The organism is Verruconatronum alginivorum (assembly GCF_056590205.1).
Window position 1 is genome coordinate 57,672 of the sequence record NZ_JBWPVQ010000001.1, and the last position, 230,686, is coordinate 288,357.

Genomic DNA, 230,686 nt, shown 5'->3' on the forward strand with positions numbered 1-230,686 from the left:
CCAGGATCACCACCCCGAACAATCCTCCCGCCACACTGAAGGCCAGGCAGGTGCCCAGGGCCATCCCGCTTTTCCCGGCGGTCGTCAGCTTATACGCGTCTTCGGTATAGGCGGCGCTGGCCGGAGTGCCCGGAATCCGCAACAACGCGTTCGGAATGTCGCCGGCGAATATGGCGCAAACCGTCAAGGTGACCAACGCGGCCAAAGCGGGCACCGGGTCCATGAAATAAACCACGGGAATCAACAAGGCCACCGCCATCGTCGCGGTCAACCCGGGCACCGCTCCCATGAATACCCCGTAAAAGGCGGCGGCGATCACCACCATCCAGACATAAGGACTCAAGAACACCTGCTGCACTGCCTGTAAAAATGCGTCTTCCATCACGAACTACTTCAATTTTTTCTGCCGCGTTCCGGTCCACATTTTCCGTCGGCCTACCACCCGAAAATTCCCCGCGGTAACGGCACCCGCAGGTAAATCGCAAAAATCTGATACACGACGACGACCAAAACGAATGCGATCGCGATCGCCACCTGCCACCGCACCCCGAGGCGCCACATCAGCGAAGCGACAATGGCAAAGCCGGTGACCACGAACCCGACGATTTCCGCTAGCAACAAATAGGCGAGGATCCCGGCCAGGATTTCCCCCGCCCGCCTGACTCCCCGCCACGAGAAATCATCGGAAGTCTCGGTCCGCAAAAGGCCTTTATTGAGAATCAGTATCAAAAATGTAATGACAGCGATCATCCCGAGTATCGACGGGAAGACCATCGGGCCGACCATGTCCCGGCCCATGTCTTGGAACGCTTCGCTGGTCAGCAATTCCCCAAATGTCGCATCGAGTTGCGCCAGTTGTTCGCCAAACTCTTCCGGGCCCGCGTAGGCCCAGTTGAAGCCGGCCCGCCGCATAAACTCCCGGTATTCGTCGCCGTTGACCACCCGCTCCAACGCTTCGGCCAACGTGACCGCCACATCGTTCGGTGTCCCGGCCGGCATCCCGATACCACGCCAAGTACCGAGCACCGCGTCGACTCCTTGCTCTTTCATCGTCGGGATGTCGGGAAACTGAGCCAACCGTTCCTCCGCCATCACCCCGAGCGAACGAATCTCCCCGGCTTCCAACAGAGATCGGGCTTCCGGCAGACTGCAACTCACGATATCGAGTCCACCGGCCATCAACTCCTGCAACGAGGGCGAGGAGCCTTCGATCGAGATCCAGCGGACCGCGTCGGGCTCCTGACCGATCTCCGTCAACCAACCGGCCATCGCGATATGCCAGATCCCCCCGAGCGCCGTCCCCGACGCCCGCAACGTCCGCGGATGCGCCCGAACATGTTCGTTCAACTCTTCGAGGGTCTGCCAAGGCGCGTCTTTCCGCACGAACAAGGCCGCCGGATCCCGATTGACCAATGCCCCCGGACGATAATCCCGGTAATTAACCGGAGTCAGATCGCGCCAATGAAGCATGTTCAACTCCACCGTCATCAGGGTGATGGTGTATCCATCGGGCCGAGCCAACGCCCCCCGGGTGTGGCCGGTCACCCCGGATGCCCCGGTCGCGTTGACTACGTTCACCGGGACTCCCAGTTCGGTTTCCAATCCGACGGCCAACTGACGCGCCACCCGGTCGGTCCCGCCCCCGGCCGCCCATGGGCAGATCAGAATGATCGGACGATCCGGGAAATCCACCGCCCGCTCCCCGCACCCCGTTACCAGCAGTGCCACGAAAACGAGCGTCACCCACTGAAGCCAGGACCGGGGCCGCAATCGAGTTCCCGCTTTCATGCCGGGCTTCATCTTACTCCTCTCCGGCTTTATTAATAAGAATCTTCAACCGCGAGTCGGGATTCACCAATCTCCCGGCGGCGACGTCTTCTTCCGTGAATACGCTCAGGAGAATCTCCCGGTCACTGTGACGGTTGAAATCGTGGATGATAAAGATCCGCCCATCCTCCGCCTGATCGCCGTCGGGATACGAGGTCACCAGACGTCCGTCCAGCAACAAGCCACCGTACCAGGATTCACCGTCATCGTCCGACAAATACGCGGTAAGATGGGATCGTTCCTCCCAATACGCCGATACCTCGGCGTCGGTGAGCCAAAGCGTATCCATTTGGGGATTATGTTTCACCAATAATAGCCGCCCGGAGTCAAGATGCCGGATGAAGAAGCGAGAACGAATGTGTGGAATTGGAGAGGTCCGGGCCTCCGACCAGGTCCGTCCTCCATCGGTGGAAAAACTTTCGCCGATGCCCCGCCCCTGCCGATCCTGGGTCCGGGCCAACAGCCAAAGCGTTCCATCCTCCCGCTCCACGATCATATGTTCCTCGAACCGAACGTTGGGGATCTTCGCGGTCCCGAGACGCTCCACGGTCTCGCCCCGGTCACGGCTCCGATAGACGTGGGTTCCAACCCGTTCCGGGTCCCAACGCCGCTGTGCGTCCGGAACGAAACGGTGATGGTTCGGATCCGACGCCGGCTCGTGGCTCCAAATTGCGATGGGAAAGAGCCAGTCGCCCTCCCGGGTCACGGTCGGTTTGTTCATCATGATGCCATCCGCCAGACGCCGAGGTTCTGACCATGTCGGTTCCGCCTCGTCCGGCTCGTCGGTCGTCACCGCCCAAACCCCAGCCCGTCCATCCCACCACCGGTAGGATTGCGAATAAAAGACCCAGAGCCTTCCATCAGGATCGACCCATGGAACCGGATCGTAGGCCCGGACATCTCCTTGCGGATCGATGACAAAACTCGGTTCCGACCAGGTCATTCCACCATCCTCACTGGTCGCGCCAATGACGTAGTTCTCCGGCCCCTCGCCTTCGCCTCCCGCATACCAGACCGCCCAAACCCGGCCCTCCGGCGCCACCGCCACGCCGGGAATCCCTTGGAAGGGACGCTGGTCGTCCCCATATTCCGCCCCCGGCGAAGTATTCACCGGAGTCGGTTCCAAAGCGGGATCGGCCGATTGAGCGGAGGCGGCGGACAGCCCCAGAAAAACGGTGACGGTTATCACGGAAGCAAGAGAGCGGAAAGATAACATAACAAGACAATGAATTTGGGTTGGTTTAAAGTCAGCCCGATTAAGCTGATCCCCCTCCTCGCCCGCAAAGACTTTATGATGTTATGATATCACAATGACCGCGCTCCGCCCCAAAACCTACGAGCGCAATCCGGCCAAAAATACGACGCGCCCGCCCAAGAGAAGGAACAACCCCGCGAGCCGCCTCCATCAGACCGAGCTGTTTGAGTAACAAGTAACCCCAAAGGCCCTCCACCCAAACCGGCGGAGGACCTTTCTTCTGCCGCAACCATCCAATCCCCCTCGCGCCAGTATGACCAAAACGGCAACAAATACTTTCAATAAACCGACAATCCCCCGAAAATCCTATGACGCAAATTTGGCAAACATGGTCCGTCTTAATTTGGACCGTAACAGCAAGCCTTCGACGTCATCCTCAGCCATTGCCAGATGCACGGGCTGAGCCTCATCGTCGGCCAGCCCGGCACCGGCAAAACCATCATCAAGGAAGCGCTCAAAAAACACGACCCAGCCTCAACGGCACCCTCCAACTCTCGGTGAACGAGGACATCCTAAGCCGCGTCACCTACTCGGTTGAACTAAAGCGCCTCACCCCCGACCAGATGAACGAGTTCATCCTCGGACAATTGGACCGCGCCGGCCTCGGCCACAACACCTTCACCGGCCAGGCCATGAACCTCATCGTCCAGTCCTCCGACGGCATCCTCCGGCGCGGACGGAACCTCTGCATCGGCTCCCTCATGGAAGCCATCCGCGACCAAAAAAAAGAACCGTCGAACTCGCCCACGTCAACGCCGTCCTCATGCAACCCCACTGGAGAAAGGAATACGATGCGCCCGCGCCATGAAACACCCGATTTGCAACCAATCCTTGAATACATCCGGAAAACCTATTATTAAAACCTTTCGGCGAAACGTTACCATGAAGACCGGGAAATGCTCCTCTACGCGCTCACCTGGCCCGCCCACTGGCTGGCCGGACGTTCCCTGCGCATCCAACCGGCCCACTACCAACGCATCCTCCTGGAACGCCTCGAGCAAATCCGCGCCTACGGCGATCCGCGAACCTACCGGCGATACTTTCCCCGGTACCTCCTCAAGGTGCTCCAGGACTGGTTCCCCATCACGGGGACGAACTCTACGAACAACTCAAACACATCAGCTACACCCTCGAGTGGATTGTGACGGCCATGGAGAACCGGCCGCCACCCGAACCAGGTATCCAACCATCAAATACCGTGGAGATCCTCGCCAAGGCCCACCATCTCCTGCGCCCGCCCAAGAGACAAAACAACCCCGCGAGCCGCCTCCGTCAGACCGAGCTGTTTGAGTAACCCCAAAGGCCCCGACCATCCAATCCTCCTCACGCCAATATGATCAAAACGATAACAAATACTTCCAATAAACCGGCAATCCCCCGAAAATCCTATGACGCCAATTTGGCAAACATGGTCCGTCTTAATTTGGACCGTAACACCTTTCTTTCTAACGTTCATGTTCTGCTCGTATCTGCGGCGCCTTCAAGGGCGCACGACATAAGGTGATATTGTGCGCTGGAGCGGCTTTCGACAACACCAGGGCGTGCCAGCCGCGGGCGGGAGGGGCGGCCGATTACACCCTTAAGGACCAATTCGACCGTATTGGGTGTATTCGCTCACTCGAGTCATACGGCATTGTACTAGATCAAGGGCTGCTTCCGAGATCGGGTGCCCCTTTTGCCATTCCCTAAATCAAATGGCCCTTATTCCCATAGAAAATGACAGCAATAATATCCATAAGAATAGAATACTATCTATAATTAGAAGGACCGACAACGCCCACGGGAAACGCTTTGCTAGACTGATACCGGCTAAGACTAAATTCGCTATTCCCGCTGGGAATACTATAAAAATACTATAGTCCTCGAACAAGATGTTCCTATTGCTCAAAATCGAAATCCAAATAGCGAGCAATAGAAGACCCGCTATGCATATGTATATGTTTTTTACCTTATTCACCTAGTCTATTATAGATTCCGTTATGGTAATTGGCGAAACGACAGCGCCTTCACGCTCACGCCAATAATTCCCGATATTCGTAAAATAGTTTGTCCAGGTTTGCTCCTGGGCATGTCCGCCCCCCAAAGGGCGTCCTACAAGTTCATTGCCCAAATTCCTGCTACGTTCTTCCGCAATAGTGCGAATCCATAGAGCACATGGGTTTTGAACGCTATCGGAAACCTCCCAGGTTCTCCATCCAATCAATGGATGCCCATTGAAGCGCCCCGTCACTTGGCTAACATTGGAATCCAGTGTGACCGCCCTAACAAGGAATGGCTGTGGATATGAAACACGTACCCTGAAACGGTAGTCGTTTATTATCCCCGACATTACCCCAGGAACACCTCGTATTCTAAACGTAGCAATCAGAGAGCTTTGATTGAATGACACTGTCGCTACATTTGGTTCAAAATGTCGAAATACTTTTAAACCGTCGTATATTTCCTGTTTGAATCCATCTGTGTTCGGAGTCTTAAAAACTATAAGCATTGAATGACTATTCCTCCTGAGCGGACCAAATCCACCATCCAAAACCTCATCTGGCAAGGGATCGTTGTTTGGGCGGAATTCAGGATGCCGAGGATCAGGGTGGTAAGGCCAGGGCAAATCCAGTGGCGGAATAATTGAGGCAGGACTACCCGGTGGAACACCAATAAAATTCAGCCCCAAATAATCCCACCGATTCACCGGGTCGTTTCCGACCATACCGTAAAGGTTCGGGCCGCCTTCTTCCTCAATCGGGTCACGGTTGATCCATCGACCGGTGCTTGGATCTAGGTATCGAAAACCATAATACAGCAGCCCGGTTTCCGTGTCCTCGTATTTCGTGCTGAAACCAAACGGCAACTCCTTCGCCAGGCCGGTTTGAACGACGGATTCGCCAAACGGGCTGTAGTCCGCTCTACCAGCCACAGCGAGCGTCGCAGTATTCACCCACGCGACGATGTTCCCGTTGGCGTCACTGCTTGCGGCGAAGATCTGGGTTGGGGTTTGCGTCCAGAGCAGGCCGCCGACGCCTCCGGCGCCTTGCATTGTGCCGCTCAGATCGAGGCCCCAGATGTGGGCACGAATGATCTTGCCGTTGTTCAAGGCGTTGCGCTCCTCAATCAAATTCCAACCGTCGTAGAGGAAGCGAAGGTCTTTCGTGGTTTGCCAAGTAGACGATCCGGTGTCCCAAGATTTGACCACCTTTTGAATGCGGCGTCCCTGGAAGTCATACGCGAATTCGAACCGTTGCTTGAGGCCGGGGAATGTGGCGGCGATGCCCGGGAGAGTCTCCATGGCGATCAAGCGGTTTTCTCCGTCCCAAGTGTAAGTCCAGCGGCCGTCGAACTTAAGGTTGCCGTCGGCGTCGTGGTCGAAGGACTCCGGAGTTTCCGGGAGGAAGGCCCAGCGGGTTTCGTCGATCAGGTCGTTATCGATTTCGGCTTCCACGATGATGGAAGTATGCGTCGGGGAGGCGGTGTTGTCCACCGGGATTTGACGATAAAAATCGCGGCCGGTGCGCTGGGTGGATTGTCCGTCCACCGTGACGGTCGCGGCTTCGAGCGCCTCACCCAAAACGTCGACCGCCCCGGGAACGGTCCGAGTGAGATATTGGTTGAGGAGGTTGGGCGTGTAACCGGCGTTTTGTCCGTTGGCGGTGGTTCCGGTTCGGTTGCCGATGTCGTCGAAGGTGTAGCCGAACGTGTAGCCCGGGAGGGCGGCCGATTGCGGATCGTCCGAGAGGCGTTTGACCGCGGAGGTCACCTGTCCGAGGACGTCATAGCCGTAATGCCAGGCGCGGCCGTCTTCGTGTTCGACGATGGCCCGCTGGTTGGCGCTGTTGTGGGTGTAGTTGCGCAAAACGGCGGCGGATCCGGCCACGGTGGTTTTCACCTGCTCGATCCGGCCGAGGGCGTCGAGGGTCCGTTCGTGGGGGGCTCGCTCCACCCCGACCCGGCGGATGGTGGTCGATTGATACATCCCGGTGCCGGGTTCGTAGCCGAGGTCGGCCCGGTGGTGCCCTTCGTTGATTTGCCCGAGCCTTCCGGCTTGGTCATAGAGGTAATGGAGTTGGTAGCCGCCGTCGGTTTCGAGGCTACGGGGCCGGTGGATTGTGTCGTGGCCGCGGTCGATTCGCCGGCCGGAGAGGAGGCCAGCGCCGGTGTAGACTTCTTCTTTCAGGAAACCGGCGGAGGTGTGGTCGCGGGTGAGCAGTCCGGCGGCATCGGTCGTGGTTTTCAACCGTCCCATCCGATCATAGGTGTGGGTGATCCCAGGGGTGGAATCGCTGTAGGTCACGGTCCAGAGATCACCCGCGTTGTTGTAGGCATAGTCGGTGGTGACGCCCCGGGCCCAGGTCCGTTGTTTGAGGCGGCCGGACGGCCAGTATTGGTAGGTCGGTCCGGCGGTCGGTCCCTGGTAGATCTTCCCGGTCAGCCAACCTCGCTCAGGATGGTAGGTCCAGGTGGTTTCGGCCGTTGTGCCGGAGTCCTGCCAGGTAGTCATTTTAGTGCGGCGTCCCTGCCGATCGTATTCGTACTCGACCGGATAGGTCCGGGAGCCAGAGACTTTGCGGACTTCGCCGGTGGGCCAGTAGGTCGTGTCGGTCTCGGTGAGATCCGGGTGGATGACTTTGGTGGTCCAACCGCGGGCGTTGTATTCGTAGGCGGTGGTCTGGGCGCCGTCGCCCGGATCGGGGGTGGTGACGGTTTCGAGCCGGTCGTCCAGATGATAGGTGAAAACGGTGGTGCCGCGGGCAGTGGTCGACGTCTGGAGGCGGCCGTAAAGGTCATAGACGAAGGTTTCATTCGACACGGTTTCGCCGTCCGAGGCTTTCCGGGTTTCACTCATCAGGCGGGTTCCCAGGTAGGTCTGGACAAGTTTCGTCCGGTCAGGGAAGGTGGTGGTTTCGGTCCGCTCACCCGACGGATCGATGGAGGTCGCGGTATGGGTTCGGGTGCTGTGGCGGATTTCCCAGGTTTGGGTTCCGTCGATCGAGACGTCGACCAGGGAGACCGTTTCGGGATCGGCGCTGGGGCCGGTCAAGGCTTGGGTGATGGTCCGCCGGACCACCTGTCCGCCCCGCGTCGCGGCGGTGGTCGTCGAACGGGTGATCCGGTCGTCGCCGCCGTAATCGATGACGCCGTCGCGGTCGAGGTCGACGGCGGTCACCCGCCATTCCCGCCAAATACTACCAATTTGTTCCCAAGTGATTTCCGGGAAAGCGAGCGGGTTGTTCGGATCGGCTTCGTCTTCGACAGGGATCAGGACCGGTTCTTCGTTCCAGACGGAATCGAAGAGGTGCTGGACGCCGTCGGGATCGGTCTGGCGGATCAGGCGGCCCGCTGAATCGTATTCCCATTCGGACCGCGCCGCATCCGGGTGTGTGACGCCCAGACGCTGTCCCCGCAGGTTCGTGACCGTGTCGGTCCATTCAGTTTCGGCGCCGTTGTTTCCGACGCGGATCTCGCGGAGTTCGCGTCCGTCGTCGTGCGATTCGTAAGACCACTTCGTGACGAGGAGGCCGTTTCGGTGGAACTCCAATGGCGTGCCGTCCCCGGCGGTGACCGTCAGTTCTTCCAATGCGTAGGAAGCACCGGTGGCCGGATGCGTGACCGTGCGATGCCATTTGCCGGAAACGACCTTGTCTTCGAATTCGGTTTTGAAACCCCGGGCGTCGATACGGGAGACGAGTCGTCCGGCCAAGTCATATTCGAGGCTCTCGACGAGTCGTTCCGAGCCGTCGGAAGCGCGAATCCAGGTTTTTCGGATTCGGTTCAGGCCGTCCAATTCGCTGCGGCGGCCGGAAATGAAACCGCCGGTCGCTGTCCGGATTTCTTCGCCGACCTCGCGGTTCAAGTCGTCATAGAGGATGGTCCGGGTGAGTCCTTCCACGGTGACGGATTCCAACGTTCCGCAGCACTCCGAGTAGACCCGGGTTTCGACGCTCCCGTTGCGATCGATTTCCGTCGGGCTCCCAAGGAGCGGATGCCGGAGTATTACCGCTTCCTCCGAGGTATCCAATTCGGTCGCGATGTCGGTTTCCGTTCGGGAAACCCATCGGCCGTTGGCGTCCGTCACGTTGGTGGTACGGGTGCCGGCCACGAACACGCCTTCGATTTCGTCGAAGCGGCCGCGTTGATGGATCGTGGTCCGCCCGCCTTCTCCGGTTTCGCTGTAAATCCAGGAAACGGTCGTTCCGTCGGGATGGAATTCCCAAGCCGTGCGGCCCGCCCATTGGCCCGCCCGATGAACGTAGCGGACGGTCACCCGCTGGTTCGGCGAGTTCCAAGCGGTCGCGATGGCGGCCGTGGGCTCGCGGGTCTCTTCCTTCTTGAAGGTTTCTCCTCCGAAAGTGACCGGCTTGCTGTAGGTGATGGTATGGGAAACCCGGTTGGTCGCGAAAGGATCGACGAGGGTCCGGCTGGTCCGCAGTCGCTCGTCTTTTCCATCGCCATCCAGATCCGAAAGGATGGAGTTCGTCCGACTCGTGTCGACCCAAGTCCCATCGACGTATTCCCGGCTCGTATAAGTGTTGCCTGTCCCGGAGGCGACCCAATCGATCGCCCAGTAAAGAACGCTTGTCCCGACCCGATATTCCTGATCATATTCGTAGGAGGCGCTGGTCACGAGGCCTTCCACAATATTTCCGGATGTGTCGAGCCTCACGTCTTCCTCCAATTTCAAGCGATCGTTGGTCCACCGCCAAATCTGTCGCGTCGAAGAAAGCAGGCCGTAGGTCGTGTCCGAGACCGTACGCAGTTCGACCACGGCGCCGTTGGCCGCGAAGGTATGGTAGGTTTCAATCACTCCCTCACGGATCATCGCGATCCCCCCTCCGGCATTGGGGACGAAATCCCAAGTGCTGTCCGCCCCGCGTCCCGTGCGTTCGATCCGGATCGCCGGGGCGATCGCGCCGGGGGCCACTTCCCATTCGGTATGGGCGGTTCCGGACGGAGCGACGATTGGGTTTTCCGGATCGTAATTGCCACCGGCCGAGGCCTCGTAGAAGCGGATCCGCATTCCCGGCGACAGCGCGGTCACGTCCACAAAGGCGCCGGGCGCGCGGATTTGACGAACGACGCCGTTTTGACGGATCACCCTCACTTCATTTTCCCAAGCGGTCGAAGCGCCGGAGAAAATCACCAGTTTCGCCGGGTCCAGGAGGTCGCCGCTGAGATCCGGCGAACTCAAACCGATCACCCCGGCCGATTTGCCGTCGGAGAGCTGGCCCAAGCTGACGTTTAAAGACACCGACCCTAAAGCCGCGGTGCCCGAACCTGGCAGACCGCCCCCATGGCCATCTCCGCCGCAGGCGGTTTCGCAACCGCTGGCGAAAGGGATCAGTCGCGGAGCGATGGCCAGCCATCCTTCAGTATCGAGATTCGTCGCACCATATTTCGCAGCCTGGGATACATCGGTGATCAATTCAAATCCTTCGCCGGTCGGGTAAATTTCGGAGGTCGGTTCATTCGGTAACGGCAGATCGACAAAGTCGGACCATCCGCTCTCGTCGATAGTCACCATCACGGGCTCTTGGGGAAGGAGTTCGTTGTGAGTCACCGAGATGGAACCGCCCCAATCAGAAGGGAGGTTGTCCCCCTGTTCCCCGCTCGAGCTACTGCGGGTCAGTGTCGGCGTGAACTTCCCGATCGTGTAATGAAGCATATAAACCCCGGGGCATCCTTTGACTCGAAACCGTCCGGTTTGCTCCGCCCACGCGTAATCGGCGAAAGTGAATGGATAAACATTTGACGCCGTGACGTCTTCGCAGGAAGTCGCCACCCGGCTCGAAGTCCATGCGACACGGTGGATGTTCGTATGAAAGGAAGTCCTGTCCAACCCGGACAAAAAACTCCAACCCGTGGATGGTTCGAACGGAACCGGAAAGGCCCGGCGGTTGCGAGCGGTGAACGGATACTCGTTTTCCAGTTCCGCCCGCGCCCAGTTTCTTGATCGGGTCGAGGCCCCTACGCAATCGCCGCAATCCTGCTCTCCGGAGATAGCGGTGACGTCGATTTCCGTCGGTGCGGGAATATAACTGAAAATTTCTCCCGTCTCGAACGACTCGACGAACGATACGGTGGGATTCGATACCACCCAATAAGTGACTCCATAAGCGCTTGTGTGCAAGACTAACTCCGGTTCGGAACAATCGAAAATCGTCGTGCTATGGCCGAACAATCCGGACAGATAAAGAATTCCTTCGGTATGTCCGGTGAACGCTTCAAAGCCCGCCCACTCTCCCCGGAATCCGCTCGCTTCAAATTGAATCGAATTCTCCGGATCGTCTTCGGCAAGCGCGCGCAGGACGACGGAATGTTTTAAACCGGCCGGAAAAACGGTCGCCAGAGGAAGGAAGACCGCCAACGATCCGATGAAGAGCCTACGACAAAGTCGTCATGATAGATCGGCTGTTTTGAAATACGCAAGGGATACGGGGAAACTTTATGGTGAATAAACGATCAACCCGGCGGCGTTCGCCGTCGCCGGGTCTTCGCCGCCTTTGAGGGACAGTTGCCACAGCTCCCAGTAGGTGAGCGCGCTGCCGTCGGGGGAAAGACCGGTGTAATCGGCGAAAGGGTCGAGCCCGTTCTCCAGTTTCCAACCGCTGGGGATGCCGTCGCCGCCGAAAACCGAGAGATAGGGATCCGGGGCGAACATGTCGGTGAAACGGAGACGGAAAAATCCCCGGCCGGGATCTCCGGCGAGGTGGAAGCCCCAGATGATCTCGTCGTCGAAACCCTGCTCGATCAGCGGCACGTAAATCCAGCCGGTGATCAGGTCGGGGCTGAACTGGACGAAGTAGGTGTGATCGAGTGCACCCTGCCAGGAGAGGTGGAACGCGTCGGTGCCGGGATCATGGAACATCGTCAGCTTTTCGTTGGGCGGAGGGGATGCGAGCGCGAGAGTGGAAGCGGTCCAGAGGAAGGCGGCGCTTGCCGTCGGCCGGACGAAGAGGAGGACCCGAATCGAAAAGGGGATTTGATTCATTGGATGCCGGAAGTTCAGTGTTGTCAGCGTGAGGATGCGGTGCCGCTGCGGACCGGGAAAAAATTGATGACGGTCTCTTGCGGGGGAGCCGGGTTCTCCAGACGATACCGTTCCTCCGCGGCGCGTAAAGCGGCCGCCCGTTGGGCTTGGAGAGCGTATTCGGTTTCGTGTTCCAAATAATGCCGGTGAAGTTCGTCGAGCCCTTCCAACAATCCGGGAGGGAGAGCGGTTTCCGAATCGGCGTAGACGACGTATTCGGGAGCGCCCGACGAAAAAAGCGAAGCGGGTTCGAAAGAGCTGTTTGACTCGGTCCGGGTGACGAGACTCAAAAAGTTGAAAATCGCTTCTTTCGTGGACAAGGTCTTTATCGCCGGAACATGGCCGAACGCCACATTGCTCAGAACGGTGATACCTTCGGATTGCGGCGCAACCTCGATTTCCGTGATCCCGTCACTGAAGACGGTGATGAACAAGGTGAAATTGTAATGAGGAAGGATTGGCCCCGAATAGACCAGCGGTTCTTCTTGTAGCTCCGCCGTTTCGATCGTCGCCCCACTTACCGTGCCTTTCGCCTCCGGCGGCGCGATCCGCCGGAAAATCGTTCGCCGTCCTTCACGTTCTACCACTTGGGTTTGCAGGGGCGGCACCGCCAACAGATCTGCCCGCCTCTCCGCCACAAGCTCCGCTTGGGCGGCGATCTCGGCCGCGACAATGGCGTCGGCTTGTTCGTCGGATAATTCAACCGTCGCCTGGATCGAACTTGAAAGGGCCACGGTAGACGCGAGACAGAAACTATAGAGGAAAGCAGCGGAATTATTGGGTCTCATTTTTGGGACGAGAGGGTCAAGGACAGATCAAGTTGTCAAGGTCGAAACTGGGATGTTTCTATCGAAAATTGCCGGAAGCGGAAAACCGCCCCCGCGAACAAACCGGAGGAAAACAGCAGGATTGGCTTGAGTTTCCAGAATCGAAGTCGTCCGCATCGGGTTGCCATCCCGGAACGGCAAAGCCACCATCCGAAACCCGGGATGCCAAAATCATATACTTCAGCCGAAACGAGTCGGTTTCATCTTGTCCGAAAGCCGGAAGAACAAAAAAGTCGCAGTTGCTCTAAGCGGTCACCCGATTCCCGCTCTGCCCCCAAGCGATCTTTGTGACGCCCGGTTCGTATTCGACCGCCTCGATCAACAAACTGACGGATTCCTTCGCGGTCCATTCCTCCATCGCGGTTGTTTCCTGCTCCGTCCATTCCCGCGCCTCCGCCGGTTCGGATTCGAGCTGAGGCTCCGGCAATTCCGGCGGCGACACCCGTTTGAAAACGATTTTCCGCGCGCCTCCATCCACTTCGACCTCCCGGGTCTCCAGGACCTCAAACGCGAGCTCTGTCGTTTGGGAACCGGGTTCCTCGCCGAGCAGGTCGTTGAACAGCGAAAAGGTTAACAGGAGGGCAAAACCAGGGGCGAGGAACGAGGCGAATGATTTCATATTGGGTCGGTTTTGGACGAGTAGGACGGAACTTTCCGGAAGCACAATCTTAAAACGTGAAGAAAGGAGCAATCATGATGCCTAGCGAGAGATAAATGGCGTCGGAGAGAATAAATCCGGGCACCTTTATGCTGATCAAGCATAATTAAGGTAAATAATTCTGGCACTGTCAAGCATGTGAATTTCACATGCTCATGAAGAAGACCTCAACGAACCTGGGTAAGAATGTGCTGGGGCCGAAGATTCGCGAGATCCGCCTGCGAATGAAACCATCCGTTTCGCAAGGGGATTTATCGGCCCGATTAATGATTCGGGGAATCAACCTCAACCAAAGTGCGATTTCCCGTATTGAGAATCAGGATCGTTACCTGATGGACTATGAACTCATCGAAATCGCCAAAGCTCTGAAAGTGCCGATTCAGCGCTTGCTCGCTCCGTAAGGGGTCGCGGGCGAGAGAGCAGTGCCGATTTGCGAGCAGGGCTTGGGTTTCTCGGCCCGGGGATGCCGAAACAGGCTGGCAGATCGTGCGAGGGCCGGAACTGGCACCGCCGGGTCCACTCATGTTTCGCCCCCTTCGGAGATTCGTCCTTCAGCCGAAGACCGTCGGCCACGGCCAACGTCCCAAACCGCAGAACGTCCAACTTCGGCGGCTAAAGAGCACCCCTCCCCTTAACGAGCAATGCGAACACAGATCCAGCCCCTCGCGATATGGCCAATCACTCCCCGGTCGAACGGCTCAGGCTCGACCCCGGATCGACGGGCCCTCGATGAATGCAGGGGGAATGAGAATCTGGCGGGGGACGGAGGGGACGCCGATTTCATTGTGCATCAACTGGGTCGCCACCAGGTCGACGGCCGCCGAGGCAACGTGGCTCCGGCGGTGATCGATTCCAGCCAGACCGGTCATCTCCTTCGTCCAATCGTGCACCACCAAACCCAGATCGTCCGGAATCCGCATTCCCAGACGGCGCTCCACCCATTCCGGAATATAGGTGTCGAACGAAATAATCGCGTCGGGACGGTGCTCCTTCATCCAGGCGGAAAACTTGTTGACCCCGCGCCCGACCCCGATGTTGGGCAGGAGAAGCAAGGGCACATGATAATGCCGGGGCGTCCGCATCTGATGGTATAACAACGCGCCGGAATAGGTATGGTCCGCCCGGTGATCGATCCATTCCGTAACGACCAAACCAATACGTTTGTAACCCCTCGCGGCAAGTTCGTCGATCGCCGTGAGAATTCCCTGGGTCATGTTGGTGCTCGCACGGTGCAGGTTCGGACGGGTCAAGCCGTAACCGAAGGTCGCCGAACAGAAGCGGGAAAAATCGAACCGGTTCAGTTCCTTCGGCTCCGATTGCGGCGAAGCGATCACCCCTTCCACCCCCCGCGCTCCCAACACTTTCGCCAATCGCTCGGCGGTCATGTTGTCCCGTCCCAACCAGAATTCTTCGGCGCGGTAACCGTGCTGAATCGCCCGGGCCTGGATGTCCGCCAGCGCGACATACCGATAGGGAAGATCGTGAACTTCGTCGCGGACCACCGCCAGGACCGATTGAATCTCCCGCCGTTTCCGCCCCCGCACCCGGGCCATCAACCGGGCCATCTCCGGATCGGGTTGATACCCAACGGCTACAATGGCTTCGTTGACCTTGCGCCGGGTCTCCTCGGATACCCGCGGCGAGTTCCGCAATACCCGGGAAACCGTCATCGCCGAAACTCCGGCGTGTTCCGCCACCGTCGCCAAACTCGCTTCCTTTGATTTTCGTGCCACCTGATGTTTGAATAACATGACATTCGTTTTGGCAAGCGAAACAGAATGGGGCACCCTGATAGTATTCCAGACCGATCTTCGGCTCCGAATCAGGGAGAAAGGCGGTCGCCGATTCCTTGAACCATTGACGCAATGCAAGATCTAGTAGCCAAAGCACCTCCCGCTCCAAGTTTGTTCGGAGCGGAATTGGAGGATATCCTCAACGAAGCCGCCGTGTTGGCGGTGTTGACCATCCAGGACGCCAACGACGCCGTGCCGGTCGCCCGGGCCTTGGTGGACGGCGGGGTGACCGCAATGGAGCTCGCTTGGCGAACCCCCGCGACGCTCGACGCACTCGCCGCCATCCGGCGGGAGGTTCCCGAAATGCTGGCCGGCATCGGAACCTTGTTGACCATTGACCAGATGCAGACCGTCCGGGAAGCCGGGGCCGCGTTCGGCGTTTCCCCAGGACTCTCCATCCGCCTGCTCGAGGCGGCGGCCGAGCTCCGGTTTCCTTATGCGCCGGGAATCATGACGCCCAGTGACATTCAAGTCGCGGTGGAACACAACTGCCGTCTCTTAAAATTCTTCCCGGCCGAGTCATCCGGGGGGATCACCCACTTGAAAAATATGAATGCTCCGTTTGCCCATCTCGGTCTGCGATACATCGTACTGGGGGGACTGAACGAAGATAACGCGGGGGAATATCTGAAGGTGCCATCGGTCTCGGTCCTCGGAGGGTCCTGGATCGCCTCGCCCGAATTGATCGCGCGCAAAGACTGGACAACTATCACCCAACGGGCTCGACGCGCGCGGACTTTGGTGGAAAACCGTTAATCACTTTTTATTATGACGAAAACAATCACTTTTGGGGAGGTCATGCTGCGGGTTTGCCCGCCCGGCTTCGAACGATTCCGTCAAGCAATGCCGGGAAAAGTCGACGTCACGTTCGCCGGCGCCGAAGCCAACGTGGCGGTGTCGCTGGCCCATTTGGGCACCCAAACCCGTTTTATCACCGCCCTCCCCGACCACGCGGTCGCTGACGCCTGCCTGGCCGACTTGCGATCCTACGGCGTCGATGTTTCCGGCGTGCAACGGGTCAAGGAAGGTCGCCTGGGGGTCTACTACGTGGAGCGAGGGGCCAACCAACGTCCGGGCCGCGTGATTTACGACCGCGATTACTCCAGCGTCGCTCTCACGCCGCCGGGCGCTTATCCATGGGACGAAATTTTCGATGACGTCGGCTGGTTTCACTTTACCGGAATCACTCCCGCGCTCTCGGAAAACGCCGCGGCCTGCTGCCTCGCCGCCCTGCGCAAAGCCAAGAAATACGGCCTGACCGTCTCCTGCGACCTGAATTTCCGCACCAAATTGTGGCGCTGGAAACCGGGGAAATCCGCTTCCGAACTGGCCGGCGAGGTCATGCGGGAATTGCTCCCCTACGTCGACGTGCTGATCGCCAACGAAGCCGACGCGGCCGACGTGCTCGGAATCCACGCCGGCGCGAGCGATGTCCACCACGGCAAGCTCGACATCGCCCATTATCCCGAAGTCGCCGAAAAGATCATCGAAGCTTTTCCGAATATCGGTTACGTCGCGGTGACCTTGCGCGAAAGCATCTCGGCCACCCACAACAACTGGGGGGCCATGTTGTATGACGGAAAGCTTCATCGTCCGGTTTTCGCCCCGTTGAATGAAGAAGGTGAATACAAACCGTACGAGATCCGCAATATTGTCGACCGGGTCGGTGGCGGAGATTCATTCGGCGCCGCATTGATCTACGCCATGCAGTCGGAGCAATACACCAACGGCACCAGTCCGGTCGCCTTCGCGGCCGCCGCCTCCTGTCTCGCCCACTCGATCGAAGGCGATTTCAACCTCAACCAACGCTCCGAGGTCGAAGCCTTGCTCCAAGGCTCGGCATCCGGACGAGTGGTCCGGTAGAAGCGCTCAAGTCCGAAGCCTTTCATCTGGCCGATTCGTTGGGAGCAAGTCGACGCGCCAACCTCGAGACACACCTCACGGCTCAACCGCCAAATCGGAGGGTTGGCTTCCAGCCGACCAAAACACGGCGGGCACGCCGCTACTGACGCTGACGGCGGGCGGCAGGATGCCACCCCTCCCAATGACCTCCCGACATCACCGACCAAATCGGAGGGTTGGCTTCCAGCCGACCAAAACACGGCGGTCACGACGCCACTGACGCCGACGGCGGGCGGCAGGATGCCACCCCTCCCAGTAACCTCCCGGCTCCACCGCCAAATCGGAGGGTTGGCTTCCAGCCGACCAAAACACGGCGGTCACGCCGCAACTGACGTTGACGCCGGGCGGCAGGATGCCACCCCTCCCAGTGACCTCACGGTTCAACCGACCAAATCGGAGGGTTGGCTTCCAGCCGACCGCATACGGCGCTCACGACCAATGTTTGATTGCCAGCAAAACCCGACAGAGTATTTTCCCACGTTTATGCCTACCTCCGATACCCCCTCTTACCTCGACCCGCGAAGGGAAATCCGACAGAGCCTTCACCGCCTCCCCCATTGGCAGCAGGATGATTGCACCTACTTCCTCACCTTTCACTTGGCGGACTCCATCCCGATCGAATTATTTGCCCAATGGAAAACGGAAAAGGATCAATGGCTCAAACATCACCCACCGCCCCTGACGCCCACTCAGGAACTTGAATACAAGCGACTATTCTCGGCAAGACTGGAGCAATGGCTGGACGCGGGGCATGGCGCATGTCCACTCCGTCGCAAGGAATGCGCGGAAATAGTATCCTGTGCCCTCCACCATTTCGAAGGGGATCGCTACGAGCAACATTCGTTCGTGATCATGCCCAATCACGTCCACACGCTCTTCCGCCTCATCCCTCCCTGGCAATTGGACCAGGTGCTCCATAGCTGGAAGAGCTATACCTCCGGCAGGATAAACAGGATACTCGGCGATCGAGGAGCATTATGGCAACGCGATTATCACGATCGCCTCGTTCGCAATAAGGATCATTGGAGGAACTGCGTCCGGTATATCCGCAACAACCCAAGGAAGGCACGATTACGCGCGGGCGAGTTCATTCTATTCGAAAGCGACCTCGCGAGTCAGGTCGTTTGACCAACAGCAATTGGAGCCGCAACTGACGCCGACGGCGGGCGGCAGGATGCCACCCTCCCAGTTACCTCCCGACGTCACCGGCCAAATCGGAGGGTTGGCTTCCAGCCGACCAAAACACGGCGGGCACGCCGCTACTGACGTCGACGCCGGGCGGCAGGATGCCACCCCTCCCAGTGACCTCCCGACATCACCGACCAAATCGGAGGGTTGGCTTCCAGCCGACCGCACGGCGGGCACGCCGCTACTGACGTCGACGCCGGGCGGCAGGATGCCACCCCTCCCAGTGACCTCCCGGCTCCACCGACCAAATCGGAGGGTTGGCTTCCAGCCGACCGCATACGGCGCTCACGCCGCAACTGACGCTGACGCGGGCGGCAGGATGCCACCCCTCCCAGTGACCTCCCGACATCACCGACCAAATCGGAGGGTTGGCTTCCAGCCGACCAAAATACAGCGGTCACGACGCTACTGACGCCGGGCGGCGGGCGGCAGGATGCCCCCCCTCCCAGTGACCTCCCGGCGCCACCGCCAAATCGGAGGGTTGGCTTCCAGCCGACCAAAACACGGCGGGCCGCTACTGACGCTGACGGCGGGCGGCAGGATGCCAGCCCTCCCAGTGACCTCCCAGCTCCACCGGCCAAATCGCAATTCCCTCACCGAGCGTCGGCCGGGCGCCAGAGGCGTTTCGTCTCGCCGTCGGTGAATTCCACTTCCAATTGAACCGTCTCTCCGGCCGCCGGTTCGTGTTCGATCCGGAAGGCTCCGGCGGAGCGACCGTCTTCGGGATGACGCAAGAGACCGAAGAAATCGTGCGTCACCAGACCGACCAGTTCCACTTCCTCCCCGAGGGTCGGGAACATCAATCGCTCCACCCCGGCGCGGTCCGGCTTGGAGCCGGGAGGGGTCCGGTAGTCGCCGATCGATGGGTTATGGAACCGAGGAGGCTCCTCGCCGCGGACGAACTGTCCACTGCGCTCCACCCGGGTTCCGTAATCGGCGTCGGGCCAACGGCCGGTCATTCCGACACCGTTCGATCCGAAAAACAGGTTCCCCTCAACCGGTCGCAACCTCGCCCGGTGTAAAGCTGTCTCCGTATTCAAAATCATCGTATTGACCACCGCGGCCTGCCGCTCCGGCATCGCTCCCCAGGCGGTTCCCCGGCTGTCGCCGCCTTCGCCGAGGAAAATCCCCCACCCCTGGGCGGGATCCTCCCGGGCGTTGTCGATGGTGTTGTGAAGGGTCCAGACCCGCGAACTGTTCCAGGCGAGCAGCGCGTAACGGAACCAGACGCCGCCAGGACGCAGGTCGATGCTGACGTTGTTGGCGATCAGGTTCGGTCCCGGGGATGCTTCCATTCCGACTCCGAAGGCCATCGGACGGATAAAGCGATTGGCCTCGATCCGGTTGTTGTAGTGCTCCCAGTCATACCAGATGCCCGGACCGTCGCCTTCGATGATCGTGTTGTGCCGAACCACCGATCCGGTCAGGCGGAAAAACTTCATCGCTCCCGACTCATGAAAACGCGGATAACCGGCCCGGCTGTTGTCGGTGATTGTGTTGTGCTCCACCAGCAGCGGCCCGCGTCCGGGCGGGGTCAACAGATTGTCCGGGGTCAATTGGCCGGTGTTGGCGTTGGCCCCCATCCCGAGATGTCCGGGCGACTCGATCCAGTTTCCCCTGATCACCATCGGCGGAGCATCGTAAGGGATTTGTGTGAGCACGAACGACATGCCGCGAACCTCCGGCTGGAAGAAACGGCAATGCTCCACCACCACCCCGGGAGCCGAAATCAACGCGTGCCCGGTTTGCTGATACTGGGAGCCGTGCCGGAACTCGAGCCCTCGAATCCTCCAATGCGGTTGGTCGACCACCAGCAGTTCCTGCCGCGCCCCCAGATCGATCGCCGCTTCGTTGGCGTCGACCCCGGGCGGCAATTGCACGTAGACCGCCCGTTCCGCGTCCTCCACCGGCAACGGTCCGAGGATCAACCAATCGCGCAAATGGTCGTGCTTCGGTCCGTCCGACGGCCGCCGCGGATCCGCCGGGGGCAACGCGGTCGATACGGTCGCCTCCCGTCCCCGGGGCAACCGGAAACGGTAACGGTTCGGCAGGTTATCCCGGTAACTGGAATCGAGCAACATCACCACCTGGTTCCACCCTTCCCGGAACGGCAGACGTTCCCACTGGTCGCCGTTCAAACTGTAATCGGTCGTCGCCTTCGGCTCTCCGGCCATCCCGGCCGCCGGCATCAATTCGCCGTTGAGCCACAGCCGGTATGGATTCAACTGCTGGTGCCACGGGCTCCCGCTCTGGCGTCCGGCCCGGAACCCGCCCGGCACCCAGACCCGGCCGGTGATCGGCTCCGGAAAACGGGGATCCCAGACTTCCCCGGCTTCCCGGGGCTCCAGCCAAACCCAGGAGGTGGCGTAAAACAATCCGCGTTCCTCTCCCAGTTGCACAAACCCATCTCCGTCGGCGGTCGTTCTCCGCCAGGTGGAACCGAGCGCCCGCTCCCCCGGGCGCGGCGTGATGCCGCCGTCGAGTCGCGGCAACACCAATTCGCGGGAACCGCGCACCTGCACGAACTCGCCCGGTTCAAGATCCCGGATAATGGTCCGCTCCCGCATGCTTTTTCCGTTCCACGCTAGCGGCGCCGGACCGCGGCCCCAATGGTCGGCACGCCAGAGGCCCGGACGACGGGGTGCTTCTTTCCAGGCGTCCGCCGGAGCGGGATCGTTGCCCGAGACCACCGGCATCCGGCCCTGTTCATCGCGGACCCCTTCGAGGAGGATCGGACGCTCGGCGGTTCCGGCGGTCCGGGGCCGGATCGCCTCCCGGTAGATCCCGGGGCGGACCTGGATCACATCACCCGGTTGCGCCTTCCGAACCGCCGCGCCGATGCTGGAGAACGGCGCCTCGGGAGTGCCATCGTTTTCGTCGCTGGCATCGGGGTGACCGATGTCCACCACGAGAGTCGGTTCCGGATGCGGACGGAAGGGCACCGGACCGTCGGGCTCCGGCGGTTCCTCCACGTTCGCGCCGTTTGCCGGTGTCCTTAAATACCAATTACGCACTTGGTCCGCTGGACGTTGAAACAGCGCCCTGCTGATCTCGTCGGCGCTCCGGTCCTCCAACCCTTCGATCCGTTCGAAGGGGAAATTGATCACCCACCATCCCGGATGGCTGCTGACCAACCGACGGTTCTCGGCATCCCACCGGACCCGCAGCCCGGTGTGGTCCAGCAACAGTTTTTGCCCGCCCGAGGTGACAACCGTCGGAGGCAGCGGAGGATTCTCCGGCAAATCGGGCTTCGGCAACGGAAGCGCTGCCGCCAGCGGATGGGCGACGGTTAAAAACAGGATTCCTAACGCCGTGGATATTTTTCGCATGGTAATCATCGGTTCGACATTCGATCAATCGGCGGCACGCCAATAACGGACCATCGCGCCATCGGCAAACTCGGCCTCCAATTGCATCGTCTCCTCGTTCGCCGGATCGCGCTCGATCCGGAACGCGCCCGGAGAACGTCCGTCCTCCGGGTGACGCAGCAAGCCGAAGAAATCGTGACGGACCAGCGAAACGACTTCGACCTCCTCGCTGAAGATTCCGGAATCGACGAAGGTTTCCGTGACCCCCGAGCCGTCGAGCAGACTCCCCGGCGCGGTCCGGTAATCGGCCATCGGGGGATTGTTGAACTCCGGCAACGGTGTGTCGCGAACGATCTGTCCGCTTTGCTCGATCACCGCCCCAAGGTCGGGATCGATCCAGTCACCCGAGGCGAACGGTCCGCCGTGATCGAAGAAAAGGTTCCCCTCCACCGGGTGGAGATGCGTCCGGTCGAACGCGACACTCGAATTGAAGATCAAGTTATTGATCGCGGCCGCCTCTGGCTCGAGCGCGTCGTCCCAGCGGGTGCCGCGGACTCCGGTGATTTCGCCGATCCGCATGCCGAGTCCGTCGGCCGGATGACTTCGGGCGTTGTCGACGGTGTTGTGAATCTTCCAGGTCCGCGAGCTGTCCCAGCCCATCAGGGCCGAAGCGAAGATGGAGACCGCCGGTTGGAGGTCGACGATGACATTGCTCGCCACCAGGTTCGGTCCGGGCGACGCTTCCATCCCGATGCCAAAGCCGGTGGTCCGCTCAATCCGGTTTCCTTCGACCCGGTTGTAGTAGTGCTCCCAGTCATACCAGATCCCCGGTCCGTCGCCGCCGAGGACAGTGTTGTGACGGTTGATCGCGCGGGTGAGACGGAAAAACTTCATGCCTCCCGATTCGTGGAACCGCTCGTAGCCGCCGCGGTTGTTGTCCAGAATCGTGTTGTGCTCGATCAGAATCCGACCCCGTCCCGGCGGATTGTTTAGGTTGTCGACGGTGAGCTGATTGCTCGACGCCTGAGCGCCCATTCCGATCTGCCCCGGTGAGCGTATCCAATTTCCTCGGGCAACGATCGGCAGATCCTCTTGTTGAAAACCGCGGAGCGCGAAGGAAATCGACCGGACTTCCGGCTCGATGAAGTCACAATACTCGATGGTCACGCCGGGAGCCGAAATGAGCATCTGCGGCTGTTGCTGCGTCTGGGCTCCGTGCCGGAACTCCAGTCCGCGAACCGTCCAGTGGGGATGCTCCAAAGCGGCGAGTTGCACGCGCGCCCCGAGGTCGAAATCCATCTCGTTGGGATCCTCGTTCGGATCAAGTTTCAAGTAGAGAGCCCGGTCCGGCCGGTCCGCCGGGAGGGGCCCGAGAACCATCCATTCGCGGAAATAGTTGTGCTCGCTTCCCTCGATCGGTCTCGTCAAGTCGTCGGGTTTAACTGCACTGGAGACCGTGTCGGCGTGACCACGGGGAACGCGGAAACGGTAGGCGTTCGGGAGGTTTTCGCGAAAGGTCGAATCCATCAGGAGCACCACGTGATTCCAGCCTTCCCGGAAGGGGAGATTCGTCCAGTGGTCGCCTTCCCGCCCGATGTCGGTATTGGCCCGGGCCCGCCCCGCTTCACCGACGCCGGGCATCAATTCGCCGTTCAACCAAAGCCGGTAGGGATTCAACTGCTGGCGAAACGGAGCCCCCGACTGGCGGGCGGCGCGAAAACCTCCAAGCGTCCAGACCTGCCCGGTGATCGGCGCCGGAAATCGCGGATCCCAAACTTCGCCTTCCTCTTCGCCGCGGGGATGGAGCCAGATCCACGAGGAAAGAATGAAGATCCCCCGCTCCTCGCCAAGCTGAACTTGCCCGTTTTCATCGACGTCGACCCGCCGCCATTCCGCTCCGAACTGACGCTCCCCCGGACGTGGAACGATGGAACCGTCGACCGGCGGATCAACCAACATCCAATCTCCGCGATTCTGCAAAAATTCCCCGGGACCGAGTTCCGCCAAAATGGTCCGCTCACGGAGATTGCGTCCGTCCAGCGCCAGGGCCGCCGGTCCCGCGACCCAATGCTCGGCCCTCCAGAGTCCCGGCCGTCCCCAGACCGGACTCCAGGCGTTTTCCGGAGCCGCATCGTTACCCGAGACCGCGGGCATCCTGCCGTCGGCGTCCCGCACTCCCTCCAGGACGATAGGACGTTCCTTGGTTCCGGCGGTCCGCGTCTGTATCCGTTCCCTGTATACGCCTGGCCGGACCTGGATCGCGTCTCCCGGCTGCGCCCGGGCGACCGCCGCCTGGATGGTTTTCAACGGTGCATCGAGATTGCCGGGATTTTCATCGTTCGCCTCCGGGTGACGCTGGTCGACCACAAAGGTAGGACTCGGATGCGGTTCGATCGGAGCCGGACCCTTCGGCTCCGGCGGCTCTTCCGCGACCGGACGGGATTCGGTGGGAGGCGTGCGGAGATACCAGTTTTTCACCTCATCCCGGGGACGCCCGAACAGCGTTTCGCCGATCTCGGAGAGGTTCCGCTCCTCGAGTCCCTCGATTCGGTCGAACGGATAATTGATCACCCACCAGCCCGGATGGGTGCTGACCAATTGCTCGGCCTCCGGATCCCACCGCACCGCAACGTCCGTTTCCTGCAAAAGAAGTTTTTGACCGCCGGCCGTGACAACCATCGGAAGAAGCGGCGGATCCTCCGGCATGCCGAACGGCGGCAGCGGAAGTCCGGCGACGGCCTGTGAGGCGATTAAAAAGGATCCGAAGGCGGCGGCGAATAGAGTCTTCATCGATAAAGGAATGGGGTTTGGAATACGTTTGGCGGGATGTTTCATCGGTCACCGAGCCCGCCAGAAACGCTTCATCGTTCCGTCGGTGAACTCGGCCTCCAGTTGCGAACCCTCGCCCTCCGCCGGTTCCCGGTCGATCCGGAAGGCACCGACGGACCGTTCGTCGTCCGGGTGACGCAGGAGGCCGAAAAAGTCGTGGCGGACCAGGCCGACCACTTCGACTTCGTCATCGAGGTCGGGGATGGAGAGTTCCGGCCGCGCCGCGCCGTCGATCGAACTTCCGGCGGCAGTCCGGTAGTCGCCCGCGGCCGGGTTGCGGAACTCCGGAATGTCGTCGCCGTCGAGGAAAAGGTTTCCCTCGACCGGCTCGGCCCGGCGCGGATCGAGCGGGGTTTCGGTGCGGACGACAAGATTGTTGATCACCGCCGACTCGCGGTGGGTCAGCGGGTCCCAGCGGGTCCCGCGATTGTTGCCTCCTTCGCCCAGGTAAATGCCTCCGCCGCGGGCCGGATCCTCGAAGGCGTTATCGAGGGTGTTGTGCAACGCCCAGGTCCGCGAACTGCTCCAGGCGAGGATGCCGTAGCGGAAATAATTCCCGCCCGGGCGAAGATCGATGCTGACGTTGTTCGCCACCAGGTTCGGTCCGGGCGATGCCTCAACACCGACCGCGAATCCCTTCGCCCGGATGGCGAGGTTTCCTTCGATCCGGTTGTTGTAGTGCTCCCAGTCATACCAGATCGCCGGACCGTCCCCCTCGATGATGGTGTTGTGGCGCACCACGGAGCCGGTGAGGCGGAAGAACTTCATCGCGCCAGACTCGTCCCACCGCTCCTCCCCGCCCCGGTTGTTGTTGATGATGGTATTGTGCTCCACGAGGACGCGCCCGCGCATCGGCGGCGTGAGAAGATTTTCCGCCGTCAGCCGCACGGAGCCGCCGGTGGTTCCCATGCCGAGGGACCCCGGGGACTCGATCCAGTTGCCCCGCAGGATCACCGGTGAGGAATCCCACTCGAAACCGCCGCGCACATAAAACGTAAGCGCCCGCACCTGGGGCTCGACGAACTTGCAGTATTCCACGGTGATGCCGGGCGCCTCCGTATGAAAATGTGCCCGCTGGAACACCTGGGCCCCATGCCGGAACTCCAGTCCGCGAACCGTCCAGTAAGGTTGGTCGATAAAGACGATGTGCTGCCGCTCGCCCATGTCGATCTCCTCCTCGTTCGGATCGATTCCTTCGGGGACCCGCAAATAGATATGATGGTCCGGCTTTTCGGCCGGGAGCGGTCCCAGGATCGTCCATTCGTTGAGCCAATCGTAGGTCTCCCCCTCGACCGGTTCCGATAGATCGTCCGGGCGAACCGGACTCGACACCGTCTCGGGGCGTCCGCGGGGAAGCCGGAAACGATACGTGTGCGGCACGTCTTCGCGGAAGGTCGAATCGAAGAGCATGAAGACATGGTTCCACCCCTCGCGGAACGGCATCCGGCTCCAGATATCATAATTATTGGTCTGCCGGGTCGCCGCCCGCGGTTCGCCCGCCTGTCCGGCGGCCGGCATCAGTTCCCCGTTGACCCAGACCCGGTAGGGATTCGCCTGCTGGTCCCAGCGCGCCGCCCCGAAATGGCCGGCGCGGAATCCGCCCCCCATCCAAATCTGACCGGTGATCGGCGCGGGAAAACGGGGATCCCAAACTTCCCCGGCCACCGGATCGAGCCAGACCCACGAGGAGGCGTAAAAAAGCCCCCGCTCGTCGCCGAACTCGATGAACCCGTTCTCATTGGTCGGAATCAACCGCCACTCCTGGCCGAGCGCGCGATCGCCGGGCCGCGGGTCGACATCGGGACTCAGCCGGGGAGCGAGCAACTCCCGGTCTCCCCGGCTTTGAATGAATTCCCACTCCCCCAACTCCTCCAGAACGGTCCGTTCCCGCAAAATCCATCCGTTGCGGGCCATTTCCGCCAGACCCCGCGTCCAACGTTCCGCCCGCCACAGGCCCGGTTCTCCCGGCACTTCGGTCCAGGCGCCCGCGGGAGCCGCGTCGTTTCCGGAGAGAATCGGCATCCGCCCCTCCTCGTCGCGGACACCTTCCAGGACGATCCGTTGGTCGGCGGTTCCGGCCCGGGCGACCCGGACCGATTCCCGGTAAATGCCCGGCCGCACCTGGATCACGTCGCCGGGACGCGCCCGCTCCACCGCCGCCTGCACCGTCTTCAACGGAGAATCCGCCGTGCCGGGATTCTCGTCGCTCGCCGCGGGATGATTTCCATCGACCACCAGCGACGGATCCGGATGCGGGACGATCGCCGCCGGACCGGTCGGCGCCGCCGGTTCTTCCGGCAGATCCCCCCCGGAGCCGGGCGGGGTGCGCAAATACCAATTCTTCAATTCCTCCTCCGGACGGTCGAAAAGCTTTTGGGCGATCGCATCGGGATCCATTTCCTCCAATCCCGCGATGCGGTCGAGCGGATAATTGACGATCCACCAGCCCGGATGACTCGATTCCAACCGCTCTGCCCCGGCGTTCCAGGAGACCTCGACATCGGTCTGACGGAGCAAAAGCTTCTGGCCCCCCGCCGTGATCACCATCGGTTCAAAAGCCGGATTCTCCGGAATCTCCGGAGGCGGCAGCGGAAGGGCTCCGTGGAGAGAGGTCGCGGCCAGACAGAACAAGGAAACGCCAAGGGATCGAAAACGCATGGGTACAATAATGGTCGATGAATTGGAGGAAACGAACGCCCGAAAGAAAAACTCCGCGCTCGAAACGGGCTGAACCCGATGTACTAACTTGATTTTGGAGGATCGGCCTCCTGTCTCAACTTTAATCCCAACGTTTTCCCTCGAAATTTGTTAACGCGTTAGATTTTGATTGCCAATAGGGTTTTGCTGATTTGCTCTGGTTGGATGCCGACCTACCGGGAAATCGCGGCGGCGGCCGGCGTGTCGGTCGCCACGGTCAGTTTCGCCCTGCGGGGACTCGACCGGGTCAAGCCGGAGACCCGCCGCGAGGTGTTGCGGGTCGCCCGGGAACTCGGCTACGTTCCCAACCCGATGGTGACCGCCCTGATGACGGCGGTGCGCCGCCAGGAACAGCCGATTCGGTCGATCCTGGCGCTCCTGGTCCCCCGGCCTTCGGCCCAATGGGCCCGCCATCATCCCGGCCTTTCCCTGGTGGTGGCCGGGGCCCGCGCCCAGGCCGAGAGCGCCGGTTACGGGGTCGACGAGATCAGTTTGCGGGGTTTCGAAGACCGGCCGGAGGCTCTGGAACGGGCTCTGCGCACCCGGGGAACCACCGGGGTGATGTGGATCCACTTGCGCGAAACGGAGCTTTTGGAGGCGATCGACTGGTCCCGTTTTTCCGTCTGCGTCGTCGGGGCCGCGATCTCCGGACATCGTTTCCACACGGTTTCAGGAGATTACACCGGCGGCATCGGACTCGTCGTCTCAGCGATCCGGGAGCGATCCTGCCGCCGGGCCGGACTGGTTTTATCCGCCCTCGACAGCGCGGTCACGCACCGGCAATACGAAATCGCCTGGACCTACCACCGGGAAGTAGAGCGAGGAAGGCCGGAGCCGCTCGAATTATTGCCGGCCTGGATCACCCCCGACCGTCCGGGCAAAGACGAATTTCTCGCCTGGGTGATCCGGAACCGGCCCGATCTCCTCGTCACCGGCGAAGTGAAAGCCCTCGATTGGCTCCGGGAAGCGGGAATCCGGGTCCCGGAGGACGTGGCGATCCTTTCCCTCGACGCCGCCCAAGGGGGAACTTCGTATACCGGTGTCGACCAACGACATCGGGCCCTCGGCGCCACCGCCGCCGACATCCTGATCCGGGAATGCCAGGCCAACCGCCGCGGCGAACCCGCCCTTCCCTACCGGGTGACCGTCGACGCCGCCTGGACCGAAGGGGCGACGTTGTGAGCGCGCGTGTTTTCGTGCATTTGGGCGACCCACGGAAATGGCGACCTTTCAGGCCGCAGACTTAAACCACTTTTCACCCAGCCCTGCGGACTGGGCTTTTGAATTCCGCACCTTCGGCGCTAACCACCAGTCGCCGATGTCCGAAACCTTTGCCCCAACGGACGTTCGACTTCCAATTCTGCGGACCCATCGTTTTGCCCAACTGCGATTCGACCCACGGATATGGCGACCTTTCAGGCCGCAGATTCTAAACCTCTTTTCACCCAGCCCTGCGGACTGGGCTTTAGGATTTCGCACCTTCGGCGCTAACCACCAGTCGCCGATGTCCGAAACCTTTGCCCACGGACGTTCGACTTCCAATTCTGCGGACCGGGTTCGAGCATCTCGCACTGTCGGCGCCACTCCCCCTAGCCCAACGGGCTTTCGACCTCCAGCCCAGGGTTGGCCGAAGGGACGAGGCCTACCCTGGGGAGGTGCGCCGGTATATGAACCGCAACGCGGTTCCGCCTCTGGTTGGTGCGGTTGGCCGTAACTTTCCGGCCGCGGATGGTGACCCGAGCGCCGAAGGTGCGGAATCCAAGAGCCCAGTCCGCAGGGCTGGGTCAGGAAACGGAAACATAACGCGGCCTGAAGGGTCGCAATTCGATAGGCGATACCGGCCCGGTCGGTCCGGACCTCACCGATTTCCGCATTTTTTCCTTTCCATTTTCCTAACGTTAGGAAGAATGGCGGAACCTGGCGGTGGTTTCCGCCCGCTCCGGACGGCTCCGGACTCAGATTTCTTCCCTTTCGATACTCTCATTCATTTTCGACCACCGCGTTTGTCATGCCCAACGGAAACAAACTGACGACTTACAGCTCGTATTTCATCGGCGCCGGACTGTTCCTGGTCGCCTCGCTCTGGATTTTCGGCTGGGTGCTGCGGCCCGACGTCTACACACCGCTTCCTCCGGTCGACCCGGACGATCTGGCTCTGGTCGAGAGCCACCGCGACGTTTCGTTCGACCCCGAGAATCCGCCGGTGCTCCATGTAACTGTCGATTACGAGGAGGGCGAAGCGGGCGCCTGGTTTCCGCGTGGCGAATCTCCGTTCCTGGCTGAATTGGTCCAGGAGGGCCGGCTTCCCCCGGTCGCGGAGCGGGTCGGCCCCGAACCGGCGGTGATGCAGGGAGTCGACGGAATCGGCAACTTCGGGGGCACCTGGTATCGGGTCGCCACTTCGGAGGGGGATGTCGGAATCATCGATTGGCGGATGTCCGGGGCGACGTTGCTGCGCTGGTCCCCCCTTGGTTATCCGTTGAAACCGCACCTGGCCAAGTCATTCGAAGCCAACGAAGACCGCACCGAATTCACCGTCCGTCTCCGCCGGGGCATCCGCTGGTCGGATGGTCATCCCTTCACCGCCCGCGACATCGCCTACTGGTGGAACGCCGAGATCAAGCACTTCGACATGCGCCCGTTCTTCATGACCATCCAGGGGGAACTGGGGGAGATCGAGATGATCGACGATTATACGGTCCGCTTCTCCTTCCCCCTGCCGAACGCGATTTTCCCCGAATTGATGGCCAAGCACCCGTTCTGGGCTCCGGAACACTACCTTAAGGAGTTTCATCCGGAATTCGGGAATCCCGAGTCGATCCAGGCAATGCTCCGGGCCCAGGGAGTCCCGAGCGCGCGGGCCGCCTATATCCGTTTGACCAATTTCCGGAATCCCGAGCATCCCCGGCTCTGGCCCTGGGTTCCCCGTTCCCATCAAACCTCCCCGCCCTACGAATTCGTCCGCAATCCCTACTACTGGGTGGTCGATCCCGAAGGAAACCAACTTCCCTACATCGACCGGGTCCTCTTTGACATCCGGTCGCCGGGCATGATTTCGGTGACCGCCGCCTCCGGCGACATCACCATGCAGATGCGCCACATCCATTACGGGGATTACACCCTCTACATGAGCGAGCGCCGGGCGAACAATTTCGAGGTTTATCACTGGCTCCAATCAGCCCGGTCCAATTTCGCCATTTACCCGAATCTCAACCGCCGGATCGATTCCGACCGCCCGGAAACACGTTGGAAAAACACCCTCCTCAATGACAAACGGTTCCGCCAGGCGCTGTCGCTCGCCATCAACCGCGAAGAGATCATCCGCGCCGAATACCATGGGGAAACCCAACCGGCCCAGCTCGACCCCGGACCGGAATCCCCGTTCCACAATCCCCGTTTCTTCAAGAGCTTCACCGAATTCGATCCCGACCGGGCCAACGCGTTGCTCGATGAAATCGGACTGACCGAGCGGGACCGCGAAGGTTACCGGACGTTTCCGGATGGGACCCGCATGACGTTCTATTTGCACGCCGCCACCTCCGGAGTCCCGTCGGGGCCGGCCCCGTTCATCACCACCCATTGGGGCGAAGTCGGGGTCCGGGCCATCCTCCGCGGTTCGGCCCGCAGCCTCTGGCAACGCCAGCAATCGGCCCTTGAACACGATTTCACCTTGTGGGCCGGCGACAGCGAATTCTATCCGCTGCTCGAACCGCGGAACTTCGTGCCGGTGGCCCTCCACTCCTTTTTCGCCCCCGGCTTCGCCCAATGGTATCAACTCGGCGGCCTCACCGGTCATCCCGAAGCCTGGGAACGTCCGCTCTCCATCGAACCGCCCGAGGACCATCCGTTGCGCCGGGCGATGCTTCTGCTCACCGAAGCCCGGGGAGCTCCGACCCTCGAAGAACAACGGGAAATCTTCAACGAAATCCTCGAAATCGCCGCCGACAACGTCTGGACGATCAACGTCAGCACGCCTCCGCCGCAGTTGGTGATCGTCCAGGGCGGTCTCCGCAACGTCCCGCGAAACGCGATCGTCGGCCACGTTTTCAACACCCCCGCCAACGCCGGCATCGAGAGCTACTTCTTCGAACAACCGTCCGACTCCCCGGGCGCCATCGCCGCCATGAAGCGGGCGATGGTCGATGTCCGGCCCGATCCTTCCCTCACCATCCGAAGCGGCGTCCGGCAGACCGCCGAAGACCAGACCGAGGAAACCGGCGGACGGGACGTGGTCGGTTTCCTGGTGAAAACTTTTCTCTGGGGAAGCCTGATCATCGGCGGGATCCTCGTCTCGGTGAAACATCCGTTCATCGGCCGCCGCATCATAATCCTGATCCCGACTCTCCTGGTTATCTCGATCGCGACGTATGTCATTATCCAAATGCCGCCGGGCAACTTCATCGAATCGCGCATCCTGGAACTGCAAATGGAAGGGGACGAATCCGCCCTCGCCGAGGCCCGCGAATTGCAGGATCTCTTCAACCTCGACGACCCGCTGGTGACCCGCTACTTCCGCTGGCTCGGGGTGCCGTGGTTCGTCACCTTCGATTCCTCCGACCGCGGTCTGCTCCAGGGCAGCCTCGGACGGTCGATGGAGGACACCCGGCGGGTCAACGACATCGTCGGCGACCGGATTCTCCTCACCTTTCTCATCTCGCTTTTGACCATCATTTTCACCTGGGTGGTGGCGATCCCGATCGGGATTTACTCGGCGGTCCGGCAGTATTCATTCGGCGACTACGTGCTGACCTTGATCGGTTTCATCGGCATGTGCATTCCGAACTTCCTCCTGGCCTTGATCCTGATCTACGTCAGCGCCACCGTTTTCGACAACCAGGTCAGCGGTCTCTTTTCTCCGGAATTCGCCGCGCAACCGGAATGGACCTGGGGGAAGTTCAACGACCTGCTCAAACACATCTGGATTCCGGTCGTGGTGCTCGGCACCGCCGGAACCGCCTGGATGATCCGGGTGATGCGCGGCAACCTGCTCGACGAACTGCGCAAACCGTACGTCGTCACCGCCCGCGCCAAGGGGGTCCGCCCGATGAAACTGCTCTTCAAGTATCCGGTCCGCCTCGCCTTGAATCCGTTCATCTCCGGGATCGGCAGTCTGTTCCCGCAATTGGTCTCGGGCGGAGCCATCGTCGCCATCGTGCTGAGCCTTCCGACCGTCGGGCCATTGCTCCTCGGGGCGCTGATGAACCAGGATATGTATCTCGCCGGCTCCATGTTGATGGTGCTGAGTTTATTGACTGTTTTTGGAACTCTCGTGAGCGATCTGCTGCTGATGTGGCTCGATCCGCGAATTCGTATGGGGGGTAAGAAATGATCGGATTGATTCGAATGTTCGGCCTCGGGAAAAAGCAAACGGCCCTCGACCTCAAAAAAACGGGCGAAGACGCGGACCGCGCTTCCTTCGCCCATCTCTCCCAATGGGAGCTGATCAACCTCCGGTTCCACCGGCACCGGTTGGCGGTCTTCTCGCTGTTCGTCCTGGTCATCCTCTATATCATGGCGGCCTTCGCCGAGTTCTTCGCTCCCTACTCGCGCGACTGGCGGGATCTCGACTACATGCACGCGCCGCCCCAGCTTCCGATGTTCAACCTCGAACATGGTTGGCACACCTACGCCCTCCAACAGGAACGAGATGCGATCACCTTCCAGCGCAAATACACCGTGCGGACCGACCAGGTCGTTCCCCTTTCCTTCTTCGTTCGGGGAGAGTCGTATTCGTTTTGGGGACTTTTCGAAACCGATCTCCGTTTCTTCGGCGTCGACCACCGGTCGATCGAACCGGTCGCCGATCCGGACCAACCGGTTCCCGCCTTCTTCTTCCTTGGAGCCGACAAATACGGCCACGACGTCTACAGCCGCATCATCTTCGGCGCCCGGATCAGCCTGTCGATCGGCTTGATCGCGATCGCGATCACTTCGCTGCTCGGCATCATCATCGGGGGAATTTCCGGATACAAGGGCGGTTTCATCGACGACCTGATTCAACGGACGATCGAGATCGTGAATTCCTTCCCCCAACTTCCACTCTGGCTCGCCCTGGCGGCGATCATGCCGGCCGACTGGTCGCTGATGGTCACCTATCTCGGCATCACCGTGGTGCTGAGCCTTCTCGGCTGGACCGGTCTCGCCCGGGTGGTTCGCGGGAAGATCCTCGCGTTGCGCGAGGAGGATTATGCGGTGGCCGCCCGACTCCAGGGAGCGAGCCATCGGCGCATCCTTTTCCGGCACTTGGTCCCCGGTTTCACCAGCCACATCATCGTGGTCCTCACCTTGAGCGTCCCGGCGATGATCCTCGGGGAAACCGCCCTCAGCTTCCTCGGTCTCGGTCTCCGGCCTCCGGTAGTCAGCTGGGGAGTGATGCTCCAGGACACCATGCAATTGCAATCGGTCGCCAATTACCCATGGCTCCTGATGCCGGTGATCCCGATCATCGTGACAGTGCTCGCCTTCAACTTCCTCGGCGACGGCCTGCGCGACGCGGCCGATCCCTACGCCACCATGTAATCATTTCCCATGAGCTCCGACATCGAAACAAAACCTTCCGTCCGGACCGAATCCGGCAAACCGGCGGGCCTGCGAGAAACGGTTCTCGAGGTCGAAGATCTCCGCACCTACTTCACCACCGAAGAAGGAACTATCCCGGCGGTCGACGGAGTCAATTTCTCCCTCAAACGGGGCCGCACCCTCGCCATCGTCGGCGAAAGCGGCTGCGGAAAAAGTGTCACCGCTTATTCAATACTCCGCTTGATCCAACGCCCGGGCGAAATCGTCGGCGGACAGATCCGCCTCTATCCGGACCAGGGCGGCATGATCGACGTCGCCGCGCTGCACGAGAAGTCGGACCAGCTTTATCACGTCCGGGGCGGGCTCGCCAGTATGATCTTCCAAGAGCCAATGACGGCGCTCAGCCCAGTGCATACGGTCGGCAACCAGGTTTGCGAAGCGATCCTGACCCACCGGGACGTCGGCAAAGCCGAGGCCGAACGGCTCGCCCTCGACATGCTCCGGCGGGTCGGAATTCCGGGCCCAGAAAAACGTTTGCGGCAATACCCGTTCGAATTCAGCGGCGGCATGCGCCAGCGGGTGATGATCGCCATGGCCCTCGTCTGCAATCCGCAACTATTGATCGCGGACGAGCCGACCACCGCCCTCGACGTGACCATCCAGGCCCAGATTCTCCAGGTCATTCAGTCGCTCCAAAAGCAGATGAACACCTCGGTGCTGCTGATCACCCACGACCTGGGAGTAGTCGCCCAGATGGCCGACGACGTGGCGGTGATGTATCTCGGACGGGTGGTCGAGCAAGCGAATTGCCGTTCGCTGCTGAAAGCCCCCCGGCATCCCTACACCATGGGTCTCCTGGCCTCGCTCCCGAGCATCAACGCGCGGGCCGATCGTCTTCAGGCGATCAAAGGAACGGTCCCTTCTTTGCTCGACATCCCCCCAGGTTGTCCGTTCCACCCCCGCTGTCCCTACGCGGAACCGGGCAAATGCGACGTCGGCGGCCCTCCCCCCTTGCACGAGATCGAGCCGGGCCGCACCGTGGCCTGCGTCCGGGCCGAGGAGATCATGTCCGGCAAAGCGAAACCCGCAACCGACAAACCGGTTTCCGTCTCCCCCTCCCCGACTTCCGCTCCCCAGACGGCCGGCAAACCAAAGAGTCGGCCCGAGCCCCTCCTGCAGGTGCGCAACCTCGGCAAGTTTTTCCCGATCCGCGGCAAGGGCTTCTTCCAGCGACAGGTCGGCACAGTCAAGGCGGTCGACCAGGTCAACTTCGACGTGATGCCGGGCGAAACCCTCGGCGTCGTCGGCGAAAGCGGCTCCGGCAAAACCACCGCCGCCAGAGCGATCCTGCGAGCGTTCTCGCCAACCCAGGGCGAAGTCCGGTTCCGCTCCCGCAACGGTTGGGTCGACCTCGCCAAGCTGGACGACAACCAACTCAAGCCGCTGCGGCAGGAGATGCAGATGATCTTCCAGGACCCGTATTCGTCGCTGAACCCCCGGATGACCGTCGGAGACATCGTCGGCGAGCCGCTGATGCTCCACGGACTGGCCAAAGGCGAGGAATTGAAGCGCCGGGTTGAGGAGGCGTTGGTCAAGGTCGGACTCAAACCGGAACACCGCGCCCGCTACCCGCACGCCTTCAGCGGCGGCCAGCGGCAACGGATCGGGATCGCCCGCGCCTTGATTATGCGTCCGTCGCTGATCGTCGCCGACGAAGCGGTCTCCGCCCTCGATGTATCGGTCCAGGCCCAGGTGATCAATCTACTCAAGGATCTCCAGAAGGAACTGAAACTGACCTACATTTTCGTCGGCCACGACCTCAGCGTGATCCGCCACATTTGCGACCGGGTCGCGGTGATGTATGGCGGTAAAGTCGTCGAGCTTTCGGAAACGGAAGAGGTATTCACGAATCCGCGACATCCTTACACCCGTGCGTTGCTGTCGGCGATTCCGCATCCGGATCCCGACATCAAACTCGAGTTCAAAGTCGGCGGCGAAGCGGCCGATCCGGCCGACCTTCCTCCGGGATGCAGTTTCCACCCCCGTTGTCCGCACGCCAAAACCGGCGTCTGCGACGTCCGGGGCCACCCCCCGGCCCTGCGCGAACTCACCGAAGGACGTTTCGTCTCCTGCGCGCGCGCCGAGGAGATCGAAGACGACCTCCGGACTTAACGGATACACCGCCGGACCGTAGGATGTAACCCCTTCCGGCAAATCGGAGGGTTGTTTTCAGACCGACCAAACACGGCGCTCATGCCGCAACGCCCGGTCCTACGCCCGGTCCGAGCGCCTTCAGGCGTCACGGTCGATCAGCTTCAGATCCTTGATAAAAAAATGGGCGCCGCTGGGGGCGTTGTCGGTGGTGATCCGCAAGCCGCTGACCGGCCGGGGCGGCGAAGAGGCTTCGATCCGGGAGTGAATCGTTTCATTGCCTTCGGCGTCATAGGTGCCCACGACGAAGAGCAAAAACTGGTCGCGGTTCGCGGAGATGAATTCAATAAATAGATGGTGCGTCTCGCCCGGCGCCAACACCACCGGGGTTCCTTGACGCACCCCTTGGCTGCCGACCCGGAGAACTCCCCGGGGATTGGTCTTCACATCCACCACCCGATCAGGGGTCGACGACGCCTCCCCTTCCCCCAAATAGATTCCAAATTCGCCTTGGTGGTCCTCCGCCACATAGATCTTCATCGACAGGCGTCCGTTCTTCACGGGATCAAACCGCTGGCGCAAACTCGCACTGGCCGAAGCGCTCCCGCTGGCATCGCGAAACTCGATCCATCGCTCCTCATTGGGAGCTCCGTCCGGCTTCCCGATTCGCACTGAAATCCCGGGCTCACCGTCGGACGTCTGCCACGGAGCCGGAACCGCCGCCCCGTTGTCCAATCCGGCGAAACGGGTTCCTTGCAAGATCGGTTGACTCCCGGCTTCTACCTCCGGAATGGTGGTCACCCGGATGTTGCGCAGGACGAAATCGATCTTCTCCCGGGCGTTGGCGTTGCCAGTGCGAAATCCGAATTTACCGAATCCTCCCTCTCCATCGCGGAATGCCGACTGGAGAAAGGTGAAACCGGCCCCGACCAACTCGTCGTTGAGAAACACGTCAAATGCGTTTCCACCCAAGCGGCGCTGAACGCCGTCCGGTCCTTCGTAGAAAAAGGTACGCGCTTCAGCATTGGCGAACAGACTGATCCGGTTCGTTTCGTCGGCCCGGAACGATCCGTCGGTCCGGCCTCCGCCGTGGTTGATCTGATAATTGCCATCGTTGTTGAGCCGCAACTCCAACGCCCGGTTGGCTTGGGTGCCAAGGGTTTCAGCCGGATCATACTCGCCCAGCATCGCGTGCAAGGCGTCCATCGCCCCATCGGTCCGCAACGCTTCCTTTCGCCGGAACTCGAAATCAAAACGAACGGCCGACGGTTGCCGGTCGGAGTCAGTGACGAAATTCTGTTCAAGGGCCGTCTGGGCTCCGGAGTGAAAATCCCACAACCGCAAGCCCCCCTCGACAGTCTCGAAACCGAGATTGTCGGCGTTGGTCGAAGGGCGGACATGGTCGAAGGTGGGACGGAATCCGGGGGGAGTCTCGTCGAAGTCCCGTGAATACAAGACGTCGGCGGTTTCGGCTAATCCGGCCGAAACCCATGCTAAAGAAGCGAGGACGGAGAGGGTGGCGAGGTGGGTCTTGGTTCTCATAAAGTTGGATGGCTCGATTTTAGTGGCCGGCCGCGGATGACGCACGGAGGTGGGAGGTCTCCGTCACTTTATCGGCACGTAATTGCGCGGGAATGACAGGACCGGAAGCCGGTTCCCGCCACGGGTTCACCGGAGGCCAAGGAAGGTCGTCCGTCCAGAAGGCCGGTTTCTCATTCAGGTAAAGGGAATCGCGCAGAAACTCCGCCTGGTGGGGTTCGCCGCCGCCCCCCGATTCTCCTTCGACCCGATTGGCGAATGCCAGGATTCGCTTCGATGTCCCATCGCTTTGGATACCACGGCGCCCAACGATGTTTCCGATGATGTTGGCGTCGTGCGAGTGATCGCGCAGTTCGATGCGGTCGGTGACGATGTTGCGGTACATCGTAGTTAGCGGGCCGGTCGGACCCCAATAATCGGCGAAGACGGCGTGCTCGACGACGTTGCCTTCAAAGAGGGTGTGGTGCGAGTAGTGACCGTGAATCGAGATGTCGCAAAGAAGCGGCGCCCCCTTCGGTTCGCGACGGCGGTCGAAGGAATAATTGTAGGCGAAGACGTTGCCGTTGGATCCGGCTTTGGTCATTAGCGAATGGCGAAACTGATGGAGGACGTTGTCTTGAATCAGGCAATCGACCGCGACATTACCGGTAACGATCCCATACCCCTGCCCGCCGCCATCATGATATTGGGCGCCATGGACATGGTTCGATTCGATGGTGACGAACCGGCTGTAATTGATCCAAACGTGCGACCGCGTCGCGTTGATGGTTTCGACCCGACGCATCCAGCAATTGACCGCCGCCTCGAACCCGATGATGTTGTCGTGATGCGAATCGACCCGCTGGATGGTGAGATCCTCCAATCCGGCCCATTCGATCGGAACGATCCGCTGAATCCTTGGCCTCAACTCCTTTTTCAGAGTCAGGCGCAACGGGGTGTCGAATTGAATCCTCCCCTCGGCGATCCGCTCGATCCGCACGATCTGCGCCAGCAGTTGCTGCGCCCAGCCAGTCTCCCATCGGGGATCGGTGTACATCAACTCCGGATCGTTCTCACTGAAGATCAAAACCCAATCGCCTTCCGAGAAAGAGGCGGTCGACTCGGGGACGACCGTCGTCGATCCGCGGTCGTATCCTGATTCCAAGGACACCGGGCGTTGATGACGCCTGCCTTCAAATTGCACCATCCCCATCGCCGGGCGTTGGTCCGGGTCGAACTCCCGTAGCGCGGGCAAGTCGACCACCAGGCGCGTCTGCCCTTGCCCCGCTCCCCGCAGGACCACGCCGGAGCGAAGCCGGAGGGGACGGCGAACCGGAAATTCGCCGGGCGGGAGGAGGACGGCTCCCGGGGTCTCAAGCGAATCGATCGCGCGCTGGATAACCGCCCCCGCTTCGCCGGCCAGATCCGCCGCGCGCAACTCCACCACCACCGGCACTTCGGGAATTCCGCCCCGGACTCCGGCGTCCCAGACCGGTAAACGATCGCTGGTGAATGCTTCTCCGAGGAGACCGGAGGTCGGCGCTTCGGCCGCCACAATGCGGGAAAGCCGGATCGCGCCAATCACAAAATCGATGTTCTCCCGGGCGTTGGCGTTCCCCGCCCGAAAACCGAACTTCCCGAAAACGTGCTCCTCGTCCCGGAAATGGGTTTGCATGAATCCGAAACCGCCTCCGATCAAGGTGTCGTTCAAGTAAACGTCGAACGAGTTGGCCCGCATCTCGCGGACCGATCCGTCCGGGCTCTCATAAAAGAAGGAGTCGCTCCCGGCATTGGCGAAGAGACTGATCCGATTGGTCCGGTCGACCGGATAGCGGGTGGGAAACTGATCGGTTTCGTGAACGATCCGAAGGGTGCCGTCGTTATTGATCCGAAGTTCGAAGGGACGATGATGTTGCGACCGAAGGGTCTCGCCTCGATCGAACGAACCGAGCGTGGCATACAAGGCGTCCATCGCTCCATCAGTGGCCAACTCCCGCGACCGCCGAAAGCTGAAATCGAATCGCACCGCCGCCAACTGGCCGCCGGAGCCGTCGACGAAATTATGCTCGATCGCCGCCTGGGCGGTGGCGTCGTGGTCCCGAATACGGAGGCCGCGGCTTCCCTCCTCCTCGACTACCGAAACCCCGATTCGATCCGAGTTGGTTCCCGGACGAACATGATCAAAAGAAGGGCGAGCGCCTACCTGGAGGGACGAAAAATCTTCCGAAAACAGCGTTTCGGCGACGATCGCCGCCGGCAAGGCGATCGCCAGGAAAAGAATGGTTAGAACAGGTGTTCGTAATTGCCGCATCATGACACCGGAGAGGGCGGTCAGGCGGCAGTCAACCGGATGGCGGCCCGACGGCGGACCCATGCGAGACCGAGCGCCCCGATTCCGAAGACAATGGCGTAGGTCCGAGGCTCCGGAATCACCGACACCACGATGTCGTCGACCAGGAAATCGACATTCGTGCGGGCGTTGGCATTGCCGGTTCGGAAACCGAACTTGCCAAGAATGTTCTCTTGGTCATGAAAAATCTGACGCAGGAACTCGTGGTTCTCGCCGACCAGCGTTTGGTTCAAATAGACCGAAAACGAATTGGCGTTCAATTGCCGGTTCACTCCATCGGGACCTTCGTATTGAAACGCCTTGTGCCCGGAATTCGCGAAAATGCTGAATCCGTTCACCTGGTCGGGGGATGGAATCGATTGAACAAGGGTCACGCTTTCATCTAGACCGTGACGGATGCGGAAAGTGCCATCGTTGTTGATCCGCAATTCGAACGCGCGGTTGTCCTGGTTGTTCAAAGTCTGCCCCGTGTTATAAGCACCAAGCATCACGTAAAGCGAATCGAGGGAATCGCCTTGCGTATCGATGAACATGGATCGCTGAAAATTGAAGTCGAGGCGAACCGCCGACAATTGAGTCAACGCACTGGACGCGAAGTTGTGTTCAACTCCAGCTTGATTCAGAGGATCCCGGTCCCAGAGGCGCAACGAGTGGTTTCCGGCCGGGCCGAAACCCGCCACCGGGCTCGAGTTTCCATCAACGATGACAGCCCCAACATTAGCGGTGTTGGAACCGGAGGGACGGACGATGTCAAAGACCGGACGCTCGCCCGGGAGCTGGGTCTGGAAAGTCGTCGAAAAAATGACCTCGGAGGTTCCAACGGAAACGAAGAAGACCGAGACAAACGAGAACAGGGAGAGAGAGAGTTTTTTCATGATCGGTTAAGGGGATTGATTTATAGTTATTAATTAACGATTCCAAAAAGAGCCGGTTCGATTCTAAATCAAACCGGCTCGTTCGCGGCGAGGCCGCCAGGTTTACAGTTGGCGACCTTCCCAGGTTCCGCGGTCGAATTCCTGGATCTCTTGCAGGCGCATGGTGCGAACGCTGCCATCGGCGAATCCGACGTTCATCAAGTCGTTGTGACGGAAGTCGAAACGACGGACCTCGGCGGTGGAGGCGGCGACCATATCGGGTCCGATGGCGTTCCACGACAAATTGGAAATCGAGCCGGTGGCGCCCGGAGAACTCGGTTGGGCTTCCACGATCAGCGGCGTGACGGAATGGTCGACGATCGAAGTAAACGGGCGGGGGAACTTCGCCGTTTGCCCGACGTTGCCGCCAGGATTCGCACCGAGCATCGCCGCGGTGGCCGCATAGGTCCGGCTGATTCCTTCATAGTTTTGCGAGAAAGAGGTGCTGGGCGCGCTCGGGCAAACGAAGATGATGTTTTCGATGCTGTCCGGATTATTCCCGCGCTGCGGCAAATACGGTCCCAAGGCTTTGGTCCAAAGGATCGCCCCCATGCCGTCCTGGGCGTCGGGAGAGGCCGCCGGGTAAAACCCGTTGTTGTCGTCCATATACAGGAATAGAGCGGTGTTGATCTGACGAATGTTCGACATACACGAAGAAGCCCGCGCGGACTCCCGCACCCGACCAACCACCGGAATCAGAATGGCGGCCAGAATTCCGATGATGGCGATCACCGTCAGCAATTCGATCAAAGTGAAGCCGCGGCGCTCGCTGATGGAAGAGCGGCGGATCTGCTGGAAACTAAGGTTCTGGTTCATATGCGGGCTTTCTCAGGGTTTGGATGAAACAAGTTGTCGATGGCGGGAGTCGGAACTGATTCCTGCTATTTATGGCGAATTTGCCGAAAATCGGTTGACGCGTCAAGTGTGAATTTAATAATTATTAAATCATGATTTCCCCTTTCGATTACGCCGTCATCGCTTTTTACTTTGTCTTCATGCTGAGCATCGGCTGGTTTTTCCGCCGTTTCATCTCCAACATCAGCGATTATTTTCGCGGCGGCGGACAGATGGTCTGGTGGATGGCCGGTAGCTCGGCGTTCATGGTGGCGTTTAGCGCGTGGACGTTCACCGGAGGAGCCAGTAAGGCCTATGACGACGGCATTATCATCCTGTTCCTCTTTTTCGCCAACGGCTTGGGGTTCGTCTTCAATTATCTCTTCTTCGCCCCCCGGTTCCGCCAAATGCGGGTCATCACTTCGATCGAGGCGGTGCGCCTCCGCTTCGGCCGGGCCAACGAGCAGTTTTTCACTTGGTTGCAGATTCCGCTCGGCGTCCTCTACGCCGGGATCTGGTTAAACGGATTGGCGATTTTCGTGGCCGCGATTTTCGGCCTCGATTTGACCATGACCATCCTGGTGGTCGGGACGGTGGTGGTGTTCGTCTCCTTGCTGAGCGGTTCCTGGGGAGTGGTGGCCAGCGATTTCATGCAAATGCTGGTCTTGATGCCGCTCACCGTGGTGGCCGGGGTTTACGCGATCATCCATGTCGGAGGGATCGGCGCCTTCGTCGAGGGCGTGCCGGAAAACCACTTCTTCGACTGGTCCCATCTCAACTACACCAACCTGGTTTATCTCTGGATCTTCGCGATCATGTTGAAGCAGTTTTGCTCGACCAACAACATGCTCGACGCCTCCCGCTACTTGAACGTCAAGGACAGCAGCCACGCCCGGAAAGCCGCCTTGCTCGGCGCGACCCTCTTCTTCATCGGACCGCTCTTCTGGTTCATCCCGCCGATGGCCGCGACGATCACCCACCCCGACCTCGGGGCTTCCTTCCCGCAGTTGAATAATCCGTCGGAAGCCTCGTTCGTCGCCATCTGCCTGTTGACCATGCCGGCCGGAATGGTCGGACTGCTGATCAGCGGGATCTTCGCGGCCACGATGTCGTCGATGGACAGCGGCCTCAACCGCAACGCCGGGATCTTCGTGCGCAACTTCTATCAACCGGTGCTCCGCCCCAAGGCGACCGACCGCGAATTGCTCACCGCCGGCAAAGGAACCACCGCGTTCTTCGGCGTCCTGGTGATCCTCGCCGCCCTGACCTTCAGCCAATGGAGAGATATCGGGTTGTTCGACCTGATGTTGCAATTCGGCACCTTGGTCGCCCTCCCGTATGTTATTCCCCTGATCTGGGGGGTCCTGATCAAGCGGGCGCCTTCGTGGGCCGGTTGGTCGACGGTCCTGGTCGGCTTCGGGTCTTCGCTGCTCGCCAGTTTCGTCTTCAATGCGGCATGGCTCGACCGGCAACTGGAGCTCTCCCTGTTGCCAAGGGAAATGAGCGACTGGAACCTGATCATCGGCGTTCTCCTCAATCTGTTCGTTGGCTCCACCTGGTTCCTCGGCTGCTGCTTCGTCGCCCGGGAACGTGATCCGGAACGGAAGGCGAAGGTCGACTTGTTCTTCGAACAAATGCGGACCCCGATCGACTTCGCCAAGGAAATGGGCGCGGGGAGCGACGCCCGTCAAAACCTCGCCATCGGACGGCTTTGTCTCGCTTACGGCGGATTCATTCTCCTCCTGATGCTGATCCCGAATCCCTGGCTTGGTCGCGCCGGATTCCTCTTCTGCGGCGGCGCCATCACCTTGATCGGCTGGCTCCTGATCCGCTCCGCGAAAAAGGAACCCGCGTTGGACGAAATCCACTCGCCCACCGGCGATCTCATCCGCGACATCGAAAAACCGGAAGCGAATCCGGCGGAGCGGAAATAGGACCGCCGCAAAGGATCGTTAATAGCCGCAAAGAAGCAAAAGATACGCAAAATCAAGCAGCGTGGAACCGGGCTCAACCGGCAATATAATCAATGCGACATTCGACCCTTCTCCTGGTTCTCGCCAGCTCCGTGCTGGCGGGATCGATGGCCTCCCGCACGGTGGCCGAGCCGTCCAATCCCGCCGAAACCGTTCTCTTCCACGAGACCTTTGACGGCTTCTCCGCCGGCCAGCGACCGACCAACTTCACCGCCGTCCGACCGCTCGGGGGGAACCGGGGAGCAACCGATCCGATTCCGGCCCCGGCCAATGAAAACGGACCGGTCGGCGCGGTGATCGTCGGCCCCGCCTCGTCGCCGGCGCCGTCGATCGGGCATCGCTCCCTCAGGCTCTACGACTACGCCAGCGGAACGACCTCCGCCGACCGGGCCAACCTCGAGCAAACCTTCTCCCTGCCGCCGGGCGAACCGCCCGGCCTGATCCGACTGGAGATCGTTTTCCGCCGTTCCGTCCCCATCGAACGCTCCCATGAACACGCCGGCCTCCATGTCTCGATGGGTGCGGCCGCCGAGGGGCAGACGTTGCACACCCACCTCGCCCGCGCCGTAGAAGTCCGTTTGTTCAACGACGGCACCTATCGAGTGGCCGGAACCGGCACGACCGATTTCCAACCGTTCGAACCGTTCGCCTCGACCGGCGTCCACACATTATCGATGGTCGCCAACCACGGTTCCTCCGCCCTGCCCTACCAAGGACCCGACGGCAGCGGCCGCGTCTTGTCGGCCCACTCGTTCGACGTGTTTCTCAACGACGCCCCCCTCGATCTCAACCGCGGCTTCCGCAGCGATGAAAATGGCCAGCCAATCGCCGACGAACTCGGCAAGTTCGGTCTCATGACCGGCAACGCGCTCGATCGAACCGGGATCGATTTTCTGATCGACGAAATCCGGGTGACCTCCCTCGCGACTCCCGCCGAACCGATCGTCGCACCGCTTTGGCTCGACTTCCTGGCGGCCCGTGAAGCCGGAGAAATCCCCACCCTGCCCGATTTCTCCTACGCCGGTTATCATTATTCGGAAAAAGAGGTCCCGCGCCGGGACGACCTGCCCCGTTTCGACGTCAGCGACTTCGGCGCCATCCCGGACGACGACGCATTCGACGACGACGCCATTCAGGCCGCGATCGATGCCGCCGAAGCCGCCGGGGGCGGAATCGTTTTCTTCCCCCCGGGACGCTTCCTCGTCAGCCCGGTCGCCGAGGTCGGCGAAGAAGTCACCGAGGGAATCCGGATCTCTTCGAGCAACATCATCCTCCGCGGCAGCGGCACGGGCGACGACGGCACGGTAATCCACCAGGTCGAGCGAAAGGAGCATATCGCCGGTTACATGTTCCGAGTCGCTCCGCCGTCGGTAAGCAGCCCGACTCTCGCCTCCATCACCGCTCCCGCCCCCCGCGGGTCGTATGCCGTTTCGGTGAGCAACCCCGCCCAGCTCACCGAAGGTCTCCGGGTGTTGATCGCCTACACCGGAACCGAAATCGTCGACGACTATTTCGCCCCCCTCGCCCCTCCGCCACCAGAATGGGAACGCCTCCACGACCAAGGCCTGGTGATCCGCGAGATCCACACCGTCGACCGAGTCGAGGGAAACACTGTCTTCTTCCGCGAACCGCTCCACTTCTCGATTCCCCAGACCGAGACTCCGTTCGTCCTCCGCCGCTTCTCCTACATCGAGGAAGTCGGGATCGAAGGAATTCGGTTTCGGGGAAACTGGGACAGCTCTCCGGAGCGTTTCGACCATCACAAAAACGATTTTCACGACTACGCCTGGAACGCCATCCGGTTCGAGAATGTCGGCAACAGTTGGATACAGGATCTGGAACTCCGCCATTGGAGCCAAGGACTCTACTTCGACAGCTGCGCCGCGATCACCGTGCGCAACGTCCGATTCACCGGGAAACAGGGACACATGTCGATCCACACCCGCCGGGGCTACGGCATCCTGATCCACGATTGCGTCGACGAAGCCGGACAATTCCACGGTCCGGGACTCGGCTACTCCGGGGCGGGCACCGTTTACCTTCGCCACGAGATGCGGGTCGACCAACGAATGGACAGCCACTCCGGCACCCCCTACGCCACTCTCTTCGACGACATCCAAGGAGGCATTCTCGCTGGCAACGGCGGTCCGCTGGTCAGCTATCCGCACCATGGCCGGGACCTGGTTTTCTGGAATTTCGCCCACCGGTCGGACCACGAACAGGTCTACGATTTCTGGAGCGTCAACCGCCGCAACAGCCACACCTTCGCCCTGCCGTCGTTCGTCGGTTTCACCGCCGACAACGCAGTCACCTTTCTCGACGAATCCTCCAAGGTCGCCGTCAACGAATCGTTCGGACGCCGCGTCCGCCCGGCCTCCCTTTTCGAAGCCCAACTGCAATACCGCCTCGGCCGGATGCACCTCGAGGCCGGACCATCGGGGCGGGCGCGACTGGGCGACGGCCCCCTCCAGTTGAGCGGTGCCATCGAGGATCTCGGTCTTCCCGCTGGAAGCGAAATCGACTTTGCCTGGGAAATCGTCGAATCTCCGGGCGACGCCGGGCTCCAGGGAACGGAAACGCTGGAACCGGTTTTGACCTTCTCGCAACCCGGTCTCCACCGCATCCGACTCACGGCCACCTCGGGCGATTTCCAAGCGTGGACCGATGTCCGGGTCGAAGTGGTGGCCGACCCCGGCGCCCCGTGGGAATGGAGTGATGTTGGCGAGCCTGAAGCGGAAGGCTCGGCCTGGAAACATCCAACCAACGGATACATCCTCGAAGCGTCCGGATCGGACATCTGGGGGAACGCCGACGCCTTCCATTTCCTGCGGCGAACGGTCGAAGGCGACTTCACGGTCGAAGCGGAACTCCGTTCCCTGCGGGAAAAGGATCTTTTCACCAAGGGAGGAATCATGATCCGTTCCTCCCTGGCGCCGGACGCCTCCAATCTCTTTTTCGGCCTGACCTCCGCCCAAGGTTTGACCCGCCAGATCCGGGCAACCGACGGCGGCCCCACAGTGAGCCTTCGCGAGGAAGGCCTGACGGTTCCCCGGTGGATTCGAGTCGAGCGGTCGGGCGACACAATCCGCGCGCTCCACCGGGCCAACGTTAACGAACCGTGGACGGAATTCGGCGAACCGATTACGTTTCCGTCCGGCGAACCTCTTTTCGTCGGCTTCGCCGCGACCAGTCGTCGCGACGGCCGGCTCACCCGGGCGGAGTTCGCTCACGCCGGCATCATCCTTCCCGGTTCCTACGGCGCGTGGCGGGAGCTCCATTTTTCCGGGACGGCCCGCTACGACGACCGTATCAGCGGACCGGTGACATCCGGCGTCGGCGGTCGACCCAATTTTTATTATTACGCACTGGCGTTGCCGCCGACGCAGACGTCGACGGCGACGCATGTCCGTATCGCCACCGATCCCGGCGCCGACCGCTTCGGCCTACGGTTCGACCGGCCGATCGGATTTCGCAATGTCGAGTATACCTTGGAGAAATCGGACAATCTGATCGAATGGAAAGAAACCTCCGGCGAATGGAAGGTCTTCGCCGGAACGAACGCGGACCATGAAACAGTGCACGTGTATCCGGCAACAGAATCGTCCGGCAAAACCCGCGAATTCCTCCGCCTCCGCATCCGCTGGACCGAGTAGCGACGCAGGGCCGTCCCGGCTCCGTGCCGAGCATTAGGACGATTACGCCTCTCCCGCGGACCAGACGGAGCTGGTCCCTTCCGCGAAATCCACGTGCTGAGACGAGTGGCCCTGCCACGCCGGAACCAAGGTCCCCATAGCCCAGCGGGCTTACGCCTTCCAGCCCAGGGTTGAGCCGAGAGGCCCTGCCACGCCGGAACCAAGGTCCCATAGCCAAACGGGCTAACGCCCTCCAGCCCAGGGTTGAGCCGAGAGGCCCTGCCACGCCGGAACCAAGGTCCCCATAGCCCAACGGGCTTACGCCTTCCAGCCCAGGGTTGAGCCGAGGGAAACGAGGCCTACCCTGGGGAACGATACCCGAGGCCAAGAACCGCAACGCGGTTCCGCCCGCGAAATCCACGTGCTGAGCCGAGAGGCCCTGCCACGCCGGAACCAAGGTCCCCATAGCCCAACGGGCTTACGCCCTCCAGCCCAGGGTTGAGCCGAGGGAAACGAGGCCTACCCTGGGGAACGATACCCGAGGCCACGAACCGCAACGCGGTTCCGCCCGCGTTCAAGCCACCATCGCCCGAAGGCCGGGGCGCAACCTCTTCGAGGTAGATTGTCTCGCGACCGAAACCCAAGGTAGCCCCGCATTCGCGCGGCAACCTTGGGCTGGAGGACGAAACGCCGTTGGCGTATAAACCCAATGTGGCGGGACCGTCCCAGCTCCGTGCCGACGATCACGCCTCTCCCGCGGACCCGACGGAGCTGGTCCCTTCCGCGAAATCCACGTGCTGAGACGAGAGGCCCTGCCACGCCGGAACCAAGGTCCCATAGCCCAACGGGCTTACGCCCTCCAGCCCAGGGTTGAGCTGAGGGAAACGAGGCCTACCCTGGGAACGATACCCGAGGCCACGAACCGCAACGCGGTTCCGCCCGCGTTCAAGCCACCATCGCCCGAAGGCCAGGGCGCAACCTCTTCGAGGTAGATTGTCTCGCGACCGAGACCCAAGGTAGCCCCGCATTCGCGCGGCAACCTTGGGCTGGAGGACGAAACGCCGTTGGCGTATGAGCCCAAAGTGGCGGGGCCGTCCCAGCTCCGTGCCGAGCATCAAGCCGATCACGCCTCCCCGCGGACCAGACGGAGCTGGTCCCTCCCCGGAACTCATGCAGCGACCGCATGAATGCGGAACTCCAACAAAAGGTCGGCCTTTATCCACAACAAAGCCGCGCCCGGGATTCCGGACGCGGCTTGTTTGATTACAATTTTGAATACGGATCTTACTCGGTCCGGGAAACCGACAACCGAAGAAATCCGCGGCTTCCATCCAACGGGATTCGGGCCTCTCGGAGTTCGAGGCTTCCTTCCGTGGCGACTACTACGTCGACCACTTCGTCGGTGCTCCATCCGACGAGATTCGAACCGGCTTCGACCGCGTAGGTGATCTCGGTTTTCGTGGTGTCGCGGTGATAGGTCAGCACCAGGTGCGCATCCCCTTCGATCATCGCCACCGATGCCGACGGCAATCCGGGATTCCAACCGTCGACCGCCGCACGCGACGCTTCGTTCGGATCGAGGCCGAGGGCGTATTTCAACAGATTGCGCACTCCGTCGCCACTCGGATCGGCCCCGTCGGCGGCATCGCCTTCATTGGCGGTGGTCCCGAAATGCAGTTCGCGCCACTGCTCGATCGGCGACAAGTCAGGCCCGCTCAAGACGTCCGTCAAAGACAGAAACTGCTCGGCGATTTGCTCCGGGGAGAGCTCGAAATGATAGATGGCAAACTCGTCAATGATTCCGACGTCACCACTCGGATTTCGAAAGGCGTTGTTCATCCCGAGATTGTTTCCCAGGATAAAATGACTGGCATCACCGACCACCGCGTCATTCGCGATATCGATAACTCCACTCATCAACTCTCCACCCACCTCACCCAGGTGCCAATTGACCTCGCCGTCATTACGAGCCTCATCCCATGTCACGGCAAAATAATACCATTCACCACCTGTCAACTCATGCGCCTCCGCGATAGCCTGAGTGGTGTTGCCGATTCGCAATTTCAGGCTATTCGGAGGATTGTTGTTATTGTTTTCGAAGAATAGGGCAAAGGCGTTCCCGTCGCCGGTCGAGTTACCTTGCGCGAAAAGGAAACGTTGGCCTCCGAACACCAATGTCTCGGGTGCCCGGAAAATGAAACCGACCGACCCAATGCCCGTGGCATTCTCATCGCGAAACCAACCACCACTATCAGGCATCGGATCGAATGCGGCCCGCAGACCGTCGGATGTATTAGCGAATTGATAGGCCGCCTCGGGTGCGCCAAATAGGTCCCATGTGAAAGAGCCACCGGTACCGACCGCCGCCAGGGTTGCGGTCCCAGCCGAACCAGCATTTGTCAAATCTCCGTCGAGTTGCCAGTAGTAGGCGGGACCATGATCAACTACGACCTCCTGGAAATACTTCATTCCATCCGTCGGGGGAGGGGGTGGCAGAGCCGAAGCGAGGGCGAATTGTTCTTCGATTTGCTGTGGCGATAGCTCATAATCGTACAAGGCGAACTCGTCGATCCGGGCCGGTTCATCAGGGTTCCGGAAACCGGAAGTGCGCGGTTCGCCGGACCGATTGCCAATGTAGAACGAGCCTTGGTTTCCGACAACCGCCTGATTGGCGATGTCATGACCGGCGGACGACAACTCCTGGCCCAATTCGCCAATGTGCCAGAACGCTTCCGGAGTGTTGCGGGCTTCGTTCCAAGTCAACGCGAAGAAATACCAGGTATTCGGTTTGAAGTAAGAAGCAGGCTGAACCACCCGGGTGTTATTCCCCAACCGCATCTTCAGACTATTCGGATCGGAATTAGTGTTGTTCTCGAAAAAGAGACTGAAGGCATTATTGGGCCCTGTTGCGTCCCCCTGTGAAAAAATGAAACGCTGCCCTCCAAATGTCGTCGACGCCGGAGTCCGGAACAGCATTGTCAACGATCCAGTGGCTTCGGCGTTTTCGTCGGGACCGGAGCCACCGCCGCTGACCGGGTCGCTTGACAGCATCAACGCCTCCTCGTGCGAACGGATTTCCCACGCCGATGCCGCGTTCTGGAAAAAGTCTTCGCCAAAAATCAAGTCGACCTCTTCCGGCGCGAGATGCACCAAAGTCGCCTCGCCGGCCGTACCAAAATTCTGCAAGGTTCCGTCGAAGGTCCAGTAATGGGTCGGCTGGTGCGAGAGCACCGCGTTCTGATATTCGCTCATCGCACCGGCCGAAACGGCGGCGAGCATCGCTCCGGCCACTAGGCCGGAAAGGTAAGGAAGGGTCTTCATGGGCAATGTCGGGTTTGGTTTTCGCGTGCGGAAATCCCTCGGAATTTCCATGTTTCTCCGTTTTTTCTGGCAAAGGAAGGCGTTCTCGTCAATGAATAATTGATAATTATAAATTAATTTCTGATTAAAATGAATTCACACCCGATCCCCCTCCCTCCGAATTTCGTCTGGCGCAGTTACACCGGCGGGTCCCGCCTGAGGGATTTCCGCCAGGCCGCGAGTCGGCCGGCCGACGATCATTTCCCCGAGGATTGGCTGGCGTCCTCGGTCACCGCCCGCAACCCGGGCCGCGACGATCCGTCGGAGGGAATCAGCCGCGTCGAAGTCGACGGGAAAACGATGCTCTGGACCGATTTCCTGAGGGAACAGGCCGAGGCAATGCTTGGAACGGGGCGCGATTCGTTTGGAGCGTTGATCAAGTTGCTCGATTCCGCCGTGCGGCTCCATATCCAAGCCCATCCCGACCGTGATTTCGCCCGCCGCAAATTCGGCAGCGACTACGGGAAGACGGAATGCTGGTACGTGCTCGAGACCCGGAGCCCGGAGGCCTACGTCCATCTGGGGTTTCAGCACCCGCCCGCCCCGGCCGATTGGCTGCAAATGGTCCAGAACCAAGACCGCGCCGCGATGCGGGCCTGTTTCGACCGGATCCCGGTCAAGCCGGGCGACTGTTTCATGGTGCCGGCCGGCATCCCTCATGCCATCGGCGAAGGGATTTTCATGATCGAGTTGCAGGAGCCGAGCGACTGGGTGGTCCGCTGCGAGTGGGAGGCCGGAGGTTACCAGCTTCCCGAGTCGGCCCGCTGGATGGGGCTCCAGCCGGAGGAGTGCCTGGAAATGTTCGACTACCGCCGCTATGCCCCCGCCGACATCGACGCCGTTTTTCGCCAGACGCCCCGCCTGATCGAGAAGGGACCGTCCTGGATCCGCGAAGAAATCATCGCGCCGAAATGGCACGGATTCTTCCGGTTGCGACGGATCAGTGGGAGCGGTCCCGCCGCGTGGTCAGGCGGCGAGCCGACGGTGGCGATTTTGGTCCGCGGCGAGGGAAGTCTCTCCGGCCGACCCGCCCGGACGGGTGACGTGTCGTTCCTCCCTTTCTCCGCGTCCAAATGGGATTGGAAGCCGTCCGGCGCAGGAGAGTGGGAAATCCTCCTCGCCCTACCGCCGACGCGGTAGCCCGAAGTGGGAGAGGCGTCCCGCCTCAGTGCAGTACCCACGTGATGCCCGGCACACGGAGGCGGGACGCCTCTGCCACTTTCCATGCCCGCGGGACGCCTCCGCCACTTTGGGACCGGTGCGGCTCACCAGGTGACGACCAAATCGCCGCTGCCTTGGAGGTCGGCGGTGATGCCGCCGTCGCGGTCTTGAACCTCAATTCGTTCGCCGCGGAAGAAGGCGTTGAGTCGTCCTCCGGCGGAGGGGTCCTTGAACCGGATGCGGTAAGGCTCTTCCTCTCCATGGATCGCGATCCGATAACTCCGTCCGTTCGCCTTCATCGATCCACTCGCGGTCACCGGTCGGTCGGATGCGAACAGGAGCGTTCCATCAGCCCGTAGCTCCGTCCCTTCGCAAATCGCCCAGGCCGCCGGACCTTTGCCGATGCGGAGAAAAGCCATCGCGGCTTCGGCTTCCAGAGGGCCTCCTTCCAAACGGCCGGTCGATCCCCGCAACAAGAATGTGTCGTCGAACCCATCCTTTTGAATACGGGCGCCGGTCTGCTCCCCTCGGGTCAGATCGGTGAACTCCGGCTCCTTCCTGTCGGCGGACAAGGGAACGATCACTTGGAGAAACTCCACCGCCTCCCCCCGGCGCTTCGCGGCCACATAACCGTAACTGGCGTAATCTGCTTTGATATAGGAAACCTCTCCCTCCCGGTCGTCGAGTTCGATCCCGTCGCCGAGGATCCATGCGGTCATTCGGGCGGATAGACCGTATTCATCCTCCGAATATTTCCATGACCGGCGGTTCCCTTCTCCCTCCATTTCCCCGCGGCCGCCGTGCAGGTAAATTTCGGCGGTCCGCGCTTCCGGACCTTCGACCCGGTCGGCCACGATGAAGTAGTCTTGTCCAATGAAGGCGATCGCCCGGCGCCAGATTTGACCGAGGGCGAAGAACGTTTCTTTCTCCTGAAAGGCGAAGGCGGGAGTGTCGATTTCGTAGCGGGAAGGAGGCGTTTGGTTCTCCTCGAAATCCCGGGCGGGCCAACCGTCGATGGTTAGGGTGTTATGGGCTTCCGCCGTGGCGTACCAGCCCAACCGGATCGGTTCGCCGTAACTATCCCGAGTGTATCCGGAATCCGATGCCATCATTTGGTTTTCCGCCTGAATGATGAAGCTGAGATGATCGTGGTGGTTGTGATTGTCCGACTCGGCCACGCCATGGAACAGGAGGTAACGGTGACGGGGGTCGTTGAAACTCCAATCGCTGCGGAAGATGGTTTGCCCACCTTCCAGGAAGACGTTTGGAGAGACGTCCGGAGCGATCGGCTCGATCTCCGGAACATAGGTCAGGAACTCGTCGATTTCCAAGGTGTAATCCCAACTGGCGCCGGTATAGTTGAACCCGCTTTCCGCCCGTTCCCGCTCGAAGGGACTGAAGTCGGTGTGCACGAAATTCCATTGGAGGATGTTCGCCAACGGAGCGATCGAATGAAACCGGGTCGGCGTATCGCGGTAGGCGGCCGCGACCATGTGGGTCGGTCCCGGCCGGATCCATGAATCCTCCAAATTGGGCAACCAACCCCGACCGTTGCGGGCGGCGATCACCCATTCGAAAGCCGGCTGGAAATACGGAAAATGGTCCTGGCCCGAGATGTTCCGGTAGTGGTAGAGAAAGGGGACGAAATTGATCCACGAAAAGATGAGATACTGGGAGCCCTCCCGGTAGATCCCGTCTTCACTGAAGAAATAACGGGTGTTCTGGTTCGCCGCGCGCAACGCCTCCCGCAACCAATGCTCGGCCTCCGGTTCCTCCGCCAAGACCAAGGCCAAACTCCCGAGACCCCACGCCGGTTTCGACAAATGATTGTGGGGACGGGGCGCCCAATGATGAAGGTTCTCCGCCATCGCGTTTCCTTCCCGCACCAACCGCGACCGAATTTCCCGGTCCTCTTCCGGACTCAAATACGGTTGCACCCAATCATAGGCGGCGGCGTAGTTTTGCGCCCAGGTGCCCCGGTAGATTTCATCGACCGGACTGCTCGGCCGGGTCGGATCGAGTTCGTAGATCGGTCCGTCGTAAGACCGTTTCAACGCCGCGATCGCCCGCCCCCGGTAATGTGCCCGCTCGGCCTCCGACTCGGCGAGGATCGACAGGAGTCCGTTGTATTTGGCCAGTCGCGACATCGTTCCGTAATACTGATGAATCGCCCGCCGCGGCGAAGAGGCGGTGACGACTTCCGGCAGGTCCATTGTCAGATGTTCACTTCCGGAAATCAACCGCCACAACCGGCGGGCGTAATCGTCGGCGTCTTTCCGCGCCCGCAAGTCGTCGATCTCGTCCGGCCCGAACCAGAGCGAGGGACGCACCTCGCGTTCGGGAAGAACCGGCTCCTCCGGAACCGCCCAACCGGTATAGGTTTCGTAATTCGCCCCCTGTCCATATGCCGACGAAAGGATGACTTGCCCCACCAAGCCCGCCGACAGCAGAACGCCGGCGAGATTGCGGAAGGTGAATCGAGAAAGATAGAGGTACATGATAATTCTCCGTTGGCGCGAATGCGCGGATGTTGATTTTCAGAATTCAGGCGCAGTAAACGCCGCCGTTGATGTCCAAAGTCGTGCCGGTGATGAACCCGTCGTACTCCGACGCGAAAAACGCCACCGCCCGGGCGACGTCTTCCGCGGTTCCGGCCCGGCCCAAGGGAATTCCCTCGATGGTCTTCGCCGCTGATTCGTTGGTGGTGTGGGTCGCATGGAATCGGGTGCCGAGAATCAAGCCCGGCGCCACCGCGTTGACCCGCACGCCTTGGGGACCGAGTTCGGCGGCCAACGCCCGGGTCCAGGTCAACACCGCCCCCTTCGCCGTCGAATAAACCAGCGAGCCTCCGTGCCCTCCCTTTCGTCCGGCAAGGGAAGACAAGTTTACAATCGAGGCCGATCCGGCCTGCGTCAAAGCCGGGACCGCGGTCCGGGTGACCCACATCATCGAGGTCAAATTGATCGAAAGACTTCTTTCCCAAAACTCCGTTTCGATCTCGGTTACGGTCCGCCGGGCCACCAAATCGCCGGCGTTGTTGATCAAAATATCCAAGCCTCCGAGGAACTCGACCGCCCGCGTGACCATGTCGACCGCTTCCTGTTCCCGGGTGAGATCGGCCTGGAAGACCTCGCATCGCCCCTTCCGGGCATGCACCCCCCGCTGACAAGCCTTGGCTCCATCCGCGCTGGAAAAATAATGCAGGGCCAAATCGCATCCCCGCTCCCCTAGTTCATTGGCGATCGCCTGCCCCAAACCTTGTCCGGCGGCGGTGATCAACACCCGCTTTCCTCGCAGCTTGTCCATGGTGATCCCATGCTAGAAAAGTAAAACCCCGGAGGTCAATTAATAATTATTAAAGACGGTTTGGAAGTTGCCGCTTCCTCCTCTAAAACTTATCGGTTCATGCGGGGTTGCTCGACCAATTGGAGGGTTGTCTTCCAGCCGACCTTCTTCCACGACCGCCGCCGGCGGCGCACAGCAGGATGCCATCCCTCCCAGTGGCGGGGCAACATGGCCAAAAAGTAGTGGGGTTGGCTTTGCCGCCCTATTTTCCGGCGGGCTCGAATGCCCGGAATCGTCGATCTCCAACTTCGACGCGCGGAAAATCGAAGCCGTTTAATCGTCCTCGGCCGCTGCGTTCGGGCGGCGAAGCCAACCCGACTACAGAGGAGGCATTCCGGATTTTCTTCTCGGCCTTTTATGAACCGTGGTTACTCCTGCCTGAGTATCGTGAGACAGGCATTCCTGCCTGTTCTTCCACTCTCTTCAGACGGGCACAGGCGAAATGCCTGTCTCACATGCGGATCAGCCCCCGCGTCGCATTCCGCGCCGGACCGCTCGATTGGCGGACGTGCAGACCCGCCGGAAGGACCACATCGCTGAAAACTTCGTCGGGTTCGCCGGTCGCTTGCAACAACAACTTCCCGGTGATCTCCCCCATCTTTTCCGGATCGGCAAAGGCGGCGGTCAAGCCCGGCTCCTCCTCATCGCAAATCCGGGTGCCGTCGACCGCCACCACGCTCACTTCCTCAGGAATCTTGATTTGCCGGGCGAGCAGATAGTTGACCGCCCCCCGCGCCATCAAGCCGTTATAAGCCACCCAGGCGGTCGGCAGCTTGTCGCGCCCGAAGCGTTCCAAGAAACGCTGGGCAACCGCTTGGCCGTCCCGGCGGTCCCCCTCCCTCTCGATGCCGATCTGTTCCGGTGGACATTCCCCGCAAAAGGTATGCAAAGCGCTTTGAAAGGCGGCGAAACGTTGCTCGTGTCGCCCCATCCCTTTATTTCCGCCAATCCAGGCAAACGACTGATGCCCCTCCTGGCAGAGCCGCTCGATCAGCAAGTCGACCGCTTGGGCCTCGTTGCTCAACACCGAATGGCAAAAGCCCGGATAACTCGCCGAAACCGCCACCAAACGCGGAAATCGCTCGCGAACCCGCTTGAGAAACGGCAACTTGACCTCCCCCATGATCACGATGCCCAACAGATTCCGCCCCACTTGGCGCAACGTGGCGAAATCGTCTTCCGGCAAGGTCTCCTCCGTCCCGAGAAAAAGCGACGAATAACCGTTCTTTTGCAGAAAAACATGCAGACCATGCTGCACGTGACTGAAAAAATTGCTCTGGGTGTAAAGTGTCAATCCGGCCCGCAACACAAAGCCGACCTGGGTCGGACGCGGAGTATTCCCGTTCTCCGGAATCAACATCCCTTTCGGGGTATAACCGAGACTCTCCGCGTGCTCCCGGATCCGACGGTAGGTCTCGGCATTGATCCCCTTGCTCCGTCCGTTCAGGACCATCGAAACCAGCGCCTGCGAAACCCCGAGGTCCGCGGCGATCTTTTGTTGAGAAACTTTCTGCTTTTGTGGCGCCAACTTCATGGAAGATGTATTGATTATTTATACGCTGCCAAGAATTTTCCCTTGATTCAAGAGGATTATTAATAATTATTAACTGCCATGGAAACTATTACTCCACGGATTTTGGCCGTCCTCACCCCCCAGGAATGGGACGAATTTCTTCCGGGGGAAACCGGCGACTGGCTCCGCCGCCAGCCCGGTTTCCATGAGATCGACCCGGCCTCGCTCAACTCCCAGGAATGGACCGCCCGCCTGAAGCAGGTTCAACCGGAGGTGATCGTGACGGCATGGAAAACGCCGCCGTTACCGGCCGCTCTCTTTAATAACGGAGTGAAGCCGCCGCATTACATCTGCCATCTGGCCGGGACCGTCCGGAAGCTGGTTCCCCGGGAATTGGTCCAAGACGGCCTCCAGGTGACCAACTGGGGCAATTCGATCAGCAAGACCGTCGCCGAATGCGCCTTGTTGCTGACGCTTTCCGCCTTGCGCCGCGCCAGCTACTGGGCTTTGGCAATGCACCGCGAAGGCGCGTGGAAAAACGGGCAAACGGTGACCGAAAGTCTGTTCGGCCGTCGCGTCGGCATCCACGGGTTCGGAGCGATCGCCCAGGCCCTCGTTCCCTTATTGAAACCGTTCAACGTCGAGATCCAGGTCTTCTCCCCGAGCGTGCCGGATGAAATTCTCCAACGCCACGGGGTCGGCCGCGCCGTTTCCCTTGAAAACCTCTTCGACTGGTCGCAAGTGCTGATCGAACTCGCTCCTTACACTCCCGCCAATCACCACATCGTCGACGAAGCCCTCCTGCGGCGGCTTCCCGCCGACGGCGTATTCGTCAACGTAGGACGCGGCGCGGTCGTCGACGAGGAGGCACTACTAAAGATCGCCCGCGAAGGAAATCTTCAGATCGCCCTCGACGTTTACGAAACCGAACCCCTTCCCGCCGACCATCCGCTCCGCGGCCTTCCGAACGTCACCTTACTGCCGCATCTCGGAGGTCCGACCCGCGACCGCCGCCGCGACGCCGGTGCGTGGGCGATCGACAATTTGAAAGCCTATTTCGGCAAACAACCGCTCAAATCTGTCGTCACTCTCGATATTTATGACCGTGCAAGCTAAACCGACGCTCCATTGGGGGTTCTCTTCCATGGGGGCTCCCGAAATGAATTTGGAAAATCTGGTCGACCTGGCCGCCCGGCTGGAATGTCCGCACATTGAACTCCGGTCGGTGGAGAACTCCATCGACTTGCCGGCGGTTTTCGACCGGATGGCCGGCGAAGGCCGCGATCCCGCCACAATCTGCCAAGCCCGCGGGGTCAAGATCGTCGGACTGAACAGCTCCTTCAAGCTCACCGAATCCGGTGATGACGACCGCGTCCAACTGGAGGCGTTCGCCCGTTGGGCCGAGCGGATCGGCGTTCCGTATATCCGGGCGTTCGGGGGCGGCAAATGGGGCGAACCGGTGACCGCCGCTCAATGGGACCGGGCCTGCGACAACCTCGCCTGGTGGCGTCAGGTCCGGGCCGATAACCGATGGAAAACCGATCTGGCCCTGGAAACCCACGACGCCTTCTCCGGTTCCGACGAATGCCTCCAGTTGATCGACAAAACCGGCCACGATCTCCCGATCATCTGGGACACCCATCACACATGGAAACTCGCCGGCGAATCACCGCGCGAAACATGGAAGAAGATCGGTCTGTCGGTCGTCCATGTTCACTTGAAGGACAGCATCAGCAAGCCATCCGCCCGCCATCCGTTCACCTACGTCCACATCGGCCGGGGTGAATTTCCGTGGACCGAGGTCACTTCCCTTCTCGCCATCGCCCGTTATTCCGGAGTGATTTCGATCGAATGGGAAAAACTTTGGCACCCCTATCTCGACCCGTTGGAACAGGCCCTGCAAACGGCCCGCGACGCGGGAATCTGGTAATCGAATCGGTTTGGTTCGCCAACCGAGCCGACCATTCCAACCTCCTTTCACCTCCGCGCGGATCCGGGACGGCTCCGCCACTTTCGCGCAGACATATCATGAAAAAATTCCTCTTCATCCTTTTCCTTCCCCTCGCCCAACTCTCGGGCTCTCCTTGGGAGATGCCGACGGAACACCCGCGGACGATGGTCCTTCCCGGACAAGTGGATTCATTTCGTGAATACGTTCTCACCGGAGAAGGCGCCGACTTCTTCGCGGGCATGCGGAAAGAACTCGATGCGGTGATGGATCGGCCGTTTCCCGAAGAACCTCCCCACTTCGGCGACTCCTCTCCCCAAGCCCGGACCGCCGCCAAGATCAACGCATGGCGCGCCGCCCAGGACACTTGCGGCTGGGTCGCCGGGGTCGCCGAAGCGGCCGCCCTCGTTTGGGTCGCCACCGGAGAGGAACGCTATCTTGAAAAGGCCCAGGAGTTTCTGGTCAAGTCCTCCCGCTGGGATCCCAATGGCACCACCGGAGTCGATTACAACGACGAAGCCCACTTCCGGCTCTGGCGGAAACTCCCCTTGGTCTACGACCTTGTGCGGGATCAACTGTCGGAGACCGACCGCGAAAAGATCCTGGCCTCCTTCCGCGCCCGGGGCAATCGCGCCTTCGAATCGCTCGCGGAATACGACATCCAACGCGTCCGGCCGAACACCGTTCCGCCGCCACACACCAGCCACCCGATCCGTTTCATCTCGATGACCGGATTGGTCGGCGCGGCCTTGTGGGACGATCTTCCCGAAGCCCGCGACTGGTTCGCCTTGGCCGTGCGTTTCTACCGCGAGAGCTTCACCCCGTGGGGCGGCGAAGACGGGGGCTGGGCCGAAGGCGTCGCCTACTGGCGCGCCCTCAACGAACACGGCCGCTTCCAGGATGCCTTGCTCGCCTTGGATCACCCGGAGGCATGGAACGGAAGCTTTTGGCGGGAGACCGGATACTTCCCGACCTACTTCCTCCAACGATACGAAGCGACCTCATTCGGCGACATCCCGGTCCGGGGCAAAATCAACATGCAGGCCCAGATCTCGCAGTTCCTCGAACGGGCCGGTCGGCTCTTCCAGGACGGCTACCTGATCTCCGCCTCCCGAATCAACCCCGGATCCCGCAACCACCTGCTTCGACAAGGTTTGTATTTGGGACGAAACTACCCGACTGGAATGGAACACCTCATCCGCCATTTCCAACAAAGCCTCGAACCGATGCCGGATCCCCTGCCGTTGACCGATCTTCCCCAGGCCCGGCATTTCCGCGATATCGGCTGGGTCAGCATGCATTCGGAACTGGGCAACGCGAACAACGACATCATGCTCTCTTTCAAATCGAGTCCCTACGCCTCCTTCAGCCATAGTCATGGCGACCAAAACGCCTTCATCCTCAATGCCTACGGCGAAAACCTCGCGATCAATTCCGGCTACCGCGAGTTCCACCGGTCCGCGCACCACGCCGGATACACCCGTCACACCCGGTCAAAAAACGCCATCCTGATCGGCGGCCATGGACAGGAGGTCCAAACCACCGAGGCCCGAGGGAAAATCACGCGGTTCGGACAAAACGATCGCGTCGCCATCACCACCGGCGACGCCACCGAAGCCTACCAGTCCGGTCCCGAAGGAGCAAACGTCCTGCGGGCCACCCGCGACGTCGTCATGATCGACCGCCGCTACTTCGTCATCCGCGATGTCGTGCACACCAAAGAACCGCGCCCTATTTCCTGGCTGTTGCACGCCGAAGCCCCGATCACCTGGTCCGCCAACCGCCGGACCGCCACGGTCCAGCGGGAAAAAGCGTCGTTGGCCGTCCAGCTTCATGGCCCATCCGCATGGAACGCCCGATCCTGGACCGGTTTCCCGATCGCCGTTGAGCCACAGTACGTGAAAGACGGATACACGGACCAATTCCACTTCGCGGCTACCACGCCGGCGGCGACCCGCCACGAAGTCTGGGCCGTCCTCTGGCCTGACCGCCGTTTCGATCAACTCTCCCGGCTAAATTCCACGCCGGACGGACAGTCGCGCATCCGAGTCACCCGGCCCGACGGACGGACCGATCTAATCGTGCTGGACGACAACCGGATCGAGGTCCGGTAGAGTCCCCTCGCCGAAGGCGACCAATCGAAGGCGAATCGACCCCGCAAACCAATTGCTGCCCTTCAGGCAGCACCCTCGCCCCAACCAAAAACCCAGCCCTTCGGACTGGGCTGTGGAATTCCGCACCTTCGGTGCTACCAACACCCGGGTTCGGCGAAACCGATTGGGTGGCGCCGCAGCGATTCTCCAAAATCCTCTGAGAAAATCCCACCGGTAAAGGAAAGACCGCATAAATGCGGAACTCCAACTCGCCAAGCGGTTGAAGGTTGGGGTTCCGGCATTAGTTAGCCGGTCTTCGCGCCGTTTCCTTCCGGGCGGCAATCTCAGGAAACTTTTGAAAATCGCTTTAATGCTATAGCCCAGCTCGAAGGACTGGGGATTCGGTCCATTATGTTTCGTGGCCTTCGAGCATCGCAGGCGAATCGACCTCGCAAATCAATTGCTGCCCTTCAGGCAGCAACCTCGCCCCAAACCCAAAACCCAGCCCTTCGGACTGGGCTATTGAATTCCGCACCTTCGGTGCTACCAACATCCGGGTTACCGGTTACACGAATGCACCTTACCAGTTCACTTCCAACATTCGGAAATCGCGCGGCAAGATGTCGGTCTGGATCCGGCGGCCATTCGAATCGATCGGCTCGCCGGTGAGTGCGTCCTTCACCTGGAAATTGGTCGCGGCGATGCCCAGTCGATCGGTGTCGAGATCGGCCTCCGCCCGGATCGTTTCATCCCCCCAGTTGAAGAGAATGAGCAGGGCTTGATCCTCCCCATAATGCAGAATCGGACGGACGGATTCCGGGGCCGTGGCTACTCCATTATTCGGTTGCCAATAATAGGCGACATCCATCTCACTCAACGGATACGACATGCGCGTATTCAGAATTCGCGCGATCAATCCACCATGGTAGGTCAACGATCCGTATCCGTCGATATGGGAATCGTGGATCATCAAGAGCCCCATCATATCGCGAGCGGTGGCAATGGTCGGAGATGAGGTCACCAAGCCGCGGAGCTCGTCCCGAGTGATCTGCGGAAGGAAGTCCGCGATGAACCCGAACGCCTTGCCGGTATGCTGCACCTGCATGAGTCCTTCGCTCAAGAAACTGCTGTAAAACTCCTGTCCGACAATGCTGCGCGGATGACCGGGGTGGGTGTATTTTTCCCCATCCCAAAAAATCGTGGTGAAGGAAATGATCGGTACGAGCACTTGATAGGAACTGTGCCACATGAACTCCGGCGGTTGCCCGTTGAGTTCATACATCATAATGTAGGCTCGCTTCATGATGTCCCGCATCGCGAAGAAGTTCCCTTGTCCGACCCACTCGCCATTATGATCGACATATCCGCAACCGTGGTCGGGATTACGACATTGATACATTTGCTGGTCGAGGTAGAGCGCCCGCAAGCCGGTATCTTCCACCAACTCCTTCAATTTCCAGACATAATAATCGGCGAAAGTCGAACCGTAACAAAAGCGCTCCGGATACGAGGTCGGCCGCCACATCACCCCATGCCAGTCGTTCCCCGGCGCCGTGTGCCGGTCGATCGCCAATAGGTCTTCCACGGAATGCCCTCCGGGGTTGCTTTGCTCCCGACGGCTCCAAGCAGCCGCCTGACGGGCCAGCGCATCCTCGACGCTGCCCTCAAAGCGCCGCTGCTGATCCCATTGGTCCTTCCAAAACATCACTTCGCGATGGATCATTCCGGGATGGTCGACGATCCCGAATTTGCCCCGGGAAAATCGATACATTCCGAAATACTCGGTCGACGAGGTGGTAAGAATCTCCCTTCCTTGAGCCCGTTCCGATTCCACGTCGTTTCTCGCTTCTTCCCGGAAGGTGTCTTGAAAGGGATAGTAATAGCCATCGCCCCATCTCCATTGCAACAGGAACGGCCGGTTCTCTGTGGTCCGGTCCCAACCGACCCGCTCCCGGAAATTCTTGGCCCGTGGCCGCATCGGTGTCGCCTGAATCCCGAACACCAATTGCAATGGCTCTTCCAGCGTAAACTCCCGGTCGGCGAACTTGATGGTAAACATCCGGTTGCCATCCTCCACCGGTCCGATCACCTGGATGTCGTCTTCGTTCTGAATCGGCCAGCCTTTCATGTAATTCGCGAACCAGGTGAAACCGACTTCAGGATTTCCGAGCCAGACCAATTCCCGAAACGCGTCCAACCGGATCCCTTCCGCCGGAGTCGAGTCGGAATCCGACATCGGGGGCAACGCCGCCCCCCCGGCGATGCGACCGCCGATCCGAACCCCACTACGGGTCCCCGTGTAATGGAACAGGGTCGTCGTCTCCGCCCGCAAGGGAAAATCCAGATAGAGCCCGCTCGGCCGCGCCCCAGACGGACCGGTAAGACGCATCGTCACCTTGCCCATTCCATCGAACTCGTATTCCTTATCCAACCGGATTTCGTATCCGTCGGATCGCGACACGCTCCGCACCAACACCAGCCCGTCGTGTCGTTGATCGATGCTGACTTCAGCTTCCCGGAACTCCACCCACCGGTCCCCTGTCCGCAAACGGAAGACCGGTCCTCCGCTCATCAACTCCGTGTCCTGACTGAGCAGTGAAACCGGCAGAATCGAGTTGTCGTAGCGGTAGACTTTCCCCCAGCTATGAATCGATTGCCCTTCCACGGTCATCGGGGTCCATGGCGGAGGCACGATTTCACTGCGGCCGATGTCATTCTTGAGCCATTCCTGGCTTTCCCGCAGTGTCGTCTCAAGTTCGGCGCGGGTCCACTTCCGCTCGTAAACCTCCGAATCCGCCGACAAAAACGGGGTGGTGACAGCACTCACCAAAACAAGGCCCAGGGCGAACCGAAGGGGCCGTCCCATGGAGGCCGCCGGGATATCAAGTAGGTCTTTCATCAATACAGAATTGCTATGTAGGTTTGTGAAGCTGCCCGCCGGGGGGCCGCGGCCGTCGACGGAGTATCCGGGAATGGAAATCAGGATCCCGGGACGGTCGAGACCACGATGTCGTCGAACGAGACCGCCATCACCGAATTGCTGGCTTGTTCCGCCGACCAACGGTTGAGGACACTGATATCACTCCAAAAGTAATGGGTGTTCGAAACCGCGGATTGCCCGGCTTCGTCGCTGTCGAGATTGGTCACGCTGACCCAAAAGGTTTTGGCCGCTGGATCCGCCGCGATGATGACCTCATACCAATCCCCGACCTTCACGTTGCGAATCAATGTTTCAATCGGGCCTTGGGCGCCGCCTGCCTGATCCCGGCGGCCGAGCACGCCGAACGCCCCCGGGCCGAACCGGAAGCGAGCGGCGGCGCCGATCTCATTCGGCACAATGCTTCCAAGCACGACTTGGTGGGTGCCCGCCGAGTCGTCGTCGATCCGGATCTTGAAACTCGATTGCACCTCGCCCCGCTGCGGATCGAAATTCCGGCGCATCGTCGGAATGTTGGCGGACGATTCGTCCTTCCGGAAAAGGCGGGCAACCCGCTCGTTCGCTCCCGATCCTCCGGTCGAGGAACCTTCCACCACCTGGACTCCCTGTTGATCCCCTTGGTCAAACTGCACCACCCAGCCGGCCCGATTCCCATCCTCCGGTTTCTTGCCGTGGAGGCGGGCATCCGCGGCGTAGGCCTCGAAGTTTTCGTTGAGCAATTCCTTCGCCCCATACGCCACCGGAACCATGGCGGAGAGAGCGATCAACATCGTTGAGAACAGGGCTGTGACTTTAGTCTTTTTCATTGGCGTGAGTTGGAAGGTTTGAGAGAAATTGGCCGCCTGGAGATCGTCCTTGTCAATCCGCCTCTGATTCCCCGGCGGCCGAAAATCGAATACTGTGGTAATAAATCCGTTCGTCACCGGATTTGACGTGAACCGCAATCCGGCCACTTCGATGATGGTTGAGGGGAAGCGGGAGTTCCAATTTCAAACTTCGTCCCGCCATCACCCCCCGAGGCATTTCAACGGATTCGGACGGCTGCAGTTCCCCTTCGCCAAACAAATCGGCGCCCACCGTGACCCGCCTCGGCCGGTCCGGGGAGAAAATCTCGACCATGGCCACCACGCTGTCGTCGCGCCAGACGAATTCCCCCAATCGGATTACCGGAACGTTTTCGCTGAAACGAACCTCGCCAGTCGATTCCACATCGGTCATCGCCCCCGCCGGGTGCGTCCAGGCGATACCCGAGCGGGAATGAATGAAATTCGCGGTCCACGTATCGTCCCCTTCCGGCAAGGGCAGGCCGAGATCCCGGAAGCGGGCCGAGAACTCTCCCACCCATTGCTCCGAAGTTCCGCCCGTTTTCCAGGTCCAACGGCCGTTCCAATTCTCGTCCGCCGATGGCAACAATTGCACCCCCTTCTGCGTTCCATCCCGGGCACCGGTCAACTGAATCAACCTTCTGGGACGTTCGCCGCTGACGAAAGGAGGCGCCAAAAATATGTCCAAAGTATCCCCTTCCTCGACCGCCTCCCGGCCGCCGGCACCCGAAACAATTACCCCGAGATAAAGATGTTCTCGGTCGTAGCCGAGGTAGGCAGCGGTCTCATTCCCGGCGAGCCGCCCCTCCTCCGTAGTTACCCAACCGCCCAACCGGGTCGCCCCCTCCCACTCCTCGCGGTTGAGTCGGCCATCCACCACCGGCGGACTCCTCATGAATGGAACGGTGACGAGATTCATCTCCACGGTGGGCGCGCTCATCAGAAGGGTGATGAACCTCTTCCGCGCGTTCGCGGGATCCAGGGAGCCGCCACTGGCGATCACCAGGTCGGAAAAGGCCGTGCCGGGATTCCCGTTTAGCCGAAGGGCGTTCAAGCGCCCGCTGACGTTGGCCGGAGTCACCCGCCGGGCGGGAAAGCCGTTTACCGTCAACAGGAGATCGGCCCCCGCCACAGTCAGGTTGACATGATGCCAGCCGACGGCCCGTTGGAAGATCCGTTTCCGCGGCATCCCGGTCGCCCATTTCCCGTCGTCCCACGAATAAACCGGATAGGTTTGGACGACTTCGCCGTTTTTCTCCAAGACCAAATCGGTGCGGCCGGCCACCTTCCTGAGTGTGTAACGGTCGGTTCCGATCCCCATCTCAGCGAGCGCGACGGCGCTCCCATCCAAGGCATTCCAGCGAACCGGTTTCAGCCAGAACTCAACGTAGTAGTTCGGTCCGAAATCGCGCACCTCCCACCCCAGGGTTCCTTCACGGATCGCCAACGCCTGCTGGTTCTCCAAGCGGCCGTCGACCATCTCCGCCCGGCTTGGCTCGCCGGCCAGCGATGTTCCCGCCGGCGCGGGGTATTCGACCGCCTGACCACTCGCCACCCCGGCCCACAACAGGACCGCCACCGCCGCCAAACAACGACTGAATCGCATCATAGGTCTTTTCCGCTGAAATCTTCTTCCGAGGCCGTCCCCTGCGATCAAACGGTCTGGGCGCGCACCACTTGGCTCGTCCCCAGCCCCATCCCTTTCAGACCAGCGAACCGACCGGTGTTTTCCGCTTCGTAGAGCGCCCAGATGACCCGGAGGCCTTCGAGACTCGAAACCGCATCGGTGAGCGGTTTCTTGCCGGTCTGGATACACTCGATGAAGTGTCGCATCTCCTCGGCGGTCGGTTTGGCATGCGGGGCCTCCATCAGGATGTCGGTCTTCTGCCTCGTCCCATCACCTGGAGTATGACCTTCCATACGGGTGTGGGCCATCAATTTGCCTCCGAAGAGATCGAGTTCCAACATCCCTTCGGTGCAATGCGCATGAAACGCATAACGCAAACGCGACCCGCGCGCGCCCCAAGTCGCCCCGTGGTAGCCGAGGACCCCGCCTTCAAACTCGATGGTGACGTTACTCGTCCCTTCCATCTCCATCCAAGGTGTCCCGGTGTTGGTCCCGAGGTGAACTCCGCGGACCGGTTTTCCCAACATCCACAACATCAGGTCGATGTAGTGGCAACCATGGCTGAACAACTGCCCCCCCCCGAGCATCTCCGCCGACCGGGTCCAATGGCCTTCCGGATAGCGGGTAAATTGTTCGGTCCAAATCGACAACTGGAAAACCTCACCGTACTCACCGGAGTCGAGCAGGCGCTTGAACTCCCGCACCAGCGGGTGGAACCGCATGCTGTAAGCGACCATCAACACCCGGTCGTTCCGTTTCGCGGCCTCGATGATCTCGAGACATTCCTGCTCCGAATTGGCCAACGGCTTTTCCACCAAAGCATGTTTGCCGTGGTTCAAACAATCGATCGTCACCGCGTGATGCAAATGATGCGGCAACACCACCAATACCGCATCCACCAACGGCAGAATCTCCCGGTAATCGGTCGCCACTTTCGGGCGATTGCTCATCAGCGCCGCCACGTTCTCCGCCCGCTCCCGCTCGAGATCGACCAGGGCAGTCACTTCCATCTGACCGCCTACTTGCGCGAAGCGCTTGGCGTGCGCCGCGGCCATTCCACCGCAACCGATCACTCCCACTCGGATTTTGGACTCAGTTTTCAAATCGTTTTTCGCAATCATTGTATCACCTCAATTAAGCCCCGGGCTCGGCCAGCATGACGCACGCGGGGATCGACTCCAGGGCAACTCTCCTTCCATCAGCCATTGGGAATAAACATGGAAAACAATCTTCCGCCGGTCAATCAAAAACCGAGAAAAAAATCAAAACTTAACACTTCTGCGCGAATCGTCGGCTCCGGTCTTCTCATCGGAGCGGCGGAAGAAATTCTCGATCAGATGGCTACGCATTTCCCGGATCCCGCAAGTCCCCGCCCGAAATTCGTATTTGAACCATCCGTGCTGCCGCAGGTAGGCCGCGTTTTTCTCATGAAACGTTCGTCTGGCTGTGAGAAATTGGCCCCAGAATCCGAGATGCCATTCCACTTCCACGATCGGTGGCCCGAGGTTTTCCCGCCACTCCGGGGGAAACAATTCGAGCCAACGAGGATGCGAATTCAGCCAACTCCGGGTGCATAGGCGGGTCGCCCCGTATTTGGACTCTACCTGCTCCATCATCACCATGAAACAACTCGGCAAATAAAGCGGATTATCGAAGATCGATCGCGGATTCACCGCGTTTCCAATATGGAAAAAAACCTGGTCGACCGGCCCTTCATAAATGGCTGGTCGAAGACTGCCGCATGGATACGGGGGAGAGACGGCTTCGTCGGCAAAGTCCCGTTCCCACCGGGCATCCAAGCTCGGACGCAACATCGCGAATCCTTCCTCTTCGAAGGCGACGACATCCTCCGCGTGTCGCCGATGGATTTCCGCCAATCCCAGCTCCAACTCCCGCCATCCCTGCACCTCCCAATCGATTTTCTCCGGGATTCGCCCGCCGGGATTCGCCTCCGTTTTCCGATAAATATCGACCCGCCGACGCAACGCTTCCTCGAATGTTTCCTCCGGATGATCCGCCAGCCAACGATGCAGGAAAAACAACTTCAACCGAACGATCCGATGCAGATAATCACGGTGCTCGTCGAGCGACTTCGGTTGCAATGGGGCCGCCTCACTCATCCCGTTTCCGCGTCGCCGCCCGCCGGGCCGGCATCCCCAGGTAGATTCCGAACGGCTCGGTGTCGGCGGTCGCCACCGCCCCCGCTCCGACCACACATCCCTCACGAATCCTCACCCCGGGAAGGACCGTCGCGTTCGCGCCGACCCAGACGTCCCGTTCCAAAACGATCGGAGCCCCGGCCGCGCTTTTCACCAATAAACCTTGGGTCCGGGGATCATGACCGATCGTCGCCAGAACGACATTGGCCGAGCAGGCGCAATGCTCCCCGACGCTCAACCCATGATGCCCGTAAAGCGCGCACCCGGGAGCGAAATGAGTGTGCGAACCGACTTCGATGAAACTCCCTTCCCCGCAAATCGAGAGGTAGTTGTTCGGGAAGAAATCGACCCGGTCCCCCACGACCAGACGCCCACGTCCCTGAATGAACACATTCGGATAAAAGCTCACATCCGATCCGATGCGCACTTCCTCCATTGGGTCTTTCACATAAAAACCCCGCCGGAAGCGCACCCGGTCGCCGACGATGAAATTTTCCGGATGCTCGATCCAGACCCCTGGTTCGATCACCACTCCTTCGCCACACTCCCGAAACCGCCTCCGATAATCGTCCCCTTCGCTCATAATAAAAAAGCCACTAACAAAATCATAACCACGCCCCCCCGGGAAGACACGAACAAACCCACCCGGCTCGAAACCCCGGACACAGGTTGGAGTCCCGCGTTCATGCGGTCCCGAACCTCGGCAAAGACCGACCAATCGGACCGGCTAAAGCCGGAACTCCTACGAACCACCGAAACCCTACACCTCCTCCTTCCTTCCGTGTCTTCCGTGTATTCCGTGGTTTCCCCTCCCCAATACCACCTTAAACCTCTTGCGCTGTTTGCGCCTCGTCGCGGCTATTCCTTCCCGCGTCGAACAACCGGTTCAAACACTCCACCGCCGTGCCCACCAGAATTTTCTCCGACGGCGCCACCGGCGAACCGATCCCGGCCCACGTCTCGTATCCGCCTTCCGTATACGCCTTGTCACTGGCGAAATAACCGAGCGCGTCGTTGGCGATTCCAACCACAAAGGTCTCCCCGGCGGGAGAGGCTTCCCGGATTCCCGCCCCGATTTCCACGAAAACCTCGCCCGGCAACGCCACCCAAGCCGATTCCCCGATCCGGAAGCATTGGACTTCCGTGACAAACGCCTCCGGCATCCGGGCGATTTCCTGGGTATTCCTCGCGTAGATCAACCGCATCGCCTCCGGCAACGGTCCGCCGACCAACCAATCGAACTGGGCCGGACGGTTGGGGTCGTTCGCATCGAGCAACTCTTGCGCCAAATCCAGATCATGGCGCGTAATGGTCTTGCGGGGCAACCGCACCGTTTCCCGTGCCACCCCGAGTTTGACATCGGCGGTCGGACGCAACCGCCCGATCACCTTGGCAACTTCTCCCGCAAGAGATCGAGCGACGCGGGTCGATTGCCGCAAGCCTTTTTCCTGGTCCGGATCGAAGACGTCGATGTTGTTGACCTGCCCGGAATTCCCATTGAACAACAAAACCGCGCAATCCTCGCCGAACAAACTCCGGACCGCCTTCGCGAAATGACCGAAATAATCGGCCGAAACCCCGTAAGCGTTACTCGTACCCACATAATGGAGACTGTAGCGACCGACCACCGCCAGGGGTTTCCCGTCCGGATCTTCCAAATACAACACCCCGACCAACGGATCGATCTCGTCGGCCGGCTCCACCACGTCCGGATTTCCCCGGCCCGGATTAGTGACCACCGTTCCGTCTTTCATCCGGTAGCGGCGGCAAAAACAATGGTCCGGCAAATCCCCTTTCCCATAGGCGAGGCGGGCCGGCTTCCGGCGATTATAAGCCAGGCATATGGCGTCGGCGATCTTCGGCACCATCCACTGGCAATAAGCCGCGTCGCGCCGAATGTTATTCGAATCCCGCACCGCCGGCGCCGTATGGGTGTGGGTGCCGGCGATCATAATATTCTCCTTCCGAAGTGGGATCCGCGCCGCGACATTTTCCCGGATCGCCGCCACCTCGGCGGACGGAAGACCGATCAAATCGACCGCCACCATCGCAAGTTGGGTGGTTCCGTCATCGAGGACTACCGCCTTCGCCTTCAGCGGATCGGTGATCTCCGACGCCTTCCGGTCGTTGAAATGACCCGCCAACGAAATCCCCAGCCACGGGGTGATATCGGTTTCCGCGGTTCCCGCGAGCAATTTTCCGTTTTCCATGGTCGTGATAATCAGTTGCTAGCCGCAAAAAAAAGTCAAAAGGAACAACCTGCTACGTGGGAGTTCCCCCTTCAGGCGGTCCCGACGTGGTGCTGAATCCTCCCGGAGAAACCGGCTGAAGCCGGGACCCCAACATTAACCGATTCGTCTCCATTCGTCGCTCTCAATTTCCACTCCTCCCAGCTTCCGAAGGGAAACCGATGCTGTGATAATAGATATAGTCGTTTTCGTCCCGAATGAAAACCGCGATCCGACCGGATTGGTGGCCTTCGACCGAAATGCGCAGATCTACCTCCACCGCATCTCCCGGCGCCAGATCGACTTCTTGTTCAACCGTCTCCGTCGGAAGAATGTCCGCCGCGCCAAACAGTTGAATCACCGCCCGTAATTCCTGCGGCCGGTTCCCCGGTAGAATCGCCAGCGACACCACCGCCTCGTCCGAATCAACCCGCCAGTCCCGCGAATGCACCACCGGCGTCTGCTCCTCGAACCGGAGTTGCCCCATGGCATCGACATTGGAAAACAACCCGGCCGGGTGCGACCACGCCGCGTTCGCTTTGGCGTTCACGAAATTAGCGGTCCAGACCTCTCCCGCGTTCGGTCGCGGCATTCCAATTTCTTCGAACGCTGCCGACAACTCGGCCACCCAATAACCATCATGAACATTTGTCGCCCACGTCCAGTTTCCCCGCCACCCCGCGTCGCGGTCGGGTAACAACCGCAGGTCAGTCTGGTCTCCATACGGATTCCCGATCAATTGGATCAAACGCCGGGGACGCTCGCCACTCACGAATGGAGGGCTGATAAACATTTCGTAACTCTCCTCCTGCCACAACGGCCGGTCACGCTCCCCCCACTCCGTCGCCTCCAACTCACCGGTGAACGGGGTGACAAACGCCAGATAAAGATGGGAGTCGTCGTACCCGACATACCCCCGAACTTCTTCCGACACCAATCGGCCATCCCGGGTGGTGACGAACCCGGCGAACCGGGCCGCGCGACTCCATTCTCCTTCATCCAACACCCCGTCAGCGACCGGAGGGTTTTCCAGAAATGGCACCGTCACCAAATTATTCAACACCTCGGGCTGACTCAAAAACAGCGCCAGGAACCGGTCCCGCAAAGCCGCCGCCCCATACGGTCCCCCCCGCGAAACGGAGGGAGCGGCGAACGCAGTGCCGGGATTCCCCTTCAAACGAACCCGTTCCAGCGCGCCGTTGAGTCGTCCCTCTTCGACCGGCAACGCGGGAAAGCCATCGACCGTCAACCGGATCTCTTCGGCGACGATCGAGATGTTTACATGATGCCAACCGACGCTCCGTTGCAACAACCGCTGACGAGGCATTCCTCCAGCCCATTCGGCGTAATCCCAACTGTAGATCGGATACGATTGCAACCGCCGGTCCTCCCGCGACAGTACCAAATCGCTCCGTCCCCCTGCTTTTTTCAGCACGTAGGACTCGCCGCCGATGACGAATTCGGCGATCACAATTTCATCCGCCGAGAACGCGTTCCACGCGACCGGTTGAAGCCAAAACTCCAACAAATAATTCCGACCGAGATTGGGCGTCACTTCCCAGGTCAACGCGCCCTCTTCAACCAGCAGCGCCTGCTGATCGGGCAACCGACCCTCGACGACCTCCGCCCGATCCGGTTCCCCGGTCAGCTTCCCTCCGGGAAACCCCGGCCGCCATTCGCCAAAAGAAAGAGCGGCCGGGATAACCCACATCCCGACCGCTACCCACCAACCCAAAATTCGCATGGTTTCAATCCGCACCGGATCCGTTATTTCTGCTTCCGGCGAAACCGGATCGCCATCAACAACACCCCGATCCCCGCCAACAGCCCCACCGTCGCTGGCTCCGGAATGGCGTAGACCGAAACGTCGCTAAAATTCACATCCGCCTTCGTGATCGATCCACTTTCAAACGAGATCCGGTTGATCAGCGTCGTATTCGAATCAAAATACATGGTGGGAGAAGTCATGGTCTGGCTTGGATCATTCAAATTCACCACGCTCGCCCAAAACTGTTGCGTCACCGGATTCGCATGCAAAGTCACCTCATACCAAACACCGACGTTCATCGTTCCGAACGAAACAAAAGTGGGACTGACCCCCACCGCAGTCTCGGAACCGCGGATCCTGAAGCCGTCGGGACCATACATGAATCGCCCTGCCGTGGAGGTGCCCGCGTTGCGAAGGATGACATAATGATTCCCGAAATTACTCTCTCCCACCTGGCCAAGTTGATTCGCGCGAATCTTGAAAGTGGCTTCGATCGGTTGGATCGTGTGGGTCTGGGCTTCATTCATCGGGCTGACGAAATTTCGCCGCAAGATAGAAGGAGCATCGTTCGGGGTGGTCCCTTCATTCTGATTGAAATAGTGTACGATTTGCTGATTGGGAGCGGCACCATTCGGCGAGGACCCCTCGATTACCACAGCCCCCCGAACCCCGGAAGTGTTCGCAACCTGCCAGTTGTTCTGGTTGTTCATCGTGCTCAACGAGAGCCCTTCGAAATCCTCAGTGAAAATTAACGTCTGAGCATCAACCGGCTGGATCGGGGTCAAGGCAAGCACAACGGCGGCAAGGGCAAACAAGGAGGAGCGAGGATTCTTTTTACATTTCATATGGGTATTTCGTTCGGGTTTCAGGATGTGATGAGAGATCGAACTCAATCGATGATGGCCAAGATCAACAGCACTCCCTGCGTTCGTCAAACCAAAAGTGTTAAAAAAATACTTTTAAAACCATTTTGCATTCAAATGAGCGACTGCCAATACGTTCGCATTTTCGACAACGCCGATTCGGTTTGGCATCCGTCCCGGCTCTTCCGTCATTACCCGGGCCGCCCGAAATCATCCGCGTTTTCAGGTTGCGCCCCGGCCGAAAGGAATCTTTTGTGGGATCCTTTATTTCACGAAACCGTTTTTACCATGCCGCTCGAACCGTTTAAACTCGTTCACATTGTCGCCGTGATCCTCATGATCGCGCTCACGTTTTCCGCCTTCGCCGACCCGAGCTCGCGGCGCAAGAAGAAGCTGATGATCCTCAGTGGCATCGCCAGTCTTTTGGTGGTCCTCACCGGCTTCGCCATGGGCCACGTCTGGGGCTGGCCGGTTTGGTTTTTCGGCAAACTGATCATCTGGGTCGCCATCAGCGCCTTCGCCGGCGTGGTTTTCCGTCGCAAAGCCCTCGCCGGCCCCCTCGGCATCATCACCGCCATTTTGGTCTTCCTCGCCACCTGGCTGGTGGTTTACAAGCCGTTCTAAGCCGCTCCCCCTCTCAAGAAGGGAATATTTCACGTAGATCCCCTCTTGAGAGGGGGGGACCATGCGCAAGCATGGTGGGGTGTGTTACCGGCTTTTGGTGTGTCATCAGCTATCGGCTATCATCTATGCGTCTATCAGCTATCGTCTATTTTCCTTTCCCCTTCCCCCATCCCCCTCTCCCATCCCCAGCTCAAGTAGTTCGCCCAATTCATCCAACGCCCGACAACATTCCTCCGCCAGGCGGGGATCGGCCAAATCGGGTGGCGATAACGTCTCCCGGTAATGCCGCCTGATCCATTTTTCTAGATCCGCGACCAATGCCGGGTCCAACATCACTCGCCCCCGCACTGCCTTTCTTTCCTCCGGGGTCAGGACGATTCGCAATCGCAAACAAGCCGGTCCGCCTCCGTTTCGCATGCTTTCCCGAAGATCGACATACTCCACTTCCTCGATCGGATTCCCCGTATCCCTCAGCCACTCGTCGACAACTCCTTTCACCGCGTCCGACCCGGCGCACTCCGCCGGAGCCAACAACAGCATTCCTCCATTCGGTTTCCGGAGCAGCTGACTGTTGAACAGGTAGGTCCGCACCGCCTCTTCCAACGACACCCGGGCCCGCTTCACTTCCCGCACCACCAACTCCCCTCCCGCGATTTCCCGGAACCGTCCTCGAAGCTCCTCCGCCACTGTCGCTCCCTCGGCGAAGGCATCTTCGTGATAGAGGAACAGATTCAGATTTCCGACCGCCGCCACGTCGTTATGAAAGACTCCGGCATCAATCGCCGTCGCACTTTGCCGCACGAACATCACCCGTTCGGAAGGTATTCCGTGGAGGCGAGCGACCGCCCGGGAGGCTTCCAAACTCTGCCGCGCCGGAAAGCGGCCCGCACTCTCCGCTTCCCAAGGCGAAAAGCCGTAGACGAATAGGTGGAGGCCGGGTCCGCCGTGGTCCCTCGCCAGCCGAGTATGATTCGCCGCCCCTTCGTCACTGAACGGCCGCCCCGGCGGCAACGGCGGATGGAGCGCGAATAAGCGAGGGTCGCCGAAGATTTTCTCGAGCACCGTCCCGGTGAGGGGCGGTTCCACCGACCGATGAAACATGCTGACCAAGTTCGCCGGAGTGAAATGAGTCCGTCCGTCCGCCGCGTCCGCGGCCGGTGTCACGGTCGCGGCGTTCGCGGTCCACATCGCCGAGGCCGAATAACAGGCGGATAACAATCCGGGAGCCTCCCGCCAGGCGTCGCGAACGACCTCCGCTTCCGTCCCCCCGAATCCAGCCGCCCGGAGAATCTCGAAAACCGGTCGGCGTTGCGGGGGGAGCAAGGCCTGCGGATAACCGCGTCTCATCAGCAAATCCATCTTGGCGAGTCCTTGCAGCGCCGCCTCCCGCGGACGGGAGATTTCCCACCGGTGGGCGGAGGAGGCGATGTTTCCCGCCGACAATCCACCGTAGTGATGGGTGGGCCCCACCAATCCGTCGAAGTTAACTTCGACCACCCCCTCTTTCGTCGAGCCGGTCATTCCAAATCGATCCCGGTAGGCAAGTTTCCGGTGGGCCCCATCCGCTCCCGCTCCATCACCGCCATCCCATAGGAGCAGTAATCGGCCGCCAGATAGCCGCTCGGCCGATGGTTTCCACTCTGACCGATCCCCCCGAACGGCGCCCGGCTGCTCGCCCCGGTCAATGGCTGGTTCCAGTTCACCACACCAGCCCGGACCTCGACCTGAAACTCCTCCCACAGAGCCCGATCGCGACTGATCAATCCGGCGGCCAACCCAAACCGCGTCGCGTTCGCTTCCGCCATCGCTTCCGCGAAGTCCGAGACCCGGACCACTTGAAGCAACGGCCCGAAGATCTCCCGGTCGTCACGATGGTCAACCGAAGTCACGTCGATCAACCCCGGACTCAAGAGCCCGGTTCCTTCCCGCAACCTCGTGGCAGGAACCAAGAGTCTACCTCCTTTCTCCTGAAGCTCCGCTTGCGCGGTCAGGACCGTGTCGGCGGCGGTATGGGAAATCACCGGTCCCATGAACGGCTCCGGCCGGTCGGTGAACGGTCCCACCCGGATCCGCCCGATCAGGTTCATCACATTTTCCAACAACCGGTCTCCGTGAGGTGTATTCGGAATCACCAGACGGCGGGCGCAGGTGCAGCGTTGTCCGGCGGTCAGATACGCCGATTGCACCACCATCAACGCGGCCGCATCCAGGTCCTCCGGGTCAAAAACGAGCAACGGATTGTTGCCGCCCATTTCCATCGCGAGGATTTTCTCCGGCGTCTCGGCGAAGAGTTTCCGCAGAACCATCCCGGTCCGATGACTCCCGGTGAAAAAGAGGCCGTCGATCCCGGGATGGGTCGAGAGCGCTTCCCCGGTCGCCGCGCCACCTTGCACCAGGTTCAATACTCCCGAGGGCAACCCGGCTTCCCGCCAGATCTCGACCATTCGCGCGCCGACCGCCGGGGCTTGTTCGCTCGGCTTAAAAACCACGGTGTTGCCCGCCAGCAACGCCGGAACGATATGGCCGTTCGCAATGTGACCGGGGAAATTGAATGGCCCGAACACCGCCACGACGCCATGGGGACGAAAACAGGTCCGGGAAGTCGCTTCCCCGGCCAGTCGGCTTGATTCCGCACACCTTTCCCGGAAGGCGTCGGCCGAAATCGCTATCTTCGCGATCATCGAATCGACTTCGGTCTTCGACTCCCAACACGGCTTCCCCACTTCCTCCGAAATCAATTCGGCCAACTCGGCGCGGTCGCGTTGCAGAAGTTTCCCATAAGCTTCGGCGACCGTCAGTCGGCGGTCGAACCCCACGTCCCGCCAACTCCGAAAGGCGTGCCGCGCCTCCCCGACCGAATCATCCACCTGCTCCTCCGTCGCCGCCCGTCCCCGCCAAACCTCCTCGCCGGTTCCAGGATCGTAGGAATGCAACGTCCCCCCTTGCCCCGGCCGCCAACTCGGTCCGATCAAATGGGTTTGCTCGATTCCGCTTATCATGGCTTCAAACCTCCCGTCCGTTCTAATTCCTCCCGGCCATCCGGGCGACGCCCGCCTCCCCACCGGTCGACGCCCGCAACGGCGAATAAGAGACCGAATCGCCGACTTCCACTTCCAAGGCCCGGGCGGCCGCGGCACCGATCACCAGGCCTCCCTTTTCGTCCGCATCCACGTTTCCAATACAGGCTCGAAAATCAAGCTGGTTGTTGCTCAAGAGATACTCATTCCTCCCGGCGGAACCTTCTTCCACCTTCACCACCGGCCCCTTCCGTCGGCCCCGCACCGAGCGGATCTCTCCGAGCTCCGCCTCGACGATCGGACCCGCGTCGAAAATATCGACTTGTCCGCGGAAGCAAAACCCTTCGGCTTCGAGCAACTTCAACGCAGGCTCCGCATGCGGATGCGGCTTGCCGATTACGGCCCGCGCTTCCGGAGGAAGCAGCGTCACGTAAAGCGGATGTTTCGGCATCAAATCCTCGATGAAACTCTTGTCCTCCGAGCCGCTCAAATAGTCGGCCCGCTGAAACTCCATGCGGAAAAAGGGACGGCCGACCGCCTCCCAAAACGGCGACTTCCGATCGATATCCGTCACCCCCCGCAACTCGGCGATCACCCGGACATCAAACCGCCGGGCGAACTCCGCCATGAAATGAAACCGGCTCAGCGAAAGCAACCGCCCCAGCCCGCCCCGGCGATGTTGCCGCAGAAGAAACAGGCAACAGATCTCCGAGGGTCCATTGTAGTTGCGGTTTGGTGACAAAATCTCCACCTCATGGTCGATCCCGAGCGGCGGATACTCGACGGGTTCCTTTTGCAGGTCATAACAGTACCACGGTTGGAAGCCGCCCACCTTGGAAATGATTCCGCAAGTGCCCAGCAGTTTATTCGTCTCCAGATCCTCCAACACAAACAAGTAACGGTGACTCCCGGCTTTCTGCACCCGGGGATCGAAGGAGTGGACCGACTCGTCGATTCGTTGCCGGACGACCTCCGGCCCGACCGAGATATTCGTCAAGGCTCCGCCAGTGGCGACGGCGAGTTCCAAGAACGCGTTGCCATCGCTTTCCCGAATGGGACGCACCACGAAATTCGACATACTCATCAGCGAGAAAAGTTCCTTCCTTAACTTTCCTCGCAAACCGGACCGTCGTCAAACCGGCCGGAGTCGATCCGCGCTCGGCAGTTCGACGTCGCCCCGGGCTACCTTCAAAAGGAACCGGGCGCACAACGAGATCCGCTCGATCACGCTCCCGATTTCGAGAAACTCATTTTCCGTATGCATCCCCCCGCCCCGAACTCCGAGGTTGTCGACCGTCGGCAATCCCGCCGCCGCCAGAATGTTTCCGTCGGACGCTCCGCCGGTCGGGGCCCACCCCAGCTCGAAACCCAACTCCCGGGCGGAGGTACGGAATTCGTGCAGCAACCGTTCGATCTCCGGCGTCAGCCGTTTAGGCGAACGGGCGATGCCTCCGTGCAGCGAGGCGGCGAAGCCGTCCCTACGATCGAGCTCCGCTACGAGGGCTCCGATTTTTGTCGTGACCTCTCTCGCCTTCTCCTCCGAATCAATCCGGACGTTCAATCGACAAAAAGCTTCGGCAGGCACGATATTCAAGGAAGGGCCGCCCCCGCCGATCCGGCCGACATTGACGATCACGCCCGGTTCGTCGTTGAACCGGTGAAGGCGGGTCACCAACTCCGCCAAAGCGACGGTGGCGCTTCGCCCCGCCGAATACTCCCGGCCGACATGGGCCGACCGGCCTTGCACGCGAATGAGAAACGTCCCGGTGCCCAGCCGCTCGCTCACCAGATCGCCGTTTGGCAAAGCCGGTTCGAAAACAAGTCCGACATCAAACCGGGGAGCGGCCTCCGCCAACAGCGCGGCGGAGCACGGCGACCCGATTTCCTCGTCGGAATTCAAAATCACTTCCCACCCGATCCGCTCGGCGAAAGGTGCCGACTCGAGAATCCGCAAGGCCTCGATCATCACCAGCAATCCCCCCTTCATATCGACCACTCCCGGCCCGATCAACCGATCCCCTTCCCGCCGAACCTGCTGGAAATGATGGTCTTCGCCGAACACGGTGTCGAGGTGACCGTTAAAAAGGATTTGCACTGGCGCTTCCGGTCGTTTGCGTGCCCTCACCCCGGGACCCACTGAATAGAAGACCGTCGTGCCATCGTCCCGAAGTTGTGCTTCGGGCGGAAACGGAATTGTGCAAACCTCGCGAGTGAGCTCCTCCAATTCGGCACACATCACCTGCGCCATCCTCGCGACCCCCGCCGGATTGCGACTCCCGGAATTGATACTCGCCCAGGCGACGATCCGCTCGACAAATTCCTCCTGCCGTCCCCGCACCGGTTCGACGAACGACTCAAATACCTCCCTGGCCACGGGCCAAAAATCGACAAAACGCCCCCGAATGTCAACCCACGAGAGCTTCGTGATTCAGCCGAAGACCGTCGTCTAAAAACGCGCCGCTCCAGTCATCCGGCGAAAGCCGGATGCTACCCGGGCATCGAGTTTTCACTCGATGAAAACAAAGCATAAGCCGGAGCTTCGTGCTTCAGCCGAAGACCGTCGGGCGCGGCACTGAAGGCGGCTGAAGCGCGCCGCTCCAGTCATCCGGCGAAAGCCGGATGCTACCCGTAGCATCGAGTTTTCACTCGATGAAACAGAGCATAAGCCGGAGCTTCGTGCCTCAACCGCGAAGACCGTCGGGCGCGGCACTGACGGTGGCTGAAGCGCGCCGCTCCTTCATCCGGCGAAAGCCGGATGCTACTCGGGCATCGAGTTTTCACTCGATGAAACAGAGCATAAGCCGGAGCTTCGTGCCTCAACCGCGAAGACCGTCGGGCGCGGCACTGACGGCGGCTAAAGCGCACCGCTCCTTCATCCGGCGAAAGCCGGATGCTACCCGGGCATCGAGTTTTCACTCGATGAAACAGAGCATAAGCCGGAGCTTCGTGCCTCAACCGCGAAGACCGTCGGGCGCGGCACTGACGGTGGCTGAAGCGTAATGCCATTGCCTAAATCAGGTTTTGGTTTGGTCGGCCAGTGTTATGACTGGGTTGGGCTTCGATTCGGTTCGTTTGACGAGTTTCTTCCAGTGGGTCTGTTTTCGCCTCACCTTTCTGGGGCAGCGTCTTTGCCGCCTGGGTTTGAGGATGCGTTCACGTAAGGCGTTGAACTCGTTGGAGATTATTTCGTCGATTTGGTTTCCGGAGAGGATTTCCTGTCCGACGGATATCAGCCAGATTGCGTTCTCCACAGCCTGGTGCGTCTTTGAAAAACTGATAGAAACGACATCGGTCGGCTCCGGTCCCTCTTTGGCGGCCTGGGCCCTTGCGTCGGCCAGGATCGAACTCGCCCACAACAGGGCCGTGATTTCGACGGCCGCGGTTTCCGGCAATTGGCTTTCGAGGTATTTGTGGCGGAGCATCCCCTTGGCTTCGCCGTAATAGATCTCGTGTTCCCAGCGGCGCGTGAGCAGCGTGGCCAACTCCAACGCGGGATAGATTTCGGGATCGAGCAGGTTGGTCCACAACCGGCAACTCTTGCGTGTCGTTTTCCCGTTTTCGTCGGTCGATTCGACGGTGTAAGTGATCTCGCGCACGATGATTTCTTCGACGATGTCTTCGGCACGCTTGCGGCTGCGGATCTTCACTTTGACCAACCGGGAGCCGTCGCCGAGTTCGCGCACAGGGACGCTCGTCTGTGAGGGAAGCACCCGAATGGCAAACGCCGCTCCCTCCCCTTGGCAATGATGGTGGAGGGGCTGGAGAAACGCTCCGCACCCGTAGAGGGAATCGGCCAGCAGCAGCATCTTTCGCCCTATCTTCGCGATCAACCGGTAGGCCAGCGTCAGTTCCCCTTCCCGATCCAGGCCGATTTCGGCGGCCAATGGAGCGTGCGTCCCCAATTCCACCAGCGCGCAGGCGTTGATTTTTGAAAACCCGTATTCGCCGCCCCGGGAAGCTCCGGATTTCCCGGCTGCCTTCCGGGGTTTATTGCTTCCCTTGGGGAATGTCTCGAGGATCTTTTCGCAGTTCTGAAGCGTGAAGGCCGTCCCGTCGAGTCCGGCCAACCTCCAGCCTTTGTAAAAGCTCTCCGGGTGGCTTTCCGGATCGGCCTTCGGCTGCAGCACCACCTCATTGATTTGTTTCAACATGGCTTGGTCCACCCGTCTGAGCCTGCGCGAGATGCAACTCCCGGCAAGCTCGCGGCCCGTCGCGGCGGCATGGCAATCGGCCACGCTTCCGAAGCGTTTCATCATACGCAGGGTCTGCGCGCACAGCAGATTCGCCAACGGGTTCAAAGGCGGACGCCCGCGCCTGCGCTCGGAAGCCTTCGACTCCAGCACGCTGCGCAAATCATTGCCCAGCGCCGAAAGCCCGGCGAGATGGTCCGATGAAAATAGAAATGAGAAAGGAAATGACTGTGCCATTTCCATTCAAAAGCAAAAGTGTACAATTTTGTACACCTTTTTCTTCAAACTTTGAGAAAAAATTTCCCGGTAATTAGGCAATGGCATTAGGCTAAAGCGCACCGCTCCTTCATCCGGCGAAAGCCGGATGCTACCCGGGCATCGAGTTTTCACTCGATGAAACAGAGCATAAGCCGGAGCTTCGTGCCTCAACCGCGAAGACCGTCGGGCGCGGCACTGACGGTGGCTGAAGCGCGCCGCTCCAGTCATCCGGCCAAAGCCGGATGCTACCCCATTCCCCCGCGCGGCGATTCCGCGGTCAGGTCAGCTCCGGGTTGGGCCAGTCTTCTTCGCGTTGCAAGTCGGTCACGACTCGAAGAATGGCCAACATCACCTCCGCCGGGCTCATCGTGGCATCGATCTGCTCGACCAAATCAGGTCCGTAATAATCAAGGACCGGTTTTGATTCCGAATCGTAAGTCGCCAATCGCTTCTGGATGACCTCGTCGTTCGCATCGTCCAAGCGATTGTCTTTCAACGCCCGCTTCTTCAGCCGATAAACCAAACGGCGACGGTCGGGGCAGGTCAGATGAAAAACTTTTTTCACATCGATCAAATCGGTCATCAGTTCCGCTTGAGTCACCACCCGCGGAATGCCGTCCAAAATGAGGGAATCGATGTCGGGTTTGAAATAACCCATTTTGATCGCGTTATTGATGTGCGCTTTCCAAAGGGCCACGGTAGTTTGATCCGGCACCAGTTTGCCCTGGCTCGAGTAACGCAAAAACTCCTGGCCGATTTCGCTCCGGGTGTCAATCGACCGGAAGACGTCGCCGCAGGCACAATGATAAAAGCGAGGGAGCGATCCGAGCGTCGCCCCTTGTGTTCCTTTCCCACTCCCGGGGGCACCAAAGATCAACAGCGTCCTGTATTTCATCCCTCACCCTATGTCGTTCCCGATGAACGAGACAAGCCTTTTGATGCCCGAAAAACCCTCTATTGCACAAGCGCTTGACTTCAATCCGGAAGCGCATCGCCGAAGGCAAGGGCTTTCATCCGCAAAACGGTCGGTGTCCCGCCTTCAACTGGAAGCCGCGTCCAGACGCAGACCGCCTAAGGCGGAACTCCAACAAAATCCGCCGTAATTCTGGCATATTTCTGCCATTCAATGAATCGCTTTCTCCTTTCCAGAACCCCTCCTTCCCTTCATAATTCATAATTTATCCCTCATAATTCTCTTCCAATGAGCTACGCCCTACTCCAGAAAACCCTTGGCGAAAAGATTTCCCGGCAAACTCTCGAAATGGCTTCGGTCCATGTACCGAGCGTCGCCAAAGCCGATTGCGCTCGGATCGAACGGGAACTGTTCGGAATCATCGTGCGGGGCATTCCCCACGACGATGCCGTCGCCTTTCAGATCGCCCTCGAGCATTTCCAGATTCAAACCGAGGTCGTCCCGAACGCCGACCTACCAGCATTGAGCCCCCCCGGCCATCGGCGAGGGATTCGTTTGTCCGGAACCGGCTTCGCCGCCGTCGACGGTCTCGGACGGGAGGAAAACCATCCGTGGGACGAGGTCCAGTTCGTCGCCGGCGGCTTCCTCGAAGTCCCTTCCAGCAAAACCCGGAATGTCATGGAATGGGACTACCATTTCGGCGGCCAGGGTCGAAGCAGCAAGTCGGTCCGGGTGGTGACGGAAAGGGATTCCGGCAGCGAGAAGGAGTTTCGCCTCGAACTCTTTCTCTCATGTGAACCTTACCGCCTCCGGTTCCGGGCAACCGCCGAATCCGTCTTCCGACTCGACGACAGCATGCTTCGCTTGCGAGATGAAAACGCCTTTGGCGATCTTCTCCGCCGGATCGGCGCAATGTTCCCGGAAAACTGCCTTTCCCTCGGAGTCCGGGCCGCCCTCCGCCATGACGCTTTCCTTTATCCGAGCTCCGCGGCGGTCGACGAAGAGATCATCTGGCACCTCTACCGGCGCTTGCGGAGTTGATCCGCTCGCGCACCCGCTGAGCAAATTCTTCCCACGGAAAATGGGGGCCCGGGTCGGTTTTATTCCACGGCTGGATTTGATAATGACCGACCAACCCTTCGCCGGTGAAGCGGTGACTGCCGTCGACCAACTCGATCCGGTTCGGCCCTTCCCACGCGGTCCCGGCCGGTTTGTTGGGCTGCACCTCCCATTTCACCGCCAGATAGGCGGTCAATGAAACCAGCGCTTCCATCAAATCCGGAGTCCAGGTTTCGGGGCGGTCCGACCAACCCGCGCACTCGATGCCGATCGAGCGGTCGTTGTAATAGGTCTGGGTGAAAGCGACATCGCGTTCCCGCACCATTTTTCGGATCTCCCCGTTCGGTCCGACCATGTAGTGAGTGCTGACATTCCGGTTGTTGTTCTGGAAATACCGGATGGTCCCTTCGTAATTGCGCCGTTGGTTTTCCGCGAAACTCACCTGGTCGTCATAACGCCCCTCAGTGGTGTGAATCACGATCGCGGTGACGTCGGCCGGCGTCCGGCGGGCCTCCCGGAAACTCCCGGCCGCGGTCCAACCCATCGCCGGACGGGGCAACGCCACATTCTGTCCGGGCCGCGACGGCTCCGAACGGACGAATCCCGCATCCTCCCTTGGTCCTCCTCCGCTCACGGTGCTATCGGGGGTCGGTCTCGCCGTCCGTTCCTGGTGCGCGCACCCGAAAAAGGTCATCAGCAAGGCGACGATGAAAGGGAAAAAGAAAAAGGATCGGGCGCGATTCATGAAGGCGAAAATACCGTCGGGATTCCGACGGGAAGTCAAGGGATCGGTTGGAGTTCAAAGTCATTTTTAACCACTAAAAACACTAATAATCACTCATGCGGAATCTGTAAAACCATTCCCAAGCTCTGTCTGATTAGTGCCGATTAGTGATTATAAGTGGTTGAAAATTCATCTCCTCCACCGCTCAGAAACTGAAATTAGCGCTCATCTGGAAAACGGCCGAGATGATGGCGAAGGCGATGAATCCGACGAAGGAAAAGACCACCAGCAAGACCCCCACCGACAGAATCCCGATGAAGGCTTCCAGCTGCCGCGACAGATCTTTCTGATACAAAACCCCGACCTGCTTCAAACTGAAGACGATGTTTCCGGTGTTCTCCCCGACTGACAACATGTCGAGGACGAGTTGCGGCAAATGCCCGGTTCCTTGAAGGGCGTTGGAGATGCTTTTTCCTTCCGTCACTTTTTGCCGGGCCTCCCCGAAGGAGCTCCGGATGGCCTTGTTGTTGATCACGTTCTGCGTCATCCGCAGGGTCTCGACGGTGGTGACGCCGTTCTCCAACAACACCCCCATGGTCTGGCTGATCTGCAACACGTCGGCAGTCCGCAGGAATCGGCCGATCACCGGAACCTTCAAGATAAAGCGATCCCAGGCGAGCCCGCCGCTCGGCGTTCGTTGCCATTGCCACCAGACCAATCCGAGGAGGACCATTCCGCCCAAAATATACAGTCCGTAGGCGATCCCCATTTCCGCCCCGGCCATCAACACCCGGGTGGAGGTTGGCAAGTCCCCGCCGAGCGAGGAGAGCATTGTTTCCAAGCGTGGTAACAAAACAAATACGGCGAACAAAACCACCCCGACCGCCACCACCAGAATCAGGATCGGGTAAGCCATCGCCGTGACGATCTTCGACTGCAAATCCTTTTGCTCCTCGAAGTGGGCGACCAACCGGGTCAAAATATCTTTCAGATTTCCGGTCGCTTCCCCCGACTCCACCAGGAAAACCGTGGACCGGTCGAAGACCGACGGGATGTCCCCCATCGCGTCGGAAACCGATTTCCCCCCGCTGATCCGCTCCCACAACGCTTGGGCGAGGAGTCGTTGCTGGGGGTCTTTCAACCGGCTGCTGAGCAACCGGACCGCGTCGCCGACCGGCATCCCGCTCCCGACCAGTTCCGAGAGAGACCGCAAAAACGGCAACCGCAGCTTCCTCCCGAGGTTCGGCACCGCGCCGGGCTGGGCTCCGGGAGTCGGCGCCGGCTTCTCGGCCGCCGGAGCCGACTTCTTGAAGAGCCCCGCAGTGAACGAACGGGCCCCGGCGGCGCTCCCTCCAGCGGGGGCGGCGGCGACCGCCTTGACCGCTCCGGATTCAGTCACCGATACCGGTTGAAGCCGCCGCATCGCGACCTGGCGGATCGCGTCCTTCCGGCTGGCCGCCTCAATACTCCCCTTTACCACGGCCCCGGCCGAGTCTCGCGCACTGTAGTTGAATGTCGGCAATTGCTGTAGTAGTTGAAAAATGATTACAGGTGATTCCCCGGAACTCAATCCGACGCGCTTACCCGCAGGACTTCCTCCAAGGTGGTCAACCCGTTTTTGACTTTGTGCCATCCGGAATACTGCAGGCTCCGCATGCCTCCTTCGACCGCCCGGCGACGGATCGCCCGGGTCGATTCCCGTTCCACGATCAAGTCGTGCAACCGTTCGTTGACATGGAGAATTTCGAAAATCCCCAACCGGCCCCGGTAACCGAGTCCGCGGCACTCCTCGCATCCAGTCGCCGAATACATGTGGGTCACCCCTTCGCCGTCGGCCGGTTCGAGTTGCAAATGTTTCAAAGCCGTGGCGAGTTCGGTCGGCGAAAGTTCTCTCTTCTCGCGGCAGGTCGGACACAACCGCCGGACCAGTCGCTGGGCGATGATCATCTCGACCGCCGAGGCGACGAGAAACGGTTCGATACCCATGTCGATCAAACGGGTCAACCCGCCCGGCGCGTCGTTGGTGTGGAGGGTGCTGAAAACCAAGTGACCGGTCAACGACGCCCGGATCGCGATGTCGGCGGTGTCGCGGTCGCGGATTTCCCCGACCATGATCACGTCCGGATCCTGTCGAAGCACGTGCCGGAGAGCGTCGGCGAAACGGAGTCCGATTTCCGGGCGGACTTGCATTTGATTGACCCCGGGGACTTCGTATTCAATCGGATCCTCGATGGTGATAATCCGTTTTTCCGGAGAATTAATCCGGCGGAGAAAGGCGTTCAACGACGTCGATTTTCCCGAGCCGGTCGGACCGGTTACCAGGATGATGCCGTGCGGCAATTTCAACACCTGCGAGATTTGCTCCTCGTCGTCCGCGGTGAAGCCGATCTGGGCGAAGGTGAGCGCTTCCGCCTTTTTGTTCAGCAAACGCAAACTGACACTCTCGCCATACATCGTCGGAATGGTCGAGAGACGGATGTCGAGCAGGTTGTCGCCGACTTTGAAATTGATGCGCCCGTCTTGGGGGAGCCGCCGTTCCGAAATGTTCAGGCGGGCCATAATCTTCAAGCGGGAAATGATCGCGTCCTGAAATTGTCGCAGATTTTCGGGTACGGGAACCGGGATCAGCAAGCCGTCGACCCGGTAACGGATCCGCAACGCGTCTTCCTGCGGCTCGACGTGGATGTCGGTCGCGCCATCCTGCACCGCCTGTTGAACAACTTCGTTGACGAAACGGACCAAAGCCGCGTTTTCGTCCTCCTTCCCCTCCATCTCGGGGGCCATCTCGGTGTCGAGGTCGAGATCGCTGTCTTCCAAGCTGTCGAATCCGACCCCGAGATGTTTGGTGATGAAACTGGTGATCTTTTCCGGCGAGGCGAGGCTCCACTCCGCTTCCCGGCCGCTGGCGGCATAGATCCATTCGTCCATCTCCGGCTCCGGCGGCCAGACAGTCGCCAGTTGGAGGGGGCCGTTTTTCTCGCCCTTGAGCGGCACGCATTGATATTCGTGCATCAAACGGGCCGGGATCGCCGCGAGATGGGCGACGTCAAAATCGTCGGGACGGCGCAACGGAAGCCCGGAGGCCTCCGCCACTTTTTGCAACACGTCGGTCTCACCCCGGACCATGAACTGCGACAACATCCGGACGCGGTCCTGGCGGGGCGCGGTCAGCAACTGTTCCCGCTGCGTCTCGCTCAGCGATTGAAAGACGGTGTCGATTTCTTGAGTGGTCAGCATGCGTATTCGTTTTCTTATTGCGGCAAGGGAGGAATTTCCATGTCTCCTTGCGGACTCTGCATCTGTTGCTGGGCGCCGCCTCCACCGTCGCGCTGTTCCGCTTCTTCAATCAACGCCCGGCGCACTTCGCGGCGGCGGCGGATTTCTTCGGCGAGGTTTTGCATCCGTTCCTCCGGATTCTCGGCCGTCCGGGCGGGGGCCTGGCCACCGGTCCGGCGTGGCGTCGGCGGCGTCTCGACCAACGCCTGGATCTGCGACTCGCGCAACGCCACGGTGCGGGTCCGCCCGTCATGACGGACCACCACGGAGTCTTCGCGTTCGTTGAATTCGACCACGGAAAAACCGGCTTCGCTTTGGCCGACTCCGACCCAGAAACTCCGCTTCTCCGTCGGGTCGTATAGGCTGAAGGCCAATTGGCCGCCGAGTTTGGTGAGGCCGCGGAACTCGATCTGGTCGAGTGGTTGCGGACCGCGCGGCGGCTCGGGCCGTGGGGGCGGCTGGGGACGCGGTTGGCGTTCCTGCGGAGGTTGATAATCATGCGGGAGAAAGGGAGAGTTCCCCACCAGGTCCCGCGCGGCGGCGTTCGAAACGACCGCCAGCGCCAGCCCGACCGCGCCGCAAACGCAGGCGAGGCGGAACGGCCGTAATCGGTGATGTTTCATGTTCGCTTTCATGGTTCGATTAGAATCGCGCTCCCGGACGAGCGGTGCGGCGCGGCGCCGCCGCCGGGGTTTCATCGGTCTGCCGAGGCGCGGAAGGATGCGGGTGGACGTCCGGATCCATCTGATGGCGGATATACGGTTCACGGGTCAACCCGTCGATCTGACGCTGGGCGTCTTCGTGCGCCGAACGGGTGCTCGGAAGGACCGTGGGGCGGATGAAGACGAGCAACTCGGTGCGAACGTCTTCCGCCCGCTTGAAACTGAAAAGGCGACCAACGACCGGCACCGATGCCAACGGCCCGAGGCGTCCGCTGGAGTCGCTCCGGCGGCTGCTCTGCAGACCGCCGAGAATGACGGTTTCACGGTCAGCCACACTGACAAACGAGGTCGCCTTCCGGGCCCCGATGATCGGTTGTTCGTTTCCGTCGATGGTGATTTCCCCGACCACGTCATCGACGTTCTGCTCGATCTCCAATTGGATGGTTCCGTCGGTGCCGATCAACGGCAGCACGTAGAGTTCGATCCCGATGTCCTGATATTGGATTTGCGAACGGATCGAACTGGAGAACTGTCCATCAGCAATGGTGCCCGTGATGATCGGCCGCCGCTCGCCGACGAGAATCGTCGCCTCGCGGTTGTGGGTGGTGACGATGGTCGGGACCGACAGGACCTTGATGTCGCTCCGCTGGCGGGCGGCGGTCAAGGCGAGGTCCCAAGTCAGACTTTCGCGGGAAAGCGCGTAGCCCGGCCCCCCGACGTTGAAGTCGAGCCGGCTGGTGCCTTCGGTAAAGGAGATGCCGAAACGGTCGATTCCCGATCCGTCACTTTCGTTCAAGGTGACCTCCGCGATGAAAACTTCGATCCGAACCTGGGCGAGGATGATGTCGATTTTCTCGATCAAGTCGGTGATCAGCTGGATGTCCTGGCGGGTGCCGGAAACCACGATGGCGTTGCTCCGCTCGTCCGGAAGGATGGTGAGCGATTCGCTGAAGTCGGAACCGGAAACAGTCCCGGCGATGGCGTCCAACGCTCCTTGGGCGGCCTCCGGAGCGGCCGCCGGGGCGCCGCCTTCCTCCTGCAGCGCGCGGACGTCGGCCGATTGGGCGCGAGTCTGGCCGGGAATCGGCGGAACCCCAGGCTGCCGCTGACCGGCGCCGGTTTGGGGCCGTTGGCCGGTCTGCTGTCCGCCGGTGGTTTGACCGGGACGGGAAATCGTTTGGCCCCCGGCTCCAGTTCCGGCTCCCTGACGGGTTCTGGCACCGGTTCCGCCCGCCGCCGCGCCGCGACCGGTCGCGAGTTGGCTGAGGAGCGAAGCGACTTCCGGGGCTTGCGCGTGCTTCAGGAAGATCACTTCGTTTTGCGTGACCAACTCCGCCTGGACATCAAGCCGCTCGATCAGACTCTCGAAATACGGGATCTGGCGCCGGTCGGCGATCAGGATGATTTGGTTGCTCCGGTCGTCGGCGGTGATGGTGGTCCGGCCGCTGAGCTCCGGGAAACCGGCGGTGCCCGAGAAGGCTTGGATTTGATTGACCAAATCGGCGGCCCGGGCGAACTGCACCGGAAAAAAACGGGTTTCGACCCGCGGCGCGGCGGGTCGATCGACTTGGGCGAGCAGGCGCTCGATCGACTGGATGTTGCTCACGGTATCGGTCACCAACAACGAGTTCGCCTTCGGAAACGGGATCAACACCCCGCTCCCCGACGTGACCATCAGGTTCAACTGGGCCTGAATTTCTTCGATCCCGAGAAACTCGAGCTGAAGCATCCGGCTGACCACCCGTCCGCTGGCTGGAAGTTCCAGGGTCGACTTGGTCAAGAACTCGGGAGCCTCGGACTGGATTCGGTTGAGGGGAACGACCTTCAGGAAGAGATCGCCCATCGGGCTGACGCCGATGCCGTTGATCGTCAGAAGACTTTGCAAGGCGAGGATCGCTTCGCCGCGAGTCATCGCCCGTTGGCTATTGAAGGTGAAGGTCGCCGATGGAAGCGCTTGGGGACGGATCACCGAGCGCCCGGTCAACCGCTCGAGCAAATTGAGCACCTGGTCGGTGGTTTCGTCACGGAAGACGATCCGCTCGACCATGTCCTCGGACGGCACGTCCGGACGGGCGAGGTCTTCGGCCTGGGCGACCAGGCAGACGGGCGTCAACAAAAGGAGGCTGGCGAGGAGCCATCGGCGGGTTACGGATTGGATCGACATGCGTTGGAGTGGCTTCACGGATAAATCTTTAATTTCTGACACGTTTAAAACCGGGTTGTGCGGAGTCGTTGTCTTATCTGTTCAATTCGACCGCCGAGATACGATACCGGGCGTCGAGCAGCGCCGGATTCGATCGGGCGTTGATGCTCACTTGCTCCAGCGACATATACGGCGCCCGCTGATGAAGGGCTTCGGTGAAATTGACCAAAGACTCGAGGTTCGCCTCGTTCACGGTCATCACGATGGTGTGATAGGAAAAAATATCGCCGGGCTCGGTCCGGGGGGAATCGATCGACGGATTCAACCCATGCCTGCGGGCCATTTCCCCGGCTTCCACCGACAAGCGGGTGGCGTTGAGGGTCCGGCCCGGTTCCAGATTCCGGATGCCGGCTTCCGCCCGTTCCCGGATCCATTCCCGGTTGTCGAGATAGATGCTGAACTCGTCGTGGAGGGCGTTGATGCTGCGGCGTTCGGCCATCAGGGCTCCGGTCCGCTCGGCGAACGCGGAAAACCAAATGACCAGCGCCACCACCAACATCAGCAGCACCAGCAGCTTTTCGCGGAGATTGCGTGCGAGAAAATACGATTTCATATCTCGGTTTCCCTTTCGGCGGGGGAAGTTTCTTCGCCGGGTTCCCGGGGACGGGCGGTGTCGGCGGGACGAGCTTCTTCTTCGTCCAACGGGGCTGTTTCCTCGCGGGCGCTCCGGTTGCGCCCCTCCTCGGTTTCCTGGGTCGCGGCCGCCGCGGTCCGGCTGGGCTCCCGGCCGGTGATCGCTCCCTGGCGCAAGATCTCCCGGTTAAAGGTCCCGACAATGCCAAACTGGGTCCGGCCGTCGCGGGCGGTCCGCAGACCACGGATCTCCACCCTCTCCAACTCCGGCGCCTCTTCCAGAAGCCGCTGGTAACGGTCCACGTCCTGGCTTCGCGGCGTGAGCGCTTCGAGGTCGAAGGTTCGGAGTCCGTCGGTGGAAAACCGGGTGAAATAAATCGTCCGGGGCCGGGTTTGGTTCAAATAATCGAGCATTTCAAAGGGCAACAAACGCACCCCGCTGATTTCCTCAAGCCGGTTCGCCAATTGCTCTTCCTCCATGATCTGGATCACCTCCGGTTCCAGCGCCAACACCCGGGCTTCCCGAGCTTCGACCAATTGCCGCCCGGCGAAAAGAGCCGCCTCGAAGATTCCCATCGCCACGAAGAGGGCCAACAGGGCGAGCACCCCCGCCCAGAGGAATCGATTTTGACGGCGAGTCTTCCGGGTCGCGTAGAGGAATCCTTTGTCCCGGATGTCCATCGCGAGCGTCGTCGGCTGGGGGATCGAAGTGGTCCATTCCTTACCTCCCTCCTCCCGCAACTGGAACGCCAAGGTCTTATCGCGCAGACGGCCTTCCCCGCTTCGATCCACCAGGATCGTTTTCAATCCGGATGCCTGGACGCCGAGTTTCCGGCGCAATTCCTCGCGCACCCGATCGAGATCGGGCGCGCCGTCGTCGCCATTCTGCAGCGTCCGGCTGAGCACGCGGTCGGGCACCGCCGTGGCGGAGTCCGCCCAATAAATCGCGGTCAATTCGTGTTCGTCCCGGAGAAAGGCCAACGTCGGACCGCTCCGCTCCAGCCCGAGAACGGCGGTAAAATCGGGGACCACCAGCTCCGCCGCTTCCCATTCCGCGTCTTCGTAAATCGCCAACTGCTTCCGGTAGGCGGCAAACATCAGCAACCGGTCGGAACCGGAGGGAAGATAATGCCCGTAATAAAGCTGGTTCAGCGTGAACGGTGAACTCTGCTCCAGCGAGACCTCCACGAACGACGGGATCTCCTCCGGGGCGATGCCGGGAGGAAGGGCGACCGAGCGCACGAAAAACAGGTGGCTCGGCAGCGCGAGCACCTCCGAGGTTTCCTTAACCGGCGCGTCGGTGGCGGCGTTGTTTGATTGCAAGGTCAAGCCCATGGTTGACGGATGGCCGGGGCCGATACCGGATTCCCGGCCGACGACCGGGAGAGGCGGGCGGTGCCGCAAGGCTTCCGGGATCGAAAAGCAGCGGTTGGTAATTGGTTACGTATTGGCAAATTCATTCCAGTTTCCAAAGGTCCCTTTAAAGATTCAATTACAAAATGGTTTCGTTCTCCCGCAGTTCCAGGAAGGTATAGGGATAGACCACGCTTTGCCCTTGTTGTTGCTCCGGACTTGTCCCGGCCCGGGTGGAACGTTGCCGCGGTTGCCTCCGGTTGCGGGTGGCCGGCTCCGCCGCGCCGCCGGCTCCGTCCGCCGTCGGCCGGAGAGAGTCCGCCCGGCCGGTCGGCGCCACCACGGTCGACAACTCGAATCTCGACATGCCGTCGGTCACCGTGACAATTACCCGCAGCGCGTGGGTGGTCACCCCGTAGCCTTGCCCGAGCGGCACCCCGAACTGGGCTTCCGCTTCGGCGAGATTGGCGAAATACGGCCGGTCGCCGGTCACGAACTCCCGGTGGGAGGCGATCTGGTCGGCCTCCGCCTCGCCGATGTCCGACCAGACCCGGATCACGTCCGGCGAGACCGCGTTGACGTTGATCGCGTCGAACCGATAGAGCGACACCATCGAGGTGAATCGATGGAACCGGTCGTTCGGCACGCCCTGGTTGTCGAAAAACCGCTCCCGGAATCCGGCGATCGCCGCCAGCTCGTAGAAACTTTGCAACGGTCGATACGGCGGCCGATAGGGAAGCTCCGCCCGCTCGTAATCGAGATGGCTGGCCGAAAACGAACTCGCCGCCGCCGATTCGCTCATCCAACCGAGCAACGCCTCGGTCAGATCCTGCGCCTCAATCGCATCGAAGCCGAGCACCTCGAACAACCGGAGCCATTGATCGGGACGGGCGGACGGCAGGGAGATTTTCCCCATTTCATCCACGAACCGGACCTGCACGTTGATCCCGCGGGAGAGTTCTACCCCGGCCAGGGCGAGCGGGTCCCCCCATCCTTGCTCCGGCGAATGCAGGGATCCGGCCATCCGCTCGACGTTATCCAGAACCGCGATGGTCGTTTCCAACGCCGAATACGCCTCCAACCGCAAACGGTCGCGCTCCGCATGAATCGCTTCGGCCATGATTTCCCCATAGGCCCGTTCGATGAACCGCGACATTGCAAAGGCCGCCAACACGATGAGAAAGAGCGTCAGCAACAACACCGACCCGTCGCGCGCGCGCAACCGTCCGACACCGCGGGAGTTGCGGCAGTGAGGACGTTGTTGGCTCTGGCTCGTCATGAATGCGTCTTTGTGCTTCTTCGTGATGATTCGTGGTTTAAAACAAAGCGACCGTGGAGTTCCGCTGCGGGAGGGTCAGCACCATCTCTTCGCGCATCCCTTCGTAATTAAACACCAGACGAAGGCGGGTCGGCACAATCGGTTCGCCTTGAATATCGGTATCGAATTGATTCTGACTGCTCCAAACCCGGGTTTCCGGATCGTAATAATCGAAAATCATCTCGGTCACAAAAGGAGATAGGAGCGTGCTGCGGGGCGGTTGTTCCTCGAAATCGACCTCCAACCGGGAGTGCCACAGCAGGAAAAGACCTTCGCCCGGCTCCAGTTTCAAGTAGCAAACCACCGACGGGAGAGGGACATCCGGCCAAACGAGAAAGGGGGGGCCTTCCAACAATTCGAAGGTGATCAAAGATTCATCAAAGCGTCCCACCCCCGGCGGTTGGGAGAGGTAAATCGCCCCGGCCCCCGCCGCGCCCGTCGGATTCGTCGCGACCGGTTGGTTTTGAGAGATGATGGCCTGGCTCATCGTGGTCTGGAGAAAACGGGTCACCCCGCGCGCATGCCGGTCGAACAATCGGTCCTCCGCTCCCCGTCCCCAGAGTTCGCCCATCGAAAAGATGAAAAAGGTGGTCGCGACCAGGACGATCCCGGTCAACATCAGCGAGAGCAATACCTCGATCAGGGTGAAGCCCCGGGAGCGGTGGGTGCAAGAGAGGGAACCACAGACAGGAATGTCTGTGCCACGTGACACCGGCATTCCAGCCGGTCTTCCCCTGCAGTCTGCTCCCTTCCTCATCTGGATCGAAACTCCCGGTATTCCTGCAGTTCCTGGAACCGGTCGGCCAACTCCGCCCGGAGGCGGTCCCGCTCGGCCGGCTCCGACCAACTCGGCCGCAAGACCACGAACCGCTGCGTTTCATCCCGGGACGGCTGATTGGCGGTCCCCGCGTAAGAGATCTCGACCGTCACCTGGAACAAATCCGGCGTCGGCGTCGGGTCGATGTAGGTTCGCCACGAGACCCGGCCGAGATAAAGGCTGTCCAACTCCCCGCCCCGCTCCAACTCTTCCCGATCGGCTTCCTGCAAAACCATCGCCCGGATGAACCGGAGGTCCTCCTCGACCGTCTGGTTCTGCCGGACCAATTGATAGCCGTTGACCACGTTCAGATAAGCCGCCCCGAGGACGACCGCCGAAAGGGCGAACAGCATGAGCGCCAAAAGGACTTCGACCAAGGTGAAGGCGGCGCGATGTGGCTTACGGTCAAGCATTACGGTTTGAGACTGACGGTCAGGGAAACCAGCATATTTACAGGAATGGATTCCCCGGCATCAAGAGAGAAGAACACCGGAGACCCGGACGAGTTCCTTCGAATTACGGGAGACCGGTAGTCCCATTTACCGAAATCGGCAATTTCTGACGATGTTTTTCTGCGCTCCTTAACCTTTGATCGCTTGCATCCGGTCGTTTTTTTCTCGATAGGTTAGCGAATCGACGCCTTGAGAACCATCGGTCTGGAGAGCATCCAGCGTTTTCTGTCCCTCCAGAAGTCGGACCGCTACCGGTTCGACCCGATCGGTCCTGCCTGCCTCCTGCTGCTCGGCATCATCGGGGTTTTCTTCATCTACAGCGCCCAGGTCTACACCGGACGGTCGCAGTATATCATGCAGATCATCTGGCTGATCCTCGGGGGAATCACCTACCTCGCGGTCAGCCTGATCGATTACAAATTCTTCCTCAAACACTCCCATTGGGTCTACCTCGGTTCGATCGTCCTCCTCCTGCTCCTCTGGTCCCCCCTCGCCGAATCGCACTTCGGCGCCACCCGCTGGCTCAACTTCCGCTTTTTCTCCTACCAACCGTCGGAAGGGGCCAAACTCGGCTGCCTGATCATCGTCGCCAGCATCCTCGCCCGGTCCAAAATCGGCACCGTCCGCCAATCGATCCAGGTCCTGATCCGGGTCGCCGCGGTGGTTTCCGTTCCTATGTTGTTGATTTTCCTTCAACCGGACCTAGGCTCGGCCCTTGTTATTCCACCGATGGTTTTCGCGCTCCTATACGTTTCGCAACTTCCGAAGTCCTTTTTCGCAACGGCTTTCGGACTGTTCATCCTGGGAGTATCCCTTCTCGCGGTCGATATCTACCGCTACAATCAATTTTTGGAGGAGAACGAAATTTCTCCGACAGCCCGCCTGGGAGCCTTCGAAGCCAAATCCTGGCTTCCGATGCGGGATTACCAACGAAATCGGGTCCTTTCCTTCGTCGCGCCGGAAAAGGTCGACCCGATGGGGATCGGCTGGAATCTCAGCCAATCCCTGATCTCGGTCGGTTCCGGTGGACTGACCGGGAAAGGCTGGCAGGAGGGCACCCAGGCCAAACTGGGTTACCTCCCGCGGGCCGTGGCGCATAACGATTTTATCTTCTCGGTCCTCGCCGAGGAGAAAGGTTTTTTGGGAAGCAGTTTTGTAATCGTCCTTTACGGTGCGATCTTGTGCAATGGCATTAGAATCGCGGGCCTCGCCCGCGACCGCTTCGGGGTCTTGCTGGCCCTGGGAGTGACTATGATCTTCAGCGTTCATATTCTGGTCAACATTGGCATGACGATCGGCCTGATGCCGATTACGGGACTCCCGCTTCCATTTCTAAGCTATGGAGGCTCCTTTTTACTGAGCTGCTGTTTGCTGCAAGGACTGGTGCAAAGCGTGTATCGACACCGGAAAGATTTTTGATTTTCCGTCATGAAAAGCTTTTTTAACATCGCTGATTCGGAACGCTCGCACCTCCCGGTCGAAAGGAGCCCTGAAACAACAGGGAGAAATCCGCAACATGAACGACGAATCAACCAGAACGACAGACAAAGATGTTACTGATAAATATTTCGCAGAACTTCAATCCCCTCCGGAAGAGCGGATTGTCGAACCGATCCCTCCCGAAACTCTTCGGGCCGAAGCCAAAATCCGCTCCAAAAAACGGCCGCTCTTGAAAAAGATCGTCGAAAAACTCCGGGGCGAACGGAGCAGCTTCCGCGAGCTCATCATCAATTCCGAACCGCTCGAACGGCGGGTCGCCCTTCTCGTCGACGGCGTCCTCGAGAAATTCGAAATGGAGCGCCGCGACGAAGAACGGATCGTCGGCAGCATCTACAAGGGGAAAATCCAAAATCTCGACCACGGCCTCAAAGCCGCCTTCGTCGACGTCGGCCTGCCGAAAAACGCCTTCCTCCACTTCTGGGACATCCTCCCCGGCGCCAGCGACTCGTCCGTCGAAGTGGTCCGGATCAACCGTTCCACCAAGAAGAAGCCGAAAGCCCCCACCCTTAAGGACATCCCTTCCCTCTACCCGATCGGCACCGAGATCGTTCTCCAGGTCACCAAGGGCCCCATCGGCACCAAGGGCCCACGCACCACCACCAACCTCGCCCTGCCCGGCCGGTTCCTGGTGCTCATGCCCTACTCCGATCAATGCGGCATTTCCCGCAAGATCGAAGATCCGCGCGAGCGCTCCCGCCTCAAACAGATCCTCCGCACCCTCACCATCCCCGATGGCATGGGAGTCATTATCCGGACCGCCGGCGAGGGTAAGAAACTCCGCTACTTCATCCGCGACCTCCACCTCCTCCTCAAAAAGTGGCAGGTCATCTGTGAGAAGATGGAGGACAAAAGCTTCCACGGTTGCATCCACGAGGAGCCCGATCTCCTCGAACGGACCGTCCGCGACTTCCTCACCGAGGAAATCGACCGGGTCCTGGTCGACAACGAAGAAGACCACGCCCGCATGTCCGAACTCGTCGCGATGGTCTCCTCCCGCTCCCGCCAGAAGATCACCTTCTACAAAGAGAGCATTCCGATCTTCGAACGGTTCAACATCGAGCGCCAGATCGACCAGACCTTCCAACGCCAGGTTCCCCTTCCGTCGGGCGGACAGATCGTCATCGACGAGACCGAGGCCTTGATCGCGATCGACGTCAACACCGGCAGCCACCGCGCCCGCGGCAACAACTCCGACGGCCGCGACACCATCACCCAGGTCAACCTCGAAGCGGTCGCCGAGATTTCCCGTCAGATCCGTCTGCGCAACATCGGCGGCCTGATCATCGTCGACTTCATCGACATGAAAAACCGCAAGGACCGGGTCCTCGTCCAGGAGCGGATGAAGGAGGCGATGGCCACCGACCGGGCCAAGACCCACATCCTGCCGATCTCCCAACTCGGCCTGATGCAAATGACCCGGCAGCGCCAGCAGGAGAGCACCGCCGCCTCGATGTACACCGGATGTCCCTACTGCCGCGGCCGCGGCATGGTCAAATCCGCCCGCAGCATGAGCGTCGAAATCCAGCGCCGCCTCACCAGCGTCCTCCGCCGCAAAGACCGCAAGGGAGAGGAAATCTCCCTCCGGATCCTCGTTCACCCGAGCATTCTGGAACGCCTCCGCAGCGAAGACGAAGCCCTCCTGGCGAAGATGCAAAACCACTACGGCGTGAAACTCACCTTCCGCGCCGACGACAGCTTCCACGTGGAAAACTTCAAAATCGTCAACGCCGCCACCGGCGACGAATACCACTAAACCGAAGCCCTTTCTTCGTCGAGCGGCCCGGCCTCCCCGCCGGGCCGCTTTTTTTTGCCCGCAATGCATCTCACAGAAGGCAGCAAAGGAGAAAGAAGGCCGGGCAGAAGGAGGATTATGGCAAAATCATTGGGGGCAGAATCATTGCCATTGATCCCGTAGCGATGAAGCCACGCCTTCATCGACCCTCCCTTTCCCCCTCACGGATTTATTTTCTAACTCTCTCCCATGAGTTTCTCGCCCCAGTCCGAACGAGCCACGACCCCCTTTAGCGTCTTCTGACTCTTTGGCGTTTTGCGAGACACCCCGGTCTCAGCGGTCATCATTCCGCCGCAAGCGAAAAAAGCGAAACTCCTCGCCCTCAGCATTCAAAGTAAGAACACGGATTGCTCCACTTCCCCCCAGGACGCCGCTCGCCGGCGCCCATAAGCCTGAGGTGAGAGAGGAAACCGTTTCCGGAATATAACTACCGCGAAAATCGTGCCACGACAGCACAACCTCGCCCTCTTGCGCCCGGTCGACCTGTAACGTGGGTAACACGGTAAAGTCGACCTCGATAGGATCCGGTGAAGGCCGATCATACGGGATAACCTCCACGACAAGCCGGTGATCCCCGCCAGGCAAGTTCCCCAAATTCACATCCTCCACGACCCATCCCATGGCCGGCAGACCGGTCCGCTTGGGATAAATCACTACCCTCACTTCGCCCGGCTCGTAACTTACGCTCGTCGGTTGATAAAGCGTTTCTCCCGCGGTGGTAGTGCGAATCTTCACCGTCACCTGCAAAGGCGCCTCTTCCCGGATTTTCTTAGAGGGGATGAACTCGACATCGATCACTGTATAGCCATACGTCGTCGCAACCATCGCTCCACAGATAAACGCCGCAAGCACTGACCTTATGAATCGGTGAAATTCAAGAAGGTAGAAAGGGGCGACTTTGTTCATATATCGCCAAGAATTGTGCTCCCCCCAGACGGCAGGCAAGCCGAAAGAATGGTAACCGTTCCCTACTCCGCGCTTTGCTACAGCCGCGGTCCTTTCAGGTTTGCCCTGGTCGTTGGTCGGAATTGCCTGGCGAAAGGCTCAGGTTGTTGGGGGCGGAAGATGAAGTAATGTGGCAGAGCGATTAACCCCAACAGCAACAACGGGAGGCGCCCATGCACATGCCAAGACTGATCTGCCAGCGAAAATCAATGTCCCGGGGGCCGTTGCCCGCTCGGGGATGACCGACCTTCACTTCATTCGGGGGGGCTACGACGAGCTTCAGGATGACCGGGCGAAACGGTCTTTGGCAAAGGCCGAGAGGAGGTCGACCGGATCGTGGACGAACTCGATCTCGCCAGACTCTGGTCTCGGGCGCCATCCACGGATTAACCGGGATTGAACGCGCCGCCATAGCCTGGTTCGTAAAGGCGGAGTTCAGATAGTTTGGCGATCGTTGAGAAATGAGCGTCAATTGCATATAGCCGGAGGTCAGCACCAATCGCGATCGAGGCGATAAGGACATCGAGCCATGGGACGGTTATGCCATTGCCTCGCAGCTTCCAAGCCAGGGAAACTGCGCGGTCCCAGTCGCCTTCGCTGGTGGAAAGATACGGAATAACGGAAAAATGCACTCCCAGCCGATGACGCTCGTCCGAGCGTGCCCCGCCAAGCACTTCCAGGCGCACAGGCGAACACCAAGTTGCCGCGTAGGCTTCGAGCAGGCTTTCGATGGCGAGCTTCACCTCGATGGTCCCTCGCCTCCGCAAGGCCTCGATCCATGCCGAGGAGTCGATTAAAACCAGATCACTCACGAGAAGGGTCTCTCAGGCAAGCGGCGGTACGGGATTGCCAGGGTCTTCCCTTCCGGTCCCGGGATCTGGATAGTCAAAGGTGCCTTCGCGGATCAATCGGCCAAACTCACGCGCACGGGAACGGCGGACATACTCCGCAACCGCCTTCGCCACCGCGGGACTTTTGTTTCGTTCACCCGTCAGCTTCATGGCTTCGGCAAGAATGGTCTCATCCAAATCGACGGTGATCCTCATAATCTCACCTAAATTGATGCTTTTTGATGAGAAGTCAACGCCCGGACTCCCCATATGACACGGGGGACGCTTGACGACTGTTGCCACGGTCGCCGAAGGAGCGCGATTGTCTCCGCTTCCCCCCCGCCCATGGGACCGGTCTTCGGCTAAAGCACGAAGCTCCTGCTTAAGCTCGGCGATTCAATCGAGTGAAAACTCAATGCCACGGGTAGCATTCCGGCTTTCGCCGGATGAGCGTCGCAGGGGGATCGAACCCGTTGATGTGGAAGAAAGGCCAACGATTGACGGGGGAACCCTTCAGTCTTCGGTTGACGTTGAATAGTTTACATCAGGCTTTCCGATACAACCGCTCTGATCGAGGGGGGGCGCGTTGGGACGTCGAGTCAGTTGCCTACCAACTCCTAAACACCTGGTAGTGCCGTCCGGCGGGCCGCCCGGCCATACGAAAAGACGCCAGGTCGTGACTCTTGACAGATGCGCAGGGATTTGGGTCTTCCCGCGGTCCCTTGTCAAAAATATGACCCGACGTCTTTCGCGTCTGCCAAGACCTGGCGTCCTTTGCGTCTGCTGGCTCCATTAGTCTAACCGCCCCGAAAAAAAGCGCCCCGGCTTTCGCTGGGGCGCTTCAGAAAACTCTATTGAGTTCGGGAGCTCTTAGTAACGGCCGTAGCCACCGCCGCCACTTTTCTGACGACTGTTGCCACGGTCGCCGAAGGAGCGGCGATTGTTTCCGCCACCGCCGCCACCAAAGGAGCGTCCGCCTCCGCCGCCCATGGGACGGTCTTCGCGAGGACGTGCTTCGTTAACGGTAAGGGCGCGACCGTCGACGTCACGACCGTTGATGAGGCTGATGGCCTTCTGGGCCTCGTCAGCGGAGGACATGGTCACAAAGCCAAAGCCACGCGATTTCCCGGTGAACTTGTCCTGCATGAGCGCCGTGTCAGAGACGGTGCCTGCTTCAGCGAAAATGTCCTGAAGGTCCTGCTGGGTCGTGTCGAAGGAGAGATTCCCTACGTATAATTTAGTAGACATGTGTATTTCATTCTTTGCTAGCCGAGCTCCAGTGGCTGTTTCCGACCGTCGGATTTCTGATACGCCACTGGATCCACATGCCCCCCGGAAGGGACCATTTCACTGCTAGCAATCTACCAAACCTGAAAGGGACTCAAACTATTGGAGCAGACCAAACCACCGATTTCGGGATTTGGCAAATGGAATGATTGATCGGCGCGAAAATTGCGCCAGCGGAATTATGAAACGATGTTGGCCTGGGCGGTGTCGGCGACTTCGACCTTGGGAAACCCTTTTACCTGGCAGGTTTTGATCTCCTCGGCCGCTTTGCGGTATCGGCGCAGGATCTGGTAGGTGCCGAGGGGACCGCGGAGGATGTTTTGAAAGAGGAGCCGGGGTTTCAATTCCAAGCGGTGTTCGAGGATCTTCTGCTCGCAGAGATCCCGGGAGTATCCGAGTTCCGCGATTTTGATGAACGCCTCCGGGGCCTCGGCCAGTTTAAAGCCCCTGCCCTTCAAGTTACTCCAAAAATTGAGCTTGACCTTAGATTGAGGCGAACTAAATCCAGCACCTCTTTTGGGTATTCCCGGGGTTCGACGTTTCCCAATGCCTTTGTGTTGAGAGGCCCCGGGGCTACCGACTATCTCCATGGCGATTCCGTGTCGTTTCCGGTCCCTGGCTTGGGCAAAGCCTTTCGTTCTTTTCATCATCGGTCTGACCCTCGTGGCCTTCCCCTCGCACGGGGAGGTTTCCACCGCCGCGGGCGCCGCGCCCGGCATCGTCGTGCCACCTCGCGAGATCACGATCCGTGGGAACCAGGTGGGACTCCTCACGGTGGAAGCCACTGGAGAGGAGCCGTTGACCTACGAGTGGTTTTCGCAGGCAACGGATGGAAGCGGCGAACCTACTCCGGTGGGCGGTAATGTCCCCTACCTGGAGATCCGGCTGATCAGCGACGGGGCGGTCGACTGCTTCGTCCGGATTTCGAACGCCCATGGATCGATCGATTCGCCACTGGCGAGGGTCACCCGCCAAACCTGGAGCCCGATCCATCGCATCGGCTTCGAAACGAGCGAGGGATATTCGACGGGAAACATCCACGGCAAAAACCAGTGGCAGTTCGTCGGGGGCGGCTCCGCGACCATCGTCACCGGGGGCATCGATGGAAACTCCCTGCGATTGACGCCTTCGGCGTCGGCGGGATCGCCGACCGGGATCGCTTACAGCCCCTCATTCCGGATCGGCACCTCCCATACGGTGCATTGGTATGCGGACCTTTACTTCACCCCTTCCACCAACGGAAATTCCGACCGGTTCGGCGTCCTGCTCAACAATGGCACGGAAGTGATCGGAGAGATTTCGTTCCACTTCAGTGACAACGGCCGGATCTTCGCCACGATGAACCGGGAAGCTGGCGTCATTTACGACACCGGCTACTCCGTCAGCACGAACGTCCCGGTTCCATTAAGCGTCTACGTCGATTACCCCAACCTCAAATACGTGGTGACCGCCGGGGGAACGGTCCTCGTCCCTGCAACCGGCCTGATCCTGAGCAATGGCCCGGACGCGACGCCCACCCATATCGGTTTTTTCTCCAGGACAGGAGTTCCCGGGAGCCCGGGCAACGGCCACATGCTGGTCGATAATTTAACCCTATGGACCGAAAGCGTTTTTCCGGGTCCGATCCTGACCGGTTTCGCGCCACCCCCGTCAGGATTCATGGGCACGGTGACAGGAAGAGTGGAAACCCAGGGATGGGGTCGCCTCACCTACCAATGGTATGAAGGGGAAACCGGCGACGTGTCCAATCCGGTGGCCGGGGCGACGGAACGGCAACTGTCGGTGGCGGCGGATTCCGGACCGCGTTCGTTTTGGATGCGGACGACCAACGGATTCGGGACGGTCGACTCCCCGGCCCAGGTTTTCGGAGGAGGCGATTCCGTTTGGCGGCGTTTCGATGCGCGCGCGTTTACCCAATACTCCCTTCAGCAAACGGTCTCCGTCTTGACCGAGTCGCGTTTGTTCGTCGGGGGCAAGTCGAACACGGTTGAAGTGTATGACTTGAACGGCGACCGGCCGGAATGGGGCGGCGTTCCCTCGATCGTGGAGCCGCCGGAAGTTCTTTACGGATATCAGATCGGGGCGGCGCTCGCCGCGGCGGGAGATTGGCTGATCGTGGGAGCGCCCGCGGCGGAATACAATTTCGCGCCCGGAAAGGCCTTTGTTTACCACCGGGACCCCGTTTTGGGAAGTTGGACGCATACCACAACGCTGCACGGTCCGGGCGGCGGAACCAACGGAGATCGATTCGGCGCCGCGCTGGCCACGGATGGAGAATGGTTGATGGTCGGCGCGCCGGGAACGACCGTGGGAAATGTCTCGAAACGGGGAGCTGTCCACGTTTTTCGGCGAAACGTGCCCTCGGGAACAACCTGGACCTTCGTGCGGACGCTCGCCCCCACGTCGCTGGCCGGGGAGGCGCGGTTTGGTTCTTCGCTCTCGCTGAGCGGCCCGCTCCTGGCGACCGGAGCTCCTTTTCACACAGCGGGAGCCGCCTAGGACATCCATGGCGCCACCCTGATATTTCATCGGGATCAAGGTGGAGCGGGAGTCTGGGGGCAGCGGGCGTTCTTGCGTCCCGCGATCAGCCACAGTTCCGATCAGTTCGGAGCCACCGTGGCCCTCAGCGGCTCCAATCTCGCAGTCGGCGTGCCGGGCGGCCGGTATCTTGGACGACATGCCGCGGGTTCGGCGATCGTTTTCGAGGATTCATCCGGGGTTGGCAACGGTTGGATCGAGAAGAAGCGCGTCACCCCGGAAATTGCCGGGGGGTTCGGGACTTTCGGCCTTGGAATGGCGTTGCGCGGAGACCGGCTCGTCCTGTCGAGCAACAACCTCGCCCCCGCCGAACCGCGCCAGATAGTCGTGGTGGAGCGGGATGGAATCAGTGCCGAATGGCGCAAAATCGCCCGGGTGGTTCTTCCCGCCACCGGAAACACGAATCCCTCCCTCGCACTCGGCCCCGATTTCGGCATATTTACCGATGGAGCGGGCATCACATTGTTCGGTCCAAACCGGACCTCGCGTCCACCGGTGCTCGATGCAGAGGGACTCTTTGAACTGCCCGGCATCAACCGCTTCGCCGGCGACGAATCGATCGCCGGGGTCAAAGTAGAAACGCTCCTCGCCGGGAGGCTCCAAGACGGAGCCGGACGACCGTTGTTTCTCGCCGCCACAAACGTTTCCACCTCAGCCGAGGGCGTTTGGCAGGTCCAGCGGGCCGACGGAGAACCGTGGATCAATCTTCCCGCGGTCGAGCCTGAACAGGCGTTCTTGTTTTCGCTGACCGAGCGGCTCCGGTTCCTCCCCGCCCCCGGAGCGTTCGGAGTCGCAACCTTGACCGTGCGCCCCTGGGCCGGGGAAGGGGTGTCGGGCGGATCGCTGGATACCGAAACGGCTTCGCCCCAGTTTCTCGGAGCCCCCTTCGTCATCCGGCAGGCGATCACCGACACCAACCATCAGCCGCAGTTTGCCACTCAACCCGTGACCATCGCCTTCGAGGAAGTTCCGTTTCTCTATGTCGTTCGGGCGAACGACGCGGATCTGGCGCAGACGCTGACCTTCACCCTCGTCGACTCCCCCTCCTGGTTGACGTTGACGCCAGTCGACGGACGCAGCGCACGACTTTGGGGCACGCCTCCCGCCGGGACGGAAGGGAGTTTCGCGGTTCATCTGACCGTGAGCGACGGCGACACCGGTTTCGCGAGTCAAAGTTTTCACCTCTACGTGCAACCGGCGAACGCCCCGGGCTGGCGGTTCCGGACATCGCTGTCTCCGGAGGGTGGCAATCTGCTGAACCTCACCCGCCTCGTCGCCTCCGGCAACACGGTGGCCCTTCTGGGGACCGTCAGCACTTTTGCCCGGATCGCGATGATCGAGCTGAACGAGGACCTGCCCGGAGAAAAATCCCTGATCCCAACCATGGACTGGACGTTGCCGGCCGCCGCATCAAGTATTGGTTTGGAGAATACAACGATGGCGGTCGGTCACGCTACCACGGCTTTCGTTGAATCAAACGGGACCTTTCTAAGCAACGCGGGACTGGTCCGCCTCTACGAACGAAATTTCGGAGGCGAAGGAACGTGGGGAGAGCTGCGGACGATCGTCTCACCGGACCCGCGGATGAACGCCCGATTCGGAACGAAAATCGAGGTACAAGGCGGACGGTTGTTCGTGGCGGAAGATGCGGTGACGCAGGAACCGGCCCGGCCCGCTCGAATTCTGGTTTTTGATCGGGATGCCGGGGGCCAGGGAAATTGGGGACTGACCGGTGTGATCCTGCCCCCTCCGAACTGGACGTTCTCTTTCCCCTCGGACGGGATGCCGGCCGGCTTCTACGTGGACGGCAATTGGCTGGTCGCCAGGTTGGGCAGCAGCGGCTTTGCTCTTTACCGGCAGACCGAGGGTGAATGGGAACTGCAAGGGATCCACGGGGCAGGGATTTCGTATCATCAGATCGCGCTTAAAGACGGCCTCCTCGCCGGAGCCCGCTCCAATCCCGGAGGAGGCGCCCGGATCGATGTCTGGCGCCTGAATGCCGAGGAATCAGAATGGATCGAAGCTGGGCACCGGGTCGGATCATCGCAGCTTTCCCAGAATCCGCTGCTGCTCCTTCCTGGCACCCTTGTCGCGTCCGAAGCCTCTTCCCTGGTGTTGTTTGACACCTCGGCGGACGATCCCGCGAACTGGAATGAGCTCGCTCGCCTCGGCTTCATTGGACAACCCAATGGGCTCGGCCGGTTCCTGGGAGCTCTTGGACAGGGAGTCGTCGCCAGCTCATGGTCTTATTCCGAAACGATGCCGATCGGTTATTTCGATTTGGGGGTCTCGAATTTCGCGCCGATGCTGGTCATCGATGGCCCGTTCAATCTCGGCTCGTTTCCGGAAGATACCATCCTTGAAGCGTTGTCGGTTTGGAACGTCGGCGCCCTTGCCGCCAGCATGGGGTCCGACTTCAACGGCGACGTTCTCGGCCTCGCCTTGAACCAGGAAAACGATGCCTCCAAGGGCAACTGGCAATATCAACTTATCGGAGGCGGGACGTGGAACACAATCACGAGCGCCAGCGGCGAGGTGAGGACCCTTCTTCCTCCCGCGGCGTTGTTGCGCTTCGTCCCGGCGGCCGATTTTTCCGGGCAGTCGCGGGAATTGACCGCCCGGCTTTGGGATCAAACCACCGGCAACGGCGGGGTCAACTTTCCCCTTCCGCCCCCGGGAGGGAATAGCGCCTTCAGCGCCGAAACCATTCTCATGCGGGTCATGGTCGACCAGGTTCCGGATGCTCCGGAAATTCACGCGCCACGTCACGTCCTCGTCGATGCCGGCCAGGAGCTGTCCGTGACGGTGCTGGTCACCGATGTCGATTTCGGCGACGTGGTCGCACTTTTCCTGGCAGGCGCGCCCGAATGGGTGATGCTGCAAACGGGCGAGGCCCCGGGAACGTGGATTCTGACCGGAGTCGCCCCGGAAGTGGCGCATCAAACGACCGTGACACTGCGGGCGACCGACAGCTTCGGGTTGACTACCGTTCGCGCGATCGGGCTGGAGATCCGTCACCCCGAATCGATTCCGGCCGAAATCGGTTACGCGGGCGCCACCGTGATCGCGATGGCGATTTCCGGGGATTGGGCGGCGACCACGATAAGCATTAGCAACCAATCAAACCGGGTCGATCTTTACCGGCATAACGCGGTCTCCAACGCCTGGAACTTTGTCAAAACGATTTCCGGGCCGAACACGACCTTTGGAGAAACTGTCACTTTGGAAGAGAACACGCTCGCCGTCACCGACCGCACGACGAAGCAGGTTCACCTTTATGAGAAAGATCGCGGCGGAGTCGCGAACTGGGGACTGGCGGCGACGCTGAGCATCCCGACGCCGGATCTTGCCTACACGTTGCGAGCGACTCTGGGAGGCGGATGGCTCGCGGTCGGAGCGCCAAACACCGGGCCCAGCGGCTCATGGGGCGGCCCAAGTAATTACCGGGGAGCGGTCTACCTTTACCGCCGCAATGGAAGCGGGGTTTGGAGCTATGTAAAACCCTTGACCATTCACGAGTCGACCACTGCTGACCAGGCCGGCGCGACGCTGGAGCTCAGCGGCACCACTCTCGCAGTCGGACTTCCAGCCCGCGGAGGCAGCAATAACCGGTTCGGCGCCGTTCAACTCTTTGAACGGGATGCGGGCGGAGCCGACAATTGGGGACACGTTCAAACCATCCCGGCCAACATCGCCCAAGGATGGTTTGGCACCGAACTGACCCTCGAAGGCGATCACCTCGTCGTCGCGGATCGGATCTTCCCCGGATTACTTCGCCATTATTCGCGAGGGGTGGAAGGAACATGGGCTTTAACGACGGTGATTCCCCATCCGGAACGGCCAACGACCGGCCACTTCCCGAAACCGATCCTGCGAGAGGGGCTGCTCGCCACCTATCATCCGGGAGAGAATCCCTACGGGGTCTCACGCGGGGGCGTCTATTTCCATCGCTTCGACACGGAATTGAACCGCTGGCTCAGCGCCGGAACAGTGGCGGATAACCAAAACGTCCCGTTCCTGACCGGATTGACCGCTCAGGACGGACGGAGTTTGATCGCGGGAGTTCGGACCACCCCGACGGGAAGCCCCGCGAATGGGATCCGCATCTACCCGCTCTCCCACCTGGCAACAGGAGCCCCGATCCTTGGTTCAGGGGCAAGCTTCACCCACACCTTTGAGGCAGGCACGAATGCCATTTTGCCCCTGAGTGAATTGGCCGGACTGGGGAGCGACTTGAGCCGGCAAGCGCTCGGAATCGCGGTCGTTGGCGTTTCGCAGGAAGCCGGCGCCTGGTTTTATCAACTTCCCGGAGGAACCTGGACACCGCTGCCGGAGACCGTTTCGGCGGCCGAGGCCCTGCTCCTGCCGCCTGGAACGAACCTCAGGTTCACGCCGGTGAATCCAAACTGGACTGGATCAGTCGCCGACAGCTTACGATTCCGATTGTGGAACGAGGCCTCCGGAGATCCGGGCACGTTTGCCGACACCCGCGAACCCGGCTTGCTCTTTTCGGCGGGTGCCGGACGAGTCGATGTCGAAGTCTTTCCCGTCCCGGCCGGACGAAATAACGCGCCGGTTGTCCTCGACCCAACGCCGGTTGTGGCGACCCAATTGGCCGGTTTGCCCGTAGCGGAGCGTCCGGTCTGGCGAGTCGGAGATCTGGTGGAAGGACGCTTTTTCGATTCGGAAACCACAAATCCAAACGACCTGGCAGTGGTGGTGGTGGGAGGAGGAGTTGAGATTCAATACAGCAATGACGGCGGGTATGCCTGGACGTCGATGTCGAACATCTCCGCGAGCAACGCCCTGGTCTTGCGGAACTGGACGCTGTTGAGGTCCAATCGAACGACCGCCGGAATCAATTCCATGACGACCCGAGTCTCGGATCGTCCGAATTTATCTGCCGGGTCGCGGGTGGACGCATCCGTGACGGGCGGGTCCACCCACTTCTCCGCGAATACGTTGAGGTTCGACTTCGCAACGGTGACCCCGCCCGAGGTGCCGACGATCGATGTGACTTACCACGCCCAGGCGCGAGTCGGAGCGATTTTTCACGGAGATATTCGCACCCGGGGTATCGAGAACCCGGTTCTTTCGCTTGAAGGCGCACCGGACTGGATGACTCTTACCGCTGAGGAGAACGGGGCTGGAACCCTTTCCGGCACGCCTCTCGAAACGGGCACCGTCTCGTTCCTGGTCGTTGCCACCGGCTCCGGCCAAGACCGCCATACCCGGAGAATCGATCTTCCGGTCTCGGCGTCGGATGCTCCGTTGGCCTGGAACTTCGATGACACTGTCGCCGATTTCCCGCCCGCCACCGCCGCGACTGCCACCGAGGATGGATGGATCATCACCGGCCACGGAACCGCGCGGGCCGGGAGCAGCAACGGAGCCGGTCTGGTTCTGATTCACGAGCGAAACGCGACCACCGGCGAGACAACGGTCGCCGGCACCCTGACCGCGCCGTCGCCCCAAACGAACGCGGCTTTCGGGTCGGCGGTGGCCGTGGACGGGAATTACCTATACGTCGGAGCGCCGCAAGCCTCTTCGCGGGGAGCCGTCTTCGTCTTCAAGCGGACCACGGGGCCGGAATGGGAGCTTATCAGGACGATCTCCCCGGGAGGTTCGGCGTTTCGATTCGGAACGTCCATCGCCGTGACGGGTGATTTCCTGGCAATCGGAGACCCAACCCAACAACTGGTTCACCTTCACTCCCGGAACCTCGGCGGATCCGAAAATTGGGGACTGATCAAAACCCTCACCCCGTCGGCCTCCGGCTTCAGCCTGCAATTTGGACGATCCCTGGCCACCGACGGTATTCGGCTATTCATCGGAACGCCGGGCGATGCGGGAGGCGGAAGTGTCGCTTTGCACACGATCCATCAAGGCGGAGCCAACCAATGGGGATTTGTGCGAAGCCTGACCGGCGACGAGGTTCACGGGTTTGGTACGTCGGTCGCCTTGCAAGGCGACTTGATTTTCGCCGGAAGTCCCGACGGAGCGGCCGGAGGAGCCGTTTCCGTTTTCGGCCGAAACCAGGGGGGCGTGGATAACTGGGGACAAGTCGCAAAGATTGCCTCCCCCTATCGCGGGACAACGATCCGATTCGGAGAGGCCATGGCGGTAAACGGCGATACCATCGCCATCGCGACCCCAGCCCACCCGTCGCCCTTCGGCGGTCGGGGAGTCATCTATACGTTTGAACAGAACGCGAATGCCACGGATTGGACCCTGCGGAAACGAATCGTCGCACCGGTTCCAGGAGAGATCCTTCGCCCGCATCCGGTGATCACCGGAACGTTCGTCGGAGCTCCCCTGAACACCGGCGCCGGCTTCGTCCAGTTGTTGCGTCATTCCAATGTGAATACATCGCCCGAAGCCATCCCCGGGGAAGAATCCTGGTTGCACCCGGTCCTGGAGGACACCGAACCGGCGCAGGTTGCCGGCAGCCGCGTCTCGGAAATCGTGGCGACGGCGGTGCTCGACTACGAGGCCGATGCACCCGGAATAGCGGTGCTCGATCTCCGTGACGATCTGGGTGTCTGGGAGTTCCGGCGCTTCGGCGCCTCCTGGGAAACGTTCCCGATGTTGGCTCCCGGCACGGCGCTCCTGCTGGGGCCGATGGATGAGGTTCGTCTCATTCCCGCACCGGACCTCTTTGGCGAATGGTCCGACGCGCTGCTCGTTCTGCCCCACACCGGAGAAGCAGCGCAACATGGAGTGGTTGCGCTGGACGAGATTTCCGCGCTGGAGATCGGCGGTTCAATCCTGGAAGTCGGATTGAAAATCGTTGCGGTGAACGACGCTCCGGTCGCTCCTGACCATCTGGCCCGAACGGTCAGGATGCCGCGTTCGGCAGGAGAGGTGGTCGAGTTTTCGATATCCGGGCTTCTGAGCAATGCCGCCATGGATGTTGATTCGACCGATCTTGGCATCGCCCTTCTTCAAGTCGATAGGGCCGCGGGAATCTGGGCCTGGAGAAGCGGAAGCGCCGCTCCTTGGATGCCGATGCCAACACTCGATGGATTAAACGCGCTCCTGCTCGGGCCGAATGCGGGATTGCGACTGATTCCCGGCTTCGATTTTGACCTGACGACCACGCCGGCTCAGCTAATCTTCCGCGTATGGGATGGGGAAGCGGGCGTCGGCGGTGAACTGGCCTACATCGGCGGACCCGAAGCGCAGCAAGAGAATACCTTTGCGGAAACAGTGACAACGGCAGACATCGCGGTGATCTGGCAGTATCTCCTCACGGTTCTCGCCGAACCCGCGAACGGCGGGCAAGTGTTCGGCGCCGGATGGTTCGATGCCGGGGAGACTGTTTCGGTCGTCGCCGTTCCGGGCGCGGGCTATTCGTTCCTCCATTGGGACGGGGCTGTTTCCGATCCGGAGGCCGCCGAGACCATGGTCTTCGTCTCAAACGATCGGACGGTTACCGCCTACTTCGTCGCAAATCAACCGCCCACGGCTCCCCGCCTTCAATTGAAGCGGGTCGATGGTGCCGTTCGGTTGTCATTCGAAGGAGCGGGCGACTCCCATTATCAGCTTCAAACCTCTGTCAATTTGATCGACTGGACGAACCTGGGAGATCCCAAGACCGGCCAGGATGCGGAAATCTCCATCGAACTTCCCGCAACCGGGGAGGAGAGACGGTTCTTCCGCATCGTAGTCACTCGCTAATTCAAGCTCCGATAAGCAAAGGAGAACGGCCTTTCCAGCCCGTTTGAAACCCGGACAGCAATGTCCAGGCTCCTTTGGGATCGGCTCTCCGGCGCGTCGCGAGAAGGACGATCGAGGCGCCGGATCAGTTTTGTTTGAACGCCGCGGCCAACCCTTGGGCGACCTGGCGGGCGTCGCCGAAGATCATCCGGGTGTTTTCGAGGAAGAAGAGAGGGTTCTCGATGCCGGCGAATCCGGAGGCCATGGAGCGCTTCACCACGAAGACCGTTTTCGCCTGGTCAACATTGATGATCGGCATGCCGTGGATCGGGCTCGACGGATCGGTGCGGGCGGCCGGGTTCACCACGTCGTTGGCGCCGATCACGATTGCCACGTCGACGGTCGTCATCGTCGGATTGATCGCGTCCATCTCCATCAATTGTTCGTAGGGAACATCGGCCTCGGCGAGGAGGACGTTCATGTGTCCGGGCATGCGGCCGGCGACCGGATGGATGGCGAAGTTGACCTCCGCTCCGTTTGCTTCAAGCAATTGGCTGAGTTCCCGCACCGCGTGCTGGGCTTGGGCGACGGCCATTCCGTATCCGGGAACGAACACCACCGACCGGGCCGCCTCCAACACGTAGTAGGCGTCGTCGATCGAGCTCGCCTTCGCTTCTCCCTTCGGCCCTTCTGCGCCCGCGGCGGGGGGAGATCCGAAACCGCTGAGAAGGACGTTGGCCAGCGAACGGTTCATCGCTTTGCACATCATGCTGGTCAGGATCAGACCGCTCGCACCGACCAGCGAACCGGCGACGATGAGGACATTGTTCGCGATGATGAAGCCGGCGGCGGCGGCGGCGAGTCCCGAGTAGCTGTTGAGGAGCGATATCACCACCGGCATGTCGGCGCCACCGATCGGAATCACCGCGAGCACCCCGAGCGCGAGCGCCAACACCACAACCACCAGCAAAATCACGTAGGCGTGATCCGGCAGCAGCGGGAAGAGGGCGCCCAACAAAACCGCGAGGGCGATCAACCCGCCATTGATGATGTGCTGGCCCCGGAACATGATCGGCTTGCCCGGCACTTTGCCGGAGAGTTTCCCGTAGGCGATCAAGCTTCCGGTGAAGGTCACCCCACCGATAAGCGCGGCGAAGAAAATCGCCACCAGTCGGCCGCCATGGGCGGTCGCCACCCATTCCCAGCCGATGTGGAATTCGGCGAGCGCGACCAACAGGCTGGCCATGCCCCCGAGACCGTTGAAGATCGCGACCATCTCCGGCATTCCGGTCATCTGGACCCGGCGGGCGGCGATCGCCCCGATGGCCGAACCTAACACGAGCCCGGTCAGGATCCAGACGTGTCCGATGCCGACCGCCATCATCGTCACCACGACGGCAATCAACATGCCGACCGCGGAGACCATATTGCCCCGGCGCGCGGTGGCGGCCGACCCGAGCATTTTCAGCCCGATGATAAAGAAAATCGCCGCCGCGATGTATCCAAGATTCGTTCCGTTTTCCACGTCAGTTCCCGTCTTTCTTCTTAAACATGGCGAGCATCCGGTCGGTGACCAGATAACCGCCGACCACATTGATCGTCGCGCAGATGACCGCCAAAGTCCCCAACACCGTTGCCAAAACGTCGTGATTCGTGGCGGAGGCCATGATCGCGCCGGCGATGGTGATGCCGGAGATCGCGTTGGCTCCCGACATCAGTGGCGTGTGAAGTTGCGACGGCACCTTGGAGATCAGTTCCAGTCCAAGGAATACCGCCAGAACGAAGATAAACACCAGCAGAGTCATACGTTTTTCCGGATGGTTTCATTGACGATTTCTCCGCCGTGCGTAACGACGCAGGAGGCGAGGATTTCGTCGGTTAGGTCGAGGTTGAACGTCTTCCGTTCCTTGTCCCAAAAATGCTCGACGAGGTGGGCGAGATTGGACGCGTACATCTGGCTCGCGGCTACCGGGACCCGTCCGGGGAAATTCCGCGGGCCGAGGATGGTGACGCCGTTGACCACGACCTCACGGTCGGGTTCGGTCAATTCGCAATTGCCGCCGGATTCGGCCGCCAAGTCGACAATCACGCTGCCGGGCCGCATTTCCCTGACCATTTCCTTGGTAATGATCAGGGGCGGTTTCCGTCCGAAGACCTGCGCGGTGGTGATGACGATATCCGAAACGGCGCATTGGCGGGCCATCCCCAAGCGTTGTTTCTCCAGTTGTTCGGGGGTCAGTTGCTGAGCGTATCCGCCTCGAGTTTGCCCCATTTCGCCGAGGTCGATTTTGATCGGTTTGGCGCCGAGCGATTTGATCTGCTCCTCGACGACCGGGCGGGTATCGAACGCCTCGACTCTGGCGCCGAGGCGGCGGGCGGTGGCGATCGCCTGCAATCCGGCGACTCCGGCCCCGATCACGAATACCCGGGCCGGCGAGAGGGTGCCGGCCGGGGTCATCATCATCGGGAAAATGCCGCCGTATTTTTCGCAGCCGAGGATCGTGGCGACGTATCCGGCCAGGTTCGCCTGCGAACTCATGGCGTCCATCTTCTGCGCGAGCGTCGTCCGGGGAATCAACTCCATGGCGATCGCCGTGACCTTCCTCTCCGCCAGCTTCCGGATCCCGTCGAGGTTTCTGAACGGATCGAGGTAACTGATGTGCAAGGCTCCCTCCCGGCAGCCTTCGACGTCCCGCGCCGGAGGCGGACGTAGCCGAAGGACCATGTCCGCTCCTGAAAGCGCCTCCGTCCGGTCCTCGACTACCGTCGCCCCGGTCTTCCGATAAGCCTCGTCGGTTTCCCGGATCGATTCACCCACTCCCGACTCCACCTCGACCGCAGCGCCCAATCGGATCAACCGAGTCGCCGCCGCCGGTGTCATCGCCGTCCGGCTTTCATCCGGACCCCCTTCCTTTGCCACGAATATTTTCACCTGTGGGGTCATTCTGGTCCCACAGGTGGATTAGTAAATCCGCATTCCGACGTGAACATTGGCGGATCCTGCGCATAAATAAATGCTCCCCTTCGGCGAAGCCCGAAAGAGGACGCCCGAAGGAGGACGCAGGCGGATCAGAATGTTCTTTTGCGAACCCTCGGAAACGGGTCTATCCTGCCCCATGGCGAGGCACTTCGATCACATAGATTTACGGGTGGGGCGGCTGAGCGATGTCCGCTCATTTTACGAGACGTTGCTTCCGGCATTGGGATTTACCCGCAAGGTTACGGTCGAAGGTTGGCTGCAATATGAGTCGGAAGACTCGGAGATCAGCGAATTTTTCGGGGTAACGGAATCGGCCGGGCATGTCCCGAACGAGACCCGGATAGCCTTCTGGGCTGAGAGCCATAGCGAAGTGGATCGCCTTGCTGATATTGCCCGTCGGGCGGGAGCGCGAAATCTCGAAGGCCCCATGCGATACGAGTCCGGTTACTATGCGGCATTTTTTGAAGACCCCGCTGGCAACCGCCTGGAGATTTGTCATCGGGTGAAAGACTAAACGAATGCGCGCTCGGCGGGGTCCGCCCTTGAAATAAAACTTAACGGAGCCTTTTCTCCTACCCGCTTTTCGCGCGAAGCGCTTTGGAGTGCGGTGCGTCCCCGCACCGCTTTCGGAATGGTCGGCGATGGCCCCACGCCCGACCGTCATTCGACGACCGGACCTCTTCCGCACGCACGAAAGCTCCGCGAGGACGCGGAGCACCAAAGAGGCTCCGCCTCGGAAACCGGTTTTATTCCATGTTGTTCCCCGTGCGCAGCCCGGATTCTTGCTCTTATGAAACGTTAATATTCATGCGGGTTGCAGGGCGATCCGGCTTTTCGCGCGAAGCGCTTTGGAGTGCGGTGCGTCCCCGCACCGCTTTCGGAATGGTCGGCGATGGCCCCACGCCCGACCGTCATTCGACGACCGGACCTCTTCCGCACGCGCGAAAGCTCCGCGAGGACGCGGAGCACTCCAAAGAGGCTCCGCCTCGGAAACCGGTTTTATTCCATGTTTTTCCCCAAAGAACTGGGCGAAGACGGAAGCCGTCCAAACGGATTGAGCCAATACGGTCGATTCTCTCCGAAACTGGGGTGAACGGAATCCTGGCCGAATCGCTCGGCAGATCCGAGCCAAAGTCCGAAAAATGAATCGACAATCCCGGCGGGTCTCACTTGATCCCAGCGGCCCACCGGATCGCCCCCAGGAGGTGAGCCAGGAAATCCGGTTCCGAGAAGCTTTCGTTTGTGTGACCGCCCCCGGTGTAGAAGGCGCGACCGCCATCGTATTCCCGATACCACGCGATCGGATGGTCCTCGCCCATCCGGCTACCTTCGAACGTGGACGTGTCGAGGGAGAGAAGCACTTGCACCTCCTCTCTCGGATTTGTCCGAAAATTGTACCACTCGTCCCGCCGCACCCATCTCTTTCCCAGATGCGCCGTCGAGGGATGTGCCCGGTCCTCCACCAGGATCGTGGCCTCCTTCACAGGCGGATGGCTCAAAAAATGCGCTCCGACGAGGCCCTGATACCACTCCCAATCGTACTCCGTATCCGCCGCGGCGTGGACTCCGACGAAACCGCCGCCTTTCCGAATAAAGCTCTGAAACGCCTTCTTCTGATCCTCGTCTAAAATCGTGCCCGTCGTGCTGAGAAACATCACCACCTGAAACCGGGCCAGGTTTTCGGGGGTGAATGCCCGGGCGTCTTCCGTCGATTCGACAGCGAACCCGTGTTTGCCCCCGAGTTCCTCCACCGCTTTCCGCCCCGGCTCGATGGAAGCGTGGCGAAAACCGGCGGTCTTGCTGAAGACCAGAAGCCGGAAAGCCTCTTCGGCACCTTCCTTCCCTGCCCGCTCCGACTCGGCGCCGACGAAGGCCGGGACGGCAAGCGAAACGACAGCAGCGGAGGCGATGAGACGGAAAACAGGAAGGAAGGGAGTCATGCTCAAACAGTCGGGCATTTCGGACGAGAATTCAAAGAAATCATTTCCCGTGAATCAAACCTTGAACGTCTCTCACTTCCCGGGGTTGACAAACCGGAAGTGCAACGACGTTATAGCAAAGTGCCTGAGACTCCCCGAACGGAAGCTTTTTCACCTCCGCGAAAACCATCAATCCTCCCTCTCCATGAACCTATCGTCCATCAAGCTCCGCATTGTGACCGCGCCCATTCTGGGGGTTTGCGCCTTCCTCTTCTCCCCAGGAATCGAGTCCTGCGCCGCCGAATCCAATCGAAATCCGAATGTCCTGTTCATCATCGCGGATGACCTGAACCTTGCAATCGGTCCCTACGGAGACCCCGTCGCCCTGACTCCGAATCTGGACCGCCTGGCGCGCCAGGGGATCGTTTTCCAGAGAGCCTATTGCCAGCAGGCGGTCTGCAATCCCTCGCGGGCCTCTTTCCTGACCGGACTCCGGCCCCACACCGTGGGCGTGGATGATTTGCGGAAACATTTTCGGGACGCGACACCTGCGGGGCCCTCCCTGACCACCCTCCCGGAGCATTTCAGGAACCATGGCTATTTCAGCCAGGGGATCGGAAAAATATTCCACAATTCGGCCAACCATCAGGACCCCCGATCCTGGAGCATGGACATTGCCTTCGCGGTTGGCACGCACGCGCAAGACACGGTTTTTCACCACACGCCGGAGAATCCGGAGTCCCCCAAACCGCGCTACAAATCTCCCGTGACGGAGGCGCTGGAGGTCGAGGACACGGCCTACCGGGATGGCCAAATCGCCAACCTGGCGGCGGGCTTTCTGACAACTCACAACAGTTCCCGCCAACCGTTTTTCCTGGCCGTCGGATTCTGGCGTCCCCATCTCCCTTTCGTGGCCCCCCGGAGGTATTGGGATCTTTACGACGCGGAATCCATTCCGCTTCCAAGACCGATCGAAGCCCCGCAAGACGCCCCTTCGATCGCCCTGCACACCAATCATGAGATCCTCTCCTACGGCGAAGTCCCCCAAGGCCGCCCCTTCACAGAGGAAGAGATTCGGCATCTCCGCCATGGATATTATGCGTCGATTAGTTTCATGGATACCCAGATAGGGAAAATACTCGACGCCCTGGAAGCGGGAGGACATGCGGACAACACCATCGTCGTTTTCTTTTCAGACCATGGTTTTCACATCGGCGAACGTGGCTTATGGGGCAAGACCAGTAACTTTGAACTGGATGCGATCGTCCCCTTGATCATTGCATCTCCCGCGCACGCTACAAGCCATGGCCAAAAGACCAATGCGATCGTCGAACTGGTCGACCTTTTCCCCACCCTTTCCACCCTGGCCGGATTGGAACGAAAACCGGAACAGCGCCTGGAAGGTAAGGACCTCACTCCCTTGCTGGAAGACCCGGCCGCCACGGTGAAAGACTATGCCTTCACCTGGCATCAGCAGCCCTTCTATGGACCCGCCTCGAATTGGGAGGCGTGGGGTTACTCCGTCCGTTCCGACCGCTGGCGCTACACGGAATGGCACGCCGTGAAAAACCAAGCCGTGTTGGGACGCGAACTATACGATCACGCGATCGATCCCGATGAAACCGTGAACAGAATAGCGGACCAAGAGGAAACCACCCGTCAGCTCTCCGAAGTGCTCCGGGTCCACTTCGGCCTGCCGACCCGATAACCCGGCGCCTCGCGCTGGCGGGGCGGGTGTTGGTTGATTTCTGCCCGACGCGGTTCGACGTGCTCGGGAAATTGACAGTTTTACTCCGGCTAGTTCGAATGGGGAGATGCGGCGGTCCCTCATTCATCCATGCGACTGATACACCCGGCGAAACCCGTAATAAATTGGGTCCGGCGGGAACGGCTGCTGAGCTGTCTGATCGTGGCCACTCCGATCTTGATTGGGTTGACGGGAGTTTCACCCGCCGCGCTTCCCGGACTGGTGGACTGGCACACGATGGCGGCTTTGACGGGGTTGATGCTCCTGAGCGGGGCGGTCCTGTGGAGCGGGATGATCCACTTTGGCGCCGTCCGCCTCCTCCACCATGTTCACAGCGAACGTCTGCTGGCCTCGGCCCTGTGCATCCTGGCGGCGGCCCTGGCAGCGGTGATCACCAACGATGTGGCTCTCTTTATTGTCATCCCTCTGACGCTTGCCCTGGGGATCATTGTCCGACTCCCTTTGACGCGTCTGATCATTTTTCAGACGCTCGCGGTCAATGCCGGTTCGGCTCTGAGTCCGATTGGCAATCCCCAGAATCTTTTTCTATGGCAAAGCTCCGGTGAAAGCTTTGTGGCCTTCACTCTCGCCATGCTTCCGATGGCCCTTCCCTTCGCGGCAACCCTCGGCGCGGGCATTCTCATTGCCTTCAGGAACCGGCGACTGGAGCTGAGCGCCCTTCCCGAAAAGGCCCTGGCGGTGGATTCGCGACTCTTCTGGCCGACCCTCGCCCTTTATCCCTTCTTCCTCGGCGCGCTGGAGGTTGGCTACGGATGGCCGGCGACCTTGCTCCTTCTGCTCGTATACGGATGCTGGCAGCGCAGCCGCCTCCTCCAGATCGATTGGGCGCTCTTGCTTCTGTTCCTCCTGTTATTCACCCATCTTGGTATGATCACTCAGATGCCCCTGATGCAGTCGATGGCCACGGATGTTCTCCAACTTCCCGGCAGAGAGCTGACGGCGGGAATCCTCCTCTCTCAGTTGATTTCCAATGTTCCCGCGACCCTCTTCCTGCAGCCATTCACTGACGATTGGCGGTTGCTGGCATGGGGAGTGAATATCGGAGGATTCGGACTGGCGATCGGCAGTCTTGCCAACCTGATCGCCCTGCGCCTCGCCAAACAACCCGGCCTGTTCTGGCAATTCCACCTCTGGTCGATCCCCTGCCTGATCGTCTCCTCCCTCCTTACAGCCGGTATCTTCCTGATGATGAAATGAGCCCGCAGCGGAGGGCAGCGAACGGCGCGGACCGGGGGAGAATCGATGAAGGCGTGGCTTCATCGCTACAGGAGAACGGACTTTCCAGGACTCTTCCCCGCTCAGCACGGCCACAGCATGAATGCGGTACTTAAACCTTGGGGAAAAGCAGAACGTCCCTCCTTCTTTCCTCGAATTCGCTTCGCTCGGCAGGAGTGCTGTGCGTCCCTGCACCGCTTTCTTAATGGATAATCGCGCTCGACAGCGGGAGCCCACAATTCTGCGAATCACTAAAATTCAGGATGGACTTCCTTCCACTTACTTGATCAAGTCAGCCCGCATTACATTAGGCCCAATAATACTATGAATAAGAAAACAATAGCGACGATTTCAGCTGCGGGTGTTGCCGCCGCTGCCCCCGCCGGGGCCGAAATTATTTTCACCAACCTGGCGACGCCTCTTACAGCGGAGGCGGACGGCAATACTATCTACTTTCATCTTTCCGAGCAATGGGCATCCTACTCCGACGAGATGGCTGACCCGCAGTTCTATATCAATTTTTTTGCCAACTCCGACCAAGTCAGTATTTCCGGTTGGGAAGCGGGCATCCAGCAAGTGGTTTCCTTCCAGACGGAAGGGGGGTGGAGATGGAGCAACAGGCTTTCACAAGGCACGCCGATTTCGGGTGCGAGCAATTTTAATGATTATGGCAACTTCACCTTTGACAATGACGCGAACGGGGAGTGGACGGCGGGCACGCGCGGTTACGTCGGACTCAGGTTTAGCTTGATTGAGGAGGGGCCGTGGTACTACGGGTGGGCCGATGTGGAATATGATGAAAATAGTTTGCTCCACCTCTATGCCTTTGCTTACGACAACTCCGGGGCCGGCATCGAAGCCGGGGCGATTCCCGAGCCGAAGACGGCGGCCATGCTGATGGCCCTGGCTGCTGGATCGGCCGCGCTTATGGCGCGGCGGCGCAAAGCGGCCGCCGTCCATGCCTGACCGAAAAGTTATCTTAGTCGGTTGGGATGGTGCGGACTGGAAGGTCGCGCGGCCGTTAATGGAAAGGGGCGATCTTCCGCAGCTTTCGCGCGCGGCCCGGGAGGGCGCAAGCGGTCCCTTGGCGAGTTTGCCGCCGTACCTTTCTCCGATGCTGTGGAACAGCATGGCAACCGGGATGCGACCGCACCGCCATGGGATCCTGGGCTTCACACAGGTCAATCCGGCAACCGGAAAAGTTCAACCGATCTCCAGCCGAATGCGGCGTTGCCCCGCTTTTTGGAACATCCTTTCCGAACGCGGCTTGCCGGTCCATGTCGTCGGCTGGTTCGCGTCCCACCCGGCGGAGACGATCCGCGGAGTTTGCGTCTCGGAGGTCTGGACGCGGCCGCCGCGAAACGAAGGCGAGCCATGGCCGCTCCCACGGAATTCGGTCACGCCGCCGAATTGGGCCGCCCGATTGGCCGAGGTGCGCGTCAGCCCCGAACAGGTGGATCAGCGGCTGCTCCGCCTTTTCATTCCCCACTTGGATCAATTACCAGTGGAACGAGACCGGCGTTGGGAAAAAATCCTCTACCGTCTCGCCGAGCTTTACACGGTCCACAACGCAGCAATCACTCTCCTGGCGGCTAATGAGCCGTGGCGATGTCTCGCCGTTTACTATCATTTTATCGATTGGGTATCCCATGATTTTATGGCGATGCGTCCGCCGCATGGTCCGGGCATATCCGCCTACGATGCCCATTTTTACAGCTCGGTGGTCGATGCCGCCTACCAGGTGCAGGACTTTCTTCTGGCAGACCTGTTGGCCCACGCCGGGCCGGACACTACCCTTCTGCTCGTTTCAGACCACGGCTTCCACAGCGACCACCTCCGGCCGCGCCAAACTCCAGCCGTCACGGCCGGCATCGCCGGCTGGCACCGTCCGCACGGCATGATCGTCGCGAACGGTCCGGGAATCCGGCGCGGCGAAACCATCGAAGGGGCGAGCATTCTCGATGTGACCCCCACGCTGCTGCATCTTCTGGACCTACCGGTCGGCGACGACATGGACGGACGCGCACTGTTCGAAATCACCGAAAAATCGGATCGGCCCCGCGCCATCTCTTCGTGGTCGAAGGAACTGGGGTGGCCCGACCGGGGCGACGAGACGCCAGTCGGTGCGGACGATGACGAGGAAGAACTATTGAAGCAGTTTATCGACCTCGGTTACGTCGAATCGCCCGCTAGCGCGCACGACGATCCCGCGGAACTTACCGAGCGGGAAATCGCCTTTAATCTTGGTATTTCCCTACTGGAGGCCGGGCTGCCCCACGAAGCTCTCCCTCACCTTTGGAAGGTGGCAGCGGCCTGCCCCGAGACCCCGCACTATGCCTACCAGCTCGCCCGTACGCTGGCCGCCCTCGGCTTGACGGAAGAAGCCACGGCGGCGTTGGAAGTGGTTCGCGATTTCGGCGAGGACCATCCGGAAGGCAGACGGCTGCGAGGCGAGATCGCTTACCGGCTCAACAACCTCGCGGAGGCGCGATCCCACTTCGAAAGAGCTGCGGGCGACGGGGTTTTGTTATTGAACAAGGGACTGCTCGCGTTGAAAGAAGAACGATTCTCCGAGGCCGAAGGGCATTTTCGCGGCGCGCTCGCGGCCGACCCCGACCAGGCGTCGGCCTGGCTCGGGCTCGGCCGGGCCTTGTTTCGTCAGGGGTGTCACGAGATGGCGGCCGATGCCGCCGAACGGGCTCTTGTATTGAAACGGGAACTACCACTCGCTCATTTGACCCTCGCTCAGATCGCCGAGGCGAAGGGCGACAGCGAGACCGCCGCCAGTCGTTACGCCGAGGCCCTGCGGCTCGAACCCAACCTCACCATTTCCCGCGACGGCTTGCTCCGTCTACACCCGTCGGCATCAGCGGAAACCCAGGAAAGGGTTTTACAGCATCTCGCGCGGGCGCGCGGCGGCGAGTCACCCCGGAAGAGGCTGCCGCCAGGGAATGCCCAGAGATTGTTTCGGCGGGCCAGGGACGAACACCGGGAGAAACTCAGCCGCAGGCGGGAAGGCGACCGCCCCGTCGAGGTCTATGTCGCTCCCGCGCCGCCGTGCCCGGGAAACTCCGGGAAAATTTTTTCCATCGTCTCCGGCCTGCCGCGATCCGGCACTTCGCTGCTCATGCAAATGCTTGCCGCCGGCGGATGGGAACCGATGACGGACGGCGAGCGACGTCCCGACGCCGATAATCCAAAAGGCTATTACGAGTGGGAGGCGATCAAGCGTCTGGCAACCGAACCCGATGCGATTGAGAAAGCCGGGGACCACCCGGTCAAAGTCGTCGCTCCCCAGTTCGTTCACCTGCCGAGGAAACACGCCTATAAGGTGGTATTCGTCCGCCGTCCAGTCGAAGAGGTCGCCCGCTCCCAGCGCTCGATGCTCGATCGGCTCGGCAGATCGGGTTCGCCCCGCGACCTCTCCGAAATCGCCGCCGCTCTGGGGCGGATGGAGGAGGCGGTTCTCAAGGAACTTCGCGCGCGGCCGGAAGTCACGTTGCTGGAATTGAACTACCGCGACATCGTTGAAAGCCCGCAGGAAGCAGTCGAAAGTCTGCGCGATTTTTTTGGCGCCGCCCGGTTTTCATCGGCGGAGAAGATGGCGGCCGTCGTCGAGCCGGAACTCTATCGCAACCGCGTCCATTCATGAACGAAAGCGAACAGTTGCCAACCATCCGGGCACCGTGGACCGACGAGCTTTCCCGGACCTGGGACTTTCTGGGAAAATCCAAAAGCCTCGCGGGCCGCCTGTATCCGCGAATCGCTGTGACGGGCGAACCGGAGCGCATCGTCGCGGCCGGCGCCGTGCAAACCCGCGACGATTCGACGGGCCGCCTGCACCTGGTGTTTCGCACGCGTTTCTGCCGAGAGGCTGTAATGAAAAATTTATTACAGGAGATGGAGGAGATTGCCCGCGCACGAGGCATCGCCAGCCTGTCTGCCGTTGTCCCCGAAATGGCGCCGTGGCGACCGGCTTTGGAGCAAGCTGGCTTCTCCCTCAGCGTCACCGACGAATGGTGGGAAATCCCTCGAACGGAAAAGGTGCGGAGGCGGCTGGCCGCGACGGAGCGAATGGTCCCGAGGTTGCGGGCCGCCGACGGCCTTTCCGCCGGCCCGCTGCGGGAAGAAGATTTTGCCGAGATCGAGTCGATTGTGAGCGACCACGGCCTGGCGAACCTCGGGGGACTCGGCCAGGAACGTATGGTCGGCCGCACCCCGGGGCAATACTCGGCGGAGCTTTCGACCGTTGTCCGGAGTCCCAAGGGGATTGCCGGAGTTTTCCTCGTCCACGACCTGAACGACAAATTGTTCGTCCACGTCCGTACCGTGCTGCCGGAATTCATGACGAAATCCTGGGCGATCTATGCACTATTCCTGGCGCGATGCTTGGAAAAAATTTTTCTGCAGAACACTATGCGGAATGCCAGCCGGTTCCTTTTCACCGCTCGATCCGGAACGGACATGGAAACCATCGCCATGGCCAAGCGGTTCGGCGGGACCCGGTTGAATGCTTTCTGTAACTACACCCGTAACCTCCAGGCATCGTCGCGGGATTGAAAGACATAACCAAGTCCGTCGGACGACTCGTAATCAGACTATCTGACCAGATGGAAGACGTCAGGTCCTGACTCTTGACAGCTGCGTGATCCCCGAAGGTCCGGATCGGGGGAGAATCGATGAAGGCGTGGCTTCATCACTTTAGGAGAACGGACTTTCCTGTCCGTTTTTGGTTCTTTCCCGGACTCTTCACGGCTGTCCTCCGCCAACCACTGCCCGATTCACCAATAAAGCTGCCTGATTCACCCATTCAACCTTGTGATTTCCCTGGTAATTCGAGCGCGATAAAGCGGCGTTCATTCTAGCGTCCAATATTCGTGATCCTTACTCAGTCGAAACCATGAAACACAACCGGTCCCTCCAAAACCAAACCTCCCGCCGGACCTTTCTCAAAACCGTGGCCAAGGCCGGGGTCGCCGCGGCCGCGAGCCAGCCGCTTTTCAATGTCTTCGTCCCGAGCGCCCGCGCCGCCCAAGCCGCCACGTCAATTCCCCCCGCCGCCTCCGGCATGAACATGATCCTTTTCCTCACTGATCAGGAGCGCGCGATCCAATGGTTCCCCCAAGGCTGGGCGGAAAACAACCTCCCGACCATGAATCGGCTCAAGGCCAACGGCGTCTCCTTCAGCCGCGCCTACACAAGTTGCTGCCAATGCACGCCCGCGCGCAACGCCCTTTTCACCGGGCTTTTCCCGGCGCAGCACGGCACCTTCCAAACCCTCACCGAAGATTTCCCGCAATCTCAAGCCGAAGCCCAGCTCAATCCCGGCCTCCCGAATCTCGCCACCGTCCTCAAAGCCGCCGGCTACGATGTCGTTTACAAAGGCAAATGGCACATGAGCAACGGCGTCCGCGGACCCGACGGCGAATACCAATTCGACGATATTTCCCGCTATGGTTTCGACGGCTGGCAAGGCCCCGACGGCGGCATCGATCCCGCATCGCCCGGCGCGCTCCACGACGAACGCTACGCCAGCGAAGCCATCGCCTTTCTCGAAGACCGAATCGCGAATCCCCGGCCCAAACCGTTCTGCCTCGTCCTCTCGCTGGTCAATCCGCACGATGTCTGGTCGTATCCAGCCCGGTATGAAACTTTCGGGTACACCGACGATCCCTGGTTCAACGACACGACGCCGCCGATCGACTTCCCGCCGTCGATGCTGGAAAACCTCGAACACAACTTCAAACCCCGCGTCCACCAGGACACGTTCGAGGTGATCAGGAGTATGATGTTGCCGCTGCCGCTCCCACAGATGCGGAAAAACTACATTAACTTCTACGCGAACCTGATGAAACGAGTCGACAGCCAGATCGGCCGGGTTCTCGATGTTTTCCAAGACGGCGGCGAAACCGGAGAGCAGATGTTCCGCAACACCCTCGTCGTCCGCACCTCCGACCACGGCGAAATGGCGATGAGCCACGGCGGCCTCCGCCAAAAGACGTTCAACTGCTACCAGGAGACGATCCGCGTTCCGCTCATTTGGTCGAACCCGGAACTCTTCCCCGAGGGCCACGAATGCCCGCACCTCGCTTCCCACGTCGATTTCATGCCGACCCTCTGCACGCTCCTCGGAATCGCGGATCCCGGGCAATACGATTTCGCCGGCGTCGATTATAGCAGCATGATTCTCGATCCCGCTGCGGACCCCGTCCAGGATTACGTTCTCTTCACCTACGACGACATCAACGCCGGACAATCCGTCGAAGAGGATATGACAAACGGCCTGATTGACCCGCCCAACCGGATCCAAATGATCCTCCAGGACAATTACAAATTCGCCCGCTATTTCGATGGAGAAGGCGTCGCTCCGGACGAAGAGGAATTCTACGATCTCCGCCCGGCCTCGCTCGGCGGCACCGACACCGACGCCGCCACCGGTGAACCGGTCGAACTGCGCAACATCTCCGAATGGGCCGACAGCCAGCGCCACGTCGAACTCGCCACTCCGGAACAGAAACTCAAACGCGCCGAAATGAAACAGCGCCTCGCGGCCGTCGCCGCCGAACGCCTCCAGGTCCGTTTGCCCGAATCCCCGGTTAAAGCCGAAGACGTTGTAATCCGAACCGCGGTCGTCACCGATGAAGAGACGAACGAAACGACCGATTGGATCGAGATAAAGTTTAATTCCCGCTCCGGCACGACATACCAGCTCCAACGGTCGATCGACCTTTCCGACTGGGCCGGTATCGGCGCTCCCATTTCCGGAAACAATGGCCCGATCATCCTCACCGATCCCCTCACCGACGACCGCGCCTTCTATCGAGTCGTCGCCACCCCGGCCCCATCCTCGATGAATGCAGGAAGTGGTCAGATGCAAATGTAACGATCGACGTCGAGCAGACGGCCCAAGCGGCCTCGAAGGATAATCGATAAAGGCGCAACTTCATCGCTCCAGGAGAACGGACTTTCCTGTCCGTTTTTACTCAGCCCGGATTCTTTCCCACCCCATCCGTCGGACAGAAATGCCTGGCCTCCTTTGCGCAACCTGAGTCACGGGGTTCCGCCCGAAAAAATCCCTGTTCAAATCGGCCTTCCTCGTTCAAGAATTCCAGCATGACCGAGCCAGCCGCCCAAGAACAGTTCTCCAAATTCCAACTCGTCGTTCTCGCCCTCTCAATTTACGTTCTCATCGCCTTGGCGGCTTCCGTCTTCCTCCCGCTCTCCCCCGAGACCCAAAGCCTCCTGATCAAACTCGACACCGCCGCCTGCCTAATTTTCCTCGGGGATTTTTTCCACCGCCTCTGGAAGGCCCCCCGCAAGCTTCAATTCCTTAAGTGGGGCTGGATCGACTTCATTTCCAGCATACCTCTTCTCGACAGCCTCCGCTGGGCCCGCTTCATCCGCGTCCTGCGGATCCTCCGCATCCTGCGCGGTTTCCGCTCCGCCCGCACCCTCCTCGCCTTCGTCTTCCGCGACCGCAGCCAAGGGGCCTTCACCGTCTCGACCCTCACCGTCATCACCGTCTTATTTTTCGGCGCCATCGCCATCCTCGAAATCGAGCAACAGGCTCCCGAGGGCAACATCCGGACTGCCTCCGACGCCCTCTGGTGGGCGGTCGTCACCATGACCACGGTCGGTTACGGCGACCACTACCCGGTCACCTCCGAAGGTCGTTTCATTTCCGTTGGCCTGATGGTCGTCGGCATCGGCCTTTTCGGCACCCTTTCCGGAATCATGGCTTCCCTCCTTCTCGGGCAGCGCGACCGCGCCCCCTCCGACGATCAGGCCGAAACCATCAAACGACTCGACCAGCTGACCCAGCAACTCCTCAAACGCCTCGAGCAACGCGAATGGACCAAACCGCCCCCGGCACCCGCCGAGTCCCCCAGGCCCGATCCACCCGATTCACTCAAATAATTTTGGCCTCAAAACGCGTCCGGCAACCCGACTTTCATCCCGGTCTTCAACTCTCCGCTGCTCTCCTCGACCGCGCAGATCGCGATCCGGTCCCGCACCTCGGCCACCCGGAGTCGCGCCGTCTCCTCGAATAAGACATCGAGCAATTCCCCGGTCCCGGGATCCCGCAACTCCGTCATTTCCCCGACCACGAAAATTTGCCCCGACCGCACGCCTTCGCGCTCGCCCCGGTTCAAATAAACCTGATCGTTCCTCACCGCGACGATGTCCGCTGTCCAGGGCATCTGATCGATCTCCGCGATCAGAAACTGCACCGCCTCCTCGATCGCGTTTTCCACCGCCGTCGCCAAATTGTCATCGTCGAAACCGCCGATCCGTCCTCCGACACCCCGGCGGACCGCCCCCAAATTTACCCGACGGCTAGCGGAGTTTCCTTCGACGGTCGTCGAGGCCTTCACCTGGCCGGTGGTGGTATCGACCAGATAAATCACCGCGCTGATCTCCGCGGAACTCCGCGCCCCTCCCACGGTGATTCCCCGGAAACTCAAGCTCCCGTCCTGTCCCGACGTCGTTTGCAGATGAAGAATCTCCCCCTTCACCAAAACCTGGGCCGGGGTCAGTTGCCCCGTCTGGGGTTCCCGTCCGCCCGTGGCGGTCCGTCCGCTCGCGGCCAGGTCCTGCTCCATCAAGGCCGCCCCCCGCATGTCGCCCTCGCCGAGCACGATGAACCGGCCGCTCTCCTGGAGGACATGAGTCAGAACCGCCCCCCACGAACGCGACAAATTGATCCGGCCGCTAAACCCCGATTTATTTTCGAATTCATGGACCCCGATCGTGTATCGAAGATCCGACGGCCCCTCCTCCTCGGCCACCAACCAGACCGGTGCCAACAGCGCCGGTATCAAAAACGACAATACGAGCTTTCCAATTTTCATAGGTAACATTCCTCTCGGGTAAGGTTCGAACGATTTCCCTCCACCATACCCGCCCGCCGCCCCTTCGACCATCAGGCATACGATGAAATGCCCCTCCGTCAAAGCCCGAGGAAGAGAATTATGAATGAGGATTATGAGTTATGAATCTGGGCACGCAGAAGCACGCCGGTCTTCGGCTAGAGCACGAAGCTCCTCATCGTCTATCGTCTATCAGCTATCGTCGATGCGCGCGAAGCGCGCCCCGCCCGCTACAAGCGGCAGAAACGGATATCGGTGGCGATGATTCCTTTCGCCCCCAACTCCTTCAACTCGTCCATTGTTCGGTTGATCCCCTTTCTCGGAGTCATCGCCTTCACCGCGACCCAATCCTTCTTGCTCAACGGGGAGACCGTCGGCGCCTCCACTCCAGGAGTGACCGCCACCGCCCGATCTAACAAGGCGACCGGCAAATCGTATTCGATCATCGCATACGATCGGGCCGTGAGAATCCCTTGAAACCGCTCGATCAAAATTCGAACCGCCGCGTCGTCCTCCACCTTTCGGCTCCGCCCAATCAATACCGCCTCCGAAGCCAGGATCGGCTCCCCAATCGTCTCCAGCCCAGCTTGCTCCAAAGTCTTCCCCGAAGAAACCACATCGGCGATCGCGTCGGCCACCCCAAGCCGGATCGAAATTTCGACCGCCCCATCGAGCCGCACTACCGTCGCCTCCACCCCGCGCTTCTCCAAATCCATTTCGACCAAATGGGCGTAGGACGTCGCGATCCGCCGCCCCCCCAAGGTCTCCGGCGTCAACCCCTCCCCCTTCGGCGAGGCATAGAAAAACGAGGCCCGCCCGAAGCCGAGGGGCAACAACTCCGTCACTTCCGCCCCGCTGTCGATCGCCAGGTCCCGGCCGGTGATCCCGAGATCGAGAATCCCGTTGCCGACATAGACCGCGATGTCGCGCGGGCGAAGGAAAACGAACTCCACCTCATGCTCCGGATCAACCGCGATCAACCCCCGGTCGTCCCGGCGGCACCGGTAGCCGGCGTCCGTCACCAATTGAAGAGCCCCTTCGGAGAGACTGCCCTTGTTCGGAATCGCAATTCGCAACATATCCAAGATCTCCTTACAAATAGCGGTAAACGTCTTCCAACTCCAACCCGTTGGCCAACATCATCACCTGGGTGTGATACAACAATTGGGAAATCTCCTCGGCCGCCTTCTCCTTCCCCTCGTATTCCGAAGCCATCCAAACCTCCCCGGCCTCTTCGAGAACCTTTTTCCCGATGAAATGCTTTCCCTTCTCCAGCGCCCGCACCGTGCCCGATGCGGGATCCCCCGCCTCGGCCTTCCGCTTCAACTCCTCGAACAACTCCTCAAACGTCTTCATATCAACAGATCCGCAGCCGCGCCCCCAATGGCCCGCCACGAACACCCCTCCCTTCTGCTCCATCCCCCCCGCCCAAGCAACCCAAAACGCCCCCTTCCCAAACCCTTGAACCTTGAACCTCGAACCTTGAACCATTCTTCCTTCCACCCTCTATTCCCGCCGCTTCTAACTTGCGCCACGTCAACTTGCCGGCCCCTTTCCCCTTGCCCGCTCCGCCCGCCGACCGAAGATCGACCCCGGAAATCATCGTTTCACGTCAGCAACAGCTACGAAGATCATGTCCGACACAACCGCGTCTCCCCGGGTGGCCTTTTACAAGGGCCGCGACATTCCTCTCGAACTGCACAAGGTGCGGATCGTCCAAAAGCTCCACCTCCAGCCGGTGGAACGTCGCCTCGAAGCGATCGGCGAGGCCGGGTTCAACACGTTTCTCCTCACCACCCGGGACATCTTCCTCGACATGCTGACCGACAGCGGCACCAACGCCATGAGCGACCAGCAACTCGGCTCGATGATGGTGGCCGACGACGCCTACGCCGGTTCCGCCAGCTTCACCCGGATGCAAAAAGCGATCGAGGATGTCTTCGGCATGAAACACGTCCTCCCCGTCCACCAGGGCCGCGCCGCCGAAAACATCATTTCCAAAACCTTCGTCAAGGAGGGCGACGTGGTACCGATGAACTACCACTTCACCACCACCAAGCCCCACATCGACATCAATGGCGGCGAAATCCTCAAAATTTTTACCGACGTGGAGGAACCAAAGGTGCTCCGCTTCTTCCTCGGCCGCCTGGAACCGATCGGCGACTGGCCGGAGCGTCTCGCCGAGAAATTCCGGGTCGATTTCGGAGACAGCCTCTGACCGTCCTTACTCGTTGCCCGCCGGCACCGGCCATGGCAAACGATGCCAGGCCGTCCGGTCGTGAAAGTTCAAACGGGGGAACTTTGCGGTTGCGGAGAGGATTTCCCCGGGTTGGCCGACTGTCGTGTCATATCGAGCGAAAGCGACCAGGAAATCAGGGTCGGCGCTGCCCGGATTCCGCTCCAATCGATCGAGCGGTATCCGCGCGTAAACCGTCCAATACTTCCGATCGTGGAACACTTCCGTCCGGCTTTCGATGAACTGCGGATCCTCAATCGGCGTGACGTTCCGTTGCTGAGTGGTCAATTCCGCATCGACCAGGTCGAGCCGGAGAAACATATTTTGATTCTCCGGCGTAACGTGGAATTCATAGTAAACCAGCGGATCGGCCTGAATGAAGATTTCGAATACATCGCCGGTCCGCCAGGTCTTCTCGTTGAACTCCACAGCGGAGTTGGCGATTACGTCGTCCTCCAGCAGCGCGATGACGTGAAATTCGCCATCTTGCTGATAAAGACGGGCGCGGGCCGGGCGAAAGCCTTCCTCCACCCCTTGGCTCCACCCTTGCCGAAACGGCTCGTCCAACAGCGGCGTTCCCTCGAGGCCATGGCGTTTCGCCATGGCGTCGAGTTCGCGCTGGTGAAAACCATGCTGGCAACCGGACAATACCATTCCCACTACACCCATCGTCCAAACGATCCAACCATAACGCATGGCCACGACGATTGACGAATTCCGTTAAATGTGAAGACCAAACTCGTCGATGTCGACGACCCGGTTCTCGGACATCGACTGGTTGCCGGCGATCCCCGTCAAAATTGACCAGGAACCGCTGACGTGATCCGCCTTCCGTCCAAGGGGATCGTCCGTTTCAGCCCCCAGGAAAATATCCTCCAGCATCCGGACATCGGCCCCGCCGTGTCCACCACCGCTTTCGGAGGGAATCTCGATCTGCTGGACCTTGCTCCAATGCGGCCGAATCAACAACCGGGTCGGCTCTTCAATCGCCACCTCCGAAGAACCCATGACATTGGTCGCGAAGTTGTGGTCTCCGTCCGAAGCACTGACATACGGGCGCTCGGTGACTTCGAACTCGAGCCGTCCTTTGGTTCCGTTGAACATCACCCGGTAACCTTCCCACGGCGAATAAGCGGTCAAATGGTAAGTGAGCGTCGCCTGGTTGCGGTAGCGGACCAACACCGCGAGATCGTCCTCAATCGAAATCCCGTCGCCGAACACGTTCTGGTCCCGCCGGTATCCGTCAACCTCCGCCGGTTCGAGATAAATCTTCTTCATGAACTCGTTCTCCTCCAAATCGAGAGCGAACGGATCCCCCTTGGCGTTGGGATTGCCCGTGGCATAGGGATAATCGGCGCCGGAACCATGTTTCTCCCGGTTCTGCCGTCCGTAAAACCGAAGTCCGCCGAAGGCGCAAACGGAAGCCGGAACCGTTCCGAGCCACCAATTGACCAAATCGAAATGGTGGGTCGACTTGTGGACGAGCAAACCTCCGCTGTTGCGCTTCTCGCGATGCCAACGCCGGAAATAGTCGGCCCCATGCTGGGTGTCGAGGGTCCACTCGAAATGGACCGACAAAACCTCCCCGATCGCCCCGGATTGCAGGACTTCCTTCACCTTGCTGTTCCGGGGGGCATACCGGTAGTTGAAACAGACCTGCACCCGGCGCCCGGTTTCCCGCTGAGTCTCCAGAATCTCGCGGCAATAGTCCGCTTCGGTAGTCATCGGTTTCTCCGTGACGACGTCGCACCCGGCCCGCATCGCGGCGCAAATGTAGGTGTGATGGGTCCGGTCCATGCTGGTAACGATCACCGTATCCACCTTCTGCTCCGCGATCATTTTCCGAAAATCACCGGCAGCGTAAACCGGAGTCGCCTCCAGCTTCTCCAAGGCCAGCCAATTTTTCGCCCGCAGCGGATTACTGTCACAAACCGCCGCCAGGACCGACTGGTCCGCGAAACGTTCCGTGATCGCTTTCAAAAACATGACCGAACGCGACCCGGTCCCGACAATCGCGTAGCGCTTTTTCTGATTCTCTGAAGGTTTCATAGGAAGCCTGTAGAATACACGAAAAAGGTCGCAAAAATCTTGTCTGTTTTGAGAGAAGTTTTAACACTTTCGCGCATGATCGATCCCCCCGAAGTTCGTCCGACAGCAAGAACCACCCCGCCCGTTTCCACGCCTGAACCGTCGTAACCCGGAATTTCGACCCGAGATGGAAAAACTTCCTTTGACCTATATGAGCGCCGGTTCGCGCCACTACTTCGTCCGGCCGGTTCAGGAAAAGGAACGGGAAGACTGGGAGTTCCAATGCATCGCCAGCGGTCGGGCCCATCCCGACTTTCCCGGCGCCGCCCGGGATTCCACGGGACCTTGCCTCTTCGTTTTCTCCCCCGGGCACCGGCACGGATGGACCGCTCCGGCCGGGGATGTCTCGGAAATTTTCGTTTTACACCTTCGCCCCGGGGCCCCCGGTTGGGAAAGGATCCGGCGCCGGGAGGCACCCTTCCGAATTCCTTTGCAGGAACGGGACGTGACCCGAATCCGCATATTATACGAATGGATCCAGCCGCACTTCCTCCATCCGGTGGAAGGAAGCCGGGCGATCCTCGACAGCGGTTGCGTCCTTCTCGCCGACATCTTCCGGACCGCGCTCATACCCGCCCCCGGAACCGGTCCGGTCGAGGAAAGCGATCAATGGATCCGCAAGCGGGTCGATGAAGCCTGTCGTTTTTTCAGCGCGCAAATGCTGAACAATCCGAGCGTGGAGGCCGTCGCCCGCGCCGTCGGAGTTTCAGACTCCCAGCTGAGACGTCTGTTCGCCGCGGCCGACCACCCGCCTCCAGCCTCCGTCTTCCGGGCAATGAAAATGAACTACGCCCGCCGACTGCTCGCCGACACCCGCCTCTCGGTGGAGGAAGTCGCGGGCGAACTCGGTTTCTCCAGCTTAAGCTCGTTTTCCCGCGCCTACAGCCGCCATTTCGGCGACAGCCCCATCACCATCCGGCGAAGCCAGAAAGCCGGCGCCTGAACAACCGCGCCCCCCTTCCAGGCCTGGCTCTCCCCCGAAACCGTCCCTGAAGCCGCCATCCCTGCATTCCACTCCTCCCGGACAATCCCTGACCCGATCGGGTCAGGGATTGTCCGACGACTGTAACTGCCCGCGTCCCCAAAAGGGCGGTGAACACTTCCGTCCCCCCTCCGGCCAAAGTAGGCCAAAGAGGAGCCAAAGTAGGGCCTCCAATGACGCCGACCGCGATAAACGCGGCCCCATTTCGAGGAAAGCGATCAATGGATCCGCAAGCGGGTCGATGAAGCCTGTCGTTTTTTCAGCGCGCAAATGCTGAACAATCCGAGCGTGGAGGCCGTCGCCCGCGCCGTCGGCGTTTCAGACTCCCAGCTGAGACGTCTGTTCGCCGCGGCCGACCACCCGCCTCCAGCCTCCGTCTTCCGGGCAATGAAAATGAACTACGCCCGCCGCCTGCTCGCCGACACCCGCCTCTCGGTGGAGGAAGTCGCGGGCGAACTCGGTTTCTCCAGCTTAAGCTCGTTTTCCCGCGCCTACAGCCGCCATTTCGGCGACAGCCCCATCACCATCCGGCGAAGCCAGAAAGCCGGCGCCTGAACAACCGCGCCCCCCTTCCAGGCCTGGCTCTCCCCTGAAACCGTCCCCGAAACCGCCATCCCTGCACTCCACTCCTTCCGGACAATCCCTGACCCGATCGGGTCAGGGATTGTCCGACGACTGTAACTGCCCGCGTCCCCAAAAGGGCGCCGAACATTTCCTTCCCCCCTCCGGCAAAAGTAGGTCACAGTTCGGCTAAAGTGGTGGCCCACCGACACCAACCGCGATAATCGCGGCCTCCATTTTCCATGTTTCTAGGTTTGCAATCCCCAGCGCCAAACTTGATGCTTGCGGTTGTCCGAGGTTTGCGGGGGCTTTGGATAAGGCGGGGATTTCTCCCATTTCCAGAGCGCCACACACCATTTTCCCTGGCACACTTCGCGACACGCGACGGCGGGAAATCTTCCGGACTTCCGTTCGGCGCGTTCCCGAATCGCACACCGCCATGTCAGACATCGAGGAATTCGATCACACACTTTACCGTCGATTAAGCAGCAGAACATTGAACTGGAGCCTGGCCATCGCCGGGCTCGCCATCATCACGCTCGGCGTCGCCCTGATGCAGCTGGAGTTTTCCGTGCGCGCCACCGGCTACCTTTACCAGCGCGGCGAACGGTATCTCTATAGTCCCGACACCGGATTGATCGCCGAACGCTTCCTCGACCAGGGCGACTTCGTCACCGAGGGTCAGCCGATCCTCCGTCTCGCCAACGAAGCCCTTGAAACCCGCCGCGACGATCTGCTCCGGGAGCTCGAACAACTTCGTTCCGCCCGCGACGAAGCGGTCGTCATGCTCCGCCTTTGGGAAGTCGACCCGGCCCGCGTCGCGGTCGAAACCTCCGACGAACGACGGGCTCAACTCGAAGCCATCGTCCGGCGGCGCCGCGACACCGTCGAACGGCTCGAATCACTCGATGGCTCCCAAGCCGTCTCCGGGCTCATGCTGGAAGACCAGCGGATCCAATTGCTGCAAAGCGAAATCGATCTGATCGAAAGCCGTTTTCTCAACGAACGAAGCGGACAGGAGTGGACGGCGGTCGAGAAGCTACGCCGCGAACAGGCCCTCGAACAGGCCGAAACCCAGATCGCCACTGTTGAAACGATGCTGCAACGGGTCGAGGAGCGGATCGACGGGCTGGTGGTCCGGGCGCCGATCAGCGGCCGGATCATCCGCTTCGACCGGAAATACGAGGGAGAAGCCCTTCAACCAGGCGATTACCTCCTGACTCTCGTCCCCGCCGACGCCCCGTTCGTCGCCCGCCTGTTTGCCGGGGAACGGAATGTCGACCAAATCACCGTCGGTCGTCCGGTCCGGATGAAACTGGAGGTCTACAACGCCGTTCTCGAGGGTTACCTCTACGGCACCGTGGTCGAAGTCGGCCTGACCACCCATCCGACCCAGGGACAAGCCAACACCGCCAACGGCATTCCCCAACGACTCTACGAGGTCAAAGTCATGATCGAGGAATCCCCCTATGACCCGATCCACGGCGCTTCAGTCGACGGTCGCGTGATCCTCGGCCAACGCAACCTTTTCGAAACCTTCTTCAACCTGGGACGCAAACCGATCCGAGCACCGGCTCCGGACCACGACACCCGCGGAGAAAACGATGTCGCTCGATAAAAACTATTTCCCGTTCACCACTCTCAATTCGTTCATCTGGCATGAACGAAAGCGTTTCCGCTTCGGTGTTTTCCTCAGCATCATGCGGGTCGTGGTGATTGCCCCCTTCCCGTTCCTGTTCCAGGTGATCGTCGACGATTACATCATGACCGGCAACGTCCGGGGCATCCTGAGCATGGCCTGCATCATCCTCGGCCTTCTGCTGCTCCATTACGCCTTCACCGTCACCGGCTGGAACCGGATTTCGATGGTTCTGACCGACATCATCCGCGAGCTCCGGTCCCGCGTTTTCCACAAACTCCAATTCCTGCACTTCGGCTACCTCGACGGCCAAAAATCCGGCCGGCTCCTTTCCAAATACGCCTTCGACACCCAAAAAGTCGAAATGGTGATCCACCAATTGATGGGACAAGTCTTCCCCGCCGTCTCCTACGCTCTGATCGTCCTGGTCGTTCTTTCCTTCCTCAACGCTTCTCTCACCTTGGTCGTGGTCGGATTCCTACCGATCTACGGCCTCGCCCGCTGGTGGTTTTTCAGCCGGATCCAACAAAAGAACCGCCAACTCCGCCTCGCCCAGGAAAACCTCACCGGAACCGCCAGCGAATATATTTCCGCCCTCCGCCTGGTCCGCGGCTACGGCCAGGAAAACAAGGCGATCGACAACGTCGAGGATTCCAGCGGCACCTACATGCGGAGCAAGGTCGAGCAACTCGCGGTCAACAACTCCTTCAGCGCCTTTGCTACCGTCGCCCTCCAACTCCTCACCCTCTTCGTCATCTGCGGCGGCGCCCTCCTGGTGATCTACGGCAACATGACCATCGGCACCCTGTTCGCCTTCATGGCCGCCCTCCCGATCATCGTCCAACCGGTCCAGCTTTTCCTCAACTTCAGCCAACATTACTTCGTCGGCAAAGAGGGCTTCTACTCGTTGCGCGAATTGCTCAACAGCAAATACGTCGAATCCTGGAAGGGAACCAAACGCCTCGCCTCCCTGCGCGGCGAAATCGAATTTCAAAACGTCACCTTCAGCTACAGCGAAGAGGCTCCCCCCGCCCTCACCGACCTCAACCTCCACATCCGCGCCGGTGAAACCGTCGCCCTGGTCGGTTCCTCCGGCTCCGGCAAATCGACAATCGCCAATCTCCTCCTCGGTTTGTATCAACCCCAAGAGGGACAGATCCTCATCGACGGGATCCCCCAGATGTCGATGGACATGCGTTGGCTGCGCCGCCAAAGCGCGATCGTCATGCAGGAAAGCCTCCTCCTCTCCGGCAGCATCATCGAAAACATCCGCTTCGCCCGCCACGACGCCACCGAAGAAGAAATCCTCCAAGCCGCCCGCCTCGCCAACGCCGAGGAATTCATTCTCCGTATGCCCCAGGGATTCGAAACGGTGATCGGCGAACGGGGCGCCATGCTCTCCGGCGGACAACGCCAACGCCTTTCGATTGCCCGCGCCATCCTCCGCGACCCCCGGATCCTCATTCTCGACGAAGCGACCTCCGCCCTCGACTACGAGAGCGAACGGCTCATCAAAGACGCGTTGGAGAACCTCTCCAGAGGCCGGACCGTCATCACCATCGCCCACCGCCTGAGCACCGTCCGCAACGCCGATCGGATCATCGTCCTTTCCCACGGCCGCATCGTCGAACAAGGGACCTACGACGACCTCGCCCTCGGCGGCCAACATTTCCGCGCCCTCCTCGCCAGCGCCGGGAGTTGATGCCCTTTCCAAGCCTTTGCCTCGGAGCCTTTCGCGGGAGGGACCAGCTCCGTAGCATCGAGTTTTCACTCGATGACTCCCGTCTGATCCGCCGGGCCTGATGCTCCGCACGGAGCCGGGACGGCCGGTCTTATCCGCGTCTATCTGTGCCCATCTGCGGTTGCCTGATGCTCCGCACGGAGCCGGGACGGCCCCGCCACTTTGGTCATATACGCCAACGGCGTTTCGTCCTTCAGCCCAGGGTTGCCGCGCGAATGCGGGGCTGGTCGCGAGACGATCTACCTCGAAGAGGTTGCTCCCCTCGCCCCCGTGCGATGGCGGATCGGACGGCGGCGGAACCGCGTTGCGGTTCGTGGCCTCGGGGATCGGTCCCCAGGGTAAGCCTCGTTTCCCTCGGCTCAACCCTGGGCTGGAGGACGTAAGCCCGTTGGGCTGTGGAACTCGGTTCCGGCGAAAGATCCGAAGGCCCCAAAACGGGTGAGGCGTCCCGCCTCAGTGCGCAGGTTCGCCCACCAGAAGAAGCCAAGGGAACCGCACGGATCCGGGACGGCCCCGCCACTTTGGTCATATACGCCAACGGCGTTTCGTCCTTCAGCCCAGGGTTGCCGCGCGAATGCGGGGCTACCCTGGGTCTCGGTCGCGAGACGATCTACCTCGAAGAGGTTGCGCCCCTGGCCCCCGTACGATGGCGGATCGGACGGCGGCGGAACCGCGTTGCGGTTCGTGGCCTCGGGGATCGGTCCCCAGGGTAAGCCTCGTTTCCCTCGGCTCAACCCTGGGCTGGAGGACGTAAGCCCGTTGGGCTGTGGAACTCGGTTCCGGCGAAGATCCGAAGGCCCAAACCGGGTGAGGCGTCCCGCCTCAGTGCGCAGGTTTCGCCCAGCAGAAGGAGCCCGAGAAACCGCACGGAGCCGGGACGGCCCCGCCACTTTGGTCATATACGCCAACGGCGTTTCGTCCTTCAGCCCAGGGTTGCCGCGCGAATGCGGGGCTACCCTGGGTCCCGGTCGCGAGACGATCTACCTCGAAGAGGTTGCGCCCCTGGTCCCCGTGCGATGGCGGATCGGACGGCGGGTATCGGTCCCCAGGGTAGGCCTCGTTTCCCTCGGCTCAACCCTAGGCTGGAGGACGTAAGCCCGTTGGGCTATGGAACTCGGTTCCGGCGAAAGATCCGAAGGCCCCAAAACGGGTGAGGCGTCCCGCCTCAGTGCGCAGGTTTCGCCCAGCAGAAGGAGCCCGAGAAACCGCACGGAGCCGGGACGGCCCCGCCACTTTGGTCATATACGCCAACGGCGTTTCGTCCTTCAGCCCAGGGTTGCCGCGCGAATGCGGGGCTACCCTGGGTCCCGGTCGCGAGACGATCTACCTCGAAGAGGTTGCGCCCCTGGCCCCCGTACGATGGCGGATCGGACGGCGGCGGAACCGCGTTGCGGTTCGTGGACTCGGGTATCGGTCCCCAGGGTAGGCCTCGTTTCCCTCGGCTCAACTCTGGGCTGGAGGACGTATGCCCGTTGGGCTATGAAACTCGGTTCCGACGAAAGATCCGAAGGCCTCAAAACGATTGAGGCCTTCCGCCTCAGTGCGCAGGGTTCGCCCAGCGGAAGGAGCCGGAGGAAACGCATGAAGCCGGGACGGCCCCGCCACTGTGTTGAGCGCTCCGGACGATGCCCGTCAGATCCCCCGCATCCGCTCCACGCACGCCTTCAACGCGGGAACGGGATTCTCCGGATCGGCTTCGTATTCGATCACCGAATACCCGTCGAAACCGCCCGCTTCCAACTCCTTCACGAACGCCGGAAGGTCCAAATTCCCGCTTCCGACCGGCACGTCCCGCCACCCGGCGTCCTTCCCGAACTCGAAGTCCTTGTAATGCACCCCGTAAATCTTCCCGGCGAACTGCTTGGCCCAATCGACCGGTTTCCCCCGCCTGGGGCCGATTTGCATGATCCAGGCAGTGTCGAGACAAAGCCCGATTTCCGGTCCACCGAGGGCGGTCAGATATTCGGCCACGTCGGGCGAACCTCCGAATTGATACCCCCCATGGGTGTGGATCGCCACCCGGATACCATATTTTTTAGACCATGCCCGGACCTTCGGAATGGCGGTCAAAAACGTATCCACCTTAAAATGACAGGAGAGATGCCGAGCGCCGGCGGCCTGTGCGCACTCGAACCACCTCTCCTCGTCGTCGTTTCCGACGAAGGTCTGCACGCCGATCGAGACGATCGACACCCCCGCCCGCCGATACGTTTCCACCACCTCCCCGAAGGCTTCGGGACGGTTGAAATCGGCGTGAACCGCACAAAGCTCGATCGAATTGAGTCCGATCTCGCGTACCTTTTCGGCGACCACTGCATTTTCCTTGAAAGCGCGGAAGCAATAGCTTTGCACGCCGAACGAACGGGCTGATGAAGGATTTTGGCTCATAGTTATGTAAAAAGAAAACTGATACTGTGACACAGGCATTCCTACCTGTGCGCTACTCCCCGGAATTCACTTACCGAACCGCCGACAAATCCGGCGTGGAATCGAGGACCGGGTCGGTATCAAAGCGAACTTCCCGTCCGGTCTCGCTCGACTCCATGATCCCGTCGAGGATCTTTTGCACCGTCAACGCCTCCTCCAGCGTCACGCCAAGCGTCTCCTCGCCGCGGAGGTGATTGATGAAATTATGAAACCGGTCCGCGTGCGGATAACGGATCGCCGCATCGACCTTTGTGCTCACTTGATACCCGCCGGCGACAGGCAAGGCTTGATAAAGCTCCAACGGATTCGAACTCGCCCCCGCTTCCGTCCCGAAAATCTGGACATTCACCTGGCTCGGCTCCCGGTTGTGACAGGCCCAGGTTACGTTCAAATCGACCGTCGCGCCATTGGAAAACTTGATCAACGCCGTGGCGAAATCGTCGACGTCGAAAACGGCGTGGTTCTTGTCGGACTTCCCCCAGTTTCCTTCGCCGAGTCCGCGCGGACCGAACTTACTGTAAACCGACCCCGACACACTGACCGGTTCGAAATTGTCGATCATGTAAAGACAAACATCGAGCAAGTGGACCCCGATATCATATAAGCAGCCACCCCCGGCCATCGCCTTGTTCCCGAACCACGTCCCAAGTTTCGGAATTCCCTGCCGCCGCCGCCACGCAGCTTTGGCATGATAAATCTCTCCGAAAAAGCCGGCCTCCGTCAACGCCCGCAACTTCTGGTTATCCGCCACAAACCGGTGGTTCATCCCGAGCATGAACACCTTTCCCGTCTCCCGGACGACGTCGGCAACACGCTCGGCTTCCGCCAGATTCATCGCCATCGGCTTGTCGAGGATCACATGTTTCCCCGCCCGGAGAGCCTGGATCGACAACTCCGCGTGAAACTTATTCGGCACCGCGATATAAACCGCGTCCACCTCGGGATCGGCGAACAACTCTTCCGGCGTGGCGTAAGTCACCAGAATCCCTTTCTCGGCGGCCAGCGCGGCACACCGCTCGGCACTGATGTCTTGAACGGCGCGAACCTCGCCATGAGGATGGCGCTTGATCGCATCGGCACTGTAATAGGCGATTTGACCGGCGCCAATGAATCCAAAGCGAATGGGAGAAGCGGCTTGTGTCATCATAGTATGAAAAAATTCGGTTTCGAAATTATCGATTCACACTAATCAAAACGGCTTGAAACCATTCGGACGAGGCCCAATGATATCAAAATCCTCTACACGTATCGGATTCTTATAAAAAACGGACCACCTCCCCTTTCCGATGGCTCTTCTCCTGGAAACCCTCGTCCATTATCTCCAACCCGCTAATGCGGACCCGAGGCCAGCGGCGATCCTCCCTGGCGTCGAACGCATCGAGATTGTCACCGGAGGCCGCGGTTGGGTCCGCTCCGGAGAAGATTGGATCGAGACTTTTCCCGGCGACATCTGGTGGCACGTCGAGGGGGATGAAACGATCGGGCGAAGCGATTTCGACAATCCCTACCGTTGTCTCAACGTGGTCCTTCGCCAAACCACGCGACCCGCCTGCCGTCGTCCGGTTCCACACCGGACCCAATGGATCGATCTCGCTGAACTGATCGATTTCACCACCCGCTGCGTCGCCTTCTCCCTCGATTCCGGGATCGACCGATCCGCCCTCCGCGACTACGTCCTCGGTCGAATCCTGATTGAGGCCCGCCGCCCCGCCCGGGGCGACGCCTCCGCTTCCCGGACCCCCATCGTCCGCCGGGCGCAAAAATGGCTCGAAGCCCACGCGGCGGATCCGATTCGGATCGGCGAACTCGCCCGCCGCCTCGGCTGTTCCCCGGCCCACCTGCACGAGCATTTTCGAACCGAACTCGGACTCACTCCCCACGCCTACCTGACCGAGGTCAGGATCCGCGCCGCCCGCGCCCGGCTCGCCCTCACCCGCGATCCGATCAAACAGATCGGAATCGAATGCGGCTTCCCCCGTCCCGCCGCCTTCTGCCACGCCTTCCGCCGCGCCACCGGCGAATCTCCCGGCACCTTCCGCTCCCGCCAACAGGCCCTCTACGGCGAAGGCCAAACCGGCGCCCCTTCCTGATTGTCCTCACATAAGCATGAAACTCCCCTCACTGGGGGCGATGGCATCCGGCCGTCCACCGTCGGAGTCGGCTCCAGCGTGGAAGAAGGTCGGCTAGATTCTCTTCACTCCCTTTGCTTACTTCTGTGCCGCAAAGCGGAGCCACTGGCCGACTCAGGGCACCAGTAACTCCGAAACCGGATCGAAATCCTCCGAGCCAAAGCCCAGGTGCGAATGGCGCCGCCAACCTTCGGCGTATTCAAATTTTCCGCTCATCCGTCCCACCTCCCGGGTCATCGCTTCCATTTCGTCCAGATATGCCCCCATTCCCTGGGTCCGGTCGAGCCACTCCTTTTGCGACCGATGAGCCGCCAACATCTCCCGCTTCCGCCGGAGAACACCGGAGACGTCCACATAAAAATGGGGCTCCACCGGCTGCCGCAAACCGTCTTTCAATCCGTGGGGCAACGCGTGGTAAAGCGCAACGGAGTTGGACACCGGTGGCACCGATGGCTCGGTGGAGTAGTTTGGCATTCCCCGGGCGAACGCGCCACTCACCACCAAACGGACCGTATTTTGATGGTCTTCCATGTAATCCTGCGGCGACTGGGTCAAAATGATATCCGGCCGGATCTTCCGGATCACCGCGGCCACTTTCCGCAGAGACGAACGATCGTAAAAGATCTCCAAATCATTGAACAGGGGCTCATGGGGCGTTCCACCGGCCAGCGCCGCCGATTCCCGCGCTTCCTCCCAACGGATTGCCGCGATCTCGCCAGCCGGCAGCGACTCGCTCCCGCACGAACCGTTCGCCAAGTTCCAAAGGTGAATCTCACACCCGACCTCCTTCAATCGCAACAGCGTCCCCGCCATCATGAACTCGATGTCGTCCGGATGGGCCGCCGCCGCCAACACCGTAAATTTCCCCCGCCCCTTGGTGCCTGATTCCGACCCCTTGTTCATTCGTGTTTATTCGTGTTCATACGTGGTTAAAATTCCGCTTCGAGCGCCACTCGTCTCACAACCGGAAGATCGCATCCATCGCTCTCGAAGTATTGTGAATCAGCACTTCGGGGCAATGTTTATACATCGGCACCGGCGGAATCATTTCCCCGGCCACCCAGCCTTCATATCCGACATCGTGCAACGCCGCCACCACGGCGGCCCAATCGACATCCCCCGACAAAAGATCGCAGAATCCATCGATCGTTCCGACCGCCCTCCGGAAGTCCTTGAAATGCACCCGTCCGATCCGCTTCCCGAGAATACGAATCCAATGCTCCGGATAACCGGTCGCCAAGGTGTTGCCGACATCCAGGTAGGCTCCGACATACTCGCTCCCGAACGAATCAATGAACTCCCGCATCTCCAACGGACTCACCAAAAATTTGTTCCAGACGTTTTCGATACAAATCTTCACCTTGTGCCGTTCCGCCAACGGCAGGGCGGCTTCCACCAGCTTCCGGCTCCGCTCCCAAGCCAGATCATAAGGAACGACCTCCGCCCCCGGAATGAAGTCGACTCCCACCGAGCCCGGAATCACCAGAATCGCGTCGATCCCAAGCCCCGCCGCGCACTCGATTTGACGCTGCAGTATACGCCCGGCCCGCGATCGCTCCGCTTCGTCCGCGCTCGCGCCATTCGCCCCCCAATAAAGACCGGTGGCCAACCCGCTGATCTCAAGTCCGGCCGCGTCCGCCGCTTTGCGGACTCCGTCAAAATCGCACCGGTCCGGGTCCAAGGCCACCGGACCTTCCTCGGTCAAGTCGATCTCAAATCCCGCAAACCGGGCCTCCGCCGCCAGTCGCATTTTTTCGGGTACGGTTCCCGTCGCAAAAGACCAAATGCTGATCGTTTTTCTCATAATGATAAGTCCGTGTTTATGATTCGAGGTGTCACAACGTCACCGTTTCGCCAGTGCGGGCCGACCGGATTTCCGCCAGACAAACCTCCAGGCTTTCCGTCGCTTGCGCCAACGTGGCGTTCTCGGGTGCCCGCCCCGCTTCCAAAGATTCGATGAAATACTGTAGCTCGTTCAGGTACCCACCTAGCGATGACAAGTTCCCGCCCCCCAAACTCGATTCCCCCGCCGTGGTCGGAGTGAATGGGAGCGGTTCCGGTTCCTTTCCGGAGAAACAGACCCGTAACGTCGGATCGCTCCCGGCATCGTATTCGACCGTCCCTCGTTCGAAAATCGCCTGAAAGGCCATTTGGAACCCCCACTTCTCCGGGTAATTCCAGCCGCCTTCCGCCTGCACCACCGGCCCATCCGGATAGTGGTAATCCGTGAAAATATGACTCGCCCCATTACGGTCGAACGTCCCCCGGGACTTCACCGCCGCCGGTCGTCCCAACAACGACAGGACAAAATCCGTGTCGTGGATGTGCAGGTCGAGCGCAGCCCCGCCGGTCCGGTCGGGATCCGCCATCCACTGGTCGACGTCATGGGAGGGAAAGCCCGCCCGCCGCTGCAACGAAAGGCTGAGCAACGCCCCGGCGTGTCCTTCCTGGACGAACTCCGCGAAGGCCTGGTACTCCGGCCAGAAGCGGATGCAATGCCCAACCTGGGCCGGCGCGCCCCTCCGCTTTGCCGCCTCCAGAATCCGGGCGGCCGACTCTTTTCCGAGAGTGAGTGGTTTCTCGCAAAACAATGCGGTTCCCGCCTCCAACGCTTCCAGGCAAGCCGCCTCATGCAAATCGGTCGGCAGACAAACGTCGACGACGTTACAGGGAACCTCGGCCAATGCCTCCGAGAGGGTCGGGAAAACCTTGGCATCGACTCCCAATTTTCGCAGCGTCTCCCGGGCCTGCTCCGTTCGCTTTTCGACCACCCCCACGACCCGCGCGGAAGAAATCGCCCGATATGCCTGCAGGTGCATCGACCCCATAAAACCTAAACCACAAAGGATAATGTTTTGCATAAAAAGTGTCAGTGATTAGCCGCGGGGGGCTGAACCCAAAGATACCGTCGAGCCCGAAGCGGCCGATTCGATCTCGGCGAGAACCAAACGGACCGACTCCCGGGCTTGACGCCCACTGCCGTTTGTCACCGGAATTCGATTACAAAGGCAATTCGCGAAGTATTCGATTTGCCGCCGGTAGGCGACCAGCGGGTCATGGTCCTCGGTTTTCATCACGACTTCACGACCAGCCTCGGAAAAACGGATTACACCCTCCGTCGAATTCGAGTTCCACTCCAGTAGTCCTCGTTCGAATACAGCCTGATAACCCATGCGCAGAGGGGCGCCCGGAGGCAGACACCACCCCCCGCGGGCCGAAATGGCGGCGCCGTCACGAAAATGGTAATGGGTGGCCAGATAATCCCATCCGGAATCGAGCTTCACCCCTTGGCTGGCGACGGCCTCGGGAAGTCCGAAAACCGACTGGATCCAGTCCGCATCATGGATGTGCATATCGAGTGCGGCCCCGACGCACCGGTTTAGATCATTGGTCCACCCGCCGACCACATATCCCGGACGTCCGGCGGTCCGCTCCATATCGAGGAACAGCAGTTTCCCGAGTTCACCGGTCCGGATGGCTGATCGCAAGCATTCATACTCCGGCCAAAATCGAAGGCAATGGCCGACCATGATCTGCCGCCCTGCTTCCTCCGCCAACTCCAACAACCTGTCGGCGGATGGGAGGTCGAGGGTTATCGGTTTTTCACAAAAAAGATGGCAACCGGCCCGCAATGCTCCTCGCCCCTGCTCCGCGTGAAGAAAGGTCGGAGTGCACAGATCGACTACATCCGGCGAGTTGCGATCCAAAGCTTCGTCGAGCGAAGAAAATACCGGAGTTTCTCCGGGGAGGCCCGCCGCTGCCATTTCCCGCCGAATGGTGTTTTCCGGTCGACCATCGACGACCCCCACCAGTTCGACACCCGGGAGGGAACGCCAGATTCCGGCATGGACCTTCCCCATGAAACCCATCCCGACCACGACGACTTTCAATCCGTTTTCCATATTCCAGCCTAAAGATGTGCCGAAACCATGAAGTAACGCAACAAATTATTTTGTTTCATATGCGGGTGTAAGTGGGGGGGGCGGCGGGAGAGAATGCCGGCCTTTCAGGCCTTTCGGTCTTGGTTGCGCTATAACCCAGGGCTTCGCCCTGGGCTATAGGATGCCGCCCCTTCGGGGCTCACGTGCGGCCATCGACCACGTCGTTTGGGAAGTCTCAGAATCGTGATGATGACCGGTGCGATCTCCGACCAAGTCCTTCGGGGCTCCTTAGCTGCGGAGCTTAAATCGCACGGTGTAGAATGAAACTTCGCTTTCGAGGCGAAGCCTCTTTGGAGTGCTCCGCGTCCCCGCGGAGCTTTCGAGCGCGCGGAAGGGCTCCGACCGTCGAATGACTGTCGAGCGTGCGGCCATCGTCGACCATTCCGAAAGCGGTGCGGGGACGCACCGCACTCCAAAGCGCTTTGTGCGAAAACAGGATCGCCGTTTAGTTATAAAAGCAGATCCGCCCGTCCAAGGATCCGCTCTAATCGACCCTGAGCAACAAGAAGCGGGAACTGCCGCGATGATACACCCGGAAGAGATTGCCTCCCTTTTGCAGAGCGGCACGGGCTTCTTCCAAGGTGGATACCGTCTGGCGATTGATTTCCACGATCACCGAACCGGGAGGAAACTCCCGGGCATAGCGCGAGTCGCCATCGACTTCAGTGACCACCAATCCAACGATCCCTTCCGGCAATTCGAATTGGCCACGATGCTCGTCGCTCACCGGAGCGACCGTGATCCCTTCCAGTAATTGCGAACCTCGGCCGCGTTCCGGTTCCGTCACTGAAGCAGTCGGCGCATCTCCCCGACGATCGAGGACGATCTGCAAGGTCTGGCGCTCGCCATCGCGGATGATTTCCACCTCGGTGGAAACTCCCGGTCGCATTTGTCCGACCTGCAGGCGCAGGCCGGTGTGGTTGCGAACCGGACGGTCGCCGAGTCGCACCACCACGTCGCCGGGGCGCAGCCCGGCCCGGTCGGCGGCACTGCCGGGAACGACGTCGCCGATCAGGGCACCGCGGGCGTCCGGCACTTGAAACTCTTCCGCGAGCTCCGGACTTAACGGTTGCAAATGAACGCCCATGTAACCGCGCTCGACGGTGCCGGTCTCGATCAGACTCTCCATCACGTTGGCCACGATGTTGGCCGGGATAGCAAAACCAATTCCGATATTGCCGCCGCTCCGGGAAAGGATCGCGGTGTTGATCCCGATCACCCGACCGTTCGCGTCGACCAACGGTCCCCCCGAATTGCCTTGGTTGATGGCGGCGTCGGTCTGAATGAAATTTTCGTAACTGTCGCGGCCGAGGATTCCGATATCCATCCGTCCGGTGGCGGAAACGATCCCCATTGTCACCGTTTGGCCGATTCCGAGCGGATTCCCAAGGGCGAAGGCGATGTCGCCGACCCGGATCTGATCGCTGTCGGTCAAAGCGGCCGTCGGCAAACCCTCCGCCTCGATCTTGAGGATGGCGATGTCGGTTTGCGGATCGCTGCCGACAAGTTTAGCCTCAAACTCCCGCTGGTCGCTCATCGCGATCCGGATTTCGTCCGCGCCTTCGATCACGTGGTTGTTGGTGAGAATATAGCCGTTGGAGCTGACGATCACGCCGCTGCCGAGTCCCTGGCGGCGTTGTTCCCGCTCCCGCCCTTCCGGAACACCGAAAAAGCGGCGGAAAAACGGGTCGTCTCCGAAGGGAGACATTTGTTGGCGCTGCCGGACGACGCGGGTCGAAAACACACTGACGACCGCCGGCCGGACCTCGTCGAGAACGTCGGCATAGCTGGTGACCCGGTTCGAGTCCTGCCGGTCGAGCGGCGTCGGATCGATGTTCACCACCGCCAACTGCGGAGTGATCTTGGGGACCTCCGGGTAAAACGCCTTGACGCTCAAGGCGCCGGTGGTCAGGAGCAATAGAGCCGTAAGAACACGTAATCTCATATACTTTCTCGTTATTTCCTGGGTTGAAGACATGGTGATTTTCCTTCGGCCAATCCACGACCGTTAACCCGTCCGGTATAACCGCCGGGGAGTCGGCCGCCTCAAAAGCCTTTTATTCGGAACAAGCTTGTGACGCTTTGGTTCCGACTGATTCTGACAATCGCTTCGCCTAAAAGTTCAGCAACACTTAACGCGGTAATCGGCAATCCTTTCGGATCGACCGGCACCGAATTCGTCGTAATCAGTTCGTCCAACAATTTTTCCCGCAAGCGTTCGTAAGCCAAGTCGTTGAGGATGGCGTGGCTGACCGCTGCCCGGACGCTGCGGGCACCGTGCTTTCGGCAGAGCCGGGCGGCGGTGGTCAGGGTGCCGGCGGTCTCGGTCATGTCATCCACCAGCAAAACGTCGCAACCGGACACGTCGCCGATCATGTTGATCGCTTCGACGGTGGTCGCATCGGTGCGGCGTTTGGCGATGAAAGCAACGCCGCACTCCAACATGTCCGCGTAAGCGGCCGCCATTTTCACTCCGCCCTGGTCCGGCGAGACGACCACCAGTTTGTCCGATTTAAGCTTTTGCAGGTAATTGAAAAAGACCGGGGAGGCGTAAAGGTGGTCGACGGGAATATCGAAGAATCCCTGGATCTGCTGAGCGTGGAGGTCCATCGTCAAAACCCGGTTGGCCCCGGCGGCGACCAGGAGGTTGGCCACCAGTTTCGCGGTGATCGGCACCCGCGGCTGATCCTTGCGGTCCTGACGGGCGTAGCCGTAGAACGGAAGCACCGCGGTGATCCGCTGGGCCGAAGCCCTTCGGGCGGCGTCGATCATGATCAGCAACTCCATGATGTGATGGTTCGCCGGAGTCGAGGTCGACTGGATGATAAAAACATCGCGGCCCCGGACGTTTTCATTGATCTTCACGAACGATTCGCCGTCCGGAAAGGTGGTGACGACCGCTTCCCCGAGGGGGGTCCCGATCAACTTGCAGATCTCGGCGGCGAGTTGCCGGTTTGAGCTGCCGGAGAAAATCCTGAGTTCGCTATCTTGCATGGGCGGTTTACGTCCTACGATTCTTCGGGTTCGATGGAAAGTTTTTTCGCCTCCGCTTCCAGTCGGTCGACTTTCTGGAACAAGTCGGGCAGGCGTTTGCGAAGCGCCGTCAGGCGATGTTCGAGCATGATCGGCAAGGCGGGCGCCCCACTCACATAACTTTTCGGCGGAAGGCTTTTATTGATCCCGGCTTTGGCGGCGATCATGCTGCCGTTTCCGATCTCCAGGTGTCCGGCCAATCCCGCCTGCCCCCCAATCACCACGTGATCGCCGATCCGGGTGCTGCCGGCGATGCCGACCTGGGAAACAATCAGGCAATGTTTGCCGATCACCACGTTGTGACCGAGCTGGACCAGGTTGTCGATTTTGGTCCCCTCGCCGACTTCGGTTTTATCAAACCGCGCCCGGTCGATGGTGGTGTTGGCCCCAATTTCAACGTCGTCGGCCAACACGACCTCTCCCACTTGGGGCAGTTTTTGGTGCTGGCCCGCCTTGTTGGTGTCGTAGCCGAAACCGTCCGAGCCGATGACCACCCCGGAATGCAACCGCACCCGATTTCCGATTCGGCAATGGCCTTGCACGCTGACGTGCGACATCAGGAAACATTCCTCCCCGATCGAGACCTGGGCGCCGATAAACACCTGCGCCTGCAGGACAGTGCCTTCACCGATCACGGCTCCCTCTTCGATCACGCAAAGGGGGCCGATCGTCGCCCCGGGGGCGATCCGACATCCCTGACCGATCACCGCGCTCGGATGAATTCCCGGCGGTGGTTTCGGCCAAAGGCGTTGCTCGATCCGATCACAGATCCGGGCCAGAGCGACCGTTGGATTTTCCTGGTAAAAGAAGGCCTGACCCGCGCGCGGTTGCCCCTGGTAGTCGTTTGGGACCAGGATCAGCGACGCGTTCGAAGCGGGGACCTCCTTGCGGTATTTCAGGTTGGCCAGAAACGAAAGGTCACCCGCCCCGGCACCGCTCAGAGCGGAGATCCGGCCGATCGGCTGGGCGGCGGTCCCCTCGATCCGCGCCGGAAGCGTGATCTTGGCGATTTCTTCGGCTGAGAGGGAGAGCTTCATCACGAATGAGCCTGCAATAAAAAAAGCCCTGTTCAAGAGTGAACAGGGCTTTGGAGAAAATCTGCCAAATCAGTTGGCGGGACGGTCCTTGTTGAGTTCTTTGAGGGCCTCTTCCGTGACATCAAACGAGGCGTCGGCGAAAAGAACCCCGGAATTCACCGAGCGATCCAAGGCGAGGGTCGCTCCCTTCTTCTTGGCGATCGCGCCGACCACTTCGCGAATTTCGTCCAACACGAGTTGGCGGTGGCTGGCTTGGCGCTGCTGCAGGGCGCGCTGGGTGTTCTGTTGGAATTGCTGCACTTCGCGCTCTTTCTCGCGGATGGTCTGGAGTTTTTGCTCAGCGGCGCCTTCGGCCCGTTCACGGGCGGCGGCCGACAATGCCGGGCTGTTGGCCTCTTCGACCAGCTTCCGGTATTCTTCGACCAAGGCGTTTCCTTCGGCCATCATCGCCTCGGCGGATGCCTGGGCCGACTCCACCGCGCTCTGGAAACGAGCCTGGGCTTCAGCGGTGCGATGGTAATTTTCATAGAGCCGGGCCATATCCACGGTGATGACCCGGATGGCGGTGTCGGCGGCGGCGGTCGCGGCGCAAACCGCGCTCATTGCGATAGAAAGAAAAACGATTCGGAGAGTATTCATGTCAGTAAGTTAGATCGATAATTTAGAAGCGCGTTCCAAAAGAAAAGCTAAAACGTCCGCCGCGATCGTTCAGATCATCGGTGGTGATCGGAATCCCGTAATCGAGTTGCATCGGCGCTCCCATCACCATGATGCGGAAGCCGATACCCCAGTTGTCGTTGTAATTGCGGGCGTTGAAATTCGCGGTTCCTTCGTTCACGAAGCCCCAGTCATAGAAGACGGCGAACCGGACCGGGTCGACCACCGTGAGGGCGTATTCCGCGCTAAAGAATCCGTAAGAGTGCCCCCCGATCCGCTCGCCCCCGTCGATCGGTCCGACTTCCCGGAAGTCGAATCCGCGCATGGTGTAAGGTCCGCCAAGGAAATACCGGTCGAAAAAGGGCACCGTCTCGGCGCCGCTATGAGGGATTACCGTCCCCACTCGGCCGATGAACGAGACCACTTGGGTTTGCGGTTCCGCCACCCGCACGAATTGGGATCCTCGGGTCTCGAGCCGGTAATAATCGGTCTGCCCGCCGAACGGTCCGCCCGCGACTTCGGTCAAGAGCTCCACTCGATTGCCACGGGTCGGCAAAAGGAGACTGTCGCGAGTGTCCCGCAGGAGACTGAAGCCGACTTTCGAGACGCTGCGGCTCCCGGCTTCGTTTTGAATCACCGCCGGCGCGGTCGGCGAGACATCGAAAATATCGACCACTTCGAATCCATAGGAAAGCCGCCCTTCGAGCAATTCGATCAGGCGCTTGCGCAGGTAGACTTCGAAGCCGGTCCGCAATTCATTGTAGGTCGCCGCCAGATAACGGGTCTCGCTCCGGTAGATCTGGAAACCAAGGGCGAGTTCCCGCTGGAAGAGCCACGGCTCCTCGAAAGCCAACAGGATTTCGTTCGAGCGGGAGCCGATTTGGACCCGGAGCCGGAATTTCTGCCCGGCACCCTGGAACCGCGCACGGTAATTGAACAGGTCGAAGTTCCCCTCGGTGTATTCCGCAAAAACAATCGCCCGCTCCAATGAACTGAACCCGACCCCGAAGGTCACGCTGCCGGTCCGGCCTTCCCGGACGTTGATCCGCAAATCCCGCCGGTCGGGAATATCGGTGGGAGCCGGAGTCAGCGTCACTTCCTCGAAAAACCGGGTGTTTTGCAACCGGCGCTGACTCGATTTCATCCGGACTGTGTTGAAGACGTCGCCCGGCCCGAGCCCGAGCTCGCGGATGATCACCACGCTCTTGGTCTTGGTGTTTCCCTCGATCTGGATCGACTCAACGTAATGCTTCCGCCCTTCGGTGATCTCGTAGTTGATGTCGATATTGCCGGTCTGGACGTTCGGACGGCGATGCCCTTGCACCCGCGTGTCGAGATAACCGTCCTGGCCGTAATAATCGCGCAACCGCTCGATGTCGGCGTCGAAGCGTGAAGGCACAAACGGGTTTCCGCTGCGCAACTCCAGGACTCCCCGCAACGCATCCTCCGTGTAGAGCTGGTTGCCGGCGATATTGATTTGTCCGACATGGTAACGCCGCCCTTCGCGGATCCGGACCGTGATTTCCAACTTCCGGTCGGTTGGATTGGTAAAGGTCACCTCCGACGGCAAAATCTCGACGTCGAGGAAACCTTCCTCCCGGTAAACGTCACGCAAGCGTTCCAAATCATCCTCGAAAACGTCATCCCGGTGGCGCCCAGTGCCGGTCAGCCACGAAAAAAGGTGCCAGCGCCGGGTCTCCATCGCTCGGCGAAGCATTCGGTGGGAGAGGGAATCGTTCCCCTCGAAATTGACTCCAACTACCCGGACCCGGACTCCTTCTTCGATTTGAAAAGTGACCACCCCCATGCCGGTCGCCGGGTTCCGGTCGATCTCGTAATTGACCGACGCTTCGGAAAACCCCCGAGTCTGGTAATACTGGTGGATCGCGTCGGCGTCCATCCGGATCACCCGCTCGTCCAAAGCGGCGTTCTGCCGCACCGACGTTTCCCGGATCAAACGCCGGGTCCGGACGCTCTCGTTGCCGACGAACCGAACCGCTTCGACCCGGAACTTCGGCCGCACTTCGAAAACCAGATTCACGGTCCGTTCCGGGGTGAAATCCCGCTTCACTTCAATGTATTCGAAGAGCCCGGTCCGGTAGAGCGAGCGAATGTCGCTGTCGATCAACGCTTCGTCGTACGGTTCCCCTTCGCGGGTCTGCATGTTGGCTCGAACCACCTCCCGGGTGACGTTCTGCAACTCGATGAAGTTGATCTCGATCTCGCCGACCGTCGCTTGCGCGCCGGGACGGCCGATCTGGGCCTGCAAACCCGCCGCCCCGATCATCAGGACGGCTACCCATTGGATGAAAATGAAAAACGGACGAATCATGGTGATCGGCTGGCGGCTCCGGCGGCTACACTTCCTGCTGGCCGGTATAATTTTCGAAGCGCGTGATCTCTCGGACAAAGGTTAAGGGCACAGTTCCTACGGCCCCGTTTCGCTGTTTTGCAATAATTAAATCCGCCTTGTCGGCGGCGGTGGAGAATTCCTCCGGGGCATCCTTCGGTCGGGCCAACATGAAAACCACGTCGGCGTCCTGCTCGATCGAGCCCGATTCACGCAAGTCGGAGAGCCGTGGAGCCCGTTTTTCCTTTTCGGATTCGCGGTTGAGCTGGCTGAGGACCAGGACCGGGAGATTGAGCTCCTTGGCCATTCCCTTCAACCCCCGGGAAATTTCCGCGATCTGCTGTTCGCGTGATACCGACGAATCGACCCCGGACAACAACTGAAGGTAGTCGACCACGATCATTCCCAAGGTGTGTTTGGTGTGGAGTCGCCGGGACTTCGCCCGCACTTCCAACAGATTCAAACTGCCGGAATCGTCGATCCAAAGCGGCGCCTTGCTCAACTCGTCCGCCGCCTGCAACAACCGTTGCCGCTCCTCGGCGGTGCTGATGCCATCGCGCAAGCGGACCGTACTGACCCGGGCCCGCCCGCAAAGCATACGCATCGCCAGCGAGGCCGCGCTCATTTCCAAACTGAAAACCAGCACCGGAGCCGGTTTTGCTTTTCCCCGCGGCATACAGGCCGACTCGGCGAAATTCAACGCCAAGGCGGTCTTCCCCATCGAGGGACGAGCGGCGAGAATGACCATTTCCGCCGGATGGAAGCCATAGGTCATTTTGTCCAAATCGATGAAACCGGTGGATATCCCGGCCGACTCCCCTTTCCGCTCCAGCATGTTCTGGACCAGGGTGTAAGCCTCCTTCACCGATTCCCGGATCGGCTTCGCGGTGTCGGCGGCCCGCTGCTCGCTGATCTGGAAAATCTCCTGTTCGACCTCCTCCAGAAATTGGTCGAGCTCCCCTTCGTAACCGTAGCACTTTTCAATCGTGCTCGAAGAAGCGCGGATCAGGCGACGCAACAAATACTTTTCCCGGACGATTTCCAGGAAGAAATTGGCGTGGGCGGTGGTCTCGACCCGATTGGTCAGCTGGTTGATGAACGGCAATCCGCCGATCTCATCGAGTTCGCCGCGGCTCTTGAGCTCCTCGGCCAACATGATTTCGTCGACCGCTGTATGCTTCCCGAAAACCGTGCACAACCCGTCGTAGACGATCCGATGGCTCGGTTGGTAGAAGGCGTCCGGCGTCAAGCGGGCGGCCTGACAGCGGTCGATGACGTCGGGATCGAGGATGCAGCAGGCCAAGAGGCCTTCTTCCGCGTCCAAGCTGTGCGGAGAAGTACGCGAAAGGACGGCGCCGGCCCGTTGCAGGCCGCCACCGTCCAAACTGTATCCATCCGCCTTCTTTCGACGCCGCATGGGCGATCCGTTGGAGGGCGGCATGGCGGAAATCAGCCTTCGGCTTTGTCGTCGCCTTCGACGATCGCGTTCTCGGAGACGATGTCGAATTCGAAATCGATCGCCACTTCCGGGTGAAGCTTGATCCGGGTGGTGTGCTGCCCGAGGGTCTTGATCGGATTATAGATCCCGATCTGCTTCCGATCGAGCTCGATCCCTTCCTCCTTCAAACGGTTTTGCAGGTCGATAGCGGTCACCGCCCCGAACATCCGTCCGCCTTCACCGGTCTTCACCGCGATCGCGACGTGGGCCTTGGTGATCTTGCCCGCCAATTCGTGGGCCGCTTCCAAGTCCTTCTTCTCCCGCTGCTCGCGCGCCTTGCGGAGAGCGTCGATCTGCTTCCGGTTGGATTGATTCACCGGCATGGCCAGTTTCTGAGGAAGGAGGTAGTTGCGGGCGTAGCCGCTCTTCACCTTCACCTGATCGCCTTCGCCGCCGAGATTCTCGACCGGCTTCACCAACAAAACTTCTGTCGTTGCCATATTCTCTGTGTATTAAAATCGATTGTTTGTCTGTTTCTAGCCGCGCCACCGCGGATCAGAACGGCACATCCTCGTCGATGTCGTCCTGGGTCGCCGCCGCCGGACGGCTGCTTTCCTTGCGGGGAGGAGGCGAATTCTGTTCGTAATTCGAACCACCGGAATCCCGGCCGCCGCCTTCACCTTCGCCGTCCCCACGGCCGCCGAGGAACTGGAACTGCTCCAGGACCACCCCGAGCTTGCTCCGTTTTTCCCCCGTGTTCGTTTCCCATTGATCGAGCTTCAACCGCCCTTCGACCAGGATCGGACGTCCTTTCGACATGTATTTCGAAATGACTTCCGCCTGCCGACCAAAGGAATCGATGTCGACGAAAGTGGTTTCTTCCCGCTTGTTCCCGTCCTTGTCCGTGAAATTGCGATTCACAGCCAAGCCGAATTTGCAGATGGACAGACCGCCCGGGGTAACCCGCAACTCAGGCTCGCGGGTAAGGTTTCCGATCAAAATCACTTTGTTTAAATTCGCCATGGTTCGGGAAAGTCGACGGGAGCGGGCGCTCTCAGCTCAGGTTGCGGACGATCACCCGGTCGACCGCCTTGTTCAGGCGAAGACGCTCGTGGAGGGCGTTCGGACGGTAGGCGGGCGAACGAAAATCGATTTCGACGTAGATCCCGGATTTGAAGTTGCGGTCGGGAGTGCGGGCGAAATCCTTGCTGCCGAGCTGGTCGACATCGACGATTTCAGCGCTCTCCGCTTCCACTTCCTTTTTCAACTGCTCGATCACTTCCTCCACCGATTCCTTCTTGTCCCTCATGTCGAGAACGAAGGTCGCACGGTAAAGATGACTCTTTTGGCTCGTTTGGCTCATTTTGCTTTTTGTTTTTCTGGTTTACACGATTCATGGCAGGGTTCGGTCCGCTGTCAATCAACAGGTGAAGCGCTTCCGTGAAATCCCCCTCCTTGCTTTTGAGAAGAGCCATCTGCTCTTCCGAAAACTTTCCCAACACGAAATCTTTCAAATCGATTTCCGGAGGATGGCGCGGCCCGATCCCCGCCCGGAATCGGATAAATTCCGTTCCCAGATGCTCGATCAAGCTGACCAATCCGTTGTGGCCTCCGGCGCTCCCTTTCAAAGAGATCTTCGCCCGGCCCAAGTCGATGTTGATCTCGTCATAGACCACCACCAGCGACTCCGCCGGATCCACCCGGAAATACCGGCAGACCGCCCCCACCGAGCGGCCGCTCAGATTGACGTAGGTTTGCGGCTTCACCAACAGGATCCGCCGGCCCCGCCGGTCGAAGGCGGCGACTTCCGCCTCGAAATCCCGTTTGGTCCCCCAGGAACAACCATGTTCCCGCGCCAGGGCGTCGACCAGCATGAACCCGACGTTGTGCCGGGTCCCCTCGTATTTCTGGCCGGGGTTTCCCAAGCCGGCGATCACCAAAGGAGAGTCCATTCCACCGCGGTCCGCGAGACCGCCCTTCCATTCAAAGAACAAATCCCGCCGCCTCGTTTTGGAGACGACGGGATTTCATAAAAACCGTTTTATTCCGCCTTCTTTTCAGCGGCCGCCGCGGTCGCCGATTCTCCCGCCGCCGCCGGGGTGGCGGCAGTGGCGCTGTCGACGCGCTGCTCGGTGCAGGTCACGATCACATGGTCCGGATCGGCCCGGTAAGTAACTCCGTCGTACTTCGGCAACTCCTTGACGTGGATCGCCTCGCCGACGCTCAGCGCGGTGATGTCGACCTCGATGAAGCTCGGCAAATCCTTCGGCAAACAACGGACGTCGATCTGGTGGGTTACGAAATCGAGCACGCCGTTCTGGTTTTTCACCCCGTTCGATTCGCCGATCAGATGGATGTTTACGTGGGTTTCCATCTCTTCCTTGGTCGAAACCTCATGGAAATCGACGTGGACGATCTGGTCGGTGATCGGATTTCTCTGCACCTGCTGGACCACCGAGAGGGTCGGCTCCTTCCCCTCCTGCGAAAGCTCGACCAGCGCCGCTGCGCCAGACGCTTCCTTCAAGAGGCGGTTGAACTCCGACTTATCGATCGTGATGGAAACCGGCTCGATGTGCTTGCCGTAAAGAACGGCCGGCACTTGGCCGGAGGCCCGAAGGCGCTTCGCGGGACCCCGCCCGGTCTCGGTCCGTGCATGCACGGGTAGCTTGATTTGTTTCATAACGTTTCTAGTGTAAAGAATCCCGCTTAGAGAGCGCAAAAGAGCTTCTCTTCCTGAGAAAAAGGAGAAAACAGTAGAGGCGCTCGGCCCAAAATCAACCAAAAGTTTCCGCTTTCGCCGAAATTTGCCCGGAATCCCCTCCATCCCCGCGAAAAACCGATCCCTCCCGCTTTCCAACACCCCACGAAACGAATAGACTTTACCATGCGCGCGCCTCGCCTGACCTTCCCTTTGTTTCTATTTTCCGCCGCTTTCCTGCCAGCCTCCCCCCACAGCGGACCGGAACGCGGTCTCCATCTGGCCGGCTTGCCGACGGTCCCCGCTCACGGCGTTCACGCCACCGACACCGGAACCATCGTCCACGACCCTTCGACCCAAACCTGGACCGCCGAATTCTCGGGCCCGCAACCAGTCGAAATCGACGCCCCTCTGATCCATGTCGACGGTCCGTGCCTGATTATCCTCCGGCAACCCACCCCTGACACCCTCGATCTCAGCCTCTCCGACCCCGCCCTCGATACCGCCGACGCCCCCGGCCTCGTCGATAATCGCACCCTCACCCTCGAAGGCACCTGGCGACTTCGCCGCGCCACCTCCGGCGTCCAACTGCGGCCCGACGGTGAAAACACTCTCCTGACGTTTCATCTCGGCCACGGCTCCCCCCTCAACGTCAGCCTCGAACGCCTCGACCCGTGATCCCCTGACCCGATTCAACCCTAGACTAGCGCGACGAAGGCCTAATCCACATCGAACCAGCCATTCAAACCGGTGGTCGATCCCGCGGCCGAGCCGAAGCGATCGCCAGGATGCGCCGCACCACCTCGGCGAGGGGAATCGTCGTGACGATCTCATAATCAGTCCGAGAACGGAGCAATGGCTCGATTTCCTCGAAATCCTTCAAAATGCGCTCCAACTCGCCTTCCTCTTTTCCGAAAGAGTTCCCTGCCCGGGTGCGTATCCGGTTCAACATAATCTCCTTCGGCACGCTCAAAAGAATTGTCGCGTCGAAGGCGTTTCGAAATCGCGCCTGATCTTCCGCGCAACCGACGACAAAAAGAACCTCGCTCCGATCTCGCGCCAGGAACTCCCTCAATCGCCCGACCTCCCAGCGCTGATTGCCCGCCCCGTCCCGATACGACCAGCCGGGCTCGTCCATTTCCACGCACGAATATCCCGCCTTCCGAAGGGATTCGCCCACCGAGGACTTCCCGACCCCCGACATGCCCGTGATTAAAATCCGTTTCATCTCCAATCCACGACAAGCTCAACTTCCGGACAGATCCCGCAACCGTTGCTTCGCATCCCGCTCCAATTTTCCGCAAACCAACGAACAAAGTTCGGACAAACAGGGATCGGCGATCGCATAACGAATGAAATTTCCGGTCCGTGTTCGGTTGAGTAGCCTGGCCGAGTAAAGCACCCCCAGATGCTTGGAAACGTTCCCCTGCTTCATGCCGGTCGCTTCCACCAGTTCCCCCACCGTCATCTCCCCGCCCATCAGAGCCTTCACGATCCGCAACCGCGCCGGTTCCGAAAGTGTTCGAAACATCAGCGCCGCTTCCTCGATCTGCGCCTCGGACATCGGTTGATTGGTTTTTCCTTGCATATTCCTGTAACGCGATATAGTAGATCGAGAATGAAAAATCAAGTCCAATCAAGCGAAGTTTCCCCCCACGAGCTCCACCACGATCCGAAGGTTCTCCGGGTGGACGTCCGGACTCCGATGGAATTCGAAGCGAAGCATCTCCCGGACGCGGTCCTCCATCCGGTGCACGAACTCGACATCGACCGCCTGCGGGAGGCCGCCGGAGATCGCCCCGTTTGTTTCATTTGCGCCAGCGGCGGCCGCGCCCGCCAAGCTGCCGCCAAAGCGTCCGCCCGCGGCATGCGCCAGGTTGTCGTCCTGGACGGTGGCGTCGATGCCTGGGAATCCGCCGAACTTCCCTTGGTCCGCGGCCGAAAGGGCATTTCCCTCGAACGCCAGGTGCGAATCGCCGCGGGGTCGCTTGTCCTCGCCGGAGTGATTGGCGCCGTCGCTCTCCATCCGGCTTTCGTGCTCCTGGCCGGATTCGTCGGTGCCGGCCTCGTCTTCGCCGGCCTCACCGACTGGTGCGGAATGGGAATGCTGCTGGCCCGCATGCCATGGAATAACCAACGCCCCTCCTGCTGCGAACGTTCCTGAGCCAGCCGCTTCCGCCTTCCGACGGATCGAAAACCGAACGATGCCGTGGCCTCACTTGAACCGGACGGCGACCCTCATAAAGAGCGAGGGAGAGTCCACCCACGGAGGCAAAATTTTGACCGTCACCCACTCGAACTCACCTTCGTCTTCGGAGGAGACGAACTCCGCGACGCCCGGCCCCGTTTCCCAAGTGACCAGGTCAGAAGAGACTTCAACGGATATTTCCACATCGCCGGCGGTTTTCGACCTCAGATACTTCATGTGCCATCCGCTTTCCGACTGGCTCACCGCCGGCAATTGACCCCGAGCGTCGCTCTTTGCCGGCAAACCGAAGGCATATTTCAACAGGTTTCCGATTCCATCCCCCGCTGGTTGTCCGGTCGGGCCGCTGCGGCCTTCATCCGCCAGTTCATCGGCATCGAAGTTCACCGACCGCCATCCGTCGAACGTCGTCGGGGCGTGTCCCGGTGCGCTCAAGGCGACATTGTCGACCACCGCCCACGCCCCCGCGGCGAAGTTGCCGGTCTCGAAGCGGATCTCCCGAATTCCGCCCCCTACCGCCGGGGGCGAGTTCTGCCAAGCGGTGATACCGGTCACCGGGTTGCCTTCGTTCGTCTGCAAATGAAACCCCGCCGACGGCTCCGAGTAATCGCCCCACAGAACAAGCCGGTTCACCACGAGACTCTCCGGATCCGGCGAGAACGCCACCGCGTCCGCCAATCCCGTCACCCAACTTCCACCGGCGGAAGGGACGCCGCTGAAAAACTGAATCGTTCCCTTTCCGACGACCGTGCCTTGAATGATCCGCAAATTGATATTCCCTCCGCTGTGAGGCAGATTCAACTGAAAAGACCTGGTTGGGCTGGGACCGGGATCGCTAAGCGCCAGATCGAGCGAAACGACCCAGTCGGACAATTCATTATCCGGATCGATCATCGCCTGAGCGAGATTTCCCGCGAATTGATAAACCAACTGGGCCGAACGATCCCCCGCGATCGGAACCACCGCCGGTTCCATCGCGCCGGAATTCGTCCAGAATTCGAATACGGATCCGCCCGGCTGGGAGGATTCGAAGCCACCGTTGCGGACAAAATCAACCCGGCCGGCTTGCGACGGCGGCGTGATGATAACGGGTTCCTCCGGGGTCGACGGCTCCAGGTTGATCAAGCGGTCAAGCATCGCTTGTTTGTCCAGATGAATGGTGGTCCAATCGTCCTTCAAAACGCCGCCGGTATCTCCACTGTTCGGGTTCCAGCACCAATACGTCCAATACATTTCGTGCTCGACCAGGTAATCGACCAGAGCGTTTTGCCACTGGCCTTCGGGCGTATCCAGTCCGACCTCACGCCCACCGAACTCCCCAACCAAAATGGGAGCGATTCCTTCGTGATGAATGTATCCCCAGGTCGCATCCCAGACCGACGGCAGGTTGACCGGAAACGCGGGATCGGCGAACCACGGCTGATTCGGCCAAACCCCATGCCCGTAATCATGAGGTGAATACACGAGCCGATTTGGGTGATCCAGCCGAACCGGATGGTCCCGGACCCCGCGGAGGTTTCCGCCCCACCAGTAGCTGTGCCCTCCATGATGTTCGATCCCTCCAACGACGATCAGCCAGTCGGGATTCACCTCCAGGATCGCGTTGCCGCAACGCTCGGCGGCGAGCCGCCAGTCGGTCGCGAGCTCTCCGGTTCCCCAGGTCGCCTCACCGTGCGGTTCATTGTGCAAATCGGCGGCGACGACGGTGGAGTTACCCTGGTAGCGGAGCGCCAGCATCTTCCAGTCGTCGATCCACCGCTGTTCGCTGACCGCGTCGGTGTACCAAAGCCGGGACTGTCCGCAGGCGCTCGGGCGGTGGCGATCGAGCATGATTCGCATCCCCCGGGCTCCCGCCCGCTCGATCAACAAATCGAGGATTTCGATGGGTTTGAGTCCCTCCAGGTCCGGGTTTTCCCAATAATTGATCCCAGTTGGCATCACTCCGGGATCGAACATCTCGTTGCAATACGGCACCCGCAGAAAGTTGTAACCGAGGTCCGCCATCTGATCCAGGAAGCTGTTCATGCTGCGTTGCCAAAGTCCATGGGGAGCGAAATTCTGGGTCTCGAAGCCAAACCAGTTGATTCCATAGAGTCTCGCCGGTTCCCCGGTCTCAACCTCCACGATCCGGTTCCCCTCGGTGGCCAGAAAGCCGGCAACGGCCGGTAAAATGCCCTGTAGTAAAACACAGGATACAAGCAGAAAAAAACGGGTAAATCGATTGAGGGTGCGGGTTTCCATTATTTGATCCATGCCGTTCCGAAGCGAAATGTCACGATCTTCCCCCCGCATGCCGACCGGGCGAACTTTTTTGCGCACCGGAGAAACGCCCCAATCCATCCCCGGGCCTTAGACGTAGTATCCCGGCTCTCGCCGGATGAACCCCGGGGAGCAGACGCCGACTCCGGTCATCGGGCGAAGGCCCGACGCTACCGCTTCCCTCGGCACTCCCGGCCCGTAGCATCCCGGCTCTCGCCGGATGAACCCTGGAGAGCAGACGTCGGCTCCAGTCATCGGGCGAAGGCCGACGCTACCGCTTCCCTCGGAACTCCCGGCCCGTAGCATCCCGGCTTTCGCCGGATGAACCCCGGAGAGCAGACGTCGGCTCCAGTCATCGGGCGAAGGCCCGACGCTACCACTTCCCTCGGAATTCCCGGCCTGTAGCATCCCGGCTTTCGCCGGATGAACCCCGGGAGGAAGAGACGTCGGCTCCAGTCATCGGGCGAAGGCCCGACGCTACCACTTCCCTCGCAATTCCCGGCCTGTAGCATCCCGGCTTTCGCCGGATGAACCCTGGAGAGCAGACGTCGGCTCCAGTCATCGGGCGAAGGCCGACGCTACCGCTTCCCTCGGAATTCCCGGCCCGTAGCATCCCGGCTTTCGCCGGATGAACCCTGGGAGGAGGAGGCGTCGGCTCCAGTCATCGGGCGAAGGCCCGACGCTACCGCTTCCCTCGGAATTCCCGGCCCGTAGCATCCCGGCTTTCGCCGGATGAACCCCGGAGAGCAGACGTCGGCTCCAGTCATCGGGCGAAAGCCCGACGCTACCACTTCCCTCGGAATTCCTGGCCCGTAGCGTCCCGGCTTTCGCCGGATGAACCCCGGGAGGAGGAGACGTCGGCTCCAGTCATCGGGCGAAAGCCCGACGCTACCACTTCCCTCGGAATTCCCGGCCCGTAGCATCCCGGCTTTCGCCGGATGAACCCCGGGAGGAGGAGACGCCGACTCCAGTCATCGGGCGAAGGCCCGACGCTACCGCTTCCCTCGGCACGCCGGCCGTAGCATCCCGGCTTTCGCCGGATGAACCCCGGGAGGAGGAGACGCCGACTCCAGTCATCGGGCGAAGGCCCGACGCTACCACTTCCCTCGGAATTCCTGGCCCGTAGCGTCCCGGCTTTCGCCGGATGAACCCCGGGAGGAGGAGACGTCGGCTCCAGTCATCGGGCGAAAGCCCGACGCTACCGCTTCCCTCGGAACTCCCGGCCCGTAGCATCCCTGCTTTCGCCGTAGCATTCCGGCTTTCGCCGTAGCATTCCGGCTTTCGCCGGATGACCGTAGCCCCAGAACCCAATGCGGAGCTGACTAAATCCCTTGCGGAGGTTTCTAAACCCTTTGGCGTTGCCGAATTCGCCGGATAAGATTCGGCTAATTCAGCACGTTATGAACTATCCGACCATGCATCGCCTTACCCTCATCACACTGATCTGCGCCCTCTCCTTCGGCTGGTCGATCCACGCCCGGGCCGATCAGGATCCAACCGCCACGACCGGGGAGGACCGGGTCGCCGCGAACTCCACCGTTCCCCGCGAACGTCTCGACCGAATGCGGCGGGGCATCAACGCGAGCCATTGGTTCGCCCAGGTCTACGATCCGGTCGGCTACACCCCCGAGCGCTTCTACTCCTACATCACCGAAACGGACATCGAGCTGATCGCATCCCTCGGGTTCGACCACATCCGCCTATCGGTCGAACCGGAACCGATGTTCAATCGTGAAAACCCGTCCGCTCTCCCGCCGGAATACCTCGCCTACCTCGATGACGCGATCCGGATGATCCTGGCCCACGATCTGGCGGTCATGGTCGACCTTCATCCCCATCCGAGGTTCAAAGACGGATTGCGGGACGACGACGCCTATCTCGCGGCGGTCGCCGAATTCTGGACCGCATTCGCCCGTCATCTTTCGACTTACGATCCGGATTGGCTATTCCTTGAACCGCTGAACGAACCCGAGGTGGAAGACCTCGACCGCTGGCACCACGTCCAGGAGGAACTGGTCAACGCGGTCCGCCGGGGCGCGCCGGATCACACCATCATCGCCACCTGCCACCGTTGGTCGGGCTTGCAGGACCTGCTGGTTCTCGAACCGGTCCAGGACACCAATGTCGTTTACGCGCTGCATTACTACGACCCAGGCATTTTCACCCACCAGGGAGCCACCTGGGCTTGGCACATCTGGGCGGAAGTGAGCGATGTCCCCTACCCGTCCGACCCGCAATCGATCGCGCCTTTGCTCGCATCGATCGAGAACAAAGAGGTCCGCGACGTCCTTGAACATTACGGAGAACAACGCTGGAACGCGGAGCGGATCGACCGCGACATCGCCAAAGCCGCCGCCTGGGGCAAGCGCCACGGCGTGCCGGTCATCAACAACGAGTTCGGCGTCTACCACAAATTCGCCCCCGCCGACGCCCGCGCCCGTTACCTGCGGGACGTCCGCAAAGCCTTCGAACGCCATGGCATCGGTTGGACCATGTGGGATTACGCCGAAAATTTCGCCCTGGTCAAAACGGTCGACGGCCAACGCGTCCCAGATCCGGCCGTGGTGGAGGCACTCGGCCTGACCCCCGCCGGGGAATGGGCGCTGGTCCATGGGAGCGACCCGCTCGAAGCCAGCGCCGCCGCCTACCTGTACCGCCACTGGGGCACGCAATGGGAGGGCGGTTTCCAACGTCCGGTCTCCCACGATAATTGGGACGGAACCGCTCCCGCGATCCACATCGGCACCCCCTCCACCCACCGGGGGATCGAAGCCGAACACCACGCCGATCCGTTTAATCTGATGCCCGAGGAGGACGAAAGCTATCACCTCACCTTCCGCGAAACGGAAGGAAAACCGGTCCTCTGGATTGCCGGATCCCATGCCAAAGGAGCAATGAACGGCGCCTTCCGCCTGATGGATCACACCATCACCGGCGCCGATGAAATCGACGAAGCCAAAGCCCCCGTCTTCCGGCTTCGGGTCGGCGGCCACAAGATCAATCAAAGCCCGCCGCGCGATTGGAGTGAAGAGGACCAGGCCGCGTTCTACGCCCGGAATTTTATCAACGTGGTTTGGGGCGAAAAACATGGCCCGCCCCTCTCCTTCGACGCCCGCCAAAAATACGGCCTCGGCCTCAAGGTGGAACTCCGCTTCCCGCCCGCCGGCCCGGACTGGATGGGCCAACCCGAAAACCGCCCGGCGGTTTACCACTACGCCCCTTCCAATCAACGCGGAGTCGTCTCCCCGTTCCACCCACGGGGAAGAGAAGCCTACCGGACAAGCTTCGAGCGCCTGCTGGAAACCAACCCGGATGTCCGCATTTTGTATGGAATTTTTGGTGACTACAATTTCATTCCCAAGGAAGGGAGCGTCCGGCCGGATGATGGGAGCCCCTACGAACACACCGAAGCCGAGACCATTCGTGAAATCCTTGAAATCATGCGGGAGGTCGTCGGCGAACGCGATATCGTGATCGCCTTCTGGCCCTGGCATTCGTTCTGGGGCGACGGCGAGCGCGAGGTCGAATTCATGCGGGAAGTCGCCGCCGCCGGATTCGGCGTTCTCTACAACGAGGCCGGCGACAACGACAACTGGATCTTCAAACGCGACAACTTCAACGAGGTCGCCGTCCTCACCGGCGACGACGGCCAAACCGTGTTCGGCGACAACTACATGTCCCTGGTCTCCGCCGGAGGCGCTTGCGAGAGCATGAACCCGGTGATCGCGTATCCACTTCCTCATGTCGCCGGATACAAACTGCGCAAGCTCGCCGACCTCGGCGCCCGCCATTTCTCCCTCTGGTGGGGAAGCGCCGAGGGTTGGGCTTACAGCGCCAACCTCTCGATGATCCGCGACATGATCTGGGAACCGGAACAGTTCGAGCCGGAGAACCGAAGACCGTTTGACTTCCATGAAGGCGACCCGCTCCTGCGCCGCGTGGCGATACGCGACTTTGGAAAAGAGCTTGCCCCGGACATCCTCGAATTCTGGCGTTTGCTCGACGAAGCGATCGTGACCGACGTTCCCGAATATCTCCCGCCCGGGTCGGATCAACGGCCTCCTCCCGATCAATCGGGCCTGCACATTTACGATTGGTTCCAGCGGATCGGCACCTACACGGAAGCGGTGTTCAACGGCGAGTTCCCCGTTCCCCTCACCCCGGAAACCATGGCCGACGAAGAGCGTTTCCACCTCATGATCGAATGGGGAGCCCATCCGTTCACGCTGGCGAATTACCAGGCGGTCCTCGACCGTCTCGAACACGCCCGCCATCATCTCGACACCATCCGCGAACGCTCCATGTCCGGCGACGTCCGAAGAAAGGTCGAAGACATGGCCCATTGGAGCGGCCTCTTCGAAGGTCTGCTCCGCGCGCAACACAACCACCTCCGCGGACTCATCGCCATGCGGGAACTCAAAGGCGAACCGCTCGACAGCGATCGGGTTCGCGAGCGGATTCTCCCGATTATGAAGGAGGATATGGAGAACACCGAATTCCTCATCGAGCTGGTCCGCTATTTCCCGGACAATTTCAACATCAGTTTGATGCACCGCGGCGTGGTGGCCGACATCGGCGACCGGGACGCGGAAATTGAAATGCTGAAGGGCAAGAACGCCGCCATGCGGAACTGGATCGCCGGACGGTCCAACATCGCGCTGGGCGCCTCCACCGAAGCCTCCTCCCAACAGGACGAAAACCGGGCGCCGCGCTTCGCGGTGGACGGACGGGAAAGCACCCTCTGGCACTCCCGGCACGCCGACGGTGAATGGATCCAGGTCGACCTGGGGTCCCGGCGGCAGATCGACGGACTCCAGCTCCATTGGAAGTTCGCCTACCCCGACCGTTTCGATGTCTCCGTAGCGAACTCTTCGGAAGGTCCCTGGAAGACGATTGTTTCGCCCCGCCAGGGATATGATGGAGTGGTGGCAATCGATCTTGATGAAACGATCGAAGCGCGCTTCGTCAGAGTCCGCGGCATCAAACGCGGCACTCCCGACATGGGCTTCGCCCTCACCCAATTCGTGGTGTATGGAAAATAACTTACATCCCGACAACATAAACCGACAATCCCCAAAAACATCCGATGACGCCAAGCCGGAAAGGTAGTCCATCTTAATTTGAATCGTGACACGCCCGCTTGCCGTTGACGGTGTCGGGCGTATCCGGAAAGTGGATCACTAAAATGCCGGGGCTGGCCCCTTCTGGTTCTTCTCGGAGAAATAAATCAAGCGCCTGTCGTTCCGCCATCTCGGAAGGATGGTAGCCTGTAGCGCTTTCGACAAGCTGTGAACCCTCCGGCTTCGGGCCGGAAATACGTGTAAGGTGCCGATCAAGGCGGAGCACCCCGAAATAATTGCATTCGCATCAGCCCCCCTTATTAACCCTCTCCCTCGTTCAGCCGTTTCTACCGGTCGTTCAGCCCTTCCTACCCGTTGTTCCGGCCGTTCCTACCAGTCGTTCTGCCGTTCCTACCCGTCGTTCAGTCGTTCCTACCCGTCGTTCAGCCGTTCCTACCTCTCGTTCCGGCCTTCCTACGGGTCGTTTCGTCGTTCTTGCCGCCCTTGAGAACCCATTCATCCGGTAATGCACCTCCAGAACAGAGCCCGCCGACGCCGACAGCGACAACTCCCGAAAACGAACCGGCTCATTCGGTCCAAGCCACGAGGATATCGCCGAGCCCCTCGCGGCGGGCGAAGGCCTCTTGAGCCCGCTCGTTTCACACTCGTCCAACAGTACGGGACCGGCTAAATCTGAACGTGATCAAGGCAAACCAAGAGAGGATGGTCAATATCGGTGAAGGAAATGACCAGGTTCTGTCGATGACTCTCCAAACATACCTGTTCTCCGGCCCATTGATCGATAGACGAATGGGGTGGTAGCATTCCGCCCTTCGCCGGTTGATCTTTAACCGCAAGAAACGAAAACCTTCCACCGAGACTGCTCTCTTACCGCATCCCGATTTTTCGAATCATTGCGTCCCGCCTGGCGGGTTCTTCGATCACCTCCGCCCAGGCCCGGGCAGCCTCGGGATGCTTGTCCCGGATCACGCGCACGTAATCCGCGATCCTGTCATCAAACGAAAGACCATCCCGGAAACCTTCTATCCAAAAGCCAATGGTTCTGTCATCCGTCCCGGCAATCGCACTTATCATCGTCAGAAAACCGGCCTCCCTGGTCGCCGGATCAGGAAGCTCTCCGAGCCACTCCCAGGCGGTCCCCGGACTTTCGAGTGCGGTCTGGAGGGCGACCCATTCCACCGCCTTCCCGGAAATCTCCGGCGAAACCTCCGACTGAAGCCATTCCCGGACTCGTTCCGGTTCTCCCCCAGCCACCAAAGCACGCGCCATGGCAAGCGCGGACTCCTCCGCAAACGAACGGCTCGCTTCCACCGTACCCAGATCCTGGATCCATTGCATTCCCCACGCCGGATCCTGCGAGGCGAAGGACTCCATCAGGTAAATGGCAAACCGGTTCCGGTCCAACTCCGCGAGACCGGGGGCCAACGCCGCAACGGTCGCCGAGGCGTCGGCCAGATCGTGCTCCGCCCAGGTCTGCAAGGCGGGACCAGTGGCGAAATAAAACTCGTCGCGCAACCCGGGATCGTCGGCCGCCGACAGCCCGAACGCAATGGCGCCGGCTCCGTCGAACGCGGCCCAGGTTCGCATCAGAAGGGTGAAAGCGAATTCATGCTGCCGCCCGTCGCGGGGCAGTCCGTTGAAGATCGAAATGACGTCGTCCAAGTCTTCCGGACCGATAGCCGCGAGACGGCGCCGAAGCTCTTCCTGGGATTCGCGGGTCTCCCGATCGAGCAGAAGTTCACGAAGCCCGGCCAGCGCCGGCACGGGAGGCGGGGTTGCTCGATTCCCTCCGGTTTCCGAATCATCGGCGGTGCCAGGAAGGACAATATCGGCAGGCTGTTCTTCGCCGGGCACCGCGGTTTCGCCCCCAACCGGTTCGAAGCCGGATAGAGGTCCCGGGTAATCCGGACGATCACTCAAAAAAGCCACGACCGCCACAGCCGCCACAACCGCCACCAGAACCCCGGCGAGGGCGGGAACCAGCGGCCACAACCGGGATCGACTCGTTGTTCGCATGATTGACCCGGGACCGCCGGACGAATCCGGCAATCCCACATCCTCCCTCAGAATCCTCCCTTCACGACACTCCACTTCTGGGAGTTCCAGCCGTCGTAGGGAAAGGTGATGGTCATCTGACCGTTGGGATTCGGCGAATAGACTTCACTGGCTTCATGAAGGGTTTGTCCTGAAAAAACATTTTCAAAACGAAAATACCCGCCGCTCAATGAGACCGGTTTCCACCGTTGCGTGTCCCACCCCGACCACGGAAAGGTAATCGCGTAGCGCCCGTTCGAATGTTGCGCATAGACTTCGGCCGATTCGTGGAGCGCATGGCTCGACTGCCAGTTGCGAATACGGTAGTTGCCGCTGCCGACGGACTCAAACTTCCACCTCTGCGCCGCCGCCCCGTTCTGGTTGGGAAAGGTTATGACATATTTCCCCTGTGGGTTGGACGCATAGGCCAGGGCCGATTCATGCAGGCGTTTGCTGGACTGGGCATTGATCAGGTTGTAACTCTCCCCGTCGGCAATCGATGGCACCCCGATCCGGGCCTTCACCCATTCGCCCGAAGCGGTGTAGTTGGAATTCACCCACGGACCGCTGAGACTCACTCCCTGTTTGAGAGCGGACGATCCCCCGGCATCCGGGCTGAATGACCAATTGACCCAGCTGAGACCCCGATTGTTCATCCAATCCATCCAAACCTGCGATGAACTCACGTGGGGAGCGCCCTGCCCCGTGGCATCGGTCGTTCCCCATTCGGAAACGAAGATGGCGGCACCCTGGGACAACGCGTAGTCCGCTTCATTTCTCAGCCAGGCGCCATGGGTCCCGGCATAAAAGTGAAGCGCATACATCACGTTGGTGAAACTCAAAGGATTGTCGGCGGCCGCGCGCACTCCCTGACTCCAATTGCTGGTGCCGACAATGATCACGTTGTTCGGATCGATCGCGCGAATCGCCGGGATGATAAATTCGGCGTATGGCTTGATCGATCCGTTCCAGGTGACTCCGCTTCCGTTCGGTTCATTGCAGATCTCGTAGATGATATTTGGATAGTTCCCGTAAAGGGTCGCCATTTCCTCGAAGAAGGCTTTTGCCTGATTTTTATAGGTGTTGGGATCGCCATCGTAGAGGATGTGCCAATCGATGATCACATAAATCCCCTTCGCAATCGCCGCGTCCACGATGGTTTTTACCCGGTTCTTCATCGTGGTCGGGTTGCTGATGTATCCCCCCTGTTCCGTATACATCGCCGCGCGGACCACCGTGATCCCCCATTGGTCAACCAAATGATTCACCGTGGAGGTCTGGAAGGGATACCACTGCAACCCGTGGGAGCTGACGCCGGTGAGTTGAACCGGCGCGCCCGAAGAATCGCGGAGTTGACCGTTGCTCACCTGGAGTTGACCGTAAACCGCCGCATCGGCCGACGGCATGGCGAAGACCAGGACACAGAGGGCCAGCAGGAGACCGCTCCGCTTTGACAGAAAGTTCGATCGCCGCGGGAGTGTGTTTTGGATGATATTTTTCATAAGACGTCAGTCAATAGGTTGAAGGAATGATACTCCACTTCTGCGAATCCCAGCCATTATAAGGGAAAGTGATCACCATGTTTCCGTCGGAGTTTTCCGAATACACCTCATTGGCCTCATGGAGGACCCGTCCCGACGCGAGCGACTCCAACCGGTGTTCTCCGCCGGAAAGCAACACGGGTTTCCAGCGCTGAGTACTCCAGCCGCCCCAGGGAAAAGTGATCGCGTAGCGGCCGTTCGAGTTGCCTGGATAGACCTCGCTCGACTCATGCAATACCCGGATCGCCTGCCAGTTGATCAGACGATAATTCCCACTGCCGACGTCCACGAACTTCCACTTTTGGGCGTTCCATCCGTTCATCGCTGGGAAGGTGATCGCATAGCGACCGTCGGAATTTCCGCTGAACTGCTTGGAAGCCTCATGCAAATGCTTCCCCGATTGCTTGCTCACCAAATGATATGATTCGTCGGAGATGATCTCCACCGGCATGTAAACATTGGTCCGGGCCGTCGCGCTCATGACACCTGTCAATTCGGCGTAGGAGGGCAAAGGATGGGTCTGATTATTGGGATCGGGCGGAGTAACCGGTTTATTGGAAAAGTTCGCGCTGTAAAGGGAATAGGCGAAAAGTCCGCGCGCCTTCAAACTGGCGAGGTTTGTCCGCCATTCTCCGGGCGGTCCCGAAGTGATCTCCTGGGGCGCCGTCATGGTTCGGGCAATCCAGTCGGAAATGTAATCGGAAAAGGTCGCCGCATCCTCCGCATACGTCGCCTCTCTGCCGAAGATCTGGGTGTTATGGTCGTCCCACAGGATGGTGAACGGAAAGCAGATCGGTTTCCCCCAATTCTCATGAACCAGTTGGGTGGAACGGACCATCCTCCGCGCGTGCAGATCTCCTTCGGTGAAGGGCGTCATGAAATTGATGAACACGAGGTCGCTGGCCGAAATCACCGGATCCCATCGCGCGACGAATCCCGCATCCGCCTCAGCCATGAACAGGCCCATGAATGAAAGCCCGATATAGGCTTTACTGTATCTGGCCCGGGCGATGGAAACCATCTCGGCGAAGTGCGACTTCACCTTGTTGCGATAGGCGTCCTGCACGCTTTGCGATTTTCCGACATACCAGAGTTCGAATTCGGGAAACGCCTGGATATACAATGGACCACCTCCGACTTTGTAAGCATCGATCAAGTCGGCAAAATCATCCAGAAAGTCATCCGTCAGCGGATACGAGAACTCCCCGGTCTGTTCGTCGTAGGTGCAACTCACAAAATAAAGCATCAAATTGATGCAATGACCGGCGTCGTAGAGGCGCTTGACCTCATCTTTGTTCGCCTGGGTGAGTTTATAACTGAGCCAATGAGGCCCCTGGTACTGGTGGGTCACCATATGCGCCTTGCCATCGGTGAAAACCGGACGGCTGGTGCTGGTATCGGTGTCAGGAAACGCGTCCGGATCGTTCATCCAATCCATAACGCCCCAAAGAATGCCCCCGCTGCGCGCGGGCTGAATCGCTGATAGCGAAACGACAGTAACTGCAAGTGCAACTATATAAGATAGGGGGTTCATTCCCGAATCTTATAGCTTCTATTAACAAGGTGGAAGGCGGGACTCTTTTCTTTGGTAACCGAAATGTTTACCCTCATGGCCATGAGCCGGTCACGCTCGCCCGAATCCGGAAAAAATACCCGGGGCTTATTCGATGAGCGTCGCGCGAACCCGGACAAAAGCCCTGTCGGCGAGTGAAAAGGGAGGGAGAAGGCGAACGGTCACTTGCGGAACCTCGCCGGTCTCGTCCACCGAGACCTCTTCGATGAAAGCCTCGCTGGAATCCCAAGTGACGGAGTCTGACGAAACTTCCACCGTGAGTTCGACGCCGGTCGCATTCCCTGCGCGCCGATAAGTAAGGTAAACCTCCTCGCCGATCACTTCGAATCGCGGGAGGTATCCTTGAGCAGGTACCTTCGCTTCCAGTCCAAAAGCGAACTTGAGAAGGTTCGGCACCCCATCCCCCGCGGGTTCGGCCGTCGGGCCGCTCATGCCGGGATCTCCCAGCTCAGCGGGAGTGAAGTTCGCCTTGCGCCATTGCTCGAAGGGACTGCCCGACGCCGGCTCGGAGCGCCTGAGAATTACATTGTCGACCACGGCCCAGGCGCCTGCCGCGAAATTACCGGTCTCGAAACGGACTTGTGTGATCGTCGTCCCTGCTTCGGGCGGCGTGTTCTGCCAAAGGGCCAGATTCGAGGCAGTCGCGTCGTTCACGCTCAGGGCGAAGCGAGGCGAAGTCTCCGTGTAGTCGCCGCTCAACTCGAAGCGATTGACCTGCAGGTCGCTTTCGCCCGCCGAGAAACTGACGGCATCCGCCAGCGCGGTCACCCAACTGCCGCCACTGCCGGCCACACCACTGAAGAATTGCACCGTACCGAGACCGAGCCCCGAGCCGCGCACCACCCGCAAGTTGATATTGCCACCGGCGTGCGGAAGATTCAATTGGAACGACCGCGCCGTCGTCCCACCGGGATCGGCCATGGCCGCGTCGAACGATACGGTCCATCGGGAAAGCTCCTTGCCCGGATCGTCCGCCGCCTGGGAGAGCAATCCGGCATGATGCAAACTCAATCTCGGTGAAACCGCACCGCCGATCGGCGTCGAAGCCAACCCGATCCCCGATGAATTCGTCCACGATTCAAACAGCGCGGTTCCCGGATCAAGCAGTTCGAAGTCACCGTTTCGTAGATAGGTCCGCTCCGGCGGATAACAGGGACCGGTATCGGGAAGGCATAGATTCCGGGTCGCGGTCTCCCTCATCACGGCGGTTAGCTCGTAATACGAGGGCATCGGATGCACTTGGCCGTTCGGGTCGGGGGGCGAGACCGGCTTATTGGAATAATTCGCACTGTAAAGCGAGAACGCGAACAGACCCCGGGCTTGGAGGCTGGCCAGATTCGTCCGCCACTCCTCCGGCGGCCCTTCGGTGATTTCCTCGGGAGCCGTCATGGTGCTGGCGATCCAATCGGACACCGCTTGTGAAAATACCGCCGCGTCTTCGGCATAGGTTGCTTCGCGGCCAAAGATCGGGGTGTTGTGATCATCCCAAAGAATGACAAAGGGAAAGCAGATCGGCTTGCCCCAATTTTCATGAATCAACTGGGTCGAACGCACCATCCGTCGCGCCTGCTCATAGCCGCGGGTGAATTCGTTCATGAAATTGATGAACACCAGATCGCTGTCGGAAATAATCGGATCCCAGCGCGAGAAGAAGTGCTGATCGGCGTCGGCCATGAATAAACCCATGAAGGAGAGCCCGATCTTCGCCTGGTCATGAACCGAACGGGCAATCTCCGCCAATTGAGCGTAGTGCGAACGAATCCGGGCGCGGTAGGCGTCCTGAATCGCCGGATCCTTCCCGGCATACCAAAGCTCGAACTCCGGGAAGAGCTGGATGTAGAGGGGTCCGTCGCCGACGGAATAGGCTTCGATCAATTGGGCGAAATCGTCGAGGAAGTCATCAGAAAGCGGATACGAGAAATTGCCGGTCTCCGGATCGTAAGTACAGCTGACGAAATAGAACATCAGGTTGATGCAATATCCGGCATCATAGATCCGGCGAACTTCGTTCCTATTCGTTTCCGAGAGCTTGAACGGAAGCCAGTTCGGCCCCTGGTACTGGTGGGCGATCATCCGGGCATCACCATCCCGGAACAAGGGACGGCTGACGCTGGTGTCGGTGTCGGGGAAGGCGTTCGGATTGATCATCCAATCCATCACCCCCCAGAGGATTCCGTCGTTCTCCGCCGCTTTCCCGGTGACCGGGAGATTAGCGATCAACGCCAGCAAAACGAACCAACAAATTTTTCTCACGATAGTCCTTGGAATCCAAGAGCAACAAAACGTAGCGTTACACTGGGAGGGAGGGCATCCTGCCGTCCGCCGCCTGCGTCGACTTCGACGTAGCGGTCGGCTGGAAGCCAACCCTCCGATTTAATCCGCCGCGAATTCACTCCACCATTACGGCGCGGACCTGGAGGAACGCGCGGTCCTGATCGGCCAATGCCGGGAGGAGTCGAACCGTCACCAGATCGACGTCGCCGGAGTCGTCGACCGAATGGACTTCGGTGACGGTTTCGCCTGCCTGCCAGGTGACGAGGTCGGTTGAGGCAAAGACCCGAAGTTCGACGTCATTGACGTCCCGGGCTCGGCGATACGTCAAACGAAGCTCTCCATCCGTGACCTCCGCGGTCGGCAAATGGGCGCGAGCCGGAACTTTCGCTTCCAGGCCGAAGGCGTATTTCAGCAGATTTGGCACACCGTCATTGGCCGGGGTCGCGGAAGGACCGCTGATCGATTCGTCGGCCAACTCCGCGCCGTCGAAATGAGCCAACCTCCATCCCTCAAAACCAGCGGGAGCGACTTCGACTTCAATGACCGCCAGAGCGAACGAATTGCCGAGCCCATCGATCACCGTCGCCAGTTCGCCGCCATTCGCATTAACCACCCGGATCCGCGGCTCAGTCCCGCGTTCGGTAAAGTAGATCTTGCTCCCATCGGACGACAGGGCGATACCGGCCGGCGAATCGAGGCCGGAAATCAAGGTGGTGGTCGTGCCACCCAATGGATAATACTTAAGCGAATCGGTATCGGAAAAATAGAGCCGGGCGGCCATTCCATCGAATGCCAAATCGTGCATCGCATTCGAGATGCCGGAAGGTCCCCAGGCCTGATTTTGCCCATCGAGGTCGACCCGGTAGAGCTGGCTGATGGTGGTGTCGGCGAAAAACACGTGGCCTGCGGCGAGGTCCAAAGCCAAGGGGGTGAAACTGCTGCCGTCGGTGAAAATCGCCGCAGGAGCCCCGAGCCCATCGATCGGGGCCCGATAAACGCCTCCGTTCAAATCGGTCCAGTAGATGTATCCGCCCTCTGGATCGAGTTCCAACTGGCGGGGATTGTCCAGACCGCTATCACCGGCCGCGGCGGCGTAGAGAGGCGTCACATCGGTGCCGTCGAGATTGGACCGGGCGATGATTCCATCTCCGGCGGAACCCGGGGTGAGCCCTTCCTCGGCCCAGTAGATGTATCCGTTTTCCTGATCGATCCGAAGCCCGATCGGACGGTTCAACCCGGAAATAAGGGTGCTGCGGTTCGACCCATCGGCCAGAGCGGTATGGATTTCGCCCAGATCCGTCTCGGTCCAAAAAAGCTGGGCCTGGAATACCGGAGCCGGTCCGGCGCGGGATACGACCACATTATCGACCACGGCCCAGACGGTCGGTTCGTTGACATAATTGCCCGTTTCAAAGCGAATCTCCCGGATATTGGCTCCTTCCGTCGGCGGGCTGTTCTGCCAATAGGTGATGCCGGTGCGAGTCTGACCGTTGACCGTTAGGCTGAATCCGGGAGTCGAGCCGGAATAGTTTCCGGTGAGAGTGATGGAGTTGACCACGAGGTCGGTTTCGTCCGGGGAGAACTCGATGGCGTCGGCCATTCCGGTCACCCATGCGCCTCCGTCAAAAACAACGCCGTTGAAGAATTGGATGGTGCCCAATTCCGGCGTCGAGCCGCGGATCACCCGGAAATTGATATTTCCGCCTCCGTGCGGCAAATTGAACTGGAAGGAACGCGCTGCGGGGGGACCGGGATCGGCCATCGCCACATCGAACGAAACGGTCCAATTGGCGAGGCGGTTGTCCGGATTATAAAGAACCTGATTGAGCAATCCCGCCTGTTGGAAAGCCAACCGGACCGAGTGATCGCCGCTGGTCGGAGTCGCAGCCAATTGAATGGCGCTGGTGTTGCTCCAGTATTCAAAAAGTGGAGTTCCGTCATTGAGCGTTTCGAAGTCACCGTTGGTGAGGAAGCCGCGGTCGCCATCCGGATCCGGATCGACCGGATCTTCCGGGTCGTCGGGTTCGCCCGGCTCTTCCGGCTCCGGCGGAGGAGGTCCCATCAAAACGGCGTTATCAACCACCACCCATGAACCGGCCACCATGTTCCCGCTTTGGAAACTGATCTGAGCGAGGGCGGTGTTTTGAGACGGTTTCGAAATCTGAAAATAGGAGAGCACCTCCGTCGCTTCACCGTTCACCTTGATCGTGTAAACCGGGGTCGCGCCGGTATAGTCCCCGGCGACCGTCGCGGTATTGACGATGAAATCCCCTCCGCTTTCGGCGGCGGAGAATTGCACGACGTCGGTCAGGACCGTGCGCCAACTCCCGTCGAAGACCTGCACGGTTCCCAATCCGGCTTCGGAACCGCGAACGACCCGAAGATTGATGTTGCCGCCGTCGAGCCCGGCGACCGTCCGAAGGTTCACGTGCAAGGACCGTGCCGTCGCGCTTCCCGGATCGCTGGTGGCGAAATCAAAGGAGAAAGCGTAGGTGGTAAGGTTGGTGTAGGGATCGATCCGGGCCGGGACCAACGCGTTGCCGTTGTTGGCGGTGTTGGGACCGATACGGGCGGAATTTTCGCCGACAATCGCCTCCTCGGCCAGAGTCACCGCGACGGTATTCGACCAGGACTCGAAGAGTGGAGTGCCCGGGTCGAGCTCTTCAAAATCACCATTGTAAATATAATCATGTTCCGCGGACGCGGTGACCGCGCCGCCCGCCGCGAATACCAACGGAGCCGCGACAAGCAGCCACGACTTTGCGCGAAAACGGAGAGAGTGGAAAGCTGTTTTACCGATCATGTTTGGAGCCATTTCGTGTGTTCGAGTGTGGTCGCCGGTTGATGTTAATCTGACCGGGGCCTAAGAGATTTGTGCGAAACGAATTTAGAATGGCCCGCCTAAACAGAATCGACAAGGGGGATCAGTTATCGTATCTGGCTAACCGCTTTACTAGCATCCGCATCCGAGGACGCAACGCACAAAAGCTCCATACTCCGGGACGGTTCAGCGAAACACGCTGGCCGTCACTTTGGCTTCCTTGCGGAATTCGGTCGGGGAGACCCCACTCTGCCGCCTGAACCAGGTGGAAAAATGGGACGCGGACCGAAAGCCGAGTTCGAACGCGATGGTTTTCACCACGCAAGACGGCAAGGCGAGACTTCGGCGAGCGAAATCGAGACGGCGCTTTTCCAGATACTTATATGGAGTGAAGCCAATCTGTTTGATAAAGAGCCGATCCAATTGACTCCGGCTGACTCCGACTTCGTTGGCAATCGAGGTCTCTTCGATGATCGCGTTCATCGGAAGCCGGTCCATGAAAACCAAGGCCCGGCGGACACGTTCGTCGAGCGATCCCAAGCGGGAATGGAGAATCTTCAACGACCGCATGATCCGGGAGAAAACCGAAAACCAGGAGTTGAACGCATTGCCGAATTCCAAATAGGTCTCGAGCGTCATCCGGTTGAGCGGCAGGTGAACCTCGGCACCTTCGAATTGGGAGCTGACAATTTGCGAAACTCGTCGCGCGTGGATTTCCAGATCCGGGAAATCGCCGCTGCGAAATGAAACCGGCAAACCATCGTCGAAGAGGTTCTGCCCCCCCGGCCAGCAGGCTTGGAAATGCAGCGACAATATCCGGGCGTCCTCCGAAAACTCCTGGTAACACGATCCCGGCTGCCGCACCACCCAATCCCCTTCCTTCGCCTGGAGCGATCCGCGCGAGCCTTCGAGCCGGACGGCTCCCCGAAGCAACAGCCAGGCCGACATTTCATCCGATTGGATCTGCCCCTTTCGACCGAAGGGACTAACCTGCCCTTCGTAGACCCAAATCAAATGGAGCTGGAGGTTGGCCCAATCGGCCAACCTCAACGACTCCTGCGTCACCATATCCGGATTTTCTGGAGCGGATTCGCTCATAATGAACAATGAAGGAAAAGAATGCCCCCATGGCAACTTTGTTCCGCTCTACAGTCCCGCCATCCCAGCGGCTCAGCCGAGGTGGCCGGAGCACTGTTGGAGGGCGGCGGCATGACGCCGCTCCGGTCACTCGTGCCAGGAGAACGCTTCGCCGGCTCACTAGCGCACCGCCGGTTCGGCCGCTGGCCGGACGCCTTCCGAGGACTCCTCAAGCCGCAGGCACTGTCCCAAAGCCAACAGCTCCCGCTCCAACAACCGATACGGCACGTCTTGCAGGGGCAATTCCAGATCGATCGAAAGCGCCGCCGCCGCCGCCGCGCTTTGCGAGATGTTCATGAAAACCGGCTCCATGCGCAAAGAACCGAATGCCATGTGCGAAGCGGAGACGCAGAAGGTGACGAGCAGGTTGGAACACTCGTCCCGCCGCGGAAGAATCGCCCCGTAGTCGATCCGGTAAGGCCCGGGTAAGTCGATCTGGACATCCCCTTCGTTCTTCACGAAGCCGTCGCGGTTCACGTAGCGTTGCACGTTGTGGGAATCCATCGTGTAAGCCCCCATCCCAATCGACCGGTCCACTCCGCTGGAGTCGACGATCATCGGCTCAGTCACGACGTAGTCCCCGACCATGCGCCGCGCTTCCCGGACGTAGAGCGCGTGCGACCAATTGCCAGTCCCGCCAAACTCGTCTTTAGGCAGGCCCCAACGGGCCCATGCCTGGCGGATTCCCGCGGGCACCCGGGGATGGTTCTGCAAGGTCCAAATCAATCCTTTTTGCCACCGTTCATGGGCGAGAGCGATCCGCTCACGACTCGTGTAATCAGCTTCCGGATACGCGTAATTCCCCCCGATATAGTCGGTCGAAAACCCGCCTATATTGTTCGAATCGGTCTTGTAATTCGGCATGGCGCTGGTTTTGAAGAACGGTCCTTCATATCCCGCCTCAATCGCCCGAAAAAGGAGCTCGTAATCCGCTTCGTCATAGGCGTCCGGTCGGCTGATCGTGATCCGGTTCGGCTCGTAATCGGTCAAACACATCCGGTAACAATACGCTTGAATTTTATCGTCGCCTTCCCCTTCCCTGCCGCCGGGAGATGGATTCACCCCGGGGAGCAAGCCGCTCGCGGGGTCGCCGGGGACCACGTAAGGATCGACGCCATCGGGCAATTGATTGTCCAAGGCGAGGTCCGCCTGGATCCCATTGATCGTTTCCCCGTATTGGGAGTTCGGTTCGCGGCCGGTGACGTAACTCACGCCGGCAGCGGCCATCAAGTCCCCTTCGTGGGTGGCGTCGATGAAAACCTTCGCCCGCACGGTGATGCCGCATTCGGTCCGCAAGGAAACAATCCGTCTCCCGTCGAGGACCACTCCCTCACCTCCGCGGTCGAGTCGTCCGCGGACGATGGGGACATTGTTTTCCCGCACCCACGTATTGAAGATCGCCTCCGCGACCTTCGGTTCAAATACCGACATCGTTTGCAGCGCGTGATTGATCGCGTCCCCCTGTTGGCCCGTATTGCAGAACGTCTTACGGGGCTGTTGGTCCCATGCGTCGTCCCGGTTGTAATGACGGTAAACATGATGGAAAAACTCCCGGCTCATGCCGCCGAGAATTCGATCGTCGCCGATGTCGGTGAAGCCGAGGCCGCCGCTGGTCAATCCACCCAGATGCGCGTCGGGCGAAAGGAGCAACGTCCGACGGCCCATCCTGCAAGCTTGAACCGCCGCCGCGACGGCTCCGGAGTTGCCACCGTAAACGCAGATGTCGACCTCATAATGACCGGCTCCGCCAGGAGCTTGCCCGTTGGATTCGGCCGGACCCGTGGCGGGTGCGATGTGATTTCGGAATTTCATAGAAAAGGATTAATGCGGACGCCGATCCATCTAGTAATGACACATGTGAGGACACGGATTCCCGCTCCGCCGGTTGTCTACCGGGCGGCAAAAATCAAGTAATTCGTGGTTGAACGGGCGAACCCGCCTCCATTTAAGCTGAATCAGAAAGTGGGCGTGACCAAGCCGGAGGGCGGCTTCGGCCAATACAAGGTGGCGCCGGCTCCACTTCCGAAGACCTCCAAATCGGTGACCCATCGGACCGACCCGTCTGGAAAGCCCGCATTCATACCGCCATGGGGGCCGCTGGTTCCCGGATCATCGTGGCCGAAGAACGTTCCGCCGGAGGTGAAAGTTAAACACCCCCAGAGCGGAATCTGCGGGGTCATCCGATCCTGATGGGAGAGATCCAAACCGGGCCGCGAATCCAAGAAGCTGTGATTGAAGCACTGGTAGGTGATGTAAAGGGTGTCGTAGTTCGGCGTGTGATAACTCCGGACATCCCGCAGTTTCCCCGGGCAATACATCATTCCGTCAGGACGGCGGACGTCGATATACGGTTCGAGGCGCTCCTCGTATTCTCCCTGGGAAAACGCGTGAGGGAGGAAACCGGCCCGGATGTTCCGTCCGTTGTTTTCCTCCGCAAACAGATGGGATGCATGGACGAGTTGGCGGACGTTGCTGGTGCAGGTTGCTTTCCGGGCCTGTTCCCGCACCCGGCCGACGACCGGAATAAGAATGGAGGCAAGAATCCCGATGATCGCGATCACCGTCAGTAGTTCGATCAAGGTAAAGCCGGTGCGACGGGAGTTCGCCTTTCGTGAGAGAAGGGGCTGGAGCTTGAATTTCATACAATCATCAAAGTCCTGAAACGCCGTTTTCACAAGGCCAATGCCTTTCCTGTTATACGCATTTGGATTCATTTAGTTGGCCGACAGCATCCATCGTGGCTTCGTTCCCAACGAATTGGGGCGGCAACGTCTACCGCTGCCGCCCCTGAGATCTGAAGGTTTTCTGTCCGTGCTTCCTGCGAACGTATGCAACCGGTTATTTCCTGCGCCGCCGAAGGAGTACGCCCCCCGCCAAAGCAAACGCTCCGAGGACCGCCGCATAGGTTCCGGGCTCCGGAATCACCGAGACGTTGTCAATCACCGACCATCCGGCCTCATTGACGTTGCCGGATTGAAAAGCGATCTGAGCTAAAGTCGGATTGGTTGGGACTGTTCCCTGGAACGCCGTCAACACCGAGGAGGTAATGCCGTTCACCGAAACCGTATAATTCGGCTGGGCGGCACCATAGTCTCCCGAGAGGGAGATCGTGTTCACATTAAATCCTTCTCCCGACTCCGCGGTGGATAGCGTGAACGCATTGGCCACCGCCGTGACCCAACTGGATCCATTGAACACCTGAACAGTCCCCATTCCCGTCTCGGTCCCGGTCGCGACAATCAGGTTGATCTGACCGGAGTCGGACCCGCCGATGGTTCGGATATTCAACTGCATCGACCTCGCCGAGGCGTTGGCTGCGATATCGAACGAAACGGTCCATTGGGTAAGACCGCCGCTTACATTTTGATGCAAAGCATTTCCGAGACTGCCCGCGTTTCGGACGATCCTCGCCGAATAATCGCCGCCGATCGCTTGAGTCGCCAATGAAACTCCGGCGTTATTCGTCCACGATTCGAAGATCGGGGTCCCATCGGCGAGCAGCTCCAAATCGCCATTGAGAATGAATTGGGCATGGGCGGAACTTGCGGTCCACAATGCGAGCGCGGCAATGCCGAGTGTTGGGCGGAGGAAGGAATTCATGTTTTTGTTTTTTGGGTTTTCGTCTGATTTTAATTAACCAAAGACGTGGAAAGAAAACACGGACCCACGTCCCGAATTCGTCCGTGCGATTGATGAAAGTCTGTATCCAAAAGAACAAACGCCAATCTCCATCAGTTGCCTGCTGTCGCCATCCGCTTTAACCATTTCCGCACCCGCCTCGAACGGCCGGGATCCCCTGCGGTGCGATCCGAACGGGATCAACCCTTCACCGCGCCACTAGTGAGGCCACTGACGAAATCCCTTTGCAGAACGAAAAACAGAATCGCCGGCGGAACCATCGCCAGAAGCGTACCGGCAAGAAAGACGCCGTATTGCTGAGAATACTCTCCGACATACTGGTTCAGGACCACCGGCAACGGGAGTTTCTCCTGGCTGTGCAGGAAGACATTGGGGGCGATGAAATTATTCCAGACGCCTAAAAACGCGACCAAACAGAAAGCCGCCGTCATCGGACGGACCAACGGAATCACCACGCCCCAATAAATCCGGAATTCTCCGCACCCATCTATTCGGGCCGCCTCGATCAACTCGTTCGGCACCCCCAGCATCGCTTGGCGAAACAGGAAAACGCCGAAAATGCTGACCGCCGAAGGAATGATCAGCGAGAGATAGCTGTCAATCCACCCGAAGGCCACCACCATCTGATAAACCGGCGGCAAAAGGATGATCCCGGGGATCATCATCGTCAGCAGCATGAAGCCCATCACCAGGTTCCGCCCGCGAAATCGATACTTCGCCAGCGCGAATCCGGCGAGCGACGAGGTGAAGACCTGGACCGCCGTCAGCGTGCTGGCATAGAACAGGGAGTTCACGATGTGGCGCCAAAAATAGAGCGTCCCGTGCATCGTTTCCCGGGGAGCGAAGAGATCCCGAAAGTTTTGCAGATTCAAGGTTTCCCGGGACCATTCCGAGATCGGCGGAAGGAAGAGGTAGACGTTCAGCACCGACGGATCCTTGAACACCGCCGCCACCAGCCAGAAGAACGGGGCCAACACCACCGCCGACGCCAGGAACAGGATGGTCAACCGACAATATACCGGCGCCGCCTGCGGGAATTTCGGACGAAGGAGGGCAAGCACCACGCCGGCAACCACCAGGAGAACGAGTATCAATTGCAGGGTGCTCATGTTTGCGACGCCTTCATCCGCGTAATTGTCCGTTTGTTTTTCATCCTTGGTAGATCATCCCAAGCCCTGTGTGGGCGAAATAAACGCCGATCGTCGAGATGTCGCCCCTTCAGGGCTGGCGTTAGGGTCTGGTTGGCTACCCAGGGCGTTGCCCCGGACTGTAGAATGGCTCCCCTTCGGGGCTTGTCTCGGAAGATCATTCATGCCTCCTTGGCCACCCCCGAGAGCCGGACTTGCAGTAAACTGATGGTGAAAATAATCAGGGCCAACAACCAGGCGATCGCCGACCCGGTGCCGAGATCGCCCGCCTCGAAAGCATAATCATACAGGTAGCCAATGATGGTCAGCCCCGAGTTCTTCGGACCGCTTCCTTGCAACAACGCGTAGGGAAGTTCAAAAAGTTGATACGATCCGATGGTGCTGACCACCACCACAAACGTCGCCACCGGCTTGATCGCCGGAAGCGTGACGTTCCAAAAAACCTGAACCTTATTGGCCCCATCGATTTCCGCCGCCTCCACCAGATTCCGGTCCACTGTCTGGAGCGCGGCCAGAAAGTAGATCATGTTGAAACCGACATACATCCAAAGAGAGATCAGAATAATCGCCGGCATCACCAGGCTCGGGTCGTGCAACCAGCGCTCCTCGTAACCCCACCCAATCAGCGATTCGAAAAAGTTGTTCACCAAGCCGAAACGCGGAGTAAACATCACACTAAACAAAATTCCGACGAAGATCGGGCCGACCAGATGCGGGGAAAACAAAATCAACCGGAAGAATCCTTTCATCCGGTCCCGGCGATTGTTCAACAGTAGCGCCAATCCAAGAGAAAGCGGCAATTGGAGGAAGATCGAGAAGAACGCGAAGATCGTCGTATTCCGGACCGCCGTGTAAAAATTCGGATCGGTAAGAACAAACCGGAAGTTATCCAAGCCGACGAAGACCCGCGTCGTCGGACCACTGGTTTGATAAAAGGCCAGCACCGCCGCATAGAAAAACGGATACACGAAAAAAACGGCGAGGATCAGGACGATTGGCGCCAGGAAAATGTAAGGGGCGCGATTGATGTTTCTCGTCAGACAATTGCCTCCCGGCACGACCGGGCGCTGCGAAGGCCGGTCCATCTCTTCGGCCGGAGCACGGCCCGCGACTTTTACGGGATAACGAGTGACGGGGGCCGGTTCGCCGCTCATTCAGCCTCCCTCATGAAGACGTTCCTCGCCACCAATCGGCGCACTTCTTCCGCCCGCCGATTCAGCTGGCGCTCGATGTATTCTTCCAAGCCCTCCCGTCCATGCCTCCGGTAATACAATTGAGCATCGACATAAACTTCCTCGAATTTCGAAAGGGCGAATTGAATGTGGGGACTCATGTAATACGCCGGTGCCTCGCGCGCGATTTCCGCGTAGAGTTCGCCGATCGGTTGGCCGGAGAAATATTCCACAGGCTGGGAAAAATCCGGATGGTCCCAGGCATCGATCACCGGCGGCAATATGTAGGAATCGCTGAACCGTTCCGCCAAATCGTCGAGACGGAAATAGAGGAAACGGGCCAACTCCCAGGCCAGGTCGGGGTTGCGGGTGTCCCGGGTGATCGCCAGCCCCGTCCCGCCCCAGGTCGAGGATCGCCTCCCTCCCTCGGTCCAGGCCGGCAAGGGAGTCAACGCCAGTTTTCCCCGCAGCCGGGGCAGATCGTTTTCGATCATCTTGGCCCGCCAGTCGGGACAGAAGACGAAAAGCACCAGGCCTTCGTTGATCGCCCGGAAGAAAGTTTGTCCCCACCCTGCCGGATACGCGATCGGCTGACTCCCCATCAACTGCTCCACGCACCAGGCGAGGACTTCGACCGCTTCGGGCGAATCGAAGATCACGTTTCCTTCCGCATCAAACAACCCTCCCCCGCGCTGCAACAACAGAATCATAAGACCCTGGTTCGTCCCCAATCCGAGATCGAGCATGAACCGGTCCTGGAACCCGTCTCCGGTTAAATCGGCCGCGACTTCCCGTCCGACCCGCACGAAGTCGTCCCAGGTCTTCAACCGCGAAACATCGATTCCGAGTTGGTCTTCGACGATATCACGCCGGTAGGCGAGCATCACCGGATGAACGTCGTGCGGGATCGCGAAAATGGCCCCGCGCGAACTCCACAGGCTATAACGGTTGCGGACGATCCGATCGTAAAGTCCTTCGGCTTTCAAGCGGTCGGTCAGGTCCAAAAAACCGACATCCTCCAGCGGACCTCGCGTGAAAAAGCCAATCGTGCCTTCCTGCAACTCGACCAGGTCCGGTGTCTCCGACCCGGAGGTGATCGCCGCTTGAAGCCGGCTTTGCAACGCCCGCTGATCGACTAATTGCAGCTGCACTTTAACCCCAAACTGCGCCTCGAATTCCGGGAGAACCTTTCGATAGGCGTCGTAATGCATCCGGGCAAAGGTCGCCATCACCAGGTCGGGCGGATCCTCCTGGGGTTTCAGATCAATGGCCAGGATCACCAGTCCCGAAATCAACGCCATCAGCAAAATCGCCAAGGGCGGCCGGCCAAACGGAAAACTGGCTAAGAACCCTTTCATGAGAAATCCAACTTTGGTTGTGGCCTGACTGGACTATAACTGGGAGGGATGGCATCCTGCCGTCCGCGGTGATTCTCGGTGTGCGGTGGAATCGCCGAATTAGGTCGGCTGGAAGCCAACCCTCCGATTTGGCCAAGCAGCCCGTATAAACATTGGGATACCATAGACGCCTCACTCATCGCGCCGCCGCAATCGTCGCCTTCGCCGGAGGACCACCATCCGCCACCCGTGCTTTCGACGAGCGGGTCCAAAGCGTCAAATTGGTCAGGTCGTTCTCACTCGGCCGGGTGAAGAGGCTCACGAGGTAACCGACCGCGAAACAAGAGACCGTCCCGACCGTCGCATACAGAAAAAACTGAACGTTCCCTTCTGTCCGTACCAGATAGACCAATACAGTGCTCACCGCCCAACCGGCCAGCGCCCCGGTGCCGTTCGCCCGGGTGGTAAAGATTCCGAGAAGGAAAACGCCCGCCAACCCGCCGGTGAGGAGACTGGCGAAGGAGATAAAGGCGTCGAACAGGGAGAGCACGTCCATCGTCGCCAGCCAAAGGCCGAAGCCGGTTCCGAGAATTCCGAGAACGGCGGTGCTGAGTTTCGCGTACCGCAACGCTTTCGCTTCCGTCACGTCCTTTCCGAAACGCCGGTAAAAATCGGTGACGAATACCGAACTCAAGCTGCTGAGGCCACTGTCGAGGCTCGACATCGTGGCGGCAAAAATCGCCCCGATCAACAAACCGATCATCCCGATCGGAAGCTCGTTGATGATGAACCAGGCCAGCAACTGGTCCGGTTGCTCCATCGTCGGATTCAACCGCTCCGGGAACGCCCCGTAGAAAACATAGAGCGCCGTCCCGCAAAGAAAAATTGTCGCCAGAATCAACGGAGCGGAGATACCGGTCGTCCACAACCCCCGCGCCGCGTCCTGGATATTCCGCGTGCTGACAAACCGTTGCACGGTCGGTTGGTGCGCCACATAGCCGTTCAAGACCACCGGAAGAGTGAGCAGGAAGGCCCAGACCGTGACGTTCGCGATATTCGGAGACCAGTCGAGCAACTGGAATTTGTTCGCGTCCCAGGCCAGCGAAACGAACTCCCCGGGAGTCGCGTCCACCCGGAACACCATGATCCCGATCGCCACCAAAATCCCGCCGACCATGATCGCCGCCTGCATCACATCGGTCCAAACCACCGCCTCCAATCCGCCCAGCAGTGTGTAAATTGTGGATACCACCCCGATCACCAGGAGGCAGATCCAGACATCGATCCCGGTCACCACCGAAAGGACGATCGAGGGCAAAAGAATCAGCACCCCCATCCGGCAAATTTCGTAAACCCCATACTGGAGACTCCCCAGCGACCGGATTCCTGCGTTGAACCGCATTTCGAGATACTCGAAGGCGGTGGTCAACCGGAGGTTGTAAAAGAACGGTAGCACGAATTTGATCACCAGCGGCGCGGCGATCAGGGGCGTCAGCAACATCAGCAAGAAGGTCCAGTTGGTGGCGAACGATTTCGCCGGAAGCGACAGCAATGAAACCGCGCTGATATTCGTCAACACGATCGATAACCCGGCCGCCCATCCGGGTATCCGGTTTCCTCCGACAAAATAGTCGCGGGTGTTCTTTCCCCTCAGCCGGAACCAATTGCCCATCAGCAAAACCACCCCGAAATAGGCGATCAGCAAAATAAAATCGACCCGCGACAACCGGGGAGTTTTCCGAACCTCGGTCCCGCGCTGAACCAGCAACGTTCCTTCGTTCGTGGAAACAACCCGCATAATCTCCCCGCCACTTCGCTGCAGCAATCGCACCCTCCCCTCGCCTTCCAGGTCGGGCCCACGCACCCAGGTTTGGGTGACGGTGTGGAAGAAATAGTGTTCGCCCCTCGGACCGGGAATCAGCAAATGGGCGACCCCGACCGGAACCGCCGCCGGCCGCACCGATCGTTCCACCGGAAGAAAACGAACCGCTCCGGAAGCCGGGTAAACCTTTCCGACCCAGTTTTCCGCAATCACCCAGACCTTATGCCCATCCCCATCCTGTTGCCGAACCACCTGGATCGGACCGGCCGTATGGCCTTCCGGCAGCGCCGCGCGGGCGAGGGCCGACAGTGCGCCGGTCGACGGGTCGATGTTCCAGACATGCAACGCGGCCCCGGAGTCGAACCCGGCGATGAGACCGTTCGCTCCCGGAGAACTCGCGGTCGGATAGGCGACCGGAAATGGCAGGTTCCCCAGCGAAACAGCCCCGCCGTCAGGGGTCCATCGAAAAGCCTGGTCGGACCAGGCGCCGCCGATACGGCCGCCCAGGATTAACAAACCGGCGTCGGTCCCCTTCAAGGCTGAGTCGGTGAGATCGGGCGGAAGGTTTGAATCGAACCGGTTCCATTGCGGAAGGTCCTCCCGGGGATCGATCATCCAGAAACCGTTGGCCATGAGGAAAAGTTGTCCACCCCAAGCGGTCGTGATCGCGTCGTCCGCTTCAGCCGGTGGAGGTGGGAGATCCTGTTGCGTCCATCGAATCGCGTCAGCGAACGCAGTGGGGCGATTTTCCCCGAACGCGGCGTGGCCAAAGAGGAGTGAAGTCAGCAGGAAGATGAAAATTCGCATAACTGATAATGGTCAGCCGGATGCGGAAAACCGCACAATCGGGGACTTTGTGTCTTAAGTGCTCCCAAGGATCCGCGAAGATAAACGGGAGAGCAAGCGCGAGTCGTTTTCTCACCTGCTCAAAATCGTTATTGATTTCGGCACGCGGGTCTAAGCGGCGCCCTGGCCAGTTCGCCCAATTAGGACAGAATCGCCCACTTTATTGTTCCATTTGACGCCAGGCCTCGGCAGCGCTTTCCAGATTCCTCCCCATCCGCCCCCACCGGCAGGAATGCCGATGCCACAGTGACACAGACATTCCTGTCTGTTATTCTTCCCCGTTCGGGCCGTCTTATTTCTTCTCCTCCCCGAAGACCGCGAAGCGGGTCAGGGCGAAGCCGTAGGGACTGCCGCGGCGGATGCCGCGCATGCGGACGTAGCGGGCTTCCACTTCTTCCGGGAAGTCGATGTGGGCGATCGCGTTTCCTCCGTTGGTTTCATGATGGACCACCCGCCAGTCGGCGGAGCCGTTAAGGGTCGTGGCGACTGCCACTTCATACTCGGTGGCGTAAGCGGTCCGCCAGTGCAGGGAAACCCCGGTCAGGCGGGCCACCCGTTCCAAATCGACGTAGATCCACTCGCCGTCCGCGTGACGGGAATGCCAAAGGGTCCCGTCGCTTCCGTCGGTCACGAACTCCGGCCGTCGATCCTCGCTGTTGAAAGAGGAGGCTTTGACCGGGCGCCCGGCCGCGATGTCCGCGACCCGGTCGAGCCACATCCGCTCGGCGCGAATGCGTCCCTCCAACATGGCGATCTCGCGCTCCCGGTCGCCTTGGTTTCGCACCACACCGATGTGAGGTTCCTGCACGTTGAAATTCGGCGCAAATTCCCGAATAAGAGCGATCAGCTCCTCTCCATTCCGTATTTGGTCCTCCACTACCGGCGTCATGCGTTCGCGGGCCAGCTGGGAATCGGCCGCTTCTTCACCCAGTTCCCGCATGATCCGCAATCCACGCATGTGATTGAGCTGGGAGGCGGTGAGCAGCCGAAACAGTTCACCCCAGTCGTGCATATCCTTCACCCGCTGCCGGACGTATTCGGGCAGATCGTCCCGGGCCAGGATTTCGCGGGCGGTGGCTCCTGCGACAGCCATGTTCGCGATCGCGGCGGCGAAGTTTTCCTGGGTCACCGGGTGGACGCCCCAGTTCTGCAGATTACGGAAACGCCGTTGGTTGGCCATCGTGTGCGGGGTGATCGGCTCCGGGTAAGCCCCGCCGAAAACCGCTTCGGTGTAAGTGCCCATCCGCTGATACCAGTTGTAAATGTGCAACCCGTCTTCGGTCGGGGCCGGACGGTTTGGATCCCCGGGTTGCCGGTATTCCGGAAAGGTCGTCACCAGGGCGCGGTCCATTTGTCTCCAGTATTCCATGACATCGTCGGCAGCCGGACCGAAGTCCTGTTCGGCGATGCGACGCAAGAGCGGGGACGGTGTTTCCGGGTCAAAAGCATCGTGCTCGCGGTCGAACAGTTTCGGCTCCCAGATCATGTTGCGAATCGCGGCCATGTTGGCGCTGTAGGCCCATCCTTCTCCGGATCCCCACCATAACGCGAAATGGCGAGCGCCAACTTCCGCCAGGCGGGAGAGCTTGTAGGCCGCCACCCGGGGCAACGGCATCGCGATCACCGGGTTGCTGTTCTCGCAAGCCCCTCCGGCCGAAACGAGTGACACGTAGTCGTCGCCGTAGAGGGTGCGTCCATCCGGACCGGTCAACAAGGCGGTTTCGTTGAAGTTGTCGAGCTTGTTGAACCAGTTGTCGTGATTGCCGGCTTCGTTGTAAAAGACGGCGAATCCGCGTTCCGGGAGGTTTTTCAGGAATTCCCGCTCTTCGGCCGGTTGACCGTAGAAGGCGTGCCACGGCCATAAGGCGATCAACACGTCGCGTTCCGCCACCGCTTCCCGGGCGATGTCCAGAATTTCGAGCACCACCTCGGGCCGGCTGTGCGGATGTTTTTGCCCGTCCGAGATCCGGACGCTGTCGGTGTGGGGCACGACGTTATAATCGCCGACGATCAGATACAGGAGCCGAATGTCGGGATTCTCGTTAAAGAGTTGTTGGTACGCTTCCAGGTAGGCCCGGCGGCCGGCTTCTCCGAAGGGTGACATCACCCGGCGCTCGTTGGTGGCGCTCCGCCGGTAAACCGCGTCGCTGAATTCCGGCTTGTCCATCCAGGGAGTGAGATGCATCGGAATGCGCAATTCCGCCATCAATCCCAAACCATATTTCTGCCGCGCCTCCAGCGACATCGGGGCCCCGTGTTTTTCGCCCCAAACGAGGTTGATGTAGTTGCGGGCGTAATACCGGGCCTGGTCCTCTTCCGACCAATCCGGCGGCGGACTTTGATTGATCTTGTGTCCGGCCGCGCGAAAGCGAAAGGCCGGGCTTTTCGCTTCATCAATGATGTCCGCTTCGAGATCGCTGCGGTCCATGAACCGGAAAACTCCGTTCATCGCTCCTTTGGAACTCTGTCCAACGATGAAGAGTTCCTCGCCCCGTCCGTCCGAGGCCGGCTGGAGCCGGATGTGATAACTTTCCTCTTCGTCCGCGTCGAGGCGGAATGACTGCTCGGCGTGAGCCCGGGCGATGGCCGGGTGCGTCGAAACCGTCCCGATGGCGACCCGCACGGTGGCATTGGCGGATTCGTTGGCGACGCGGACGTTCCACTCGTTTTCGAGGTAGCGAACTAATTCTCCGGCCGCCCGTTGCTCCAAGGGATCGCTTCCCGGAAGGATCGTCCAGGTCGCGTCGGACCGGGACTGTTCGGCGGAGAGGCTGGAGAGAAAGAACAGTCCGGCCAGCGTCCAGAACAGGATCCGGGTCGGGTTTCGAAAGGGAAAAATCGTCTTATATTTACTCATTTTGCAGTCATCTTCGTTTGTTTATTCGTCAGCGGCAGGGGAAAAATGTGCCTTCGATTCTCGCGATCAGCGGCGGTTCCCCTCCGAGTCGAACGCGCGGACGCGGTCGACCAGTTCGTTGAAATTGGCCCGGGCGATTCCGATCCGGGTGTCGGCCGCGCCGTAGCCGACCAGGAAGGTTTCGCCGAGAACGATGCCGGCGCAGGTGAAAAGACACGGGGTGCTGAACTTGCCTTCCAGTTCCCATGGCTCGCTCGCATAAAGCAAACGTTCCGGGCAGCGATGAATGATCTCCGGAAACCCGGCCGGGCGTTCCTTCAAAATCATAAACGACTGGGTGTAACCGATGATGGCATCCTGTTTACCATGGTATGGCAAAAGCCATTCGCCATTGCCCAGGGAGATCGGGGGAGTGCTGGCACCAATCCGGCCCGCCTCCCAGGGAAAACGGGGTTGCGCCAGCAACGCATGCCTGGCCTCCGCCCCGGCGAGTCCGTCCAACGTGTCGGCGGCGGCGATGAAGATCGAGGGCTTGATATTCTTCGCCGACAGGTCGAAGAAGGACGACTCGTAGGGGCGATGCAGGCAAACGAATTGCGGTCGCCCGTCGACCATCAGTATTTCCGGAAATGGAAACACATCCCGGTTGTCCCCTCCGTCCGGATTCGAAATCGGTCCGGCGTAGCCGAACGCCCGGTCGTAGTCCCGCTCCCGGAGTGCCGCGAGGTCGACCCGGTAGAGGACGGTGACGGTCGGGTTGCCGCGCGCGGCGCGACCGAAGCGCGGCGGAGCCGAATCCGCCCAATCGGGGGCACACTGCATCGGGTTGTCCGACTCCCAATACGGCCCTGGCGAAAAGAGGCGGCAGGCGGCGCTCATCCAGACCTCGCCGTCCAACCAAAAGAGCCGGGGATCCTCGATGCAGCCGTTGGCATGGTTGAGCACCTCATTGCCATGGATATCGCGGACGAACAGCTTGTCCGGCTCAACCTCCAAGGCCGGGGCGAGCGCCGGGCGGGAGAAATCGGCCTCCCAGGTTTCCCCCTCATCGTCGCTCCAGGCATACCCGAGAAAGATCGGATAAGGCAACGGTTGGCCGGGACGCCGCATCTTCGCGTAAGGTCCGGTCGCCCTGAAGAGCATGTGAAGCCGTCCCGTGGCCGGATCGTGCAGGATCGCCGGATTCAGGACGGCCGTATCCGACCAATCGATACCGGGCTTCGGCGACAACACCGGGGCGGCCGAATGCTTAAAGAGAGCCGTGACGGAGCCGGCGGTGGATGTGATTTGAGTCTTCACGATGGTCTCAGGTCTTGCAATTGGTTGGAACGGTCAACGGCCGTATACCTCGAAGCCGGTCATCGAATAACTGGCATCACGGCGGGCGCGCTCGATACCGCGCATTTTGATGTGGCGGGCTTCGACTCCGGCCGGGAACGAGATGACTTCGCTGTTTCCCGAACCGGCGGCGGTTTCAAATACGGTGGTCCAATTTTCCGGATCGGCCTCGGTCGAGGTCTGGATCTGGTAAGCTTTGGCGAACGACGGACGCCAATGGAAAACGACCGCGGAAACGTCACGGGGTTCGCCGAGGTCGACCCGGATCCATTCGTCGTCGCTGGCCCGCGATCCCCAGCGGGTGGAGCGGTTGCCATCGACCACGTTCGCGGCCCCGATGTCCGGGTAGGTTGACGAGGCGACCGCCGGTTTTCCGCGAGCCAGGTCCGGAAGCTGGTGCAACCAGATCTCCGTGACCGCGAGTTTATTTTCCAGCATCCGGATCTCCTGCTCGAGATCGCCGCGATTGGCGACGGTGGCGCTGAAACCGAGGGTGAGGTTGAAGTTGGACGACATCGGGCGGATCCACTCGATCATCGCCCGTGTATTCGCGATCTCATGACGGGCGATCGGTTCGAGTTTGGACCGTATTTCGGGAGAATCCGGATCGGCATCCGGATGATCGACAAAGACCGCGATGCCGCGCAGGTGATTGTACATGCTGACCTGGAGCATGCGGTAGAGCTCCACCCAAAAATGCATGTCGCGCAGTCGCGACTCCGCTTCCGGCCCCATCTCCCGGGTGGCGAGGAGTTCTTCGGCGAGTTTGCCCGCCGATTCCAGGCGTTCGATGACGTGAAGGAAATTCTCGTGGGTAACCGGATGAGCCCCCCAGGGAAGGAGTTGGCGGATGCCGGTTCGTTCCAAATCGCGGAGAGCGTCGGGAGTGACCGGCAGAGGAAACGCGCCGTCGAAAGCCGGTTCGGTGTAGGTGCCGTGCCGTTGGTACCAGTTGAACACATGCATGCCATCCTCGGAAGGATCCGGCCGGCGCGCATCGTCGGGTTTCAGAAACTTGGGCGTGGTGGTCACCATGGCGTCGTCGATCGCCTTCCAATAACGGAGGATATCGGGAGCGAGTTCCTTCCCGAAATCGCGGACCGCGACATGCTCCAGAAGAGGGTCGGCTGACCCGGCGTGCGCCTCGGGGGTCCAGATCATCTCCCGGATCAGGGAAAGGTTCGGATTGTAGGCCCAACCCTCGCCACTCCCCCACCAAAGGATGAAGTTGCGGGCGCCGACGTCGGCCAACCGGTTGAGCTTGTGCCAGGCGACCCGCGGCAACGGAAAGCCGATCACCGGATCGATCGCCTCGCAGGCGCTTCCGGCGGAAACCAACGGCAGATAACGGTCTCCGTAACGGGTCTTGCCGTCAGCACCGGTGCGAAGCGCCTTCGAATGGAAGTTGTCCCACATGTAGATCCAGTTGTCACCATCGCTCGCTTCGTTGAAAATGACTCCGTATCCAGCCTCGGCGCGCTCGACCATGAACGCCTCTTTGCCGTCCTCCGGGTAAAGGAGCCACATCCAGACGCCGATAATCACCTCTTCGTCATCCACCACTTCGCGCATGATCGACATGATTTCGCGGATCGATTCATCGTGGGTGTGCGGGAACGGCTTGCCGTCCGAGACCCGCGTGCTCTCCTGGTTGGGCGCCCAACTATAATCGCCGAAAATCGCATACAAAACCCGGGTGTCGGGGTTCTCGGTCATGAGCCGCTGGAAATAATCGACATAAGCCTGCCGTCCGACCGGGTCGAACGGATCGATCACCGTCACGTCGCCATACCAGCTGTGACGCCCCCACCAGTAGATCGCCGAAGCATTGGCCGGGTCGTTCATCCAAGCTTCGTGGTGATCCTCCTTTTTCCAAATGCTGCCGACCGGCGGAAGGGTCGCCTCCAGCATCACCCCGAGCCCATACTTTTGCCGGGCTTCCAATGACAATGGAGGTTGCCGCTTTTCGCCCCAGATCACGTTGATGTAATTTTGCGCGTAAAACCGGGCCTGGTCCTCCTCGGTCCAACTGGCCGGGGGATGTTGGTTGAACAGATGTCCGCCGACCCGCAGCCGGAAGGCCGGACTTCCCGCCTGCCGGGCTTCCTCGGGGCCGGCCGGATCGAGATCGATGAAACGGAAGACCGCGGTCATCGCCCCCTTCGGCGTTTGCCCCACCAGAAAAACGTGGTCCCCGGCTTCGGGACGATGGACGATCTGGTAACTTTCTCCCTCCTCCGGATCCAGCTGGAACGGCTGCCGGCGATGTTCCGCCGCGATGGCAGCCACGGTCTCCACCGTCCCGATCCAGATCGCCGGACCGTTCTCAGGATTCGCCTCGACCACGGAAACGACCGGCAGATCCAACCCCCGCGCCTTCTGAAACCAACGCTGCAAATCGAGCGCCGCCCGCTGCTCCAACGGATCGGATCCGGCCAGAATCGAGCGGCCTTCGAAGGAGGCTCCTCGGGAGGTCGCGGAGGTGAAGGTCAACGCGGCCAACAGGAGGCAGGCGCTTGGTGAAACCTTGGAGAAAAGATGCTTTAATTTCGTCACAAGGGGGCCGGCGAGGTGAAATGGGCGGATGGCTGACATCCCCCAAAGTCGACAACAGAGCCGCGTGGACGGCAAGGAGCGACAGTTCTCCCAACTACGCAACCAGTTTACGAAAATCCGCACGCGGACTCACGGCATCATGTCCATCAATTGATCGACGTAGGCCGAATAGGCCCGGATCACGACGTAACCGACGGCCACCGCCACCGCGATCAAGAGCAACTTCGGATACCAGAAACCGGCGGCGGTGAGTTTCGCCGAGGCCCGTTCGCTGTACAATTGCCAGAGATGATGCAAATTCTCATCCAGCTGACCGCTCCCTTCGCCGGTTTGATACAGGGTGATGAAATCGTCGGGCAACACCCGCGAACCGGCGATCTGCTCCCCGGGCGGCCGACCGTGCCGGGCGTTTTCCGCCACGACCGCACCGAGGCGCCGGAGTTTCCGGTCGCCGCAAGCCGCCCCGGCCTCCTCCCAGGCAACATCGATGGTCTGCCCGGCGGTCACGTAGCCATGGAGTCCGAAGCAAAGGTCGGCAACCGCCCGATGTTTGACATGCCCCCGCAACAACGGGATGCACCGCATCACCCCTCGCATCCACCGGAAACGCCGTCGCACCGACCAGATCGCCACCGCGATGAAGAGCCACAGCGGAACAACTAGCGGAATCACCAGACTCAGATAGGCCTCGGGGCCGGCGGTAAACAACAGATAGAGCGGCAAACCGAGGATGCCGAAATGAATCACAAACAACGGATAAATCGTCGCCCCGAGCGCCACTCCCGCCTGCCGGGCCATGAAGGCCCGCTTTTCCGCCAGGACGGCCAGTGTTTCCGCGAGTTTTCCGCTCCGCGCCGCGCATCCGATCACATGCCGGTCGATTTCCGGGATCCAGCGTCCGGCGTTTTCCAGCGCCCGCTCGACCGGTTCCCCGGCTCGCAACCGGTCCGCCAGTCGTCGCCGGTTTCCCTGGGGAACTCCCCCGGCCACTTCGACCGCCCGCGGCAACGCCACCCCCGCCCGCAAATGTTGCGACCCTTCCCGATACCACCGGGCGAGGTTTTTTTGTGAAACCGGCATTAGTTCCGGAACCTTTCCCCCGGAACGAATTGCGTAAAAAACATTGGCCATCGAGCCCGCATCTCGAAAATACTCCGAACAAAATTGCCGCGAAGGCGATCTGATTCTTCCGTCGTCCTTTTCACGTGCTTCCCGGAAATCACACAGTCCAGTTCCACCGATGGGCTCTCCTGACGCTCCTGCTGGCCGTTCTGGCCCTGGCCAGCGGCTGCTCGACCGTCCGGACCTACGACGACCGGATCGGCCCGGCCTATTCCAATTACCGGCAAGGAAACATCCAGGCGGCCGCCAAACAGGTGGGGGGCAGCCCGAACGACCGCCGGTTCCGCTCGACCGACCGCCTCCTCTGGACCCTCGAAGCGGGCAAACTCGCCCACGCTCTCCACGATTTCGAGGAGAGCAACCGTTTCTTCGAGCGCGCCGAAGCGATCGTCCGTGATTTCGAGGAGCGGCCGGAATACAACATCCGCGCCGGAGCGGCCCAAGTGGGGGCGATCGCCACCAATCCGAACGCTCTACCTTACCAAGGAAGTTACGCCGACCGGATCATGATCAACACCTACAAGGCGCTCAATTACCTCGCCCTCGGCGACCTGGAAGCGGCCCGGGTGGAAATCCGCCGCGCTTACGAGCGGCAACGGCAGGCCATCGCTGACAACGACAGGGCGATCGAGGAAGCCCGCAGCCAGGCCCGCAGCCGAAACCTCGCCACCAACTCCGCCTTGAACAACCCGGCCTTCGAACGGGCCGCCCCGGTCGATCCGGCCGTCGCCCAGGCCTACGCCAATTTCTCCAACCCGTTCACCACCTTTCTCTCCGGCTTGGTTTACCTCGCCGACCGCGACCCGGCCCGCGCCGAGGTCGATTTCCGCAACTTGGCCGCCCTTCCCCTCCCCAACCGTTTCGTCCAAGAGGAACTCGCCCGGCTCCAAGCCCATCTCGACGGCGGCAACGGCCTCGACGAGCCCCGGGTTTATGTGATTTTCGAAAACGGCGTCGGCCCCGACAAACGGGAGATCCGGATCGATCTGATCCTCCCCGACCTCGGCTACACCGGTTTCGCCTTCCCGGAAATTGTTTTCAATCCAACCCCGGTCCGGGCGGTCGGGCTGATCGAACCGGGCGCCGGTTCCCCCCGGCTGCTCACCGAACAAGTCGCCAGCATGGACCAGATCCTCGTCACCGAATTCCAACTCCGGATGCCGGCGATGGCGCTCCGAACCTTGACCGCCGTCATCGCCAAGGAGGTCGCCGCCAAACAACTCACCGACCAACTCGACGCCGTCGGCCTCATCCTCGGCAGCCTTTACAAGGCCCTCGTCAACCGGGCCGACACCCGCACCTGGAAAACCCTCGGCAAGGAGTTCCAAGTCGCTTCCCTCGAACGACCGGAGAGCGGAAAACTGAACGTCGCGCTGATCGGACGAAATAATTTCGAACCAACCCACCGGAAAGAGGTCACATTGCCGGACGGAGACTTCGTCCTTGTCCTCGTTCAGAGTGTCAACCAACATGACTTGCGCGTCACCGTGCAAGCCCTCCGTTAATCACAACATCTATGAAAAAATGGATCCTACTTTTTACCCTAGCCGGTCTGACCGCCGGACTCGGGACCGGTTGCCGAACCGGCGTTAATGTGATCGAGCCGGCCCGCCCCGCGGCCTCGGCCGACGTCATCCTCGACAAACGCATCATCCTCGACCAGTCGCTCGCCCGCAACCTCGAGGTCGTTTACCTGAACCAAGCCTTCACCGGCGACCTCCGCACCATCCAGGCGACCGTCCGCAACACCACTGGGCGAACCATCCAATTCCAATACCGCTTCGACTGGACTGACCTCGACGGCATGCACATTTCGTCGCCCGCCTCCACCTGGGTTGTCCGGACCTTGCGCCCAGGGCAATCCGTTTCGTTAAGCGCCGTGGCCCCGACGCCGCGCGCCGCCGACTTCCGTTTCCAAATCAGCACTCATCAACCACCGCTATGAAGATGGTCCACTCCCGCATCGTTCTCGTTTCAATCGCCGCCGCCGGCGCCCTCGCCTTTACCGGTTGCCAAACCCGCACGCATGTCGAGCGGATGGAATCCGACACCACCCAAGGGATGGCGACGGTCGACCGCCTCGATTTCAAGGATTACCAGATCACCGCCGAAGGCTTGATCAACAAGCTCCTCGCCTCCGGCCGTCTCGACGCCCATGCCCAGGAAGGCCCGGCGGTGATGATGGTCAGCACCATCCGCAATTCGAGCATGCAGCACATCGACACGCAATTGCTCACCCAGCGGATCACCATCGCCCTCGACAAATCGGAAAAAGTCGTCACCACCACCGCCCACAGCGGCCGCGGGGCGATCGATCCCGCCACCGTCGAAAGCCGCGACCTGCCCAACTCCGACATCTACGATCCGTCGACCATGCAGCGCCGCGGCACCGCGATCGCCGCCAACCTCAGTTTGGCCGGCGAAATCACCCAGCTCACCCGCCAGGAAGGCCGCCGCAGCGAGTCCTACTTCATGATCTACATGACCGTGACGGACCTCCGCACCGGCCTCGCCGTCTGGCAGGACGCCGAAGAAATCGTCAAACAAGGCACCCGCACCCGGTTCGGCTTCTAAGGCACTCGTGAAACAGACATTCCTGTCTGTTCACCACCGGCAGGAATGCCGGTGTCAGGCGGCACTAAGCGCCCCGTGCAAAAACCAATCGTCACGAACCCGTATTTTCCACTTGCGTAATGCCTCCGGGGCGGTAGGTTTTTTCCTTTTTTCAATGCGATGAACCGCTTGGAGACCTTCTCCCGCCATTCATCCCGCTGAACGTAAACAACATCTCAATGAGCAACGAAATCGAAAAGAACCCGAAGAAGTCTTTGACGCCGTCAGAGGTGCCATTCACCTCGCCGGAGATCCTCTCCCGCTACGTCACCGACACCGGGAAAATCCTGCCGCGCCGCATCACCGGCTTGTCGGCCAAAGACCAGCGCGCCATCACCAAGCAGATCAAGCGCGCGCGCAATATGCTGCTGATGCAGTGATCGCGGAGGGCGGGCACCATTCTCCCGCCTGGTTGAGGTGGCCACGATCTATCCTGCCTCGGACGAAACGATTTCTCTCCTCAGCGGAGTTCTGCTGAAGGGAGAAATTGTTGGTGTACCGACCGAAACCGTTTACGGACTCGCCGCCCACGCATTCGACGAAGAGGCCTGCGCCCGGGTTTTCCAAGCCAAAGCCCGGCCTTCCTTCGACCCACTGATCGTCCACCTCCCGATCGATTACGATCTCTCCCGGGTGGCGATCCCCAACCCGGCGGTCGCCCAATTGGCCGCCGCTTTTTGGCCGGGCCCCCTCACCTTGGTCCTCCCCAAAAACCGCGCGGTGCCAGGCATCGTCACTTCCGGACTCGACTCCGTGGCGATCCGAATCCCCCGCCATCCTGTCTTTCAACGTCTCCTCCGAGCCTGTTCCCTCCCGCTGGCCGCCCCGAGCGCCAATCCGTTCGGCTACGTCAGCCCGACGACCGCCCACCACGTCGACGAGAGCCTCGGCGACCGCATCCGCCATATCCTCGACGGCGGACCGTGCGAAATCGGTCTCGAATCGACCATCGTCGATCTTCGCGACCCCGCGAAACCGGTCCTGCTGCGTCCCGGCGCGATCACCGCCGACCAGATCGCCGCGGTCCTGGAGACACCGGTCGCAACCGCCGAAAAAACGAAGCGCCCCGGCGAGGTGATGCCCGGCCAACTGGAGCGCCATTACAGTCCCCGCTCCACTTGCCGCCTGTGCGACCGCATCGATCCGGAGGCTCCCGCGAACCAACCGGGAACCGCCTTCCTTTTTTTCCGCAAACCGAATCAATCCGGCCCCCTCCCCCCGAACGTTTTCTGGTTGTCGGAAACCGGCGACGACCTCGAAGCCGGCGCCCGCCTCTTCGACCTGCTCCGCTCGCTCGACCGCCGGAACTTCACCGCCATCGTCGCTGAAAAAGCTCCCCCCCAAGGCCTCGGCTTCGCGATCAACGACCGCCTCACCCGCGCCGCCTCCCGCGAGACTTGATCCCTCGCGCCCGCACCGCGTTACGGCGCTCCAAGCCGTCCGGACGTCCTTTCAAGCGGCCCGTGATCGCGATTGCGCCGTTGAATATTTCTGCCAGGAGGGCTCGGATGCATTGGACGACTTGATTTTTCAGGGGATCGGCCAAAAGTAGATTCATGCCATCGGTTGCTGGAGCCGTCGGGAATTTCTGCCTCCCAAACAACGCAAACTCGACCTCATGAAATCGGATTTCGGCGCCGCCGGCCGGCCGTCTTGCATTTACCCATCTTTGGAGCCTGATCGAGGGCAAGCCGACCCACAGTGCCGCCGCCCTCCCCACCCCCGACGACCCCGCCGGCCCGGTCCGTCCGACTCAACAAAACAGGGAAATAAAGTCAGCCGCGAACGCGAGAGCAGCAATGGACCACATCGCGACATAGTCCTGGCGGCGTAAACTAAAAAAAGGCGCGGAGATCACTCCGCGCCTTTTTTGTGAGAATTCCGCCAATCGGCTCCCTTAACGAAGCGGTCCTTCCGCTTGGGCCTTTTTCGAATCCGGCGCGTAGTAATCGTAATACGACTTGTCGTAATACTGCGCGTAATAGTAACCGGAAACCGACAAGCTCAGGTTGTTCAAAACGGCTCCGAACACCGGCACATTCGACTCCAAGAGACGACGTGCATTGTGCTTGGCCGCGGTCCGCTTCACTTTATTGAACTTGATGGTGAAGATGACCCCATCGACCAACGGGAGAATGATCAACGCATCGCTGACCGCCGCCAACGGCGGAGTATCAAACACGATCCGGTCATAACGTTTCCGGACATCGGCGATCATCCGCTCGAAGTTCTTGCTGCTCAGAATCTGAGTCGGATTCTTCGCCCGGCCACCGGTGGTCAGCACATCGCAGTTTTCAAACACGCCCTTCTGCACCACGTCGTCGAACGATTCCTCATGGACACAGATGTCGATCAAACCCTTCTTGTTCTCGAGCTCCAAGCTCTTGTGGACATTCGGCATCCGCAAGTCGCAATCGATAATCAAGGTCCGCTCCCCGTGGGTGGCAAAGGTCAGGGCCAGATTGGTTGAAGTGAATGACTTTCCTTCCCCCGGCAAACTACTGGTCACTAACAAGGACTGAGCGAACTTGCTCTCGTTGTTGAGCTTGAGGCTGGAGTGAAGGGTCCGGAACGCCTCCACCACCTGTCTATCTTCCTCGTTCGCGACCACCTTCGCTTTCTGCGTGGGAGTCAGTTTCTTAATTTCCGGCACGATCCCAAGAAGAGTAAGCCCGAGAACATTTTCGATGTCGAACGCGGTTTTCACCCGGTCGTCGATGAAAGCGACGAAGAATGCGACCCCGAACCCGAGCCCCAATCCCCCGAGGATACCAAGTGCCAGGTTCATCGGAATATTCGGCACCACCGGCTTGCCCGGAGGAAGCGCAGTGTCGATCACCCGGGCGGTCGGACTCTCAATTCCACCCGCGATCGTTGTGTCGCGCATCCGGCTGACCAGGTATTTATAGATCCCTTGTTGGACTTCCGATTCCCGTTGGATGGCTTCAAATTCAACCGCAAGGCGGCGCAACGCCAGCAACTCCTGCTCCTGGTTCGCCCGAGCCTGGCGGATTTGCGCCAAATTGCGTTTCTGCGACTCGTATTCAGTGACCAACTTGGCCACGGCTGAATCGATGGCGTTCTGAAGCTCCGCCTCGGTTTGCTGCAACGATTCCCGAGCTTGGATCATCTGAGGGTGAAGATGACGGTAACGTTCGGCCAGATGCCCGATTTGAATCCGCTTCGCGGCTCGTTGCGAAATCAAGTCAGCTACGAGAGGCTGTGCCGCGATCGGACTGAAATCGGCCAACGACCGCCGCTCCTCCAAGAAACGCTGCAAAGTCATATAGGTCGTTTCCGTCTTGCTGAAAACCTGCTCCATCTCGGTGGCCATGCCATTGAGAGCCCGCAGTTTTTCGGTCGCGACGTCACGGGTCTGGTCGAACGACACCGTCCCGCTTTGCTCCCGGTAAGCCTGCAACCGGTTTTCAACCTCTTCGACCTTCTGCCGCTGTTGCTCGGCCCGGACCCGAAGGTCTTCCACCGTCTTCATCGAATCCTGGATCCGTTGGCGCAGATTGTGGTCGATGAACTCCTCGGCGAAATAATTCGCGACACGGGCCGCAATCTGCGGATCGGGATGCGAATAGGAAATGGCGACCACCAAACTCATCCGCATCGGTGATACCGTACGGTTGTTCATCAAGATCGCCAAAGGTGACAACGGATCCCCAGCACCGCCCCGCTCATAAGGACGCATGAACCGGGCCCGCTCGTCTCCGGTGAGACGATCCGCAACGCTTTCCGCCAGTTTCACGCTCTGCATGATCTGGACCTGGGTATTGAAATCCTCGGTCGAACGAATTTCGATTTCGTGACCAATGGGACCGGTCGCCGACACCGGGGTCGCTTCCCGACGGAGAAGTTCCACCGTCGAAGTCGCCCGGAAGATCTCGGTCTGATTGATCGTGACAACAATCGCCAGGGAGAAGACCAGCAGGAAGCCGATCAATACATACCAGATCCGTTCGCGCAGAACCAACAGGTAATCTTTAATCCCCTTCTGAGGCGAATGTCCGCCGTCGCTGTAACCATATCCATAGCCTGAATACGATCCACCTTCGTCGTAATAATAATACCCGCTGGCGGAGTCGGATGCCTTCTTGTGTCGGTCGTGAGATTTATCGCTTCGCATGGAAAAAAACTTAAAGAATTCGTTCTGGCACGTAGATGAGGTCGTCTTTCTCCAACTTCCAGACCGGACCGCCTTCGCCTCGGACGATCTCGTCCACGTTGATGCGATACTGCTTCGGCCGCCCGTTGGCGTCGTTACGGGTCAGAGTCACGGCCCGGCGGCTGGCGAGACGGCTGAATCCTCCGGCCCGCGAGATCGCATCGAGAAGAGTCATATCCTCTTCGGGCGGGAAGACAACCGTTCCAGGTGAATTTACCGCTCCCAAAACATTGACCCGACGCTGGGAAAACTCGAGGACCAGCAAGTTAAGCTGCGGGTTGACCAGATAGTCGCGATCATACAATTCCCGCAATAAGGTTTCCGCTTCTTCGACCGTCCGCCCACTGAGCTCGACGACTCCAATCAAGGGAAAATGAAAACGACCATTCTGCGGAACCCGGAATTCCTGATCGAGATCGGGCTCTTGGAAGACCGTCAGACGCAGCACGTCCGACGGTTGAATGATGTAATTAGGGTTGACGCCCCTGGCCTGCTCTTCGGCCTGCAAAGCCAGCCAGGGAGTCACGCACGCGAGCACGAGAAGGATTATCCGATTCATAGGTGATTATGATGACAAACAAAAAAGGAAGAAGATCAAATTTTTTTGATCTTCTTCCATTTTTTTCAGTTTGAATTAACAATGCGGCTTAAAACCGCAGCGCAGCGGAGATGCTGAAGATGTTGTTATCGTAATCGAATCCGTCGATGTTCGAGTCGTTTTTCCGGAAAACATAACCGGCATTCAGATTCAGATAGACGTTCGGCGAGTAGGTCAGGCCGAGACTGAAGTCGTAAGTGTCATCTTCCCGGTTGACCGATTCCGGCGCCGCCTCGCGGTTCCAGTCGCGGTTGAAGTAAGCGATCGCCGCCTGACCGGAAATCAGGTGAGAAAACGCGTGCTGAACGCCGAGGGAACCACCCGTGTTGGTGATCGATGCGCCGCGCCCGCCGGTTTCGAAGTCGCGGAACAAACCGGCCGTCAACGTCGTCCGCGGCGTGGTGTAGTGGGAAAGATCCACTCCGAAGGAAACCGTGCTTTGATCCCCGCCAGTTCCCGCTCCGCGGATTTCACGCTCCTGATAACCGATCCGGGCTTCGCCGACCAGCTTGGGAGCAAGCTCCCCGCGAGCGCCGACGTTGAAATAATGATCGCGATAGTCGGCGACCGGAACCACTACGCCACCCACTTCCCGATCGCCGGTATCCGTGTTCCGGAACCGATATCCGAGGCTGAGATCGACCAACGGCGTCAACTCGTAGTAGAAGTTCACCGGAATGCCGATGGTGTCACGATCGACGAACAATGCCTGGTCGAACCTCAAGAAACTGGCGTTGACCCCCATTGAAAGGGAGCTGCGATCTCCCAAATCATATTCCCCACGAACGCTGGCCCGGGTGAAATCCCGCTCGACCAATTGCCCGGGAAGGAGAACCGTATCCGGAGTCGGCTGGACGAGTTGTTCGTAACTGGCATTCAACCGGAGTTCCAGACGGGGCTGACTCCAATAAGACTCCAGGAAGATGTTGGAATAATTCGAGTCGAGCTGGCTGTTGTCGTTATACCGGTAGAAATCCTCCCGGTAATAGATATTGACGTTGGCATTGGCCCGGGCACCGATGTTCAACTCCAACCCCGGCGCGAAGATGAAGATAACTTCCGATTCCTCATCGACAGGATCGAGGTAAAGGTTGTCCGTCGCCCGAACGGTTACGCTGCCGTTAAAGAAAAGGCTGGCGTGGTCTCCAAACGAGACGAGGGGCGCCGCCGATACCTGCGTGTCAGGCAAGACGAGCGTGGAGGCCGCCAGCAAGGGCAGACCGAATTGAGCGAGATTGATTCTGGTGGTCATTACGGAATTAGGATGATCTTACGAGTAGGACAGAGAGGGTGCCGAGCCAAGCGCCTTACGATTGGTTCTGATTTTGCGTTTGGTTTGGGCGTCGGGCCGGGCTAACCCGCAACGTTTCGTTCGTGGACCCGGCTTCCGGTCTGGAAGGTGCGCTGGTCCGAGCGCGGAACCCTCGGCCCCGGACAGCGGCGCGAACCGTGGAAGAGATCAACGCATCCATGCCTTCGATCCCGGCGGTCGCCCGGCGGGCTCCGGCCGTAATGGCAGGGGCCAATCCAGGACGAAACTGGACCGCTTCTCGGAGCAAACTCGCAACATCGGCCGGTTCCAATGGCGTCGGCATCCCGTTGATCGCCCCTTCGATGATGTCTGCCGCCAACTCCTCGTATTCCGCGAGCAACCGCGTGACGATCGCATTCGTCTGCTCGGGGCTGGCCGCCACCGCCTCCGCAACCAAGGCGACAACGTTTTCGCGATCCTCGCCGACGGCAGCCGCCAACTCGTCGAGATCGATCTGCGCGTATGCTTGGGAAGTCAGGCCGACCAAGATGGCCAAGATACAATATTTTAACATTTTCATAAATTTAAGTCCTCCTTCAAAAAACAACTTGCGGGCACAATGCGTCCCAATCGGCTACGAGACAACGTTTTTTTCGGCAAGATGTCGATATTTTTTCTCATCGATTTTTGCGACTTGAAAGAGTTGCATTATTGGTAACTCTTTCCTTCCAGTGCCCGTCAGCCAAATCCTCAACAAGCACCCATCCTATGGCAAGTTTTTTTAAAAAAGGTGAAGCCGCATTCGGCTTCCTCAAATACAAACGCAATAAGCACAGCGAGGTCGTCCTCCGTCCGGTTCTCGGTCGGATCCTCGTCGCCCTCGGAGCGTTGGCCCTCGCCGGGTGGATGACAGCCGCCCTGGCGGTGATGATCTTCGTCCAACAGGCCAGGGACTTCCAGGGCGGCCGCTACGTCGATATCGTTTTCCCATGGCGTTGGGACGACTATCGGGTCGCGTGGGGCGAAGAATTCATCGAGCGGGGGCTCGCGCTTTTAGAGGAAGGAGAATTCCGGGAGGCGATCCACATGATTCGGGTCGGCCACGCCAAATCCCCTTCAAACCTCGAAGCCCGGCTGGTCCTGGCCGAGCTTCATTCCGCCCAGGGGCGCCGCGATCTCGCCGCCCGTCTCTTGCGCAACGGCCTACCCTACGCGGAAGATAACGTGAACTACCTTCGAACCACCCTCCGGACTCTGATCGCCACCCAGGAGGATCACGCCGTGATCGAGATCGCGGGCGATATCCTCGTCGGCGAACCGCTTCTCGTCCCCCGTCATCAGATCACCGCCTTGGCCGCGGCCACCGCCCATTTCCACCGCGGCGGCTACGACCAGGCCGAAGACTTGCTGACCCGCTACGATCTGGCCAATAACGCCGAGGGACGTATCCTCCTGGCTAGAATCGATTGGGAACGGGGCAACCGGCAAGCCGCCGTCCAACGCTTGGAAATCCTGGCCGACCAATTGATCGATCAAGAGGAAGTTTACATTCTCCTTTCCCGCTATTTCCGGGAGCTCGGCAACCCCACCCGCGCCCATAACTACGCGGTGATGCGCCAGATCAATTTCCCGCTCAACGCCGCTCCGCGAATCGCTCTTCTCTATTCCCACCACGAAGCCGGCGAACAAGCTCAGATCCGTCAGGGTGTCGAGCGGTTGTTCCGGGATTTCGGCACCGACACCGAAGCACTTCTTGGTCTCGGCGAATTCGCCGCGTTCGCCGGGGACGTCGAATTGGCCCGCCGGGTCTTCCAAACCATGGACCGCAATGGTTTCGCCCTGCAAATGCCGGCGATTCTCATGGCCGAGGCCCATCTGACCGCCGGCCAATTCCGCGAGGCGATCCGTTTTCTCGAAGGGCAGGCCCGCGAGGACGAAGCCCTCGGAGAACGCTTCGAAGCGGTTCTCGACTCCATCTACGCCACCGCCTATCTCGGCCTTGGTAACAACGACACCGGGGAAATGCATCTCACCCGCCTTCTCAACGCCCGCAACGTCCGGCCGGCCAACTTCATGATCACCGCCGAACGTCTGGTTAAACTGGGCCGTCAAGATCTCGCCCGCCGGGTGGTAATGCACGCCCACCGGGCCGACCCGCTCAACCAAGCGGCGTTGACCGAACTGATCCGGCTCGACCTGGAGGCCGGCCGAACCGAGGATCTGGTCAACAATATCAACAAACTTCTCACCATGCGGAAACCGCCCCGCTCGCTTTTGGAGGAATCGTCGATGCTGCTACGCGCCGACCAATTCCTCTTCCTCCCGCAACGCGAGGAACTTCTCCGCTCGATTCGACAAATGATGGGGCCGGACGAGCTTCGGCTCAATCACTCGTAGGTTCGCCCTCCTCCGAACGGACCCGGACCCGGGCCGAGCGAACTCGCTTCTCGTCGACCCCGGTGATCCGGATTTCGAGTCGCCCGAGCGTAAAACTGGCGTTTTCCTTGGGCATCCGCCCAAGTTCCGAGGTGATGAAACCGCCGAAGGTGGAGACCTCGGCGTTGTCGATTTCGACTCCCAGCGCCTCCGCCACATCGTGAATCGGCGCCAAACCGTCCACCACGAAGTCCCCTTCCGGTGTCGGTTTGATCTGAACCTCTTCCCGATCGAATTCATCCTGGATGTCCCCCACCAGTTCCTCCAAGACGTCCTCCAGAGTCACCGCTCCGATCGCCCCCCCGAACTCGTCCTGCACCAAGGCCATGTGGAACCGCTGACGCAGCAGTCGCTGCAACACGACATCGAGCGGGTCGTCCGGGGAGAACCGCAGAATGTCCCGCCGGAATTTCCGCAGGTCGACTTGATGCCAATCCCCGGAATAGCGGAAAATGTCCTTAATATGGATCAGTCCGATGCAATGGTCGAGATCCCCTTCACAGAGCGGAAACCGGGTGTGACCGGTTTTCCGGGCGATCTCCAGGTTCACCGCGTTCGAATCGGTGACGTCGAAATACTGGATCCGGTTTCGAGGCAATAAAATATCCTGGGCCACCCGCTTGCGGAGATTGATCGTGTTGCGGATGATCATTCCCATGATCGGGGAGACATCCTCTCCCCCCCGCAACAGCGACCGGATCTGCACCTCGACGTCGAGCAAATTGGTCTCCAGCTCCGCATCGATCCGCAACGCCCGAAAGAGGAGTTTCGACAACCGAGCCAGGCCTTTGACCACCAACCCCAAGAACAGCCGCAGCAAATGAACCGGCACGGCGCCGGCCCGGGCCGCCGGTCTCGGATAACTCAAAGCCAATGCCCGCGGCACCAACTCACCCGCGAGGAAATGGACCAACACCGCCAGAAAAACCGCCACCACCACCGCGGCGTTGGCCATGTTTTCCCCCGGGATAGACTCCGCCATCAAACGGAGCGGCTGGATCAAGGCGAATCCGAGCCCGACAGTGGTCAGATTGATCCCGAGCCGGATCACCCGCGAACTCTGATTCACATCGGTCAACAAGGAGGTCACCACCCCGGACAAATCCCGACCGTCCGTCTCCCGCGCCTCAAGCCGATTGAAATTCAGCTGGATCAAGGCGAAATCGGCCGCCACCAACAGGGCGTTCAACCCGATCAAACCGACCACCAGGACCAGGGACTGGGCAAGCTCCATTACAATCGGGTTCATTTTTCAAATTTTCTCACTGCGACTGGCCGATCGGCCCCGAAACTCGCGGCCTTCCGTCGAGGCCATCCGCGCGAGCGATCATCGTCGGAGCCTGGGCAACACTCCTCCCAGAGCTTCCAACAAACGCCGGTTCTCCGCCTCGGTTCCCACCGAGATACGGACGTATTCGGGCAACCCATACGGTCCGACCGGCCGCACGATCACCCCGGCCCGCTGGAGCTCCCGGAAGACAGCCTGGCCGTCCCCGACGCGCGCCAGCAGGAAATTCGCCTCGCTCGGGACGTATTCGACGTCCAACCGGGCCAATCCTTCCCCCAGTTGCTTCAGTCCGGCCCGGTTTCCCGCCCGACATTTCTCCAAAAACTCCGTGTCGTCCAAGGCCGCCGCCGCAGCTGCCTGGGCCGGGGCATTGACGTTGAACGGCTCCCGTACGCGGTTCAACAAGGCGGCCATCTCTTCGCTGCAATACCCGTAACCGACCCGCAATCCGGCCAGACCGTAAATTTTTGAGAAGGTCCGCAAGCAAACGATCTTCCGCCCTTCCCGGATCAGGGGCCGCAAATCCGGCGGCGTTTCAAGGTATTCCGCGTAAGCCTCGTCGAAAGCGAAGACCACATGGTCCGGCAATTCCCGGGCGAACTTCACGATTTCCTCGGCGGAGTTGGCGCTGCCGGTCGGATTGTTCGGACTCGGCAGAAATACCATCTTCGTCCGCGGGCCCACCGCCGCCGCCAACGCGTCCAGGTCGTGCCGGTGATCCCGCAGGGGAACCTCCACCGGCTTCGCTCCGAATAAAAGAGTGACCAACTTATAGACGATGAAAGCCGGCGTCCCCATCACCGCCTCGTCCCCGGGTCCCAAAAAAACGTGCCCGAGCAACTCCAGGACTTCGTTCGACCCGTTCCCCACCACCACCTGGTTCGGCGGCAACTCCAATTTCTCCGCCAGCTTGTGACGCAAGGCGAACGCCCCGCCGTCCGGATAGAGATGCGCCTGTTCCAACGCCTTCATCGCCGCCACCATTCCCCGGGGGGACGGACCGAACGCGTTTTCGTTCGAGGCAAGTTTGATGATTTCCCGCGGATTCAACCCCAATTCACGCGCAACCTCTTCAATCGGCTTTCCGGGTTCGTAGACCGGTTGGGTCAGCACCGGCTTCTGCACAAGATCAATAATATTCATAATCAGGACGCCATCCGGCGAGGCGGGCTCAAGTGGTTTCCGCTTCCGCCGTCGGTCGGGCCCATATTTTCACTCATAAAATTTGACGGTTTTAAAGCTTTTCATTCAAATCCCCGACAGAATGTTCGTTTCCTTCATCGCCACCGAGACCCCTCGCCCCTCCCAGGGCCGGCCGCCACAGTCCGGCGGCGGCGTAATTCATTGATCCTCATGCCAAGCAAGTCCTCCAACCGCCGCTCCCGGCGGTCGTCCGAGAAAACCGCCGCCCGCAACGATTGGGAGCGCCGCAACATTCCGAGCATGCAATTGCATGAATCCGAGAAACTGCTGGTCGGCATCCTCGCCTTTCTCCTGGTCATGCTTCCCTGGTCGCTCGGCTCCACCCACCTCCCGGCCCAGGCCATCGCCGCATTCATCGCGATGACCGCCCTCGGAGCCGCCCTTCTGCCCCGGCACGGCAACACCCACTCCATCACGAGCTCCGGCCAGTTCAAGCGCCTGCTCACCTTCCCCGGGTTCTGGCTCGGAGGCCTTCTCCTCGGGCTGGTCCTGATCCAGGGACTGAACACCGCCTGGAAGGTCGAAGGCACTGAAGAATTCCGCCTGCTCACCGAATCCGACCACCTCTCATGGCTTCCCGCCGGGGTGGAAGGAAGCGGGTCGGGGCCGTTCCGCTGGCTCCTGATTCTCGGGACTCCCTTGGCCGCCCTCTGCGCCGCCTGGATCGGCATCACCCGCCGGAAATCCGTCCTGGTCCTCCTGGGAACCGCTTCGATCAACGGCGCCGCGTTGGCCGCGATCGCCTTCTACCAGATTTTCAAAAACAAGAGCGCCATTCTCGGTTTCCATACCCCGGCGACCGACAAATTTTTCGCCACCTTCCCCTACCATTGGCAAGGCGCTGCCTATCTGGTTCTCGTTCTCGCCGCTTCCCTCGGCCTGGCCGCACATCATTTCGCCCAATCGCGCCGCACCTTCAAACGCTCCAATCCAAGCGGTCTTTTTGTCTTCATCGGATTGATCCTCACCTTGATGGCGATTTTTTCCTCGTCGTTGACCGCGGCAGCCCTCGCGGGGGGACTGATGGTCGCCTTCCTCGCCCACATCGCTTACCGCGAATTGACGGCCAACGCCTACCTGAGTCGCAAAATCCTTTTGTTCGCCGTCGCCGTCATCGCCACTCTGGGCGGCACTTGGATCGGTCGAAGCATCGCCGACGATTTCCTGACGCCCGTCGGCCGAGCAGACGAACCGATTCCCGGGATTGCGACAGCCGCCGATTGGAACAACGGCTGGGCGGTCGGCGGCGCCATGCTGCGGGAACGCCCGCTCTTCGGGTGGGGGGCCGGCGGTTTCCCCATCGCCTATGCGGAAGTTGCCCAACGCCACGACATCCCCGTCACTTCGCCCCCACAGGACGCCGAATTCGCCTCCAGCGACTGGATTCGCCTTCCCGCCGAATTCGGAATCATCGGAACTCTGCTCCTCCTTTTGACCGGGGGGGTTCTTCTCCGGCACTACTTTGATCGTCGCGTCTTTGAAAATCCGTTGATCGGTTTCCTGCTCCTCGGATCCGTTAGCGGACTCTTGCTCGGCCTCGCCAGCCTGACCTTTCATAACGTAGCCTTTCTGACCACCTGGACCCTTGTCCTGGCGTTCGGCGCGATTCTCGTCCGGATCGAACGGACGCTCCGGACCCGGGATGAACAACCGGCGGATTGAGGCGAAAACACCTCCGTTTCCCTTCATCGAATGCTGATTTTCCTGACAGGAGCCACCGGCCTCGCCGGAACCGCCATCGCCGAAGTCGCCCGCCGCCGCAGGCACTCCGTCATCGGCGTCGGTCACACGGTAGAAACACCACCGCCAGGTTTGGCCAAATACCTTCAAATCGACCTCCGCGACGAGCACGCCGCAGTGAACGCCCTCCTTGACGAGTTTCCGGAAGTCATCATCAATGCCGCCGCCATTTCCGAGCCGGCGAAGTGCGACGACCTTCCGGAAGACTCCGAACGGATCAACGTCCGCCTCCCCCACACCTTGGCCAAATTGGCCCACCATCTCAGCGCGCGGCTGATCCATCTTTCGACCGACATGGTGTTCGACGGGCAGGACCAAAACTACGCCCCCGATTCCCCGACCTCCCCCACCTCCACCTACGGCCGGCAAAAGCTGGAGGCGGAAAGGCTGGTCGCGAAACACGCCCCCGAGTTCGCGACCATTCTCCGCACCACTCTTCTTACCGGCAACAGTCTCCGCGGACGGCGCAGCCTTCATGAGAAACTTTTCGCCGCATGGGCCGCCGGCGAGACAACACCGCTGTTCGATGATGAATTCCGCCAACCGTGCCATGCCTCGAATCTAGCCGAGGTCGTGGTCGAGATCGCGGAGCGAAACGATCTGTTCGGCACCTACCACTGGACCGGCGCCGAAACCGTCACCCGCCACGAAATCGGCCGACAAATCCTCGATCACTTCAAACTCCCGCCGACCTTGATCGAGCGGACCCGCATTCGGGACAATCCCGCCTTCGCCGGCCGCCCGGCCAACCTGACGCTCGACATCGGCCTCCTCGCCGGAAAGTTGAAGACCCGCCCGCTACCCTTCTCGGAACAACTCGACACGTTCAAGGTGCCGGTTCCCTTCCGCACCTGGTATCACAGCCAATGAACGGCCGATCGGGAACCCTTCTCCACTTGCTTCCCGACCGGACCGGGGGCGCGGCCGAAAACATGGCGGTCGATTTCCTCCTGCTCCAACGTTACCCGGAACCGGACGCGGCCCGCCTGCGGCATTACGGCTGGCGCAACCCGGCCGTCACCTTCGGCTACAGCCAGAAATGGAACGAAGTGACCCCCCGATTTCCGCCCGGCGAGCGGGAATTCTGCCGACGTCCGACAGGCGGTGGCATCGTCGACCATGCCGCCGATTGGACCTACGCCTTGGTCATTCCCAAAATCCACTCCCTTTACCGGGAACCCGCTCCCCTCTCCTACTATCTCGTTCACCAAGCCCTCCGCGACGCCCTTCTTGACCAGGACCAGGACGTCATTCTGCAACCCGAAGAAGAGTCCCTTCCCGAAGCCTCCTCCGGGCTGGGAGTCTGTTTCATCCAAGCCGAACCGCACGACGTCATCCACCGGCCGAGCAGGACGAAAGTCGCAGGCGCCGCCTTAAAACGAAACAAAAACGGCCTCCTTTTTCAAGGATCGGTGGCCCGCCTCCCGTTGCCCGGCCTCGATTGGGACCGATTCGCGGCCCAATTCACCCTCCGGATCGCCGAGACACTTTCCGTCGAAGCCGAGGAACGCCCGTGGCCGGCTTTAAATCCCGACGAAGAAGCGCATGTGACCGATCAGTTTTCCAGTCAGGTCTGGAACGAACGCCGGTAAATCGACCGTCAGGCCTGCATCGACAACAAAACGGGCCCGATCCATTTCTGGACCGGGCCCGCTCGATAACACACTATTTATCCCAAAATCGTCTATTGCTCAGGCTGCGGCTGCTGTTGCTGCTGCTCCATCTGCCGCTGGAACTGCTGCTGCATCATTTGCTGTTGCTGCTGCTGTTGCTGACGCTGCATGTCTTCGAGTTGCTGCCGTTGCTCGTCCGTGAATATAGCGTCCACTTTTGACTGAAGAATCAATGAAAGAGCGGTGATCTCCCCGGTCAATTCGCCAAGCTTGGCCGCCCCGCGTCTAATTTCCGCCTCGTCGAAATCGGCGCCCGCCGCTTCCTGAAGTTCCTGCTGAACAACGTGGGCCTGGTTCTGCAATTCTTCGAGTTTCGGAGTGATCTCGTCTACCAAGGACCGCAATTCCGATTGCTGTTCTTCGGTCAGCCCGACCATCGCTGCCAACTGATCGATTTCATCCGGTTGCTCCTGCATTGCGGGGGCCTGCCCGAAAGCGGAAACGGAGAATGCCGCAGCTACGACGGCCACGGATGCGATTTGTCTGATTTTTTTCAACATCATAATAGGTTTTGCAGCGGTGCCCCGCCGATCGTTGTTAACCCAGATTTGGGCGTAATATGGTTTAGATCGCGAAAGGAAGACGGTTCCGCCGACGGAATAACATACCAGCCCCCTGCACAGGGTCAAGCCTTCGATGAAATCCAAAGCGAACGAAACCGTTGTCTCCGGTTTTCCATTACGGAGAAAACAGGGTGGCAATCACAATGCGCCCTGAAAAAGCAAAGCGGCGTCGGCGAAATAAGCGTCGACCCAAGGGGATAGAAAGAGAAAATAGAGCAACCCTCCCAGCGCGAGCATCGGCCCGAACGGCACCATCCGTCCCAAAGCCACGTCCTGTTCATCCTCTGGACCGTCCGGTTTCTTCGCGCGGAACATGGGACGCAGGAGCATCGCGACCACCAGGCCAACCGTGCCGAAAACCGCGCCGCCGAAAATGGCGAAAATCGCTCCCTCCCACCCAGTGAACGCTCCGATCGCCCCGAGAAATTTCACATCCCCGAAACCCATCGCCTCCTTCTTCAACACGATTTCGGCCAACAATGCGATCCAAAGGACCACCGCCGAACCGATAAGGAGCCCGACGATCGCCGCCAAACCGGAACGCAAACTGTCGATCAAAGCGATTTCGGACTGGAACCCGTGCAACTGAGGCACCATGAAAGCGAGCAAAACCCCGACCACCGCACCGCCAATGGTGAAACGGTCGGGAATGATCATATGATCGAAATCGATAAACGTCGCGCAAACCAGAATCGCACAAAAAACCATTCCGCACAGGGCCACCAGTGGCGGGAAGAACCACCAGCAAAAGAAAAACAGCAGTCCGGTGAGAAATTCGATAAATGGATACCGGACACTGAAATATCGCCCGCAACAACGGGCTCTCCCGCGTAGGAAAAGCCAACTGATGATCGGAAGATTGTCATACCAGGCGATCGGTTTGCCGCACGCGCAGGCCGAACCGGGAGTGACCACGGACCGCTCCGCCGGTATCCGGTAAATGCATACGTTCAGGAAGCTTCCGACAATCGCCCCGAAGACGAAGGCGAACACCCGGAACAACCACGGAAATTGTTCGTTGAAAGCTGCGTAGGCGTCGATCATAACCGTCCGCGGCGATCAGCCGCGGATGACGGGCCTAGGCCCGCCCCATATAACTGCCGTCGCTGGTGCTGATCTTGATGACCTCGCCTTCCTTGATGAACAAGGGCACTTGGACCACTAATCCGGTCTCGACCGTGGCCGGCTTTTGGACGTTGCTGGCGGTATCCCCCCGAAGACCTTCCGGGGACTCGGTGACTTTAAGGTTAACCGAAGCGGGAAGGCGGACTTCAACGGGATTGCCGTCGACCAACAAGACTTCGACCTCCGCGGTCGGAACCAAATAGTTCTTGGCGTCGGCAATCAACGCGTCCGGGAGCTCCACCGTTTCGAAGGTGCTCGGATCCATGAAATAATAAACGCCCCGATCTTCGTAACTGAACTCGAGCTTCTGCTGGTCGGTGGTGAGGACTTCCACGCTCTCCGTGCTGGAGAAACGGACCGCGTTGCTCTTTCCGTTGCGCAAGTTCCGGATAGTGGCCTGCACGAAGGCCCGCAGATTACCGGGGGTGCGATGCTGCACTTCGAGAACCAAATGCGGATCGTTGTTGTAGTTGATGACGTTTCCCTTCCGGAGGTCGTTGGCTTGCGGCATAATAGTTAAAGATCGTTTGTTTGGAAAAGTGCGAGTTAAGAGGGAGGGCGTTACGCTGTCAATACGGGGAGTTCACCTCCGCCGCGCGGAACAAATTCCTTGGGCACCTCGGACCCCTTGGGCCATTAGACCGAGCGGCACACCGGAAAATCGCAACCGATCCCATGGGTTGACCCATTCAGCACTTGAGAATAGCCGCGACGTAGCGAAAGCGAAGATGGCGAAGCAAAAAGCGCAAAGGGCACAAAATCCAGGAAAAAAGACTGCGATGCGACTAGGAAACCGATCCAAGCCATCCGGTGAACCTGGCTCCTTCAATTAACTCTCTTTTTGAGTATTTTGCGCCTTTTTGCGGCTATCCCAGGTCGAATGGAATCAACCATCGAGCCCGGAAAACAGATCGGGTTCGGGATACCGGCGCTGGGCCTCCTTGAGATGCGTCCTCATTTCGAGCTCCTCCAACAGGGCAAATAACCCCTCACGGTCGACGCTCCCTCGCTGGAAGGGAGGCAGGTCAACATTGCAATCGAGGCGGGTCAACTGGAGGTTCCTCGCCAAATTAGCCCGCTCCTCTTCAACCTTCTCCCGAAACCGCTCGGGCTTCAACTCCGAGACATGGTCGAGAATCCCTTGGACGGAACCGTAATCCGTCAGCCACTTCGCGGCGGTCTTGGGACCGACTCCCGGAACCCCGGGAATTCCGTCAATCGTGTCACCGACCAACGCGAGATAGTCGGCGATTTGCCCAGGATCGACTCCGAACTTCATCCGGACACCGTCCGCGTCAATCCGCCTCCAACCCGCCTTGGCGTTGCCCGGAGGCGGTGGAGCCATCATGCAGACATGTTCGTTCACGCACTGGGCAAAATCCTTGTCGGCACTGACAATGCACACTTCATGCCCATCACGCGCCAGGGCCACCGCGTAACTCCCGATGATGTCATCCGCCTCCACCCCGGAGATCTCCACCAGGTCGGCTCCCATCCGGCGGGTCAACTCCTTGATCACGGGTACTTGCTGCCGGAGCTCCTCCGGCATTTCCGTCCGGTCGGCCTTGTATCCGGGCAAAAGCGCTAATTTCTTTTCGTCATCCCCCAAATCGAAAACCACCAGCATCTCGTCGGGATTCTCTTGATCGGAAAGGCGCCAAAGGGTTCGCACCCATCCATGGAGCGCGTTGGTCGGAAAGCCATCGGTTCGTGACAAGTGCGGGATCGCATGAAAAGCCCGAAAAACCAAATTGTATCCGTCAATTACCAGCCATTTCCCCATATCGCGTTCCCCATCACTCTTGTTAAACAAGAAAGCCCCCGCCGCGGTGTTCGGCGAGGGCTCTCGAAAGATCCAATATCTTTACTCTTCCCGCTTTTCGCGGCTGATCGCACCCGAAGGCATTACCAAGGTCGGGTTCTGGAAGAGCGCGCCCGGCTCGACGTTGCGCAACTGCTGGCGCATCGGCGATCCACCCGGGCTGACCAGGTTGGCGGTCACAAACACCAGGAGGTTCCGCTTTTGGCTGCCTTCGCCCTGGGAACGGAACAAACGACCGACCACTGGAATGTCGCCGAGGATCGGCAAGCGATCGTCAACCCGGCGCACTTCCTCACGGGTCAAACCGCCCATGACAATCGTCGCGCCGTCCCAAATGTTGACCTTGGTGTTGATCTCACGGGTGGCGAACACCGGTTGATAAAATCCGGAAGGAATGGTGACCACTTGGCCGCCCGAAATCGCGAGGCCGACGCCCCCGAATTCCACGAATCCTTCGAACTCGGTTACCCGCGGATTCAAGTCGAGCGTGACGCTGTTGTCCTGCTCCACGGTCGGAGTCACGGTCAACTCCACACCGACCCGGCGCATTTGGAAGTCTTGCGGTGTTCCCGGAGTGATCGTCACCCCGGCGGCTCCGGCGTCACCGGTTCCACCCCGGCCGACATCGCTCTGCGTATCCCCGTAGGAATCCGGATAACGGATTTCCTGGGCGACGTTAAAGGTCGCTTGGTGGCCCGAAAGAACGGTCAATTTCGGCGCGCTCAACAAATCGGAACCGGTGCGCTGGGAGAGCATTCTCACGGTCGCGTTCACGTCGAATCCGTCGACCGAGCCATCGATCACCGCGATGCTACCCGCGCCACCGCCAAGGGCCGGTCCGCCAGGAATGGTCGGCGGAGTGACCGGGAAGGTGAGATTTCCAAAACGGATCTGGCTGGCGGCCTGGGTTCCGGCGAAAGCACCGGCCAAGGTGCGGTTCTGCGTTTGATACCGGACGTTGCCCCCCGGGGACATGACATCCCAGCTGAACCCGAGTTCGTCGAGCGAGCTCTCGGCGACTTCAAGGAAACGCGCTTCGATTTCGACTTGGCGGACGTCAGTCAAGCGACGGAAAACATTGCGAATGCGCTCGATGTTGCGAGGAGTTTGAGTCACCCAGACATCGGTGCCGTCATAGATCAAGCTGCTTCCCGGGACCGAGAAGTCCACCCCGGCCGCTTGTTGAAGGAAATCGCGCAATCCGCGAGAAGCGTCCCCACCACCGCCACCGCCACCGGCAGCTTGAGGCGCGGGTGCGGCGGGCGCGGCGAACGGATCATCCACTTCGGCGGCAGCAGGAGCTGCGGCCGGAGCAGCTCGGCCCATCATCCGCTGAATCGTGGCGGAGGAGACCGGAAAATTCTCAGTCAGCAGGTCAGGACGACGACGGACCCCTGGACGGACGATAACCACGTCCGGCTCGACCTCATACTGAAAGCGAACCGAGTCGACCAAAAGGTCGAGAATCCGCTTCAGCGAAAGATCGGTGACATTCATGTGAACCAACGGTTCGCTGCGTTCCGGGTCCATCGGGACGATATTGACTCCGACGCCTTCCGGATCATACTCCCGCGAAACCTGACTCAGGGTCGTGATCGCCCGACTCAATTCAACTCCGGTGAAATTGACGCTGGGAATGCGAATCTCGTTAAGCTTCCGCTCAAGGGGCAAAGGCTCAGGAGCTTCTTCCACGGCGGCGGGACGTTCCACGTAGATTTGAGGACGCTGCCAGGAAGCGCCGATTTCTTCGAGCATTTGCTCCCGGGTTTTAGTCCGATCGAGATGGTTGCGGGCGCGTTTGGTTTCCGCGATCCGAGCCAACATCGCTTTGGCTTCCGAATTGTAGGCGTCCATCGCCTCGACTTGACGGAAGGTGTGTTCCGCCCCCATCAGGTCACCGTTCAGGAACTGAGCGCGACCGGTCCGGAGCATGTTCCGGATTTCTTCCCGCTCCTCGACGAAACGGGGACTGATTTCCTCGATCGGCAGGCGGGCGGGGCTCATGAGATCACGCTCAAGAGCGCGCGCGGTGCGGTCGGCTCGGCGGGCGTCCGGTGCGAGCCGGGCATAAGAGTCGAGGGAAGAACGGGCGCCTTCAAGATCGTTTTGGTTCAACTGATGGCGGGCCCATTGCAGATAAAGATTGGCTTTGTCTTCCTGAAGTTGCCGATGCAGGTCTTCGGTCATTGGAACTTGCGGCAGTTCCCGGCGGGCCATTTCCAAAGTTCTGACCGCGTCATTGAAATTCCCATTGGCGGCCTGTTCTTCAGCGAGCCCGCGGTAGGCGCGTGCCTCATCGGCGAAAATCTCCCACTCGCGTCGCTGCTGGGGGTCGGCCGTCCGACCTGGAGCCGAAGGTGCGCCGGGAGTCGTAAGGTCGATCGTCGGGGCCGCCGCGCGGCGCTGGATATTGGCTTCCACATTCTCCAACAACCGCTCCAATCCCGGATTGCCTGGATTCAACTCCAACAACCGCTGCAACCGTTCGCGCGCCAACTCCAAATTGCCTTCGTCCCGGGCCTCCAAGGCTTCGGACATGAGCCGAATGCGCTCGTCCGTTGGAGCCTGGCCGTAGATGTGCCCGGCAGATGCTCCCATGCCTGCCAATAGGCAGAAACATGAAAGAAGCTTAAGGAGTTTACGATACGTACGGTAGGTCTTCATATGGAATATCTGGGTGAGTTATTAGAGCGATCAGGCGGATGGGCAATGGCAAAATTGAACTTTCTCCGGGAAAGTGAGTCTCAGGGGGCCGCTCGGTTGACCCGCAGGGTCTTGGTTTCCCGCCCCCCTTGCTCCTCGTCGGCCATTCGAGTAACAGTTGCCGACGCCGGAGGCGTCAACGTTTCCACCCGGTAACCGACACCATTGTGCCGGAAAGAATCTCCGGCGCGCGCGCGAAATCGTTGCCTCGCATCATCCGTGGTTCGAAATTGAGCGGTTGGCTCGGCGTCCTTCTTCCGCTGGTCGGACCGCAACGTCACTTCCTGCCCCAATCGTTTGTCTTCCACCACGACGAATGCAACAGTGTCGGTGACGTCCGTGGTCCCCCCGTGACGGACTTGAACCCGTTCGGTCCGGACGGAACGAACCACGATGCCGAAATTGCTGAATTCCTGCCCGCTCCGGGCCAACACTTGCTCGCCGGTTTCGACGTTCTCCAAGGTCACCAGGACGGAATCGTCGCGACCGAAGAAACCGACCACCTGCATCCGGTAAAGCTCCTCCTCAATCGAAACCAGCTCGATGCCAAATTCCGGCGGGGCCGGCACGTCGACGTCCGGCAGGACGAACTGGCCGGTCCGCTGGTCAAAGAAAATAACGGGAGGGGTGAAGACATCGAAAACCCACTCCGGACCGGCGCTTTGCGGTCCCGGTTCCTCCCACTGGGCGAGCGTCAAATCAATGTCGGGAACTTCGGTGACCTGATAGGTGTTTTCCGGGCGCAAGGCGGGAATGTCCACGAAAGCGGTGATCGGTTGCGGATCCGGTCGAAATGCCGCAAAACCGAAGACGACCAGCAACACCAGGAGCGCGCCGACCAAAAGAATCTTGTCGTAATATTTACTGATCATGTCTCTCCAAAAGCTTTTTACCGGCGTTCATTCTGCCCGCCTCTGACCTCCACAAACTCCATCGATACGGTGAAGCGGGAAAGATTGTCCGCCACCAGCGGAATCCGTTCCCGATCCCCCTCGGCCGTCGCCGGAGCTTCCGCTTCTTCGCCGCCGTTCGTTGGCGCGGGAGCCGCCCGGCGGGCCGGGCGACGTCCTCCGGCGGTTTCGCGGCGAGCCCCGTCCGCCGCCTCGGAGGCGGGCACCGCCTCCACGTTGCGGACGATCAAGGGCATGTCGAAGGAGGTCAATTCATTCAAAAATGCCCGAAGCGTCGAAGCTCGGCCGGTGAAAACGACTCGATAAGCGCTGGTGTCAGCCACCCCGGAAATCGCCGCGCTCAACTGCGGATTGAGCCGGAAACCGCCACCGCCCTGCTGCTGGCCTTCACCGTCGGTCCGCCCTTCCCCGGGCCGGCGGATTTCGATCAACGCCTCCGGTTGCGCCTCGAACAAGCGATCCAAAATGTGAGCCACGATCAATCGTTGCTTGTAAACTGTAGCGATGTTTCCTTCCGCCGGGCCGACGGTGGCATACGCCTCGAACCCGAAATGGGTGTCATCGATTCCCCGGGGATCGAGCAAAACTTCGCGCGCCCGTTCCCGGTATTCGTCCACGAAGCTGGCGATGTCGAAAAAGGCGTCGGCCCGGCTCGCCGGGTGAGCGGCCAATTCTTCCGCCAATCCTTCGCGCCCTTGCATCGATTGGTAATAGAGCTGGAGCTCCTCGCGACGGCGCTCGATTTGCTCGGCGGTCAGATCGACGTTGCGCTGGTGTGGAAGAACATCCTGATTCGCCAAACGGCGGAATTCTTCGACCTTAGCCCGGAAGTCGGCTTCCACCGATTGTGCTTCGGCGCGCTGTCCGAGGATCATGAACACCTCCACCGCCAACAGTCCGGCCAGGACCGCCATCACGATGGTGAAAACTAGATTTTTCTTAAGCCAAACCATGGATTGAAAGAATTAAAGCCCCCGCCGGGAGTCGACCACGAGGACGAATTGAAACCGAAGAATACCCGGATCGTTCGCATCGAAACGTTCGTTCTCAACCGCCGAAACGAATTCGGATTCGGTGAAACTGGCCAGCAACGCGTTGACCCGCTCCTGACTGGTCGGGCTCACCCGCGAAGTCGGATTTCTGCGATCGATCAACCGGCCCGAAACGTTCAACCGGAGCCCTCCTCCGGTCTGCTGTTGCTGCTGCGGCTGGGCGCCGCCAAAGGCGCCGCGCCCGGCGGCCGCCTGTTGCTGCTGGCCCTGGGTGACCGCCAACTGGTCAAGCCAGACATCCTCAACCGCCACCAGCCGTTCTTGAAGATCCTGCAGGAAAACGATCCAATTCCCTTTTTTCTCGTTAAGCTGCTGGAACGAACGAATACGGGTGGAGATCTCGTCCGACCGCCGGAGGTTGTCCTGCATCTGCCGGTTCAACTGGCGCAAAGGGACCAACTCCTCCTCCAGCTCCCGGGCCTGTTCCGCGAAAGTTTCGGCCTGCGTCTTGTAATTCAATACGGGGATGAATCCCGCGACCACCAGAATCGCGGCTGCACCGATGAGATAGGTCCGCTTCTGTTTAAATTCGACCTGCTTGGCAAGGGCCGGGGGAAGAAGGTTGAAATTCGCGCCACTGCCCGCCTTGGCCCGCAGCGCCGCGCCGACCAGAGGGCTCAACTGAAGCCGATGGGCCTCCACTTGCTCCTGGATCTTCGGCTGAACCCCGACATCGCGCAGGGAATCGTACCATTCGACCTGGATCTTCAATTTCTCCGACAGGTGCTCAATAATACCTGGGACGATGGCGCCTCCGCCGGTGAGATAGACGTTCGAAACCTGCTCCGCCCCGCTCTGCCGCCGGAAATTGACGATCGAACGGGTCACTTCCATGCTGAATCGGCGGAGGAACGATTCCAAGGCCCGCTGCACCCCTTGCTGCATGTCCTCGCTGACCCCTTCGGTCTGACCGCTAAAGAGATGTATTTTCAACTCTTCGGCGTGACCGAAGGAAATCTTCAGGTCGTCGGCGATGCCTTGGGTCAACGTATTGCCGGCGATGGGCACGTTTCTGACGAAAAAGCCGTGGGTATCGATAAAGAGCAAATCGGTCGACTTCGCCCCGATGCTGACCACCAGCGCCCCTTCGTTGACTTCCGGGTAGCTGTGGGAAAAAGCGTTGAATTGCGCCATCGCCGCCGGCTCGATGACTTCCGCCTCAATGCCGAGTTTCGCGGTCACGTCGCAAAGGCTTTGGGCGATTTCGATCTTCATCGCCACCAGGGCGACTTCAAATTCAGCCCCGTCGTCGAGGAGGGTCTCGTAATCCCAAACCACTTCCGGCAGGGGATACGGGATATTCTGTTGGGCCTCGAATTTGACGATTTGATCCCGCTTGTTCTTGGCGACATGCGGGATCTTGAGAAACTTCATCAGCAACAGATGCCCCGGAGCCACCAAGTGGGCCGGTCCGGAAAGTTTCTTCCGCTTCGAGATCGCCCGCAGGCCCATGTAGACCGCGTTGACCCACTCCTGCTCGCTGGTGAAATCGCCGCCAAGAACCTCGGTCTCGAAACCGGTAAGTTGAACGCCTTTCGCGCTCAATGTGAAAAAGCCGACCGCGACGTGATTCGCACCGCAATCGATTACTAAAACCTTGTTAGGAGAACTCATCAGGTGGGAAAAGGCATTTCCAAATTATCGGGACGGCGCAAGGAAAAACACCCCCGCAACGAAATCAGACGGCGAACTATTCGCCGACCTCATTCGAACGTGAAGGGAGAGAGACCGGCCCCGCCTCCAGTCGGCCAAGACACGAACCGCGACGCTGAGAACACGAAAGCCCCGGAATGGAACGAGGCGGAGCGGCGCATGTGATTCGGTCGACATGAAGTTTGATTGATAGGTTTCGAACCGTTGCACGATCAGAAGTTCGGCGCGTCTGACGCCCTCCGAGTCGGCCGTGAAACCGTTAAAACGTAATTAATCCAATGAAGATTGAGACAAATCAATGTTAAAAAATCGCTTTCCGAGCCGATTGAAGAGAGTGGCTCCTGGTTGGGAAAAGGGACTTCTTTCCTGTCAGACCCGGCCCCCGGGAAGTTGTGCCCGCGAATCCGCGATCATTTTCCAAACCGAAAGCCGACCGTTTTTTACATTGCCGCCCCGATGGCAGTGGGGGCAAACTCCGCCCCGATGTCGAGCCAAAACCACCGTCCGTTCAAAATCAGCGTCCTTGTCTTCGTCCGCGACCGCCAAGGGCGTTTCCTTCTCCTCCAGCGCGAACGCGAACCGAACAAGGGAATGTGGAGCCCGATCGGCGGAAAACTGGAGATGTCCGCCGGCGAATCCCCCTTCGAATGCGCGATTCGCGAAACCGCCGAGGAGATCGGGGTCGCCGTTACCGAAGAGGATCTCCACCTGTTTTCCATGGTTTCCGAAAAGGATTACGAGGGGAGCGGCCACTGGCTGATGTTTTTGTTCGACTGCCGGAAAACGGTCGACGCCCTTCCCGATGCGATCGACGAGGGGGTGTTCGCCTTTTTCACCCGCGACGAGATCGAAAAGATCCCGCTGCCGGAAACCGACCGCGCCGCGCTCTGGCCATTATACGATCGTTTCCACGACGGCTTCGTCTGCCTCCGGGCCGATTGCGATCCGGCCCACCCCCTGAAAATCACGATCGAGGAAAGCCGCGAAGCCGACCGTTCCGGCCCGGAAAGCCGCGCCGCGGCCCATCCCTGAGCCGCCTTCCTTCGAGGGGAGCGGCTCGCAAACCGATTTACCTTGATTAATCGTAGGAGAATCAGGATTTTTGAACCTTTATTGCATAGAAATACACCGTGAGCAAAAAAACCAATTCCACTCTCGATACGGACGCTCCCGCGGCGAAGGGAAATAAACCGGCGGCGGTCAACGCGTCGTTGACGTCCGAACAGAAAATCGACCTCTACACCCAGATGGTGCGGGTCCGGCGATTCGAAGAACGCACCGTCCGCTGTTACCAGCAGGGCCACATCGGCGGTTTCTGCCACACCTACATCGGACAGGAAGCGGTGGCGATCGGCAGCATTTCCGTCCTCGGCGATGAGGACCAGATCATCACCGCCTACCGCGACCATGCCCACGCCCTCGCGGTTGGCATGAACATGAACGAGCTCATGGCCGAACTTTTCGGCAAATACACCGGCTGCTCCAAGGGCAAAGGGGGCTCGATGCACTACTTCGCCCCCGACAAGCGCTTCTGGGGCGGCCACGGGATCGTCGGCGGCCAGACCCCGCTCGGCGCCGGGATCGCCTTCGCTTTGAAGTACCTCGAAAAGAAGGCTTGCTGCCTTTGCTACCTCGGCGACGGTGCCGTCAACCAAGGCGCTTTCCACGAGGCCCTCAACTTGGCCGCCCTCTGGAAACTCCCGGTGATCTACATCATCGAGAACAACTATTACTCGATGGGGACCAGCCAACCGCGCTCCTCGGCCGGCAAACCTCTCGCCAAACGGGCCGCCGGTTACGACATGGATTACGACGTCGCCGACGGCAACGACCTCTACCTCGTCCGCGAGAAGACCGCCGAGGCGGTCAAGCGGGCCAAGGAGGAATCGCGCCCGACCATCCTCGAGTTCAAAACCTACCGTTTCCGCGGCCACTCGATGTCCGACCCGGAAAGCTACCGGACCAAACAGGAAATCGAAGAAAAGAAGAAAACCGACCCGATCGTCCTGTTCGAAAACTATCTCCTCGAAGAGGGCGTGCTGGACGAAGCGAAGATCAAGGAGATCGACGACGCCGCCAAGAAGGAAGCCGCCGAATCGAACGAGTTCGCCGAGCAAAGCCCCTTCCCGCCGGAGGAAGAGCTCTTCACCGACGTCTACGCCAACGACGCCGACTACCTGAAAAAGCACCGTTAATCCGGAGCCACACCCACTCTTCTTTCACTCTTCCTTCTTGATTCCATGCAGAAAGTAACTTACCGCGAAGCTGTCAACCAAGCCATTGCCGAGGAAATGGAACGCGACAGCAAGGTCTTCATCACCGGTGAAGAGGTCGCCCAATACCAAGGCGCCTACAAAGTAACCAAGGGGCTCCTCCAACGCTTCGGTCCGAAGCGGGTCATCGACTCTCCGATCAGCGAAACCGGTTTCGCCGGTCTCGGCATCGGGGCCGCGATGTACGGCCTCCGCCCGATCGTCGAGTTCATGACCTGGAGCTTCTCCTTCGTCGCCTTCGACCAGATCGTCAACAACGCCGGCAACATCCGCTACATGTCGGGCGGTCTGATCAAGATCCCGATCGTCTTCCGCGGTCCGGCCAACGGCGGCGTCAACGTCGGGGCCACCCACTCCCACACCCCGGAAAACCTGTTTGCCCACTTCCCGGGTCTCAAGGTGGTCTGCCCGAGCAACGCCTACGACGCCAAGGGCTTGCTCAAAACCGCCATCCGCGACGACGACCCGGTCTGCGTCATGGAGGACACCCGCCTTTACGATCACACGATGGAGATCCCCGAGGAGGAATACACCATTCCGCTCGGCAAAGCCGACGTGAAGCGGGAGGGCAAGGACATCTCCCTCGTCGCCCACGGCCGCGCGGTGGTCACCGCCCTCCAGGCCGCCGAATTGCTGAAGGAGCGCGACGGCATCGACGCCGAAGTGGTCGACATCCGCTGTCTCCGGCCCCTCGACAGCGAAACCATCCTCGCTTCGGTTCGCAAAACCAACCGGGTGGTCCTCGTCGAGGAGAACAAACCGTTTTGCGGCACCGACGCCCAGATCGCCTTCGTCATCCAGGACCAGGCGTTCGACTATCTCGACGCCCCGATCAAACGGGTCTCCGCCCTCGACGTTCCCCAACCGTTCAGCGATCCGTTCGAAAAAATGGTCCTGCCCGACGCCGAACGCGTTTACAAAACCTGCCTAGAAATCCTGTAACCGATAGAGAATCATCCATGGCTTCCATCATCGAAATGCCGAAACTGAGCGACACCATGACGGTGGGCACGCTCGTCAGCTGGTTGAAACAAGAGGGGGAACAAGTCTCCAGCGGCGATATGATCGCCGAGATCGAGACCGATAAGGCCACCATGGAGCTCGAAGCCTTCGACGAAGGCATCCTCCTGAAACAGTTGGTCAAGCCGGGCGAACAGGTGCCCGTCGGCACGTCCATCGCCGCCATCGGCGAAAAGGGCGAGAAGATCGATCCATCGGCCCTCTCCGGCAAGGAACCCGCCGCCGAGACCGACGCTTCCGAAAAGTCCGAGGAGGATACCGTTCCCCCGAGCCAGGAACATGGCCAGGAACACGCCCGCCATAGCGGATCCGACCAACCGGCCCCGGCACACCGCTCCGCTCCGAAAGAGGAAGCCGCCCCGGAGCCCGACACCGGCAAACGCCTCCGCGTCTCTCCCCTCGCCCGCCGCTTGGCGGAGGAAAAGGGAGTCGCCTTGGAAAATCTCGAAGGCTCCGGCCCGGGCGGACGCATCGTCAAGGCCGACGTCCTCGCCGCCGCCGAAAAGGGCCCGGCTCCTACGTCCGCCCCCGAGCGCAAACCTTCCGCCGGAGGTCCTCCCCCGGTTCCCGCCTTCAGCGGCGGCGCCCCGATCGCCGAGGAAAAAACGATTTCCTTGTCAGGCATGCGCGAAACCATCGCCCGCCGTCTCCTCGAATCGAAGACCCAGATTCCCCACTTCTACCTGGAAATCGAGGTCGACATGGGACCGCTCCTCAAGCTCCGTCAGGAGCTCAACAAGGCCCTCGAACAGATTCCGCCCGAACAGGGCGGCGGCAAGGTCAGCGTCAACGACTTCGTTCTCAAAGCCTGCGCCGAAGCCCTCCGCCGGGTCCCGGCCGCCAACTGCTCCTGGGACAACAACAAGATCAAGCAGCATCCCTCGGCCGACGTCTCCTTCGCGGTGGCGATCGACGACGGGTTGATCACTCCGGTGATCCGCGAGGCCCACAACAAGAGCCTCCGCCAAATCAGCGCCGAAGTGAAGAGCCTCGCTTGGAAGGCGAAGAACAAGAAGCTGAAGCCGAACGAGTTCACCGGCGGCACCTTCTGTGTCTCCAACCTCGGCATGTATGGCGTCACCCGGTTCAACGCGATTATCAATCCGCCCAACTCCGCCATCCTCGCGGTCGGCGCGACCCGCCGGATTCCGGTGGTGCAAGGCGACCAGATCGTGATCGGCGACCGGATGTCCCTCACCCTCTCCTGCGACCACCGGGTCGTCGACGGAGCGGTCGGAGCCGAGTTCCTCGGCGCCCTCCGCCAACTCCTCGAAACCCCGGCCCTCGCGTTGGTCTGATTTCAGTGAACCACTAATAGACACGAATAAACACGAATTTGGAGAACCTCTCCATTCGTGTTCATTCGTGTTTATTAGTGGTTTAATTTCCTTTCTTCCCCCTCATCCTCGAAACAGACCAACGGGTCCCCCCGCTTTTCCAGAGAGAGCGACAGCACCCCTTGGCAAAAGCCGTTGCAATTGGCGTAACCGCGTTCAACCGCAACTTCAGTCGTCCGAATCGTCCCCAAAACCCGGTCCGGAAAATCGCCCGCGTACCAACTGAACCAATACCGGAAAAACTCCCGGCCGACCCGTTCCCCGTTCTCCGGCAACACCGCCGCCAACGGCAGGAACCCGTCGCAGACCATCGAGTCGAACCGACTCCCCCCGATCCGATCGTCCGCGATCTCCTTTGCCCAACGTTCCCGCAACGCCCGCAATCCGCGGTTCTTCCGGAAGGTCGCCGCTTCCAACTCTCCGTCGGTTTCACCGCGCGCGCCCACGACCGCCCCGGCCAACTCCCGCTTCATCCGGTCCGGCCAATCCGGTTTCGCCGCGACCCACCCGAGATATTGCCGGAGACGCTGCCGGGGGTGATTCGCCGGGCGGGCGCCCTGGTTCACCCAGAAGGCGGCGGCCATCAGGTCATCCTCACTCGGACCGATCTCCGCCCACTTCGCCAAAGGAAACCGGGTCGCCACCGTGATCATCGGACCCCGGTTTCGCCGGTAACCCAGGATTTCCATCGCGGTCTGGTGACACGCCTCCGTCCATCCGAGCTTCTCCACCCGGAGTCGGGCAAACCGGACCTTCTGCTCCCACCGCGTCCACGCATGCCGTCCGAGCGACTCCCGCCGCGCTTCGACCGGCATCCCCAGCAATTCTTCGGTCGCCTGCCAATGGGTCCTGGCCAAGGTCGCTTCCAAAACATCCTCCGCCGCGTATTCCTCCAAATCGTGATGCAACAGCTCCAACAAAGTGATCGCCGGCAACACCTTCCCCGCCCGGGTCACCGCCCGCCGCTCGCCGGAACTCGGCCGAAACAACAGCACATGCAACACCACCCCGTCATACGCCGGATCCCGGTCATGCCCATGTTTCGCCCAATCCCCGGCATGAAAATGGAGCTCGACGTCGCCGGTCACCTCCCGTCCGTCGATCCGCAACCGGGCCTGCCGGAAATCGGGACCACCGAGAAGATTCCATTTCCCCGGAAACAAAATCTCGACCCGTTCCCCATCCAGCGTCCGGATCGCCGACCCGTCGTAATCGCCCCGCAACCAGATCTTCTGCAATAGCTTCTCGCTGACCGTGAACGGGGCATAAAAGCCCTGAAATTCGGCGACCTCCGTCCGGGAAACAAGTGGGGTATTCATTCGAAATAATTCGGTTCGTAAATCACTCATGCCGATGGAAACCATCAAAGCAAGAATATATCCGCCAACCTCAGCCAAACCTTACTTTTGCGGTTCGATCCGAATGAACTTTCACGGCGAAAACGACCAGACTTCCGGTGACGAGGCGGACCACAGCATATCCTTCGAGGGAGAACTCCAAACGGTCAGTCAGAAGACACCTTCTAATGCGGCGACATTTTTTGTTCGGGCAGCCTCGTGAAACGGCGGGAACGGTCGTCGGAACATCGAGCGCGGTCGATCCAGCTGCGAGCGATAGCCATACCTTTAGGCTGGTCCCGGGTGACGCGATGCCGGCAACGCGGCCCTTACCATCGACGGCGACACGCTGCGGACCGTTGCTTGTAGTCCCTCCGTGAGACGGTTTCTGCACCGAGGCCCCCCCTTGGTATAGGTTGAGTTTGTCCCAGTGCGTTTAATCGGATTCTATATTGACAATATCCGCATAATCTTTGCCAATCTACGCGTAATGGTAAACGAGTGTCGGATTCTTTTCCCCGGCCAGCCTGGATCTAACTGGGTAAAAAAGCTCGATTGCCTTCGCGGGGTTTTCAAAAGCCGCGCCGTCTGGATTCAGACCTGTTTCGCTGGTCAGCATTAGTGTCCCTGGGCTTTAGCCACTTCTTCCCTCCCAATGAAAACAACTGCTTTGCATCTGCGGCTCCTGGTGTACGGAGTCCTCTTGTTCTCGTGGTCCCTCGCGGCTGCGATCGAGCCGGTTCTGAATTACCAGGGACGCGCCTCCGTCGGCGACGTCGTCTTCGAGGGGACGGGGCACTTCAAGTTCGCCCTCGTCGACTCGACCGGCGCGACCAGTCATTGGAGCAACGACGGCTCCAGCGCCGCGGGAAGCGAGCCGGCCGACGCCGTGGCCCTTTCCGTGGTCCGCGGTCTCTATTCCGTGCGACTGGGCGACACCAGTCTCGACAACATGACCGCGCTGCCGCCGGACGTTTTCTCCGCGGACGACCTGCGCCTGCGCGTCTGGTTCAACGACGGGGTGCATGGCTTTCAGCAACTCAGCCCGGACCAGCGTCTCAGCGCGGCCCCGTATGCCATGCGCGCCGCGATCGCCGACGAGGCCGCGGCGGTGGCGGAGGGCGCGATCGGCGCCAGCCAGCTCGATCCGGCGTTCGCCGCCGGCCTGGCAACTCTCGACAGCAGCCCCACCTTCACCGGCGCCATCGCGGCGAGCGCCTTTTCCGGCGACGGCGCGGGTTTGACCGGTCTCGACGCATCGAATATCTCCAGCGGCACGCTCCCGCTGGCGCGATTGCCCTCGAACGTTCTGACCGACGGAGCCACAGGCGTCACGTTGAGCGGAACGTTCAGCGGCAGCGGCGCCGGCCTGAATAGCGTAAACGCCATTTTGCTGAATGGCTTGTCCAGCACCGCGTTCGGGCGACTGGGGACGGCCAACACGTGGGCGGGCGCGAACGTTTTCAACGCCAACACCGGTTTCTTCTCGGCCAATCCCCAGGCCCGCGTCGAAATCCAGGCCGGCGCGGACAATGCCGGCGGCAGCGATCAAAAGGCTATGGCCTTTGCCTATCACACGGGCGGTTATCGCCACTGGATCAGGACACGTCACAACGGTGCAGGCGCGGCCTCGGGCAACGCCATCGATTTCTTCGTGAACACTTCCTCCACTGCCGCCGGATCGTCCGGACCGGGCACGGGCAGCCTGCTCACCCTGACGCTGGACAACGGAAAGGTCGGCATCGGCAAAGCCACACCCGCGACGGCATTGGACGTCGTCGGATCGGTCACCGCGACCGGCACGTTCTTCGGCGACGGTTCCGGTCTGACTGGATTGACGGCGGCGCAGATCCCGAATCTGGATGCCTCAAAGATTAACAGTGGAACGTTGGACGCGGCGCGAATCTCGAGCCTCGACGCCTCGAAGATTGGCAGTGGCGCGTTAGACGTGGCGCGAATCCCCAGCCTCGACGCGTCGAAGATTGGTAGCGGAACGTTGTCGCTGGATCGCTTACCTTCCGAGGTCCTCACCGATACCGCGACAGGCGTCACGTTGAGCGGAAGTTTCAGCGGCGACGGCAGCGGATTGATGAACGTGCCGTTCGCTTCCCCGTGGCAAACGATCTCCGGCACGGCGCAAACCGCGGAGCCTAACCGGTCCTACCTGCTGACGAACGATTCACACACCACGCTGACGATGCCCACGTCGGCGGCGGTTGGCGATATCGTGACGGTCTCCGGCGCCGGCGCGGAGGGCTGGACGGTTTCAGCCAGCCCCGTTTCGTCCTTAGTTGGCGGTGTCCTCGGCCCTCCTGGAGAGGTGTGGACAACAGCGCTTCCGATCCAAGGGGTGTGGGAAGCCGTTGCCTCTTCGGCCGACGGCACCAAGCTCGTAGCAGGGATGCTCCAAGGTCAGCTTTACACTTCCACAGA

The 230,686-nt window shown here is 60.2% G+C and carries 164 protein-coding genes and 1 pseudogene (2 of these 165 only partly in view); 54 read left to right on the forward strand and 111 right to left on the reverse strand.

Features of this window, described 5'->3' with window-relative positions:
- The 3 genes in view from ACWUI2_RS00130 to ACWUI2_RS00140 are tightly spaced (at most 53 nt apart) and all read right to left on the reverse strand, a layout consistent with a single transcriptional unit that may run on beyond the window.
- Nucleotides 1–382, reverse strand: partial view of a tripartite tricarboxylate transporter permease gene (locus ACWUI2_RS00130; RefSeq protein ID WP_486980831.1) — the beginning only. It extends 1,142 nt beyond the left edge of the window; the window shows 382 of its 1,524 coding nt (coding positions 1–382); its start codon is at nucleotides 380–382; its stop codon lies off the left edge, out of view.
- A 53-nt stretch (nucleotides 383–435) separates the two neighbouring features.
- Nucleotides 436–1,788, reverse strand: a complete 1,353-nt coding sequence (locus tag ACWUI2_RS00135; RefSeq protein ID WP_486980832.1) for a tripartite tricarboxylate transporter substrate-binding protein — start codon at nucleotides 1,786–1,788, stop codon at nucleotides 436–438.
- Nucleotides 1,789–1,801: 13 nt separating this feature from the next.
- Nucleotides 1,802–3,016 (reverse strand): sialidase family protein, encoded by a 1,215-nt coding sequence (locus tag ACWUI2_RS00140; RefSeq protein ID WP_486980833.1) that lies wholly within the window; start codon nucleotides 3,014–3,016, stop codon nucleotides 1,802–1,804.
- Between the two features lie 563 nt (nucleotides 3,017–3,579).
- Between ACWUI2_RS00140 and ACWUI2_RS00145 the strand changes: the two genes are divergently transcribed.
- Both ACWUI2_RS00145 and ACWUI2_RS00150 read left to right on the forward strand, forming a co-directional pair.
- The gene (locus tag ACWUI2_RS00145) at nucleotides 3,580–3,942 is read left to right on the forward strand and encodes a hypothetical protein (RefSeq protein ID WP_486980834.1); all 363 of its coding nucleotides are present in this window, start codon (nucleotides 3,580–3,582) and stop codon (nucleotides 3,940–3,942) included.
- 36 nt (nucleotides 3,943–3,978) lie between these two features.
- Nucleotides 3,979–4,227: a hypothetical protein gene (locus ACWUI2_RS00150; protein ID WP_486980835.1), complete on the forward strand. Its 249-nt coding sequence runs from the start codon at nucleotides 3,979–3,981 to the stop codon at nucleotides 4,225–4,227.
- An 812-nt stretch (nucleotides 4,228–5,039) separates the two neighbouring features.
- On the opposite strand, the gene ACWUI2_RS00155 is transcribed toward ACWUI2_RS00150, so the two are convergent.
- The 4 genes from ACWUI2_RS00155 to ACWUI2_RS00170 all read right to left on the reverse strand — a co-directional run bounded on the left by ACWUI2_RS00155 (nucleotide 5,040) and on the right by ACWUI2_RS00170 (nucleotide 13,544).
- A complete protein-coding gene (locus tag ACWUI2_RS00155) occupies nucleotides 5,040–11,435 on the reverse strand; it encodes an RHS repeat-associated core domain-containing protein (RefSeq protein ID WP_486980836.1) in 6,396 nt (2,131 codons plus the stop codon).
- A gap of 78 nt (nucleotides 11,436–11,513) precedes the next feature.
- Entirely contained in the window at nucleotides 11,514–12,059 is a 546-nt protein-coding gene (locus tag ACWUI2_RS00160) for a hypothetical protein (RefSeq protein ID WP_486980837.1), read from the reverse strand.
- Nucleotides 12,060–12,082: 23 nt separating this feature from the next.
- A complete protein-coding gene (locus ACWUI2_RS00165; RefSeq protein ID WP_486980838.1) occupies nucleotides 12,083–12,832 on the reverse strand; it encodes a hypothetical protein in 750 nt (249 codons plus the stop codon).
- A 337-nt stretch (nucleotides 12,833–13,169) separates the two neighbouring features.
- On the reverse strand, nucleotides 13,170–13,544 hold the full coding sequence (locus ACWUI2_RS00170) for a hypothetical protein (RefSeq protein ID WP_486980839.1): 375 nt from the start codon (nucleotides 13,542–13,544) through the stop codon (nucleotides 13,170–13,172).
- Nucleotides 13,545–13,738: 194 nt separating this feature from the next.
- On the opposite strand from ACWUI2_RS00170, the gene ACWUI2_RS00175 reads away from it, so the two are divergent.
- Nucleotides 13,739–13,984 carry a helix-turn-helix domain-containing protein gene (locus ACWUI2_RS00175; RefSeq protein ID WP_486980840.1) on the forward strand — a complete coding sequence of 82 codons (246 nt, stop codon included), beginning with the start codon at nucleotides 13,739–13,741 and terminating at the stop codon, nucleotides 13,982–13,984.
- Nucleotides 13,985–14,281: 297 nt separating this feature from the next.
- On the opposite strand, the gene ACWUI2_RS00180 is transcribed toward ACWUI2_RS00175, so the two are convergent.
- Nucleotides 14,282–15,334, reverse strand: coding sequence for a LacI family DNA-binding transcriptional regulator (locus tag ACWUI2_RS00180; RefSeq protein ID WP_486980841.1), 1,053 nt, complete (start codon nucleotides 15,332–15,334; stop codon nucleotides 14,282–14,284).
- Nucleotides 15,335–15,448: 114 nt separating this feature from the next.
- Here ACWUI2_RS00180 and eda point away from each other — a divergent pair, with 114 nt between their 5' ends.
- The 3 genes from eda to ACWUI2_RS00195 all read left to right on the forward strand — a co-directional run bounded on the left by eda (nucleotide 15,449) and on the right by ACWUI2_RS00195 (nucleotide 18,406).
- Nucleotides 15,449–16,132 carry a bifunctional 4-hydroxy-2-oxoglutarate aldolase/2-dehydro-3-deoxy-phosphogluconate aldolase gene (gene eda / locus ACWUI2_RS00185; protein ID WP_486980842.1) on the forward strand — a complete coding sequence of 228 codons (684 nt, stop codon included), beginning with the start codon at nucleotides 15,449–15,451 and terminating at the stop codon, nucleotides 16,130–16,132.
- Nucleotides 16,133–16,144: 12 nt separating this feature from the next.
- Nucleotides 16,145–17,239: a PfkB family carbohydrate kinase gene (locus tag ACWUI2_RS00190; RefSeq protein WP_486980843.1), complete on the forward strand. Its 1,095-nt coding sequence runs from the start codon at nucleotides 16,145–16,147 to the stop codon at nucleotides 17,237–17,239.
- Nucleotides 17,240–17,761: 522 nt separating this feature from the next.
- Complete coding sequence (locus tag ACWUI2_RS00195; RefSeq protein ID WP_486980844.1) at nucleotides 17,762–18,406, forward strand: transposase; 645 nt, start codon at nucleotides 17,762–17,764, stop codon at nucleotides 18,404–18,406.
- 653 nt (nucleotides 18,407–19,059) lie between these two features.
- On the opposite strand, the gene ACWUI2_RS00200 is transcribed toward ACWUI2_RS00195, so the two are convergent.
- From ACWUI2_RS00200 to ACWUI2_RS00210, 3 genes are read right to left on the reverse strand one after another with little or no spacing between them, the layout of a single operon-like run.
- Nucleotides 19,060–21,795: a right-handed parallel beta-helix repeat-containing protein gene (locus tag ACWUI2_RS00200; protein WP_486980845.1), complete on the reverse strand. Its 2,736-nt coding sequence runs from the start codon at nucleotides 21,793–21,795 to the stop codon at nucleotides 19,060–19,062.
- A 24-nt stretch (nucleotides 21,796–21,819) separates the two neighbouring features.
- The gene (locus tag ACWUI2_RS00205; protein ID WP_486980846.1) at nucleotides 21,820–24,564 is read right to left on the reverse strand and encodes a right-handed parallel beta-helix repeat-containing protein; all 2,745 of its coding nucleotides are present in this window, start codon (nucleotides 24,562–24,564) and stop codon (nucleotides 21,820–21,822) included.
- Between the two features lie 48 nt (nucleotides 24,565–24,612).
- Nucleotides 24,613–27,261: a right-handed parallel beta-helix repeat-containing protein gene (locus ACWUI2_RS00210; RefSeq protein WP_486980847.1), complete on the reverse strand. Its 2,649-nt coding sequence runs from the start codon at nucleotides 27,259–27,261 to the stop codon at nucleotides 24,613–24,615.
- 183 nt (nucleotides 27,262–27,444) lie between these two features.
- Here ACWUI2_RS00210 and ACWUI2_RS00215 point away from each other — a divergent pair, with 183 nt between their 5' ends.
- The 4 genes from ACWUI2_RS00215 (at nucleotide 27,445) to ACWUI2_RS00230 (ending at nucleotide 35,991) form a co-directional block, all read left to right on the forward strand.
- Entirely contained in the window at nucleotides 27,445–28,482 is a 1,038-nt protein-coding gene (locus ACWUI2_RS00215) for a LacI family DNA-binding transcriptional regulator (protein ID WP_486980848.1), read from the forward strand.
- A gap of 826 nt (nucleotides 28,483–29,308) precedes the next feature.
- The gene (locus ACWUI2_RS00220) at nucleotides 29,309–32,629 is read left to right on the forward strand and encodes an ABC transporter substrate-binding protein (RefSeq protein WP_486980849.1); all 3,321 of its coding nucleotides are present in this window, start codon (nucleotides 29,309–29,311) and stop codon (nucleotides 32,627–32,629) included.
- The gene (locus ACWUI2_RS00225; protein WP_486980850.1) at nucleotides 32,626–33,819 is read left to right on the forward strand and encodes an ABC transporter permease; all 1,194 of its coding nucleotides are present in this window, start codon (nucleotides 32,626–32,628) and stop codon (nucleotides 33,817–33,819) included. The genes ACWUI2_RS00220 and ACWUI2_RS00225 overlap by 4 nt, the downstream gene beginning before the upstream one ends.
- A 9-nt stretch (nucleotides 33,820–33,828) precedes the next feature.
- Nucleotides 33,829–35,991, forward strand: coding sequence for an ABC transporter ATP-binding protein (locus ACWUI2_RS00230; protein ID WP_486980851.1), 2,163 nt, complete (start codon nucleotides 33,829–33,831; stop codon nucleotides 35,989–35,991).
- A 120-nt stretch (nucleotides 35,992–36,111) separates the two neighbouring features.
- Here ACWUI2_RS00230 and ACWUI2_RS00235 read toward each other — a convergent pair whose 3' ends face one another.
- From ACWUI2_RS00235 to ACWUI2_RS00250, 4 genes are all read right to left on the reverse strand, one after another.
- Complete coding sequence (locus tag ACWUI2_RS00235; protein WP_486985086.1) at nucleotides 36,112–37,512, reverse strand: hypothetical protein; 1,401 nt, start codon at nucleotides 37,510–37,512, stop codon at nucleotides 36,112–36,114.
- Nucleotides 37,513–37,531: 19 nt separating this feature from the next.
- Nucleotides 37,532–39,802 (reverse strand): right-handed parallel beta-helix repeat-containing protein, encoded by a 2,271-nt coding sequence (locus tag ACWUI2_RS00240; protein ID WP_486980852.1) that lies wholly within the window; start codon nucleotides 39,800–39,802, stop codon nucleotides 37,532–37,534.
- A gap of 17 nt (nucleotides 39,803–39,819) precedes the next feature.
- The gene (locus ACWUI2_RS00245; protein ID WP_486985087.1) at nucleotides 39,820–40,713 is read right to left on the reverse strand and encodes a hypothetical protein; all 894 of its coding nucleotides are present in this window, start codon (nucleotides 40,711–40,713) and stop codon (nucleotides 39,820–39,822) included.
- 102 nt (nucleotides 40,714–40,815) lie between these two features.
- On the reverse strand, nucleotides 40,816–41,568 hold the full coding sequence (locus ACWUI2_RS00250) for a type II secretion system protein (RefSeq protein ID WP_486980853.1): 753 nt from the start codon (nucleotides 41,566–41,568) through the stop codon (nucleotides 40,816–40,818).
- 131 nt (nucleotides 41,569–41,699) lie between these two features.
- On the opposite strand from ACWUI2_RS00250, the gene ACWUI2_RS00255 reads away from it, so the two are divergent.
- Both ACWUI2_RS00255 and ACWUI2_RS00260 read left to right on the forward strand, forming a co-directional pair.
- Nucleotides 41,700–43,520, forward strand: a complete 1,821-nt coding sequence (locus ACWUI2_RS00255; protein ID WP_486980854.1) for a sodium:solute symporter family protein — start codon at nucleotides 41,700–41,702, stop codon at nucleotides 43,518–43,520.
- Between the two features lie 92 nt (nucleotides 43,521–43,612).
- Complete coding sequence (locus ACWUI2_RS00260; protein WP_486980855.1) at nucleotides 43,613–47,212, forward strand: DUF4955 domain-containing protein; 3,600 nt, start codon at nucleotides 43,613–43,615, stop codon at nucleotides 47,210–47,212.
- 1,263 nt (nucleotides 47,213–48,475) lie between these two features.
- On the opposite strand, the gene ACWUI2_RS00265 is transcribed toward ACWUI2_RS00260, so the two are convergent.
- Nucleotides 48,476–50,512: a LamG-like jellyroll fold domain-containing protein gene (locus ACWUI2_RS00265; protein ID WP_486980856.1), complete on the reverse strand. Its 2,037-nt coding sequence runs from the start codon at nucleotides 50,510–50,512 to the stop codon at nucleotides 48,476–48,478.
- Between the two features lie 129 nt (nucleotides 50,513–50,641).
- Here ACWUI2_RS00265 and ACWUI2_RS00270 point away from each other — a divergent pair, with 129 nt between their 5' ends.
- Entirely contained in the window at nucleotides 50,642–51,691 is a 1,050-nt protein-coding gene (locus tag ACWUI2_RS00270) for a class I mannose-6-phosphate isomerase (protein ID WP_486980857.1), read from the forward strand.
- A 125-nt stretch (nucleotides 51,692–51,816) separates the two neighbouring features.
- Here ACWUI2_RS00270 and ACWUI2_RS00275 read toward each other — a convergent pair whose 3' ends face one another.
- The 3 genes from ACWUI2_RS00275 to ACWUI2_RS00285 all read right to left on the reverse strand — a co-directional run bounded on the left by ACWUI2_RS00275 (nucleotide 51,817) and on the right by ACWUI2_RS00285 (nucleotide 56,591).
- Entirely contained in the window at nucleotides 51,817–54,210 is a 2,394-nt protein-coding gene (locus tag ACWUI2_RS00275; protein ID WP_486980858.1) for a heparinase II/III domain-containing protein, read from the reverse strand.
- Nucleotides 54,211–54,256: 46 nt separating this feature from the next.
- The gene (locus ACWUI2_RS00280; protein ID WP_486980859.1) at nucleotides 54,257–55,018 is read right to left on the reverse strand and encodes an SDR family NAD(P)-dependent oxidoreductase; all 762 of its coding nucleotides are present in this window, start codon (nucleotides 55,016–55,018) and stop codon (nucleotides 54,257–54,259) included.
- 490 nt (nucleotides 55,019–55,508) lie between these two features.
- A complete protein-coding gene (locus ACWUI2_RS00285) occupies nucleotides 55,509–56,591 on the reverse strand; it encodes a LacI family DNA-binding transcriptional regulator (RefSeq protein ID WP_486980860.1) in 1,083 nt (360 codons plus the stop codon).
- A gap of 78 nt (nucleotides 56,592–56,669) precedes the next feature.
- On the opposite strand from ACWUI2_RS00285, the gene ACWUI2_RS00290 reads away from it, so the two are divergent.
- The 3 genes from ACWUI2_RS00290 (at nucleotide 56,670) to ACWUI2_RS00300 (ending at nucleotide 60,632) form a co-directional block, all read left to right on the forward strand.
- Complete coding sequence (locus tag ACWUI2_RS00290; protein WP_486980861.1) at nucleotides 56,670–57,686, forward strand: hydroxyacid dehydrogenase; 1,017 nt, start codon at nucleotides 56,670–56,672, stop codon at nucleotides 57,684–57,686.
- Nucleotides 57,670–58,500 carry a sugar phosphate isomerase/epimerase family protein gene (locus ACWUI2_RS00295; RefSeq protein WP_486980862.1) on the forward strand — a complete coding sequence of 277 codons (831 nt, stop codon included), beginning with the start codon at nucleotides 57,670–57,672 and terminating at the stop codon, nucleotides 58,498–58,500. The genes ACWUI2_RS00290 and ACWUI2_RS00295 overlap by 17 nt, the downstream gene beginning before the upstream one ends.
- A 98-nt stretch (nucleotides 58,501–58,598) precedes the next feature.
- On the forward strand, nucleotides 58,599–60,632 hold the full coding sequence (locus tag ACWUI2_RS00300; RefSeq protein WP_486980863.1) for a heparinase II/III domain-containing protein: 2,034 nt from the start codon (nucleotides 58,599–58,601) through the stop codon (nucleotides 60,630–60,632).
- Nucleotides 60,633–61,191: 559 nt separating this feature from the next.
- On the opposite strand, the gene ACWUI2_RS00305 is transcribed toward ACWUI2_RS00300, so the two are convergent.
- The 9 genes from ACWUI2_RS00305 to ACWUI2_RS00345 all read right to left on the reverse strand — a co-directional run bounded on the left by ACWUI2_RS00305 (nucleotide 61,192) and on the right by ACWUI2_RS00345 (nucleotide 73,000).
- Nucleotides 61,192–63,510, reverse strand: a complete 2,319-nt coding sequence (locus ACWUI2_RS00305) for a glycoside hydrolase domain-containing protein (RefSeq protein ID WP_486980864.1) — start codon at nucleotides 63,508–63,510, stop codon at nucleotides 61,192–61,194.
- Between the two features lie 80 nt (nucleotides 63,511–63,590).
- Nucleotides 63,591–64,355 carry a hypothetical protein gene (locus tag ACWUI2_RS00310; protein ID WP_486980865.1) on the reverse strand — a complete coding sequence of 255 codons (765 nt, stop codon included), beginning with the start codon at nucleotides 64,353–64,355 and terminating at the stop codon, nucleotides 63,591–63,593.
- Nucleotides 64,356–64,407: 52 nt separating this feature from the next.
- Nucleotides 64,408–65,982 carry a DOMON domain-containing protein gene (locus ACWUI2_RS00315; RefSeq protein WP_486980866.1) on the reverse strand — a complete coding sequence of 525 codons (1,575 nt, stop codon included), beginning with the start codon at nucleotides 65,980–65,982 and terminating at the stop codon, nucleotides 64,408–64,410.
- A 44-nt stretch (nucleotides 65,983–66,026) separates the two neighbouring features.
- Nucleotides 66,027–67,121 carry a Gfo/Idh/MocA family protein gene (locus tag ACWUI2_RS00320; protein WP_486980867.1) on the reverse strand — a complete coding sequence of 365 codons (1,095 nt, stop codon included), beginning with the start codon at nucleotides 67,119–67,121 and terminating at the stop codon, nucleotides 66,027–66,029.
- A 141-nt stretch (nucleotides 67,122–67,262) separates the two neighbouring features.
- Complete coding sequence (locus tag ACWUI2_RS00325) at nucleotides 67,263–68,120, reverse strand: hypothetical protein (RefSeq protein ID WP_486980868.1); 858 nt, start codon at nucleotides 68,118–68,120, stop codon at nucleotides 67,263–67,265.
- Nucleotides 68,113–68,742, reverse strand: a complete 630-nt coding sequence (locus ACWUI2_RS00330) for an acyltransferase (RefSeq protein WP_486980869.1) — start codon at nucleotides 68,740–68,742, stop codon at nucleotides 68,113–68,115. Before ACWUI2_RS00330 ends, ACWUI2_RS00325 begins: the two co-directional genes overlap by 8 nt.
- A 241-nt stretch (nucleotides 68,743–68,983) precedes the next feature.
- Nucleotides 68,984–70,369, reverse strand: coding sequence for a hypothetical protein (locus tag ACWUI2_RS00335; protein WP_486980870.1), 1,386 nt, complete (start codon nucleotides 70,367–70,369; stop codon nucleotides 68,984–68,986).
- A gap of 163 nt (nucleotides 70,370–70,532) precedes the next feature.
- On the reverse strand, nucleotides 70,533–72,131 hold the full coding sequence (locus ACWUI2_RS00340; protein WP_486980871.1) for a DOMON domain-containing protein: 1,599 nt from the start codon (nucleotides 72,129–72,131) through the stop codon (nucleotides 70,533–70,535).
- 23 nt (nucleotides 72,132–72,154) lie between these two features.
- Nucleotides 72,155–73,000, reverse strand: coding sequence for a PEP-CTERM sorting domain-containing protein (locus tag ACWUI2_RS00345; RefSeq protein WP_486980872.1), 846 nt, complete (start codon nucleotides 72,998–73,000; stop codon nucleotides 72,155–72,157).
- Between the two features lie 135 nt (nucleotides 73,001–73,135).
- On the opposite strand from ACWUI2_RS00345, the gene ACWUI2_RS00350 reads away from it, so the two are divergent.
- Nucleotides 73,136–73,642, forward strand: coding sequence for a hypothetical protein (locus ACWUI2_RS00350; protein ID WP_486980873.1), 507 nt, complete (start codon nucleotides 73,136–73,138; stop codon nucleotides 73,640–73,642).
- 138 nt (nucleotides 73,643–73,780) lie between these two features.
- Here the strand turns inward: ACWUI2_RS00350 and astB are convergent, their stop codons facing one another.
- From astB to ACWUI2_RS00375, 5 genes are all read right to left on the reverse strand, one after another.
- On the reverse strand, nucleotides 73,781–75,163 hold the full coding sequence (gene astB / locus ACWUI2_RS00355) for an N-succinylarginine dihydrolase (protein WP_486980874.1): 1,383 nt from the start codon (nucleotides 75,161–75,163) through the stop codon (nucleotides 73,781–73,783).
- A complete protein-coding gene (gene astD / locus ACWUI2_RS00360) occupies nucleotides 75,160–76,641 on the reverse strand; it encodes a succinylglutamate-semialdehyde dehydrogenase (RefSeq protein ID WP_486980875.1) in 1,482 nt (493 codons plus the stop codon). Before astD ends, astB begins: the two co-directional genes overlap by 4 nt.
- 22 nt (nucleotides 76,642–76,663) lie before the next feature.
- Entirely contained in the window at nucleotides 76,664–77,743 is a 1,080-nt protein-coding gene (locus tag ACWUI2_RS00365; protein WP_486980876.1) for an arginine N-succinyltransferase, read from the reverse strand.
- 48 nt (nucleotides 77,744–77,791) lie between these two features.
- Nucleotides 77,792–79,033 carry a hydrolase gene (locus ACWUI2_RS00370; protein ID WP_486980877.1) on the reverse strand — a complete coding sequence of 414 codons (1,242 nt, stop codon included), beginning with the start codon at nucleotides 79,031–79,033 and terminating at the stop codon, nucleotides 77,792–77,794.
- A 640-nt stretch (nucleotides 79,034–79,673) separates the two neighbouring features.
- A complete protein-coding gene (locus ACWUI2_RS00375) occupies nucleotides 79,674–80,810 on the reverse strand; it encodes a transposase (protein ID WP_486980878.1) in 1,137 nt (378 codons plus the stop codon).
- Between ACWUI2_RS00375 and ACWUI2_RS00380 the strand changes: the two genes are divergently transcribed.
- Nucleotides 80,809–81,141: a hypothetical protein gene (locus ACWUI2_RS00380; RefSeq protein WP_486980879.1), complete on the forward strand. Its 333-nt coding sequence runs from the start codon at nucleotides 80,809–80,811 to the stop codon at nucleotides 81,139–81,141. The two genes, ACWUI2_RS00375 and ACWUI2_RS00380, sit on opposite strands and share 2 nt — an antisense overlap.
- A gap of 243 nt (nucleotides 81,142–81,384) precedes the next feature.
- Here ACWUI2_RS00380 and ACWUI2_RS00385 read toward each other — a convergent pair whose 3' ends face one another.
- On the reverse strand, nucleotides 81,385–82,002 hold the full coding sequence (locus ACWUI2_RS00385) for a nucleoside monophosphate kinase (RefSeq protein ID WP_486980880.1): 618 nt from the start codon (nucleotides 82,000–82,002) through the stop codon (nucleotides 81,385–81,387).
- 306 nt (nucleotides 82,003–82,308) lie between these two features.
- Between ACWUI2_RS00385 and ACWUI2_RS00390 the strand changes: the two genes are divergently transcribed.
- A complete protein-coding gene (locus ACWUI2_RS00390; RefSeq protein WP_486980881.1) occupies nucleotides 82,309–83,061 on the forward strand; it encodes a hypothetical protein in 753 nt (250 codons plus the stop codon).
- On the opposite strand, the gene ACWUI2_RS00395 is transcribed toward ACWUI2_RS00390, so the two are convergent.
- The 10 genes from ACWUI2_RS00395 to ACWUI2_RS00440 form a co-directional block, all read right to left on the reverse strand.
- Nucleotides 83,027–83,824 (reverse strand): N-acetylmuramoyl-L-alanine amidase, encoded by a 798-nt coding sequence (locus tag ACWUI2_RS00395; protein ID WP_486980882.1) that lies wholly within the window; start codon nucleotides 83,822–83,824, stop codon nucleotides 83,027–83,029. The two genes, ACWUI2_RS00390 and ACWUI2_RS00395, sit on opposite strands and share 35 nt — an antisense overlap.
- 184 nt (nucleotides 83,825–84,008) lie before the next feature.
- On the reverse strand, nucleotides 84,009–85,325 hold the full coding sequence (locus ACWUI2_RS00400) for a type II secretion system F family protein (protein WP_486980883.1): 1,317 nt from the start codon (nucleotides 85,323–85,325) through the stop codon (nucleotides 84,009–84,011).
- A 44-nt stretch (nucleotides 85,326–85,369) separates the two neighbouring features.
- Entirely contained in the window at nucleotides 85,370–87,040 is a 1,671-nt protein-coding gene (locus ACWUI2_RS00405) for a GspE/PulE family protein (protein WP_486980884.1), read from the reverse strand.
- Between the two features lie 14 nt (nucleotides 87,041–87,054).
- Complete coding sequence (locus ACWUI2_RS00410) at nucleotides 87,055–87,702, reverse strand: hypothetical protein (protein WP_486980885.1); 648 nt, start codon at nucleotides 87,700–87,702, stop codon at nucleotides 87,055–87,057.
- A gap of 19 nt (nucleotides 87,703–87,721) precedes the next feature.
- Nucleotides 87,722–89,923, reverse strand: a complete 2,202-nt coding sequence (locus ACWUI2_RS00415) for a secretin N-terminal domain-containing protein (protein ID WP_486980886.1) — start codon at nucleotides 89,921–89,923, stop codon at nucleotides 87,722–87,724.
- A gap of 55 nt (nucleotides 89,924–89,978) precedes the next feature.
- Entirely contained in the window at nucleotides 89,979–90,497 is a 519-nt protein-coding gene (locus ACWUI2_RS00420; protein WP_486980887.1) for a hypothetical protein, read from the reverse strand.
- A complete protein-coding gene (locus ACWUI2_RS00425) occupies nucleotides 90,494–91,840 on the reverse strand; it encodes a hypothetical protein (protein ID WP_486980888.1) in 1,347 nt (448 codons plus the stop codon). Before ACWUI2_RS00425 ends, ACWUI2_RS00420 begins: the two co-directional genes overlap by 4 nt.
- A gap of 169 nt (nucleotides 91,841–92,009) precedes the next feature.
- Nucleotides 92,010–93,149 (reverse strand): type II secretion system minor pseudopilin, encoded by a 1,140-nt coding sequence (locus ACWUI2_RS00430; RefSeq protein WP_486980889.1) that lies wholly within the window; start codon nucleotides 93,147–93,149, stop codon nucleotides 92,010–92,012.
- 37 nt (nucleotides 93,150–93,186) lie between these two features.
- Nucleotides 93,187–93,906, reverse strand: a complete 720-nt coding sequence (locus tag ACWUI2_RS00435) for a pilus assembly FimT family protein (RefSeq protein WP_486980890.1) — start codon at nucleotides 93,904–93,906, stop codon at nucleotides 93,187–93,189.
- A 35-nt stretch (nucleotides 93,907–93,941) separates the two neighbouring features.
- Complete coding sequence (locus ACWUI2_RS00440) at nucleotides 93,942–94,418, reverse strand: PulJ/GspJ family protein (RefSeq protein ID WP_486980891.1); 477 nt, start codon at nucleotides 94,416–94,418, stop codon at nucleotides 93,942–93,944.
- A 228-nt stretch (nucleotides 94,419–94,646) separates the two neighbouring features.
- On the opposite strand from ACWUI2_RS00440, the gene ACWUI2_RS00445 reads away from it, so the two are divergent.
- Together ACWUI2_RS00445 and ACWUI2_RS00450 are read left to right on the forward strand one after the other, a co-directional pair.
- Nucleotides 94,647–95,876 carry an FtsW/RodA/SpoVE family cell cycle protein gene (locus ACWUI2_RS00445; RefSeq protein ID WP_486980892.1) on the forward strand — a complete coding sequence of 410 codons (1,230 nt, stop codon included), beginning with the start codon at nucleotides 94,647–94,649 and terminating at the stop codon, nucleotides 95,874–95,876.
- Nucleotides 95,877–95,973: 97 nt separating this feature from the next.
- Nucleotides 95,974–97,710 (forward strand): Rne/Rng family ribonuclease, encoded by a 1,737-nt coding sequence (locus ACWUI2_RS00450; RefSeq protein ID WP_486980893.1) that lies wholly within the window; start codon nucleotides 95,974–95,976, stop codon nucleotides 97,708–97,710.
- A gap of 312 nt (nucleotides 97,711–98,022) precedes the next feature.
- Here the strand turns inward: ACWUI2_RS00450 and ACWUI2_RS00455 are convergent, their stop codons facing one another.
- The 5 genes from ACWUI2_RS00455 to ACWUI2_RS00475 all read right to left on the reverse strand — a co-directional run bounded on the left by ACWUI2_RS00455 (nucleotide 98,023) and on the right by ACWUI2_RS00475 (nucleotide 101,269).
- Complete coding sequence (locus ACWUI2_RS00455; protein WP_486980894.1) at nucleotides 98,023–98,655, reverse strand: hypothetical protein; 633 nt, start codon at nucleotides 98,653–98,655, stop codon at nucleotides 98,023–98,025.
- 425 nt (nucleotides 98,656–99,080) lie between these two features.
- Nucleotides 99,081–99,506: a PIN domain-containing protein gene (locus ACWUI2_RS00460; protein ID WP_486980895.1), complete on the reverse strand. Its 426-nt coding sequence runs from the start codon at nucleotides 99,504–99,506 to the stop codon at nucleotides 99,081–99,083.
- Between the two features lie 12 nt (nucleotides 99,507–99,518).
- Nucleotides 99,519–99,740, reverse strand: coding sequence for a type II toxin-antitoxin system VapB family antitoxin (locus ACWUI2_RS00465; RefSeq protein ID WP_486980896.1), 222 nt, complete (start codon nucleotides 99,738–99,740; stop codon nucleotides 99,519–99,521).
- A 654-nt stretch (nucleotides 99,741–100,394) separates the two neighbouring features.
- Nucleotides 100,395–100,772, reverse strand: a complete 378-nt coding sequence (locus ACWUI2_RS00470) for an RNA recognition motif domain-containing protein (protein ID WP_486980897.1) — start codon at nucleotides 100,770–100,772, stop codon at nucleotides 100,395–100,397.
- A gap of 218 nt (nucleotides 100,773–100,990) precedes the next feature.
- On the reverse strand, nucleotides 100,991–101,269 hold the full coding sequence (locus ACWUI2_RS00475; RefSeq protein ID WP_486980898.1) for a hypothetical protein: 279 nt from the start codon (nucleotides 101,267–101,269) through the stop codon (nucleotides 100,991–100,993).
- 130 nt (nucleotides 101,270–101,399) lie between these two features.
- On the opposite strand from ACWUI2_RS00475, the gene ACWUI2_RS00480 reads away from it, so the two are divergent.
- Both ACWUI2_RS00480 and ACWUI2_RS00485 read left to right on the forward strand, forming a co-directional pair.
- A complete protein-coding gene (locus ACWUI2_RS00480) occupies nucleotides 101,400–103,310 on the forward strand; it encodes a hypothetical protein (protein ID WP_486980899.1) in 1,911 nt (636 codons plus the stop codon).
- Nucleotides 103,311–103,382: 72 nt separating this feature from the next.
- The gene (locus tag ACWUI2_RS00485; protein WP_486980900.1) at nucleotides 103,383–111,029 is read left to right on the forward strand and encodes a putative Ig domain-containing protein; all 7,647 of its coding nucleotides are present in this window, start codon (nucleotides 103,383–103,385) and stop codon (nucleotides 111,027–111,029) included.
- 124 nt (nucleotides 111,030–111,153) lie between these two features.
- Here the strand turns inward: ACWUI2_RS00485 and ACWUI2_RS00490 are convergent, their stop codons facing one another.
- From ACWUI2_RS00490 to ACWUI2_RS00500, 3 genes are read right to left on the reverse strand one after another with little or no spacing between them, the layout of a single operon-like run.
- Nucleotides 111,154–112,533: an NAD(P)(+) transhydrogenase (Re/Si-specific) subunit beta gene (locus ACWUI2_RS00490; RefSeq protein ID WP_486980901.1), complete on the reverse strand. Its 1,380-nt coding sequence runs from the start codon at nucleotides 112,531–112,533 to the stop codon at nucleotides 111,154–111,156.
- A 1-nt stretch (nucleotide 112,534) separates the two neighbouring features.
- Nucleotides 112,535–112,813: an NAD(P) transhydrogenase subunit alpha part 2 gene (locus ACWUI2_RS00495; protein ID WP_486980902.1), complete on the reverse strand. Its 279-nt coding sequence runs from the start codon at nucleotides 112,811–112,813 to the stop codon at nucleotides 112,535–112,537.
- Nucleotides 112,810–113,940 (reverse strand): Re/Si-specific NAD(P)(+) transhydrogenase subunit alpha, encoded by a 1,131-nt coding sequence (locus tag ACWUI2_RS00500; RefSeq protein ID WP_486980903.1) that lies wholly within the window; start codon nucleotides 113,938–113,940, stop codon nucleotides 112,810–112,812. The genes ACWUI2_RS00495 and ACWUI2_RS00500 overlap by 4 nt, the downstream gene beginning before the upstream one ends.
- 184 nt (nucleotides 113,941–114,124) lie before the next feature.
- Between ACWUI2_RS00500 and ACWUI2_RS00505 the strand changes: the two genes are divergently transcribed.
- On the forward strand, nucleotides 114,125–114,502 hold the full coding sequence (locus tag ACWUI2_RS00505) for a VOC family protein (protein ID WP_486980904.1): 378 nt from the start codon (nucleotides 114,125–114,127) through the stop codon (nucleotides 114,500–114,502).
- Between the two features lie 652 nt (nucleotides 114,503–115,154).
- Here the strand turns inward: ACWUI2_RS00505 and ACWUI2_RS00510 are convergent.
- The gene (locus tag ACWUI2_RS00510; RefSeq protein ID WP_486980905.1) at nucleotides 115,155–115,946 is read right to left on the reverse strand and encodes a ThuA domain-containing protein; all 792 of its coding nucleotides are present in this window, start codon (nucleotides 115,944–115,946) and stop codon (nucleotides 115,155–115,157) included.
- Between the two features lie 166 nt (nucleotides 115,947–116,112).
- On the opposite strand from ACWUI2_RS00510, the gene ACWUI2_RS00515 reads away from it, so the two are divergent.
- The 7 genes from ACWUI2_RS00515 (at nucleotide 116,113) to ACWUI2_RS00545 (ending at nucleotide 126,807) form a co-directional block, all read left to right on the forward strand.
- Nucleotides 116,113–117,615, forward strand: coding sequence for a sulfatase (locus ACWUI2_RS00515; RefSeq protein WP_486980906.1), 1,503 nt, complete (start codon nucleotides 116,113–116,115; stop codon nucleotides 117,613–117,615).
- Between the two features lie 129 nt (nucleotides 117,616–117,744).
- Entirely contained in the window at nucleotides 117,745–118,872 is a 1,128-nt protein-coding gene (locus ACWUI2_RS00520; RefSeq protein WP_486980907.1) for an SLC13 family permease, read from the forward strand.
- A 342-nt stretch (nucleotides 118,873–119,214) separates the two neighbouring features.
- Nucleotides 119,215–119,856: a PEP-CTERM sorting domain-containing protein gene (locus ACWUI2_RS00525; RefSeq protein WP_486980908.1), complete on the forward strand. Its 642-nt coding sequence runs from the start codon at nucleotides 119,215–119,217 to the stop codon at nucleotides 119,854–119,856.
- Complete coding sequence (locus tag ACWUI2_RS00530; RefSeq protein ID WP_486980909.1) at nucleotides 119,849–122,542, forward strand: alkaline phosphatase family protein; 2,694 nt, start codon at nucleotides 119,849–119,851, stop codon at nucleotides 122,540–122,542. The genes ACWUI2_RS00525 and ACWUI2_RS00530 overlap by 8 nt, the downstream gene beginning before the upstream one ends.
- The gene (locus ACWUI2_RS00535; protein ID WP_486980910.1) at nucleotides 122,539–123,450 is read left to right on the forward strand and encodes a hypothetical protein; all 912 of its coding nucleotides are present in this window, start codon (nucleotides 122,539–122,541) and stop codon (nucleotides 123,448–123,450) included. Before ACWUI2_RS00530 ends, ACWUI2_RS00535 begins: the two co-directional genes overlap by 4 nt.
- 340 nt (nucleotides 123,451–123,790) lie before the next feature.
- Nucleotides 123,791–125,773, forward strand: coding sequence for a sulfatase family protein (locus ACWUI2_RS00540; protein WP_486980911.1), 1,983 nt, complete (start codon nucleotides 123,791–123,793; stop codon nucleotides 125,771–125,773).
- Between the two features lie 230 nt (nucleotides 125,774–126,003).
- On the forward strand, nucleotides 126,004–126,807 hold the full coding sequence (locus tag ACWUI2_RS00545) for an ion transporter (protein WP_486980912.1): 804 nt from the start codon (nucleotides 126,004–126,006) through the stop codon (nucleotides 126,805–126,807).
- Between the two features lie 8 nt (nucleotides 126,808–126,815).
- Here the strand turns inward: ACWUI2_RS00545 and ACWUI2_RS00550 are convergent, their stop codons facing one another.
- From ACWUI2_RS00550 to ACWUI2_RS00560, 3 genes are all read right to left on the reverse strand, one after another.
- Nucleotides 126,816–127,742, reverse strand: a complete 927-nt coding sequence (locus ACWUI2_RS00550) for a CsgG/HfaB family protein (RefSeq protein WP_486980913.1) — start codon at nucleotides 127,740–127,742, stop codon at nucleotides 126,816–126,818.
- A gap of 248 nt (nucleotides 127,743–127,990) precedes the next feature.
- Entirely contained in the window at nucleotides 127,991–128,839 is an 849-nt protein-coding gene (gene hisG / locus ACWUI2_RS00555; RefSeq protein ID WP_486980914.1) for an ATP phosphoribosyltransferase, read from the reverse strand.
- Nucleotides 128,840–128,852: 13 nt separating this feature from the next.
- On the reverse strand, nucleotides 128,853–129,116 hold the full coding sequence (locus ACWUI2_RS00560; RefSeq protein ID WP_486980915.1) for a phosphoribosyl-ATP diphosphatase: 264 nt from the start codon (nucleotides 129,114–129,116) through the stop codon (nucleotides 128,853–128,855).
- Between the two features lie 277 nt (nucleotides 129,117–129,393).
- Here ACWUI2_RS00560 and ACWUI2_RS00565 point away from each other — a divergent pair.
- Nucleotides 129,394–129,867, forward strand: a pseudogene (locus ACWUI2_RS00565) (beta-eliminating lyase-related protein); the annotation flags it as partial.
- Between the two features lie 117 nt (nucleotides 129,868–129,984).
- Here ACWUI2_RS00565 and ACWUI2_RS00570 read toward each other — a convergent pair.
- Both ACWUI2_RS00570 and ACWUI2_RS00575 read right to left on the reverse strand, forming a co-directional pair.
- On the reverse strand, nucleotides 129,985–130,692 hold the full coding sequence (locus ACWUI2_RS00570) for a DOMON domain-containing protein (RefSeq protein ID WP_486980916.1): 708 nt from the start codon (nucleotides 130,690–130,692) through the stop codon (nucleotides 129,985–129,987).
- Nucleotides 130,693–130,716: 24 nt separating this feature from the next.
- The gene (locus ACWUI2_RS00575) at nucleotides 130,717–132,045 is read right to left on the reverse strand and encodes a Gfo/Idh/MocA family protein (RefSeq protein WP_486980917.1); all 1,329 of its coding nucleotides are present in this window, start codon (nucleotides 132,043–132,045) and stop codon (nucleotides 130,717–130,719) included.
- A 166-nt stretch (nucleotides 132,046–132,211) separates the two neighbouring features.
- Here ACWUI2_RS00575 and ACWUI2_RS00580 point away from each other — a divergent pair, with 166 nt between their 5' ends.
- The 4 genes from ACWUI2_RS00580 (at nucleotide 132,212) to ACWUI2_RS00595 (ending at nucleotide 136,968) form a co-directional block, all read left to right on the forward strand.
- Nucleotides 132,212–133,027: a helix-turn-helix transcriptional regulator gene (locus ACWUI2_RS00580; protein WP_486980918.1), complete on the forward strand. Its 816-nt coding sequence runs from the start codon at nucleotides 132,212–132,214 to the stop codon at nucleotides 133,025–133,027.
- Nucleotides 133,028–133,336: 309 nt separating this feature from the next.
- Entirely contained in the window at nucleotides 133,337–133,621 is a 285-nt protein-coding gene (locus ACWUI2_RS00585; protein ID WP_486980919.1) for a helix-turn-helix domain-containing protein, read from the forward strand.
- A gap of 445 nt (nucleotides 133,622–134,066) precedes the next feature.
- Nucleotides 134,067–135,245 (forward strand): HlyD family secretion protein, encoded by a 1,179-nt coding sequence (locus tag ACWUI2_RS00590; RefSeq protein WP_486980920.1) that lies wholly within the window; start codon nucleotides 134,067–134,069, stop codon nucleotides 135,243–135,245.
- Nucleotides 135,232–136,968 (forward strand): ABC transporter ATP-binding protein, encoded by a 1,737-nt coding sequence (locus ACWUI2_RS00595; RefSeq protein WP_486980921.1) that lies wholly within the window; start codon nucleotides 135,232–135,234, stop codon nucleotides 136,966–136,968. Before ACWUI2_RS00590 ends, ACWUI2_RS00595 begins: the two co-directional genes overlap by 14 nt.
- 1,671 nt (nucleotides 136,969–138,639) lie before the next feature.
- On the opposite strand, the gene ACWUI2_RS00600 is transcribed toward ACWUI2_RS00595, so the two are convergent.
- Together ACWUI2_RS00600 and ACWUI2_RS00605 are read right to left on the reverse strand one after the other, a co-directional pair.
- Nucleotides 138,640–139,395 (reverse strand): sugar phosphate isomerase/epimerase family protein, encoded by a 756-nt coding sequence (locus ACWUI2_RS00600; protein WP_486980922.1) that lies wholly within the window; start codon nucleotides 139,393–139,395, stop codon nucleotides 138,640–138,642.
- Between the two features lie 70 nt (nucleotides 139,396–139,465).
- Entirely contained in the window at nucleotides 139,466–140,581 is a 1,116-nt protein-coding gene (locus ACWUI2_RS00605) for a Gfo/Idh/MocA family protein (protein ID WP_486980923.1), read from the reverse strand.
- Between the two features lie 139 nt (nucleotides 140,582–140,720).
- Between ACWUI2_RS00605 and ACWUI2_RS00610 the strand changes: the two genes are divergently transcribed.
- Nucleotides 140,721–141,524 carry an AraC family transcriptional regulator gene (locus tag ACWUI2_RS00610; RefSeq protein WP_486980924.1) on the forward strand — a complete coding sequence of 268 codons (804 nt, stop codon included), beginning with the start codon at nucleotides 140,721–140,723 and terminating at the stop codon, nucleotides 141,522–141,524.
- 153 nt (nucleotides 141,525–141,677) lie between these two features.
- On the opposite strand, the gene ACWUI2_RS00615 is transcribed toward ACWUI2_RS00610, so the two are convergent.
- From ACWUI2_RS00615 to ACWUI2_RS00685, 15 genes are all read right to left on the reverse strand, one after another.
- Nucleotides 141,678–142,466 (reverse strand): PIG-L deacetylase family protein, encoded by a 789-nt coding sequence (locus ACWUI2_RS00615; RefSeq protein ID WP_486980925.1) that lies wholly within the window; start codon nucleotides 142,464–142,466, stop codon nucleotides 141,678–141,680.
- Nucleotides 142,467–142,521: 55 nt separating this feature from the next.
- Nucleotides 142,522–143,367 (reverse strand): sugar phosphate isomerase/epimerase family protein, encoded by an 846-nt coding sequence (locus ACWUI2_RS00620; protein ID WP_486980926.1) that lies wholly within the window; start codon nucleotides 143,365–143,367, stop codon nucleotides 142,522–142,524.
- Between the two features lie 31 nt (nucleotides 143,368–143,398).
- A complete protein-coding gene (locus ACWUI2_RS00625) occupies nucleotides 143,399–144,424 on the reverse strand; it encodes a Gfo/Idh/MocA family protein (protein WP_486980927.1) in 1,026 nt (341 codons plus the stop codon).
- 15 nt (nucleotides 144,425–144,439) lie between these two features.
- A complete protein-coding gene (locus tag ACWUI2_RS00630) occupies nucleotides 144,440–145,465 on the reverse strand; it encodes a Gfo/Idh/MocA family protein (protein ID WP_486980928.1) in 1,026 nt (341 codons plus the stop codon).
- Nucleotides 145,466–145,988: 523 nt separating this feature from the next.
- Nucleotides 145,989–147,449, reverse strand: a complete 1,461-nt coding sequence (locus ACWUI2_RS00635) for a DegQ family serine endoprotease (protein ID WP_486980929.1) — start codon at nucleotides 147,447–147,449, stop codon at nucleotides 145,989–145,991.
- A 101-nt stretch (nucleotides 147,450–147,550) separates the two neighbouring features.
- Complete coding sequence (locus ACWUI2_RS00640) at nucleotides 147,551–148,498, reverse strand: ribose-phosphate diphosphokinase (RefSeq protein WP_486980930.1); 948 nt, start codon at nucleotides 148,496–148,498, stop codon at nucleotides 147,551–147,553.
- 14 nt (nucleotides 148,499–148,512) lie between these two features.
- Nucleotides 148,513–149,574, reverse strand: coding sequence for a UDP-3-O-(3-hydroxymyristoyl)glucosamine N-acyltransferase (gene lpxD / locus ACWUI2_RS00645; RefSeq protein ID WP_486980931.1), 1,062 nt, complete (start codon nucleotides 149,572–149,574; stop codon nucleotides 148,513–148,515).
- Between the two features lie 69 nt (nucleotides 149,575–149,643).
- A complete protein-coding gene (locus ACWUI2_RS00650) occupies nucleotides 149,644–150,213 on the reverse strand; it encodes an OmpH/Skp family outer membrane protein (RefSeq protein ID WP_486980932.1) in 570 nt (189 codons plus the stop codon).
- A 22-nt stretch (nucleotides 150,214–150,235) separates the two neighbouring features.
- Nucleotides 150,236–152,563: an outer membrane protein assembly factor BamA gene (gene bamA / locus ACWUI2_RS00655; RefSeq protein WP_486980933.1), complete on the reverse strand. Its 2,328-nt coding sequence runs from the start codon at nucleotides 152,561–152,563 to the stop codon at nucleotides 150,236–150,238.
- 25 nt (nucleotides 152,564–152,588) lie between these two features.
- Entirely contained in the window at nucleotides 152,589–153,998 is a 1,410-nt protein-coding gene (gene dnaB / locus ACWUI2_RS00660; protein ID WP_486980934.1) for a replicative DNA helicase, read from the reverse strand.
- A gap of 32 nt (nucleotides 153,999–154,030) precedes the next feature.
- On the reverse strand, nucleotides 154,031–154,519 hold the full coding sequence (gene rplI, locus ACWUI2_RS00665) for a 50S ribosomal protein L9 (protein WP_486980935.1): 489 nt from the start codon (nucleotides 154,517–154,519) through the stop codon (nucleotides 154,031–154,033).
- 55 nt (nucleotides 154,520–154,574) lie between these two features.
- Nucleotides 154,575–155,042 carry a single-stranded DNA-binding protein gene (locus ACWUI2_RS00670; RefSeq protein WP_486980936.1) on the reverse strand — a complete coding sequence of 156 codons (468 nt, stop codon included), beginning with the start codon at nucleotides 155,040–155,042 and terminating at the stop codon, nucleotides 154,575–154,577.
- A 31-nt stretch (nucleotides 155,043–155,073) separates the two neighbouring features.
- Nucleotides 155,074–155,328, reverse strand: a complete 255-nt coding sequence (locus ACWUI2_RS00675) for a 30S ribosomal protein S6 (protein ID WP_486980937.1) — start codon at nucleotides 155,326–155,328, stop codon at nucleotides 155,074–155,076.
- Nucleotides 155,255–155,971, reverse strand: coding sequence for an aminoacyl-tRNA hydrolase (pth, locus tag ACWUI2_RS00680; RefSeq protein ID WP_486980938.1), 717 nt, complete (start codon nucleotides 155,969–155,971; stop codon nucleotides 155,255–155,257). The genes ACWUI2_RS00675 and pth overlap by 74 nt, the downstream gene beginning before the upstream one ends.
- Before the next feature lie 89 nt (nucleotides 155,972–156,060).
- Complete coding sequence (locus ACWUI2_RS00685; protein WP_486980939.1) at nucleotides 156,061–156,699, reverse strand: 50S ribosomal protein L25; 639 nt, start codon at nucleotides 156,697–156,699, stop codon at nucleotides 156,061–156,063.
- Between the two features lie 204 nt (nucleotides 156,700–156,903).
- On the opposite strand from ACWUI2_RS00685, the gene ACWUI2_RS00690 reads away from it, so the two are divergent.
- Nucleotides 156,904–157,395 (forward strand): hypothetical protein, encoded by a 492-nt coding sequence (locus ACWUI2_RS00690; RefSeq protein ID WP_486980940.1) that lies wholly within the window; start codon nucleotides 156,904–156,906, stop codon nucleotides 157,393–157,395.
- 64 nt (nucleotides 157,396–157,459) lie between these two features.
- On the opposite strand, the gene ACWUI2_RS00695 is transcribed toward ACWUI2_RS00690, so the two are convergent.
- Both ACWUI2_RS00695 and ACWUI2_RS00700 read right to left on the reverse strand, forming a co-directional pair.
- Nucleotides 157,460–157,945 (reverse strand): AAA family ATPase, encoded by a 486-nt coding sequence (locus ACWUI2_RS00695; protein WP_486980941.1) that lies wholly within the window; start codon nucleotides 157,943–157,945, stop codon nucleotides 157,460–157,462.
- Nucleotides 157,946–157,963: 18 nt separating this feature from the next.
- Nucleotides 157,964–158,305 (reverse strand): ArsR/SmtB family transcription factor, encoded by a 342-nt coding sequence (locus ACWUI2_RS00700; protein WP_486980942.1) that lies wholly within the window; start codon nucleotides 158,303–158,305, stop codon nucleotides 157,964–157,966.
- 30 nt (nucleotides 158,306–158,335) lie between these two features.
- On the opposite strand from ACWUI2_RS00700, the gene ACWUI2_RS00705 reads away from it, so the two are divergent.
- On the forward strand, nucleotides 158,336–158,881 hold the full coding sequence (locus tag ACWUI2_RS00705; RefSeq protein WP_486980943.1) for a rhodanese-like domain-containing protein: 546 nt from the start codon (nucleotides 158,336–158,338) through the stop codon (nucleotides 158,879–158,881).
- 51 nt (nucleotides 158,882–158,932) lie between these two features.
- On the opposite strand, the gene ACWUI2_RS00710 is transcribed toward ACWUI2_RS00705, so the two are convergent.
- Both ACWUI2_RS00710 and ACWUI2_RS00715 read right to left on the reverse strand, forming a co-directional pair.
- Nucleotides 158,933–161,164, reverse strand: a complete 2,232-nt coding sequence (locus ACWUI2_RS00710) for a glycoside hydrolase family 5 protein (protein ID WP_486980944.1) — start codon at nucleotides 161,162–161,164, stop codon at nucleotides 158,933–158,935.
- 108 nt (nucleotides 161,165–161,272) lie between these two features.
- Nucleotides 161,273–161,590, reverse strand: coding sequence for a hypothetical protein (locus tag ACWUI2_RS00715; RefSeq protein ID WP_486980945.1), 318 nt, complete (start codon nucleotides 161,588–161,590; stop codon nucleotides 161,273–161,275).
- Between the two features lie 992 nt (nucleotides 161,591–162,582).
- Between ACWUI2_RS00715 and ACWUI2_RS00720 the strand changes: the two genes are divergently transcribed.
- The gene (locus ACWUI2_RS00720) at nucleotides 162,583–166,224 is read left to right on the forward strand and encodes a cellulase family glycosylhydrolase (RefSeq protein ID WP_486980946.1); all 3,642 of its coding nucleotides are present in this window, start codon (nucleotides 162,583–162,585) and stop codon (nucleotides 166,222–166,224) included.
- Nucleotides 166,225–167,130: 906 nt separating this feature from the next.
- On the opposite strand, the gene ACWUI2_RS00725 is transcribed toward ACWUI2_RS00720, so the two are convergent.
- From ACWUI2_RS00725 to ACWUI2_RS00805, 17 genes are all read right to left on the reverse strand, one after another.
- Nucleotides 167,131–168,279 carry a hypothetical protein gene (locus ACWUI2_RS00725; RefSeq protein ID WP_486980947.1) on the reverse strand — a complete coding sequence of 383 codons (1,149 nt, stop codon included), beginning with the start codon at nucleotides 168,277–168,279 and terminating at the stop codon, nucleotides 167,131–167,133.
- A gap of 47 nt (nucleotides 168,280–168,326) precedes the next feature.
- Nucleotides 168,327–169,799: a cellulase family glycosylhydrolase gene (locus tag ACWUI2_RS00730; protein WP_486980948.1), complete on the reverse strand. Its 1,473-nt coding sequence runs from the start codon at nucleotides 169,797–169,799 to the stop codon at nucleotides 168,327–168,329.
- 10 nt (nucleotides 169,800–169,809) lie between these two features.
- Nucleotides 169,810–171,267, reverse strand: a complete 1,458-nt coding sequence (locus tag ACWUI2_RS00735) for an RICIN domain-containing protein (protein WP_486980949.1) — start codon at nucleotides 171,265–171,267, stop codon at nucleotides 169,810–169,812.
- 231 nt (nucleotides 171,268–171,498) lie between these two features.
- Nucleotides 171,499–173,664 (reverse strand): hypothetical protein, encoded by a 2,166-nt coding sequence (locus ACWUI2_RS00740; RefSeq protein ID WP_486980950.1) that lies wholly within the window; start codon nucleotides 173,662–173,664, stop codon nucleotides 171,499–171,501.
- A gap of 136 nt (nucleotides 173,665–173,800) precedes the next feature.
- Nucleotides 173,801–176,488, reverse strand: a complete 2,688-nt coding sequence (locus tag ACWUI2_RS00745; RefSeq protein ID WP_486980951.1) for an SMP-30/gluconolactonase/LRE family protein — start codon at nucleotides 176,486–176,488, stop codon at nucleotides 173,801–173,803.
- A gap of 204 nt (nucleotides 176,489–176,692) precedes the next feature.
- Nucleotides 176,693–177,604 carry a helix-turn-helix transcriptional regulator gene (locus ACWUI2_RS00750; protein ID WP_486980952.1) on the reverse strand — a complete coding sequence of 304 codons (912 nt, stop codon included), beginning with the start codon at nucleotides 177,602–177,604 and terminating at the stop codon, nucleotides 176,693–176,695.
- Between the two features lie 159 nt (nucleotides 177,605–177,763).
- On the reverse strand, nucleotides 177,764–179,455 hold the full coding sequence (locus tag ACWUI2_RS00755; protein ID WP_486980953.1) for an FAD-dependent oxidoreductase: 1,692 nt from the start codon (nucleotides 179,453–179,455) through the stop codon (nucleotides 177,764–177,766).
- A gap of 143 nt (nucleotides 179,456–179,598) precedes the next feature.
- Nucleotides 179,599–180,285 (reverse strand): type II secretion system protein, encoded by a 687-nt coding sequence (locus ACWUI2_RS00760; protein WP_486980954.1) that lies wholly within the window; start codon nucleotides 180,283–180,285, stop codon nucleotides 179,599–179,601.
- Between the two features lie 196 nt (nucleotides 180,286–180,481).
- Nucleotides 180,482–181,243, reverse strand: coding sequence for a PEP-CTERM sorting domain-containing protein (locus ACWUI2_RS00765; protein ID WP_486980955.1), 762 nt, complete (start codon nucleotides 181,241–181,243; stop codon nucleotides 180,482–180,484).
- A gap of 218 nt (nucleotides 181,244–181,461) precedes the next feature.
- Nucleotides 181,462–182,391, reverse strand: coding sequence for a carbohydrate ABC transporter permease (locus ACWUI2_RS00770; RefSeq protein ID WP_486980956.1), 930 nt, complete (start codon nucleotides 182,389–182,391; stop codon nucleotides 181,462–181,464).
- Between the two features lie 200 nt (nucleotides 182,392–182,591).
- Entirely contained in the window at nucleotides 182,592–183,584 is a 993-nt protein-coding gene (locus ACWUI2_RS00775) for a carbohydrate ABC transporter permease (RefSeq protein WP_486980957.1), read from the reverse strand.
- Nucleotides 183,581–184,960 carry an ABC transporter substrate-binding protein gene (locus ACWUI2_RS00780; protein WP_486980958.1) on the reverse strand — a complete coding sequence of 460 codons (1,380 nt, stop codon included), beginning with the start codon at nucleotides 184,958–184,960 and terminating at the stop codon, nucleotides 183,581–183,583. Before ACWUI2_RS00780 ends, ACWUI2_RS00775 begins: the two co-directional genes overlap by 4 nt.
- Nucleotides 184,961–185,135: 175 nt before the next feature.
- Entirely contained in the window at nucleotides 185,136–187,568 is a 2,433-nt protein-coding gene (locus ACWUI2_RS00785) for a sodium:solute symporter family transporter (protein ID WP_486980959.1), read from the reverse strand.
- 331 nt (nucleotides 187,569–187,899) lie between these two features.
- The gene (locus tag ACWUI2_RS00790; RefSeq protein ID WP_486980960.1) at nucleotides 187,900–190,464 is read right to left on the reverse strand and encodes a discoidin domain-containing protein; all 2,565 of its coding nucleotides are present in this window, start codon (nucleotides 190,462–190,464) and stop codon (nucleotides 187,900–187,902) included.
- 66 nt (nucleotides 190,465–190,530) lie between these two features.
- The gene (locus ACWUI2_RS00795; RefSeq protein ID WP_486980961.1) at nucleotides 190,531–191,763 is read right to left on the reverse strand and encodes a glycoside hydrolase family 130 protein; all 1,233 of its coding nucleotides are present in this window, start codon (nucleotides 191,761–191,763) and stop codon (nucleotides 190,531–190,533) included.
- A gap of 33 nt (nucleotides 191,764–191,796) precedes the next feature.
- Entirely contained in the window at nucleotides 191,797–194,397 is a 2,601-nt protein-coding gene (locus tag ACWUI2_RS00800) for a discoidin domain-containing protein (protein ID WP_486980962.1), read from the reverse strand.
- Between the two features lie 90 nt (nucleotides 194,398–194,487).
- Nucleotides 194,488–195,438, reverse strand: coding sequence for a type II secretion system F family protein (locus tag ACWUI2_RS00805; protein ID WP_486980963.1), 951 nt, complete (start codon nucleotides 195,436–195,438; stop codon nucleotides 194,488–194,490).
- Between the two features lie 125 nt (nucleotides 195,439–195,563).
- Between ACWUI2_RS00805 and ACWUI2_RS00810 the strand changes: the two genes are divergently transcribed.
- From ACWUI2_RS00810 to ACWUI2_RS00830, 5 genes are all read left to right on the forward strand, one after another.
- The gene (locus ACWUI2_RS00810) at nucleotides 195,564–196,985 is read left to right on the forward strand and encodes a COG3014 family protein (protein WP_486980964.1); all 1,422 of its coding nucleotides are present in this window, start codon (nucleotides 195,564–195,566) and stop codon (nucleotides 196,983–196,985) included.
- Nucleotides 196,986–196,996: 11 nt separating this feature from the next.
- Nucleotides 196,997–197,425 (forward strand): YcfL family putative periplasmic lipoprotein, encoded by a 429-nt coding sequence (locus ACWUI2_RS00815; RefSeq protein ID WP_486980965.1) that lies wholly within the window; start codon nucleotides 196,997–196,999, stop codon nucleotides 197,423–197,425.
- Nucleotides 197,422–198,054 carry a penicillin-binding protein activator LpoB gene (gene lpoB / locus ACWUI2_RS00820; protein WP_486980966.1) on the forward strand — a complete coding sequence of 211 codons (633 nt, stop codon included), beginning with the start codon at nucleotides 197,422–197,424 and terminating at the stop codon, nucleotides 198,052–198,054. The genes ACWUI2_RS00815 and lpoB overlap by 4 nt, the downstream gene beginning before the upstream one ends.
- A 218-nt stretch (nucleotides 198,055–198,272) precedes the next feature.
- Nucleotides 198,273–198,473 (forward strand): 30S ribosomal protein S18, encoded by a 201-nt coding sequence (gene rpsR / locus ACWUI2_RS00825; protein WP_486980967.1) that lies wholly within the window; start codon nucleotides 198,273–198,275, stop codon nucleotides 198,471–198,473.
- A gap of 37 nt (nucleotides 198,474–198,510) precedes the next feature.
- Complete coding sequence (locus ACWUI2_RS00830; RefSeq protein ID WP_486980968.1) at nucleotides 198,511–199,494, forward strand: L-threonylcarbamoyladenylate synthase; 984 nt, start codon at nucleotides 198,511–198,513, stop codon at nucleotides 199,492–199,494.
- Between the two features lie 496 nt (nucleotides 199,495–199,990).
- Here the strand turns inward: ACWUI2_RS00830 and ACWUI2_RS00835 are convergent, their stop codons facing one another.
- The 4 genes from ACWUI2_RS00835 to ACWUI2_RS00850 all read right to left on the reverse strand — a co-directional run bounded on the left by ACWUI2_RS00835 (nucleotide 199,991) and on the right by ACWUI2_RS00850 (nucleotide 204,697).
- The gene (locus tag ACWUI2_RS00835; protein ID WP_486980969.1) at nucleotides 199,991–202,228 is read right to left on the reverse strand and encodes a GumC family protein; all 2,238 of its coding nucleotides are present in this window, start codon (nucleotides 202,226–202,228) and stop codon (nucleotides 199,991–199,993) included.
- Between the two features lie 10 nt (nucleotides 202,229–202,238).
- Nucleotides 202,239–202,826: a polysaccharide biosynthesis/export family protein gene (locus ACWUI2_RS00840; RefSeq protein WP_486980970.1), complete on the reverse strand. Its 588-nt coding sequence runs from the start codon at nucleotides 202,824–202,826 to the stop codon at nucleotides 202,239–202,241.
- 88 nt (nucleotides 202,827–202,914) lie between these two features.
- Complete coding sequence (locus tag ACWUI2_RS00845; protein WP_486980971.1) at nucleotides 202,915–204,117, reverse strand: outer membrane beta-barrel protein; 1,203 nt, start codon at nucleotides 204,115–204,117, stop codon at nucleotides 202,915–202,917.
- A gap of 55 nt (nucleotides 204,118–204,172) precedes the next feature.
- On the reverse strand, nucleotides 204,173–204,697 hold the full coding sequence (locus ACWUI2_RS00850) for a hypothetical protein (RefSeq protein ID WP_486980972.1): 525 nt from the start codon (nucleotides 204,695–204,697) through the stop codon (nucleotides 204,173–204,175).
- Nucleotides 204,698–204,885: 188 nt separating this feature from the next.
- Here ACWUI2_RS00850 and ACWUI2_RS00855 point away from each other — a divergent pair, with 188 nt between their 5' ends.
- On the forward strand, nucleotides 204,886–206,514 hold the full coding sequence (locus tag ACWUI2_RS00855; RefSeq protein WP_486980973.1) for a tetratricopeptide repeat protein: 1,629 nt from the start codon (nucleotides 204,886–204,888) through the stop codon (nucleotides 206,512–206,514).
- Here ACWUI2_RS00855 and ACWUI2_RS00860 read toward each other — a convergent pair.
- On the reverse strand, nucleotides 206,501–207,802 hold the full coding sequence (locus ACWUI2_RS00860) for a hemolysin family protein (protein WP_486980974.1): 1,302 nt from the start codon (nucleotides 207,800–207,802) through the stop codon (nucleotides 206,501–206,503). The genes ACWUI2_RS00855 and ACWUI2_RS00860 overlap by 14 nt on opposite strands.
- A 78-nt stretch (nucleotides 207,803–207,880) precedes the next feature.
- Entirely contained in the window at nucleotides 207,881–208,984 is a 1,104-nt protein-coding gene (gene hisC, locus ACWUI2_RS00865; RefSeq protein ID WP_486980975.1) for a histidinol-phosphate transaminase, read from the reverse strand.
- A 210-nt stretch (nucleotides 208,985–209,194) separates the two neighbouring features.
- Between hisC and ACWUI2_RS00870 the strand changes: the two genes are divergently transcribed.
- Genes ACWUI2_RS00870 through ACWUI2_RS00880 form a run of 3 tightly spaced genes read left to right on the forward strand, consistent with a single transcriptional unit; the run spans nucleotide 209,195 to nucleotide 212,376 of the window.
- Nucleotides 209,195–210,706, forward strand: coding sequence for a hypothetical protein (locus ACWUI2_RS00870; protein ID WP_486980976.1), 1,512 nt, complete (start codon nucleotides 209,195–209,197; stop codon nucleotides 210,704–210,706).
- Nucleotides 210,707–210,736: 30 nt separating this feature from the next.
- Nucleotides 210,737–211,654: an SDR family oxidoreductase gene (locus ACWUI2_RS00875; RefSeq protein WP_486980977.1), complete on the forward strand. Its 918-nt coding sequence runs from the start codon at nucleotides 210,737–210,739 to the stop codon at nucleotides 211,652–211,654.
- Nucleotides 211,651–212,376 (forward strand): lipoyl protein ligase domain-containing protein, encoded by a 726-nt coding sequence (locus ACWUI2_RS00880; protein ID WP_486980978.1) that lies wholly within the window; start codon nucleotides 211,651–211,653, stop codon nucleotides 212,374–212,376. Before ACWUI2_RS00875 ends, ACWUI2_RS00880 begins: the two co-directional genes overlap by 4 nt.
- 92 nt (nucleotides 212,377–212,468) lie before the next feature.
- Here ACWUI2_RS00880 and ACWUI2_RS00885 read toward each other — a convergent pair whose 3' ends face one another.
- From ACWUI2_RS00885 to pilM, 8 genes are all read right to left on the reverse strand, one after another.
- Nucleotides 212,469–212,960, reverse strand: a complete 492-nt coding sequence (locus ACWUI2_RS00885) for a Spy/CpxP family protein refolding chaperone (RefSeq protein ID WP_486980979.1) — start codon at nucleotides 212,958–212,960, stop codon at nucleotides 212,469–212,471.
- Nucleotides 212,961–213,158: 198 nt separating this feature from the next.
- Nucleotides 213,159–214,064 carry a prepilin peptidase gene (locus ACWUI2_RS00890; protein WP_486980980.1) on the reverse strand — a complete coding sequence of 302 codons (906 nt, stop codon included), beginning with the start codon at nucleotides 214,062–214,064 and terminating at the stop codon, nucleotides 213,159–213,161.
- Between the two features lie 34 nt (nucleotides 214,065–214,098).
- Nucleotides 214,099–214,656, reverse strand: a complete 558-nt coding sequence (gene efp / locus ACWUI2_RS00895) for an elongation factor P (protein WP_486980981.1) — start codon at nucleotides 214,654–214,656, stop codon at nucleotides 214,099–214,101.
- Nucleotides 214,657–215,031: 375 nt separating this feature from the next.
- Nucleotides 215,032–215,958 (reverse strand): 5'-3' exonuclease, encoded by a 927-nt coding sequence (locus ACWUI2_RS00900; RefSeq protein ID WP_486980982.1) that lies wholly within the window; start codon nucleotides 215,956–215,958, stop codon nucleotides 215,032–215,034.
- 51 nt (nucleotides 215,959–216,009) lie between these two features.
- The gene (locus ACWUI2_RS00905) at nucleotides 216,010–218,505 is read right to left on the reverse strand and encodes a type II secretion system protein GspD (RefSeq protein WP_486980983.1); all 2,496 of its coding nucleotides are present in this window, start codon (nucleotides 218,503–218,505) and stop codon (nucleotides 216,010–216,012) included.
- Nucleotides 218,506–218,711: 206 nt separating this feature from the next.
- Entirely contained in the window at nucleotides 218,712–219,542 is an 831-nt protein-coding gene (locus ACWUI2_RS00910) for a hypothetical protein (protein ID WP_486980984.1), read from the reverse strand.
- A gap of 17 nt (nucleotides 219,543–219,559) precedes the next feature.
- Complete coding sequence (locus tag ACWUI2_RS00915; protein WP_486980985.1) at nucleotides 219,560–220,534, reverse strand: hypothetical protein; 975 nt, start codon at nucleotides 220,532–220,534, stop codon at nucleotides 219,560–219,562.
- 12 nt (nucleotides 220,535–220,546) lie between these two features.
- Nucleotides 220,547–222,247, reverse strand: a complete 1,701-nt coding sequence (gene pilM / locus ACWUI2_RS00920; protein WP_486980986.1) for a pilus assembly protein PilM — start codon at nucleotides 222,245–222,247, stop codon at nucleotides 220,547–220,549.
- 522 nt (nucleotides 222,248–222,769) lie between these two features.
- Between pilM and ACWUI2_RS00925 the strand changes: the two genes are divergently transcribed.
- The 4 genes from ACWUI2_RS00925 (at nucleotide 222,770) to ACWUI2_RS00940 (ending at nucleotide 226,877) form a co-directional block, all read left to right on the forward strand.
- A complete protein-coding gene (locus ACWUI2_RS00925) occupies nucleotides 222,770–223,318 on the forward strand; it encodes an NUDIX hydrolase (RefSeq protein WP_486980987.1) in 549 nt (182 codons plus the stop codon).
- A gap of 98 nt (nucleotides 223,319–223,416) precedes the next feature.
- Nucleotides 223,417–224,481, forward strand: a complete 1,065-nt coding sequence (pdhA, locus tag ACWUI2_RS00930; RefSeq protein WP_486980988.1) for a pyruvate dehydrogenase (acetyl-transferring) E1 component subunit alpha — start codon at nucleotides 223,417–223,419, stop codon at nucleotides 224,479–224,481.
- Between the two features lie 45 nt (nucleotides 224,482–224,526).
- On the forward strand, nucleotides 224,527–225,501 hold the full coding sequence (locus ACWUI2_RS00935) for an alpha-ketoacid dehydrogenase subunit beta (RefSeq protein WP_486980989.1): 975 nt from the start codon (nucleotides 224,527–224,529) through the stop codon (nucleotides 225,499–225,501).
- Between the two features lie 17 nt (nucleotides 225,502–225,518).
- Nucleotides 225,519–226,877, forward strand: coding sequence for a pyruvate dehydrogenase complex dihydrolipoamide acetyltransferase (locus ACWUI2_RS00940; protein ID WP_486980990.1), 1,359 nt, complete (start codon nucleotides 225,519–225,521; stop codon nucleotides 226,875–226,877).
- Between the two features lie 74 nt (nucleotides 226,878–226,951).
- On the opposite strand, the gene ACWUI2_RS00945 is transcribed toward ACWUI2_RS00940, so the two are convergent.
- Nucleotides 226,952–228,235: a DUF2851 family protein gene (locus ACWUI2_RS00945; protein WP_486980991.1), complete on the reverse strand. Its 1,284-nt coding sequence runs from the start codon at nucleotides 228,233–228,235 to the stop codon at nucleotides 226,952–226,954.
- A 673-nt stretch (nucleotides 228,236–228,908) separates the two neighbouring features.
- On the opposite strand from ACWUI2_RS00945, the gene ACWUI2_RS00950 reads away from it, so the two are divergent.
- A protein-coding gene (locus ACWUI2_RS00950; protein WP_486980992.1) for a hypothetical protein crosses the window boundary here: on the forward strand, nucleotides 228,909–230,686 show its start. Its footprint extends 2,674 nt past the window's final position; only the first 1,778 of its 4,452 coding nucleotides appear in the window; it begins with the start codon at nucleotides 228,909–228,911; its stop codon lies off the right edge, out of view.

Bases quoted from the DNA above. Each gene is read 5' to 3' on its own strand.
- ACWUI2_RS00135 (WP_486980832.1), bottom strand. From the start codon at position 1,788: ATGAAAGCGGGAACTCGATTGCGGCCCCGGTCCTGGCTTCAGTGGGTG.
- ACWUI2_RS00150 (WP_486980835.1), top strand. From the start codon at position 3,979: ATGCTCCTCTACGCGCTCACCTGGCCCGCCCACTGGCTGGCCGGACGT.
- ACWUI2_RS00160 (WP_486980837.1), bottom strand. From the start codon at position 12,059: ATGAATCAAATCCCCTTTTCGATTCGGGTCCTCCTCTTCGTCCGGCCG.
- ACWUI2_RS00170 (WP_486980839.1), bottom strand. From the start codon at position 13,544: ATGAAATCATTCGCCTCGTTCCTCGCCCCTGGTTTTGCCCTCCTGTTA.
- ACWUI2_RS00175 (WP_486980840.1), top strand. From the start codon at position 13,739: ATGAAGAAGACCTCAACGAACCTGGGTAAGAATGTGCTGGGGCCGAAG.
- ACWUI2_RS00180 (WP_486980841.1), bottom strand. From the start codon at position 15,334: ATGTTATTCAAACATCAGGTGGCACGAAAATCAAAGGAAGCGAGTTTG.
- eda (WP_486980842.1), top strand. From the start codon at position 15,449: ATGCAAGATCTAGTAGCCAAAGCACCTCCCGCTCCAAGTTTGTTCGGA.
- ACWUI2_RS00190 (WP_486980843.1), top strand. From the start codon at position 16,145: ATGACGAAAACAATCACTTTTGGGGAGGTCATGCTGCGGGTTTGCCCG.
- ACWUI2_RS00195 (WP_486980844.1), top strand. From the start codon at position 17,762: ATGCCTACCTCCGATACCCCCTCTTACCTCGACCCGCGAAGGGAAATC.
- ACWUI2_RS00200 (WP_486980845.1), bottom strand. From the start codon at position 21,795: ATGCGAAAAATATCCACGGCGTTAGGAATCCTGTTTTTAACCGTCGCC.
- ACWUI2_RS00205 (WP_486980846.1), bottom strand. From the start codon at position 24,564: ATGAAGACTCTATTCGCCGCCGCCTTCGGATCCTTTTTAATCGCCTCA.
- ACWUI2_RS00210 (WP_486980847.1), bottom strand. From the start codon at position 27,261: ATGCGTTTTCGATCCCTTGGCGTTTCCTTGTTCTGTCTGGCCGCGACC.
- ACWUI2_RS00220 (WP_486980849.1), top strand. From the start codon at position 29,309: ATGCCCAACGGAAACAAACTGACGACTTACAGCTCGTATTTCATCGGC.
- ACWUI2_RS00225 (WP_486980850.1), top strand. From the start codon at position 32,626: ATGATCGGATTGATTCGAATGTTCGGCCTCGGGAAAAAGCAAACGGCC.
- ACWUI2_RS00230 (WP_486980851.1), top strand. From the start codon at position 33,829: ATGAGCTCCGACATCGAAACAAAACCTTCCGTCCGGACCGAATCCGGC.
- ACWUI2_RS00235 (WP_486985086.1), bottom strand. From the start codon at position 37,512: ATGAGAACCAAGACCCACCTCGCCACCCTCTCCGTCCTCGCTTCTTTA.
- ACWUI2_RS00240 (WP_486980852.1), bottom strand. From the start codon at position 39,802: ATGATGCGGCAATTACGAACACCTGTTCTAACCATTCTTTTCCTGGCG.
- ACWUI2_RS00245 (WP_486985087.1), bottom strand. From the start codon at position 40,713: ATGAAAAAACTCTCTCTCTCCCTGTTCTCGTTTGTCTCGGTCTTCTTC.
- ACWUI2_RS00250 (WP_486980853.1), bottom strand. From the start codon at position 41,568: ATGAACCAGAACCTTAGTTTCCAGCAGATCCGCCGCTCTTCCATCAGC.
- ACWUI2_RS00255 (WP_486980854.1), top strand. From the start codon at position 41,700: ATGATTTCCCCTTTCGATTACGCCGTCATCGCTTTTTACTTTGTCTTC.
- ACWUI2_RS00260 (WP_486980855.1), top strand. From the start codon at position 43,613: ATGCGACATTCGACCCTTCTCCTGGTTCTCGCCAGCTCCGTGCTGGCG.
- ACWUI2_RS00265 (WP_486980856.1), bottom strand. From the start codon at position 50,512: ATGAAGACCCTTCCTTACCTTTCCGGCCTAGTGGCCGGAGCGATGCTC.
- ACWUI2_RS00270 (WP_486980857.1), top strand. From the start codon at position 50,642: ATGAATTCACACCCGATCCCCCTCCCTCCGAATTTCGTCTGGCGCAGT.
- ACWUI2_RS00275 (WP_486980858.1), bottom strand. From the start codon at position 54,210: ATGTACCTCTATCTTTCTCGATTCACCTTCCGCAATCTCGCCGGCGTT.
- ACWUI2_RS00280 (WP_486980859.1), bottom strand. From the start codon at position 55,018: ATGGACAAGCTGCGAGGAAAGCGGGTGTTGATCACCGCCGCCGGACAA.
- ACWUI2_RS00285 (WP_486980860.1), bottom strand. From the start codon at position 56,591: ATGAAGTTGGCGCCACAAAAGCAGAAAGTTTCTCAACAAAAGATCGCC.
- ACWUI2_RS00290 (WP_486980861.1), top strand. From the start codon at position 56,670: ATGGAAACTATTACTCCACGGATTTTGGCCGTCCTCACCCCCCAGGAA.
- ACWUI2_RS00295 (WP_486980862.1), top strand. From the start codon at position 57,670: ATGACCGTGCAAGCTAAACCGACGCTCCATTGGGGGTTCTCTTCCATG.
- ACWUI2_RS00300 (WP_486980863.1), top strand. From the start codon at position 58,599: ATGAAAAAATTCCTCTTCATCCTTTTCCTTCCCCTCGCCCAACTCTCG.
- ACWUI2_RS00305 (WP_486980864.1), bottom strand. From the start codon at position 63,510: ATGAAAGACCTACTTGATATCCCGGCGGCCTCCATGGGACGGCCCCTT.
- ACWUI2_RS00310 (WP_486980865.1), bottom strand. From the start codon at position 64,355: ATGAAAAAGACTAAAGTCACAGCCCTGTTCTCAACGATGTTGATCGCT.
- ACWUI2_RS00315 (WP_486980866.1), bottom strand. From the start codon at position 65,982: ATGATGCGATTCAGTCGTTGTTTGGCGGCGGTGGCGGTCCTGTTGTGG.
- ACWUI2_RS00320 (WP_486980867.1), bottom strand. From the start codon at position 67,121: ATGATTGCGAAAAACGATTTGAAAACTGAGTCCAAAATCCGAGTGGGA.
- ACWUI2_RS00325 (WP_486980868.1), bottom strand. From the start codon at position 68,120: ATGAGTGAGGCGGCCCCATTGCAACCGAAGTCGCTCGACGAGCACCGT.
- ACWUI2_RS00330 (WP_486980869.1), bottom strand. From the start codon at position 68,742: ATGAGCGAAGGGGACGATTATCGGAGGCGGTTTCGGGAGTGTGGCGAA.
- ACWUI2_RS00335 (WP_486980870.1), bottom strand. From the start codon at position 70,369: ATGGAAAACGGAAAATTGCTCGCGGGAACCGCGGAAACCGATATCACC.
- ACWUI2_RS00340 (WP_486980871.1), bottom strand. From the start codon at position 72,131: ATGCGAATTTTGGGTTGGTGGGTAGCGGTCGGGATGTGGGTTATCCCG.
- ACWUI2_RS00345 (WP_486980872.1), bottom strand. From the start codon at position 73,000: ATGAAATGTAAAAAGAATCCTCGCTCCTCCTTGTTTGCCCTTGCCGCC.
- ACWUI2_RS00350 (WP_486980873.1), top strand. From the start codon at position 73,136: ATGAGCGACTGCCAATACGTTCGCATTTTCGACAACGCCGATTCGGTT.
- astB (WP_486980874.1), bottom strand. From the start codon at position 75,163: ATGACCGGCTCGACGAAAGAGGGGGTGGTCGAAGTTAACTTCGACGGA.
- astD (WP_486980875.1), bottom strand. From the start codon at position 76,641: ATGATAAGCGGAATCGAGCAAACCCATTTGATCGGACCGAGTTGGCGG.
- ACWUI2_RS00365 (WP_486980876.1), bottom strand. From the start codon at position 77,743: ATGAGTATGTCGAATTTCGTGGTGCGTCCCATTCGGGAAAGCGATGGC.
- ACWUI2_RS00380 (WP_486980879.1), top strand. From the start codon at position 80,809: ATGGCTTGGTCCACCCGTCTGAGCCTGCGCGAGATGCAACTCCCGGCA.
- ACWUI2_RS00375 (WP_486980878.1), bottom strand. From the start codon at position 80,810: ATGTTGAAACAAATCAATGAGGTGGTGCTGCAGCCGAAGGCCGATCCG.
- ACWUI2_RS00385 (WP_486980880.1), bottom strand. From the start codon at position 82,002: ATGAAATACAGGACGCTGTTGATCTTTGGTGCCCCCGGGAGTGGGAAA.
- ACWUI2_RS00390 (WP_486980881.1), top strand. From the start codon at position 82,309: ATGAGCTACGCCCTACTCCAGAAAACCCTTGGCGAAAAGATTTCCCGG.
- ACWUI2_RS00395 (WP_486980882.1), bottom strand. From the start codon at position 83,824: ATGAATCGCGCCCGATCCTTTTTCTTTTTCCCTTTCATCGTCGCCTTG.
- ACWUI2_RS00405 (WP_486980884.1), bottom strand. From the start codon at position 87,040: ATGCTGACCACTCAAGAAATCGACACCGTCTTTCAATCGCTGAGCGAG.
- ACWUI2_RS00410 (WP_486980885.1), bottom strand. From the start codon at position 87,702: ATGAAACATCACCGATTACGGCCGTTCCGCCTCGCCTGCGTTTGCGGC.
- ACWUI2_RS00420 (WP_486980887.1), bottom strand. From the start codon at position 90,497: ATGAAATCGTATTTTCTCGCACGCAATCTCCGCGAAAAGCTGCTGGTG.
- ACWUI2_RS00430 (WP_486980889.1), bottom strand. From the start codon at position 93,149: ATGACGAGCCAGAGCCAACAACGTCCTCACTGCCGCAACTCCCGCGGT.
- ACWUI2_RS00435 (WP_486980890.1), bottom strand. From the start codon at position 93,906: ATGCCGGTGTCACGTGGCACAGACATTCCTGTCTGTGGTTCCCTCTCT.
- ACWUI2_RS00440 (WP_486980891.1), bottom strand. From the start codon at position 94,418: ATGCTTGACCGTAAGCCACATCGCGCCGCCTTCACCTTGGTCGAAGTC.
- ACWUI2_RS00450 (WP_486980893.1), top strand. From the start codon at position 95,974: ATGAACGACGAATCAACCAGAACGACAGACAAAGATGTTACTGATAAA.
- ACWUI2_RS00455 (WP_486980894.1), bottom strand. From the start codon at position 98,655: ATGAACAAAGTCGCCCCTTTCTACCTTCTTGAATTTCACCGATTCATA.
- ACWUI2_RS00465 (WP_486980896.1), bottom strand. From the start codon at position 99,740: ATGAGGATCACCGTCGATTTGGATGAGACCATTCTTGCCGAAGCCATG.
- ACWUI2_RS00470 (WP_486980897.1), bottom strand. From the start codon at position 100,772: ATGTCTACTAAATTATACGTAGGGAATCTCTCCTTCGACACGACCCAG.
- ACWUI2_RS00480 (WP_486980899.1), top strand. From the start codon at position 101,400: ATGGCGATTCCGTGTCGTTTCCGGTCCCTGGCTTGGGCAAAGCCTTTC.
- ACWUI2_RS00495 (WP_486980902.1), bottom strand. From the start codon at position 112,813: ATGACTCTGCTGGTGTTTATCTTCGTTCTGGCGGTATTCCTTGGACTG.
- ACWUI2_RS00505 (WP_486980904.1), top strand. From the start codon at position 114,125: ATGGCGAGGCACTTCGATCACATAGATTTACGGGTGGGGCGGCTGAGC.
- ACWUI2_RS00510 (WP_486980905.1), bottom strand. From the start codon at position 115,946: ATGCCCGACTGTTTGAGCATGACTCCCTTCCTTCCTGTTTTCCGTCTC.
- ACWUI2_RS00515 (WP_486980906.1), top strand. From the start codon at position 116,113: ATGAACCTATCGTCCATCAAGCTCCGCATTGTGACCGCGCCCATTCTG.
- ACWUI2_RS00520 (WP_486980907.1), top strand. From the start codon at position 117,745: ATGCGACTGATACACCCGGCGAAACCCGTAATAAATTGGGTCCGGCGG.
- ACWUI2_RS00525 (WP_486980908.1), top strand. From the start codon at position 119,215: ATGAATAAGAAAACAATAGCGACGATTTCAGCTGCGGGTGTTGCCGCC.
- ACWUI2_RS00530 (WP_486980909.1), top strand. From the start codon at position 119,849: ATGCCTGACCGAAAAGTTATCTTAGTCGGTTGGGATGGTGCGGACTGG.
- ACWUI2_RS00535 (WP_486980910.1), top strand. From the start codon at position 122,539: ATGAACGAAAGCGAACAGTTGCCAACCATCCGGGCACCGTGGACCGAC.
- ACWUI2_RS00540 (WP_486980911.1), top strand. From the start codon at position 123,791: ATGAAACACAACCGGTCCCTCCAAAACCAAACCTCCCGCCGGACCTTT.
- ACWUI2_RS00545 (WP_486980912.1), top strand. From the start codon at position 126,004: ATGACCGAGCCAGCCGCCCAAGAACAGTTCTCCAAATTCCAACTCGTC.
- ACWUI2_RS00550 (WP_486980913.1), bottom strand. From the start codon at position 127,742: ATGAAAATTGGAAAGCTCGTATTGTCGTTTTTGATACCGGCGCTGTTG.
- hisG (WP_486980914.1), bottom strand. From the start codon at position 128,839: ATGTTGCGAATTGCGATTCCGAACAAGGGCAGTCTCTCCGAAGGGGCT.
- ACWUI2_RS00560 (WP_486980915.1), bottom strand. From the start codon at position 129,116: ATGAAGACGTTTGAGGAGTTGTTCGAGGAGTTGAAGCGGAAGGCCGAG.
- ACWUI2_RS00570 (WP_486980916.1), bottom strand. From the start codon at position 130,692: ATGCGTTATGGTTGGATCGTTTGGACGATGGGTGTAGTGGGAATGGTA.
- ACWUI2_RS00575 (WP_486980917.1), bottom strand. From the start codon at position 132,045: ATGAAACCTTCAGAGAATCAGAAAAAGCGCTACGCGATTGTCGGGACC.
- ACWUI2_RS00580 (WP_486980918.1), top strand. From the start codon at position 132,212: ATGGAAAAACTTCCTTTGACCTATATGAGCGCCGGTTCGCGCCACTAC.
- ACWUI2_RS00585 (WP_486980919.1), top strand. From the start codon at position 133,337: ATGCTGAACAATCCGAGCGTGGAGGCCGTCGCCCGCGCCGTCGGCGTT.
- ACWUI2_RS00590 (WP_486980920.1), top strand. From the start codon at position 134,067: ATGTCAGACATCGAGGAATTCGATCACACACTTTACCGTCGATTAAGC.
- ACWUI2_RS00595 (WP_486980921.1), top strand. From the start codon at position 135,232: ATGTCGCTCGATAAAAACTATTTCCCGTTCACCACTCTCAATTCGTTC.
- ACWUI2_RS00600 (WP_486980922.1), bottom strand. From the start codon at position 139,395: ATGAGCCAAAATCCTTCATCAGCCCGTTCGTTCGGCGTGCAAAGCTAT.
- ACWUI2_RS00605 (WP_486980923.1), bottom strand. From the start codon at position 140,581: ATGATGACACAAGCCGCTTCTCCCATTCGCTTTGGATTCATTGGCGCC.
- ACWUI2_RS00610 (WP_486980924.1), top strand. From the start codon at position 140,721: ATGGCTCTTCTCCTGGAAACCCTCGTCCATTATCTCCAACCCGCTAAT.
- ACWUI2_RS00615 (WP_486980925.1), bottom strand. From the start codon at position 142,466: ATGAACAAGGGGTCGGAATCAGGCACCAAGGGGCGGGGGAAATTTACG.
- ACWUI2_RS00620 (WP_486980926.1), bottom strand. From the start codon at position 143,367: ATGAGAAAAACGATCAGCATTTGGTCTTTTGCGACGGGAACCGTACCC.
- ACWUI2_RS00625 (WP_486980927.1), bottom strand. From the start codon at position 144,424: ATGCAAAACATTATCCTTTGTGGTTTAGGTTTTATGGGGTCGATGCAC.
- ACWUI2_RS00630 (WP_486980928.1), bottom strand. From the start codon at position 145,465: ATGGAAAACGGATTGAAAGTCGTCGTGGTCGGGATGGGTTTCATGGGG.
- ACWUI2_RS00635 (WP_486980929.1), bottom strand. From the start codon at position 147,449: ATGAGATTACGTGTTCTTACGGCTCTATTGCTCCTGACCACCGGCGCC.
- ACWUI2_RS00640 (WP_486980930.1), bottom strand. From the start codon at position 148,498: ATGCAAGATAGCGAACTCAGGATTTTCTCCGGCAGCTCAAACCGGCAA.
- lpxD (WP_486980931.1), bottom strand. From the start codon at position 149,574: ATGAAGCTCTCCCTCTCAGCCGAAGAAATCGCCAAGATCACGCTTCCG.
- ACWUI2_RS00650 (WP_486980932.1), bottom strand. From the start codon at position 150,213: ATGAATACTCTCCGAATCGTTTTTCTTTCTATCGCAATGAGCGCGGTT.
- bamA (WP_486980933.1), bottom strand. From the start codon at position 152,563: ATGATTCGTCCGTTTTTCATTTTCATCCAATGGGTAGCCGTCCTGATG.
- dnaB (WP_486980934.1), bottom strand. From the start codon at position 153,998: ATGCGGCGTCGAAAGAAGGCGGATGGATACAGTTTGGACGGTGGCGGC.
- rplI (WP_486980935.1), bottom strand. From the start codon at position 154,519: ATGGCAACGACAGAAGTTTTGTTGGTGAAGCCGGTCGAGAATCTCGGC.
- ACWUI2_RS00670 (WP_486980936.1), bottom strand. From the start codon at position 155,042: ATGGCGAATTTAAACAAAGTGATTTTGATCGGAAACCTTACCCGCGAG.
- ACWUI2_RS00675 (WP_486980937.1), bottom strand. From the start codon at position 155,328: ATGAGGGACAAGAAGGAATCGGTGGAGGAAGTGATCGAGCAGTTGAAA.
- pth (WP_486980938.1), bottom strand. From the start codon at position 155,971: ATGGACTCTCCTTTGGTGATCGCCGGCTTGGGAAACCCCGGCCAGAAA.
- ACWUI2_RS00685 (WP_486980939.1), bottom strand. From the start codon at position 156,699: ATGAAACAAATCAAGCTACCCGTGCATGCACGGACCGAGACCGGGCGG.
- ACWUI2_RS00690 (WP_486980940.1), top strand. From the start codon at position 156,904: ATGCGCGCGCCTCGCCTGACCTTCCCTTTGTTTCTATTTTCCGCCGCT.
- ACWUI2_RS00695 (WP_486980941.1), bottom strand. From the start codon at position 157,945: ATGAAACGGATTTTAATCACGGGCATGTCGGGGGTCGGGAAGTCCTCG.
- ACWUI2_RS00700 (WP_486980942.1), bottom strand. From the start codon at position 158,305: ATGCAAGGAAAAACCAATCAACCGATGTCCGAGGCGCAGATCGAGGAA.
- ACWUI2_RS00705 (WP_486980943.1), top strand. From the start codon at position 158,336: ATGAAAAATCAAGTCCAATCAAGCGAAGTTTCCCCCCACGAGCTCCAC.
- ACWUI2_RS00710 (WP_486980944.1), bottom strand. From the start codon at position 161,164: ATGGAAACCCGCACCCTCAATCGATTTACCCGTTTTTTTCTGCTTGTA.
- ACWUI2_RS00715 (WP_486980945.1), bottom strand. From the start codon at position 161,590: ATGCTACAGGCCGGGAATTCCGAGGGAAGTGGTAGCGTCGGGCCTTCG.
- ACWUI2_RS00720 (WP_486980946.1), top strand. From the start codon at position 162,583: ATGAACTATCCGACCATGCATCGCCTTACCCTCATCACACTGATCTGC.
- ACWUI2_RS00725 (WP_486980947.1), bottom strand. From the start codon at position 168,279: ATGCGAACAACGAGTCGATCCCGGTTGTGGCCGCTGGTTCCCGCCCTC.
- ACWUI2_RS00730 (WP_486980948.1), bottom strand. From the start codon at position 169,799: ATGAAAAATATCATCCAAAACACACTCCCGCGGCGATCGAACTTTCTG.
- ACWUI2_RS00735 (WP_486980949.1), bottom strand. From the start codon at position 171,267: ATGAACGATCCGGACGCGTTTCCTGACACCGATACCAGCACCAGCCGT.
- ACWUI2_RS00745 (WP_486980951.1), bottom strand. From the start codon at position 176,488: ATGATCGGTAAAACAGCTTTCCACTCTCTCCGTTTTCGCGCAAAGTCG.
- ACWUI2_RS00750 (WP_486980952.1), bottom strand. From the start codon at position 177,604: ATGAGCGAATCCGCTCCAGAAAATCCGGATATGGTGACGCAGGAGTCG.
- ACWUI2_RS00755 (WP_486980953.1), bottom strand. From the start codon at position 179,455: ATGAAATTCCGAAATCACATCGCACCCGCCACGGGTCCGGCCGAATCC.
- ACWUI2_RS00760 (WP_486980954.1), bottom strand. From the start codon at position 180,285: ATGAAATTCAAGCTCCAGCCCCTTCTCTCACGAAAGGCGAACTCCCGT.
- ACWUI2_RS00765 (WP_486980955.1), bottom strand. From the start codon at position 181,243: ATGAATTCCTTCCTCCGCCCAACACTCGGCATTGCCGCGCTCGCATTG.
- ACWUI2_RS00770 (WP_486980956.1), bottom strand. From the start codon at position 182,391: ATGAGCACCCTGCAATTGATACTCGTTCTCCTGGTGGTTGCCGGCGTG.
- ACWUI2_RS00775 (WP_486980957.1), bottom strand. From the start codon at position 183,584: ATGAGCGGCGAACCGGCCCCCGTCACTCGTTATCCCGTAAAAGTCGCG.
- ACWUI2_RS00780 (WP_486980958.1), bottom strand. From the start codon at position 184,960: ATGAAAGGGTTCTTAGCCAGTTTTCCGTTTGGCCGGCCGCCCTTGGCG.
- ACWUI2_RS00785 (WP_486980959.1), bottom strand. From the start codon at position 187,568: ATGCGAATTTTCATCTTCCTGCTGACTTCACTCCTCTTTGGCCACGCC.
- ACWUI2_RS00790 (WP_486980960.1), bottom strand. From the start codon at position 190,464: ATGAGTAAATATAAGACGATTTTTCCCTTTCGAAACCCGACCCGGATC.
- ACWUI2_RS00800 (WP_486980962.1), bottom strand. From the start codon at position 194,397: ATGTCAGCCATCCGCCCATTTCACCTCGCCGGCCCCCTTGTGACGAAA.
- ACWUI2_RS00805 (WP_486980963.1), bottom strand. From the start codon at position 195,438: ATGCCGGTTTCACAAAAAAACCTCGCCCGGTGGTATCGGGAAGGGTCG.
- ACWUI2_RS00815 (WP_486980965.1), top strand. From the start codon at position 196,997: ATGAAAAAATGGATCCTACTTTTTACCCTAGCCGGTCTGACCGCCGGA.
- lpoB (WP_486980966.1), top strand. From the start codon at position 197,422: ATGAAGATGGTCCACTCCCGCATCGTTCTCGTTTCAATCGCCGCCGCC.
- rpsR (WP_486980967.1), top strand. From the start codon at position 198,273: ATGAGCAACGAAATCGAAAAGAACCCGAAGAAGTCTTTGACGCCGTCA.
- ACWUI2_RS00835 (WP_486980969.1), bottom strand. From the start codon at position 202,228: ATGCGAAGCGATAAATCTCACGACCGACACAAGAAGGCATCCGACTCC.
- ACWUI2_RS00840 (WP_486980970.1), bottom strand. From the start codon at position 202,826: ATGAATCGGATAATCCTTCTCGTGCTCGCGTGCGTGACTCCCTGGCTG.
- ACWUI2_RS00845 (WP_486980971.1), bottom strand. From the start codon at position 204,117: ATGACCACCAGAATCAATCTCGCTCAATTCGGTCTGCCCTTGCTGGCG.
- ACWUI2_RS00850 (WP_486980972.1), bottom strand. From the start codon at position 204,697: ATGAAAATGTTAAAATATTGTATCTTGGCCATCTTGGTCGGCCTGACT.
- ACWUI2_RS00855 (WP_486980973.1), top strand. From the start codon at position 204,886: ATGGCAAGTTTTTTTAAAAAAGGTGAAGCCGCATTCGGCTTCCTCAAA.
- ACWUI2_RS00860 (WP_486980974.1), bottom strand. From the start codon at position 207,802: ATGAACCCGATTGTAATGGAGCTTGCCCAGTCCCTGGTCCTGGTGGTC.
- hisC (WP_486980975.1), bottom strand. From the start codon at position 208,984: ATGAATATTATTGATCTTGTGCAGAAGCCGGTGCTGACCCAACCGGTC.
- ACWUI2_RS00870 (WP_486980976.1), top strand. From the start codon at position 209,195: ATGCCAAGCAAGTCCTCCAACCGCCGCTCCCGGCGGTCGTCCGAGAAA.
- ACWUI2_RS00875 (WP_486980977.1), top strand. From the start codon at position 210,737: ATGCTGATTTTCCTGACAGGAGCCACCGGCCTCGCCGGAACCGCCATC.
- ACWUI2_RS00880 (WP_486980978.1), top strand. From the start codon at position 211,651: ATGAACGGCCGATCGGGAACCCTTCTCCACTTGCTTCCCGACCGGACC.
- ACWUI2_RS00885 (WP_486980979.1), bottom strand. From the start codon at position 212,960: ATGATGTTGAAAAAAATCAGACAAATCGCATCCGTGGCCGTCGTAGCT.
- ACWUI2_RS00890 (WP_486980980.1), bottom strand. From the start codon at position 214,064: ATGATCGACGCCTACGCAGCTTTCAACGAACAATTTCCGTGGTTGTTC.
- efp (WP_486980981.1), bottom strand. From the start codon at position 214,656: ATGCCGCAAGCCAACGACCTCCGGAAGGGAAACGTCATCAACTACAAC.
- ACWUI2_RS00905 (WP_486980983.1), bottom strand. From the start codon at position 218,505: ATGTCCGAAGCCTTGGAGGCCCGGGACGAAGGCAATTTGGAGTTGGCG.
- ACWUI2_RS00910 (WP_486980984.1), bottom strand. From the start codon at position 219,542: ATGATCAGTAAATATTACGACAAGATTCTTTTGGTCGGCGCGCTCCTG.
- ACWUI2_RS00915 (WP_486980985.1), bottom strand. From the start codon at position 220,534: ATGGTTTGGCTTAAGAAAAATCTAGTTTTCACCATCGTGATGGCGGTC.
- pilM (WP_486980986.1), bottom strand. From the start codon at position 222,247: ATGAGTTCTCCTAACAAGGTTTTAGTAATCGATTGCGGTGCGAATCAC.
- ACWUI2_RS00925 (WP_486980987.1), top strand. From the start codon at position 222,770: ATGTCGAGCCAAAACCACCGTCCGTTCAAAATCAGCGTCCTTGTCTTC.
- ACWUI2_RS00935 (WP_486980989.1), top strand. From the start codon at position 224,527: ATGCAGAAAGTAACTTACCGCGAAGCTGTCAACCAAGCCATTGCCGAG.
- ACWUI2_RS00940 (WP_486980990.1), top strand. From the start codon at position 225,519: ATGGCTTCCATCATCGAAATGCCGAAACTGAGCGACACCATGACGGTG.
- ACWUI2_RS00945 (WP_486980991.1), bottom strand. From the start codon at position 228,235: ATGAATACCCCACTTGTTTCCCGGACGGAGGTCGCCGAATTTCAGGGC.